This window comes from Avibacterium sp. 21-595 (genome assembly GCF_023611905.1).
In the GTDB taxonomy this organism is placed as follows: Bacteria; Pseudomonadota; Gammaproteobacteria; order Enterobacterales; family Pasteurellaceae; genus Avibacterium.
The window spans coordinates 2,128,186-2,358,871 of sequence record NZ_CP091455.1; the positions used below are offsets into that span (position 1 = coordinate 2,128,186).

A 230,686-nucleotide genomic window follows, 5' to 3' on the forward strand; every position below is an offset into this window, starting at 1 on the left:
CCGCACTTAATGTACCGATATTAATTTCGTCACCAAATGTTGCTAATTTCTGTTCTAATTGCTTAAATGTACGAATATTTCTTTCCATTAATTGCTGATGTCTGCTTGTCCACCATTCATTTTGTGGACGAAAACGGCGTTCGGCAACAATGGTTGGCGTGGTATTCTCTAAAATCCCTTCAACTAAAGAATGTAACTGCAAGACTTGCCAACGTTTAGCATTTATCGGAAATAATGTTGGTTGTGAACCTATGCTATCTAAATATTGGCTAATTAACAAACTACCAAATAGCCATTCACCATTTTCCATTTGTAATGCAGGAATTCTCCCTAGCGGATTATCTTGATTATGTGGAGAGTTAGAATCAAATGAATTAGTAATTCTCAATAATTCAACTTGTTCTTCAAGTTGATGATATTTCAATGTAGCAACCGCTTTACGAGCAAATGAACTCGTCGTGGAATACCAAAGTTTCATTTTCCCTCTCCTTAATTCTCTAAAATTATTTTTTACAACCAGGAAAACCTAACGCCTCACGGCTGGCGTAATACGCTTCAGCAACACCTTTAGTTAAAGCACGGATTCGTAAAATATAGCGTTGGCGTTCAGTGACGGAAATGGCTTTGCGAGCGTCCAACAAGTTAAAGCTGTGTGCCGCTTTTAAAATGCGTTCGTAAGCAGGCAATGGCAACGGTTTTTCCAGTGCTAATAGATCTTGTGCTTCTTTTTCATATTGCTCAAAGGCGTTGAATAAGAAATCAATATCAGCGTATTCAAAGTTGTAAGTGGATTGCTCTACTTCGTTTTGATGAAACACATCGCCATAAGTTGTTTTGCCTAAAGGACCGTCTGACCACACCAAGTCATAGACACTATCCACGCCTTGAATATACATCGCTAAACGCTCTAAACCGTAGGTAACTTCCCCCGTAACTGGGCGACATTCTAAACCACCGACTTGTTGGAAATAGGTAAATTGGGTTACTTCCATACCATTTAGCCATACTTCCCAGCCTAAGCCCCATGCCCCAAGGGTTGGGTTTTCCCAGTTATCTTCCACAAAACGAATATCGTGTTGTGTTGGATCAAAACCAAGCATTTTTAATGAGCCAAGATAAAGCTCCTGAATGTTATCAGGGGAAGGTTTAATCACCACTTGGAATTGGTAATAATGCTGTAAACGGTTTGGGTTTTCGCCATAACGCCCATCTGTCGGACGGCGTGAAGGTTGTACATAAGCAAATGCCATTGGCTCAGGCCCGATAGCACGTAATGCAGTCATGGGGTGAGAAGTCCCCGCGCCCACTTCCATATCAAAAGGTTGCACAATAGTACAACCTTGCTCTGCCCAATAAGCTTGTAGGGCAAGGATCATACCTTGAAAGGTTTTTACATCAAATTTTGTATTCATAGCTAGCTTTATTCAAATTAAGTAAACGAAATGGGGCTATTGTACTGGATTATGGGAAATTATCCTAGTTTAGAATAATCCTCTCTCAAGGAAATTCAGACAAAAAATAAGCCCTACAATATGTAGGGCTTAAAAATAACAAAAATCTCACCGCACTTTATAAATTAAACAAAACTAAAGTGCGGTACAATTTTCAAATGATTACCATTGATAGCCGACAGAACCACCCACAATGTAGTTATTGCGCGTATTTGCCGATGCACCAACTTTAATCACCCATTTCTCATTGTCAGATACACGAGAAACACCTAACGCCACTGCTGACTCGTTGCGGTAAGTTGTACCCCCCACAGAAACCATTGATTTACCCGGTCTCGTTGGTTGAGGCAACATACCTAATGCCGCAGCACCTGCGATACCTGCACGGAGTTTTTTATCCATACGTTTCATATCGCCAGCAACTTTATTGACTTTATTATCAAGATGGTTCGCAACATTGCTAAGCTGTGCCACATTTACTGCATCTGTTGGCGCGGTACCTGGTGCCACATTAGTAATTCGATTACCACCATTATTCAAGCCATTTTGCGTTAAGCTTACCGCATTATTGCCACTGCCAATGGTTACCCCTTCGTTATTCACAACGGTGTTACCCGCAGTGATACTATCAACTTTAAGGTTTTTATTTAATGCAACTTTCACACCTGAAGAGGTTACAGAAGTTTTAATATTTTCATCACCATTAACAGCGACTGTATCACCTAATTTACGGTTAAGTGTTTGACCATCATCAGCCGTAAAATTCAAGCCCTTGTTGATCGTTGCAGTGTTGTTTGCAATATTTGCAGCATTTTCCGCTACATTTTGGTCAGTTTTGTGCAATTGGCGACCATTTACTGCATCAGTGCTATCCGCATTAATATTGCCGTCTAATACGCCTGTTACTTTTTTGTTACCTGCGTTAATTCCAGTATCTTTGTTAATGCTCACACCGCCAACATTGACCTGATCAAAGTTTACCTCTTTCTTAGTTGCAACAGTATAAACAGTTTGACCATTACCACCAGTTTTTGAAGTTACTTTAATATTATCACCAGCTTCAACTTCTGTTTTCGCCGCTTTTGCTGCTTGTTGAACAGTGTAAAGTTGACTACCGTTTACTGCATCTTGACTTGTTGCACTAATATCACCATTGGCAACACCTGTTACTTTCTTGTTACCTGCATTGATACCATCAGTTGAGATATTCACACCTCCCACTTTCAAGCCATCTTTGGTGAGAGCAACCTTATCGCCAACTTTAACACCGTCTTTATTCAGTACAGTATCGCCAACTTTCACACCCTGTTTATTCAATACCGTATCACCAGCTTTTACGCTATTCACATCAAGATCATCTGCAGTCGCAACTGTATAGGTTTTGCTACCGTCAGTATTTTTTGTTTCAGTGACTTTGATGTTTTTACCTTCAACCACTTTTGTTGTAGCGGCTTTTTGTGCTTTCTCTAGTTGGCTTACATTTACAGCATCTTTTGCGTCTGTACCAGCAGCAACATTAGTAATTTTGTTACCGCCGTTATCTAAGCCATCTTTCGTTAAGCTAACTGGCTTACCTGCTTTACCATTATTGATAGTTACACCATTGTTATCCATCAAGGTATCGCCTGTTGCAACACTGGTTAAATCTGTCAGGGCTTTTGCCATTTTGATAACAAGCTCACCATTTTCGCTATCTACACGAAGGTTTTTGTCTGTTACATCAGCATCTGCCTGAGCTTTACCTTTGATTGTCACTGTTTCATTCAGTTTCTTAATCAAGGTATCGCCTTTGTCCCCAGCAAATTTCAAGCCATCGTTTAAGGTCGCAACGTCTTCACCATTGATGTCTAAACGCGGTTTCTGTTCGCCATCTTTACCATCAACGCCCGATTTACCTTGTTTCACGGTAATTGTGCCGCTTGCACCATCTTTACCATTCAAGCCGATTGAACCGTCTTTACCGTTGAGGCTTACGCCGTCTTTACCGTTTTCACCTTTCACCGTAATGGTTCCTGGCTCCTTGTCATCACCTACCGTTAAATCTTTATTTAACGCAAGTTTGATTTCATTATCTGCCACAGTAGTCACAATATTTCCATTAGGGTCGGTGAATTTCACTGTTTCTCCTAATTTCACATTGTCTTTATTTCCATTATCTGCTGCGATATTGAAACCTGTGTTCACAAGGTTGCTGGTTGCATTTTTCAAATCACCAATATTCGCTGCGTTGGTTTCAACAGTACCACCGCTTGCTACGTTTGTGATTTGGTTGCCACCGTTATCTAAGCCAGCATCCGTTAAAGATACAGGTTTTTTCTGACCATCTTTTGGTGTAATCGTCACCCCATTATTATTGACAACAGTTGTATTACCATCTGGGGTTGTAAATGTTGCACTCGTCAAGTCAGTTAGCGCTTTTGCCATCTTGATGATTAACTCAGAACCGCTGTTTTCTACATACATATTAGTAGCAGAAACATCATCTCCCGCATTTTCCCCTTTGATGGTTAAGGTCTCATTCAGTTTTTTCTGAATTGCTGCAGTTGTGTCATTATTACCTTGGAACTTCAAGCCATCGTTTAAGGTCGCAACGTCTTCACCATTGATGTCTAAACGCGGTTTCTGTTCGCCATCTTTACCATCAACGCCTGGTTTACCTTGTTTCACGGTAATTGTGCCGTTTGCACCGTCTTTACCATTCAAGCCAATTGAACCGTCTTTACCGTTGAGGCTTACGCCGTCTTTATCGTTTTCACCTTTCACCGTAATGGTTCCTGGCTCCTTGTCATCACCTACCGTTAAATCTTTATTTAACGCAAGTTTGATTTCATTATCTGCCACAGTAGTCACAATATTTCCATTAGGGTCTGTGAATTTCACTGTTTCTCCTAATTTCACATTGTCTTTATTTCCATCATCTGCTGCGATATTAAAACCTTTGTTCACAAGGTTGCTGGTTGCATTTTTCAAATCACCAATATTCGCTGCGTTAGTATCTACATCACCACCGCTTGCTACGTTTTTGATTTGGTTGCCGCCGTTATCTAAGCCATCTTTCGTTAAGCTAACTGGGTTACCTTTTGTACCATTACTGATAGTAATGCCATCAGTAGTCATCGTTGTATCACCAGCAGCGACAGTATTCGCTGAAACACTGTTCAGATCTTTTAAGTCTTTAGCAAGTTTAACAGTTAGTGTATCTTTACCGTCTGAAACCACACCAATATTATTATCGGTTAATTTAGTTTCATCAGTTACGCCACCTTTCACATTGGTTTGTTCACCCAATTTACGGCTAAAGGCATCGCCACTATCGCCTGCAAAACCAACACCTTTGGTATCTACTGCGTCTTTCGCATCTACACCTTTTTTGATGTCTTCTTTGGTCTTGTCGCTTAACGCCACACTGTAGTCTGTCACATTATTACCAGCGTCTGTTGGCGTTACAGTTAAGCCATCACCTTCAGTCACTGTCGTGCCTTTCGCATTAACTGTAAAGGTTGTTTTCTTACCTTCTGTTTCGCTCTCTACACTTGCAATGTTTGTGCCGGCTGCCACTTCAACGGTTTTCTGTGCATTGTTGATGGCATCTGCTACGTCTTTCGCTGTGGCAAAATTATCACCAGTATCAACCGCACTTACATTTCCGCTGTCATCTGTATTAAATGTCGTTTTATTCACGTCATATTTAACAGAATAAGAACCATCGCTTCCCGTAACTGTTGCTGTAGTGCCAGTGCCATTAACAAAGTTTACGGTATTATTATTTACCACTTTGCCGTTCGGTGTCCCATTGCCTTGAATGTTCCAGCCTCCCTTATTCACTGCTGATTTGATATCACCAATATTCGCTGCGTTGGTATCTACGTCACCACCGCTTGCTACGTTTGTGATTTGGTTACCGCCGTTATCTAAGCCATCTTTCGTTAAGCTAACTGGGTTACCTTTTGTACCATTACTGATAGTAATGCCATCAGTAGTCATCGTTGTATCACCAGCAGTGACGGTATTCGCTGAAATACTGTTCAGATCTTTTAAGTCTTTAGCAAGTTTAACAGTCAGTGTATCTTTACCGTCTGAAACCACACCAATATTATTATCGGTTAATTTAGTTTCATCAGTTACGCCACCTTTCACATTGGTTTGTTCACCCAATTTACGGCTAAAGGCATCGCCACTATCGCCTGCAAAACCAACACCTTTGGTATCTACTGCGTCTTTCGCATCTACACCTTTTTTGATCTCTTCTTTGGTTTTATCACTTAACGCAACTTTGTAGTCCGTGATGTTATTCGCTTTATTCGTTTCGCTGTCTGTCGTTAAAGCTAACTCATCCGAAACGCTCACTGTCGTGCCTTTCGCATTAACTGTAAAGGTTGTTTTCTTACCTTCTGTTTTGCTCTCTACGCTTGCAATGTTTGTGCCGGCTGCCACTTCAACGGTTTTCTGTGCATTGTTGATGGCATCTGCTACGTCTTTCGCTGTGGCAAAATTATCACCAGTATCAACCGCACTTACATTTCCGCTATCATCTGTATTAAATGTCGTTTTATTCACATCATATTTAACAGAATAAGAACCATTGCTTCCAGTGACTGTTGCTGTGGTGCCAGTGCCATTGACAAAGTTTACGGTATTATCATTTACCACTTTGCCGTTCGCTTTTCCATTGCCTTGAATGTTCCAGCCTCCCTTATTCACTGCTGATTTGATATCACCAATATTCGCTGCGTTGGTATCTACATCACCACCGCTTGCTACGTTTTTGATTTGGTTGCCGCCGTTATCTAAGCCATCTTTCGTTAGGCTAACTGGCTTACCTGCTTTACCGTTATTAATGGTAATGCCATCAGTAGTCATCGTTGTATCACCAGCAGCGACAGTATTCGCTGAAACACTGTTCAGATCTTTTAAGTCTTTAGCAAGTTTAACAGTTAGTGTATCTTTACCGTCTGAAACCACACCAATATTATTATCGGTTAATTTAGTTTCATCAGTTACGCCACCTTTCACATTGGTTTGTTCACCCAATTTACGGCTAAAGGCATCGCCACTATCGCCTGCAAAACCAACACCTTTGGTATCTACTGCGTCTTTCGCATCTACACCTTTTTTGATGTCTTCTTTGGTCTTGTCGCTTAACGCCACACTGTAGTCTGTCACATTATTACCAGCGTCTGTTGGCGTTACAGTTAAGCCATCACCTTCAGTCACTGTCGTGCCTTTCGCATTAACTGTAAAGGTTGTTTTCTTACCTTCTGTTTCGCTCTCTACACTTGCAATGTTTGTGCCGGCTGCCACTTCAACGGTTTTCTGTGCATTGTTGATGGCATCTGCTACGTCTTTCGCTGTGGCAAAATTATCACCAGTATCAACCGCACTTACATTTCCGCTGTCATCTGTATTAAATGTCGTTTTATTCACGTCATATTTAACAGAATAAGAACCATCGCTTCCCGTAACTGTTGCTGTAGTGCCAGTGCCATTAACAAAGTTTACGGTATTATTATTTACCACTTTGCCGTTCGGTGTCCCATTGCCTTGAATGTTCCAGCCTCCCTTATTCACTGCTGATTTGATATCACCAATATTCGCTGCGTTGGTATCTACGTCACCACCGCTTGCTACGTTTGTGATTTGGTTACCGCCGTTATCTAAGCCATCTTTCGTTAAGCTAACTGGGTTACCTTTTGTACCATTACTGATAGTAATGCCATCAGTAGTCATCGTTGTATCACCAGCAGTGACGGTATTCGCTGAAATACTGTTCAGATCTTTTAAGTCTTTAGCAAGTTTAACAGTCAGTGTATCTTTACCGTCTGAAACCACACCAATATTATTATCGGTTAATTTAGTTTCATCAGTTACGCCACCTTTCACATTGGTTTGTTCACCCAATTTACGGCTAAAGGCATCGCCACTATCGCCTGCAAAACCAACACCTTTGGTATCTACTGCGTCTTTCGCATCTACACCTTTTTTGATCTCTTCTTTGGTTTTATCACTTAACGCAACTTTGTAGTCCGTGATGTTATTCGCTTTATTCGTTTCGCTGTCTGTCGTTAAAGCTAACTCATCCGAAACGCTCACTGTCGTGCCTTTCGCATTAACTGTAAAGGTTGTTTTCTTACCTTCTGTTTTGCTCTCTACGCTTGCAATGTTTGTGCCGGCTGCCACTTCAACGGTTTTCTGTGCATTGTTGATGGCATCTGCTACGTCTTTCGCTGTGGCAAAATTATCACCAGTATCAACCGCACTTACATTTCCGCTATCATCTGTATTAAATGTCGTTTTATTCACATCATATTTAACAGAATAAGAACCATTGCTTCCAGTGACTGTTGCTGTGGTGCCAGTGCCATTAACAAAGTTTACGGTATTATTATTTACCACTTTGCCGTTCGCTGTTCCATTGCCTTGAATGTTCCAACCCGCTTTATTCACATCACCAATGTTCGCTGCGTTGGTTTCAACATCACCACCGCTTGCTACGTTTGTGATCGGTTTATTACCTGCGTCAATGCCGCCGTCTTTAGTAATACTTGGACCGTTATTGATCGTTAAACCATTACCATCAACTTTGGTATCACCCATTGTAACGCTGCCGTCTTTGCCTAAGTCTAAGGTTTTCGCAAGTTCAATTTTTAACTTGTTCTCCTCTACTTTGGTTGTGATATTGCTATCCGCACCGACTACATCTACGGTATTATTTAAGTTGTTGGTTACCGTATTATTGTCTTCAGCTTTTAAGCCAAAGGTTGCGTTGTTGAATTTATCATCAACATTTTTCACCGCGCCCTCTGTCGCCGCACGCGTTGCATTATCACCTACGCCATAATCCGCATCATCGTCAGCATTGCGATCATCTAAACCTTCAACTTTACCTTCTGATATGGTTGTGCCGCCAACATTCACGTTATTTGCTATTACGCTATCAGTGGCAATAGTGTCATTGGTTAAAACAGTATCACCAATTGTTAAGGTTCCTTCCTTCGTTAAATCAATATCTTTCGCTAATTTAACGGTTAAGGTATCAGTACCATTGGAAACCACACCAATGTTGCCTTCCGTTAGCTCACCCGATGCTCCACCTTTCACATTCGCTTGTTCACCCAGTTTACGAGCAAAGACTTTGCCAGTATCGCCACCAAAGTTTACGCCTAATGTATCAATGGTATCTTTCGCATCAACACCTTTTTTGATGTCTTCTTTGGTCTTGTCGCTTAACGCTACACTGTAGTCTGTCACATTATTACCAGCGTCTGTTGACGTTACAGTTAAGCCATCACCTTCAGTCACTGTCGTGCCTTTCGCATTAACTGTAAAGGTTGTTTTCTTACCTTCTGTTTCGCTCTCTACACTTGCAATGTTTGTGCCGGCTGCCACTTCAACGGTTTTCTGTGCATTGTTGATGGCATCTGCTACGTCTTTCGCTGTGGCAAAATTATCACCAGTATCAACCGCACTTACATTTCCGCTATCATCTGTATTAAATGTCGTTTTATTCACGTCATATTTAACAGAATAAGAACCATCGCTTCCCGTAACTGTTGCTGTGGTGCCTGTGCCATTGACAAAGTTTACGGTATTATTATTTACCACTTTGCCGTTCGCTGTTCCATTACCTTGAATGTTCCAGCCCGCTTTATTCACATCACCAATGTTCGCGGCGTTGGTTTCAACATTACCACCACTTGCTACGTTTGTGATCGGTTTATTACCTGCGTCAATGCCGCCGTCTTTAGTAATACTTGGACCGTTATTGATCGTTAAACCATTACCATCAACTTTGGTATCACCCATTGTAACGCTGCCGTCTTTACCTAAGTCTAAAGTTTTCGCAAGTTCAATTTTTAACTTGCTATCCTCTACTTTGGTTGTGATATTGCTATCCGCACCGACTACATCCACAGTATTATTTAAGTTGTTGGTTACCGTATTATTGTCTTCAGCTTTTAAGCCAAAGGTTGCGTTGTTGAATTTATCATCAACATTTTTCACCGCGCCCTCTGTCGCCGCACGTGTTGCGTTATCACCTACACCATAATCCGCATCATCGTCAGCATTGCGATCATCTAAACCTTCAACTTTACCTTCTGATATGGTTGTGCCGCCAACATTCACGTTATTTGCTATTACGCTATCAGTGGCAATAGTGTCATTGGTTAAAACAGTATCACCAATTGTTAAGGTTCCTTCCTTCGTTAAATCAATATCTTTCGCTAATTTAACGGTTAAGGTATCAGTACCATTGGAAACCACACCAATATTGCCTTCCGTTAGCTCACCCGATGCACCACCTTTCACATTCGCTTGTTCACCCAGTTTGCGAGCAAAGACTTTGCCAGTATCACCACCAAAGTTTACGCCTAATGTATCAATGGTATCTTTCGCATCAACACCTTTTTGAATGTTATCTTTGGTGTCTTTAGATAAATCTGCCGTGTAGGCAATCACACCATCAGCATCTGCCGTGCCATCACCACTGATGACTACATCACCTGTGCCCGCAACAGTCGTTTTGGTTGCATTTACGGTGTATATAGTATGACCGTCTTTATCATCAACTCTTGAAGTAACAGTAGCCTGCTTTCCGTGAACCACTTCAGTTTTCACCGCTTTAATCGCATCATCAAGGGTATCTTTGCCAGTGCCACCGATATTTGTCATTGTGATGTTGCCATCTTCATCAACAGCTGCATTACCGCCTAAATTGCTCACCACGCTATTTGCGACATTGCCTAAGGTATCAGCCACCGCATAAAGTTGTGAACCATTAATGGCATCGGTTGAGGTTTTGCTTATACGACCAGCCGCCACATTAGTAATGGTACGTTCAGCACCTTTTTTCCCGACACTCACCGTTGATTTTGGATCATTGCCTGCAAATCCACCATAAACTAAGCCGTTAATATCCGCTGAATCCGTTCCTACCACAGTTGCAGTTACTGCATTCGCCCCTAATGCTACATCGCCATTTTGAGCGTTTGCTTTTGCAGCGTTACCAATGCTTACAGTATCGTTCATTGTAACTGCTTGACCAGCTTCGTTACCCAATGCCACATTGTTGCTGCCTACTGTATTCGCACCAGCGTTATAACCTACAGAAGTATTGTTGCTTCCTTGGATATAACGTCCTGCCTGTGAACCTACGCTAGTGTTATAGTTACCCGTGCTGTTTTGCCCCGCATACGCACCTAAGCCAGTGTTTTCATCACCTGTTACCTTATATAAAGTGGCGTGACCAAGGGCAACATTGAGATCGCCTTTGATACCAGCACCTGCATTCTGTGTACCAATCGCCGTATTCCAGCCACCAGCAGTCGCTTTACCTGCATCGCGACCGATATAGACATTTTCTGGGCGAGTTGCATTGGTTGTAGAACGATCGCCTGCACTATCACCGATATAAACCGAGTTGTTTGCATTGGCATCTGAACTTCCCGCAGAGAAACCAATCGAAACCACATTTTCACCCGCTGCTTTAGCACCCACACCGGCTGCTAAGGCGTTTATACCTGTTGCACCATCGTTATTGTAGTTTGCGCCTTGTTTACCATTGTCGTTCACGCTGTAATAACGTGTTTTCGCTGCTTCAATAGCGTTATAGACTGTGCCACCATTCACTAGACCTGTATCGCCGTTTGTAACGCTACCATTCGCAGGTGCTGAGATTTTCAATTTACCGCTATCATTTGCAAGGGTGATGTTGTCGCCAGCCTCAAAAGAGAAAGTGCTGTCAGATTGATTAACTGTTTTAATTTCTGTTGTATTATCACCATTTACAATTTGGGCTTTCCAAGATTGCAATGCAGTATCTGCTTTGCCTAAGCTTTCTTTCGCTTTGGTGGAAAGATCAACGGCATAATCCGTTACATTTTGATCATTTTTTTGCCCCGCACTGACAGAAACGTATTCACTATTGCCAGCAGAAACGGTTGTGCCGTCTGCATTTACGGTGTAAATGGTATGCCCATCTGTTGTATCAGTTGAAGTGGCAACATTCGCAACATTTGTTCCCGCTTTAACTTCTGTTTTCGCGGCTTTAATTGCTTCATCAATAGTGTTTTTACCCGTTCCTCCAATATTGCTCATCGTAATATTGCCCGTAGCTGGATCAAGCGTCGCATCTCCACCTAAAATATTTTTCATTGTAGTTGCGACATTACCAAGGGTGTTTGCCACCATATAAAGTTGCGAACCATTAATCGCATCGGTTGAAGTGGCAGTAATACGCCCTGCAGCGACATTTTGAATTTGGCGTTGTTGGTTTTCCCCTGTCGTTGTCCCCACAGATAAAACACGGCTGCTTCCGATTTTATCACCCGCAAAACCAGAGTAAGTAATGCCATTGACCGTTGCACTTGAGGTTTTAACCGCTGATCCGGTTACACTGCCTGCCCCTAATGCCACAGAACCTGCAAGAGTTGCTTGAGCTCCATAACCCATTGCAAGGGAATCACCTTTCTCTGCTTTAGCTTGATAACCTAATGCCAGCGCATTATTTCCTTTGGCTACGGCTTCCTGACCCACTGCCATACTTGAAGCGCCAACCGCTTGGCTATTCTGCCCTACAGCCATTGAATTTCCGCCTTCCGCTTTTGAGCTATTACCAACAGCTAAAGACACATCACCAAACGCATTTGCTAGTGGACCTAACGCCGTAGAACCACCTGTTGAAGCAATAGCGGATGTTCCCACTGCAACGGTGTTATCCCCTGTTGCATTCGCTTGTTTACCAAATGCTGCTGCGCCATTTCCATTCGCATTCGCTTGCACGCCCACCGCCATTGAATTTTGTTTCGCAGTTGCCGCAGAATTACCAATAGCAATGGCACTTGCACCATTTGCGGATGATGAAGTCCCTAAGGCTAAAGAGTTAGATGAATAGGCGTGTGCGCTGGTACCGACCGCAACAGATTGCGTCGCTTGTGCATTTGATGAAGAACCGATCGCAAGGGCATTAATGCTACTTGCTTGTGCAGAAACCCCAATTGCTGTCGAAGCCGAATTTACCGCACTGGCATTTGTACCAATTGCTGTTGAGTTATCAAATTCCGTTGTTACATTATTACCGATAGCAATAGAACCTGTGCTTTTCGCACCTGACGCTTTATTTACATTAGCATTATTTGCTAACACCATTGCCGTAGAGCCATTGACATAGTTGTTATTCCCTAACACACGGCTTTGTGTTGCATTTTCAGTTAGGGTGTTGCTATCGCCAAACACCCCCACTTGTTTGCCTTGAACGGTATTTGAATTACCAATAATTTCGCTATCAGTCGCACCGGAAATCGTATTACGCGCCCCCATTACCATATCGCCACTTGCTTTATTTTGTAGCGTATTATAATTGCCAATGACACGGTTATTATCTCCAGCAGCATCAAGGTTATTGTTATTACCAAACACGCCAGAATCACTTGATGCGATCGTGCCGTTGTCATTACCGAGAGAATAGGTGCCTGCGCCTGTAATGGTTGTTGGATCCCCAATCGCGCCAGAGTTTTTCCCCGTAACTACGTTGCCGTTACCAATAGAAATGGCATTTGAGGCTAAAGCTTGTGCGTTAATCCCCAAGGCAATGGCATTTTCAGCTGAACCTTTAGCGCTTGAACCAATGGCGATTGTGTCATTTGCGGTTGCTTGTGCTGCACGCCCAATTGCGGTTGATTGAATGCCTGAGGCATTTGACTGTACGCCACTTGCTACTGCATATTTACCCGAAGCAGAAGATGCATTCCCTAATGCGGTTGCTCCTTCACCACTCGCATTGGCATTGGAACCAAAGGCGGAAGCCGAACCAGCGGTTGCTTGAGATTGACGCCCTACGGCAGTGGTTGCCCCTGTGGTAATAGGTGAACCCTCAGTAATAGGCGCTCCCGCAGAAGCTAAAGCAGCTTCACCAATTGCCACAGATGCCACACCTAATGCTTGTGCAGAAACCCCTAATGCAGTCGCGGCATTTGCCAAGGCATTTGCGTTAGCACCAATAGCGGTTGCTGCATTGCCGTTTGCCCCTGGGTTGGCTTTGGTGTCTGTACCAATGGCGATGTTATTATTCGACGTTAATTTTTCCGCTTCGGTATATTTACCCGCATTTTTACCAATGGCGATATTGGAGCTACCTTTGATATATTGCCCTGAATAATAGCCTAATGCGATATTTTGGCTTCCTTCAACATTTTGCCCTGCGTTGATAATGGCAGCAAAGTTATCAGCACCTTTAACATTATTCCCCGCGCTGACACCAATGGCATAGTTTGTGTTGCCCTCAACATTCATCCCTGCCCATCGACCAATCGCCACGTTTTCTGTGCCTGAAATTACATTTTGACCTGCACCGTTACCAATGGCAATTCCGTGGGTGTTCTTTTTGCTCTCATCCGTCGCCCCACCTTTACCTGCGTTGATACCAATGGCAATCATATTCTGTGCTTTCGCTTCTGCCCCTGAACCAATGGCAACAGAGCCTGTCCCCGTTGCTTTCGATTTAAAACCACTTGCTACGGCGTTATAAGCAGCTTGTGCTGCCGCACCAATGGCAACATTATCAGCGCGTTTTTGTGTTGCAAGGTTGCTTGGTAAGCCTGTTGTATCCGCTTGAGCACCCGCCCCAATCGCCACAGCATTGCGGCCTGTGGCATTTGCACCAGCACCTAATGCTACTGCTGCCGCAGCTTTTTCACTTGTAACTGTTGTATTATTAATTGCACCAGAATTCGTGCTCGTTGTGCCATCTGCAATGGCACCTAAACCCATTGCTACATCGGCACGAGATTGTGCTTTGGTTTTCGAGCCTAACGCAACAGAATCTTCTGCACTTTCTGCCGTACGCGCACTTGCCCCAAAGGCAATAGAACGGTCGCCTAGGGCTTGGGTGTTGGTGTTAGCATCATAGTTAGTTACTTTTTTTCCACCACTATCAGTTACTGTAACATCAGCACTACCAATCGCAATCGCACGATCCCCAGCAGCTTGGGAAGATTGCCCCATAGCAAGACTACCCTTACCAGAAGCCCAAGATACATTACCAATCGCCATTGCATAATCATTCGTTGCGGCAGATTGACGCATCATTGCAAGGGAGTTAAAACCAGAAGCACGAGAAGCTGTACCAATTGCTGTAGCCCCTGTTTCAGATCCAATAGAATAAGCCCCTAAAGCAAAGCTTAATGTTCCACTTGCTTTAGAATAATCACCAATAGCAATACCCGATGAAGCATCACCATTAGTGGCATCAGCACCTGCACCAATAGCAATACCCGTGGCAACAGGCAAATATCCTGAATACACATTTCGTTTTGTAGTTGGATGAATAAAGGCATTATTTGGATCATCATAGCTTAAGTTACCCGGATTAGAATAGCTTAACGCTTTACTTCCTTTAGTATCATTTGCAGTAGCAATTCGCTCTTTTGTTTCTGTATTTCCAGCATTATTAGTATTAATTGGACCGGCATTTTCTTGAGCAATACCGCTATTCTCTGCCGTTCCCCCAATCGCTACATAAGCATTTGCAGCTAAAGGGAAACTCATTAATAGACTTAAAGAGATTAAATTAAAGAAGAAATTTTTCACCGCACGTTGAGGCTGCGCAGAAGAATCAACAAGGGTGCTTGATTTACCTTGTCGAGAAGCTAATTCTGATGTAACGACCCAATTTTGTTGAGCGTGGTTCCAAATAATACGGAATATTTTATTCATAAGTTATACCTAATTTTGGTTGGTGAAGAAACAACTATCGTTTAAAAAACGAACAAATATAAAAATTTCAGGATGCAAATATAGCATAAAACCGCTACATTACTAACCAATTTAGCGTAATTAATTGTAAATTTAATGTAAAGTAACCCCACGTTAATGATTGAAAAGAAGTTCTTATAACTTATTGCACTTTTTAAGCAGCTATTTATAACAATCAACAATTAAATCTACAAAAAAGTTATTTTTCTTCAAAAAAGGATTGGGAGAAATAGAAAATTTATAACAAGATAAATTATTACCTAAGCAAAATGTTCAAGCTGCTTAACCGTAATAATGTAGCATTCATTAAAGATTTGTCCGATAACCACGATGCTAATGCAACATTGCTTCACATATTTAATGTAGGGGCAGACCGATGTGTCTGCCCGTTGGGTGTGAAATGAAATCCATATTATTTTGGGCGGATACATCGATCCGTCCCTATCTGTGGGATAGCACCTTATTGTTCATAAAATCAAATCGTATGATTCTCTTTTGTTTCAATAACCAGAATTGTTGCAGCAATGTAGGGGCAGACCTATGTGTCTGCCCGTTGGGTGTGGAATGAAATCCATCTATTTCGGGCGGATACATCGATCCGTCCCTACCTATGGGATAGCACCTTATTGTTCATAAAATCAAATCGTATGGTTCTCTTTTGTTTCAATAAACAGAATTGTTACACCAATGTGTCTGCCCATTGGATGTGAAATGAAATCCATCTTATTTCGGGCGGATACATCGATCCGTCCCTACCTGTGAAACAACGCCTTATCGTTTATAAAATCAAATCGTATGGTTCTCTTTTGTTTTAATAATCAGAATTGTTGCAGCAATGTAGGGGCAGATCGATGTGTCTGCCCGTTGGGTATGAAATGAAATCCATCTATTTCGGGCGGATACATCGATCCGTCCCTACCTGTGGGATAGCACCTTATTGTTCATAAAATCAAATCGTATGGTTCTCTTTTGTTTCAATAACCAGAATTGTTGCAGCAATATAGGGGCAGATCGATGTGTCTGCCCGTTGGGTGTGAAATGAAATTCGTCTATTTCGGGCGGACACATCGGTCCGCCCCTACATATGGGATAGCACCTTATCGTTTATAAAATCAAATCGTATGGTTCTCTTTTGTTTCAATAACCAGAATTGTTACACCAATGTAGGAGCAGACCTATGTGTCTGCCCGTTGGGTGTGGAATGAAATCCATCTTATTTCGGGCGGATACATCGGTCCGCCCCTACCTGTGGGATAACACAATCAACGTTTATTTAGATCGTATAATACAAATGAAAATCCCCTCTTAGGAGGGGATTTTCATCTATTTAATGATTTTTGTAAGCGGATAAAATAATTTTCTATGCTTTATCTCGAGATCTTTAAATTCGATAAAACCTAATTTTTTATAAAATAAAAAAGCATTATCATCTTTTGCCTCAACAACTAAAATTGCAGCACCTACATTCGTGTTTTTTATCTTGTACATCGCATCTACAACCAAAAATTTTCCGTATCCTTGCTTTTGAAAATAATCAGCAATGGCTAATCGCCCAATTAACACCCCCGGAATATTAGGGTATGGAATACCTTTAACTCTTTCTTGCGGAATATCTGAAACAGATACAGACAATGCGGATAAGGTGTAGTATCCAATAATGTTGGATTGTTTTTCATCTATAAGTACAAAACATTTTGCCAATCCCTTTTTTACATCTTGAGAAGCATACTGGTAAAAATATTTTTCTAATTCTTTATTACAACAAGAAAAAGTATTTCTCTTAATCTGTAATTCCTCTAAGGGAAGCACTCGTAAATCTTTTAAGTTCTTATTTATCATTTCACTTTAACCTCCTTGGAGGTAGATAAATATTCTTGATACAAATCAAGTGCGTTTTTCATTGATTGATTAGGCTCAAATGGTTTACTTAAACTTTCAATAAGTAATGCTTGATCATTTAATGTTAAATGTAAAACTTGATGCTCTGAAATCGTTTTTTTAGCTTCTTCGTAAGCAACACTCACAACAAAGTCAGTTAATGTTCGCCCTGAAATTGCTGCTGCTTGCTTAATTATTTGATATATATCTAAATTTACTTTAGCTTCCAATCTTGCTTTTGCCATTGCCTTCATCATTTTTCCTCTCCATAAATTAAATCTCTAACAAGAATTATACGGCTGATAGACGTACAAATCAACGAAGATATTGCCAACTCAATCAGTGCAGTAAATCGGCACAGTGATACGGTTTGTTATTCCTAAAAATAGCTTCCCCTCTTTTATAAAGAGGGGAAGAGAAGAATTAAGTGCGGTGTTTTTTTCACAAGTTTTTTCTGCACTGTCGCTATTTTTTCTTCGCATATTTAAGCGAGTCAATGGCGACAGCGAAGATGATGATGCTTCCTTTGATAATATATTGCCAGTAAGGGTTTACGCCGATGTAGGTTAAACCATAATTGATGACAGTAAAGATAAGCACGCCGGTAATAACGCCCATTACGGTACCCACCCCACCTGCAAAAGAAACACCTCCCACGACACAAGCTGCAATGGCATCAAGTTCATACATAAAACCAAGGTTATTGGTTGCACTGCCGATACGTCCTGCTTCCAGCATCCCCCCAAATGCGTAAAATATTCCTGCAATCATATAAATGGCAACAAGGTTACGGGTTACATTCACCCCTGACACACGAGCGGCTTCTGGATTTCCCCCAATGGCAAAAATATTTTTACCAAAACGCGTTTTATTCCATAGCACCCAAACAAAAGCGGCACAAATTGCTGCATAGATGGTGATATAGGATAATTTGAAACTTCCTATTCTGAAAAAACCTTGAGCAAAGGTTGAAAATTGTTCATTAAAACCTGCAATTGGTGATGAGCCAACGGCATCGTAATAAAGCGAGTTGATACCATAAACAATGATCATCGTTCCCATTGTGGCAATAAATGGGGTAACATTCAGGTAAGCAATAACTACACCATTAACCAAGCCAATGATTGCGCCAACAAAGCAGACAACTAAAATCACCACAGGAATCGGGATTTCACCTAAATCAGGGAAAACACGGTTCATATTATCCATTGCTTGCAGAAGTGTGGCAGAGATTACCGCAGCCAAGCCCACTTGACGCCCAGCGGATAAGTCGGTTCCCTGTGTAACCAATAAGCCTGCAACACCGAGTGCAATAATTAAACGAACCGAAGATTGGGTCAGAATATTACTGAAATTTCGTAAGCTTAAGAAGCTTGGATCTTGCATAATAATAATGCCAAGCAAGACTAAGAGGACAAAATAAATGGCATTTTGTTTGAGGAAATCAAGCGATTTATTCGATTTTAAAGCTGACATAATTCATTTCCTTCTAAATTAGAGATATTTCGCTGCAAGTTGCAGAATTTCTTCTTGTGAGGTTTTGGCAGTTTCTACAATGCCCGCCACTTTTCCGTTACTCATCACTAAAATTCGGTCGGTTACGCCTAACAGTTCGGGCATTTCGGAAGAAATCATAATGATGCCTTTCTCTTTTTTGGCAAGTTCCATAATCAATTGGTAAATTTCAAATTTTGCACCAATATCAATGCCTCGAGTGGGTTCATCAAGCATTAAAATTTCTGGCTGGGTGAGCAACCAACGCCCAATCACCACTTTTTGTTGATTTCCGCCAGACAGCGAACCAATGGTGGTTTTGTGTGAAGGGGTTTTCACATTCATTGCATCAATCACCCATTGGGTGTCGCTTTTCATTTTGTTGCCACTTAATAAACCTAATCGACCTAAATAGGATTTCATATTTGAAATCAACGAGTTAAATTCAATATTTAGGTTGGCATAAATGCCCGTAGAGCGACGTTCTTCTGTGACTAAAGCAAAACCATTGTTAATCGCTTCAAGTGCGGTGCGATTTTTCATTGTTTTTCCGTACAATTTAATTTCACCCGCTTTACGTTCGCGTACCCCGAAAATGGTTTCCACAATATCGGTGCGTTTTGCCCCTACAAGCCCTGCAATCCCTAGAATTTCCCCTTTACGAAGCTGAAAATTCACATCTTGAATAGACGGTTGATTGAGTGCAGTGAGATGTTCCACTTCTAAAATGACTTCTTGTGGAGTATTGGTTTTTGCAGGAAAGCGTTGAGTTAGCTCACGCCCTACCATCATTGCCACAATTTCGTCCATTGTACTGCCTTTGACTGGCACGGTGTTGATCCATTTGCCATCACGCAGAATAGTGATTTCATCGCAAATTTTGAAAATTTCGTCCATTTTGTGCGAAATGTAAATAATCCCACAGCCTCGTGCTTTGAGTTTTTCGATGATTTTAAATAAATGTTCCACTTCTTTTTCTGACAGGGAGGAAGTGGGTTCATCCATAATCACAATTTTTGCGTTGTAAGAAAAAGCCTTTGCAATTTCAATCATTTGCATTTGTGAAACAGAGAGATTTGCCACTTTTTCTTTCGGATCTACATCAATATCCAATTCATCAAAAATCGCTTTGGTATCGTGATACATTTTAGCGTGATCGACAAAAATGCCTTTTAGCGGATAGCGTCCTAACCAAAGATTATCCATTACATTGCGTTGCCGAACTAAATTGAGTTCTTGATGAACCATTGAGATGCCATTTTCTAGCGCTTCTTTTGATGTTTTAAAATTAACAGGTTGATTTAAAAAGAGAATTTCCCCTTCATCTTTAGCATAAATACCAAATAGGCATTTAAGTAAGGTGGATTTGCCCGCCCCATTTTCTCCCATTAAGGCGTGAACAGAATGTGAACGGACGGTGAGATTTGCCCGATCTAGGGCTTTAACACCGGGGAAGGTTTTACTTACATTGGTCATTGTCAGTAAAATCTCTTGGTGTTGTGGCATTGGTGTATGTTCTTTCATAGCCAACCTCATAGAAAAGGGGAGCCATTCTCCCCCTATATATAATGCATATTATTTTAGAAATTCATTTAGATTATCTGCATCGACGCCGACATAAGGAATACGCACAACCTTACTTTCTAATTTCCATTGTGTGCCTTCTGTCGCGGGTTTTTCGTTAGCTAAGTTATTGGCTAATTGCACCACAGCTTTACCTTGGTTTACGCCATCATTTAACACGGTGCCTGCCATTTCCCCTTTTTTGATCAGTTGCAACACTTCAGGCAGGGCATCCACACCGAAGATCGGTAATTTTTTACCGTGTGCTTTGGTGGCTTCCAATGCACCCATTGCCATACCGTCATTATTAGAAATAATCACTTCAATATCATTCGCTTTAGAGCTGGATAACCACGCGTCCATTTTGTCTTTCGCTAATGCTGCGTCCCACATTCCTGTGTCAATAAAAAGCTGTTCGGTTTCAATGCCATTTTTATTGAGTTCTTCAATCACATATTTAGTTCGTGCTTCTGCATCTGGGTGACCGGGTTCACCTTTTAACAGTACATATTGAATTTTACCGTCTTTATTTAAGTCAAAAGCTGGATTAGCTTTCCAGTGCTTGGTGATAAGTTGTCCTTGAATGACGCCAGATTCTTTTGGATCTGTCCCCACATAATAAGCCTGTTCATAACTTCCAATGGCTTTTGCGCCCGGATCTTTATTGAAGAACACCACTGGAATATCCTCCGCTTTTGCTTTGCCAATAATGGTTGGCGCAGCCGCGGGATCCACAAGGTTAATGGCAAGGGCTTTCACCCCTTTAGAGATCAACACATCTACTTGGTCATTTTGCACGGATTGGGCATTTTGTGAATCGTTCATTAATAATTCAACGTCTTTAAGTGTTTTCGCTTCTTTATCAATTTCTTGACGCATTAAAGACATAAAATTATCGTCATATTTGTAAATCGTTACACCAATTCGGTTCACCGCTTGTGCTGTTGTTGCAGCAAGACCTAAGCCCACAGCAAGTGCGGTGGTTTTTAATAGCATTTTTTTCATAGATAGCTCCTTAAATGGATTAAACAATCGCAAAGAGGTTGTGCATACTGCTAAATTTATTTCATACAGCACAAGGATTTGTTATGAAATAAATTCAATAACAGAACAGAGCATAACGAAAAATAATTGTTAAGACTGTGATCCCTCTCACATTAATGGAAACGATTACAAAAAAATGTTTAAAAATGTGACGGTGATCATAAATTAATCACAAGGTTCTGTGGAGAATCGTCTGACTAGGGTTGGATTAAATTGCGTATGAATCGGTGTATTAATGCGGTTATCCACCAAACTTAACGCTAAGTTAGCCGCATAAGTTGCCATTAAATCAATCGGATAGCGAATGGTAGTAAGTTTAGGGATCAAATAGCGGGCAATGGGCATATCATCAAACCCGATAATGGAAAATTGTTTCGGCACGTTGATATTGTTTTCATTTAATACGGAAATTGCTCCTGCTGCCATTGTATCGTTATAGGCGACGACGGAGGTTAAATCAGAATTGTAGCTCAGTAGATGAATCATTGCCTGTTCACCACCCTCAAAGTCAGGCGAACTGTAGGCAATACGATGTTCAGCATAAGGTAAGGCATACTTTTCCAAAGCATTGAGATAACCTTGTATTCGCTCTTGTGCATCACTAATTTGATGATTAGAACCAATATAGCCAATATTTTTATGCCCAAGGCGAATTAAACTTTCTGTGGCAATAAACGTGCCTTTGGTGTTATCAAGGCTCACACAACGGTTTTCATAGCCTTTCACCACACGATTAATCACCACCATTCCCGCAATGCGACTTAAATATTGGCTTAATTCTTCATCACTCAAGGCTTTGGTGTGAACCACTAAGCAACTACAACGCTTGCGTAGCAAGGTTTCAATAGCACGGCGTTCTTTTTCCGCATTATGATAACCAATGCCGATCAAAATACTTTTTTGATGCTGTTCCGCCACTTTATCCACCGCTTTAACTAAAATCGCAAAGAAAGGATCGGTAACATCGGTTACCACCACGCCAATGGTCTCCGTGTTTTGCAGGGCGAGCGCTTGTGCATTTGCATTAGGGTGATACCCAAGTTCCTGCACCGCTTTTTGTACCGCCAGACGGGCTTTCTCACTGGCGGAAGAATGATTATTCAGCACACGAGAAACCGTTGCGACGGAAACCCCCGCTTGTTTTGCTACATCACGAATTGTAATCATCTTCTCCCCTAAAAATGCAAAAAATTTATACCGCACTTATCATATAAAGAATTTTTTCTAATTGAAAACGCTTACTTTAAAAAATGAAAACTCCATCACAAAAAAAGACGACTTATTTCTCAATTTGTGATCTAGTTAATAGTTTATTTTTGGCAATCTGCTATTTTATAGCAGTTTCTTTTTGTAACCGCTTTCATCTTTTTGATAAGGGAGAATAATTATGTCTGAACAATTTGTTGCGGCAGATCATCCACACCGCCGCTATAATCCATTGATTGACCGTTGGGTGCTGGTTTCTCCCCACCGCGCAAAACGTCCGTGGCAAGGTCAGCAAGAGAAAAATGAAGAAGCGCAAAAACCAAGCTATGATCCTAACTGTTATCTTTGTCCGCGTAATAAGCGTATTACGGGTGAGCAAAATCCTGATTATCACAAACCTTTTGTCTTTAAAAATGATTTTTCTGCCTTGTTAGAACAAACACCTAAGCCCGCACCTAGTGATGATCCATTGTTTCAAACCGCCGCGGCAGAAGGGGAAAGTCGTGTCATTTGTTTTTCACCTGATCACAGCAAAACCTTACCCTTACTGAGCGTAGAAGAAATTGCTGATGTAATTGATGTGTGGCAAGCTCAACTCAATGAGCTAGGTCAGCGTTACCATTGGGTACAAATTTTTGAAAACAAAGGGGCGGCAATGGGCTGTTCAAATCCACACCCACACGGGCAAATTTGGGCGAACAGTTTTCTTCCCAATGAAGTGGCGCAGGAAGATCTGGCTCAACAGCGTTATTTTGAAAAATACGGTTCAGTGCTATTGGTGGATTATGTACAACGAGAATTGGCACTGAAAGAACGTATTGTGGTGGAAACCAAACATTGGGTTGCCCTTGTGCCTTATTGGGCGGTATGGCCATTTGAAACCTTATTACTCCCTAAACAACATCGTAAAAATTTTGCACAACTCAGCCCTGAGCAACAGCAAGATTTGGCACTTGCCTTGAAATTGCTGACCACCAAATATGATAATCTGTTTGAAACCTCTTTCCCTTATTCAATGGGTTTTCATTTTGCGCCATTTAACGGCAAAGAAAATGAACATTGGCAACTACACGCCCATTTTTATCCCCCATTATTACGTTCTGCTACGGTGCGAAAATTTATGGTGGGCTATGAAATGCTTGGGGAAAGCCAACGTGATCTCACCGCAGAACAAGCCGCAGAAAGATTACGGGCTTTAAGCGATATTCATTACAAATTACGCTAAATCAAAAGAAGGAGACAATCAATGACCCCACAACAACGTGCAGAACACTTATTTTCTGAAAAATTTCACCGCACTTTTGATCTCCGTGTTTATGCTCCTGGGCGCGTTAATATTATTGGTGAGCATACGGATTACAATGACGGTTTTGTGATGCCTTGCGCCATTAATTATGGCACGGCAGTATGTGGTGCAAAGCGTGATGATAGCTTATTTCGGGTTTATGCCGCTGATCTTGATGCGTTTGATGAATTTGATCTCGCCAAGCCCATTGAAACAAATCCTGCACATAAGTGGACGGGCTATGTGCGTGGGGTGGTGAAATTTATTCAAGCGCAATGTCCTCATTTCCAGCAAGGGGCTGATTTGGTGATTAGTGGTAATGTGCCACTTTCTGCTGGGCTAAGTTCTTCCGCTTCATTGGAAGTGGCTATCGGCAAATTTTGCCAACAGCTTGCCCAGCTTCCGCTTAGCGATACTCAATTGGCGTTGATCGGTCAGCAAGCAGAAAACCAATTCGTTGGAGCGAATTGTGGCAATATGGATCAACTGATTTCTGCCCTTGGGCAAAAAGATCATTTACTGATGATCGATTGCCGCAGTCTTGAAACCCAACCCACGCCTGTACCAAATGATGTAGCTGTGATGATTGTTAATTCTCACGTTAAACACGATTTAGTCGCCGGTGAATACAATACTCGTCGCACACAATGTGAAAAAGCCGCCGCGTTTTTTGGCGTGAAAGCCTTGCGAGATGTGTCAGTGGAACAGTTCAATAAAATGGAAGAAAAACTTACCGCACTTGATCCTATCGTCGCCAAGCGAGCCAAGCACGTTATTACTGAAAATGCCCGTGTGCTTGCTGCGGTTGAGGCTTTAAAACAAGGCGATCTCAGTAAACTGGGGAAATTAATGGCACAATCTCACGAGTCAATGCGTGATGATTTTGAAATTACCGTGCCACAAATTGATTACTTAGTCGAACTCGCTCAACTTGCCGTTGGCAACACAGGCGGGGCGAGAATGACAGGGGGCGGTTTTGGTGGCTGTATTGTGGTGGTTGCGCCACAAGAAAAAGTTGCAGCGGTACGCCAGCTTATTAGCGAAAATTATGAAAAACAAACAGGGCTAAAAGAAGATTTCTATGTTTGCACCGCCTCACAAGGGGTTTCAGTATGTTAAGACAATCGCACACCGGGCTTGCGCCAGATGGCAAGCCCTTTAAGCTATTTACGCTAACCAATCAACAAGGAATGTGCATTCAATTAATGGATTGGGGGGCGACGTGGCTTTCTTGTAAAATCCCCGTGAATAATCAATTACAAGAAGTACTGCTAGGTTGCCATATACAGGATTATCTCACACAGCAAGCCTATTTAGGGGTAACGGTGGGGCGTTATGCTAATCGCATCGCCAATAGTCGCTTTCGCTTAAATGGTAAAACGATTTATCTCAATGCTAATCAAGGCAAACATCAACTTCACGGCGGTAAAGGGTTTGACAAAGGTCGCTGGCAAGTAGAAAAGTGCGGTGATAATTTTGTTCAATTTTCCCTTTTTTCTGCCAATGGCGATCAGGGCTTTGTCGGTAATTTACAGGTGAAGGTGACTTATCGTTTAACTGAAAAAAATCAAGTACGTATTGAATTTGAGGGCATTTGTGATCAAGATACGCCACTTAATTTAACCAACCACGCATATTTTAATTTAGATGATGCCAGCGCTGGCGCAGATGTACGCCAACATTGGTTACAACTTAATAGTGAGCAATTCTTACCGGTTGATCAACAAGGTATTCCGAATGCCCCTCTCAAAGCGGTGCAAGGCACAAGTTTTGATTTTCGCCAAGCAAAAATGATTGCTCAAGATTTTTTACAGCAAGAACAACGACTTACTAAAGGCTACGATCACGCCTTTTTACTCAATGGCACACAGCCTTGTGCCATATTGCATTCTAGTAATCGCCAAATTTCCCTTAGCGTTTCCACCTCGCAGCCAGCGTTACAAATCTACACAGGAAATTATCTGGCTGGCACACCAACTCGTTTAGGGGGAACTTACCAAGATTATCAAGGTATCGCCCTTGAGCCAGAATGTTTGCCTGATACCCCTAATCATCCAGAGTGGCAAAAATACGGTGGAATAAGCAAGAAAAATCAGCCTTATCGGCAGTGGATTGAGTATCAATTTAAGATTAAAAAACTAAGTAGAGGGAGATTAACCGTTCCTGAAATACTATATCGTAAACCTTAAATTCAGTTGGGCAAAACGATTAAAGGGACTAATAGATAAATACCCTCAACCCGCTTTGTTTAGTATGGGAATGCCTGAGAATTGGCATCAAGATAGCTTTTGGGAAAATGCCTTAGAATAAAAAACGTGATAACACTACCGCTCTTTTCTAAGTGCGGTAGTTTTTTCCAAAATACCTCTACAACACCACCATATCATCACGATGTACCGCGACAGCGCCGTATTCATAGCCCAAAATTTGTGGAATCTCTTGTGATTTTTTGCCTTTAATTAAATTTAACGCATCGCTGTTGTAGCGAGGAATTCCAAGGGCGATAACGTTGCCGTTAGGCTGTTGGATTTTTACCACTTCGCCACGAGAAAAACGCCCTTCGATTTGTGCAATGCCTGCTGGAAGTAAGGATTTATGCTGCATTAGCACCGCACTTGTTGCACCTTCATCAATGATAATCGTGCCTGCTGATGGCGCGGCAAAAAGCCATTGTTTACGGCTTTCAAGGCGATCCGTTTGCACGGTAAATTTGGTGCCGATATTTTCGCCGTAAGCCAGATCCACAATTACATTTGGGCGATTACCCGGTGCGATAATGGTTTCCACACCTGAACGGGTGGCAACATCTGCGGCGATCACTTTTGTGGACATTCCACCTGTACCAAGATTTGTGCCACTTCCGCCTGCGATTTGGCGAATCGCATCGGTGATTTTTTCCACCACTGAAAGCAATTTCGCTTGCGGATTGTTTCTTGGATCGCTATCAAATAAGCCTTGCTGATCGGTGAGCAAATAAAGTTGTTCAGCTTGTGCCAAAATCGCCACAAGCGCCGATAAATTATCGTTATCACCAACTTTAATCTCGGCGGTGGCTACTGCATCATTTTCATTAATCACGGGAATAATGCCGTTATCTAACAAGGCATTAAGGGTGTCTCGTGCATTGAGAAAACGCTCGCGATCTTCAATATCGGCACGACTGAGCAAAATTTGCCCAATATGAATATCGTAAATAGAAAAAAGCTGTTCCCACGTTTGAATAAGCTGGCTTTGCCCCACGGCGGCTAATAATTGTTTTGAGGCAATAGTGGGCGGGAGTTGCGGGTGGTTGAGATAATCTCGTCCTGCCGCCATTGCGCCAGAGGTAACAATGATAATGCGAAAGCCTGCTTGGTGTAGTTGGGTGATTTGTCGTACAATTTCCATCATATGTGGACGATGAAGTTTGGTTGTACCTTGTGTTAAGGTACTTGTGCCAAACTTCACGACAATGGTTTTCTTTTGTTCCATAAGGGAGTTTCCTGTTACTGTTGAATGCGCCAAACCCTATCATTAAATGCGAAAAATTTCATTAAATTTTCACCGCACTTTGTATGATTTAAAACAATTTTTATTACTCAAAACAGGGTATAATAGCATCATTTTTTAATCAACCCAGCGCAATTGAAATGTCAGAACAAAATCATATTGAACGCCAACGTGAAGTAACACGATTATGTATAAAAGTGGCATTAATGCTACTTCAACACGGTGCAGAAAGTGCGGTTGTGGTACAAATGTCGCATAGATTAGGGCGAGCTTTAGGAATGGATAGTGTTGAATGTGCCTTAACGCCGAATGCGGTGATTATTACCACGCTATATCATAATCATTGCATTACCACTGCACGCAAGAATGTGGATCAAGGCATTAATATGCATATTGTTACGGAAGTGCAACGCGTAGTGATTACGGCTGAGCATCGTATTTATGATTTGCACCAAGTGAAAAAACGCCTTGAGCAAATTAAACCGTTTAAATATAACCGCTCTCTTGTGGTGCTAATGATTGGGTTATCTTGTGCTTGTTTTGCCCATTTATCTGGGGGCGATAGTAGGATTGCGGTGATAACATTTGTTGCTGCTGCAATTGCAATGTTTATTCGTCAATCCCTTGCTCATCGCCATTATAATCCGATCATTGTCTTTTCAATTACCGCCTTTATCGCCTCAATTATTTCAGGAATGGCGTTGAAATATCAATTAGGCAATGATCCGCAAATTGCCCTTGCTTCGAGCGTGCTTTTACTTGTGCCGGGTTTTCCATTGATTAATTCCCTCGCAGATATTCTCAAAGGCCACGTTGGAATGGGCTTAGGGCGTTGGACCATTGCCACCATTCTCACCTTTGGCGCTTGCTTAGGTATTGTCTTTGCCCTTGCACTGTTAAATATTCCCTATTGGGGAGAATTAAAATGACCTTGTTGCTGAATTTATTAGATGATATGTTTTTCGCCGCTATTCCTGCGGTGGGCTTTGCCTTAGTCTTTAATGTTCCCCCTAAGGCATTGAAATATTGTGCAATTTTAGGCGCATTAGGACACGGCTTGCGTACCTTATTGGTGCATTTTGATGTACCGTTAGTATTTGCGACCTTTGCTGGAGCCAGTTTAATTGGTTTTATTGGCGTGCATTTATCGCATCGCTATCTTGCTCATCCTAAAGTATTTACAGTTGCAGCAATTATCCCGATGATTCCCGGCGTTTATGCCTATAAAGCGATGATCGCGATTGTGCAAATTCACCATTATGGTTTTTCTGATGTGTTATTTGCACAAATGATTGATTATTTTATTAAAACGGGATTTATTCTAGGGGCATTAGTTTTTGGTTTGGCATTGCCGGGCTTATTGTTCTATCGACAAAAACCTGTAATATAATAGCCAAAGCAAGAGAATCAAAAGGAAAGCAAATGACCCTCAGTTTAATTGTGGCAACGACGAAAAATAATGTGATTGGTAAAAATAACCAAATGCCGTGGCACTTGCCTGCCGATTTAACGTGGTTCCGCCAAAACACGCAAGGCAAACCTGTGATTATGGGGCGGAAAACCTTTGAAAGTATCGGTCGTCCATTACCAAAACGCACCAATATTGTGCTTTCTCGCTCTCCCTTTGAGTACGATGGTGTCATTTGGAAAAGTGATTTTACAAGTGCGCTGGATTTTGTGAACGAGTTTCCTGAGATAATGCTGATTGGTGGTGGCGAATTATTTAAACAATACCTTCCCCACGCAGATAAACTCTATCTTACTGAGATTCAAGCAGAAATTGATGGGGATACATTTTTCCCACAAATTAATTGGGCTGAATGGCAAATTGAATTTGAACAATATCGTCCCGCCGATGAAAATAATCCCTATGATTGCCGATTTTTGATTTTACAACGGATTAACCATTCGCGTTCCTAATGAAAAAGGAAGGCTTACTTGCCTTCCTTCGTTTGTTTAATTGATTTTATACGAGTGCATTTTTTCCTATTTCCCCCCTTTTTTCTGACATTTTGGGCAGAAAAAACTATTACGTTGTCCGATGACTAAACTTTCAATTTTTGTACCGCACTTTGGACAAGGCTTGTCTTTATTGCCATAAACTCGCAATGCTTGAGCAAAATACCCCGGGCGACCATCAGGTTGTAAAAAATCTTTTAAGGTTGTACCACCTTGTTGAATCGCGCTGGCAAGCACTTGTTTAATGGTTTGAACCAACAATTCACATTGCGCTTTAGTCAAATTTTTGGCTAATTTTAGCGGATGTAATCCACATAAAAATAAGGTTTCATTCGCATAAATGTTACCTACACCAACGACTACGGCATTGTCCATTAAGAAAGTTTTAAGTGCGGTCTGTTTTTTGCGAGATTTTTTAAACAGATACTCTCCGGTAAATTCTTCCGACAGGGGTTCGGGGCCAAGTTTCGCAAAAAGGTGGAAATCCGCCAAATTATCCGTATATAGCCACGCACCAAAACGGCGAGGATCGTTATAACGCAAAACTTTGCCATTATTCATCACAATATCTAAATGATCGTGTTTATCAATGGGGCTATCTTGTGGCACAACACGCAAAGAGCCTGACATTCCTAAATGCCCAATGATTGCCCCTTTTTCAGTATGAATGATTAAATATTTTGCACGACGAGAAAGGTGGCTCACTTTTACTTGTCTAAACTCACTCAATTGCGGACTCACTTCCCAGCGTAATCTAGGGTTACGCACGACAATTCTTTCAATGGTAAATCCTGTCAAATAAGGTGAAATGCCATTTTTGGTCGTTTCAACTTCGGGTAATTCAGGCATTTTTCCTCCTTACGAATGATGCTATATTGTTTCTAATGGAAATCGCTATAATTAACTAGGTAGATAAATAGAGGCAATCAATAAAAATCCAAGAAACGCAGATAGAAAAAAACCCGAACAAGTCGGGTTTTTCTAATTCATTAAAATCAAATTATTTGATTTTTGCTTCTTTATAAATAACGTGTTTACGCACAACAGGATCAAATTTTTTGATCTCCATTTTTTCTGGCATATTACGTTTATTTTTGGTTGTTGTGTAGAAATGACCGGTTTCAGCTGTTGAAACTAAACGGATTTTTTCACGAGCACCTTTAGCTGCCATTTTTTAGCTCCTTAGATTTTCTCGCCACGAGCACGGATTTCAGCTAACACTGCATCAATGCCTTTTTTATCAATAATACGCATACCTTTCGCTGTTAAGCGTAAAGTTACGAAACGTTTTTCAGACTCAACCCAGAAACGGTGAGTGTGTAAGTTAGGAAGAAAACGACGACGTGTCGCATTCATTGCGTGTGAGCGGTTGTTACCAACTGCTGGACGCTTGCCTGTTACTTGACAGACTCTAGACATATTAATCTCCAATAAATCAAATATAAGCTCGAGCTTAGGGTTCGGATTACTGCAAACTAGGTTTGCAAGCCACCTCGTCAGGTCGCTGTAACCGACCCGCATACTATATTAAAGGTGGCAAATTATACTCACTTTATTCGCTATACTCAAGCCTAAATCACTTAATTAACGCAATAAATGACAAAAAAATCAGCAATTCTGTTACATTGCGCTGGCAAGACTTCAGCTATAACCAACCTTTTTCACTAAAAGAAACATAACAACCTTTACCGATCACAAAATGATCCAATACCCGAATCTCCACTAATTCTGCCACTTTTTGGATCTTTTCAGTAATGCACCGATCAGAATGGCTCGGCTCTGCAATTCCAGAGGGATGATTATGGGCTAAAATAATCGCTGCCGCATTGCAAAATAATGCTGTTTTCACAATTTCTCTAGGATACACAACGGCACTATTAATTGTTCCTAAAAACATTTCTTCTTTTTTAATTAAACGATGTTGATTATCTAGAAAAAGCACCAAAAAAACCTCCCGCTCTTTATGCTCTAGCTCCGTTTGCAAATACATTCGCACCAGTTCAGGACGGGTAAATGCCTGTGCCATTTCCAATTCTTGTAACAAATAACGCTTTGTCATCTCTGTACTGGCTTGAAGCTGGATAAATTGCGTGATACCTAACCCTTTGACGTTGCAAAAAGCGTGTTGATCCGCACTGATTAATTGCCTTAACGATCCAAAATGTTGAAGAACCAAGCGGGATAATTCCATCACTGAACAATTCTTGATCCCTGTACGTAGAAAAATTGCCAATAATTCGCTGTCATCAAGGGCTTCTGCACCAAATGTTAATAATTTTTCTCGTGGCATTAAGGCGGTCATTTTAATGATGTACTCTTTTCTCTTAAATCAATTTATGCTTACTTTTAGCATAGACAACCACATTGTGATAGGTTTCTCCATTACTTTTGCGATCCTGATCGAAAAATAGGATTTTGTATTAAGGAAAATTACAGTAAAATTAACCGCACTTTTAATTTAAGGATCGCTAATTAATGCAAGATCTTCAAGGAAAACGTATCGTTATCGGCATTACGGGGGGTATTGCCGCATATAAAAGTATTGAACTTATCCGCTTGTTACGCAAAAGCCAAGCAGAAGTACGCGTGGTACTTACCGCAGCAGCGGCTGAATTTGTTACCCCACTCACATTACAAGCAATTTCAGGCAATGCGGTGGCTCAATCACTATTAGATCCTCAAGCTGAGTTAGCGATGGGGCATATTGAACTGGCAAAATGGGCAGACCTTATTGTTATCGCACCCGCTAGTGCAGATTTTATGGCGCGCTTAAATGCAGGAATGGCAAATGATTTACTCTCCACCATTTGCCTTGCAACTGCAGCGCCAATTTTGCTTGCGCCGGCAATGAACCAGCAAATGTTCCGCCAAGCCATCACACAACAAAATTTGACCAATTTAAAAGCCCGTGGTATTGCCACTGTCGGACCAAATAGCGGTGAGCAAGCTTGTGGTGATGTGGGCTTCGGGCGAATGTCAGAACCAGCCGAAATTTACACCGCACTTTATGAGATGCTTCTTCCTAAACAAGATCTCAGCCATTTAACGGTTGCCATTACCGCAGGTCCAACGCGTGAAGCCATTGACCCCGTACGTTATATTAGCAATCACAGCTCAGGAAAAATGGGCTTTGCTATTGCCGAAGACTTTGCCAAACGAGGCGCAAAAGTAAAATTAATTGCAGGGCCGGTCAATTTGTCCACGCCTGCGCAAGTAGAACGAATTGATGTCATTTCTGCTCAAGAAATGGCGGATGTTACCCTTTCACTTGCACCACAAGTGGATATTTTCATTGGCTGTGCAGCCGTAGCAGATTACCGCGTAGCCCAGATCGCCGATCAAAAAATAAAGAAAACGGCTGGAAATGATATGCTCACCTTAGAATTGGTGAAAAACCCTGATATTATTGCCGCTGTGGCTGCACTCACTGAGAACCGTCCTTTTGTGGTAGGATTTGCCGCAGAAACGCAAAATGTTGCCCAATATGCACAGGATAAATTAGTGCGTAAAAATTTGGATCTGATCTGCGCCAATGATGTTTCTGATGGAAAAGGCTTTAATGGTGATGATAACCAACTTCAGCTTTTCTGGCGTGACGGCAACCAACAATTACCACACAGCAGTAAAAAAGAGTTGGCACGGCAACTCACTCAATATATTGTGGAACGATTTTACGCTCAGTTTGAACGAAAGGAATAAACAAAAAAATGAAAAAGATTGATGTAAAAGTTTTAGATAGCCGAATTGGCACGCAATTTCCCTTGCCAGCTTATGCCACAAGCGGTTCTGCCGGCTTAGATCTGCGTGCGTTGGTGGAAGAAAGTTTTGAAATCCAACCGGGTGAAACGAAGCTCATCCCAACAGGGCTGTCTATTTATATCGCCGATCCTAATCTTGCCGCCGTCATTTTACCTCGTTCAGGACTGGGGCATAAACACGGTATTGTACTGGGTAATTTAGTTGGTCTCATTGATTCTGATTATCAAGGCCCTTTAATGGTTTCAATGTGGAACCGTGGTGATCAACCTTTCAAGGTGGAAGTGGGGGATCGCATTGCACAACTTGTGTTCGTTCCTGTGGTGCAAGCAGAATTTAACGTTGTAAATGATTTTGAAGAAACAGAACGTGGCGAAGGCGGATTTGGGCATTCGGGTAAGCAATAGAGGGAATATGGTAGAAGAACAATTAGAAATTGCAGGGATTGAGCCAGCGCCCATCACAGAAAAGCACACCACGACACAACGTACAGAAAAAATAACGAAAAGTGATAAACGTAGTGTTAAAGAACGCCGTTTACAAGTCCTCACCGTGCTGACCCATATGCTTCATTCCGAACGTGGAATGGAACGGATGACAACGGCTCGCCTTGCCCAAGAAGTCGGCGTTTCGGAGGCCGCGCTCTATCGCTATTTCCCAAGTAAAACCAAAATGTTTGAAGCCTTGATTGATAATTTAGAAAGTAATTTATTTAGCCGCATCAACCATTCAATCAAAAATGAAACAAACACGATGAACCGTGTGCGAGATATTATGCAAATGATTTTAGATTTTGCACGTAAAAACCCCGGGCTTACTCGTGTTCTTACCGGACACGCCTTAATGTTTGAAGAACCGCTCCTACAAGCACGCGTTGCGCAATTTTTTGATCGTTTAGAATTTCAATTTGTGAATATTTTACAAATGCGAAAATTACGCGAAGGAAAAGGGTTTCACCTTGATGAACGGATTATTGCCTCTTATCTTGTTAATCTGTGTGAAGGACAATTTATGCGTTATGTTCGTTCTAACTTTCGCCATCATTCTAGTCAAAATTTTGAACAACAATGGAAACTTATCGCGGTACACTTTGCATAATAACAATTTTTAGGTAATATGATGATTATTCCTTGGCAAGATTTAGAAGAAGAAACGCTCATAAATATTGCAGAAAGTTTCATTCTGCGTGAAGGGACAGATTACGGTGAACAGGAGCTTTCCCTCCAACAGAAAACGCAAAACTTGCTGACCAAAATACGTCAAGGAACGGCTGTAATTGTTTGGTCGGAATTACACGAATCCATTGATATTAAAGATAAAATGGAATTTCTTAAATCATAGATGATAAATGTAGGAGGACACCGTGCAAGAACAACATACTCCGCCAATGGATCCAACCTTAGAATGGTTTTTATCTCATTGCCATATCCATAAATATCCAACCAAAAGTTCAATTATTCACGCGGGTGAAAAAGCAGAAACGCTTTATTATCTCATCAAAGGCTCTGTGGCTATTTTAGTCAAAGATGAAGATGGTAAAGAGATGATCCTTACTTACCTAAATCAAGGCGATTTCTTTGGCGAAGCGGGATTATTTGAAGAAGGTCAAGAACGTTCAGCTTGGGTAAAAACAAAAATGACGTGTGAAGTGGCAGAAATTTCTTACAAGAAATTCCGCCAGCTCATTCAAGTAAATCCTGAAATTTTAATGTATTTATCTGGTCAGCTTGCTCGTCGTTTACAAAATACCTCAAGACAAGTTCGCAATCTTGCTTTCCTTGATGTGGCAGGGCGTATTGCACAAACCTTGCTAAACCTCGCTAAAATGCCAGATGCAATGACTCACCCAGAAGGAATGCAGATCAAAATTACTCGTCAAGAAATTGGTCAAATGGTCGGCTGTTCCCGTGAAACCGTTGGACGAATTTTAAAAATGTTGGAAGACCAACATCTTATTTCAGCTCACGGCAAAACGATTGTGGTTTATCACTCCAGATAAAAATCTCCATCAAAGAAAAGAGCGGTGTAAAAATGCTGAATTTTCCACCGCTCTTACTCTTTCTATTGCTTTACTAATGCTTATTACCAAACGGCGGTTTGGCAAACCACACCACGATAAAAAGCAACATAAACATTATCGCAGACAACCAGAAAATCTCATTTGCGCCAATAATAAATCCCTGCGCGGTGATGGTTCTTGCGAGAGACATTGAGGTTTGCGTTTCGCTCAAACCTAGCTCTGCCATTGTGTTGTAATAAGCTTGGGCGTTGAGATTATAAGGATTGATCGCTTCTGTAAATTGCGTGTGATGTATTGCCTCACGGTTATACCATAAGAAGGTGGTCAGCGAAGTACCAATTGAACCTGCAAGGGTTCGTAAAAAATTAAATAAGCTCGAGGCTGATGCCATTTTTTCTGCGGGTAAACCCGATAAGGTAATGGTGGTGAGCGGCATAAAAAAGCAAGCCACAGCGATTCCTTGGATAAGCTGTGGTAATGCTACATCAGCAAAGGTCATTGAAGGCTCAAAAGTAACGGCACGCCAATGGAAAGTTAAGGCATACACCATAAAACTGATCGTAACTAAAATTCGCATATCAATTTTGTAGCCAAAACGCCCAATAATAGGCGAAAGTAGAATGGGGAATAATCCTACTGGGGCGGCAGCAAGCCCTGCCCAAGTGGCGGTATAGCCATAAACTTGTTGTAATAAGAGCGGAATTAGGACAACTGAACCAAGATAAATCAAAAATGCAAGGCTAGTACACAAGCAGCCCACACTAAAATTACGTGATTTAAATAAGGAAATATCCACAACAGGGTTATCCTCAGTCAATTCCCAAATAATCAAGGCAATTAATGCAATGGCAGAAATCACAGTAAGCACGACAATTTCAGTAGAATTAAACCAATCTTGCTCGCGCCCTTGGTCAAGCATTAATTGTAAACAACCCACGCCGATAACAAGCAAAATTAATCCCATCATATCAATAGGCTGCTGATAAGTTTTGGTTTCTCGCTTAGCTAAAATTTTCCAACTTAGAAAAATGACACACAATCCAATCGGTACGTTAATAAAGAAAATCCACCCCCAGTGCAGATTATCACTAATCCAACCACCTAAAATTGGACCAAAAATAGGTGCAACAACCACCGTCATTGACCAGAATGCTAATGCCATACTGCGTTTTTGCGGGGGATAGTTGTTCAGTAATAAACTTTGCGAAAGTGGGATAATTGGCCCTGCCGCAAGTCCTTGAAAAATACGGCATAAGATCAACATTTCTAAACTATGAGAAATACCACATAGCCAAGAAGCAAGCACAAATAAGCCAGTAGCAATTAAAAACAAGCGCACTTCGCCAAAACGTTTTGCAAGCCAGCCTGTAATGGGAATTGAAACGGCATTTGCAACCCCAAAGGAAGTAATGACCCAAGTACCTTGACTAAACGATGCCCCCAGATCGCCTGCAATCGTCGGGATTGCCACATTGGCAATGGTCGAATCTAACACTTGCATAAAGGTGGCAAGGGACAGCGCAATCGTCATTACTGCCAGTGCGGCACCTTGAACAGGTTTTTGCATATTATTCACCTGCATTAGCTTGAATAATTTGTTCTGCTAATGTATTTACAGGACTTAGGTCATAATCTAATGCCTGCGTTTGATACAACACTTCGCTTGCACGCGGTTCGCGCAACACCTTACCGCGCGTATCCGCCACATTCACTTCCACTGTGGCAGAAAGCCCAAGCCGTAATGGATATTTTTTCATTTGGTCAGGATCTAAATCAATCCGCACTGGCACACGCTGTACCACTTTAATCCAGTTACCTGTGGCATTTTGAGCAGGAAGAAGCGAAAAAGCACTGCCTGTTCCCATTTCTATCCCACTCACGGTGCCATCAAATTTTACGTCATCGCCATATAAATCGAAGACTAATTTTACCGGCTGACCAATTCGCATTTTACGCAGTTGGGTTTCCTTAAAATTCGCATCAACCCACATTGTTTGATTGGATACCACTGCCATTAAAGGGCTACCTACTGCCACTTTTTGCCCCACTTGCACATTACGACGTGCAACATAGCCATCAACAGGGCTAACAATTTTGCTACGTTGTAAATTCAACCACGCGAGGGTTAAGGCACTCACGGCATTCTTCACCGCTGGCTGCTCGCGTAACGGCAAATTCCCTAATAAGGCTTGATTCGCTGCTAATTGGTTCTGTGTAGCTTGTAGATCCGCTTGTGCAATATTCACCGCGTCTTTGGCGTGTTGTAAGGTTTCCTTATCAATAGATCCTGTTTTAGCTAACTGCTCACGGCGTTGTAAATCGCCTTTTGCTTTATTAAGTGCGGTGCTTTTTGCATCTAAAATGGATTGCAATTGCTTCACCGTAAAACCTAACTGCTCAATTTGACGCACACTACTGGCTAAATTATCTTGTGCTTGCTGAAAGTGCAAGTTGAGATCCGTATCATCAAGCTCAAGAAGAACGTCCCCCGTATGGACAAAATCCATATTATCTACGTTAATTTTGCTTACGTTGCCGTTCACTTGGGACGAAATCATCACTTGGTTACCTGACACATAAGCGTCTTCTGTTTCTTCATAATTTCTTACAAAGAAAAACCAATAAACGCTGGTAATTATCGCGATGAGAAGTAGTATAGTAATAAAATATCCCAGTGCTTTTTTACGTTTCGCATTTTTACTTAATACCGGTTTTTTATTTTCAGTTTGTTCTGTCATTGACTTCACCTATTAAAGATTTTCTAAACTGGTTAGCAGTTTAAGTAATAATTTTTTTAATTGTTGCTGCTCTTGTTCATCTAACACAGAAAAAAGTTGATCCACTTGCTTCCATTGATTGGGCAAAAGTTGTTCTAAAAATTGTATTCCTTGTGGCGTAAGGGTTAATAAAAAGCCACGCCGATCCCCTTGCACTTCCGTGCGTGCTAACCACGCACGCTTTACTAATTCATCAGCAATACGTGTTGCATTGGTTTTTGAATAACCAAAAATTTCACTTAATTGACTGGGTTGTAAAGCATAGCTGGGCTGGCAATATAGCACCACTAATGCCATAAAAAGGGTATCATTGAGCTGATATTTTTTAAGCAACTGATTTCGTTTTTCCACATAACGGCTGCTGTTATGCAAAAGTAAACGAGCCAAAAGAATTTGCTCTACTGGCATTGCAGGATTATTCTTCGCCGATTGGCGAATCAACATTTCTTGATCCGAAAAAGAGAGTGGCATAAAACAATTGATTAGTAGAAAATAAACTGCGTAATAGTAACGCACGTAACTATTTGTGTCAAAAAATACCGCACTTTCTTTTTCCTTAATGGATAAAGTACGGTGCTTTTTCTTAATATTTTTCGAGCCTTATGGCAAACCTGATTTATGCCAATAGATAAGCAAAAATGAGATTGATCCCGAGTCCCCCCACCATTAACCAAATCCAAATTATTGCCCCCAATAATAAGGGTTTTGTTCCCGCTTTTTTCAGTGAGTTAATATGCGTGGTGAGTCCTAATGCCGCCATCACCATCATTAATAAAAAGCGGTCTAATTGAACCAGAAAATCTACGATAAATGGAGGTAATACATTGAAAGAATTAAAAATTGCTACGCCAATAAATAATAAAGCAAAATAAGGAATGACGATTTTACCTTGCTGTGGGTTATTTTCTTTGCGTAAAAAATAGGATAAGGCGAGCAAAAGCGGGGCGAGCATCATTACACGCAGCATTTTAGCAATCACCGCGGTATCTGCCACTTGAGGTGTAATATTTGCCCCAGCGGCGTACACTTGTGCGACTTCGTGTACCGTTGAGCCAATATAAATACCAAATAAATGATCTGGTAAGTAAGCTTGCAAGTAAGGGTAAAGTAGCGGATAAAGGAACATACTCACTGTGCCGAAAATCACAATTAATGCCACCGCAACAGACACTTTATAAGAAGGGGCTTTTAGGATTGGCTCAGTTGCCATAATGGCGGCAGCACCACAAATACTGCAACCTGAAGCGGTAAGTTGTACAATTTGGCGATCAATCTTAAGCCATTTAATGCCGATCCAACAAGTCAGTAAGAAAGTCAAAATTAGCATCGTTAAATCAGAAAAAAACGCATTTAAGCCAACCTGACTAATGTCTTGCAAGGTTAAACGAAAACCAAATAATACGATACCGCAACGTAATAATATTCCTTTTGCAAAGGTTACTCCCGATTTCATTACGGATTCAATACGATGATAAAACGTATTTCCACCTAAAATCCCTAATAAAATGGCTAATGTCAGGGCGCTAATGTGCCACGACAGCACTAAGGGGGTTTGCGCAAGCAAGCTTGCCAATAAGCTAATTAATATAGTTAAGAATAAACCTGGGAGCAGTGAGAGGTGTTTCATCATTGTATGGTTCTCCACATAACAAGGTGGTGATACAGTAACGCATTTTTATGATAAGTAAATAAGAAAAATGATAAAAATCCCACCGCACTTAAATTAGCCATTTTTGAATAACGTTGGTGATGCTATAATCTTGCACTATTTTTCAGCAGAGATCAGGAAAGAATATGATACGAATTGGACACGGGTTTGATGTACACGCCTTTGGTGGGGCGGGGCCGATTATTATTGGTGGTGTCGCAATACCTTATGAGAAAGGCTTGCTGGCACACAGCGATGGCGATGTGGCATTGCACGCATTAACAGATGCGTTGCTCGGTGCGGTGGCGTTAGGGGATATTGGGAAATTATTCCCAGATACCGATCCACAATATAAAGGGGCAGATAGCAAGGGATTGCTACAAGCAGCTTATCGTCAAGTGCAGGGCAAAGGCTATAAAATCGGCAATGTTGATATTACCATTATTGCTCAAGCACCGAAAATGCGTCCATATATTGATAATATGCGTGCGGCCATTGCACAGGTGTTAGATTGTGAAATAGAACAGGTGAACGTAAAAGCCACTACCAGTGAAAAACTCGGTTTTACCGGCCGTGGTGAAGGCATTGCTTGTGAAGCTGTCGCTTTGCTATTGAAGGCTTAATTTATGCAAGAACTCGCCTTTTTATACAATCCTCCCGAACAACCGGCTCACTTAAAAGCGGAATGTGCTGATTTTATCGTGAAAGAAGAATTGGGCTATGAAATGGCTGGTGAAGGGGAATTTGTCGCTCTTTATGTGCGTAAAACCGATGCCAATACCCTTTTCGTTGGTGAAAAATTAGCTGAATTTGCGGAAATTTCGCCACGCAATATGAGCTATGCCGGCTTAAAAGATCGCAAAGCCATTACGGAGCAATGGTTCTGTCTGCATATGGCGGGACAAGAAACGCCTGATTTTAGTCAATTTCATTTAGACGGCGTGGAAATTCTTAAAGTAACAAGGCATAACCGAAAAATTCGGACAGGCAGCTTGGACGGTAACCATTTTGAGATTTTATTGCGTGGCGCACAACAAACTGACGATTTAAACCTGCGGTTAGAAAATCTGAAGCAGTTAGGGTTTCCTAATTATTTTACCGAACAACGTTTTGGCCGTGATGGGCATAATCTCACACAAGCAATGCGTTGGGCAAAAGGTGAAATTAACGTGAAAGATCGCAAAAAACGAAGCTTCTACTTATCTGCCGCACGGAGTGAAATCTTTAATTTGGTGGTTTCAGATCGTGTTCAGCAACAACTTACACAAGCTATTTTATTCGGGGATATTGTGCAATTAAATGGCTCACACAGTTGGTTTACGGTGGATGAAACAGAGGATCTTGAGCAATTAAAAGTGCGGTTAAAAAATCAAGATATTTTACTAACCGCCCCATTAGTTGGAGAACATATTCAAGCGGCGAATGCGCGTGAAATGGAGATTGTTCAGCAACATCAAGAGATCTTAAATTTAATGCATAAAGAACGAATGAAACCAAGTCGCCGTCCCTTATTGATATGCCCGCAATTCTTAGATTGGGCATTTTTGCCTGAAGGATTGAAATTAACCTTTTATTTACCCGCAGGTTGCTATGCCACGGCATTGATTCGTGAATTAATACAGATTATTGAATAAGGAATACAATGAATATTTTATTATCAAATGATGATGGCATTCACGCTGAGGGAATTAAAACCCTTGCCACCGAATTACGTAAAATCGCACAGGTTACCGTTGTTGCACCAGACCGCAATCGTAGTGCCGCTTCAAGTGCGCTAACCCTAGTAGAACCATTACGCCCAATGAAATTAGATAACGGTGATTACTGCATTAATGGCACACCCGCTGATTGTGTGCATTTAGCCTTGAACGGTTTCCTTTCAGGGCAAATCGATCTTGTTGTATCGGGTATTAATGCAGGGGTGAATTTAGGTGATGATGTGCTTTATTCGGGGACAGTGGCGGCAGCTTTTGAAGGTCGCCATCTCGGTTTACCGGCTATTGCCGTTTCATTAGATGGTCGCCAACACTATGAAACAGCAGCGCGTATTGTCTGTGAACTTGTGCCGAAATTGCACAATCAGTTAGTAAAAAGCCGTGAAATTCTGAATATTAACGTGCCTGATTTACCTTACGACGACATTAAAGGGATCAAAGTCTGCCATTTGGGCTATCGTGCAGCGGCAGCAGAAGTCATTAAACAACAAGATCCCCGTGGTGAAGCCATTTATTGGATTGGTCCTGCGGGCTTAGCAGAAAATGAGCAAGAAGGCACAGATTTTCACGCAGTGAAAAATGGCTATGTGTCGATTACACCGATTCAAGCGGATATGACCGCTTATCATTCGCTCCAATCTTTACAAGATTGGTTAAAAAGTGAATAATATTCCGCTTTGTAAATTATTGAGGGTATGCCATTGAAAATATTTGGTGCGATGTACGATAAAGTGATGCAGTGGTCGGCTCATCGCTATGCGACGGCGTGGTTGATTTTTACCAGCTTTATCGAATCCATTTTTTTTCCTGTTCCCACTGATGTGATGCTTGTGCCAATGGCAATGAATCGCCCTAAACAAGCCTTAAAGCTAGGAATTTATACCGCGATTGCCTCTGCACTCGGTGGCGTCGTGGGCTATGGATTGGGTTATTATGCTTTTGATTATATTCAAGAATATATTATTAAATGGGGCTATCAATCTCACTTAGACACAGCGATGTCTTGGTTTAAACAATGGGGAATTTTAGTGGTGTTTATTGCTGGATTTTCCCCTATTCCCTATAAAGTGTTCACTATTTGTGCGGGCGTAATGCAAATGGCATTTTTACCATTTTTAATTACATCAACGATTTCTCGTGCTGCACGTTTTATTTTAGTGGCGAAATTAGCCGCTTGGGGCGGTCAGAAATTTGCCCATAAATTACGTCAATCCATTGAATGGATTGGCTGGGCAGTAGTACTGCTTGCTGTGATCATTTATTTCATATTCAAATAAAAGTGCGGTCAAAAATGAAAAAATTTTTAATCCTAATTACTTGCTTTTTTATGCTAGGGGCTTGTACATCAGAACCACAACAGCAAGATGAACATACCCTTTCACCGGGAATGATGCAACCTGTGCTTGGTACAGGGGCAACGGAAGATGCCCAGTGGCAACCAATTATTGAAAAACAACCTATGCCTGAATCAATGAATTAATAGAGGAACTCCAATGAAAAAATCTTTTTTACTTTTGCCTATTACGATGGCGGTATTATCAGCTTGTTCATCCACTTCACCTGCACCGGTAGAAAATGCCGATGGTGCGTTGCCACCGGGAACGATGCAACCGGTAGATAGCAATGCTGGCAGCACTTGGGAACCCCAAATTCAGCAACAGAGTATGCCGGCTACAATGACTGCACCTGTTACGCCACAACCCACTTATCAAGCACCTCAAGTACAGGCACCACAAATACCACAACCAGTCAATCAAACTGTGCAACAAAGCAAAAAAGCGGTGGCAAATACCACTGCGAAAGCAAAACAAGTTTCACAAAACTTTGAGATTCCGCGTAACCCAGAAACCAATGCCCCTGATTACAGTAAAATTGATAAAGGCTTCTATAAAGGGAACACTTACACTGTTCGCAAAGGCGATACAATGTTCTTGATTGCTTATATTTGTGGGCTTGATGTGAAAGAACTGGCGGCGATGAATAATATGTCTGAACCTTATACCTTAAGTGTTGGACAAACCTTGAAAGTCTCTAATGAAACCGCCCCTGTCGCGACCAATACTGCGCCAAGTACGGCTAAACCGGTGGAAAAACCTGCTCAACCTGCAGTTACTTACACGCCGGGGCCAAATGGTACACAATATGGTTCTGATGGTTCGATCATCGGGCCGATTAAATCTTCGGTCGGTACTCCTTCATCAACGCCAATCGTTTCTGCACCAGTTAAAACACAACCTGTTGTGCAACCGGTTTCTTCTACCCCAATTGCTTCAAATGTGGCTTGGCAATGGCCAACCAATGGCAAAATTGTACAAGGTTTCTCTAGCGCTGATGGCGGAAATAAAGGCATTGATATTAGCGGTTCACGTGGACAGGCAGTTAATGCGGCAGCGGCTGGTCGCGTGGTATATGCAGGTAATGCGTTGCGCGGTTACGGTAACCTTATCATTATTAAGCACAATGATGATTATTTGAGTGCTTATGCACACAATGAAAGTCTTTTAGTGAAAGATCAACAAGAAGTGAAAGCCGGACAGCAAATTGCGAAAATGGGGAATTCTGGCACAAATAGCGTAAAACTTCATTTTGAAATTCGCTATAAAGGCAAGTCTGTTGATCCTATTCGTTATTTACCGAGACGTTAATGATGAAAAAACTTGCTGCATTATGCTTTAGTACCACGCTGACCTTGGGCTGTACCGCCCATTCAGCAAGCCAACTTTTAGGCGGTGATGTTGATGAAAAAGGCTGTATTTCCTCTGCTGGTTATCGTTGGTCTGAATTAAAACAGCAATGTGTTCAACCTTTTGATATTGCCGATCTTCACTTTACCGATCCTGAAGATTCGACCCTCGCTATCTATGTGATTTTGGCACAAGATCAAGGTAAAGCAGAGGTTTTTTCTGCGCATTCAACGCCTAATCTGATCCTTGATGCGGTAAAAGGTGGCTATACAGCAAAAGATAAAAGTCTGAGCATTATAAAAACCACGCAAGGGTGGGAACTGAAAAAACGCCCTACTCGTTAAAAATAAAAAGTGATCTGCCGCCCAAAAGTTAGACAGGTTGTTAAACTATAAATACTGAGTTCTGTATTGAGCAGGACTCAGTCCTTTTAAAGCCATCTTAATACGTTTTTGGTTGTAATACACCACATATTATTCCTCAACTTCAGCTTGCAATTGTGCTATCCACGTATAGCTACGCGTATAAAAACACTCAGATTTTAAAATCGCAAAGAAACCCTCAATCACCGCATTATCATGGCAATTCCCTCGTCGGCTCATACTCGGTATCGCGCACCCTTCCAGCATTTTTCGCCAAGCGTTTGTACGACAAAGAACGCCTTGGTCGCTGTGAATAATGGGGCAATCCGTCGCACTTAATTGGCTTAACCCTTGTTACAGCATCTTTGTTACCAAAGGAAAGTTGGAGCGTCTTGCAAACTGATAGGCGATAATTTCTCGATTCGCCAAATCCATTAATGCGGAAAAATACAGCTTCTCCCGCCCAATATGAAATTCGGTCACATCCGTCACCCACTTCTGATTAAGTTTTGTGGCGGTAAAATCACGATTCAGCACATTTGGCGCAATCAAAGCGGTCTTAGTAAATCATTTAACGCGTGCGTTTGCTTTAAATCGTGAATGGCGGCTATTTTTTCTGCCGTCGTTTTTGCCGGTCTAATTCCTCCAACTTTTTTAAATAAGCAATCTCTGCACGGGCGAGAGCCAGCTCACGTTGCAATTTTTTAACGGCTTTAGGGGATAAATCTGTGGGGTTCAGGAATCTTCATCTCTTTTTTCTTCATTTTGGGCTTAACTCTTTTAGGTTGAATAAAGGGGATTTTACCCCCTCTAAGCCTTTTCGTGAAAGGCTTTTAACCATTTAATCACAAGAGAATGAGAAATTTGAGATACCCACATCCTGTTTGGTGGCTTGTTTAATAATTTCTAAACGGAATTGATAAGTATAGGACATAATCTGCACCTCTAATTAGGTGTCCAGTTTTTAGGGCGCAGATCATAAGTGCGGTGTTATTTTTACGATTTTTTTCGTTTCGCTCTTGGATGTGCGGAATCGTAAACCTGTGCTAAATGTTGGAAATCAAGGTGAGTATAGATTTGCGTGGTAGAGAGATTACTGTGTCCAAGCAATTCTTGTACCACGCGTAAATTGGAACTACTTTCAAGCATATGTGTGGCAAAAGAATGGCGCAATTTATGAGGGTTCAAATGGCTAGATAGCCCTTGCTTAATTCCCCACACTTCCATTCGCTTTTGAATAGAACGATGGCTCATTCGATTACCTAATTGACTCACAAATAAAGCATCATCTTTTGGATTAAATAACAACCGCACTTTTAACCATTGTTGTAACGCGTGAGAGGCATAACGACCGAAAGGCAAAATACGTTCTTTATTCCCTTTCCCAATGACACGTACCTCCCGCGCACGCGTGTTAATGCTATTTAGATTCAATCCTTGCAATTCGGATAAACGTAACCCTGAGCTATACATTAATTCCAACATCGCTTTATCGCGTAAATCTATTGGCTCTTTACTGTCGTTAGCTAATAATTGCTGAACCTGTTCATTATCCAAATTTTTTGGTAAATGTTTCCCTTGTTTAGGCGCAGAAACGCCAATCGCAGGATTGACAGCAAGCACGCCTTGCTGAACTAAATAACTCAAAAACTGACGCAATGCAGATAATCGTAAAGCCAAACTTTTTTCGTGTAAGCCTGCCTTTTTACTCTGCGCCAAGACAAACCGCACTATACTTGGTGTAATATCTTGCCATTGTGTTATCCCATTTTCCTGCAACATCGCCACCACCGCCTCAAGCTGACGCTGGTAATTACTCAATGTATGTGGACTCACCTGCCGTTCAATACGCAGGTAGTTCCAGTAGGTGTTGAGGTGTTGTTGCATTAACTTTGTCCTATCATAAAGTGCGGTGTAAAATAACGAAAAATTACAACCTAATCACCCCATCATAAATATGCGTCGCATCGCCTGTCATATAAAGTGGGTGGCCTTCGCCTTGCCATTCAATGGTGAGGCTGCCTCCGGGCAGATCAACTTGCACTTTATTATCAAGTAAACCTTGCATTATGCCTACTGCCGCTGCAGCACAGGCGCCGCTTCCACAGGCTTGGGTTTCTCCTGCGCCCCGTTCGTAAACACGTAATTTAATATGATTACGGTTAATGATTTGCATAAACCCTGCGTTTACTCGTTCAGGAAAGCGTTCGTGGCTTTCAAGTAAAGGGCCTAGCTGGGCAACATTGGCGCTGGCAATATCTTCCACTTGTACAACGCAATGAGGATTTCCCATTGACACTGCACCACATAATACCGTTTGAATTTCCGTACGTAGAATGTAATTTTTCTCAAATTTATTGGCGATAAATGGAATTTTGCTTGGTTCCCAAATCGGTTCACCCATATTCACACGGATCATTCCATCATCTTGTACGCTTAAGATCATTTTGCCTTTTGCCGTGCTGACCGCAATGTCTTTTTTATTGGTTAGCCCTTTCATTGTAACAAAACGGGCAAAACAACGTGCGCCATTGCCACATTGAGCCACTTCACTGCCATCTGCATTAAAGATACGATAGTGAAAATCTAGCTCGGGATCATAAGGCGGTTCAACGACAAGGAGTTGATCAAAGCCAATGCCAGTATGGCGATCTGCCAGTTTTTTTATCATTTCAGTGGGAAAATAAGCATTTTGCGTTACCGCATCAACCACAACAAAATCATTGCCTAATCCGTGCATTTTGGAAAATTGCATTTTTCCATCCTTATTGAAAATCATTAATTAACCGCAATTATAAAGGTGAAGAACAATTGAGTAAACTACTCATTTATGCAACCTATTGTTCTAACGGTATTAATAGATTTTGCTTAAATTTTTTTTATTTTATGCTTGAAATTTACAAATTAGTCCTTACTTACTTGAACAAGAGAAACTCGCCAAAATGCGAGATAGCATAATGATCATTGCTTGATTTTGAAATACGATGGCATTGCCTTGCTTTTCAAACTTAAGCAACAAAAGATAGGAAGAAGAGAGAATGAATATAGAAAAATTTACCACTAAATTTCAACAAGCCTTGGCTGAAGCCCAATCTTTAGCCTTAGGAAAAGATAACCAATTTATTGAACCCGTACATTTAATGACAGCCTTGTTAAACCAAGAAGGCGGATCGGTTGCCCCAATTTTAACCGCAAGTGGGGTAAATGTTGCAATGTTACGTAATGAATTAAATGCAGAACTGAATCGCTTACCACAGGTTTCAGGGAATGGCGGTGATGTGCAAATTTCACGTAACTTGGTTAATTTATTAAATCTATGCGATAAGCTCGCACAACAAAAACAAGATAAATATATTTCATCAGAACTTTTTCTGTTAGCCGCATTAGAAGAAAAAAGTAGCCTAAGTGAGTTATTACATAAGTGCGGTGCAAAAAAAGATCGTTTACAACAAGCAATAGAACAAATTAGAGGAGGTCAATCCGTGAATGACCAAAATGCAGAAGAAAGCCGTCAGGCCTTAGAAAAATATACGATTGATTTAACCGCACGTGCGGAAAGCGGTAAGTTAGATCCCGTCATTGGGCGAGATGAAGAAATTCGTCGCACAATCCAAGTGTTACAACGCCGAACTAAGAATAACCCTGTCCTGATTGGTGAACCGGGTGTGGGAAAAACCGCCATTGTGGAAGGATTGGCTCAACGTATCGTTAATGGTGAAGTGCCAGAAGGATTAAAAAATAAACGTGTACTTTCCCTTGATATGGGCGCATTAATTGCGGGCGCAAAATACCGTGGTGAATTTGAAGAACGCTTAAAAGCCGTACTGAATGAAATTGCAAAAGAAGAAGGCCGTGTGATTTTATTTATTGATGAAATTCACACTATGGTTGGTGCAGGTAAAACCGATGGGGCAATGGATGCAGGAAATTTATTAAAACCGTCTCTTGCTCGTGGTGAATTGCACTGTGTCGGCGCAACAACCTTAGATGAATATCGTCAATATATTGAAAAAGATGCCGCACTTGAGCGTCGTTTCCAAAAAGTTTTTGTCGATGAGCCAACGGTTGAAGATACCATTGCCATTTTACGTGGTTTGAAAGAGCGTTATGAAATTCATCATCACGTTCAAATTACAGACCCAGCGATTGTCGCGGCGGCAACACTTTCACATCGTTATATCTCCGATCGCCAATTACCTGATAAAGCGATCGATTTAATTGATGAAGCTGCCTCTAGTATTCGTATGGAAATTGATTCTAAACCGGAACAACTTGATCGCTTGGAACGCCGTATTATCCAGCTCAAGTTAGAACAACAGGCATTACAAAAAGAAGACGATAGCGCAAGCCGTAAACGTTTAGAAATGCTTGAAAAAGAACTGGCAGAAAAAGAACGTGAATATGCGGAATTAGAAGACGTTTGGAAAAGCGAAAAAGCAGCCCTATCTGGCGCGCAACATATTAAAGCCGAATTAGAAAATGCCCGTACGCAAATGGAACAAGCGCGCCGTGTTGGTGATTTGAGTAAAATGTCTGAATTACAATATGGACGTATCCCTGAATTAGAGCGCCAACTTGCCCAAGCTGAAAGTGCAGAGGGTAAAGAAATGCACTTATTACGCTATCGTGTAACCGATGAAGAAATTGCCGAAGTGCTTTCCCGTGCCACGGGTATCCCAGTATCCAAAATGATGGAAGGGGAAAAAGAAAAATTATTACGAATGGAAAATGTACTTCATAAACGCGTTGTTGGACAAAATGAAGCCGTTGTGGCGGTTGCCAATGCGATTCGCCGTAGCCGTGCCGGATTATCCGATCCAAATCGCCCGATTGGCTCATTCTTATTCTTAGGGCCAACAGGTGTGGGTAAAACGGAATTGTGCAAGACATTGGCAAGTTTCTTATTTGATGATGAAAATGCGATGGTTCGTATTGATATGTCAGAATTTATGGAAAAACACAGTGTCTCGCGTTTAGTCGGCGCCCCACCGGGATATGTGGGCTATGAAGAAGGGGGCTATTTAACCGAAGCGGTACGCCGTCGCCCTTATTCTGTGGTGTTATTAGATGAAGTAGAAAAAGCGCACCCTGATGTTTTCAATATCTTATTACAAGTGCTTGATGATGGACGCTTAACTGATGGACAAGGTCGTACGGTTGATTTCCGTAACACCGTTGTGATTATGACCTCAAACCTCGGTTCTGATCTGATTCAAGGTAACCAAGATCTTGATTATGCTGGTATGAAAGAGGTCGTGATGTCGGTGGTAAGCCAACACTTCCGTCCAGAATTTATCAATCGGATTGACGAAACGGTGGTCTTCCACCCATTGGATAAAGCCAATATTCGCACGATTGCAAAAATTCAATTACAACGTTTAGAAAAACGGATGGAATCACATGGTTATCATCTAAGTTTTACCGATGCGGCATTAGATTTCATTGGGGAAATTGGTTATGACCCAATTTATGGTGCAAGACCACTGAAACGTGCAATCCAGCAAGAAGTGGAAAATCCGCTTGCCCAACAAATTCTTTCTGGTGAGCTTTTACCGGGAAAAACAGTTACGATTGATTATGTCGATGGTAACGTGATTGCAACCCAATCCTAATTGTTGCTAAAAAAACACCGCACTTTTGCGGTAAACCAAGCCTCGCAAATGCGGGGCTTTTTTGAGCATTCGCTGGCTTTTCGTCATTTCTAGATTAAGCTATAATGCTTACCGATTTATTTAGCAAAGGAATTAATTATGCAAAATCCAAAAGATGATGTACTTTACGCCCCCGTAGAATGGGCAGACCACAGCGCAGGGTATAGTGATATTTTGTATCATAAATCCACTGACGGGATCGCCAAAATTACGATTAATCGCCCCGAGGTTCGCAATGCCTTTCGTCCTCAAACGGTAAAAGAAATGATCCACGCTTTTTCTGATGCACGCTTTGATGAAAATGTTGGGGTAATCGTGCTAACAGGACAAGGAGAAAAAGCCTTTTGCTCTGGCGGAGATCAAAAAGTCCGTGGTGATTACGGTGGTTATAAAGACGACGCAGGCGTGCATCATCTTAATGTTTTGGATTTTCAACGTGATATTCGCAGCTGTCCGAAACCCGTTGTGGCAATGGTGGCAGGCTATGCGATTGGTGGTGGACACGTGTTACATATGCTTTGCGATCTTACCATCGCTGCCGAAAACGCAATTTTTGGTCAAACAGGCCCGAAAGTCGGATCCTTTGATGGTGGCTGGGGGGCAAGTTATATGGCACGAATTGTCGGACAGAAAAAAGCCCGTGAAATTTGGTTCTTATGCCGTCAATACAATGCGCAAGAAGCCTTGGAAATGGGCTTGGTCAATACCGTTGTGCCGTACGCTGATTTAGAAAAAGAAACTGTGCGTTGGTGTCGCGAAATGCTTCGCAATAGCCCAATTGCATTACGTTGTCTAAAAGCCGCATTAAACGCAGATTGTGATGGTCAAGCGGGTTTACAAGAATTGGCGGGGAACGCAACGATGTTATTTTATATGACTGAAGAAGGGCAAGAAGGGCGTAACGCATTCAATGAGAAACGCGCGCCTGATTTCAGCAAATTTAAGCGTAACCCATAATTGCCTAGTGCGGTAAAAATTTTCATTATTTTTTACCGCACTTTTATTTTATCCCGAATACAGAATGATGACCTCAATCTCACTTAAAAAACTGCTTTTCTTTTGGACAGCCGTTGTGTTATTTAATACCGCTGTGTGTTTTTTCTTTGGCTTACTGATCTCTTCCCACCCGATGTCTATACTAGGAATGTGTGTCGGTGTTCTCTGCTTTATTGCTTTTTATACCTTTCTCGATTACCACTTACTGATTAAGCAAAAATTACGTTGGCATAAAGCATTACGAAGAAGTGCTTTGATCAGAGGGGGCTTGCAAATTGCTGTTTTATTACACGTTTCCATTGAATTTTGGTGTGGCTTTCTCGCATTAGCGTTATTGGAAGTGTTATTTGGCAGTTCCTTACCATTATTTTTACATAGTTTCCTTGCCACCTTACTCACAGGGTTATTTCTGTCCATCATTCTTGCTATCCTCTGCGTCATTTGCTTTTTTCTGGCTAAGCCAACAAAACAGATCAATCAATAAAAGGAGAAAATATGCGTTCCTATCAACTCTATCGTTATCAAATTCCTATGGATTCCCAAGTGGTATTACGCAACCGTTTTTTAAAATTACGCGAAGGGTTGCTTGTAAAAATTCGCTGCGGTGAACACGAAGGGTGGGGAGAAATCGCACCTTTACCCGAATTTAGCCAAGAAACCTTAGCACAGGCGGAAGCGCAAGCGATTCAATGGTTGAAAGACTGGGATAAGGCACGGAGTCAAAATCAGAAATTGTCCTTAGAAGGATTATTTCCTTCCGTGGCATTTGGGCTAAGTTGTGCCTTAGCCGAAATGAAAGGGGAATTACCGACAGAGGGAAATTATCGCACTGCCCCGCTTTGTTATGGTGATCCCGATGAACTTTATGCTGAATTAATGCAACTTGAAGGGGAAAAAGTCGCAAAAATCAAAGTGGGCTTATATGAAGCGAATCGTGATGGATTAATTGCCGATATGTTTTTAGAAGCCATTCCTGAATTGCAATTACGTTTAGATGCAAACCGCGCTTGGACACCCGCCAAAGCACAACTTTTCGCCAAATATATTAAGCCAGCACACCGCTCCCGTATTCAGTTTGTAGAAGAACCTTGTCGCTCTCGTGAAGAAAGCCGTCAATTTGCCCAACAAACAGGCATTGCGATTGCGTGGGATGAAAGTGTACGAGAAGCCAATTTTGTGGTCGAAAAAGAACCGCACTTAGCTGCCATTATTATCAAACCAACCCTTGTTGGCAGTTTAGAGCGTTGTATTAGGTTAATTCAACAAGCCCATCAACAAGGCATTATGGCGGTAATCAGTTCCGCATTAGAAAGTAGTTTTGGTTTAACCCAATTAGCCCGTATCGCACAGCGTTATACGCCCAATACAATACCGGGCTTAGATACATTAGACCTAATGCAATACCAATTAATTCGCCAATGGCAAGGTTCAACCTTACCGGTCTTAGATCTCAATAGTGAACAGATCACACCAATAACAATACAATAAGCCCTTATTGGTTAGACCACCGAGAAGGCTACTGCGATTTTTATAAAAATCATTATAATGCAACAAGTTAAGGGAAAAAGGATTAATTATGTCAGCATCTGCACGAATTTTGTTACTGAATGGCCCAAATCTAAATATGTTAGGCAAGCGAGAACCTAAACATTATGGCACGCTTTCTTTATCTGCTATTGAGCAACAAATGCAACAGCTTGCACAACAGCACGGCTTAGCATTAACCTGCTTTCAAGCAAATAGCGAAGAAAAACTGATAGATAAAATTCATCAAAGTTTTCAACAAATTGATTTTATTATTATTAATCCCGCTGCTTATACCCACACCAGTGTCGCACTACGCGATGCCTTATTAGCCGTCGCCATTCCGTTTGTTGAAGTCCATTTATCGAATATTCATAAACGCGAACCATTCCGCCATCATTCTTATTTTAGTGATGTGGCTGAAGGGGTGATTTGTGGTTTAGGGGCAAAAGGCTATGAATTTGCCTTCCATTATGCGTTGCAATATTTGCAAAATAAGGCATAAATTACGGAAATTTTAACGAAATTAACAGAATTTTATCGCCAAAAAGATTATTTTAAGGTAATCTTTGTGGCGGCAATTTTAGTTAAAAAAACACCGCACTTTGTTTTTCATAACGTCATTAAAGTGCGGTGAGAAATATTAACATTTTAGGAAAAAATTATGGATATTCGTAAAATTAAAAAACTTATCGAATTAGTTGAAGAATCAGGCATTATGGAGCTTGAGATTTCAGAAGGTGAAGAGTCTGTTCGTATTAATCGTGGCTCTCCTTCCTCAACCGCAGTGCAATATACGCTTCCTGCTACAGCGCCTCAAGTTGCACCGGCACCTGCGCCTGTCGCAGCGCCAACAGCTACCGTTGAGCCTCAGGCAAGCACCGAGGTTTCAGGTCATCAAGTTCGTTCACCAATGGTTGGAACCTTTTACCGTAGCCCAAGCCCTGATGCGAAACCGTTTGTAGAAGTGGGACAAAGCGTGAAAGTCGGTGATGCCTTGTGTATTGTTGAAGCAATGAAAATGATGAACCGTATTGAAGCAGATAAAGCCGGTGTGGTAAAAGCGATCCTGATTAATGACGGTGAACCGGTTGAATTTGATGAACCATTAATTGTTATCGAATAAATCATTTCTATTTAGGCGGAACAACATTCTGCCTAACAATTCTAAGAGATCATTCTTATGTTAGAAAAAGTTGTAATAGCCAACCGTGGAGAAATTGCCCTACGCATTTTACGTGCTTGTAAAGAGCTAGGTATCCGCACCGTTGCGGTTCACTCCACCGCAGATCGTGAATTAAAACACGTCTTATTAGCAGATGAAACCGTCTGCATCGGGCCTGCGCCTTCAACCAAAAGTTATTTAAATATCCCTGCGCTGATTGCGGCTGCAGAAGTTACGGGGGCGGATGCTATTCACCCGGGATATGGTTTTTTATCTGAAAATGCTGATTTTGCTGAACAAGTAGAGCGTTCGGGGTTCACCTTTATTGGCCCAACTGCCGATGTCATTCGTCTAATGGGGGATAAAGTTTCTGCCATTAACGCAATGAAAAAAGCTGGCGTGCCTTGCGTACCGGGTTCTGATGGCCCTGTTGGCAGTGATATGAAGAAAAACAAAGAAATTGCCAAACGCATTGGTTATCCTGTGATTATTAAAGCCTCTGGTGGCGGTGGTGGTCGTGGTATGCGTGTGGTGCGTGATGAACATTCTTTGGAAGAATCTATTGCAATGACTAAAGCCGAAGCAAAAGCCGCCTTCAACAACGATATGGTATATATGGAGAAATATTTAGAAAATCCACGCCATATTGAAATTCAAGTGCTGGCAGATACGCACGGCAATGCGGTTTATTTAGCAGAACGTGATTGCTCAATGCAACGTCGCCACCAAAAAGTAGTGGAAGAAGCGCCAGCGCCGGGGATTACTGAAGAAATGCGCCGTGATATTGGTTCACGTTGTGCAAAAGCCTGTGTAGAAATTGGCTACCGTGGTGCGGGGACGTTTGAATTCTTATATGAAAATGGCGAATTCTATTTCATCGAAATGAACACTCGTATTCAAGTTGAACACCCCGTTACAGAAATGATTACGGGCGTGGATTTGGTGAAAGAGCAATTATTAATTGCCTCGGGCTTACCACTTTCTATCAAACAAGAAGAGATTAAAGTACGTGGCCACGCCATTGAATGCCGTATCAATGCCGAAGATCCAAAAAGCTTCTTACCTTCTCCGGGGAAAATTAGCCATTTACACGCTCCCGGTGGTTTAGGGGTACGTTGGGATTCGCATATTTATACGGGCTATACCGTTCCGCCACATTATGATTCAATGATCGCAAAATTGATCACTTATGGCGATAACCGAGAAGTGGCTATCCGTCGTATGCAAAATGCCTTAGGTGAAACAATCATTAATGGCATTAAAACCAATATTCCACTCCACGATCTGATTTTAGCGGATGAGAACTTCCAAAAAGGTGGTACAAATATCCACTATCTAGAGAAGAAATTAGGAATGCACGATTAAGTCCATTATTCAATCCACAAGGCGTTTTAAATAACGCCTTTTTTATTACAGAATTTTTGGGGGTTAATCACTTTCTTTATGATTACGCATAAAAAAGTGCGGAGCAAAATTTACAAATTTTCGTTGCCTGATTTGAAATAAAACAACGTTGCCTTGCCTGATTTCAATCATTGAATCGACAATTTTCACGCTATTTAACGTGATTTTTGTCAATATATTTTGCTAAGATTAGGCACTGAGCAAATAACTCAATTAGTCTGAAATTTTGCTCGTGTGTTGCCGTATGAAAATTTAGCGATAAACATAACAAATTAGGAGAACAACAAAAGCGATGAAACAACATTCTCGTTATCAGCAAGCCACAAAAGAAGCGCGTTGGGCGTTTGGGCTGACCTTGCTTTATGTCGTGGGTTGGTGTTTATGTGCTTATTTACCCAAAGATTCTCAAGGACCGCTCGGTTTTCCACTCTGGTTTGAATTAGCTTGTATTTATTTGCCGGTGCTATTTATCGTGGTGGCTTATTGGGTGATAAAAATTGTGTATCAAGAGATTGATTTAGAAAATATTAAACTCGAAAACAAGGATGTTGAATAATGAATCTCGGTATTATTTTCCCTTTAGGTATTTACCTTGCTTTTGTGTTTGGGGCAGCAATTTATGCTTATACGAAACGTTCTAAAGGCGATTTCTTAACTGAATATTATGTTGGCAACCGCTCAATGACAGGCTTTGTACTTGCGATGACCACCGCATCCACCTATGCCAGTGCTAGCTCTTTTGTCGGAGGGCCGGGCGCGGCGTATAAATTTGGTCTAGGTTGGGTATTGCTGGCAATGATTCAAGTACCCGCAGTATGGCTGGCACTTGGTGCGTTGGGGAAAAAGTTCGCCTTACTTTCTCGTGAAAGTAAAGCCTTAACAATCAATGACTTATTACTTTATCGTTATAAAAATAAATATTTAGTCTGGATTTCTTGTATTGCATTATTAATTGCTTTCTTTGCCGCAATGACCGTGCAATTTATTGGCGGTGCGCGCTTGCTGGAAACCACTATTGGCATTAGTTATACCAATGCGTTACTGATTTTTGCCGTTACAGTGGGGCTTTATACCTTTATTGGTGGGTTTCGTGCGGTGGTACTGACGGATACTATTCAAGGAACGGTAATGATTCTCGGCACGATTATTTTACTTGGGGCAACGATCTATGCCGCTGGGGGAGTTGAAAGTGCGGTGCAAAAACTCAATGAAATTGACCCGCACTTAACCAGTCCTTATGGGCCAAATGAGATGTTAGGCTTTCAATTTATGGCCTCTTTCTGGGTTTTGGTATGTTTTGGCGTAGTCGGTTTGCCTCATACGGCGGTGCGTTGTATGGCGTTTAAAGACAGTAAAGCTTTGCATAATGGAATGTTAATTGGCACGATTGTTTTAGCGTTAGTGATGTTGGGTATGCACCTTTCTGGTGCCTTAGGGCGCGCAATTTTACCCGCGTTAGACGTACCGGATCAGGTGATTCCAACGTTAATGTTACAAGTGCTTCCGCCAATTGTCGCGGGTATTTTCCTTGCTGCACCAATGTCTGCCATTATGTCTACGATTGATGCGCAGCTCATTCAATCCTCATCTATTTTTGTTAAGGATTTATATCTCAGCACCAAGCCTGAAATGGTACAAAATCAAAAAAAGATTAGCTGGTTTTCTTCAATTATTACGTTAATTTTAACCGCACTTTTGATCTTGGCGGCGTTAAATCCACCAAAAATGATTATTTGGTTAAACCTTTTCGCCTTTGGTGGTTTGGAAGCCGCTTTTTTATGGGTGATCGTGTTGGGATTATATTGGCAGAAAGCCAATGCCGTTGGTGCAATTTGCTCAATGGTAGTGGGCTTAACCAGTTATGTAGGCTTAACCGCCGCAAGTATTAAACTATTTGATTTTCACGCCATTGTCCCGTCTTTATTATTTGGCTTAATCGCTTTTCTGATCGGTAACAAGTTGGGTGAAAAATCTCAATAATATCGTCATTTGAATTGACAATAATACCGGATAGGCTCGCCGCATACGCACTGAATAGTACGTCGCGAGCTATCTTATTTTATTTCCAATTTAAACGGCTCTTATTTATTAACCTTTTTATTTTAGTAAGGAAAAATTATGGCTTGGGTTCAAATTCGCATTAATAGCACCAATCAACAAGCGGAAACAATTAGTGATTATTTAGAAGAAATTGGCTCAGTTTCAGTAACCTTTATGGATAGCCAAGATACCCCGATTTTTGAACCACTTCCCGGTGAAACGCGTTTGTGGGGTAACACCGATGTGATCGCCTTATTTGATGCCGAAACCGATATGCAACAGATTGTTGCTTTACTCAAAAGTGCGGGGCATTTAAGTAAAGAAACTGCCTATAAAATCGAACAAATTGAAGATAAAGATTGGGAACGTGAATGGATGGACAATTTCCACCCAATGCAGTTTGGTAAACGTTTATGGATTTGCCCAAGCTGGCGAGACGTTCCCGATCAAAATGCGGTAAATGTTATGCTTGATCCGGGATTAGCCTTTGGAACAGGCACGCACCCAACGACGGCGCTTTGCTTAGAATGGCTAGATAGCTTAGATTTAAACAATAAAACCGTCATTGATTTTGGTTGCGGTTCCGGGATTTTAGCCATTGCCGCCCTAAAATTAGGGGCAAAAAATGCGATTGGTATTGATATTGACCCACAAGCGATTTTAGCCAGTCGCAATAATGCAGAACAAAATGGCGTGAGCGACCGCCTACAACTCTTTTTGGCTAAAGATGCGCCAGCTGATTTGCAAGCTGATGTTGTTGTCGCTAACATTTTGGCGGGTCCATTAAAAGAACTTGCGCCGACTATCACTCAATTAGTCAAACCACAAGGTTTACTTGGTTTATCGGGCATTTTAGAAACGCAAGCCCAATCAGTTTGCCAAGCTTACGAAAATCAATTTATCCTAGAGCCAGTGGCAATCCGTGAAGAATGGTGCAGAATTACGGGGAAAAACAAATAGCAAAATCTAAAAATGCCTCTCCTTTTGTCAAGCATAAGATGAATTTTTTTTGACTAAAATCATTTACATTGCATAAAATTCACACAATCATAAAAAAATGAATTTTGTATAAAAATTATGCTTTGCAAATGGGGCAAAAGTGCGTATCATAGCACGCCTTGCCCGTAGGGGCGGGCGATGAGTTGTATGTCAAAGGTAGTAATGTGTTAAAGGAAGGCAACAATGCGAATTGGTCATTATCAATTAAAAAACCGTATTTTGCTTGCACCGATGGCAGGTATTACTGACCAACCTTTTAGACGCCTTTGTGCGAATTATGGGGCAGGATTAACGTTTTCAGAAATGATGGCAAGTAATCCTCGTGTCTGGCATACAGAAAAATCGAAACAACGTCTTGCGTATCATCAAGATGTCGGCATCAACGCCGTGCAAATTGCGGGATCTGATCCGCAGGAAATGGCACAAGCTGCACAAGTGAATGTGGGCTATGGGGCAGAAATTATTGACATCAATATGGGCTGTCCAGCAAAGAAGGTGAATCGTAAATTGGCAGGTTCTGCGCTTTTGCAATATCCTGATTTAGTCCAACAGATTCTTGAAGCCGTGGTTCGTGCTGTGGACGTGCCTGTAACACTAAAAATTAGAACAGGCTGGGATCGACAAAATCGAAACTGTGTGGAAATCGCTAAAATTGCCGAACAAGCTGGCATTCAAGCACTAACTATTCACGGGCGTACGCGTGAATGTTTATTTGAAGGCGAAGCGGAATACGACAACATTAAAGCGGTGAAACAACAGGTTTCCATCCCCGTGATTGCCAATGGCGATATTACATCAGCACAAAAAGCCCAAGATGTACTCAATTACACAGGCGCTGATGCAATAATGATTGGGCGTGGTGCATTAGGTCGGCCTTGGCTATTTCAGTCTGTGGCAGATTTAATAGAAAACAGCTCAATAACTTCAGAACCAAGCTTAGAAGAAAAGTGCGGTGTTATTTTGCGACATATTCAGGCACTTCATCAGTTTTATGGTGAAGAAAAGGGGTATCGCATTGCACGCAAGCACGTTGCTTGGTATTTACAGGGAATTCAACCTAATTCCAGTTTTAGACAGACTTTTAATGCCATTACGAATGCAAAAGAGCAAATAACAGCATTGAAAGAATTTTTTAATTTGATTTTATTGGATAAGAACAACAATGTTAGAACAACAACGTAATCCAGCCGAAGCACTTACTGTTTCAGTATTAAACTCACAATCACAAGTAACAAATAAACCACTTCGTGATTCTGTGAAACAAGCAATTAGAAATTATTTAGCACAATTAGATGGTCAAGATGTGGACGATCTTTATGAGTTAGTGTTGTCAGAGGTTGAACACCCTATGCTTGATATGATTATGCAATATACCCGTGGTAATCAAACTCGTGCAGCCACAATGTTAGGTATCAACCGTGGTACATTACGTAAAAAATTAAAAAAATACGGTATGGGCTGATAATTTCAGGTTTTAAATAAAATGACACTGATCTGCTCCCCAAAAGTTGGACCACATCCAATAATTAAGGAGCAGATTTTTTATGGCAAAACATTATTCAACAGCATTTGCATTACGCGCGATTTCGTTAGTCTCTGTTCAAGGTATGAATCTGAATCAGACGACAAACTATTACGGTCTTTCTTACTTTCGCTAAATTGTGGTTTAGTTGTAACGCATTAGAAAAGTGATATTGATTGGCTTATTCGCTAGCCTAATCGGAGAAATAAGATGTGATTCCTCAAACCGCCTGTCAAAGCCGATAAAAAACCTTTTTTACAAGAGATTGAATACTCTTACCAGAAGAATATCTATTTAAAAAAGTTCTTTGAACTCAGAAGTATCAAGCTCAAGCGGAAAAATATACCATCGTTCGAGAACGAAGGAAGCAATCTCTCTTTTCCATATTACTGAAGATGACAAATCTGTCTCACCATACCTTTTAACTATTTGGGGTTTCGTATTGAAGATATTCAAGGAAGCGTTATAAATTCGTTTATCTTGCATACTGATTCATAGCGACTAAGGTTGGCGCTATCAGGTGGCAGTGTGGCACGAAATACTCGTAGTGAAAAATCCCTTAAAGTCGGTTCATAGCATAAGCCATAAGGGGAATTGGCATAATAAGATGGTAGAGAGTTTTTAGTATGGTGAAGTTCGAATGTTTTTACCTGAATTGCTTTGCCAATGTGTCAGAGATGGAGGTAGCGCTACACGAGTATATTCGCTATTATAACAAGCAATGGATTAAATCCGCATTAAATAACTTGAACTTAGTGCAATACAGAGATCACAACAATGAAAATCATTATTTTAGGCGCAGGGCAGGTAGGGACAACATTGGCAGCCAATTTGGTCAGTGAAGATAACGATATTACGCTTGTCGATAATGAAGCAGAACGTCTACTTGCGTTACAAGATAAGCACGACTTGCGTGTCGTGAATGGGATTGCCTCATCCCCGAGAGTCTTGCGTGAAGCAGGCGCAGCGGATGCAGATTTAGTCGTGGCAGTAACTAATTCAGACGAAACCAATATGATTGCGTGCCAAGTGGCTTATACTTTGTTTAATACACCAACGAAAATTGCACGTATTCGGAGTACAGACTATTTACGTGAAAAAAATAAATTATTTCAATCGGATGTTATCCCGATCGATCATATTATTTCCCCTGAAAAATTAGTGACTGATGAAATCGTTCGCTTGATTGACTATCCGGGGGCGCTACAAGTTTCTCATTTTGCCGAAGGGCGAATTAGTATCGTGGTGGTGAAAGCCTATTATGGGGGGCCATTGGTAGGATATGCCCTATCAATGTTAAAAGAGCATTTGCCACATATTGATTGCCGTGTCGTGTCTATTTTGCGACAGGATAAAGTGATTCGCCCACAAGGCTCAACCATTATTGAAGCGGGGGATGAAGTTACCTTTATTTGTGCCACAATTCATATTAAAGCCATTATGAGTGAATTACAGCGTCTAGAAAAACCTTATAAACGCATTATGATTATTGGTGGTGGGAATGTTGGAAGTGGGGTTGCAAAACGTTTGGAAGAACAATGTTCCGTTAAATTGATTGAACGTAATCCTGAGCGAGCTACTGCTTTAGCTGAGCGTTTATCAAAAACCTTGGTTTTTTGCGGTGATGCCTCAGATCAATCCTTGCTATTTGAAGAACATATTGAAAATATTGATGTTTTCCTTTCGCTCACCAGTGATGATGAGGCAAATATTATGGCTGCCTTACTTGCCAAGCGATTAGGGGCGAAAAAGGCAATGGTGTTGATTCAGCGAATGGCATACATTAACTTATTGCAGGGAGGCACGTTAGATATTGTGGTTTCTCCTCAGCAAGCCACGATTTCTGCGCTGTTAGGTCATATTCGTAAAGGCGATGTGGGTAATGTTGTATCTTTGCGACACGGTATTGCCGAGGCTTTAGAAATTGTTGTTCATGGCGAAGCAAATTCTTCTCACATAATAGGACGAAAAATATCTGAAATTAAACTTCCTACAGGCGTGATTATTGGCGCAATATTACGTGGTGAAGATGTAATGGTTGCGAGAAAAGGATTAGTGATTGAAGAAAATGATCGCATTGTGGTATATGTGAGTGATAAAAAATATATTCCAGAGGTAGAAAAATTATTCCAACCTAGTGCATTTTTTATCTAAAAATGAAAAAAAGTGCTGTACTTATTGTTTTTAGTTCATATAATAGCCGCCGCTGATTAATCCTTTCAGCCTTTATTTAGGAGTATTTTATGAGTTTTATGAAAGAATTCCGCGAATTTGCAATGCGTGGAAATGTGGTGGATATGGCTGTCGGTGTAGTTATCGGTGGTGCATTTGGTAAAATCGTAAGTTCATTTGTCGCTGATGTGATTATGCCAGTTTTAGGTTTATTCACAGGTGGCGTAGATTTCAAAGATTTACACCTTGTACTAAAAGAAGCGGTAGGTGATGTGCCAGCAGTAACGTTAAACTACGGTGTATTCGTACAAAATATCGTTGACTTCGTGATCATTGCATTTGCAATTTTCTTAGTTGTGAAAGGAATGAACAAAATGAAGAAACCAGCAGAAGAGCCAGAAGCAGCACCTGCTGAGCCTTCAAATGAAGAAAAATTATTAACTGAAATCCGTGATTTATTAAAAAAATAATTCGCTGAATAGAAAAAATCTTCCTTATAAATAGGAAGATTTTTTTTATCCTAAATTTGGATAACGTAGTAAAATAAGGGCATATATTTACTTTACACACAAAAGGAGAAATCCAATGACTAACATTCCGCATATTGAAGATGCGCAAACAGAAACGCGTGAAATTATTCAGAATTTACTCAATGACGGTAGCGATCCTGAAGCACTTTATATTATTGAGCATCATATTTCTCATAATGATTTTGAACAATTAGAAAAAATTGCTGTTGATGTATTTAAGGCTGGCTATGAAGTGTCTGATGCAGAAGAGTGGGAAGAGGAAGAAACTGGCAAGATCTTTTATTCCTTTGATGCTATTAGCGAAATTGAATTAAAGGCTGAATTAATTGATGCACAACAAAAAGAATTATTTCCACTTATCGCTAAATTCAATGGCATTTATGACGGCTGGGGAACATATTTTGAAGATCCTAATGCTGAAGACGATGAATATGGCGAAGATGGTGAATTTTTTGATGATGAAGAATAAGATTGCGCAAAATTTTTAAAAATCACACCGCACTTTATTTTCAGCAAAATATAAGTGCGGTGCTTTTTTATAGATTTTTTTATCTTCGGAACTATTTTCATTTTTTTCTGTCGATATAGCAATAAATCAATTAATTTATAAGGAATTTTATGCGTTTAAAACAACTTACTTTTGCCTTAATGGCATTACCATTATCGTTATCTACCTATGCTGCAGAGAATACTCATAATATAGTGAGTTTTTCTGTTGATGTTGAAAAAGAACTTTCGCATGATTTACTTCAAGCTACCTTGTTTACCCAAGCGGAAAACAAAGATCTTGCGTTGGCGAATAAAGAAGTGAGCAATAAAATTAATCAAGCCTTTGAGATATTAAAATCCTATCCGGACGTTGAATTAAGTGATAATTCACGTAGTACACAAGTCCGTTATAACAGTGATGGCAAACAAAATGGCTGGATTGCGCGCGCCCAGTTAGTGTTGCAAAGTAAAAATAATGAAGCCTTATCTAATGCAATGACGAAACTTAATGGTATTTTGGCAATTGAATATGTAAACTCTCAAGTGTCTTCTGCTGCAATTAATCGAGTTGAAGACGAAATGACAAAACAGGCGCTTGAACAATTAAACCGCAAGGCAAACTTAATTCAACAATCACTTGGTGCAAAAGGCTATAAAATTGTGGAATTAAATATCCGCACTCCAATGGAAAGCGGACGCTTTGTGGCTCGCCCTTATGCTATGGCGAAAATGGCAAGTTCAATGTCGAATGATGAGGTGCAATTAGGCAACGGCAAAGCTAACGTAAGAGCAAGCATTGAGGCAAAAATTCAGCTAGTTCAGGAATAATGACAGCCAGCCCCATTTCTTATACAATGAGGCAATTTTAACAAGCCAACGAGGTTATCAATGAAAGTTGCAAAAAATGTGGTGGTGAGCATTGCTTACCAAGTTCGTACTGAAGATGGAGTATTAGTCGATGAAGCTCCAGTCAATCAGCCTTTAGAATATTTACAAGGGCATAATAATTTAGTCATTGGCTTAGAGAAAGCCCTAGAAGGTAAATCTGTTGGTGATAAATTTGAAGTTCGCGTAAAACCAGAGGAAGGTTACGGGGAATATAATGAAAATCTTGTTCAACGTGTACCAAAAGATGTGTTTGTTGGTGTCGATGAGCTTGTCGCAGGAATGCGCTTTATCGCCGATACCGATGTAGGACCATTACCTGTTGTGATCACGGAAGTAAGTGAGAATGATGTGGTTGTCGATGGTAATCATATGCTCGCAGGACAAGAATTATTATTTGATGTAGAAGTAGTTGCAACACGTGAAGCAACCTTAGAGGAAATCGCTCATGGTCATATCCACCAAGAGGGCGGTTGCTGTGGTGGACACGGTGATAGCGATGAAGAAGGGCACGGCTGTGGTTGTGGCGGTCATCACCATCATCATAACCACGATCACCACCATCATCACGATGGTGAAGGTTGCTGCGGAAATGGCGGCTGTAAGCATTAAGGCTAGAGAATTATGTTGAACCACGCAAATCGCGTGGTTTTTTTATGATCTTTCGCAAGAAATCTTATTTTTCATTCTTGATTTTATTTCTTTTTTATTCTGACTACGCATAATAGAGAAATACGAATCACCTAATATTAGGTATTAATTGAACACTTTTATAAGGAGAAAAACATGAAAAAGATGTTATTAATGAGTGGATCAAAATATAAAGATACAGGTTATTTGGTACATTGTATGCCGTGGCTGAAAACTTTTCTTTCTGAATACCGAGGAAAAACCATTGGATTTGTCCCTTATGCTGGTGTCAGCCGTAGCTATGATGAATATGAAAATGGAGTAAAACAAGCATTTGCTGAATTAGAGATGGATATTATTTCTGTTCATCGAGGAAAAACACACCTTGATATTATCGAACAAGCTGATGTGATCGCAATTGGTGGCGGTAACACGTTCTGCCTGCTTAATGGGTTGTATGAACATCATTTATTAGATGCCATTCGTCAAAAAGTACAACAAGGCACACCTTATTTTGGTTGGAGCGCTGGTGCCAATGTGGCTGGTAAAAGTATTATGACAACCAATGATATGCCAATTCTTTATCCCCCTTCCTTTGATGCTTTAAATCTATTTCCTCACCAAATTAATCCACACTTTATTTCAGGTAAAATAGCAGGACATAATGGTGAAAGTCGTGAAGAGCGTTTAGCGGAGTTTTTAATGATTAATCCTGAATCACAGGTTTACGCATTACCTGAAGGCACGGCATTGCATATTCAGGGGCAACAAGCAAGTGTACTAGATATTAGTCAAGCACAACAAAGTGCGGTGTTAAAATTGAGCAAAAATGGGGCTTGTCAGTCTTACCTCGCTGGATCGATTTTTAATTATTAAGGAGAATAATATGCTTGAACTTAAATCTTTCGTGGCAATTTTGGGCGTTGTTGTTGCAGTTTATTTATTGGTAAAAAAATATGAAACGCGTACCGTATTAATTGGTTTAGGCTTATTAATGTCTTTATTAACGCTCAACCCAATGGGGGCGTTCGATGCCTTTGCTAAATCAATGACCAGCAGTGGATTAATTATGGCAATCTGTTCCAGTATGGGCTTTGCTTATGTGATGAAATACACAAAATGTGATACACATCTTGTGCATTTAATGACTCGACCCTTATCAGGACTAAGATTTTTCTTAATTCCTTTTGCCACAATGATTACTTTTTTTATTAATATTGCGATTCCTTCAGCAGCCGGTTGCGCTGCCGCCGTTGGCGCAACATTAATCCCCGTGTTAAAAAGTGCAGGTGTGCGACCTGCTACGGCTGGGGCAGCCATTTTGGCTGGCACATTTGGTTCAATGATGAGTCCCGGCTCTTCTCATTCTGCAATGATTGCCGAAATGTCAAATTTAACGATTACGCAAGTCAATTTATCTCATGCACCTTATACGATTATCGCTGGTGCGATTGCAGCGGTTTCGCTAACTTTAGTCGCATTAATGCTAAAAGATTATGGCGAAGAACATCGCCAAGCCTATTTAGCAGAAGCTAAAGAATCTGAACAATCTTTCCAAAAATCAAACATTTTCTTTGCCATTGCACCTTTATTACCATTGGTGATTTTAGTAATTGGTGGAACCACTTTACAAGAAATCCCGGCACTTGCTTGGACGAAAATGGGAGTACCGCAAGCAATGTTAATTGGGGCAATTTATGCCATTCTCGTTACACGTATTTCTCCAGCTAAAATTACAGAAGAATTTTTTAATGGAATGGGGAGCGCTTATGCAAATGTGTTAGGCATTATTATTTCAGCGAGTGTTTTTGTGGCAGGGCTAAAATCGACTGGTGCCATTGACAGCGCCATTGAATTTCTTAAGCATTCAAACGAATTTGTCCGTTGGGGGGCAACGATTGGTCCATTCTTAATGGGCTTACTCACAGGTTCTGGCGATGCGGCAGCAATCGCCTTTAACACAGCAGTAACACCACACGCAGTCGAATTAGGCTACACACACTTAAACCTTGGTATGGCGGCCGCTATTACCGGGGCTATTGGACGCACTGCCTCGCCAATCGCAGGCGTAACGATTGTTTGTGCAGGATTAGCGATGGTTAGCCCAGTGGATATTGTTAAACGTACAGGTTTAGGAATGGTGCTTGCTGTACTATTCTTGGCATTATTTATGCTTTAATTTTTTCACGGTGGGAAAATTTAACATATTCCCACCGCACTTTATTATTCCTTCAGTCTAAAAAAGCCATCTGACTTTCTTCGCATAAAGTGCGGTGCTTTTTTCTGTAAATTTCCCCTCACTTATCGCCTTTTGCATACGAATTTTGTACAATGCACCGTTTTGAGTGATTATTGAGATTATTTTATGAGTTCAGCACCAAATATTGGTTTTATTAGTTTAGGTTGTCCTAAAAATTTAGTGGATTCAGAACGTATTTTGACGGAGCTGCGTTCTGATGGGTATAACATTATTCCAAGTTATGAAAATGCCGATTTAGTGATCGTTAACACCTGCGGATTTATTGACAGCGCGGTGCAAGAGTCGTTAGAAGCCATTGGTGAAGCGTTAGAAGAAAATGGTAAAGTGATTGTTACAGGCTGTTTGGGGGCAAAAGAAGATCGTATCCGTGAAGTACATCCAAAGGTATTAGAAGTAACTGGCCCACATAGTTATGAGGCAGTGATGACACAAGTGCATAAATATGTACCAAAACCCGCACATAACCCTTATATCAGTCTTGTGCCAGCGCAAGGGGTAAAATTAACCCCAAAACATTATGCCTATTTGAAAATTTCAGAAGGCTGTGATCATCGTTGTACTTTCTGTATTATCCCTTCAATGCGCGGTGATTTAGATAGCCGTCCGATTACGCAAGTCTTAGATGAAGCCAAACGCCTTGCTGATGCTGGGGTGAAAGAGCTACTTATCGTGTCGCAAGATACTTCAGCGTATGCCTTGGATCAGGGTAAAGAAAATCAAAATAAAACGGTTTTCTGGAATGGTAAGCCAATCAAAAATAATCTGATCAGCCTGTGTGAGCAGTTGGCGACCTTAGGCATTTGGGTGCGTTTGCATTATGTATATCCTTATCCGCACGTGGATAATTTAATTCCACTTATGGCGCAAGGCAAAATCTTGCCTTATTTAGATATTCCATTACAACACGCAAGCCCAAAAATTTTGAAAGCAATGAAGCGTCCGGGGTCTATTGATCGCACGTTAGAACGTATAAAAAAATGGCGTGAAATTTGCCCTGAATTAACCTTACGTTCCACTTTTATTGTTGGCTTCCCGGGTGAAACGGAGGAAGATTTTCAACAACTATTAGATTTCTTACAGGAAGCCCAGCTTGATCGAGTTGGCTGTTTCAAATTTAGCCCTGTTGAAGGTGCACCAGCCACAGATATGCCAGATCAAGTACCAGAAGACGTAAAAGAAGCGCGTTTCCACCGTTTTATGCAAGTACAACAAGCTATTTCAGCACAACGCTTACAGCAAAAAATTGGCAAAATCCTGCCTGTCATTGTGGACGAAATAGATGAAGAAGGGATTATCGGACGCTCAATGGCGGATGCCCCAGAAATTGATGGCGTGGTGTATGTAGATAACTTATCTCACCAAGCTGTGAGCGTAGGACAAGTGATTAACGTAACGATCACACAAGCCGATGAATATGATTTATGGGGAACCTGCTAATGGTTGCGCCAGTGAACGTGTTATTTGTCTGTTTGGGGAACATTTGCCGTTCCCCAATGGCGGAATATCTTTTCCGTGAAAAAGTGAAACAAGCAGGCTTAGCCAATAAAATGATGAGTGATAGTGCTGGCACATCTGGCTGGCACGATGGCGAGGATATGCATTGCGGTACAGCTGAAACCCTTGAATTACATCATATTGATAATAAAGGTTTTACTAGCCGAAAAGTGCGGTTAAAAGATTGGCAAGATTTTGATTATATTATTGCTATGGATAACCAAAATTTAGCCGATTTAGAAAAATTATTTGGACATCACCCTGAAAAATTATTTCAAATCACTCAGCTTTGTCCTGATTTAGGTATCGATCATATCCCTGATCCTTGGTACACCAAGAATTTTACCCAAACTTACGAATTATTAGATCAATGTTGTGATGCCTTGTTAGCACACATTCGTAAAGAAAAATCTTGTTAAAAACCACCGCACTTTTGTTGATAAAAGCTGATAGGTTATGGCTATCAGCTTTTCTTTTTGTTATAAATTTCTCTTGATATGGAGAAATTTATTGATGGTTTATTTTAAAGGTAGGTTGCTTTTTACCCCACAAACACCCCAAACAAGGGGATATCCCAACTTTCTATGGGTAATGCGTCCACTTGTTGGCATTGGTGTGCTAAGCCGATAGGAAGGAAGTTTTTTTGTTGCCAGTTTTGTAATGTTCTGTCATAAAAGCCACCGCCCATTCCAAGACGGTTGCCTTGTTTATCAAAGGCAACAAGTGGGGTGAAAAGAATATCAAGTGTATTGGTTGGAAGCACATTTCGTACATCTAATCTAGGTTCTAAAATACCAAATTTGTTTTTTTGTAATGGACTATCTGATTGATAGCGGAGAAATAACAAATGATTCGCTGCAAAAGGATGTAATACGGGAAGATAAACAGAGAGGTTTTGTTGCCACAATTTCTGAATAAGCAGTTTGGTTGAGATTTCTCCGTCAAAAGAAAGGTATAATCCAATATGTTTAGCCTGTTTTTGCGTGATAAAATCAAGCGCTTGTTGGGTAATATTTTGTTCAGCAAGGCGCTGTTGAGCAGGGCTAAGAGATTGTCTTAATTGACGAATGTGTTGGCGAATAATTTGACGCTGTTGATTGCAGGTTGTAAGGTTCATTGCATTGACGGAAGAACCCGAGATGCCGTTGTGGATGGTCGGTCCTTGAACCCTACGGTTCAAGGGAATCAGTCATTATCGTTTTTAGGCTTCTTACATCAGGGCTTGCGCCAAGGTAAGCTTGCACACCAACAATAGGAAACCAATTCATAAGATGTTAAGTATCGGCTCAGGGACGTAACCCACTGGCGAACATCTCAGGTAATCTTTAAATTTGTGGTAATACTAACGCAATTTAGTCGTATTGACTAGCTTAATTTTTCCAATTCTTGGTTAAGATCATATTATTTCATCAAGTATTGTTTTTTTGTGCCAAAATGCCTTCTAAAGAATTATCCAGTTGTCTGATTTGTGTGCTAACGACTTGTTCAATTTTCTGCGTAACTTGCTGCTGTTGGATAAGTTCATAACTTAGGTTTAATGCCACGATAGAAAGCACTTTCTCTAATTGCAATATCCCTGTGCGTTCCTTCATTTCAGATACTCGTTGATCTAATGCGCGAGCAGCTTGGCGTAAGGCATCGTGTTGATCTTCTTGACAATTTAAACGTAACACCTGTCCTAATACAGATAATTCAATGCTTTGCGATGACATACTTATCCTCAGTGAAAATAAATTTTTTGCTATTATGCCATAGCAAATATTTTTCGTCATAAAAATCCGCCTGATTGTGGTTAGCTTAATCTAACAGTGCTAAACTACACCTATCTTTAGCAAAAGGAAAAAATTATGTCTGATATTCTCTCTTATGACGAATTAGCCCAAAAACTCCGCCAAGCCACCATTCCTGTTACTGCTGCCGAATTACACGGCTTGCTTACTGGCTTAATTTGTGGTGCGGCAAGTGAGCAAAAATGGCCCATTTTTATGAATGAATTTACCAATAATGGTGAGGCCTACCCTACCCCTTTATTAAAAGACATATCGGCACTTTACCACGATATTCAGCATCACCTAGAAGATATTGATAGCTTCAATTTTCAACTTTTCTTGCCAGAAAACGGCGATGTGTTTAACGAAATTGATGCCCTTTCAGAATGGACAAGCCACTTTTTGCTCGGTTTAGGGCTAGTGCAAGCTCAAATGGATAAAGAAACGGGGGAAATTGGTGAAGCGTTAGATGATCTGCAACATATTGCAGTGTTAGCTTATGAAGAAGACGACGATCCTGAAGAACTGGCGGAATCCTTAGAACAAGTGGTGGAATATGTCCGCACCTTAGTGGCGGTGCTTTATGCCCATTATCGCCCTTATCAGGCTCAACAAAAAACCGTATTACACTAAGGAGAAAGACGATGGATCTTGCTTATTTAGCCCAAATCCCTGCTGACGAATTTGTCCAACGGCGTGAAAAATTGCTGGCACAAATGGCGGATAATTCCTTAGCCATTATTTTCTCTGCACAAGAACAGGTGCGTAACAACGACAACCATTATCCCTTCCGCCAAGACAGCTATTTTTGGTATTTCACCGGCTTTAATGAACCTGATGCGATTTTGGTATTAGCCAAAACGGCACAACGCGCTCGCACCCTATTGTTTTTACGTCCTTCTGATCCTCTAATGGAAACGTGGAACGGACGTCGCTTGGGCGTGGAAAGTGCCGCGGCTAAATTAAATCTAGACGAAGCCTATTGTATTGAAGATTTTGTGCCACAATGGCAAAAAATCAGCAAAAATTTCACCGCACTTTACCATAACCCCGCCTCTCAGCCTTGGGGTAATCAGCGGCTTAAAGAAAGTGCGGTGCAATTTTCGCAAGTTTTGAATTGGGCAGACTATGTAGATGAAATGCGTTTAATCAAATCAGCGAATGAAATTGCCTTATTACAACAAGCAGGGCAAATTAGCGCCCTTGGGCATTTACGCGCAATGAAACAAACGCGTCCAAACCGCTTAGAGTTTGAAATTGAAGGGGAATTGCTACACGAATTTAACCGTTTTGGCGCACGTTTCCCCTCTTTTAACTGTATTGTTGCTGGAGGCGATAACGCTTGTATTCTGCATTACAATGAAAATGATCAGCCTTTGAAAGAGGGCGAATTAGTACTAGTCGATGCTGGCTGTGAATTTGCCTACTATGCTGGCGATATTACGCGTACTTATCCCGTTAATGGCAAATTCAGCCAAGCCCAGCGAGATATTTATGAAATCGTGCTAAACGCACAAAAACACGCCATAAAATCCTTAGTGGCAGGCAATAATATTCAGCAAGTGAATCAAGATGTTATCCGCATTAAAGTGGAAGGCTTGGTACGTTTGGGTATTTTGCAAGGCGAGGTGGAACAACTGATTGCAGAGGAAGCCTACAAAGCCTTTTATATGCACGGTTTAGGTCATTGGCTTGGTATTGATGTCCACGATGTGGGGCGTTATAGCCTTAAAACAGACAGCAAATTACGCGATCGACCATTAGAAGTAGGTATGGTGCTAACGGTGGAACCCGGTTTGTATATTCCAACTAATGCGGATGTGCCTGAGCAATATAAAGGCATTGGCGTTCGTATTGAAGATGATATTGTGATCACAGAATATGGCAACAAAGTGCTAACCAGTGCCGTACCAAAAGAAATTGATGAAATCGAACAAGTGATGGCACAGAACGCGTAAAATTAAAATGGGGCAGAAATGGAACAAATTGAGCATTATGATGTGATTATCGTAGGCGGCGCAATGGCAGGTTGCACCCTCGCTTTAGCCTTAAGTGCGCAAACACAAGGCACAATGCGCATTGCGTTACTAGAAAAACAAGCGCCGCAACAGCATCAGCAAAGCGGTTTTGATGCGCGTTGCATTGCCCTTTCGGCGGGAACTTGCCAACAACTTGCTCGGCTCACTTTACCTAATACGCAATCATTATGGCAACAAATTTCTCCCCTTGCCTGCCCTATTGAGCATATTCACGTGTCTGACAAAGGACACAGTGGCTTAGTGGAATTTCACGCCGATGAATTTCAGTTAAAACAACTGGGTGCAGTGGTTGCATTGCAACCGATGGGCGAAATATTGCTTGCGGCAATCAAACACTATGACAACATTGATTATTTTTCCCCGATGAACATTGCACAAATTCAGTTTGATAAAGAGCGGGTGAAAATTTCGCTAAAAAACCACCGCACTTTATCTTGCCAGCTTATTATCGGCGCGGATGGCACCCAATCTTTGGTGGCAAAATCAGCCAACATCGCTATCAACAAGGTGCGTGATTATCAACAAACGGCGATTATCACCAATCTTCAAGTGCAACAGCCTCATCAACAGCGTGCCTTTGAACGTTTCACTGCGGAAGGTCCGCTCGCATTATTACCGATGACGGATAATTTGATGTCCTTAGTCTGGTGCGTGAAAGATCCTCAATATTTAATGGGGCTAACGGACGACGCCTTTCTTGCTCGTTTGCAACAACACTTCGGCTGGAGGCTCGGCAAATTGCAGCAATGCGGCAAGCGTTTTGCGTATCCTTTGGCGTTATATCAAGCCAGCCAGCATATTCATCACCGCACTGCGCTGATCGGTAATGCCGCGCAAACCTTGCATCCCATTGCGGGACAAGGCTTTAATCTGGGGATACGTGATGTCATTTGCCTTGCCAAGTTATTAAGCCAAGCCTTTATACAAGGGCAAGATCTCGGCACATACGCCTTATTAAAGCAATATGAAAAAGCACGCCAAGCGGATCAAACGCAGTTAATCAACTTAACGGACGGCTTGGTTTCGCTCTTTGCCAATACATTATTGCCATTACAAATTGGACGAAATTTGGGGCTAATGGCAATGGCGCAATCTCACTTACTCAAACAACACTTTATCAAACCGACATTAGGGTGGTTAGCACAATGAAAAATTTTGATCTCATTATTATCGGTGGTGGAATGGTGGGGCTGGCACTTGCCGCCAAATTAAAACATACCGCAATGCGCATCGCCCTAATCGAATCTCATCCGCCGCATTTTTCTTCCACGCATATCGCTTATCGTGTGAGCGCCTTGAACCTTGCCAGTGAGCATTTTCTGCAAGAACTCAATGCGTGGCAAACCATTCAAACGACGCGCGCAACGGCTTACGATAAAATGTCTGTGTGGGAAAAAGATAGCTTTGCCAAAATTGAATTTGATACCAAAGGGTTAGGTATTTCTCACCTTGGGCATATTGTGGAAAATCCGATCATTCAGCATAGCCTTTGGCAACAAGTGGACGCACAAGAGAATATTGAGATTTTCACCGAGATGGCTCAGAATATCGGTATTAACGAAAGCAGCGCGATTCTTACCTTAACTGATGGGCAAATGTTAGTGGGAAAATTAGTTGTGGGCGCAGATGGAGCAAATTCTTGGCTGCGGCAAAAAGCCAATATTCCGCTTATTTTCCGTGATTACGGGCAATATGCGTTGGTCTGCAACGTCAAAACCGCAGAGTCACACCAACATTGCGCAAGACAAATTTTTGCCCCCGACAGTATTTTGGCATTCTTACCATTACATCAAGAAAATCTCTGTTCTATTGTGTGGTCACTTCCGCCAGAGCAAGCTAAACAACTTCGTGATTGCGATCCTGCACAATTCAACAAACAACTAAGCATTGCTTTTGATAATCAACTTGGGCTATGCGAACTCCAAAGCGAACGCCAAGCGATTCCACTCACCGCGCGCTATGCACGCAACTTCGCGCAGCCGCGTATCGCTTTAATTGGCGATGCGGCTCACACCATTCATCCACTGGCAGGACAAGGGGTAAACCTAGGCTTGCAAGATGCGTTACTGCTTGCCCAAGAAATTGAAAAACACGTTGCATTAGGTTTAGACATCGGTGAATATCGCAACCTGCGTTATTACGAACGTACACGTAAGACAGAAGCAGTAAAAATGCTCATCGCAATGCAAGGCTTAAAAGATCTCTTTGCCGGCAACAATCCACTAAAAAAACTCGCCCGCGGTATCGGCCTTCGCGCCACAAATCAGTTTGGATTATTAAAAGAACAGCTTATTCGTCAAGGATTAGGGATTTGATTTCAAAAATGTTCATTCTTGTTTCTTTTCCAATATGACCACTAGATTGTTCCTTTAAGAGAATGATGATTAATAAGTGGAAGAAATAAGTACCAACGTTATAGAAAATATAAGCAAACATACAAAACGTTAGGGGCTATACCAGATAAGCCCTAAATCCTACACCATTTCCACAACGTTTTAAGTTGGTCTTTTGCTGTCTAAAAGTTAAACTGAAAATCCCATTCTTTCAAGAAGAATGGGAACTTTTTGGGATCAGATCACTGCTCCTAGCATTGATTATTTTTTCAACTTCTAGGAGCAGAGTGAGCAAGGTTGCTTTTATTGATGAGGGATTATGCCCAACCTAATGCTTTCTTAATGCCTGCGCCATAGGCTGGATCACACTTGGTGCAGTTGTCGATATGACGCTGTTTGATGAAATCTGGCGCATCACCTAAGGCACGTGCAGTGTTTTCAAATAGCACTTGTTTTTGTTCGGCAGTCATTAATTGGAACAATGCACGTGGTTGGCTGAAGTAATCTGCATCATCTTCACGATAATTCCAAAAGTCTGCATCCCCTGTGATTTTCAACGGCGGTTCTTTGTATTGTGGTTGCTCTTGCCATTGACTAAAGCTATTTGGTTCATAATGTGGCAAACTACCATAGTTTGCATCTACACGTCCTTGCCCATCACGATGGTTGCTATGTACTGGACAACGCGCACGATTAACAGGGATTTGCTGATAGTTTACCCCTAAACGATAACGTTGTGCATCGGCATAGTTGAATAAACGAGCTTGTAGCATACGGTCTGGTGATACACTAATTCCCGGCACTAAATTACTTGGTGCAAACGCCGATTGTTCTACATCTAAAAAGAAGTTTTCTGGATTACGATTAAGTTCAAATTCCCCCACCTCAATTAATGGATAATCTTTTTTAGGCCATACTTTGGTAAGATCAAAAGGGTGATAAGGCACTTTTTCCGCATCTTGCTCTGGCATAATTTGTACAAACATTGTCCATTTTGGAAAATCACCACGCTCAATCGCTTCATATAAATCGCGTTGGTGGCTTTCTCGATCTTTACCGATAATGGCTTCCGCTTCGGCATCAGTAAGATTTTTAATGCCCTGCTGTGTGCGGAAGTGGAATTTCACCCAAAAGCGCTCATTTTCAGCATTAATAAAGCTATAAGTGTGTGAACCATAACCGTGCATATGGCGATAGCTGGCAGGGATACCTCGATCGCTCATAACAATGGTGACTTGATGAAGTGCTTCTGGTAACAATGTCCAGAAATCCCAGTTATACGTTGCTGAACGCATATTAGTACGAGGATCGCGTTTTACTGCTTTATTCAGATCTGGGAATTTGCGCGGATCGCGTAAGAAGAAGACAGGCGTATTGTTGCCTACCATATCCCAATTTCCTTCTTCGGTATAAAATTTCAGCGCAAAACCACGAATATCACGTTCTGCATCTGCCGCCCCACGCTCACCCGCTACGGTTGTGAAGCGTGCAAACATTTCAGTTTTCTTACCAATTTCACTAAAAATTTTTGCACGGGTATATTGAGTAATATCGTGGGTGACCGTGAATGTACCGAATGCGCCAGAACCTTTGGCGTGCATACGACGTTCTGGGATCACTTCACGTACGAAGTTCGCCAATTTTTCTTGTAACCATATATCTTGAGCTAAAAGTGGACCACGTGGTCCTGCCGTTAAACTATTTTGGTTATCCACCACTGGCGCCCCAAAGTCTGTCGTTAAATGGGTAACTGGGCATTTTTTGATTGAATTGTCAGTCATTTTTTTTCCTTAGTGAGTGATATAGGAGATTAATTTCCCCAAATCATAGCAGTATTGAGGCAAATTTGGCTAAACGATAATTTTTATTGATTTAATAGGGATAAAGAGGTGTTAAAAATAGAGCTAAACAAAAGTGCGGTGTAAAAATGGTAAATTTTGATCTGCTTCCCAAATTTACACTACACTTAGTTTCAAGAAGATATCTTTTCTATTTAGAAAATTTATCTGCATATTCCTGGCTATTGATCCATTGGTGATCTGTTTCCCAAGTAAACCGCCATTTACGAACAGGGCCTGCCATAACATTGAGATAATAATTGTTATAACCCGCAATGGTCGCAACAGGATGATAACCTTTTGGAACTTGCACAACATCGCCATCATAAACAGCCATACATTCATCTAAGCTACGATCATCAGTATAAACTCGTTGCAAACAAAATCCTTGAGCTGGTTCAAAACGGTGGTAATAGGTTTCTTCTAGGTAAGTTTCGGCTTCACTATCTTTTTGATCGTGTTTATGGCTCGGAAATGAACTCGTGTTTCCCTCGTCGGTAAATACTTCTACAACTAATAAGGCATCAGCGGATTCCGTTTCTGGCAAAATATTATGCACAAGGCGTTTATTATTACCAAATCCTCGTTGCTCAACACCAACGTCTTCAGGTGTGATTAAACGTACAGATAAATTACCTTCACTTGGTGCGCGGCAAACGGCTAATTCTAAATAACTTTCAGCTTCGATTTCAACTTGATGATGATGAGGGACATAAAGAGAATAAGGTGGAATACGCTCGAAAGGGGATTGGCGCTTACCAATATGTTTAAAGACTTGTCCTGCTGTCGAAATCGTGCATTTCCCCGCTAAAACTACAAAACATACTTCAGTATTTTCTGTATCAAAGCTCAAACTTTGCTTAGGTTGCAGATGATAACATTCAAACCCAACATATTCCCAATTAGCACTCTTAGGTGTTATTTTTTGTACTAGACCATTAGGCGCAGGATTTTGTTTGGCTGATTTTGATAATAGATAGCTCATATTAACCTCTCATCTTAGACTATTAGGTAGATTTTGCCCAAATCATAGATCAGATGGTGAAATACTGTTAGAAAAAATTGTCAAATATCCAACGTAGATCACAAAAATGAAATAATTATTTCATTTTTACGCAAGATGAATTGAAAAATTTGTTTCATTATTCTAATCTAATTCTCACTTGACTTTGTGCCAAGCATAATCAGATGAATCATTCATTTCACTTTTAGATTAAGGAGTAAAGAATGGAAACCGTTTTAAACTTTATTAATGGAAAACAGGTTGAAAGTAAGGGCGAAAAAGTATGGCCAATTTTTAACCCTGCAACAGGAAAACAAATTCGACAAGTGCATATGAGTACGGAAGCAGAAGTATTGGAGGCTGTTGAGGTAGCACAAAAAGCTTTCCCTGAATGGGCAGCGACTTCGCCACTACGTCGAGCGAGAGTGTTATTTAAGTTTAAAGAACTATTACAGCGTGATTGGGATTCTCTAGCTCGTTTAATTACTGAAGAGCATGGTAAAGTTTATTCTGATTCTTGTGGTGAATTAACTCGTGGTTTAGAAGTCGTCGAATTTGCCTGTGGTATCCCACATTTACTAAAAGGTGAGTTTTCAGAGCAAGCAGGACGAGGTATTGATATTCATTCCACAATGCAACCTTTAGGCGTTTGTATTGGTATTACCCCATTTAACTTTCCTGCAATGGTGCCAATGTGGATGTTTCCCGTGGCATTAGCTTGTGGTAATACCTTTATTTTGAAACCTGCGAAAACTGATCCTTCACTTTCTATTCGTCTTGCTGAATTATTAAAAGAAGCAGGTTTGCCAGATGGTGTGTTTAATGTCGTTCACGGGGATCGCCACGATAATGAAATTTTATTGCGAGATCCACGTGTTAAAGCAGTGAGTTTTGTTGGCTCGACAACAGCGGCAGAATATGTCCATAAAGTGGGTTCTGAACACGGCAAACGTGTGCAAGCACTTGGCGCTGCGAAAAATCACGGTTTAGTGATGCCTGATGTGGATATTAATGCTACTGCAGATGCCTTACTAGGCGCCGCTTTTGGTGCGGCTGGTGAACGCTGTATGGCACTACCAATTGCAGTAACCATTGACGATGACACTGCGGATAAATTAGTGGCAGCACTCAAACCAAAAGTAGAAGCCTTACGCTATGGACCAGGTATTCCAACAGAGGGCGAAAAAGAAATGGATTTTGGCCCCCTTATTACACAGCAACATCTCAACAATGTAACGAAATACATTGATAAAGGTGTGGAAGAAGGTGCTACTTTAGTCGTAGATGGACGTAATAAAAAACCAGCAGGTTATGAAGATGGTTTCTTTATTGGAGGTACATTATTCGATCACGTTACTGAGAATATGGTTATTTACAAAGAAGAAATTTTTGGCCCTGTGCTAGGTATTGTTCGAGCGAAAAACTTTGAAGATGCAATGCGTTTAATCAATGATCACCAGTTTGGTAATGGCGCTGCTATTTTCACCAATAGCGGTGCAGCGGCTCGAGAATTCTCATATCGTGTTCAAGCTGGAATGATTGGAGTGAATATCCCAATTCCAGTTCCGATGGCGTTCCATTGTTTTGGTGGTTGGAAAGGTTCAGCTTTTGGCGCATTAAATGTATATGGTCCAGATGGCGTGCGTTTCTATACTAAGATGAAAACTGTGACGACACGTTGGCCAGAACAAAATATGGACTCTCAAGCAGCATTTAGTATGCCAACCTTATAATAAAAACATAAAAGAGATTTCTGTGATGGAAATCTCTTTTTTCTTGCATAAGGAAAAAGAAATGAAAAAAGTAAGAATTGGATTAATTGGTACAGGATATATTGGGCGTTGTCATGCGATTGCTTATGCGCAAGCGCCAACGGTTTTCCCGCTAGATGCTGAATTAGAATGTGATTATCTAGCTGAAATAACGCCTGAGTTAGCCGCCGAAAAAGCCAAAGCCTTTGGCTTTAAACGATCTACAGGAAATTGGCGTGATGTGGTGCAAGATCCTGATATTGATGTGGTAGATATTTGCACCCCCAACTTTCTACATAAAGAAATTGCCTTAGCAGCGATTGAGCAAGGTAAACATATTTATTCAGAAAAACCTCTTGCGTTAACTGCGGAAGATGCCAAATTAATGTATCAAGCTGCAAAAAAAGCAGGGGTAAAAACCCTTGTAGGATTTAATTATATTAAGAATCCAACCACTCAGCTTGCGAAAGAAATCATAGCGCGAGGAGAAATTGGGGACATTATTCATTTTTATGGAACACATAATGAAGATTATCTCGCCGATCCCAATACACCAAGAGATTGGCATTGTATTCGAGAAAAAGCAGGACTGGGTGCGCTAGGTGATCTCGCGGCACATATTATACAAATGTCACAGTATCTTGTAGGTAGCCAAATTCAACGTGTAGTTGGAGATATGGATACTGTAATCAAAATGCGTCCAAATCCACAAAATTTGAATGAACAGCTCCCAGTAGAAAATGAAGATCAAGCGGCAGCAATCGTACGTTTTGCTAACGGTTGTATGGGAACGATTGAAACTTCTCGCATTGCTTGTGGACGTAAAATGGGACTAAGTTATGTTATAACAGGAACTAAGGGGACTATCAGCTACACGCAAGAAAGAATGGCTGAGCTAAAATTGTATCTTCACTCAGATGATCCAGCACGACAAGGTTTTAAAACTTTACTTACCGGCCCACTTCACCCTGATTATAAGCATTTCTGTGTAAGTGCTGGGCATGGTATTGGCTTTAATGATCAAAAAACAGTGGAAATTCGAGATCTTATCAATGGTATAGCAAATAATAAACCAATGTATCCCGATTTTGAAGAAGGCTTTAAGGTTTCTCGTGTTCTTGATGCAATAGCAGTGTCTTATCGTGAAAAACGTTGGGTTAATGTAGAAGAAATTGCCTAACCATCTTAAATACATAAAAAAACTTGGCTATTATGCCAAGTTTTTCATTTTTAAGTGCGGTCTTTTTTAGGCATTTTTTGCAAGTTTCGACCAGTTGTAATAGCCATATAATGAATTAAGCAAGTAAGCACCATACATTAAATACATAGCAGGGGTTTCTGCCCATAGTATGACAGAGAGAATGTTGATAATAATCCATAAAATCCACTGTTCGCTATAACGCAAAATCATCAATAATTGTGCGGCAATAACAAGTACCGTGGTAACACCATCTAAGCCGACTGAATTACCATCAGTGGTTTTTAAAATACTAATAAAGGTAGCAGAACCTAGTACCACAAGGGTGATGAGGGTTGTCCAGCCTTTTAAGGTGAGAAATTTAGCAATTACCGTTTCACTTTGTTCTGCGTTATTACGCATATTTTCTTTCCATAAGAAATAACCGATAAATTGCGCAGGGATATAAACATAAAGCGTGGTGGTCATTTCGCCATAAAACTTATTATCTAAAGACACATAGAAATAGCTATAAGCAAAAATCAAGCCGAAGAAATAGTTACTGATTTTCCCTTTCCCGACAAAGACCACGCATAAAATCCCTGAAATACCCGCGAGCGCTTCTAACCACGACACAGGGGATTGTACATAGGCATAAACCTGTGCCGCAATAAACAAGAAAAGCCAGACAACTTCAAAGGGTTTCCAGCCACCAAAAAATTCATTTTTGAGCGTCTGAGATAAGCGCATTGTATTATCCTCAATAAGTGAAATAAAAACCTTGCGATTTTTACACCGCACTTTTTAAAAGTCAAGGATAAGCTACATTTTTATTTATTTTACGTGATTTCAATCACATTTTTGTTGTATATATTTTCATTTCTTTTTTGTGGCAAGATCGTTAAAATAGCCGCCCTTTTTGATGGTTGAATATTCGCGAAATGCTTTACCTATAAAGCGTTAGCAATTAAGTAAGAGTAATAATAAGAGAAAATTTTATGTCCTTTGTAGTTGGTCAGCGTTGGATTAGTGAAAGTGAAAATGATCTGGGCTTGGGGGTGGTTGCAGAAGTTAATCATCGTACCGTAACGGTCAATTTTCCTGCCGCCGAAGAAATTCGCATTTATGCCTTAGATAATGCCCCATTAGTACGGGTGGTTTTTAACGTAGGCGATGAAATTCGCCATAAAGAGGGTTGGCAGGGAAAAGTACTTGAAGTGTTAGATCATAATGGACTGGCATTTTATTTGGTACAAAAAGAAGACGGGCAAGAAACGCTATTGCAAGAAGCTGATCTCAGTGCGCAAATTACCTTTAGCAAGCCTCAAGAACGTTTATTTGCTGGGCAGATTGATCGTGTTTCGCATTTTGTGTTGCGTTATCGTGCCTTGCAACAACGTCAAGCGCAATATCAATCACCATTGCGTGGTTTGCGAGGGATTCGTGGTGGATTAATTCCACATCAACTTCATATTGCGCAAGAAGTCGGGCAACGTATTGCACCACGCGTATTACTTGCTGATGAAGTGGGGTTAGGGAAAACCATTGAAGCAGGAATGATTTTACAACAGCAACTTTTTGCGGAAAGAGCAGAAAGAGTACTTATCATTGTGCCAGAAACCTTGCAACATCAATGGCTAGTAGAAATGCTACGCCGTTTTAACTTACATTTTTCACTTTTTGATGAAGAACGTTGTGCGGATTTTGATGGGCTTGACGGTGGTGTGGCAGCCAATCCGTTTAAAACAGAATCCTTGATTATTTGTGCGCTAGATTGGCTCATTCAAAAGCCCAAACGTGCTGAGCAGCTTGTGAAGGCAGAATTTGATTTGCTTATTGTGGATGAAGCTCATCATCTTGAATGGTCGGAACACGCACCTAGTTTGGCGTATCAAATGGTGGAACAGCTGGCAGGCCATATTCCAGCCGTGTTATTGCTGACCGCAACGCCTGAACAGCTAGGGCAAGCAAGTCATTTTGCACGCTTAAAACTGCTCGATTCTGATCGCTTTTATGATTATGACGCCTTTGTGCAAGAACAACAGCGTTATCAACCGGTGGCTGAAGCGGTGAAAGGATTACTAAGTGAACAGCCATTAAGCAGGCAAGAAGAAAAACATTTAGCCGAATTGCTTTCCGATCAAGATATAGCGCCATTATTGGCTGATCTTCAACATTGCGAGAAAAAAGGACAAGCACGCCAAACGCTGATAGAAAATTTACTCGATCGCCACGGTACAAGTCGTGTTTTATTTCGTAATACGCGTCAAGGGGTGAAAGGCTTCCCATTGCGTCATTATCACGAAATCACCTTGCCAATGCCAAAACAATATCGTAATGCGATTGGCGTGTTGAAAATGCTAGGTGAGGTAAAAACCAGTGATTTATTTTATCCCGAGCAGATCTTCCAAAAAATGAATCCAGATGCAGCGTGGTGGGATTTTGATCCTCGTGTGGAATGGTTGATTGATTTTTTACAATCTTATCGTGAAGAAAAAGTGTTGGTGATTTGCCATCAAGCCAACACAGCTATTCAGTTAGAAAAAGCATTACGCGAAAAAGAGGCAATTCGCAGTGCGGTATTTCATCAAAATATGTCGATTGTGGAACGGGATAAAGCTGCCGCCTATTTTGCTCAGCAGGAAGAAGGAGCGCAAGTGTTGCTGACTTCCAGCATTGGATCAGAAGGGCGAAATTTCCAGTTTGCCCATCATCTCGTGCTGTTTAATTTGCCGGATAATCCTGATTTGTTGGAACAGTGCATTGGACGCTTAGATCGTATCGGACAAACTCAAGACATTGAGATTTATGCGCCTTGTTTTGCCGATAGCCCACAGGTTCTACTGGCGAAATGGTATCATCAAGGATTAAATGCGTTTGAAGAAACCTGTCCAATGGGGGCAACGTTATTTGAAAAGTGCGGTGTAAAATTACAAGATTTTTTACAGCATAATGAACAAAATGCGGACTTTGATGAATTTATTGCACAAACTCGCCTTGAACGTGATGCACTGAAAGCCCAGCTTGATCAAGGACGCGATCGCCTATTGGAAATCAACTCTAATGGGGGCGAACAAGCCCAAGCCTTGGCAGATGCCATTGGCGCGCAAGATGGATCAAGCGAATTAATTAATTTCACCTTGAATTTGTTCGATATTATTGGCGTGGAACAGGAAGATTTAGGTGAAAAAAGCATTGTCATTCATCCAACAGGCACAATGCTCGTACCAGATTTTCCGGGCTTAAAAGAAGAGGGAGTAACCGTTACCTTTGATCGTCATTTAGCGGTAGCACGCGAAGAAGTTGAATTTCTCACGTGGGATCACCCGATGATTCGCAATGGCATAGATTTGATTACTGATGGCGAGATTGGTAAAACTGCCGTATCATTGTTCATCAATAATGAATTGCCAGTGGGATCGATGTGGTTGGAACTTATCTATATTGTGGAAGCACAAGCACCAAGAGGATTACAGCTCACACGTTTCTTACCACCAACGCCAGTACGCTTATTAATTGATGGTAAAGGAAATAATCTCGCGGAAAAAGTGGGCTTTGAGTTGTTACAAAAACAACTTAAACCTATGGCAAAACAAATGGCGAGCAAGGTGATCAAAATGTTGCGCGCTAATATTGAACAATTATTGAAAGCAGGTGATCGGCAAATGGCTGAACAAGCTGAGGAATTTATTCAGCAAGCTGAGCAGAAAGCCACACAACGTTTGGATAGCGAATTAACCCGTTTGCAAGCGTTAAAACAAGTGAATAAAACGATTCGCCAAGATGAAATTGACGCACTCAGCGCAGAGCGAGAGCAAATTTTGCAGCATTTGCAAAAAGCAACTTGGCGCTTGGATAGCCTGCGTGTGATTATCAGTAATAAGAGTAAATAATGGCATTAATTGACTACCGTCCCCCACGTGAACCTTGGTTAGAAGTGATTTATCACGATAACCATATTTTATTGCTCAATAAGCCGAGCGGTTTACTTTCTGTACCGGGAAATCAACCGCAATATTACGACAGTGCAATGTCGCGAGTGAAAGAAAAATATGGTTTTTGCGAGCCAGCGCATCGTCTTGATATGGCAACCAGTGGGATTTTGTTGTTTGCGATGAGTAAACTTGCGGACAAAGAACTCAAACGCCAGTTTCGTGAGCGTGAGCCGAAGAAATCTTACCAAGCCTTAGTATGGGGACATTTACAGCAGGAAAGTGGCACGGTGAATTTGCCACTGATTTGCGATTGGGAAAATCGTCCAAGACAGAAGATTTGTTTTGAGCTAGGCAAAAGTGCGGTAACAAATTTTGAGGTTTTAGCACGCTTACCCAATAACAGCACAAGGGTGCAACTTACCCCCATTACAGGGCGTTCGCACCAATTAAGGTTACATATGCTCGCTCTTGGTCATCCCATTTTAGGCGATAAGTTTTATGCACATCCACAAGCGAAAGCAATGTCGCCACGTTTATGCTTGCACGCGCAATCTTTACAAATTCGCCATCCTTTAACGGGCGAAATAATGAATTTTACCGCAGAAGTGCCATTTTAATTGATTATGACCAATCACAGAAATAATGCGGAGAATTGGTGATTTAATGCTACAATTCTCCCTTATTCATTTTTATTTGAGATAAATTATGTCCCGTCAAAAGAAAACACGCCGTATTACGGATATTATGCCAACACGCAAGGCGGATAAACCAACGCAAAACGTCCCAACTGGACGTGGACGCAAACTAACACGTTATGAATTAGATGCCAAAGCGCGTGAGGAAAAAAGAAAGAAAAAACATAAAGGCTTAGCCGCGGGTTCTCGCCATAGCCGCCAAGAAGAAAATAACACCTTGCAACAACAAGCGAAGTTAGATCCTCGTGTAGGCAGCCGCAAGAAAATTCCACTCGTGGTAGAGTTCGTCAATAAACCTGAAAAAGGGATGACCATTCCGCCCGTTGCGGTAGAAAAACAGAAAGTCCTTGATCCAATGGTGGAACTTGAACAGCTTGAAAATAATGAATGCTTGAATGACTTATTAGATGAGCTTGAAGCAGGTGAAACCTTAAGCCGTCAAGATCAGGCCTTTGTGGATGAATGTTTAGATCGCATTGCACAGCTTATGGATCAACTTGGCATCCGCGACGATGAAGAAAATGCGGAAAATTTATACCGCACTTTTGAAACCATTGATATTAATCAGTTTAAATAATTTATGTGGATTTACCTTTTAATTACCCTCGGGCTTTTAATTATTGTGGGATTAACCGCTTATGCGGTGAAATTGTTGCGTGCCTTAAAGCAACAAAAACAGCAGTTAGAGAATGCGCGTTTGGATCGTGTAAAACGCCTCAAAGAGAGTATTGAGATTATCGCTCGGGCAATGCAAAATGGTGATTGCAATTTGTCTGAAGGGGCGATTCGGTTAAAAATGTTACTCGATCCTTTGGGGCTAAAAATCACCGCTTACCCTGCTATGGCAGAACTTTATGAGGTGGTGAAGGAAATGCCAACGCATCAAGCACGGAAAGCGTTAAAAAAGAACGATCGTATGCGTTTAGATCTAACACGTGAAAGTGCTGAGGCAAAGTTAGAGCCAAAAATTTTGTTGGAATTAAATCAATTATTGCTTGATATTGAAAATATTTAGGGGGAAATTAATGTCTGGAACTATGTGGGATTCCGCGTTAATTCAAAAATATAACTATTCTGGGCCGCGTTACACCTCTTACCCAACGGCGCTAGAATTTAATGAACATTATAATGAACAGGATTTTCAAGCGGCAGCAGGGCGTTACCCAGATCGTCCGCTTTCCCTTTATGTGCATATCCCGTTTTGCCATAAATTATGCTATTTCTGTGCTTGTAACAAAATCATTACGCGTCATCAGCACAAAGCGGATATTTATCTCGATTATTTGGAAAAAGAAATTAAAAATCGTGCTGCACTTTTTCGCAACCGCAAGGTTACCCAAGTCCATTGGGGGGGCGGTACCCCTACGTATCTCACCGAGCAACAATCCAGCCGTTTAATGGCAATGTTGCAAGAGCATTTCGAGATTTGTGATAACGCAGAAATTAGTATCGAAATGGATCCACGCAAAATTGAATTGGAAACCCTTGATCACTTACGCAAAATCGGTTTTAACCGAATTAGTATGGGTGTGCAGGATTTCAATAAAGCAGTGCAAAAAGCGGTAAACCGTGAGCAAGATGAAGACTTTATTCACGCTTTGTTAGAACGCGCACGCACTTTGGGCTTTCAGTCCACCAATCTAGATTTGATTTATGGCCTGCCATTGCAAAACGTTGAAAGTTTTATGTTTACCTTGCAAAAAGTGATCGAACTGAATCCCGATCGTTTGAGCGTGTTTAACTATGCGCACTTACCAAGTCGCTTTGCGGGGCAGGCAAAAATCAAAGAGGATCAACTACCTGCACCAGAGACCAAACTCACCATTTTACAAAAAACTATTGAAACCTTAGGTCAGGCAGGTTACCACTTTATTGGAATGGATCATTTTGCCAAACCAGATGATGAGCTAGCGATTGCCCAACAAAATGGCGTGCTACACCGAAATTTCCAAGGTTACACCACACAAGAAGAATGTGATTTGCTTGGGCTTGGCGTTTCTGCAATTAGCCTGCTGGGTGATACTTATGCACAAAACCAAAAAGAGCTAAAACATTATTACGCAGATATTGAACAAAAAAGCACCGCACTTCACAAAGGCTTTGTTATGAGCCAAGAAGATTGCTTACGCCGTGATGTGATCAAACAACTTATTTGTAATTTCAAACTGGATTATGCCCCTTTTGAACAGCAATATGGCATTGATTTCAAAACTCATTTTGCAGAAGATCTGGAATTGCTTGCCCCTCTGGCGGAAGATGGGCTAATTGAAATAGGCCATCAAGGCTTACAGGTTTCACCAGTGGGACATTTGCTCATTCGTAATATTTGCTTATGTTTTGATACCTATTCACGACAACAAGCCAGACGTCAGCAGTTCTCACGAATTATTTAATCTCAATGATCCGCTCAAAGCGATTGCATTGAGCGGGTAAACTGTGAGCTTAGAAGTACGAAGCGAGTTAAAGAAATTCAGTATATTTAACTTTTTTATAACATATTCCTTTAAGTTATTTGTAAATCGCGCTGTTTCTTTTACAATGCCTAGCACTTAACGAAATCTACTCAAAGGAGACTATTATGTTGAAAAAATTAGCATTTTTTTCTACCGCACTTTTCGCTATCACAACTGCAACTCAAGCTGTTGCAGCAGAAAGTTTGATTGAACGTATCAACAATAAAGGGACAATTACAGTTGGTACAGAAGGCACTTATGCCCCTTTCACTTATCACGATGCGAGCGGAAAATTAACCGGCTATGATGTGGAAGTTACCCGTGCTGTGGCAGAAAAATTGGGGGTAACCGTAGAATTTAAAGAAACCCAATGGGACGCAATGCTTGCAGGCCTAAAAGGTGGACGCTTTGATTTAGTGGCAAACCAAGTAGCATTAACCACACCAGAACGTCAGGCAACCTTTGATAAATCAGAACCTTATAGCTGGTCTGGGGCGATGCTATTAGCGCGTCAAGATGAAAATCGTCTTCAAAAAGTTGAAGATGTAAAAGGCTTAAAAGCGGCACAAACACTTAGCTCAAACTATGGTGAGCTAGCGGTGAAATATGGTGCGCAAATTGTACCTATTGATGGTATGGCACAAGGACTATTATTAATTCAGCAAAAACGCGCAGATGTTACCTTTAATGATTCCTTAGCCCTGTTGGATTATTTAAAGAAAAATCCAAATTCAGGTTTAAAACCATTCTGGGAATCAGAAGATAAAGTGGGTGCTGGGTTTGTGGCTAATAAAGGCAATAATGATGCCCTAGATAAAATCAATGCCGCAATTGTTGAGTTACGTAATGACGGCACATTGAAAAAATTAGGTGAACAATTCTTTGGAAAGGATATCAGTGTTAAATAATTTCTTAGCTTCCTTACCCTTTATGACCGATGCGCGTGCTGAGCTGGTGATAAATGGGTTTCTCCCAATGGTTAAAGCAGCGGTATTGGTTTCAATACCGCTTGCTGTCGTTTCTTTCTTTTTGGGAATGATCATTGCAATTGGCGTGGCATTGCTACGAGTAACACCGGTTAATGGATGTTTACATCGTATTCTACTCGCCATTGCCAAAGTGTATATTTCAATTATTCGCGGTACGCCAATGTTGGTGCAAATTTCAGTCGTATTTTATGGCTTACCTGCATTGGGGGTGTTTATCGATCCGATTCCTGCGGCAATTATTGGGTTTTCCCTTAATGTTGGCGCTTATGGTTCAGAAACCGTGCGTGCAGCAATTCAATCCGTGCCGAAAGGACAATGGGAAGCAGGCTATACTATTGGTATGACCTATATGCAGACTTTCCGTCGAATTATTGCCCCGCAAGCGTTTCGTGTTGCCGTTCCACCGTTGAGTAACAGTTTTATTGGCTTGTTTAAAGATACATCGCTTGCTTCGGTTGTTACTGTAACAGAAATGTTCCGTGTAGCACAGCAAATCGCCAATTCCTCTTACGATTTCTTACCGGTGTATATTGAGGCTGGGTTGGTATATTGGTGTTTCTGTTTTGTGCTGTTTATCATTCAAGCGCGGGTAGAAAAACGTTTAGATCGCTATGTGGCAAGATAGGGGAAGGCGATGATTAAAGTACGCAATATTCATAAAACCTTTGGTCATAATCCTGTACTAAAAGGGATTGATCTTGATATTCACAAAGGCGAAGTGGTGGTTATTCTTGGGCCTTCAGGTTCAGGCAAAACGACTTTCTTACGTTGTTTGAATGCCTTAGAATTACCAGAGCAAGGCACGATTGAATTTACCCAAGAAAATCCACTCACCGTCGATTTTGCAAGTAACAATATCAATAAGCAGATTTTACCTTTGCGCCGTAAATCAGGAATGGTGTTCCAACAATATAACCTATTCCCGCACAAAACCGCCTTGGAAAACATTATGGAAGGCCCTGTGCAAGTGCAAAAACGCGATCCCAAAATCGTTCGTCAAGAAGCTGAAACCTTATTGGAAAAAGTGGGATTACTAGACAAAAAAGATCTTTATCCTTACCAACTTTCAGGCGGTCAGCAACAACGTGTTGGGATTGCTCGCGCACTGGCGATTCAACCTGAATTAATGCTCTTTGATGAACCCACTTCCGCACTCGATCCGGAGTTAGTACAAGATGTGCTAAACACAATGAAAGCACTTGCTAACGAAGGTTGGACAATGGTCGTGGTAACGCACGAAATCAAATTTGCCCTAGATGTGGCGGACGTGGTTGTGGTAATGGACGGTGGCGTCATTGTTGAACAAGGTTCGCCACAAGCATTATTTGCCAATCCAAAACACGAACGCACAAAAGCCTTTTTACATCGTTTAAAGGCAGAATGACAACACTAAAGCGTGATAAAAAAACGAAACCGATGAGAAATCATCGGTTTTTTCTTACCGTTTTATCAGCTAAGAGTCGGCGCTGTGAGGAGAAAAAATGGCGTAAAAAACACCGCACTTCTTATTTTCGTATCATAACCACATTGTAAAATTTAATCCGCTTTTTTCACTAATTTCGCGTAATAAAAGCCATCACCACCATTTTCTTGTGGAAAAAATTGATGACCAGCTTGTGTTTGCTCAGGGAATGGCAGTGGCATTAATTCAGCCTCAGGGTGCTGTTGTAAAAAGTCAGTAATTTGCGCGCTATTTTCCTCTGGCAATAATGAACAAGTGGCATAAAGCAACACACCATTCGGTTTCAAACGTTGCCATAAGGCAGTTAAAATGGCTTTTTGTAAGGCGACCAAAGGGGCGATATCACTTTCTTTACGTAACCATTTTATATCAGGGTGGCGGCGAATAACCCCTGTTGCAGAGCAAGGTGCATCAAGCAAAATCCGGTCAAATTGCACCGCACTCTCTCCGAATTGCTGCTGAATCTGACTGAGCCACTGTTCTGGCTGGCTTGCATCACCGCAAATCACTAACGCTTTTTGTCCCATTCGCGCTAAATTTTCTTCCACCCGTTGTAAGCGATACCGTTCTACATCCAATGCGATCACATTGGCTTGCGGAGCAAGTTCTAAGATGTGGGTGGTTTTTCCTCCCGGTGCGGCGCACGCATCTAAAATCACTTCCTCATTTTGTGGGGCAAGTAATCGCGCTGACCATTGAGCGTGCAAATCTTGCACGCTGAGCCAACCTTCCATAAAGTGTGGTAACTGCGCCACATTTTTTGCCTGTATTAAACGAATGGATTGCGGATACTCTCCCGCCACTGCGTCAATGTCTGCTTTTTGTAATAAAGCGAGATAATCATCAACATTGCTATGTTGCACATTCACTCTTAACCACATTGGCGGTTTTTGATTATTCGCTTCGATAATTTCTCGCCAATTTGGATAGGCTTTTTTCAGCTTATTCACCAACCATTCTGGGTGTAAGGTTTGCCAATGTTTATCCACTTTCTCTAGAATATTCGCCTGTTCGCGTAAGAAACGGCGTAGTACACCATTCACCAAGCCTTTGAAACTGTCTAATTTCAGGCTTTGCGTCGCCTTTACCATTTCATCGACTACCGCGTGATCGGGAGTGCGTAAATATAAAAGTTGATACAAGCCCACTAGCAATAAACAATGCACAAGGCGAGTTTTGCCTTTCAACGGCTTATCCACTAATTGCTGAATAATTTGCGTTAGACGGGGCAACACACGGCATACACCAAAGCAAATTTCTTGTAATAAGGGAAGATCCTGTTCTTTCAGCACAGGATTTTTTTCCGCAAGTAAGATAGAAAGCGATTGTCCTTTATCTAACACTTGTAAAAGATATTGTGCCGACACGGCACGCACAGAAAGGGATTTCGCAGCAAGTGCGGTACTTTTTTTAGGCATTTTAGCTTGAGGTTTTGTTTGCTTCATTATGCTAATACCTTACCTACCGGGAACCAATCTGCTCTGCCATTAAGTAAATCTTGTGCCGACACTGGCTTTTTACCCGCTGGTTGCAGCTGAGTAAGATTTAACACGCCATCGACTGTGGCAATTTGAATGCCATTTTTATCTGCCTGTAAAATCGTACCAGCAGGTTGATTCTGATGAGGTAACACCGTTGCTTGATAGACCTTTAAGGTCTGTTCATTGCCATCACTATCGGTCGTAACAAAATAACTGATCGGCCAAGGATTAAAGGCACGAATACAACGCTCAAGCTGTACTGCGGAACATTGCCAATCTAATTTAGCCTCTTGTTTAGACAGTTTATCGGCGTAGTTAGCCAAGGCATCATCTTGCACTTCTGGCTGAAATTGTCCTGCTTCTAAACCATTTAATACCTCAAGCAACGCATTTGGGGCAATTTTTTCCAGCTTATGATAAAGGCTCAAAGAGGTTTCTTCAGCGCTGATATCGCAATACACTTTATGCAGCATATCTCCCGTATCCAAGCCTTCGTTCATCTGCATAATGGTGATCCCCGTCTGAGCATCGCCTGCCCAAATGGCGCGTTGAATGGGTGCAGCGCCACGCCAACGAGGTAAAATGGAACCGTGTACATTCAAACAACCTAATCTTGGTGCGTCCAAAACCGCTTTTGGCAAAATTAACCCATACGCCACCACGATCATCACATCGGCATTTAACGCAGCGAGCGCGTGTTGCGCCTCTTCTTTGCGTAAGGATTTAGGTTGATAAACAGGAATCTGATGTTGCTCCGCTAACTGTTTCACCGCACTGGCTTGTAGTTTCTTACCACGTCCTGCAGGCTTATCTGGCTGGGTGTAAACCGCAATTACATTATGTTCTGAATTCAACAAGGCCGCCAAATGTTGTGCCGCAAATTCTGGCGTACCTGCAAAAATGATATTTAAAGGTTTTGTCATCGCATTTCTCTTCGTTATGCTAGTCATTATGAAAATAGTTATAGATGCAAGGTAATTCTTAGCGTTAAGTATAATGTATTTTTAACTTGGGGTGAAAAAAATGCTGAAAGAAAGGTCTATTAAAGCGAGAATATTGCCGCTTTTTCTACCGAGTAATCGCGCTTAACTTCTTGATAATAAAAGGTAGAACGCGCCATTTTCGCCACTTTCAGTAAATCATCTAACGCGTGCGTTTGCTTTAAATCGTGAATGGCGGCTATTTTTTCTGCCGTCGTTTTTGCCGGTCTAATTCCTCCAACTTTTTTAAATAAGCAATCTCTGCACGGGCGAGAGCCAGCTCACGTTGCAATTTTTTAACGGCTTTAGGGGATAAATCTGTGGGGTTCAGGAATCTTAATCTCTTTTTTCTTCATTTTGAGCTTAACTCTTTTAGGTTGAATAAAGGGTGATTTTACCCCTTCTAAGTCTCTTTCGTGAAAGGCTTTTAACCATTTAATCACAAGAGAATGAGAAATTTGATAACGTTTAGCCACTTCTCTGATACCGACATCCTGTTTGGTGGCTTGTTTAATAATTTCTAAACGGAATTGATAAGTATAGGACATAATCTGCACCTCTAATTAGATGTCCAGTTTTTGGGGTGCAGATCACTTTAATCGCTTAAAGAGCGGTGATTTTTTTATGTTAGTTAAACTATTTCTAAGAACTCAGTATCGCTATCCGTCGCTATTGCTGTTACTGCCGATAAAATAAGATCTCTGGAAATAGATTTTGCTTTTTCGGGTTCTCTCATTCTTATTGCTTCCAAAAGTAGCTTATGCTTGTCTAATGCTGGTAATTTAGTATGTATATCAATTTCTAATGTCTTATCAAAAGACAATCTCATTGCAGTTGATAATAGGCCATTCATTGATGATAGAAATGGGTTTTTGCATGATGCAACAATAGATGAATGGAATAACATATCCCCCTCAAGAAAAATATCTCTATTATTTTGCTCTGCTCCTTTCACCATTAGGAGATAGCCATTATGTATATTCATTAGATCTTCTGTATCAGAGGCAACCGCTGATATGGCACAAATGCTCGGTTCAAAAGTCAACCTTGTTATTAATAAGTTCTTTATAAAATAAGGGGCAATGTCTGCCTGATAGATAAATTCTAATATCTCACTATCTAACCAATTCCATTTATCCAATTTATTAACAAAACTCCCTTTTTTAGGGATTATCGATATAATTCCTTTACTTGCCATTGCTTGTAAAGCACTTCTCACTGGCGTTCGAGATGCGCTAAATATTCTACATAATTCTATTTCTCCAGGAAGTAACTCTTCCTCTTTAAACTCACCTGATAAACATCGAAGAATAAGCGCTTTCATAATCACTTGAGATTTTAGCATTTTCACCTCTAAATCTTGTATAACAAGAAACAACATCAAAAATAAAAAGATTTAATCTATTATAACTTATAAAACAATAACTAATAAATTATGTATATTCTTAAATTTGTGATACTGATCACGGAAAAAATATTTTTATTCAATATAATCTTGTAATACAAGAATTGAGTTGAGGATCATATAAGATGGAAAACTGGATTGCTGTTGATTGGGGAACAACGAACTTTAGAGCCTATTTTATGGATCATGAAATGTCCGTTATCGATAGAATAGATAGCGATCAAGGCTTATTATCAATTAAAGAAAAAGATTTTGCTGATACATTGCTAAATAATATACAACAATGGCAATGCTCGACTGATCTCGCATCAACTCCAATTTATATGGCAGGAATGGTAGGATCCAAGCAAGGTTGGAAGGAAGCTAATTATTTATCTATGCCATTAAATCTGTCAGAAATTCCTCATCACCTCTTAACATTCAAACTACCTTGGGAAGCGCCCGCATTTATTGTCCCTGGTATCAGTGGCATGAATAAATTAGGAATGTATGATGTTATGCGAGGAGAAGAAACTCAATTACTCGGTTTGCAACGTATTTTAAATCAAGAAAATATTGCAGCTATTTTACCCGGTACCCACAGCAAACAAGTTGTTATCGAAAAAGGAAAAATGAACACATTTATATCGATAATGACTGGGGAATTATTTTCCTTACTCAATCAACACAGTATCTTAACCAAAGATGTGCCTCAAAAATACGATGATCATGATAGCTTTTTATTCGGGGTAAAAAATGGTTATAACTATCCACTAAATGCGATCTTATTTTCAGCGAGAACATTATCACTTAACAGTATGCTATCCCCTACACAAATACGTTCTTATCTCTCCGGCTTACTTATTGGGAATGAAATCAATTTATTAGGCGAATATGACCAATACTATATTATTGGCAACTCAACATTATCTCAAAAATACTTAGACGCATCACTTTCTGTCGGTAAAAAGGCAGAAATTATTGATGGAGAACAATGCTTTATCAAAGGAATATCATATATCCATCAACATACCCATAATTAATTGTAGGTGTTATATGAAAAAACAAGAAATTTTAAATGAAAAAATGCCCTTAGTGGCCATTCTACGGGGTATTACAACTGATCAGTCAGTTCAATATGTCTCTAAATTAATTGAATTAGGCTACTACTATATTGAAGTGCCATTAAATAGCCCTAACGCATTAGACACCTTACGCCTGCTTTACAATCAATTTGGTCAGCAATGCTTAATTGGTGCAGGAACCGTAACTGATGAACATTTATTACAACAGGTGCTTGATATAGGCATAAAATTCATCGTCACCCCCAATATGAATACCAATGTTATAAAACTGGCTAAAGCGAATAATTGTACGATTTTTGTAGGCGTAATGACACCGACCGAAGCCTATGATGCTATTCATTGTGGCGCAAATTTATTAAAAATTTATCCTGCTGAAGTATTCGGATATAACGGCTTTAAAGCAATCAAAACAGTCATACCACCAGAAATATTATGTTTCCCAGTAGGTGGCATTAATGCAGACAGCGAACAAATGAAAAAATTTCTCGCCATTGGTGCAAGTGGATTTGGTATAGGAAGTGCGCTTTATAGTTCAGGGTTAGATTTCAATGAATTTGCCAAACGTGCCGAAGCATTTAAATCATGCTATGAAAATGCCAAATCACAACTGTAACATAAGGAAACGATCATGAAAATTGTTGGTTATGAAACATATATTGTTCCTCCTCGTTGGGGATTTCTTAAAATATTAACCGATGAAGGAATTGTAGGTTGGGGGGAACCTTGCTTAGAGGGTCGGACTCATACAGTTCACACATGTGTAAAAGAATTAATGGAATATCTTATTGGTAAAGATCCTAGAGATATAGAAGACCACTGGAATGTACTGTATCGTTCTTCTTTTTATCGTGGCGGCCCAATTATGATGAGTGCTTTAGCTGGTATAGATCAAGCACTATGGGATATCAAAGGAAAAGCATTAAACACGCCTGTTTTTCAGCTATTAGGAGGTAAATGTCGAGATCGAATGAGAATGTATTCTTGGATAGGAGGAGATCGACCTGATGATGTAGCTAAAATGGCCAAAGAAAGACAAGCATTAGGGTTTACAGCAATAAAAATGAATGCAACTGAAGAACTTAATTTTATTGATGATTATTCCAAAGTTGATGCAGTATTAGTTCGTGTTCAAGCGATTAGAGATGCGACAGGTAAAGATTTTGGTATCGGCATTGATTTTCATGGCAGAGTACATAAAGCAATGGCTAAAGTACTCATGAAAGAACTTGCTCAATTTAATCCTATGTTTGTGGAAGAACCTGTACTTGCTGAACATTTAGATGCAATTCATGAAATAGCACAATATGGCGCTATCCCGATTGCAACGGGTGAAAGAATGTTTTCACGCTGGGAATTTAAATCTCTTCTTATGCGTGGAGGTATTGACATTCTACAACCGGATGTATCGCACTGTGGTGGTATTACCGAAATGAAAAAAATTGCGAATATGGCAGAAACTTTCGATGTAGCATTAGCCCCTCATTGTCCACTAGGGCCTATTGCTTTAGCTTCTTGTTTACAAGTAGATACTGTATGTCTTAATGCTGTAATTCAAGAACAGAGTATAGGCATTCACTATAACCAAGAAAATGATGTTTTAGATTATATGCTTAATAAGGAGGTATATCACTTTAAAGATGGGTATTGCGACTTGTTAACAGGATCGGGGTTAGGTATCCAAATTAACGAAGAATTTATGAATACGCAAAATACATTAAATAGTAAATGGCGTAATCCTATTTGGCGCAATAAAGATGGCTCTTTTGCTGAATGGTAATTATTCTGTAAACTTTAATGGAGGAAATGATATGAAACTACTTAGAAAATTTATTATTACTTCTTTAGCTATTTTTTCTGCTAACGTGTTTTCAGCACAATACAATTGGAATTTTCAATCATCAGATCAACCTGGAGATGATGCATTTAAATACCAACAACAATGGGCAAAAGATGTAGAAAAAATGTCAGACGGAAAAATTCATATCAACGTCTTAGGAGCAGGTTCTGTAGTTGAACATAATCAAACGCTTGATTCTATCAATATGAATATTATCCAAGGTGATTTCACCGATCCATCGTATTTCTCTGGTAAAGATCCTGCATTTGCTTTATATGGAAATTTGATTGGTGCTTGGAGCAATCCTAAAGATCTTATTGACTTTATGTATAATGGCGGGGGATTCGAAGTTGCCAATGAATTACTCAATAAATATGGTGTGCAATTATTAGCAGTCAGTACGGTAGGTGTTGAATCATTAGTATCTAAAAAACCTATCCATAATATTGCGGAATTAAAAGGAGTAAAGATAAGAGCACCTGAAGGTTTAGTTCAAGCTTTATTTAAGAACCTTAATGCATCTCCAGTCAATCTGCCTGGTTCAGAGGTTTATACAGCACTTGAAAAAGGTGTTATTGATGCATCGGACTATTCTATTTTTGCCCGCAACCAACAAAGTGGTATGAATGATATTGCTAAATATCCTATTCACCCAGGTTGGCATTCGATGCCCGTCAATCAAGTCACTTTAAATAAGAAAACTTATGACTCTTTATCTGCAGATTTAAAAACTGTTCTAAACAAAGCAGGTAAACAATATGCAGAAGGTTTCTTAGCAATGCATCAAAAATTAGATGAAGATGCAGTTAAACATAAAAAAGCAGATATCACCATTATTCAATGGGAACCTGCAGAAATAGCAAAAGTGCGAGCAATCGCAACAACAATGTGGCCAGAATGGGCGACTAAATCACCTATGTCACAAAAATACTATGATACAGTTATGAAATATCTGAAAGATAAAGGCATGATCCAGTAATCTAAAATACAAGTTATAGCCAAATTTAAATTTGGCTATAACTAATAAATTATTTATTAGGTGGCAGTTATGAGTAACAACAACGAAACACATAATGAACTTACATTAACATCGATAGATAAAATAATTGAGAAAGTGGGTCGAAGGCTATCATGGCTATATTTATTCATCGTATTTATTTCATTTTATGAAATCATTGCTCGTTACATTTTTAATAGTCCTACCGAATGGGTTCATGAACTTAGTATCGCATTAGCAGGTTTCTTAATGGTCTATGCTGGTTTGTTTGCTTATGGTAGAGATAAACATATCCGAGTACCTATACTTCTTAATAACGTGCCTGATAAATGGAGAAATATTCTCGAAATATTCAGTAAACTCGTCACATTAGCTTTTTTATTGCTACTTGCTTATTCTGCTTATTTTGTCGCTCAAACAGCTATATTTTCTCCCTCTGGCGAACTTATGCTTGAAAGATCGGGATCGGCATGGAATCCACCTATCCCAGGACTGTTAAAAGCCTCTCTTTTTGTGTTAACGATGATTTTTATTATCCAAGTATTTTTTAAATTGCTATCGCACTTTTCTATAAATAAGGAGAAATAATATGTTTGGTTTCAGCGAATTAGGCATTGAGTCTGTGACGACAATATTATTTATAGCAATGTGCTTGCTATTAGTATTAGGCACTCCACTTGCATTTCTCACAGGTTTAGTCGCGACATTACTAGCTGTAGGTTGGTTTAGTCCAGATATACTCCCATTAATTATAAATCGTGTTTATGGTTTTATGACCAGTTACTCTCTATTAGCAGTTCCAATGTTTGTATTGATGGCTTCCTTATTAGATAAAACAGGAATAGCTAAAGATCTTTACAATGCCATGTGGTTAACAACTCGAAGATTTAAAACTGGCGTAGCATTACAAACAGTTATTATCGGCGTCTTTTTAGCAACGATGTCGGGAATTATCGGTGGCGAAACAGTATTACTAGGGCTACTGGCTTTACCACAAATGCTAAGACTAGGTTATGATAAAAAACTAGCCATTGGCATAGTCGTATCCTCTGGCGCTTTAGGCACAATGGTTCCACCAAGTATTGTACTTATTATTTATGGATTAGTAGCTTCAGTTTCTATTGGTGATTTATTTACCGCAAGCTTTATCCCTGCATTCATGCTCGCTGCTATGTACATCATCTACATTATTATCAGAGGAAAACTAAACCCAGCATTGTTACCCGCTATCCCTGATGAAGAACGAAATGCGCCGATTTCTAAAGAAGAGCGCAAAAAAGCAAGAATCAATATTGCGCTACCAAGTATTATTGCATTATTAGTTTTAGGCAGTATTTATGGTGGTATTGCATCAGTTACAGAAGCTGCCGCAGTAGGCGTTATTGCGGTATTGAGTGTTGCCACATATCGTAAAGAATTAACTATATCCGTACTCAAAGATGCTTCTTACACAACAATGCAAACCTGTGGCATGATCATGTGGATCGGAATTGGTGCTTATATCTTAGTCGGCATCTATAATTTAGTTGGAGGAAACCATTTTGTTGAATCTTTACTCATTAGCTCTGGCCTATCTCCGGTTGGCATCATATTATTAATGATGATTATTCTGTTTGTGTTAGGGCTATTCTTAGATTGGATTGGCATTGCTATGTTAACTATGCCAATTTTTGTCCCTATCGTACAAAATCTAGGCTTTGATCCTATTTGGTTTGGTGTTTTATTTTGTGTTAATATGCAAGTATCATTTTTATCTCCTCCCTTCGGACCTGCTGCTTTTTATTTACATAGCGTAGCACCTAAGGGGGTTGAGTTAGTAGATATTTTTAAATCAGTTATTCCATTTATTTTTATCCAAATAATATTGTTAACATTATTAATCGCATTTCCTGAAATTACTTTGTTCTTAATTAAATAGTATATTCAAAAAAAGAAATGATCTGCCCCCAAAAAAGTGGCTCCTAATTTGAGGTGCAGATCATGTCCTATCCTTATTAATTTCGTTTAGAAATTATCAAATAAGTCATCGAACAGGATGTGGGTATCAGAGAATTCTCTAAACGTTATCAGATCTCTAACGCTATTGTCATTAAGTAACTAAAAGCTTTTTTGAAAGAGAAGCTTTATTTTCCAGTGCTAATGGATTTGATCAATCAAGAAATTATCGCATATGAGTTTGTGACACGTCCAAAATTCCTCTTAGTAAAAAATGTTGGGACAAGGGTTAAACCAATTAAACGCCACGGATTACCCCATTATTCACAGTAACCAAGGTATACTTTATGGTACAAAAGCCTGGCGAAAAATGTCAGAAGGGAGAGTAATTCCTAGTATGAGTCAACGAGGTCTCGTCTATGATAATGCGGTGATTGAAAGTTTCTTTACTATTTTGAAATCCGAGCGTTTTTTACTCTCATAGCTATACATCAATAGCGCTATTACAAACTGAACTTGAAGAATATGTGATGTATTACAACCAAAAACGAAGTGGCTTTAAAAGGACTGGGCCCTGCACAAATACAGTGCCCAATATTTATAGTTTACTAACCCGTCCAGCTTTTGGGGGCTGCTCAAATAGTATTCTAATAAAAGAAACTTAAAATCTAGAATTTCTATTATAAAACAATTAGTTAAATGGCTTTTAGCTTAGTTTATCTAAGACCGCCCTTTTTATTTAACTCAGGTTTCAAGCAGATTTACAGCCTATTTATCTTTCCCCAAAAACTTCACCGCAGTGTCTGGGAAATCCGTGAAGATCCCTGTTGCGCCAGCTTGATTGAGTAACGCATCATACATTTGATTGACATTGCTAAAGAAGGCTGGCAATGCATCTTTACGTACGGTGTAAGGATGTAATTCCATATTATATTTTTTCAATTCTTTCACTAATGGGGTATAAACGACGTTATCTTTCGTAGAATGTTCTTTATCGACCAGCATATACCAACCTGGTCCGACACCGTCAGCATATTTTGCCACTTCTGCCATTGCACCATCTTTGAACATCCAGCCATAATCATAGTTTACCCACTCACCTTGCGGATTTTTTTCTTCCGTTTCGTGCCAATCAGTGTAGGCTATTAACTGAACCAATTTTAAATCCATACCTAATTGTGGAAGTAATTCCGTTTTAATCCGTTTAAGTTCATTAAAATCAAAGGTCTGTAAGTAAACAGGGGCAGATTTTTTTGTATAGCCATATTTTTTTAGCACTTCTAAGGTGGCTTTGGCAATGTCTTTTCCTTCTTTATGATGTAGCCAAGGTGCTTTAATCTCTGGGTAAATACCAATTTTTTTCCCTGTAGATTTTTCTAAGCCTTGAATAAATTCAATTTCATCTTCAAAGGTATGAATTTTAAAATGAGATTTCCACATTGGAAAACGATCAGGATAAACTTGCACTTGTTTTCCGTCTTTCACTTCAAAGTTTTCAGTCATATTTAAAGACTGAATTTCGGCGAGTGTAAAATCAACCACATAATAACGGCCGTCTTCACGCTTACGATCAGGAAACTTCGTTGCCACATCGGTTAAACCATCTAGAAAATGATCGTGAATAACAATTAGATGATCGTCTTTTGTCATCACTAAATCTTGTTCTAAATAATCCGCTTTCTGTCCAAACGCAAGGGCTTTACTTTCTAAGGTATGCTCTGGTAAGTAGCCACTTGCACCACGGTGAGCAATAACGAGCTTTTCTTTGTTATCCATTGTTGGTATTGCAAATGCAGATTGTACGCAGGTGAAAGCTAAGGTGGAACACGCCACAACTTGTGCTAATTTTTTGAGTTTAAACGTCATAAAAACCTCCTTTTAAAGTGCGGTTATTTTTTACAAAGATTTTTACCAAGAAAAAAGGAAGCCTTTTTCAGACTTCCTTTTGTTTATAGATTATTTGCCGTAGTGATCACCTAATGCGGCTTTATGTTTTGCTTCTTGAATAGTTACGATTAAAAGTAACAACACAGCTAAGATACCCCCTGCGATCATTACATAGAAACCGCCGTCCCAGCCGTAATATTCTGCTGCCCAACCAACAACGGCTGAAGCCGAAACTGTACCACCGAGGTAACCAAATAAGCCGGTGAAACCTGCTGCTGTTCCCGCTGCTTTTTTCGGTGCAAGTTCAAGGGCGTGTAAACCAATCAACATTACTGGACCATAAATTAAGAAACCAATGGTTGTCATTAAGATAAAGTCTGTTAATTGATATGGGTTTTCATACCAAGCTTTACCCGCATATTGCGCTAATTCTGACTCTGGTGTTGCTGGGTTAAGCCATAATGCGACCACTGCAACAGTAGTTAAGATCATAAAAATAAAGCCAGTTAAACCACGTTTACCTTTAAACAAGTGATCCGATACCCAACCACAAATTAATGTTCCCGGAATCGCGGCTAATTCATAAATAGTGTATGCCCACGCAGTCCCTTTGATGTTGAAATGTTTCACTTCTCCTAAATATACTGGCGACCATTTCAAGACACCATAACGAATAAGATAAACAAACACGTTAGCAATCGCGATGTACCATAACAATTTGTTTTTCAATACATAAGTAACGAAAATTTCTTTTGCAGTAAGATCATTTTCGTATGTTTTTTCATTGTAATCATCAGGATAGTCATTGCGCCATTTTTCAATCGCAGGCAATCCGCAAGATTGTGGTGTATCTTTCATTACAAAGAAAACAGGGATCGCAGCAAGCATTGCGGCAATACCGGGATAATAAAGGGCTTGTTGCCATACATCTTTAGCTGTCGCTTGCACGCCGTGTTCGCTGAAATAAATTGCACTGGCTAATAACACCATTGCCCCCGGAACCATTCCCCCTACGTTATGCGCACAGTTCCAAATAGAGACGATGGTTCCACGTTCTGATTTAGACCACCAGTGAACCATTGTACGACCACAAGGTGGCCACCCCATTCCTTGGAACCAACCATTGAGGAAAATCATCACGAACATCACTAAAATGCCCGATGTAGCCCAAGGCATTAAGCCCATTAGGGTCATACATAAACCAGAAAGCAACAAACCACAAGGTAAGAACACTTTCGGATTTGAACGATCCGAAATACTTGCCATAATAAATTTAGATAAACCGTAGGCTAAACCCGCCCCAGTTCCGATAATACCGAGTTCGGCTTTATTATAAAGCCCTGCTTCAATCAACCCTTTTTGTGCTAAATCAAAATTAGCACGCACGAAATAATAAGCGGCATAACCGAAAAAAATTCCAGCAAACACTTGCCAACGCAAACGTTTATAGGTGGAATCTATTTTCTCTTTTGGCAACTCCGCAATATGCGGTGCTGGTTTAAATGGTCCAAACATAGAAATTCTCCAATAAAAATAAGTAAGAAGAAAACCCTGCTCTTTTAAGAGCATTTCAGTTTAATATACTATCTGAAAAAAATTCAACGAACAGAAAATAAATCTTTTATTGTGATAAAGATCACAAAATTTTTACATTTTTTTACTTTTTTGTAAAAAATTGTGATCTTCATCACGAATACGAATATAAAAACGCTCATTTTATTTTCCAAAACGAACATTTGGCGTATTATAAAGACAATTCTTTTTTATCTTTTTATTTACAAATTTAATGTGGGGGAAAAGCGATGAAAATATCACCGCACTTTTATAAAAATGCAGAGGACTTTTCGCCTATCAATACCGATGTCATCATCATCGGCGGTGGTGCAACAGGCGCGGGAATTGCGCGCGATTGTGCCTTACGTGGGATTAATTGTGTATTACTGGAACGACGAGATATTGCCACGGGTGCAACGGGACGTAATCACGGTTTATTACATAGTGGGGCGCGCTATGCAGTCAATGATGAAGAGTCTGCACGCGAATGTATTCAAGAAAACTTAATTTTAAAAAACATTGCCCGCCATTGTATTGAAGATACGAAAGGGCTATTTATTACCTTACCGGAAGATGATCTTAATTATCAAAAAACGTTTCTCAATGCCTGTGATGCCGCAGGCATTGAAGCGGTTGCTGTTGAGCCAGAATTAGCCAAACGCTTAGAGCCGTCAGTAAATCCTCACTTAGTGGGCGCGGTTGTTGTCCCTGATGGATCAATTGATCCTTTTCGCTTAACCGCAGCGAATATGCTTGATGCCAGTGAAAATGGCGCTAAAATTTTTACTTATTGTGAAGTCATCTCTCTTATCCGCGAGGGGGATCGTGTTATTGGTACGAAAGTTTATGATCATAAGAATAAAGTAACACGTCTCTTTTTTGCTCCTGTTGTGGTCAATGCTGGGGGGATTTGGGGGCAAGGTATTGCCGAATATGCGGATTTGAAAATTAGAATGTTCCCAGCAAAAGGAGCATTACTGATTATGGGGCATCGCATTAATAATTTGGTTATCAATCGTTGTCGCAAACCTGCGGATGCTGATATTTTAGTGCCGGGCGATACCATTTGTGTCATCGGTACCACATCAAGTCGCATACCTTATGATCAAATTGATAATATGGTAGTAACTCCTGAAGAAGTGGATATTCTTTTCCGAGAAGGCGAAAAACTGGCACCTTCGCTACGCCACACGCGTGTTTTACGTGCTTATGCTGGTGTTCGTCCACTGGTTGCGACAGATGATGATCCTTCTGGGCGTAATGTTAGTCGTGGCATTGTGTTACTTGATCACGCCCAGCGAGATGGTTTAGAAGGGTTTGTTACCATTACTGGGGGGAAATTAATGACCTATCGCCTAATGGCTGAATGGGCAACGGATTTAGTTTGTAAAAAACTCAATAAATCGGCAACCTGTACTACGGCTAACCGCGCCTTACCCGGTTCAGATGCCACACAAGAAGAAACCTATAAACAGATTATTTCTCTCCCCACCCCAATTAAAATCTCCGCGGTTTATCGGCACGGTCAGCGCGCCACAAAATTACTTGAACAAGAACGCCTAGATCGCTCTTTAGTCTGTGAGTGTGAAGCGGTCAGTGCGGGGGAGGTTCGCTATGCGGTAGATGAACTCAAAGTCAATAATTTAGTGGATTTACGCCGCCGTACACGTGTTGGAATGGGGACTTGCCAAGCGGAACTTTGTGCTTGCCGAGCAGCAGGCTTAATGGCTCGTTTTAATGTGGCAACGCCTCGCCAATCTACTACGCAACTCGCTTCTTTTATGGAAGAACGTTGGCGAGGTATTCAACCTATCGCTTGGGGTGAAGCCATACGTGAAGCCGAATTTACCAGTTGGATTTATTACAGCTTACTCGGTTTGAATGATGTAAAACCGCTTGAAGAACAAGCCACACAGGGGACAGATAGCAATGAAATTTGATGTAATTATTATTGGCGGTGGCTTAGCAGGATTAACTTGTGGCATCGCACTACAACAGCAAGGCAAACATTGCGCCATTATTAATAATGGACAAGCGGCGATGGATTTTTCTTCTGGCTCACTGGATTTACTGAGCCAACTCCCTGATGGAAGTGCGGTGGAAAATTTTGTTGAATCTTATCCACAATTTGCCCAACAACTGCCTCATCACCCTTATAGTTTATTAGGTCAAGAGCAGGTGATCGCAAAAGCACAGGCATTTGAGCAATTCGCTCAATCACTGAATTTAGCACTGATTGGGTCATATAAAGAAAATCATTTTCGTGTTACCCCTTTAGGTGGATTGCGACGTACTTGGCTTTCAGCAGATAGCGTACCGACATTTCCATTATCACAAACCGCCTATCCACATAAACATATTGCCGTATTAGGAATAGAAGGCTATCACGATTTTCAACCACAATTACTTGCGGATAACCTGAAACAAAATTCGCAATTTGCCCATTGTGAGGTAAAAATTGGCTACTTATCTATTCCGCAACTGGATGAACTTCGCACAAATGCAAGGGAATTCCGTAGTGTCAATATCTCTCAAGTTCTGGAATATAAATTGGCATTCAGTGAATTAGTCCAAGAAATCAAGCAAGCCGCAAATGGGGTAAGTGCGGTATTTTTACCAGCCTGTTTTGGCATTGAAAATCAAGCCTTTTTCCAGAGTTTAAAACAGGCTTCAGGACTGAATTTATATGAATTACCGACACTCCCACCTTCATTATTAGGTATGCGTCAGCGTAAAAATTTACGTGCTAAGTTTGAGAAATTAGGGGGAATGATGCTAAATGGCGATAAAGCATTACGTGCTGACATTGCCGAGCAACAAGTTAAAGCGCTTTACAGCCAATTACATCAGGATGATGCGCTTTATGCTGATCATTTTGTACTGGCTTCAGGGCATTATTTTAGCTCAGGCATTGTGGCAGAGTTTGAGCGTATTCGAGAACCCATTTTTGATTTGGATATTGTTGGTAATGGCGATTTTGATAATGACAATCGTCTTTCTTGGACGAAAGATCGTTTCTCTGCCCCACAACCTTATCAAAGTGCGGGGGTAAAAATTAACGCAAAATGCCAAGTACAAAAGTGCGGTGAAATTTTAACGAATTTATACGCTGTGGGATCAGTGATTGGCGGTTATAACAATTTAGAACTCGGCTGTAGCTCTGGCGTGGCAGTGGTTACCGCACTTACTGTGGCAGAACAAATTCTGGCAGGGGGTAAATAATGAACATTCAAGAATTAATCGAAAATGCAAAACAAAATGCCGCGTTGCCACCCTCTCATCAATATGTAGATAACAGTTTTGAGAGCTGTATAAAATGTACTGCTTGTACGGCAGTTTGTCCTGTATCAAAACAAAATCCGCTCTATCCCGGTCCAAAACAAGCAGGCCCAGATGGAGAACGCTTTCGCTTAAAAAGTGCAGCATTTTACGATGAAGCACTCAAATATTGCACCAACTGCAAACGTTGTGAAGTGGCTTGCCCTTCAGATGTTAAAATCGGTGATTTAATCGTACGAGCGAGAAATAATCACCTGCAAGCGCAAAAAAAATCGCTTATTCATAAATTACGCGATGCGGTGTTAAGTAATACGGATATTATGGGTAAGCTCAACACGCCATTTGCCCCTGTGGTGAACACCATTACAGGGTTAAAGGCGACAAAATTTCTGTTAGAAAAAACATTAAAAGTCAGTAAACACCGCAGTTTGCCGAAATATTCTTTTGGTTCATTCCGTCAATGGTATAAAAATAACGCCCTTGAACGTCAGCGTTACTATAAAGATAAAGTCGCCTATTATCACGGTTGTTATGTAAACTATAATAATCCTCAACTTGGTAAGGATTTAATCAAGGTTTTCAATGCGTTAGACATTGGTGTGATGTTGTTGGAAAAAGAAAAATGCTGTGGCTTGCCATTAAGTGTGAATGGTTTTCCTAAACGGGCAAAAGAATTAGCGAAATTTAATCTTGCTCAACTTGAAAATACCATTATTAATCAAGAGCTTGATGTGGTTGGCACATCTTCTAGCTGTACAATGAATCTGCGCGATGAATACCATCATATTTTAGCTATGGATAATGCCAAAGTGCGTCCGCATATAAATATTGTGACTAAATATTTATATCAACGCTTGCAACATCAAAAATCACCGCAATTTAAATCAATGCCGTTAAAAGTGGCTTATCACACAGCTTGCCACGTGGATAAAGCAGGTTGGGCGCCTTATACCCTCGCGTTACTTAAACTTATCCCTGATCTAGAGGTGGTGATGCTACCAAGTCAATGCTGTGGTATTGCTGGCACTTACGGCTTTAAAGCCGAAAATTACGAGGTTTCTCAAGCGATTGGTAAAAGCTTATTTGAGCATATTGAAGAAGGGCAATTTGATTTTGTTATTTCTGAGTGTGAAACCTGCAAATGGCAAATTGATATGTCCACTCGCCTTACTTGCTTACACCCCGTAACCTTACTTGCCAAAGCCCTCGCTTAAAGATAAAAAGGGATAGGATTTCCTCTCCCTTTTATTTCACAAGTGCGGTGTTATTTTTTCCTGTTTTGTCTCATCGCCTTATGTTAATCAGATGAAATAATGAACATTATTCACAAATATGTACCACGGTATTACTCGCTTCAAGTAATTGGCTGATCGTGTCAGAAGGTGGGGTATCGGTAAATAAATGGCTCAACTCTGATAACGATCCAAGACAAACCATTGCACGGCGATTAAATTTAGAATGATCCGTAGCAAGGATGGTATTACGCGAACTTTCAATAATGGCGCGCTTCACTTGAACTTCGTGGTAATCATAATCTAGCAAGGTACCATCAGCATCAATGGCACTAATGCCTAAAATACCAAAATCTAAGCGAAATTGTTTAATAAAAGCCACTGTCGCTTCACCAATAATCCCGCCATCTTGGCGTAACGATCCGCCTGCCATCGTAATATTAAAACTTTTATTCTGCATCAAAATATAAGCGGCATTGAGGTTATTGGTTACAATGCGTAAATTTTTATGATTTAACAACGCATTTGCTACCGCTTCTGGTGTCGTACCAATATCCATAAATAAAGAAGCACCATTTGGAATAATCTTTGCAACTTCAGCCGCAATTCGTCTTTTTTCTGCTGAAAAAAAATGTTTCCGTTCTACATAATCCGAATTTTCAGAGGTGGATGGCGAAGCTGCGCCTCCGTGATGACGGCTAATTAAATTATTTTCCGCAAGCTCATTTAAATCACGCCGAATGGTTTGTGGACTGACACCTAATAAATTGACCAGATCTTCTGTGCTAAGATAGCCATTTTGTTTCACTAAGGAAATGATTTTTTTATGGCGAAGAGATTGTTTCATTTCTTATTCCTAACTTATGTTGTGTTTATTTTTTAATGCGACTTTTGGGCTAACTAAGCAAGATTTTTAGCCCAGCCAGTATAATGCCTGTAAGAAAACCACTAATATGTGCGCTATTTCCCATCGAAATCCCAATCAATGGGCTAACAAAACCAAAGGCAATACCGACAAGGAGCATAGTAAAAAAGCCTTGCGGTAAATGAAAGAGCGACTGGCGACTCAATTTATCTAATACAAGAACATAACCCAACACCGCATACACGACACCAGATAAGCCAAAAAATGCGGGTCCCGATGCCATATTTTGTGCAAAGCCACTGATAAAGGCGGAAAGCAAATACAATAGAACAAGGGTTGTTGTGCCAAATTTCTGCTCAATTTTCCCTGCAAAAATCCACCACCACACTAAATTAAAGGTGATATGCCAAAGGGAAAGATGCACAAGGCTATGCGTAAAATAGCGCCAAAGTTCTGCTTGTTCCGCATAGCTGTCAGGATAATGTGTTGCTAACAAAATTGGCTGATTAAAACCGAGCAACTGAAAAAGGTAAACGCACAAACAGAGTGCGGTTAAAAAAACGGTGAATTTTTGTTGTTTCCATTGTGAAAATGAAGGTAATTTCCACCGCACTTTATTTTCGTTATCTTGTTCAAGTTTGCCCGTTTCCCAGCTGGCCTGTTGATATTTCTCAGCAAAAGGATGGCGAAGAAATTCATCACGCTCTTGCGCTATTTGGCTTAATTGTGGGCAATCCTCCGCCACATATACAGCAAGCATAATGCCATATTTTGTTTGCTCTTCTTTCACTTCAAGTGGCACTTGATATTTCTGCGCAATATAATCACGAAAGTAAAAGGCAAAATTGCTGATTTCACTACCAAATAAACGTTGCATTTGTTATATTCCTTTCTCCCAAAATATTGAATAAATGATTGCTGAATATGAATAAACAAAAAATGCCTACTGGCTTTAGCCCTTTTACTTGGACGCTTGCCATTTTTTGCCTGCCCATTTTGTTATGGCCTTTGGCGCTACTTATCTCGCCAAATTTATTGAAAAACCCAAGTTTGAGCGATTTACAAATCACGTTGATGTCCATTTTTTTCTGGGTTTACCCGCTCATTTTAGGCATTAGTGCAAGAATACTTTACCTGATTCATCAACGCAATGCACCAAAAGCCAAAGGCTTGCTGTTATTAAGTGCGGTGATTTTTTACGCTATTTTAATCTATATCTGTGTTGTGGGATTCAATGCTTAAATGAGGAAATCGCTCATCGCCTGATTTAAGTTCAGAATAAGATATCTCCGCGATATGCGAAAACAAGTTAATTCACCTTAAAACGGCATTCTATATTCTGCACTGTCTATCTATAAACAAAAATCCAAGTCAATTTTCTACCGCACTTTATCGAAACGATGACTGAATATAAACGAGGCGAACGTTGTTCGCCTACTTGTTATAAAATAATTTCCAGTTTATCGTAAGCACGTTGTACTTTTTGCAACGCTTTCTCGACATTCTCATCACGAGCGAGTAATACTCCCATTCTACGATGCCCTTGCACTTCACCTTTAGCAAATAAACGAAGATCGGTATTAGGTTCAGTTAGCACATTTTCTAATCCCGCAAACTGTACATTTTGCGAATGCCCCTCTACCACAATGGCTTTTGAGGCAGCTGGGCTAATTAAATTTATTTGTGGAATTGGAAGCCCTAAAATTGCACGAGCGTGCAAAGCAAATTCTGATAATTCCTGCGAGATAAGGGTAACCATTCCTGTATCGTGTGGACGAGGCGACACTTCGTTGAAAATGACATCATCGCCCGATACAAACATTTCTACACCAAAAATGCCTCGCCCACCTAGTGCAGTCGTGATTTTTTCTGCAATTTGCTGGGCTTTCGCTAATGCTACTTCAGACATTGTTTGAGGTTGCCAAGATTCACGATAATCGCCCTCTTCTTGACGATGCCCAATAGGGGCAAGGAACGCCGTGCCACCGATATGACGAACCGTAAGCAAGGTAATTTCATAATCAAATTTTACGAACCCTTCAACAATCACACGTCCTGCCCCAGCGCGTCCGCCTTGCTGGGCATAATCCCACGCGGTTTGCAACTGTTCAAGGGATTTCACGATACTTTGTCCGTGTCCAGAAGAAGACATAATCGGTTTTACCACACAAGGCACACCAATTTTTTCCACTGCCCGTTGGAAATCCGCAAAATTATCAACAAACTGATAAGGCGATGTTGGCAACCCTAATTCTTCGGCGGCCAAACGGCGAATGCCTTCACGGTTCATCGTTAAGCGAGTGGCTTTCGCCGTAGGGACAACATTAAACCCAGCTTGCTCTAATTCCATCAAGGTTTCCGTCGCAATCGCCTCTACCTCAGGCACAATATAATCTGGCTGTTCTTTTTCCACTAACGCTTTCAATGCTTCACCATCAAGCATTGAAATGGTATAAGCACGATGAGCAACTTGTTGAGCAGGTGCATTTTCATAACGATCAACGGCAATCACTTCAACGCCCAAACGTTGTAACTCAATCACCACTTCTTTGCCTAATTCACCTGAACCTAACATCATCACTTTCGTTGCATTTGCAGTGAGTGCCGTACCTAATGTTGCCATTGCATTTTCCTTCTTGAATTAACGATTATTGTGTTAAAAGACGTTCATCTAATAATAAATCTTCATTTTTATTTACCCCAACACCACGTTCAAGGATATGTTGTGCAATTTGATGGGCTTCTGGCAAAGAATGTTCAGTGTAAGTACCACATTGATATTCGTTTAATTCAGGAATATTTTTTTGATCTTGCACGTGTAAAATATCATTCATAGAAGCAAGCCAAGCCTGCGCCACTTGTTGCTCGTTTGGCGTGCCGATCAATGACATATAAAATCCCGTACGGCAACCCATTGGCGAAATATCAATAATTTCGACATTTTCACTGTTCAAGTGATCACGCATAAAGCCAGCAAAAAGATGTTCTAAGGTATGAATACCTTTAGGGGGCAAAATCTCTTTATTTGGAAGACAAAAACGTAAATCAAAAATCGTAATGTCATCGCCCTTTGGGGTTCGCATTGTTTTTGCAACACGTACTGCAGGGGCATTCATTTTCGTATGATCAACTTTAAAACTATCGAGTAATGGCATAAGGTTTCCTTTTCTTGAATTAAAATGTAAATTTTTGTAAAAAAAATTCAATATTCTCTGAACTTTTCTGTTATTATTCGGTCTGACAGTATAGCAACTTGCAGTTGTTTTAATAAATTTGATTCCTTAAGTTATTTTTGCCACTCTTTATGAGTGGCTTTTTCTTGCCTAATTTCTGCAATAACCGAGTTATACACGTCAAGCTAGTATAAGCAAAGTACAAAAAGCGAACAACCCAAATTTATTTTTGTAATTTTTTGTAAATTTTCTTCAAGTTATGTTATTATAGCTTTCCACAAAAAATAGCAACTTGCAGTTGTTTAATAAAAATTGGTTCCTTAGGTTATTTGCCACCTTTCAAGGTGGCTTTTTTTTACTTAAATATGGCTAATGAGCAATAACAACATATAGCGAAATAATTTTCCAATCATTATAAATAATAGGGATTTCAACCAGTTAAACTGCAACCAACCTGCCATCGCACAAAAGGCGTCGCCCACAATGGGTAACCAGCTTAATAATAATGTCCAAATGCCATAACGCTGAATTTTGTTTAATGCCCAGCGTTGTTGTCGATTTTTTTGTTCTAGTTTTGGAAGCCCGCGTCCAATCACATACGTGGTCATACCACCTAATGTGTTGCCAAGCACGGCAGCAATAAGCAATTCAACAAGATCAATGGAAAAAATCGTCCCAATAAAAGGTGCGGTCAAAAAAAGGAAAATAATTTCAGAATTGCCGGGTAGCACGGTGGCGCTAAGAAAGGCACTACTAAACATTATCCACAGGCTATTTTGTGATCCCAATAGCCCCTCTCTCAGCCAATCAAGCATAGCCTGCCATATATTTGTGAATGTAATTGAGCCTATCTTGCTCCGTAATTTGGCGTATCACTTTGGCTGGATTGCCTACCACAAGGCTATTGGCGGGAATATCTTTGTTCACCACTGCTCCTGCGCCAATCACCACGTTATCGCCAATCGTTACTCCGCCTAAGATAATGGCATTGCCCCCCACCCATACATTATTGCCAATAGAAATCGGCAGTGCGTGTTCCCAATCTTGATTGCGTAACGCCGCATCAAGAGGATGCCCTACCGTATAAAGGCTCACATTTGGTGCTAGCATCACATTATCCCCAATGGTGATCCCCCCATTATCGAGCATTGTACAATTATAATTAGCAAAAAAATTCGCTCCCACTTCAATAAAGCAACCATAATCACAAAAAAACGGGGCATTAATATGAGGTCCATTTTTACATTTCCCTAAAATCTGCTGAATTAACACCGCTCTTTTTTCTGTTTCCGAAGGGCAAATTTGTGTATTGTATTGAAAAAGTCGCTTTTTATTTTCAAGACGAAGTTGTGCTAATTCAGGATCATTGGGTTTATGTGCCAAGCCCGCGAGCATTTTTTGTTTATCAGATAACATTTAATTACCCTTAATCAATTGATTGATACGCACATCAAAAACGTCCATTCCCGCAGCCAACCCAGCTTGCACGCCAAGATCCGCATCTTCAAATACCACACAACGTTGTGGATTAACCTTGATCAATTCTGCGCAGCGTAAAAATGTATCGGGTTCAGGTTTGTGATTAACCACATCTTCTGCGGTAACCACCGCATCAAAATAAGCATGTAAATCAAATTTATCAAGCAATAAATTGGTCACATTGCGGTGCGATCCCGTTCCCAACGCTAATGGTTTTTGTCCAGCAAATTTTTTCACCACCTGTGCAGCGGGTAATAAGGTGGAATGTTGCATAATTAATTCAATGCCATATTGGCGTTTCAATTGAATCACTTCGTCAAACAACGCCATTGGCATTGCCGCTTCTTTCATCATTTTTTCAGCAATCACTTTTACGGGCGCGCCACCAAGGTCATAAATCATCTGCCCATTCAAAGGATAACCCAAGGTTTCCCCTACTTTATCCCACGCTTTTTTATGACTTGGCATTGTGTCGATAACGGTACCATCCATATCAAAAATGAGCCCATCATAATCAGCCAAAAACGCTAAATCTGTCATTAATCACTCCCTTTTTTAAAATTTTTCGTATTTTGCTACAAATTTGTGATCCCTGCACTGTTTTATTTGAAGAGATTTCGGTAAAGTTAGGCTTAAACAGAATTTATCACAAAAAATTACCGCACTTTCTAACCGAAAAATGATTTCGAGGTGGCAATGAGGCTGCAACAACAATTAACTTTTTTATTACAACGAAAGTTGATCGATGAAGAAATCGTGCAATGGATGCTACATATCCGCGATCATTTGCTCAAGCAATGGCACGTTGATGTCGAAAGTCCACAGGTTTTAATGCTATTCAATCACATTGCAATGGCATTAGGGCGAATAAAACGGGGTTATACTGCAACCCCACTCGCAGCGGATATTTTGGCTGAAATACAAAGTGCGGTTGTTTTTCCACAGATTTTTCAACGCCATTCAGAATTGCTTGCATTACTGCCTATCTCAATTCCTGACAGTGAACAAACGCATTTTATCGCAAATATTTATTCGCTTTCATTAAGCCAACCACAAATTCTAACTAAGGCAGTATGAAAATATATTAGGAGAAGTAAATAAAAAAGGTATTAGATAAGATGGCGCACCCGAAAGGATACCATTAGTTAATTAAATCAAATCATTATATAAATATGGTGCAGTTTTGGATCATATTATAAATTATTAATATAACCGCTTAAAATTACAGCAAATAGATCTAATTTTGCGTTTTATTGCGTTGGTTTGCGTTGGAAGATCTGAAAGAAAGGATCTCAATGCCGTTATTATGCAAAAGGCTTGAACAAGGATCGCAATTTGCGTTGAAATCACTACATTTACTGTGCGGGCGTGGCGAGGATATGACCGCGATTTTTCAGGCGTGGTTTTGTGCTAGAAAATGGGGGAAAATAGGTTTTCGTGCTTGGTGGGATTATGTGGTTTGTTATAATAACAGCGGGCAGTATTATTATATTACAGTAAAAAGAATAGCTATTTTGTGCGGTTAAATCTATTTTTAAGCCTAGGCTTTTATTAAAACTAGGCAATAAAAATCCCGTGCTGAACACGGGAATAGTTGATGAAGTCTTTCGAGTTTATTCAAAAATTATAAGAAATTGCACCGCACTTTATTTGGATTTCACTCGCTTTCTAATAGCTTGTAATCTTCAAAACGAATCACTTCAAGCCCAAGCCAATCGTTGATCTCTTTTAGCCGTTCCTGCAATGGAATGATTTCATTCACAAAAAATACTCTTGTGGCTTTTTCCACATCACCGAAACCGCCTGTATTATTTGGGATAATCCCCATTAATTGCGGTGGCACACGGTGAGCGGCAAGGACATCATCACGACTTGCATTTTTGATATTCATAAATTCATCTTTGGCTACCGCATCAGAAAGGGGGATCACTTGCAGCCCTTCTTTTTTGCCGTTTGGCACATAGATGAATAAATTTTTAAAATTGCCTGTGCCTTTGGTTTGTTTGATTTGATTTTTAATGGCCTCAATGTCATCGCGGGTTTGCGTTGGGTCAGTCATATAAATAATTGATCCTGCGTGCGCCCCATTCAAATAATATTTACGGCGGAACAGCGTGGCACTCTCATTTAAAAACGCCGATTGCAAACTCGCCAGATATTCAGGTGTACCATAAACTTCCTGATTAATATCAGGGTTAATCAGGCAGAAGACCGAATCTTTGGCGAACTCATATTCTTCATAGCCATTCACAATTTGGAAAAATTGCCCATCTTGCACGCCATTGCGCATATATTTTGCTAATGGAGCTTTTAAGCTCACCACCTTACCAAAAGCATTTTTCACTTTTTCGAGATAAGCATAACCAAACACCAAATAATCTTGCACCAGTTTTTCCAATTGCGTGCGGGGCAAAAGTGCGGTGGTTTTACAGGTGGAAAGCAAGATATTCTTTTTCACCGTGATCGCACTTTGATGATGCGGCGACGCATTTAAGGCTTTGGCTAAATAGCTTGGGTTAATGGGTGGCTGATAATATTTGTCATACATCAACACCGCTTCAAAATAATTCAGAATTTCAGCCCTGTCTAACACAGGGATAGGCTCACCAAAACTAAATGCTTGGGTTTTGCTATTGTTAAGTGCGGTCATTTTTTTGCGAGATTTTTTCATAAATTATCCTAGTCAAAAGTAAAAATAGTGGATTGTTGGCTGCCAATATCACCGCCCGAACCATAAGGCACATTTAAAATGCAGTTCATAATCGCCCAAGAAATATCGCCGTGGCTAGCTTCTTCCGAACGGTCAGAAACGTAGGTAATTTTGCCGGTGCTAGTGGTGCGTTTTTTGATGGTCATAAAACTAGTGAGAATATCCACGCCATCAAATTTCAAGCGGCGTTTTTGGATTAAGTTTTGCGTTTTCAGAATCATTTCATTTTTAATATCAGGGTTATAAGTCAGCCCTGTTGCCATAGGGTAAAACTTCAGCACTTCTTGATACACACCTGACCCCATTCCCGTTTTATCAATCACAATGTGGGTAACATTATAATCATCACAAAACTGGGCAATGCGTTTGGCTTGTGCTTCGTAATCCATACCGTGAAAGGTTTGATGATGTAGCACCCGATAATCGCCACCTTCCACGCGTGGCGGTGCGACAATCGCCAATGCCGCGCGGTCGCCTGTATAAGCAGGGTCATAACCTAGCCACACTTCGCGATTACCAAATGGACGATTCCAACTAGGTACAAAATCGTGCCATTCTTCAAGGCTATCCACTTGGCAAAGTTGCAAGTCAGCTGCCTTAAATGCACTGGTGCTATCATCAGCAAATTGGCATAAAAAAAGTTGTTCAAATTCTTCCTTTGAGTTCTCGGCTAACAAATCTTCAATGTTAAAGAGATTACAACCGCCCTCTAAGGCATCATAAATCGTTACGATTTGTTTCCACTGGCGATCACCGCATAATTTCCCACCTCGCAAACTCGTGTGGGAAATATCAATGTCCACTTTTTCGCCTTTGGCACGGTTACGGTTAAACGCCTTGCCCGAAAAAAACGCATAGGCAGGGTGGGCAATGGTTGTTGGCGTGGAAAAATAGGTTTGGCGATAGAATTTCTGCGCCGCCATACCCGATGCCACTTTGCGCATCACATCAAATTTCGGCACCCAGAAAATCTCATCGAAGTATAAATTGCCGTGATAAGATTGGGCGGTTGCCGAGTTTGTCCCTAAAAAGATTAATTCTGCACCATTTGGCAATTTAATGGTTTCGCCTTTCAGTTCCACGTCCGCTTTTTGCTTGGCGTAATTCACGATATAAGATCGAAACTGCAAGGCTTGCTTTTTACTGGCAGACAGAAAAATTTGATTATGCCCCGTGGTTAAAGCATCCACTAAGGCTTCGTGGGCGAAGTAATAGGTTGCTCCAATCTGACGGCTTTTTAAAATATTGCGGATGCGGTGCTTTTTCGCATCGTGCCAAACGCGCTGATAAGCAAACATTTCTTCCAAAAAGCCATTAATAAGCAATTCTTCTTGTTCTTGGTTAATGGCATTTTGTTCAGGTTTCTTGCGTTCGCTTTTATAACGGTTTTTCAGTTTCGGGTTTAAATCCGTTTCATTGCCTTCGCCAAAGGAATAGCGTTTCACCCTTGCTGCATCTTTCATTTGGCGCATTAAAAAATCTAACTCTTTCAAGTCAGATCCTGTTTTCACATCTTTTCGTAGCAACAATAAATAGCGAGTTTCAATGCCAAGTTCCACACGGCTGATAGATGCCATTTCGTCCCATTTCTCACGTTCTTTCCAGCTCGAAATGGTCGATGTGGGAATATTCAATTGGCGAGAGATTTCCGCAATTTTATAACCGCCAAAATACATCACCTGCGCTTGGCGTTTGTTGTCCACTTCTAAAGGGGCTAAGTCTATTTGCTCTGTTTGTTCTTGTTCGCTCATCACTTAATAAAATTTGATTTTGAATGACCGCATAATAGAAACCCCATTGCGCACCGTCTCGCCTTTGTGCGTGTTAATAAGATATTCACATACGCAACCCATAGACCGCAAAAATAAAACCTTACAGAATGTTGGCAATTTGAACACCACACCGAAACCGAAAGGACACACTATGTCGAAAAAATCAAAATGGGTTGTGATTGCCACCGAAGGGGCAACCACAGACGGCCGCGAAATCCAGCGTAACTGGATTGAAGAAATGGCAGAAAGCTATGATCCAAAGAACACTTATGGCGCAAGAATTAATCTTGACCACATCAAATTTAATACCTATTGGAAAGATGTGCCGAACTCACAATGCTTTGGTGATGTGTTAGCACTCAAAGCAGAAGAACGTGAAGATGGTAAATTGCAATTACTCGCTCAATTAAAACCGACTGATGCCTTGATTGAACTCAATCGCGAAGGGCAAAAAGTTTATACATCTGTGGAAATCGACACCAATTTTGCTGACACAGGCAAAGCCTATTTAGTGGGATTAGCAGTAACAGATAACCCAGCAAGCCTTGGCACAGAAATGTTATCCTTTTCTCATAACGGCTTAAACAGTCGCAAACTCAAAGCAGATAATCTATTTACCGCAGCCATTGAAACGGCTTTAGCGTTTGAAGAAATCAGCGAAAAACCGAATTTTACGGTATTTGAAAAAATCAAAGCCTTATTTGCCAAAAAAGAAAGCAATGATGAACAACGCTTTGCCGATTTGCAAAAAGCCCTTGAGTTACTCGCCGATCAAACCAAAGAAACGCAAGAAAAACTCACCGCACTTGAAAGCGATTTGCAACAAAATCAAGCCCAGCTCACCGAAGTGCAGAATGAAAATCAGCACATTAAAGCACAATTTGCCGAGCTGGAAAGTAAACCTGCTCAACATTACACCGCACGCCCACGCATTGCGGGTGAAAAAACTCACGAACACTTAACAGATTGCTAAGGAACTTTTATGCGTAACGAAACCAAACAGAAATTTAATGCCTATGTTGCACGCATCGCCGAGCTTAACGGCGTAACCGTCGATGACGTAAAAGAAAAATTTACCGTTACCCCAAGCGTAGAACAAAAACTTGTCGAAAAAGTGTTGCTTAGCTCACAATTTTTACAATGGATTAATGTGGTGCGTGATCCACTAATGGAAGCGGAATTAGTCGGTTTAGATGTTGCCGCTGCCATTGCTAGCACTACAGATACCAACAACAAAGAACGCGAAACAAAAGATATTTCCTCAATGTCTGGTCGCCGTTATAAGTGCGAACAAGTCAATTTTGACACCCATATCCCTTGGATCAAGTTAGACCAATGGGCAAAACACCCTGATTTCCAACAAAAATTAGCCAGCCTAACCCAGCGCACTATTGCCTTAAATCTCATTATGATGGGCTTTAATGGCACAAGCCGCAGCGAAACCTCTAATTTATCGTCAAACCCGAAATTGCAAGACGTGAAAAAAGGCTGGTTGCAACAGTTACGTGAAGATAAACCCGCTCACGTAATGAACGGTGCAAGCACCGAAAACAAAATCAAAGTGGGGAAAGGACAAAGCAAGAACAATGGCTATGAAAACATTGATGCCTTGGTAATGGACGCAGTGAACACTTTAATTGATGAAGTTTATGCTGATGACACCGATTTAGTGGTTATTTGCGGTCGCGAAATTCTCAACGATAAATACTTCAATATGGTAAACACCGATTTGAAACCAAGTGAGGATTTAGCCAGCCAAGTGATTATTTCACAAAAACAAATTGGTGGTTTAAAAGCCATTCGTGTGCCGTTCTTCCCTGCGAAATCTATCTTGATTACCCGCCTTGATAATCTTTCTTTGTATATTCAAGAAGGGGCAATGCGTCGCTTTGTGATTAATAACCCAAGACGAAACCGTATTGAAGATTTTCTTTCGCAGAATATTGATTACAAAATCGAAGAATACGGCTGCGCAGCATTGATTGAAAACATCACCTTTGAGGATAAAGAAGAATAATGGCTGAAAGATTGTCGCCCGCACAACGCCACTTAATGGAAGTTTCCGCCGCTGTTGCCCACGCGGCGGAACAGGAAGATTTAAGCCAATACAGCGAATATGAAAAACTCTGTCGCCTATTGGCTCGTCATAAGAAAAATCTGAAAGAACTGCAATCTAACGAGCGTAAAGCGGCATATAAAAAAGAGATTTTGCCAAACTATTTACCGTGGATTGAAGGGGCATTGTCCGCTGGCACAGGAAAACAAGATAACGTGTTGATGACGTGGTTAGTCTGGGCGATCGACTGCAACGAATATCACCTTGCATTACAAATTGCCCATTATGCCGTGTTCCACGATTTGCGCCTGCCCGAGCCATTCACCCGCACGCTTGGCACATTGCTTGCGGAAGAATTTGCCGACAAAGCCAAAGCTGCAATGGCAATTAATCAGCCTTTTGAAGTGGCTTATTTAGAGCAAGTGCAAAATCTCACCGCCAATCTTGATATGCCCGATGAAAGCAGAGCAAGATTATTGCGCGAATTAGGATTATTGCTTGCCGAAAGCCAACCAGAACAAGCCCTTACTTATCTGGAAAAAGCACTAAGCCTAAATCAACACATCGGCGTAAAAGGCGAAATCAAAAAATTAAGAAAACACCTTGATTTAACCGCTCAAGAACAGGGTGAAACCGAATAATGCCCCGTGTAAATCGCCCGAATGTGTGGCAATTTTTAGGAAAATTTTGCTTGTTTGAGCGTAGCGAGTTCAAAATTTTCCGTTAAGAAAATTGACACTAAAAGAGGAAAAGCGATTTAGTCGGGGTGTGTTCTTTGGTTCTTTCTTGCACAAGCAAGAAAGAACATAACCCGAGCATATCACGCCACGGCGGGGCGGATTAAAAGTGCGGTCAAAAAAATCATCGAATTTTACCACCGCACTTCATTAATCCCCACCCCGCATTTTTTAAGGATAACACAATGTCAGACGGCACAATCTCCATAAAACTTGCCCACGATTACGCAATGCCTGCCGTGCAACGCCAAGTGGAAAAAGTGGGTAGCGAAGACAGCATCAGCAATGATGGCTTTTTCCCCGATTTATCACTGGCAGATTTCCGCAATCAAGCCCGTGTAGATGGCACAGTAACCACCGCACGGCTGCAGGATGCGGTGATTGAAGCAATGGCAAGTGTCAATCAAGAACTGGCAAGCCTTAAACCACAAGATAGCGACAGCACGTTTTATGATATTGCTTGCCCACAAATCAACGGCGAAAGCCTAATGGTTTACCGCTACCGCCGAGCTGTAACCTGCTTAGCACTGGCTAACCTCTATGAGCGTTACACCAGCTACGACACCACAAACGACGGCGAGAAAAAAGCCGAATTGCTCAATGAAAGCATTGACGAGTTACGCCGTGATGCCCGCTTTGCCATTAGCGATATGCTAAAAGTGCGAAGAATAAATGTGGAGCTGATTTAATGAAAGTCTATGCACAACAAAATGACAACCTTGATGCGATTTTATACCGCTATTTTGGCGATCCAACGGGATTATTAGAAATTACCTGTGAACTCAATCCACATCTAATGCACCTGCCTATTTTACCATTGGGGGCAGAGGTGATTTTGCCCGATCCCGACACAGAAAAAATCAGCGTTGCACAAGATAGCGTGCAACTTTGGAGCTAATAATGCACGACACCACAACAAAAGTTTCATACACAGGGGCAGGGTTTACATTCTTTATGGGGCGAATTGCCGATATGTTTAGCAATATTAATTGGGCAGATGCTGCCTCAATGGTGGGGATTGTAATAGGGATCGCCACCTTTGCCGTTAATTGGTATTACAAGAAAAAAGATTTTGAATTAAAAAAACAAGAATTAGAGGGACGAGCCAATGCAAAGAAAAATTACTAAATGGGCGTGTTCTGTTGTTGCTGTGGTTGCCCTCACCGTGGCATTACACGGCAAAGAAATTCGCACCTCACAAGCAGGCTTATTACTGATTGGCAATGCCGAAGGTTGCCAACAAAAAACCTATCAATGCCCTGCAGATGTCTTAACCGTAGGCATTGGCACAACCAACGCCATAGAACCGATTAAACGCAACAAGGTTTACAGCTTGCCTGAAATCGCCAGTTTATACGCCAAAGGCATCAAACAAGCGGAAAAATGTGTGATCACCTATGCCAACGGCAATGCAATGCCGCAAGGCGCATTTGATGCCTTGGTATCCATCACTTTTAACATTGGTTGCGCTAAGCTCAAAAATAGCACCTTGTTCAAAATGGCGCGCCTTGGGTATAGCAAAGCAATGTGCGACCAATTCCCACGTTGGATTTATGTTAACGGAAAAGTGCTAAAAGGCTTAGTTGATCGCCGCAACAAGGAGCGTGCCAGATGTTTAATTTCTTAACATTGAAAGAAAAAGGACTGTTATTGATTGGCCCGATCATATTAGTGCTAATTATCCTCTTTCAGGGCTGGCAAGCCACGCATTGGCACGAACAAGCCATCAAAGAAAGTCAGCTCAAAACCCAATGGCAACAGGCATACCAAGCCCTAAACCAAGATGTAAAAAAATTTACCGAACAACAAAACAGGCTAATTGCGGAACTAAGCCAGCAAAAAGCGCAATACAAGCAACAAAATGAGGAACTGACTAATGCACTTAACCAACACCAAAATTGGGCTAATCAGCCTTTGCCTGCTGATGTGCAACGCCTGCTCAACCCAAACCGTGCCACAACCACGCCCGATACTTTGCCCACAAAGCAATGAGTGCGGTAGTTTTTCCGCCCAGATTCGCACAAATGGCGAATTGGCGAAAGCCTATGTGCAGACACAACAGCATTTAGCCTTGTGCCTCACCGAAAACCAAGCCTTGAAACGCTGCATCACCGACTTTAATCAACAGGATAAACAATGACAGATAACCTAGACCGCGCACAACAGCTTGAACAAATGCAACGCGAAATCGCATTAAAAAAGCACCGCACTTTTAAAGGCGTGAGTGCCTTATATTGCCAAGATTGCGATGAGCCAATCCCCGAAAAACGCCGACAACTCATTCAAGGCGTTCAGCGGTGTGTGGATTGCCAACAACGTATGGAATTTAATCAAAGAAACGTGAAAAAATGAAAAAAACAGCTATTTTCCTAGCAATTGCAACTGCCTTACCTTGTTTCGCGGATACTTATACTGTGAAATTTAGAGATGGTGTCTTTGGAAGATATTCCAATTATCCTGATGGAAGAATTGTTGAAGTTTGTATTCATCAAGTTGGTTATTTGATGACAGATAACGGACATCTTATTGTTGCAGTTGATAAAAACAATCGCCCACTTGTTTGTGAGACATCTAATGAAAAAACCAAACCAACTGCGGACCGTCCTTGAAAAAAGCTATCCTGATTTTGTTGCTAATCCCGACAGATTACAGCTTTTTGTCGATAACGGGCGCATTATTGCCACAGGCGGAAACAGCTTAAGTTTTGAATATCGCTACACCCTTGACATTATCGCAACCGATTTTGCCGATGATCTTGCACGCCTTATTGTGCCGATTGAGGCCTATCTCAAAACTAACCAGCCAGAACTGTTTGAAAACCCACAACGGCGTGAAGAAGCCTTTAAATTTGAGGTGGATTACAACAATAACAACACCTTAGATGTCGCCTTTAAAATCCAGCTCACAGAACGGGTGGTCGCCAAGAAAACCAGTGAAAACGAACTGAATTTAGAATATGCCCCAGAGCCACAATGTGAAGATAATTCAGCAATGGAGCAATGGCAAGTTTACTTGAAAAAACAGTTGATTTTTGAGGGGAAAACGCTGAATGGCAACAATTGACGAAGTCAACACAAGGCTTAATGCCCTGATTAATAACCTTAAGCCCCAAGCTCGCCGAGTCTTGGCACGCAACATTGGGCAACAGTTACGCAAAAGCCAAGCCAAACGCATACAGACACAGAAAAACCCTGACGGCACAGCCTTTGAACCACGCAAACCACAAAAACAGCTACGCAAAAAGAAAGGCAGAATCAAACGCAAAGCAATGTTTGCCAAACTCCGCACTACAAAACACCTGCGTTTTCGTGCGGAAGCCAACGCAATCAACATCGGTTTTAACGGTGGTTCAGCAGCCATTGCCAACATACACCAACAAGGCTTAAAAGCCCGAGTGCGGAAAGACAGAGATTACAAAGTGCAATATGCCCAGCGCGAATTGCTGGGCTTTAGTGATGAAGATAAGGAATTAATTGAGGGGTTGGTTATTGAGCAGTTGGGTTCTGTTTAAATAACGCAAGAATCAATTCAAGCATTATTTCCTCCTAGTATTTATAAAACCATTTTTACCCCAAATTGCTTCAACAAGGGTAGGAATAATAAGTAAAGATAACAACGCTTGCCATAAAGAATCATTAATAAAATGATAATAAATAAATGGTGTCGCAAGCGTTAAAGGTGAACATAACGCGTGAATTTTATCTCGTTTATTGGTTGCTAACTCATACTGATCTTTCACCGAAATAATACCTGTATAGGCAACAGCAAGTGGCACGCCAATCACGAATGCAATAACTAATAATATAGCCAAAAAAGCAATAAAAAATCCAATCATATAACACTCCTTAGTGTGCCTTATTTTTGGATCAAAAAAATCACATTGTCAATAAAAATTGAGGTTGAGAATGAATAAATTACAAATACAAGTGCTATTAAGTGCGGTAGATAAAATGACTGCACCATTACGAACAGTTGAAAGCAAAACAAAAAAACTCTCCCAAGCCCTAAGTGAGAACAAAGAAAAGCTCAAAGCCTTAGAAAAGGTGCAAAATCAAATGGGCAGTTTTGGGCGAATGAAATCTAATATAGAGCAAAGCGCACAAAGCATTCAAAAATATGCGTCAAAAATTGATACGCTAAAAGAAAAACACGAAACCCTGAAACTAACCAGAGATAAGTTAATTGTATCTATCAAAGATCATAAGCGAAAAGTTGATACCTTACTATCAAGACAAAAAGCATTAGCTGCATCAAATCAAGCAAATAGCTCTAAATATGCTGAACTTACTGCACAAATTAACCGTGCTAATTTTTCCATTTACACAATGGAAAATAATTTACAACAAAATAAACGTGCATTAAGTGATAATAAGAAAAGCCTTACTGCAGAAAAAGCCGCACTGAAAGCCAGTCGCCACGAAAAAGCCAAACAGCTTGTGGAATTACGCCGTTTACGCCAAAAACTCAAAGAAAGTGGCATTGATGTAAAACGTTTTGGTACCAATGAAATTATTACTAAAAATAAAATCAGAGAGGCAACAAAAGAGATTGAAAAGCAACAGAAAGCATTGGAACGATTGAATAGAACAAAGCAAAATAATGAACGTTATAAAAAACAGGTTCAATCTTTAAAAAATGGTAGTGATAGATTAGCCAATTTAGGGCAAAAATCAATGGTAACAGGGGCAGCGGGAATAGGATTACTCGCTAAACCAACTGCTGAATTTGCAGCCGCCGAGAAAGCAGCAATCAATTTAAAAGTCGCAATGATGGATAAAGATGGAAAAGTTTCAAAAGATTATGAAAAAATCAACCAACTTGCGACAAATTTAGGTAATAAGTTACCGGGTACTACAGCTGATTTTAAAGAGTTGATGACAATGCTTATCCGTCAAGGTATGAGTACAGAGGCTATTTTAGGTGGAACAGGTGAAGCCGCCGCCTACCTTTCTGTTCAATTAGGAATGGCTCCCGCAGCTGCTGCTGAATTTGCGGCAAAAATGCAAGATGCCACAAGAACAACAGAAGCTAATATGATGGATTTAATGGATATTATTCAAAAAGGTTTCTATGCTGGTGTGGACCCAACAAATATGCTAGGAGCATATAAAAATTTAGGCAGTGCAATGGATCTCATCAAAATGAAAGGCATTGAGGGAGCAAAAGCCTTTGCGCCTTTTGTTGCAATGTTTGATCAGGCAGGAATGGACGGTTCTTCCCAAGGCAATGCGATGCGTAAAGTCTTACAGAAAAGTATGGATACGCAAAAAATCCAAAAAGCATTGAAAGATCTAAAAGGTGATAAATTACTGCCTAAAAACTTTAAGCTCAATTTTACAAATGGAAAGGGAGAGTTCGGCGGTTTTGACAATTTATTTAAGCAGTTAGATAAACTAAAAGGATTAAATTCAGCAGCAAGATTAGCGGTAATAAAAGAAATTTTTGGCGATGATGCAGAAGTAAACCAAGTTTTATCTGTCTTAATTGAAAAAGGCAAAGCAGGCTATGAAGAATTTGCAGAAAAAATGGAACGCCAAGCGGCATTACGCAAACGAGTTGATGAACAATTAGCAAGCCTAGCGAATATTTGGGACGCAGCATCAGGAACATTCACGAATTTATTAGTTGAAATTGGCACAACATATGCCCCACAACTTAAAGCTCTTGCAGAACAATTTGGGCAACTTTCAGAACAGTTAATTAACTGGGTAAAAGCAAATCCTGAATTAGTGGGGAGTATTGCAAAATGGATTGCTATTTGTGGGGCTGCAATGGTAGTCATTGGCGGCTTATCAACCGTATTTAGTTACACATTATATCCTATTGCAAGACTAGGGTTATTTTTATGGAAAGTGGTTCCAGCAATAATCAATGTCGCTAAGCTATTAGGGGGGAAGCTGGTATCTGCTATTACGATAGTTGGAAAAAGTTTATTTTTAATGGGTAGATTTTTGCTAGCTAATCCTATTTTTCTTGTGATTGGATTAATCGCGGGAGCAGCCTATTTGATCTATAAAAACTGGGAGCCAATTTCAAACTTTTTCAAAGAAATTTGGGACGATGTAGAACATATTTTTGACGATGTAAAAAAAAGGTTTACTAATCTGCCAGCTGAATTTTCACAGTTTGGTACGAATATGATTGAGTCATTGAAAAAAGGCATTGAAGATAAATTTAAAGCCGTTACCAATTTCATTAAAGAAAAAATTGATTGGATCAAAGAAAAATTAGGTTTTTCAACAGAAGCAGAAACCAAAATCACCGAAGTTAAAGAAAAAACAGAAAAAGCAATGTCCAAAGCAATGAGCCAAAATAACATAGCGGGGCAGTTGTATATGGCGGGTTCTGGTATAGAACCAGAACAACAAAAAGTACCCAATAAAAATAGTTGGTCAGGCGGCTACGCAGGTAACGGTGGCAAATACCAACCCAAAGGCATTTTTCATGGCGGTGAATATATTATGACCAAAGAAGCCACATCACGCCTTGGCGTGCCGTTGCTTAATGCCTTAAACTACGGCAAAAACGCAATGCTTGCTGCAGGGCTTGGTGTAAGTGTCGCCACCGCCCAACCAATTAAGGTGGATAACCGACCACCGCTAACTGCCAAACCACAAACTACCCAAATGGCAAGCCAACCAATGCAAGTAACCATAAACATCAACGCCCAACAAGGGCAAAGTGCGGTGGATATTGGCAAAGAAGTGGAAAAAGCCTTACAGCGTATAGAACAACAAAAACAAGCACGTGCAAGAAGTGCATATCGAGATAGAGAGTAAGGGTGAAAGGCCTTCTATTTTTCATTTGACATTGTACAGGGTACAAGATACTATCTGTTCATAGGAGATAATATGAATACAGATAAATTTATTACCTTTATCGAAACTCCAATTTTTGAGGAAGATAGAAAAGCCTTACTTTCTGATGAGGAATATCAAGCATTTCAAACTTATATGCTAGATAACTTTCATTTAGGTGATGTAATTCAGCATACTGGTGGCTGTCAAAAAATCAGGTGGAAACTATCAAGTAATAACAAAGGTAAAAGTGGCGGTGTAAGAATTATTTATTATTCACTCACAACCAAGGGGAAGTTATATTTATTGATGATGTATCCAAAGAGTGAGAAAGATAATATGAATGCCGCAGAAAAAGCGATTTTAAAATCAATCGTTGATCAACTAAAAGGAGATTAAAAATGGATAAAAAATTATTTGATCGTCTAGTCAAAAGTGCTGAACAAATGGTTGCGATTGAAAAAGGGGAAATGCAACCCACTCCTAATGCTGTAACCCAATTCCGTATTCCTGATGTGAAAAAAATCCGTGCCAACACCCATTTAAAACAAAATGAATTTGCGGATTTATTAGGCGTTAGCACAGCGTTAGTACAATCTTGGGAAACCGCCCGCCGTGTGCCGAATGGTCCAGCACTAAAATTACTTAATATCCTTGAAAGCCAACCACAAATTTTAGAAACATTAAGAGCGGTTTAATTTCATCAAAAAAGCAAGCCTCGCTTGCTTTTTTGTTATCCCCAAATCCACACCGCAAACCACTACCCAATCTCTAGCAAATCCCCAACAATAGCCCTATTTAATCCATCAATAATAGTGCTATGTCCGCAGAAAATAATCGCAGAATTGAAAACCTGATTCGATATGGCGTGATTGCCGAAGTGGATTGTGCCACCCGCCGCGCACGTGTGCAATCAGGCGAAATCTTAACAGATTGGTTGCCTTGGAGTTCTGTCAATAACTGTACGGAACAAAAAATAGACAATTTAACGTTATTTTTAAATGCTCGTCAAAATGATGTGGAAATCGTGCAAAAAGCACTCAAACCAATCTGTTTACCACTTAATGATCGGCAGTTAGCTTATTTATTGAAAGGAAATTTATTGGTACTAAACCATAAACAATCGGTGAGATTTATTAATAACAAGGTAGAAATTATCCCAAACCAAGAACCCGTGCCGTTTATGGGCGATGCCGGGGAGTGGTTTGTGCAGTGAGGCTAAAAATGAAAAAATTACCCCCAAAAAAAGAAAAAGAAATCATTAGGCTTTTTTGTGATATGCGTTTGTCTTTGGACACAGTTGATGATGTTGGAAGAGAAACTTATGAATTTTTATGTAGTTTGATAGCAGATTATGATGATGTTAATGAAGAATTAAAATTTTCTTGTGGGAGCGATGAAGATATTGATTTTGATTCATTTATTGATTCAGTTGAAGATTCAATACGATGGAATAAATACGCATTAAGCCTTTTAAAAGAATTAAAACAAAAGAAATTACCGTTAAAACAATGCATTGAACTTTATAATGGTGGGGGAAAATAATATGGAAAATATTTCAAACGAACAACTACACCAAGAGCTACAAGCCTTACGAACCTTAGTAGCTAGCACAATGATTGATGAAAAAAGCACCTTAGTTTGGACGGCGCAGGATATTGCGGACTATTTTCAATTTAGCTATGAGCATACTAAAAGAGCGGTGATTGCAGATCCTGATTTCCCCAATGCCATTGAATTGCAAAAACGCACTGGGGGAAAAGCAGCCAATCGTTGGCTGGCAGGTGATGTGATTGCCTTTGCCCGCAAGCGGGCAAGAAATCGGCGTTAGTCTAACAAATGTGCTACTTTTTTCATATCGGGGGCATAGTAGGTATTTTGTAGTATGCTTAAATCTCTATGCCCTGATATTTTAGCTAAGGTCATCACATCAACTTTTTCTGCCAACCTTGTTAATGCCTCGCGACGGGTGTCGTGAAAATGCAAATCTTCTAGCATCATTCTATTTTTCAGCTTGCGAAATAGGGCATCAAGCAACGATGATGTAAGTTGGAAAACACTTTCACCCTCTTTTATTTTCTCTAATAATTTTAATATTTTGATCGCTTGGGTTGATAATGGGACATCTCTGGGCCAGCCATTTTTAGTTTTGGGTAAATGGGCAATGCGGTCTTCAAAATGGATATGTTCCCACGTTAAATTCACAATTTCCCCTGCACGCATTGCAGTTTCAATAGCAAATAAAATCACTGCGCCCACCCTTGCTGTGGCAGTGGTAGGCAATTCATCAAAAGAAAACCCCGAGCTGTAAATTAGTGCATCAATTTCCTCTTGGCTATAACGTCTTGTGCGAGGCTTAGGCGTTGCAGGTTTCTTTACCCCTTTCAACGGATTATTTTTTAACAATTTCCATTCGGTTATCGCCGTGTTAAAAATATGGCTAATTACTGCCCATTCTATTAATACCGTCGCTGATGATACGGTTTTCAAGCGTTCATCTCGCCATCGCTGAAAATCTTCTTCTTTTAGCTCTTTGAGGGATTTTTTTGCTATGGGCAATTCTAAAAAGCGATATAACAAGAGTGTTTCTTTTCTTGCACTGCGTTTTTTTAATGTAACTTCTCGCAAATAACGTTCAACCACATCGCTAAAAGGGATATCGACAATTTCACTGTATGAGCCTGTTTCAATTTCGATTTCTGTTCTATTCGCCCAGGCGACAGCTTCCGCTTTTGTGCGGAATGACTTTGATTTAACAACGCCTTTTTTTCTGACTTGCGCTCGCCAAGTCGCATTTCTTTTTGTGAATGTTGCCATAACTTAAATATCCAGTCTGGTGCAATAATTGGTGCAATGATGGTGCATTTTTGGTGCAAATAAATGTTACAACAGATCAAAACCGATCACAATCAAGCCAAAAATAGAGCATAGAAAATTAAGAAAAACCAGAAAAATACGTTATTTTTCAAGCAAATATCATATTAGATCAAGAAAAAATAGATTTTTATATTAAGATGAATTTAGTAGAATGGCGCACCCGAAAGGATTCGAACCTTTGACCGCTCGGTTCGTAGCCGAGTACTCTATCCAGCTGAGCTACGGGTGCGTATTTGAGTTATACTAACCAATCATTTAATCATTTTAATTTTGCTGTAGAGCTCAACAAAATGGCGCACCCGAGAGGATTCGAACCTCTGACCGCTCGGTTCGTAGCCGAGTACTCTATCCAGCTGAGCTACGGGTGCCCTGAGTAAATGGCGGTGAGAGAGGGATTCGAACCCTCGATAGAGTTTCCCCTATACACCCTTAGCAGGGGTGCGCCTTCAGCCTCTCGGCCATCTCACCGCAATCGGTTTGTGGGCGGTATAATACGGATTGCCTCAGCATAAGTCAAACGATTTTTTGCAAATAATTATTTGTTTGAATGATTTATCTACAACAAGGAATAAATATCAACTAGCCTTTCAAAATCGCGCGTAGATTCGCAAGGTTTTTCTTTGTTTGGTTCTGTTTTTCTTCTGTTGTCATTACTGGTTTGTCTTTTTCCCATTGCACATCATCTGGCGGCAATTCATCTAAAAAGCGGCTTGGCATCGGTTTAAAAACTTCGCCAAATTGTCGCCGCTCTTTGCACAAGGAAAAGGTCAGCGTTTGTTGCGCGCGTGTAATCCCTACATAGGCTAAGCGTCGTTCTTCTTCCACATTGTCTTCATCAATGCTGGTTTGGTGTGGCAGGATATTTTCTTCCATTCCCACTAAAAACACGTGAGGAAATTCCAGCCCTTTTGAGGCGTGTAATGTCATCAATTGCACTTGATCACTTTCATCATCTTCTTCTCCACGCTCTAACATATCACGCAAGGTTAGGCGGGCGACCACTTGATTGAGCGTCATTGGCTCATTAAATTCATCGCCTTTGAGCATTTCTGCTACCCATTGGAATAAGGTCGCCACATTTTTACTTTGTACTTCAGCCATTCTTGGTGAAGTGGCCGTTTCGTAAAGATATTCTTCATAATGCAATTGGCTTAACATTCGGCGAATGGCATCTTCTGGTTCAGCGCGTAAAATGTCATCATTAAGCTCAACAATCCAACGCGCAAAATTTTGCAACGCATCATAAGCTTTTGGCGTAACGCGTTGAATTAATTCAAAATCAAAAATGGCTTCAAATAAACTGATATGTTTTTCTGATGCCAATGATCCCAATTTTTCAAGGGTTGCCGTACCAATTTCTCGCTTTGGCGTATTGATAATACGTAGCAATGCGGCATCATCATCTTGGTTCACCAAAACGCGCAAATATGCCATCATATCTTTAATTTCAGCCCTTGAGAAAAAAGACGTACCGCCAGAAATCTTGTAAGGAATACGATTTTGCATAAGTACCTTTTCAAATAAACGGGATTGATGATTTCCCCGATACAAAATGGCATAATCACGGTATTTGGTTTTACGCATAAAACGGTGTGTAATCAGCTCTCCCACCACCCGTTCTGCCTCATTTTCCTCATTTTTAGCCTCGATCACTTGTAATTTTTCCCCTTCACCCAAGGTAGAAAATAATTTTTTATCAAAAACGTGATCGTTGTTGGCAATCAAAATATTGGCACAATGCAAAATTCGCCCTGTAGAACGATAATTTTGCTCAAGTTTAATCACTTCTAACTGTGGGAAATCATTTTTTAGGCGAGCCATATTTTGCGGTTTTGCACCACGCCAAGAATAAATAGATTGATCGTCATCGCCTACTACGGTAAATCTCGCAGCCTCCCCCACCAACAATTTGATTAATTCATACTGGCTCGTATTGGTATCCTGATATTCATCTACTAGCAAATAGCGAATTTTTGCCTGCCATTTTGACCGCACTTCTGCATTTTCACGTAACAGCAAAGTAGGCTGCATAATTAAATCATCAAAATCTAAGGCATTATAAGCACGCAACTGAGTGGCATAGCGTTGATAGCATTGGGCGAATGTTTGTTCTTGGGGATCCCCTGCCATTGCAAAGGCTTGGGCTGGCAAAATAAGATCATTTTTCCAACGGGCAATACGCGTAATCAACGCTTTCAATAAATCTTTATCTTGTTGTAGAAGATCTTGGGTTAATTCCTTTAATAACGCCATTTGATCCGAATCATCAAATAAAGTGATCGAAGATTTTAGCCCTAAATGCTTATATTCTCGCTTTACAATCTCAAAACCAAGGGTATGGAAGGTAGAAATCGTCAAACCGCGACTTTGCGCTTTGCCAATAGAATGCGCCACCCGTTCTTTCATCTCTCGTGCCGCTTTATTAGTAAAGGTTACCGCCGCAATTTGCTTCGCGGAATAACCACAATTTGCGATTAAATACGCAATTTTATTGATGATAACTCGCGTTTTCCCCGAACCAGCGCCCGCTAAAACCAAGCAAGGTCCAGAGACATAATGAACGGCTTGTTGTTGTTGTACATTTAATTTCATTTGGCTTCTTCCGCCCACGCATAGGGCAATAATGCGGTGTCTAATAAAAAAGATAAAGGCAAATCTAAAATTGGCAGTCCCCATTTTTGAGCCATCTGCCAATCATATTTTGTACCCGCATAGCTTTCATAAGGTTTACTTGGATCAACCAACTTCACCACCGTGCCACAACCCGAAAGTAAACAAAGTGCGGTAGGAATTATTACTATTTTTTTCATACTAAATGAGACAAAAAATTTCGGACATTATAAAAAATAGAAAGTAAGAAATAAAACGGGAATTGCCAAGATAGCTACATAATGTGTGATTTCAAAACAACTAATATGTCAAACATTATCTTATAATCCATTGATTAACAAGCTCTTGTGTCGTTTCTTTATGCACCCACATACTTTCAAAATTTGGTGTAGGATATTTACTGTGGTTGTAGCCAACAAATTGGTGAAAATCAAATACGGCGTGAGGATAACCATTAATCAGTAAAAAGGCTTGATAACCATTTTCTGACCAACAAATCTGTAAATCTCGTGGCTCAGCTAAAGAATTTTTATCAATATCATTCACTGCATATACAAAAAGACTATCCACTACAGGCTGAGATCTCTGATGCAAATCAAGGGCATAAAAATAGCCTGTTTCACCATCATCTTCAAAAATAACCAGTAAATGTTCGTGCTGTGGTGAATGTGCGCCACAACGGTATTTTTCACCAATTTTTAGCTTTTCATCAAGAACAGAATAAAGCATTGTTTCTCCTATTTTTAGGTAATAAAAAGCCACCGGTAATTCGGTGGCTTAGGTAAATCAGGTAATAAATTACGCTTGACCTTTAACTGCTTTTAATCCTAAGAATGGCGCTTTTTCGCCTAATGCTTCTTCGATACGGATTAATTGGTTGTATTTTGCAATACGGTCTGAGCGGCTCATTGAACCCGTTTTGATTTGACCTGCTGCTGTACCTACTGCTAAATCAGCAATAGTTGCATCTTCAGTTTCGCCAGAACGGTGTGAAATAACCGCGGTGTAACCTGCATCTTTTGCCATTTTGATTGCAGCTAAAGTTTCAGTTAATGAACCAATTTGGTTGAATTTAATTAAGATTGAGTTTGCAATCCCTTTTTCAATCCCTTCTTTTAAGATTTTGGTGTTAGTTACGAATAAGTCATCACCCACTAATTGTACTTTATCGCCTAATACTTTAGTTTGGTATGCGAAACCGTCCCAATCTGATTCGTCTTGACCATCTTCGATAGACACGATTGGGTACTCTTTGCATAAACCTTCTAAGTAGTGAGTAAATTCTTGAGAAGTGAATGATTTACCTTCACCTTTCATTTCGTACATACCGTTTTCTTTGTTGTAGAATTCAGATGATGCACAGTCCATTGCCAATGTAACATCTTTACCTAATACATAACCGGCTTTCTCTACAGCTTCTTTGATACAAGCAAGCGCTGCTGCATTTGATTCTAGGTTAGGTGCAAAACCACCCTCATCACCCACTGCGGTGCTTAAACCTTTAGATTTTAATACTTTAGCAAGGTTATGGAATACTTCAGCACCGATACGTAGTGCTTCTTTTAAGGTTTTCGCACCCACTGGTTGGATCATAAACTCTTGAATATCCACGTTGTTATCTGCGTGTTCACCACCGTTGATAATGTTCATCATTGGTAATGGCATTGAGTAAACGCCCGGTGTGCCGTTTAGCTCTGCAATCCACGCATAAAGTGGTAAACCTTTAGATGCTGCCGCTGCTTTCGCGTTAGCAAGAGAAACCGCTAAAATTGCGTTTGCACCGAATTTAGATTTATTTTCCGTGCCGTCTAAGTCGATCATAATTTGGTCGATTTCTGCTTGGTTAGTGGCATCTTTACCCACTAAGGCTTGTGCGATTGGACCATTTACCGCTTCAACCGCTTTTAACACACCTTTACCTAAGAAACGAGATTTATCGCCATCGCGTAATTCTAATGCTTCACGAGAACCTGTTGATGCGCCAGATGGTGCAGCAGCCAGACCGACAAAACCACCTTCAAGGTGAACTTCTGCTTCAACAGTTGGGTTACCGCGCGAGTCAATGATTTCACGACCAATAATTTTAACGATTTTCGCCATTTTATTTTCCTCTTTTAAGTTCAAAATGAATTCTTGAAAAATCGGGCTTATAGTAAAGCGTTTTTCCGAATTTGTCTTGTTAAAAATACTGCTTATTTGATCAAAACACTATTTTTTAACTATTTTTCTGATGTTCTTTTGCTGCCTTGACAAAGCCCTCAAATAATGGATGACCATCACGTGGAGTTGAGGTAAATTCAGGGTGGAACTGACAAGCAACAAACCAAGGGTGATTTGGTACTTCAATAATTTCCACTAATTTTTTATCCGCAGATAACCCTGTTACTTTTAAACCGGCTTTTTCAATTTGTGGTAATAGGGTATTGTTTACCTCGTAACGATGACGATGACGCTCTTCAATGGTTTCTGCACCATATAGCTCACGCGCTCGGCTGCCTTCGGCAAGATGACATTGCTGTGCGCCTAAACGCATTGTGCCACCAAGATCAGACTTATCACTACGGGTTTCGATATTTCCTTCTGCATCTTGCCATTCTGTAATTAAGCCCACCACAGGCTGTTTACAATTTTTATCAAACTCAGTGGAATTTGCCTCGGTCAATCCTGCTTTATGACGCGCATATTCAATTAATGCCACTTGCATTCCTAAACAAATGCCTAAGTACGGAATGTTGTTTTCTCGGGCATATTGTGCGGTGCGAATTTTGCCTTCCACCCCACGATAGCCAAAGCCACCCGGCACTAAAATACCATCTAAGCCTTTTAGCACCTCTGTACCTTTGCTTTCAACATCTTCTGAATCAATATACTTAATATTCACATTTAGACGGTTTTTTAATCCCCCGTGTTTTAATGCTTCATTCACGGATTTATAAGCATCAGGTAACTCAATATATTTCCCTACCATACCAATGGTTACTTCACCTGTTGGGTTAGCTTGTTGATAAAGCACTTGCTCCCATTCGCTTAAATCCGCTTCAGGGCAATCTAGCTGGAAACGCTGACAAATAAACTCATCTAAGCCTTGTGATTTCAATAAAGCTGGAATCTGATAAATAGAATTCACATCTTTTAACGAAATCACTGCACGTTCTGGCACATTACAGAACAAGGCAATTTTGGCACGTTCATTTGGTGGGATCATACGATCAGAACGGCAAATTAACACATCAGGCTGAATTCCAATTGAGAGCAATTCTTTAACTGAATGTTGCGTTGGCTTGGTTTTCACTTCGCCCGCTGTTGGAATATAAGGCACAAGGGTTAGATGCATAAAAATCGTACGTTCACGCCCCACTTGCACAGCAAGCTGACGTAATGCCTCTAAGAACGGTAATGATTCAATATCCCCCACTGTTCCGCCCACTTCCACGATAGCCACATCGTGCCCCGCTGCGCCATCGATCACGCGAGCTTTAATTTCGTTGGTGATATGTGGGATAACTTGAATGGTCGCCCCAAGATAGTCGCCTCGACGCTCTTTGCGTAAGACTTCAGAATAAATTTTACCCGTAGTGAAATTATTGCGTTTGGTCATTTTAGTGCGAATAAAACGCTCATAATGCCCGAGATCGAGATCCGTTTCTGCGCCGTCTTGGGTCACAAACACTTCACCGTGTTGGGTTGGACTCATTGTGCCGGGATCCACATTAATATAAGGATCCAGTTTCATAATGGTTACATTCAAACCACGAGCTTCTAAAATTGCGGCCAATGATGCCGCTGCAATCCCTTTACCAAGGGAAGAAACCACGCCGCCCGTTACAAAAATATAGTTGGTAGCCATAAATAGAACCTAATTTGTTGAGATGAAAAAATTGATAATCATTGTAATAAGACGGGATGTTAGTTTACAGCAAAGGGCAATCTAACTCAATCGCTAGGAAAGATTTTTTAATTTTTAAAGTGCGGTGCTTTTTTCTCATTTTTTTATAAAATTCCGCAGAATCTCCCCGCACTTTCTTTTTTCGTCAATAAAAAAGCTACCCAAAGGTAGCTTTTGATTTTTTGATGATAAATTAATGCTGACCATTGGCTTCAATAGGTTTGATGCTTTCATCAAACTCTGGCAATGGTTTATGCTCACTTGCGATATAAGTATAAATGACAGGCAAGATGAACAAGGTAAAGAGCGTACCAATTGCCAATCCTGCTACGATCACAATACCAATACTAAAGCGAGACACTGCACCTGCGCCTGTCGCATATAGCAATGGAATTAACCCTGCAATCATTGCAGCGGTTGTCATCAGAATTGGGCGTAAACGCACGGTCGCGGCTGCCATAATAGCTTCTCGACGGTTTTTATGGTGATAAAGCTGCTCTTCTTTTGCCACTTCACACATTAAGATACCGTGTTTCGTAATTAAGCCTACAAGCGTAATCAAGCCCACTTGTGAGTAAATATTTAAGGTTGTTCCAGCAATGCCGAAGAAACCAAATAAATTTAAGGCAAATAACGCGCCACTCACAGCAAGTGGTACAGAAATCATAATCACTAATGGATCACGGATGGATTCAAATTGAATTGCTAACACAAGGAAGATAATAATCACCGCTAAGGCAAAAGTAACGCCTAATGAATTGCCTTCTTGTACAAGCTGACGTGCTTCACCTTTGAAGTCATAATTATAGCCCTGTGGTAAATCCTGATTTGCTGTGTCTTGTAACCACTTCACCGCATCACCAATACTGGTGGTTGGTGAAGGCACCGCACCAATAATCGCAGAATTTAACTGGCTAAAACGAGGCAATGAACTTGGTTGTGATTCAAGTGTGATCGTTAAGAAACTACTTAACGGTACAGATTCGCCATTGCTTGCTTTTACGAAGTAATTATCCATACTTTCTGGCGCAAGGCGATCTTTACGCTTAACTTGTGAAATCACTTTATACGCACGCCCATCAATATCTACACGGGTGATGGTTGCAGCAGAAAGATAGCTACCTAGTGTATTACTAATTTGCTGCATAGATACCCCATAGGTTCCCGCTTTTTCTTTATCAATGGTGATTTTCATCTGCGCGGTATCAAATTTCAACGCTAAAGAAGTGTACACAAACTGCCCAGAGTTTTTCATTTTATCTAAGAAAGCGCTGGCAACGTCTGCCAATTCTTTATAATCTTTCGCCGTGCTAATCACAAAGCTCACTGGTGGGCCTTGTTCACCGGTTTCAATTTCTGGGAAAGCGAAACCACTCACCGAAATTTCAGGAATAGCTTGGGCTTTTTGATTTAATTCAGCAAGCACTTCACTTTGTTTACGGCTACGATCTTTCCAATCCTTTAACGTGACTACGTTTAATGATTGATTAGATGCTGGCGCACCAGAAATGACCATTGAAAAATCGACTTCTTCGGTATTTTTCAAAATATCTTCATAGCCTTTCATTGCCCCTTGTACATAATCCACATTCACATTCGCAGGTGCTGTTCCTAACGCAAGAAATGCCCCTTTGTCTTCCGCTGGGGTTAATTCACTTGATAGTGCATTGAACAACATCGGTAAAGTGGCAAAAATAACAACAGCAAATGCCAGCACAAATTTACGGCTATTCATTACAATGCCAAGCAAATATTCATAAGTGCGGGTCAATTTTCCTAAGGTATTTTCAATGCGTTGCTCAAGTTTTGACGGTGCAGTATGTGGCTTAAGCAATTTACTACTCATCATTGGAGAAAGCGTTAACGCCACAATCCCTGAAATAAACACCGCCCCCGCTAAAGTAAGGGCAAATTCTTTAAACAGTGAGCCAGTAATCCCATTCATTAATGCCATTGGGGAATACACCGCGATCAATGCAATGGTCATTGAAATAACAGGCGTTGCAATTTCTCTTGTCCCGATAATTGCTGCGCGGAATGGCGTTTCACCGAGTTTAATATGGCGATCCACGTTTTCTAGCACCACAATCGCATCGTCCACCACAAGCCCAATTGCCAGAATTAATGCTAACAACGTCATTAAATTAATTGAGAAATCAAACGCTTGCAACATCATAATCACCCCAATTAAAGAAATTGGAATAGTAATGACAGGAATTAAAATCGCTCGGAATGAACCAATAAATAAGGTAATCACCACCAATACGATAATGGTTGCCTCTAAAATGGTTTTCACCACTTCATCAATGGAGCTGTTAATTGCAATTGTGCGGTCATAAAGAATGTCAGTTTCAATACTGTCAGGCAAATTGCGTTTAATGCTTTCATAAAGCGGACGAATATTTTCCGCCACGGTTAATGGGTTTGCCGTTGAGGCGGGATCAATGGCTAATACCACAGAATCTGAGCCATTCGCTACCGCTCGGCTATCATCGCTTTCTTTATTTAATTCAACATCAGCAATATCACGCAAACGCACGAGATTATCACCTTTTGAATACACGATCAGATTTTGCAACTGCTCTACGGTCTTGGTGGTGGTTTCCACTTTATTTTTATACACCGTAAAATAGCCATTATCATTACCTGCCGCCGTTTGAACATTATTAGCAGATAAAGCCGCCATCACTTCTGGCGCGGAAAGGTTTTGCGCTGCCATTTTTTGTGGATCTAACCAAATACGCATTGCATATTGTGATGCACCGAAAATGGTGACTTTTGCCACCCCTTCCACGGTAAAAAATTGTGGTTTCACCACACGCTCAATATAGTCGGTAACTTGGCTGGCATCTAATTTGTTGGAACGGAAACTGATGTACATAATCCCCGATCCCCCTGTTGAAGAAGTAATCGTAGGATCATCAATCCCAGTCGGCAATGCAGAACGCACGGAATTCACCTTCGCCAACACATCAGCTAGCGCCGCGTTGGGATCGGTGTTGAGTTTCATTTTTACCGTAATAGAAGAGGTATTTGGACGACTTTCTGAAGACATATAATCAATATTATCAGCCTGTGCAATCGCTTCCTCTAGTTTTGAGGTAATAAAGGCTTGGATCAGATTGGCATCCGCCCCCGGATAAACCGTGGTAACGCTGATTACCGTGGTTGTCATTTTAGGATATTCACGCACCGTCAATTTTGAAATGGCTTGCAAACCTAAAATCACAATCAGCAAGCTAATCGAAACCGCTAAAATGGGGCGACGAATAAATATATCTGTAAATTTCATTCGCTATTTCCTAATTAAAGATTGGTTTTCTTCACAGGTTCAGCTGTACCAACACCCGCTTTATCCGTCACAAAAACTAAGCTGCCATTACCAATACGTTGCTGACCGCCCGTGATGATTAAATCACCCACTTTCACATCATCGCCTTTTAATTGCGCATAAATGCCTTGACGATCTTTGGTAAACACCGTGATTTGTTTCGCACGATATACCTTATCAATGTCATCTTTGTGTGGGAATTTATCGTTATCTAATAACGTCTGTTTATCTTCATCAGAAAGTGCGGTTAAAACGTAGGCAATTTCGCCGTACATATTGTAGCTCACTGCCACTTGTGGCACGACAACTTGGTTGCGCTCCGTTGGTAAGGCAATGCGTAAACGCGTGAACATTCCTGATAATAATTTTTGTCCCTGTGGCTGATCAAACGTCGCTTGCACATCAATTAACCCCGTAGAACCATTAATTGCAGGTTCAATGGCGGTGATTTTCGCCCCAAAGGTTTCGCCCAAAAGTGCGTCGGCTGTTGCCGTTACCTTTTGATCTAAATGTAATTTTTCAAGGGAATTTTGTGCAACTGCAAAATCCACTTTCATTTGGCTACGATCTTCAACACGAACAATTTCACTGCCCATTGTGACATATTGCCCGACATTCACTTTCACAATCCCTGCCACACCATCAAAAGGTGCGACAATTTGACGGCGTTCGATGGTTGCTTTTAACGCGGCAATATTCGCCACTAAGGCATCATAACTGGCTTTGGCATTATCCAATTCCTGTTGCGAAACACTTTTGGTTTTATAAAGATTAAGATAACGTTGATAAGTTTGTTTCACCGAAGAAAGCTGTGCTTGCGAAGCCGATAAATTTGCCTGTTCTACCGAGCTATCTAATTGCACTAACACATCACCTTTTTTCACCGCTTGCCCTGATTGCACTAACACCTTCGCCACTGTACCTGCGGTTTGCGCACTTAGCATTGCCCCTTGGTTTGGACGAACCAAACCGGTGGTTTCAATAACAGGTGTCCATTCTTTTGCCTCAACACGCATTGCCGTTACAGGATTAGCAGGTTCAGGCATTGACGATAAATATTTGCCAATCGCCATTCCTTTAAAAATATTGGCAGCGATCATTCCAATAAAAATGAATGCCACCACGATAAGGATCAACTTCACCCAAAAAACGTGCGAACGCTTTTGTGTTTTAGGCTGAACGGGTTGAGTATTAAGACTCATAAAAAAACTCCATAATAACTATAACTAAACTATTTTTGCATTGAGCGCCAAGTTCTTATAATAACTTCCTCTAAAATATCATTTTCAACTTCAGTTTTTATAAAAGCGTGATCGTATGCTAAGTTAATCGCACTTTCTAAACCTAATGAAAATAATATTTTCGGCGGTAAATCACATAATACTCCGGCTTGATTTGCTTTTTGGCAAAACGCATACCATAGGGTTTGTTTTTCCTGTTCCATACAAATTTGATAGAAATCAGGTAAGGATTGATATTGGCTCATATTCACCACAATCATTGGATTGTCCTGTAAATAATGCCAAATGTTCCACCACATTTGACGATATTGTTCAAAGTGCGGTTGGTTTTCATCGTAATTTTTTTCTAATTCCTTAGAAAAAAGAGTAAACACTCTACGAGCAAAGGCTTTTAACAATTCTTCTTTACTTTTAAAGTAGATATAAATTGTTCCCGCAGAAATATTGGCTGCTTTGGCGATTTTGTGCATCGACAGATTATGCAATCCACCTTCTGCCATAAGCCTTTCTGTCGCTAAAAAGATTTGCTCGGTCATCTCATTTTCAGATTGACGCATTAAAATAACCTTAAAAAAATTAATAAAAGGAAGTTACACACAGTAAAAGAATGGACTGAATGAACGTTCGTTCATTTTAATGATTTTTTATTTTTTCGCAATAAATAAATCAAAATACAAGCGAAAAAAAAGCCACCTTTAAAAAGGTGGCTGATGTGGTTTCGTTCGATTTTACATTCCAATTAACACACAAGTGGTGATTGACTTCGCCTTTTCAAGTGTCTTTTGCGTGGTTGTGCGATCTCCCACAGGTCCAATCACGACACGATTCCAATCCGCACTGCTATTTACGCGTGCATTAAATCCTGCTAAAACCAATTTCGCTTGAATATTTTCTGCTTGCTGACGATTTTTAAATGCGCCACATTGCAAGCCATATTTTCTCTCTCCATCAGTGTTTTTCGCTACGGCGGTTTCCACTTTCTTCGGTGTTTCCGCTTTTTTTGGTGTTTCCACTTTTTTGCTGTCTTCTTTCGCTTTCACAGCAGAGGTTGTTTCTACCACTGTAGGCTTGCTTTCACTAACTTCTACTTTTACAGGCGCAGGCTTTCTTGCCGCTTCTTTTGCAGCAAGTTCTTCTGCTTTTTTACGTTCTTCTGCTTGTTTTAAACGTGCTGCCTCAGCGGCTTTTTGCTCTTTTTCCATTTCGATTAGCACTTTTTTCTGCTCTTCCGTTAAACGCATATTTTTTTCCAACGATTTTGGATTATCGTCCACTGGCACAGTGCGGGTTTCCAAGGCTTTAATATAGCTCCACACTTCTTCAGGCGGTGTAGGCAACACACTTTTTGGTGTGTTTTTCTCTGGCATTATCAGCACAGGGGCAATGTCATTAGATTTTTCTTTTAACAAGAATAATCCCGCTACAAAAATGCCGATCACTAATGCGGCAATCCCTAAAATCAGTGGTTTATTAACCTTTTTTGCTTTTTTCTTTGGTTTGCCTGTACGGCGAGCATAATCACGTTGAGCCACAATAAAACCCTATATTTAAAAGTGCGGTGGAAATTTACGCTAAATTTGCTTTCGGAAATCGCGTATTATTCGCGATGGAAGATTGCGATTAAATTGTATAATGAATAAAAATCAAGATCATTATTCAATAAAACAGATGAGAAAATAAATTTCCCCTCATTTCATCCGACAAAATTGTTCCAATTCTACTGAAAAATAGGGGCAATGGCTAGCGAGTTTTAACTTAAATCTAACGGATCCACATCTAACACCCAACGGACTTGATGGGCTTTTTGCGGAATATCCTGTTTAAACTGGCTTAATACTTGCTGTAATTTTGCTTTTGACGAATGTTGTAATAATAACTGCCAACGGTAAGCCCCCGCTTTTTTGCTAAATGGCGCAGGTAAAGGACCATAAATTTGTAAACCTGCCACATTTTGCTGTTGTAATTGTTGCGCAATTTGCTGTAAAAACTGTTCAGCTTCTTCACTATGACGGCTTTGCGCACGAAATAAGGCTTGTGAATGATAAGGCGGTAATCCCATTTGCTGGCGTAATTGCAAGGCGTGTTGGGCAAATTCGCCATACCCCTCTTTTAATAAGGTGCGTAATAAAGGGTGATCTGGATAATGGGTTTGCAATACCACTTCCCCACGTTTGTCGCCACGTCCAGCTCGTCCTGCGACTTGAATATAAAGCTGAGCAAGTCGCTCTTCAGCACGAAAATCTACAGAAAATAACGCATTATCCACATTCAGCAATCCAACTAAGGTGACATTAGGAAAATGATGTCCTTTAGCAAGCATTTGTGTACCAATTAAAATCTGGCTTTTGCCTTGTTGAATATCTTGCAAATGCTGTTCTAACTTACCTTTGCGCGCGGTGCTATCACGATCAATACGCGTTACCACATAATCGGGGAAGCGTTGTGTTAAGGTTTCTTCAAGCTGTTCGGTGCCAAGCCCAGTGGTCATTAAGTGGGTTGAGCCACAATGCCCACATTGCATAGGAATGGGCTTTTGCGAGCAGCAATGATGGCAACGTAATACACGCTGATGTTGATGATAAGTATAAGGTTTTTCACAATGCTGGCATTCTGCAATCCAACCACATTCGTGGCAAAATAACACAGGGGCAAAGCCACGACGGTTTAAAAACAGCAAGACTTGGTTGCCTTGTTGTAAATGTTCCTGCATTTTATTAGCAAGGGCATCTGACAATCCATTTTGTATACGCTGATGTTTTAAATCAATCACGAATTGTTGAAGTGCGGTGCTATTTCCTGCTCTTTTTTGCAAAATAATGTGCTGGTATTTGCCTAATTTCACGTTATTCAGGCTTTCTAAACTTGGCGTTGCTGACCCCAATAAAATAGGAATCTCTAATTGTTTTGCATACACCACCGCCAAATCCCGTGCGTGATAACGCCAACCATCTTGCTGTTTAAAAGAGCTGTCGTGTTCTTCATCTATCACAATCAAACCAAGATCCGCAAATTGCGTGAATAATGCCGATCTTGTGCCAATGATTATCGCACTTTGTCCTGATTTTGCGCGCTGCCACGCCTGTAAGCGTTGGTTATCATTCAAATTTGAATGTAATACATCAATTGCGACATTAAAACGTGCTTTAAAACGTTGTACCGTTTGTGGCGTTAGCCCAATTTCAGGCACAAGGACTAGCACTTGTCGCCCTTTTTTCAAGGTTTCTTCAATGCTTTGTAAATAAATTTCTGTTTTGCCCGAACCTGTTACGCCATCAATCAACCAAACTGCAAAGCCTTGATGAAATACAATTTGCCCTAATGCTAAGGCTTGTTCTTTGTTTAAACGATGCTTATTCTCTTCATTAACAATGGGCTGATCAAGATCATACCAAGGATGGCTCACGTTCTGTTGTTCGTATTCCTCTATATAACCTTTTTCTTTTAAATGCTGCCAAATTGTAGTAGAAAAGGGCGTTTTCCCTTTTTCTAGTGGCTGTTGAGCTAATAACTGCAAGGCTTCTTGCTGTTTCTTCGCTCGTTTAAGTGAATGCACACGTAAGGCTTGCTCACCCTGTTCGGTAATGCGGAAAAAAACGGGCGAATTTTCCACCGCACTTTCCCCTTGCCGCAATTTCACCGGCAGCGCTTGGAATAAGGCTTCACCCAATGGCGCTTGATAATAATTTGCCGCCCAGTGGATCAATTGCCACACAGGTTCATTAAACAGAGTTTGCTCATCAAGTACGGTCAAGATTGCTTTAAGCTGTTGAGGAGCGACCTCACTTTGGCTCGGCAAATCTACCACAATCCCCACGCGTTTCTGCCTTCCAAATGGGACAATCACACGCCCCCCTATCGCAGGAGAGAAGCCCTCTGGCAGAAGATAATCAAAAAATTGGAATAATGGCACGGCTAGCGCCACACGGACAAGTTTCATTATGCGAGCCTTAACAAACAAAAATTGTGCTTATTATAGCGGAATAATCTCGCCCCTTGAATATTCCTTTTTTTTCGGTATAATCTGCGGGCTTAAATGAAAGATCTTGCTTATGGCGATGTGCTATAAGTGTAATATTAACCACACTCGGTGCTAAATTCAGTTTTAGAGAGCGGAGTGGCTTCAAATTGAGGTTTTCTATGAAACAAGGTATTCACCCAGAATATAAAGAAATTACGGCAACTTGTTCTTGCGGTAATGTGATCAAAACTCGTTCAACTTTAGGTAAAGATTTGAACTTGGACGTGTGCAGCAACTGCCACCCATTCTACACAGGTAAACAACGCGTTGTTGATACTGGTGGTCGTGTTGAACGCTTCAACAAACGTTTCAGCATTCCAAGCACGAAATAAGATTAAGTGTATGAAAAACCCTACTGATGTAGGGTTTTTTATTCTCTAAAATTAATCTTTTCTAAGGGAAACCATTAACTGATCAATTTTAAAATTCTCTGTATCAATAATTTCAAATTTATAGTTATCATAGAGAACAAAGTCAGTTTTTTTCGGGATTTTACGTAACATATACATCATAAATCCACCGATAGTTTCATAATTTTCTGCATCGGGGAAATTTTCTATTTCTAAGGCGCGCATCACATCTTCTAAAGGTGTTGCACCGTCAATCAGCCACGAGCTTTCATCACGGCGAACAATTTGCTCTTCTTCACTCGAAACTAATTCGCCCATTACAATACTCATTACATCATTGAGCGTTACAATTCCTACCACCAACGCGTATTCATTCACAATCACGGCAAAATCTTCACCAGCAGATTTAAACAATTCCAGCACTTCAAACAAGGATAAGGTATCAGGAATAAATAGTGGTTTACGCAAAACACGCTGATCCGTAAGGGAAACCTGTTGTTCTTGTAAATACAGTGTGAGTAAGCTATGTGATTCAATATAACCTAAAATTTTATCCAATCCATTATCGCAAATGAGCAATTTAGAATGCGGATTAGATTTAATCGTTGCCACCACCTTTTCACGATCAAAAGTGCGGTCTAAAAAAACAATATTTTCACGCGTGGTCATTGTGGAGGTTACCGTACGCTCTTGCATATCAAAAATATTTTCGATCAAATAATGTTCTTGCGCTTTTAGCACACCCGCTTCTGCACCAGCGTCCACCAACGCCACAATATCTTCAGGGGTAAGGTTGTCTTCTCGCACGGTGGAAATACGGAATAAGCGAAACACAGCATTAGCAATGGCATCAAACAACCATACAATAGGCTTAAATAAGAAGATACAAAACAGCATAATGCGTACGGTACGTAATGCCACAGTTTCTGGATTAGTCATTGCAAGACGCTTCGGAATAAGATCCGCCAACAAAATAAAAGCAATGGTAACAATCGCAAAAGACAGCCAAGAGGCGGCACTTTGCAACCATTCTGCCTGACTATATTGGGCAAGCCATTTTTCAAGCACTGGGCTAATGGCACTTTCACCAATTACCCCACCTAAAATCGCCACCATATTCAAGCCAATTTGCACCACAGTAATAAATCTCCCCGGGTGGGCTTGCAGTTGTAACACTAATCTTGCCCGTTCATCGCCTTCATTTTCAAGGCTTTGTAGTTTTAATTTTCTTGCTCCCGCTAATGAAATTTCTGCAGAAGAAATCACCGCACTTACGCCAATTAAGGCGGTTAAACTTAATATTGCTTCAAATAATCCCATTTTTATTATCCTTATAAGAAAAATGGTGCATCGCAAGATACACCACTTTCACCTGATTTTGACGCTTATTTTTCGCTATCAAACCAACCACGCACAAATTGGATTGAGAAGAACAGTGTAATCAACAAGAAGAAATAAAATACATAAGACAGAATTGGGTAAGACGCCCCTTCATCTAAGGTAACTTCTTTGATTGAGGTGGCATTACGGAATTCATCAAATAGCACTAAACGCCAGCCATAATATTTCACTTGCACCAATTTATGCTCCACAGCAAAGCTTTGTGCTTTGGCTTGTAAATCGGCAGAGCCAAATTTGAAATAGAAAGGAAAACTCCAGCGTGTATCTTCATTGCGATACACCATCACCTTATCTTCATTCGGTTTTTGCGTATAAATATAATACACATCACGGGTCGGACCATCTGCTGGATTCGATTTGGTAATTGGACCATCTTTATCCACCCGTTTTACTTCTACACCTGTTACTCGGGTTACATCATAATGAGGGGTAACATAGTTTACAAGGGCAAATAAAAAACCGTGAAATAAAAAGATGATCAAAATGAAAAAATATTTAAAAAAGCGTCGCATTGTTTCTTCCTCCAGCTAAGGTAATGTTTTATTGTACCTGAATTTTGAACAAACGCTCAAAATTTTGTGTGGTTATTTGGGCAAATTCCTCACTTGAAAGCCCTTTCAAGGTAGCAACATAATCACACACTTCACGAGTATAAGCAGGCTGATTTTGTTTTCCACGATAAGGCACAGGCGCAAGGTAAGGGCTATCGGTTTCCACCAATAAACGATCTAACGGCACTTGACGTACAACTTCACGTAGTTCTTCCGCATTTTTAAAGGTAATAATGCCCGAAATGGAAATATAAAATCCCAGATCAAGGGCTTGTTTTGCCATTTGCCAATTTTCGGTAAAACAATGCAAAACACCACCGCACTTTTCAGCCTGATGTTCTTTCAACAAGGCAATGGTATCTTCTCTTGCCGAGCGGGTATGCACAATAATTGGCTTGTTTAACGCATTCGCTACGCCAATTTGCTCAGCAAACACAGCTTGCTGCTGAGCTTTATTTTCCACACTGTAATAATAATCCAAGCCCATTTCACCAATAGCGATCACCTTATCATCTTGCGCAAGCTGATGTAAACGTGCTGCATCAAAAGGTTCATCATCTAAATCTAAAGGGTGAACACCACAGGCTAAGGAAATTTCAGAAAACGGTTTTAAGGTTTCATACATTTGCTCAAAACGTTTTAAGGTTACGCCCACCGCAAGTAAATGTTGCACACCACGTTGTTTGGCTTTTTGCACCACATCAGCAACATTTTGATGTAAGTTTTCATAATCTAATGCGTCTAAATGACAATGACTATCTACAATAAACATTTTACTTTCCTAATGCATTTGTTGAGGTTCAAAGACCTCGGTAATTAAGCGTGTTAAGCCATCAAGCAAAATAATTTCTTGATTCACGCCGTTAATTTGTAATAAATCCGACCGCACTTGCTGCATAATTTTGCTGGCTTTAAGTAGCCCTTGCGTACTCTGTTTTTGGTTAAAACGTTGAATAGCTTGCAAAAAATCCGTCTGAACCCATTGAGCTGGCACATTCAATTTCATTTTTAACGCATCACGCAAAAATCCACTCAACCAATCGAGTTGTTGGAATAAAATCTCTTTTTCAAAGTGCGGTAATAATTCCAGTGGCGAACGGCGCGTATAAAACAGCCAAAATTGACGTAACAATAACGTGCGTTTTTGTAATAATCCTTGTTGCAACATAGCCAAGGCAGAAAGTGGACGACCGTGCGAAACATCAAGTGCGGTGCGAATTTCTTCCATTTTTCCCACATTTTGCTCCGCCAGCCAAGCTAGGGCTTGTGCTTGTGTCGGGTTGGCGATTAACCAAGGCTGACTACGGCTGTAAATGGTCGCCAACAAGCTCGCCGAAAGATCGGCTTGAAGCAGGAAATAGGTCTGTTGCGTCGGTTCTTCCAAGGTTTTCAGCAACGCATTCACGGCAGATTCTGTCAGGCGATCCACCTGTTTAATCATCACAATTTTATTGCCTCCCTGTTGTGAACGCTGCGCCACTTTTTCATTCACTTCACGTACTTGATCAATACCAATATCCTTATTTTCAATCGGTTCAAGCAGATAAAAATCAGGGTGATTGCCTGCATTAAAAAGCTGGCAATGATGGCACGCACCGCAAGGTTGATGACCCTTTGGCGATTGACAGACTAACCACGCTGCCACGCCACGCAACAACGCATCACTGCCAATGCCTTGTTCCGTTTTAAATAACAAGGCGTGATGCCCATACCCTTGTTCAAAGGCGTGGATAATTTTGTCGTAATAGGGTTGCAACCAAGGATAACGTAACATAAATTTTATTGATGATTTTTAATGAAATTTTGCACCGCACTTTGAATATCGGCACGCACTTGTTCAATGCTTTGTTCAGCATTAATCATCACCGCATTGGGATCTTGTTTAACCAAGGCTAAGTAACGATCTCTGGTACGTTGGAAAAAGGCAATTTCTTGCTGCTCAATACGATCTAACTCACCACGCCCTCTCGCTCGCGCTAAACCAATTTCAGGATCAAGATCTAAATATAAGGTGAGATCAGGGGAAAAATTGCCTAACACCGTTTGCTTTAAGGTTTGCAACAGATTTGCATCAATTTGACGCCCCCCCCCTTGATAAGCTTGGGAAGATAAATCGTGGCGATCGCCCACCACCCACTTACCTTCGGCAAGGGCAGGCTTAATCACATTTTCCACCAACTGAATGCGCGCGGCATAAAGCATTAACAATTCTGCTTTATCCGTTACGGGTTCTTCTGTTTCGTATTTAATCAAATGACGCAATTTTTCCGCCAAAGGCGTACCACCGGGTTCACGAGTAAACACCACATCACTTACCCCCTCACGGGCTAGCACTTCCACAATGGCATCACGGGCAGTCGTTTTGCCCGCCCCTTCTAAGCCTTCAATCACAATAAATTTACCAGTCATCTTATTTCTCACTTTTCTGTTGGCGATACCAACGCAGATATTCCTGTACGGCCTGATTATGTTGCTGTAAGTTTTTGCTAAATTTATGTCCCCCCGTACCATCTGCGACAAAATATAAAAATTCCGTTTTTTCAGGGTGAGCAACGGCTTTCAACGCACTTTCCGTTGGCATTGCAATTGGCGTAGGGGGCAAACCCTCAATCACATAAGTATTATAAGGGGTGGCTTCTTCCAAATCTTTACGCCGAATATTGCCATTATACCGCTCACCCATTCCATAAATCACGGTTGGATCAGTTTGCAATTTCATCTTTTTATTCAAGCGATTAATGAAAACAGAAGCCACTTTGCCACGCTCATCATTTAAAGCGGTTTCACGCTCTACAATAGATGCCAAAATCAACATCTCATAAGCATTTTTTAATGGTAAATCGGCATCACGCTCTGCCCACATCTTTTCTAATAATTTCGTCATCCGTTCAGCCGCCCGTTTTAAAAGCGCCAGATCGGTAGATTTCGGCGTATAGTGATAGGTATCTGGATATAACCAACCTTCAATTTTATGCGGTAAATCCGCCGGCAAATCCAATAATTGATAAATTTCTTCTTCTGTTTTATCTGCCAAAGTTTGTTGCAAATAAGGGGCTTTCGTCAGGGTTTTACGCCACGTTTTAAAGGTATCACCTTCTAAAAAACGGACATTCAACTGCACTTCCTTACCTTCGTTCAAACGTTGCAACAAATCCGCCAGCGTTTTTACACCGTCAAGGCGATATGTTCCTGCTTTAATCTTATTTAATTGTGGTTGAAGTTTTAATAACCAAGGTAAATAAGTGGCATCATCAATCAGCTTTTCTTGCTCCAACAGCTTCGCTAATTTTGCGCCTGTCGTGCCACGCTCCACGGTTAATAATTGATTGGCTTGCACATTTACGGGGTGATTTATCCATTGTGTGAGGTGCTGATACCCCCAAAGTGCCGCGCTCCCAATCAAGAGCAACAAAAATAAAAGAAAAAAGAAAAATTTTTTCATCATCAATCCATCATCAAAAAATTGCGGGCAAGTGTATCATAGACAGGCAAATTTTCAGAATGTTATAAAAACAAGAACAGGATAAAAATAAAGTGCGGTGAAAATTTTGTGATTTTTTACCGCACTTCCTTTATAGACAAGACTTAACATTCAAAGCCAAGCAAAGCTAATACAACACCCTTGCTCGAATGGTGCCATCAATTTCACGCAGTTGTTGTAAGAGTTGTGAACAGTCATCAGTTTCTACATCAATCACAACATAACCAATTTTTGGATCGGTTTGTAGGTATTGTGCAGCGATGTTAATATTTGCTTGCACAAAAAGTTGGTTAATGTGGTTTAACACGCCTGGGCGATTTTCGTGAATGTGCAATAAACGCTTGGTTTTGCTGTGTTCTGGTAAAGACACTTCTGGGAAGTTTACCGCTGAAAGCGTTGAGCCGTTATCGGAATATTTCACAAATTTGCTTGCCACTTCTGTACCAATATTTTCTTGTGCTTCTGCCGTTGAGCCACCAATATGCGGGGTAAGAATAACATTATCCAAACCACGTAATGGCGAAACAAATTCTTCATTAATAGAAGCGGGTTCTTTTGGAAACACATCCAATGCCGCCCCACGCACTTTGCCGGCTTTAATCGCGGCTGCCAACGCATCAATATCCACCACCGTTCCACGTGCGGCATTAATTAAAATACTGCCTTCTTTTAATTGTGCGATACGTTTAGCGTTCATTAAATTTTTGGTGGAATTATTTTCTGGAACGTGTAGGGAAACGACATCGCTATTGGCAAGCAATTCTTCCAAAGAACCAACTTGCTGTGCGTTACCCAATGGTAGTTTGGTTTCAATATCATAGAAAAACACGTTCATTCCGAGAGATTCGGCAATCACACTAAGTTGAGAACCAATGTGTCCATAGCCAACAATGCCTAATTTTTTGCCCCGCACTTCGTGTGAACCTACAGCAGATTTGTTCCATAAACCACGATGCACTTCGGCATTGGCTTGCGGTACATTACGCATTAAGAGCAAAATTTCGCCTAGTACCAGCTCTGCTACCGAACGGGTGTTAGAGAATGGTGCATTAAACACGGGAATCCCTCGCATTTTCGCCGCTTCAAGATCCACTTGGTTCGTGCCAATACAAAAACAGCCCACCGCGATTAATTTGTTAGCGCACTCCAATACCTCAGCAGTTAAGTGCGTGCGTGAACGAATACCTAAAAAGTGGGCATCTTTAATCACTTTTTTTAATTCTTCTGGCTCAAGGGCTTTTTTATGATATTCAATATTGGTATAGCCTGCGGCATTTAACACATCAACGGCGTTTTTATGCACGCCTTCTAGCAGTACAAATTTAATTTTAGACTTATCCAGTGAGACTTTTGCTGACATTTTGCTCTCCATAATCAAATAGTTATTCGATAATTTCTGCCCCTTGCGGTGTGCCGACAATCACAATATCCGCGCCACGCAAGGCAAAAATACCATTGGTTACTATACCTGCAACATTATTTAAGGTTTTTTCCATTTCAATGGGATTTAAAATTGCGAAATTATACACATCCAAAATCACATTGCCGTTATCGGTTACCACGCCTTCACGATATTCTGGCGCACCACCTAAGCTGACTAATTTACGCCCAACTTGCGAGCGTGCCATTGGGATGACTTCTACAGGTAGTGCAAAGGTTGAACCTAGCACGTCCACTTGTTTGCTTTGATCCACAATACAAATAAATTGCTTCGCAAGTGCCGCGACAATTTTTTCTCGAGTCAGTGCCGCCCCTCCGCCTTTGATCATCATTTTTTGAGGGTTAATTTCATCTGCGCCATCAACATAAATATCTAAACTGGATACATCATTGGCACTGAATACCTCAATCCCTTGTTTTCTCAATAATTCCTCTGAAGCTTTGGAAGCGGCTACTGCACCTTTAATATTATTTTTCATTGCACCAAGTGCTTCAATAAAGCAGTTTACCGTTGAGCCACTTCCCACGCCGACAATCATATCAGGCTTCACATATTGTAATGCGGTTTGTGCCGCTTGCTTTTTCATTGCGAGTTGATCCATATTCTTTCCCTTAACGCATAATATTGATGTTCAAATTTGACATAAGTAACCGTTTGCGAACAAGGCATCTACTTTAATCCCATTCAAGGATAGATACAAGCCTTATTCTGGTAAAAACTCTGCTAATAATTCATTCAAAAAGAGTTTTCCTTGCTCAGTAATTTGCCAAGTGCGGTGGTTTTCCTGAATATATTTTTTTGATTTTGCCCACGCAATTTGGGGGGCTATCACGTCAAGCGATAATCCTGTCAAATGCTCAAACTCCGATTTTGGCACAGGTTCAAGCAAGCGAAAACGGTTCATAAAAAATTCAAAAGGACGATCTTCAAGCGCGATTTGTTTTTTTTCATATAAATATTCCCCACGCATATAGCCTTTCGGGTGCTTGGTTTTAGAAAAACGCTCTATTTCCCCATTGGGGAAGGTTAATTTTCCGTGTGCCCCACAACCTATCGCTAAATAATCACCAAATCGCCAATAATTCAGATTATGCCGACACTGATCGCCAGCTTTTGCATAAGCTGATGTTTCATATTGTACATAACCTGCGTGGCTTAACAGTTGATGTCCTTGCTCAAAAATATCCCATAGGGCATCATCATCGGGCAAAGTAGGAGGGCGATAAGCAAACATTGTATTTGGCTCAATCGTCAGTTGATACCAAGAAAGATGGCTCGGTTCAAGGGCGATAGCTTGGTGTAAATCATCTTTCGCTTGCTCAAGGCTTTGATTGGGTAAACCGTGCATTAAATCTAAATTAATACGCTTAAAACCCGCTTCTTTCGCCATTTGTACCGCTTTTTTTGCTTCGGTCGCGTTATGAATACGCCCTAAACGTTGCAATTTTTCATCATCAAAACTTTGTATGCCTAAAGAAAGGCGATTTACCCCAGCTTCAACATAGCCCGCAAAACGTGTCGCTTCCGCCGTGCCGGGGTTGGCTTCTAACGTAATTTCAATATTTGGTGCAAACGCGATTTGCTGTTCAATTCCTTGTAATAATTGAGCTATACCTTGTGCAGAAAATAAACTTGGCGTACCGCCGCCAATAAAAATGGAATGCAGTGTTCGCTCAGCAAGACTTGCTTGATAACGCAGTAGATCTTGGTGTAAATCAGCCAACAAATGCGCGATATATTCTTGTTCGGGAATGACTGCTTTTTGTGCGTGTGAATTAAAATCGCAATAAGGACATTTCTGCACACACCAAGGAATATGCACATACAGACTTAATGGCGGTAAAACTCGCATTATTTTGACCGCACTTTTACTTGTAAACGTTCTTTCAATACACTTAATGCACTGGCTCGATGTGAGATTTTTTTCTTCTCTTGGGTATCAAGCTCGGCAAAAGTGCGGTCTTTTTTAGGATAAAAAAACACACTATCGTAGCCAAAACCATTTTCTCCTTTTTCTGCAAAAGTAATTTCACCTTCACATTCTCCTTCGGCAATAATTGGCGAAGGATCCGTTTCGTGTTGCAATAAAACAATACAACTCACAAATTTAGCCTGACGTTCACCAGCGGGTACATTTGCTAATTTTTGCAGTAATTTTTTACGATTTTCAGCATCAGCCTGATCACCCTCAACACTCGCATAGCGCGCGGAATATAAGCCCGGTTCGCCATTCAAGGCATTCACCACTAATCCGCTATCATCGGCAATAGCAGGCAACCCCGATATTTTGGCGGCATAACGCGCTTTTAATAAGGCATTTTCGACAAATGTCAGCCCCGTTTCCTCTGGACTTTCAATCCCTAAATCAGTTTGAGCAATGACATCAAAACCAAATTCGGCAAGTACATCAGCCATTTCTCGCACTTTACCTTGATTACCTGTAGCAAGCACAATTTTTTGTTTCATTATTGTTCCTTATAAAATAAAAAAGGCGACCACTAAGCCGCCTTTGCAATACGAACTGATAGGAAATCAACGCAGGATTACCGCTCAATCACAATATTCTTCCGCAATATACTTAGTTTGATTAGTATAGTGCATTTTAATTGCGATCACTATTTGCTATTTTCACTAAATGATAAAGGATCAATGCGTTCTCTGTTTTTTTCTAATGTTGCTTTACCAATGCCCTGAACCTCTAACAACTGTTCTACAGCAGTAAATTTGCCGTGTTTTTCTCTATACTCAACAATCGCATCCGCTTTTTTAGCGCCAATACCCACTAATGCACGCTGAATATCGCTAGCTGTTGCAGTATTGATATTCAATTTTTCGCCAATAAAAGAAGAAGAGGCTTTCGCAACTTCCACTGCGCTTTCTAACTGAGGACTCGCCTTATCATTTTGTTGAGATTGTGCGGCAACAGAAAAACTCCCTAATAATGCGGTTGATAGAAGTAAAGAAGATAAAATTGTCTTAATTTTCATTACGGTTTTCCTTATTCATAAAACAAAACGTATAAATACTGAATAAATCAGCGGTTATACTTTGCATTTCAGAGTAAAAACTCGCAACAAAAACACCGCACTTCTGCGATCACGATCGTAAAAATAAAGGAAATAGGTTAAAAAAGTAATCATATTGTTTAAAGATTACTTAACTTCTTATTTACTATCTGTACACTTCAAATGGATAACATTTTGTATAATCCTGATTTTAAACTGCTACAAATAATCACCATAGAAAATGAATTTAAATAAAATCAGAGAAAATAGAAGAGGGAAAATATAGAAAAATAGGTTATATAATGGCAGGGGCGGAGAGGCTCGAACTCCCAACACCCGGTTTTGGAGACCGGTGCTCTACCAATTGAACTACGCCCCTAAGTGAAGTGGCGGAACGGACGGGACTCGAACCCGCGACCCCCTGCGTGACAGGCAGGTATTCTAACCAGCTGAACTACCGCTCCGCAAAATTTGTAATTGGCAGTGACCTACTCTCACATGGGAAAATCCCACACTACCATCGGTGTTATAGCGTTTCACTTCTAAGTTCGGCATGGAATTAGGTGGGCCCGCTACACTATTGCTGCCAAAAAATTTTATTTTGTTAATTTACTAATATCATAATAAATTAACAAAATAAAACCTGGCGGTGCCCTACTCTCACATGGGAAACTCCCACACTACCATCGGCGTTACAGCGTTTCACTTCTAAGTTCGGCATGGATTTAGGTGGGTCCACTGCACTAACGCCGCCAAGATAATTCTTTCGCTTATCTAAAGCTTATCTCTCTTATCTACAGACTTCAAAGCATTCCGCTCTAAAATCCCTACTCTCTCAATCAAAAACAAGCCAAAACCCTTGAGTGTTGTATAGTTAAGCCTCTCGGGCAATTAGTACTGGTTAGCTCAACGACTCACATCGCTTACACACCCAGCCTATCTACGTCTTAGTCTCAAACAACCCTTACCAACTTAAAGTCGGGGAGAACTCATCTTAAGGCAAGTTTCGTGCTTAGATGCTTTCAGCACTTATCTCTTCCGCATTTAGCTACCCAGCAGTGCCTCTGGCGAGACAACTGGTACACCAGTGATGCGTCCACTCCGGTCCTCTCGTACTAGGAGCAGCCCCTCTCAATTCTCCAACGCCCACGGCAGATAGGGACCGAACTGTCTCACGACGTTCTAAACCCAGCTCGCGTACCACTTTAAATGGCGAACAGCCATACCCTTGGGACCTACTTCAGCCCCAGGATGTGATGAGCCGACATCGAGGTGCCAAACACCGCCGTCGATATGAACTCTTGGGCGGTATCAGCCTGTTATCCCCGGAGTACCTTTTATCCGTTGAGCGATGGCCCTTCCATTCAGAACCACCGGATCACTATGACCTGCTTTCGCACCTGCTCGACTTGTCTGTCTCGCAGTTAAGCTTGCTTATACCATTGCACTAACCTGACGATGTCCGACCGTCATTAGCAAACCTTCGTGCTCCTCCGTTACGCTTTGGGAGGAGACCGCCCCAGTCAAACTACCCACCAGACACTGTCCGAACACCCGTTTCAGGCGCTTCGTTAGAACATCAAACGTTAAAGGGTGGTATTTCAACAACGACTCCACGATAACTGGCGTTACCGCTTCATAGTCTCCCACCTATCCTACACATCAAAATTCAAGGTTCAGTGTCAAGCTATAGTAAAGGTTCACGGGGTCTTTCCGTCTAGCCGCGGGTACACCGCATCTTCACGGCGATTTCAATTTCACTGAGTCTCGGGTGGAGACAGCCTGGCCATCATTATGCCATTCGTGCAGGTCGGAACTTACCCGACAAGGAATTTCGCTACCTTAGGACCGTTATAGTTACGGCCGCCGTTTACTGGGGCTTCGATCAGGAGCTTCTCTTTCGATTACACCATCAATTAACCTTCCAGCACCGGGCAGGCATCACACCCTATACGTCCACTTTCGTGTTTGCAGAGTGCTGTGTTTTTAATAAACAGTTGCAGCCAGCTGGTATCTTCGACTGGTTCATGCTCCATTCGCAAAGAACTTCACACTACGCCAGCGCACCTTCTCCCGAAGTTACGGTGCTATTTTGCCTAGTTCCTTCACCCGAGTTCTCTCAAGCGCCTGAGTATTCTCTACCTGACCACCTGTGTCGGTTTTCAGTACGGTTTAGTAAAGCCTGAAGCTTAGTGGCTTTTCCTGGAAGTGTGGTATCAGTTACTTCAGCTCCTTAGAGCCTCGTCATCATCTCTCTGTGTTGACAGTAGACCGGATTTGCCTAGTCTACCCACCTACCAACTTAAACGTACATCTCCAACAGTACGCTAACCTAACCTTCTCCGTCCCCACATCGCAGCTTTACCAAGTACGGGAATATTAACCCGTTTCCCATCGACTACGCTTTTCAGCCTCGCCTTAGGGGCCGACTCACCCTGCCCCGATTAACGTTGGACAGGAACCCTTGGTCTTCCGGCGAACGGGTTTTTCACCCGTTTTATCGTTACTTATGTCAGCATTCGCACTTGTGATACGTCCAGCAAACCTCTCGATTCACCTTCTTCCGCTTACACAACGCTCCCCTACCCAACAATCTTTCGATTGATGCCGCAGCTTCGGTACTATATTTTAGCCCCGTTACATCTTCCGCGCAGGCCGACTCGACTAGTGAGCTATTACGCTTTCTTTAAATGGTGGCTGCTTCTAAGCCAACATCCTAGCTGTCTAAGCCTTCCCACTTCGTTTCCCACTTAATATAGATTTTGGGACCTTAGCTGGCGGTCTGGGTTGTTTCCCTCTCCACGACGGACGTTAGCACCCGCCGTGTGTCTCCTGTGCAGTACTCTTTGGTATTCGGAGTTTGCATCGGTTTGGTAACCCGGGATGGGCCCCTAGCCGAAACAGTGCTCTACCCCCAAAGGTATTCACACAAGGCTCTACCTAAATAGATTTCGGGGAGAACCAGCTATCTCCCGGTTTGATTGGCCTTTCACCCCCAGCCACAGGTCATCCGCTAATTTTTCAACATTAGTCGGTTCGGTCCTCCAGTTAGTGTTACCCAACCTTCAACCTGCCCATGGCTAGATCACCGGGTTTCGGGTCTATACCTTGCAACTCATCGCCCAGTTAAGACTCGGTTTCCCTTCGGCTCCCTTATTCAGTTAACCTCGCTACAAAATATAAGTCGCTGACCCATTATACAAAAGGTACGCAGTCACCCCAAAGGGCTCCCACTGCTTGTACGTACAGGGTTTCAGGTTCTATTTCACTCCCCTCACCGGGGTTCTTTTCGCCTTTCCTTCACAGTACTGGTTCACTATCGGTCAATCAGGAGTATTTAGCCTTGGAGGATGGTCCCCCCATCTTCAAACAGGATTCCTCGTGTCCCGCCCTACTTCTCGTAAGCTTAGTACCACACGCGATTTTTCAGATACGGGGCTATCACCCTGTTTCGCTTGACTTCCCAGTCAATTCTCCTAAATCACTCGCTATCACTTACTGGCTCCTCCGCTTTCGCTCGCCGCTACTCACAGAATCTCGGTTGATTTCTTTTCCTCGGGGTACTTAGATGTTTCAGTTCTCCCGGTTCGCCTTGTTTACCTAGTTTATTCAGTAAACAATGATAGGTTCTTCACCTATCGGGTTTCCCCATTCGGACATCGTGGGTTAAACGCTTCTTATCAACTCACCCACGCTTTTCGCAGATTAGCACGTCCTTCTTCGCCTCTGATTGCCAAGGCATCCGCCCTGTACGCTTTCTCACTTAACTATACAACCTCAAGGATTTTTTTCCTTAAAGCTATCATCGTCATTCGTTGAGAATCGCTTACTTGCTTTTGTTCAAGTAAGTCTTCTTCTACTCAGACTTCTTCAATTCAGTGATAAACTTTATTATCACCGGCTTGAAAGTCTCTTCAGTTTTCAGCTTGTTTTTACATTGTTAAAGAGCAATTCGCTATAAGATTAGCTTTATATGGCGTCCCCTAGGGGATTCGAACCCCTGTTACCGCCGTGAAAGGGCGATGTCCTAGGCCTCTAGACGAAGGGGACTACATATAAAGGTAATCTCTACTACATCCTTTGCTTCTCATTGTCTAACATCAATCAACCAATCTGTGTGAACATTCGTCTTCTCTTCGGTAAGGAGGTGATCCAACCGCAGGTTCCCCTACGGTTACCTTGTTACGACTTCACCCCAGTCATGAATCATACCGTGGTAAACGCCCCCCTCTCGGTTAAGCTATCTACTTCTGGTACAACCCACTCCCATGGTGTGACGGGCGGTGTGTACAAGGCCCGGGAACGTATTCACCGCGACATTCTGATTCGCGATTACTAGCGATTCCGACTTCATGGAGTCGAGTTGCAGACTCCAATCCGGACTTAGATGCACTTTCTGAGATTCGCTCACCCTCGCAGGCTCGCTTCCCTCTGTATGCACCATTGTAGCACGTGTGTAGCCCTACTCGTAAGGGCCATGATGACTTGACGTCATCCCCACCTTCCTCCAGTTTATCACTGGCAGTCTCCTTTGAGTTCCCATCTCTACATGCTGGCAACAAAGGATAAGGGTTGCGCTCGTTGCGGGACTTAACCCAACATTTCACAACACGAGCTGACGACAGCCATGCAGCACCTGTCTCAAAGCTCCCGAAGGCACAGTCTTATCTCTAAGACCTTCTTTGGATGTCAAGAGTAGGTAAGGTTCTTCGCGTTGCATCGAATTAAACCACATGCTCCACCGCTTGTGCGGGCCCCCGTCAATTCATTTGAGTTTTAACCTTGCGGCCGTACTCCCCAGGCGGTCGATTTATCACGTTAGCTACGGGCGCCAAGCTCAAAGCCCAACCCCCAAATCGACAGCGTTTACAGCGTGGACTACCAGGGTATCTAATCCTGTTTGCTCCCCACGCTTTCGCACATGAGCGTCAGTATCTCCCCAAGGGGCTGCCTTCGCCTTCGGTATTCCTCCACATCTCTACGCATTTCACCGCTACACGTGGAATTCTACCCCTCCCTAGAGTACTCTAGTAAACCAGTCTGAAATGCAATTCCCAAGTTAAGCTCGGGGATTTCACATCTCACTTAATTTACCGCCTGCGTGCCCTTTACGCCCAGTTATTCCGATTAACGCTCGCACCCTCCGTATTACCGCGGCTGCTGGCACGGAGTTAGCCGGTGCTTCTTCTGTGACTAACGTCAAATCAACGTGCTATTAACACGTCCACCTTCCTCATCACCGAAAGAACTTTACAACCCGAAGGCCTTCTTCATTCACGCGGCATGGCTGCGTCAGGGTTCCCCCCATTGCGCAATATTCCCCACTGCTGCCTCCCGTAGGAGTCTGGGCCGTGTCTCAGTCCCAGTGTGGCTGGTCATCCTCTCAGACCAGCTAGAGATCGCAGGCTTGGTAGGCCTTTACCCCACCAACTACCTAATCCCACTTGGGCTCACCTTATGGCTAGTGGCCTTGCGGTCCCACTACTTTAATCCTCAGATATTACGCGGTGTTAGCCATCGTTTCCAATGGTTATCCCCCTCCATAAAACAGATTCCCAAGCATTACTCACCCGTCCGCCACTCGTCAGCATCGAAAGCAAGCTTTCAACCCGTTACCGTTCGACTTGCATGTGTTAAGCCTGCCGCCAGCGTTCAATCTGAGCCATGATCAAACTCTTCAGTTTAATCTCGCTCAATGAATACATAACGTTATATTCTTTTCGAATTTCAAGTTAAGCATCATTGATTTCTAAATTTTAAATCTTTTTGAAAATCAACGAATGCCCACACAGATTGTCTGATTGATTGTTAAAGAGCAAAAAATAACGACGCGATTTGTATCATCTTAATTTCTACAACGTCGCGTCGTTGTGTGCGGCGTATTATAGACACCTCGAAAATCTTTGCAAGTCTTTTTTTGCAAATTTTTAAGATTTTTTATCGCTTGATGACTTTTACACCAACTTGCAAAATTATTCACCTAAGTGCGGTGAAAATTTAGCTAATTTTATCTCTCTATAGCCATCCTTTTTGACGAAATGTTTTCCACACTTCAATAACATATGCCATTTCCTCTGGTGTACCTAAGGTTAAACGGTTGTAATTCGTTAATGGCGGGAAAGGACGGCCCACAACAATATTGTATGCTTTCATACGTTTTGCATATTCTACACTATCACCTTTGATACTGTGAAAAATGAAATTTGCACTACTTGGTATATAAGTAAGCCCTAATTCATCAAGCGCTTTCATCACCATACGACGAGATTCATCTGTAACACGACGGCTTTCTTGTAAAAATGCGTTATCTGCTAATGTTGCACGTGCAGCCACTGCAGCGGTTAAGTTAGTGTTATCTGCGCTTAAGAATTGGCGTAAATAGTCCATTTCTGATTTCGCTGCCACCATATAGCCAATCCGCAAGCCTGCCAATGCATATAATTTAGAAAACGTTCTCGTTACAGCTAAATGTTCAGTTCCTTTACGCACCCATTCCATCGCGCTAGTGAATTGCGGATCACCTTCGGCATATTCTGCATAAGCCTCATCAATCAACAAACGATGATTTGCTGGAATATTATCTAACCAAGGCGCCAACTGGCTATTTGGCGTTAATAATGCAGTTGGATTATTTGGGTTACAAAGATAAATAATGCTCATACCATCAAATTGATCCGCAGCCGCACGGATTGCTTTAAGATCAAATGAGAGATCCTCTTTTAGTGGAACTTTCACCACCGGCACATTGCGTGCAGCGGCATAATCTTCATAAATCCCAAATGTTGGATCGGGCGCAATCACTTGTACAGCTTGCTTTTTCTCATTCGCTTGCTGAATCCAACCTGCAATCACCGCTTCAATCGCTTCAGAAGAGCCATTACCTAATCCTATATTTTCCGTATTAAGATTAAAACGCTTGGCAATATCCTCAATCAAACCTTCACGTTCACTGTCCGGATAACGATTGGATAAATTGAGATGATTAATAATCGCCTGACGTGCAGACTGGCTCATTCCCAAAGAATTTTCATTAAAGTTTAATAGCAGAGGGTATTCAGCGCTAGGTAGCGTAAATGTTGTCTGCGTTGTAATGGGTTGTGTTTCAGCAACGACTTTGTGGTGAAAAAAGCCTGCAGCAACACCCGCAGCGGTAAGTTGTAGCATACGACGACGATTAATTTGCATAATTATTCCTTATTGAGTTTTAGTTATTAAATTTCTAATTTATAAAGCAAGCAATCAACCCCTATCAAAACTTACTTTAACGGCGTTAAATTTGTAATAATTCATCAAAATTGTCAAGTGATAAAACCCATATTTTTAAATTAATATTTAAAAATAATGAATTTTAATTCAATAAAGGTTATTTTAGTTATGCACTATACAATGACGTTCTAATAGCAACATACGATAGATGTAAGATGAGAAAATGTTCTTGCAGAAAAGTGAAAAAGAAAACGAGAAGATGGAAGTCTTCTTCATGGTTAGTCTATCTTTTATATCACGTTAATGCAGGGGTGCAAAATCCACTTTAACGCGACTTATGCAAGTGCGGTGGAAATTTTGTTAATTTTTCCACCGCACTTTCTGTTGGCTAATTAAGTTGCTTCATCTGTTCGGCAAATTTGTCCACTTTTTGCCAATCGGTATATTCAATTTCTTTACTGGTGTCCGTTTCGCCGCCCGTAATTTTCATAATAAAGCGGATCATCATTCGGTCGAACCAGCCATAACGGGGATACAATAACGCCCCCGCAAATACCGCACATAAAGTGGGGTTCCAGTGGATACGTTGCAAAAATTTTTTGACATATGAATTCGTTTCTGGCGTATCCTTGCCGGCTTTACGCGCAGTTAAATTCACGCCAAAAAATGCCGTTTGTTTGCGATTTAAAAGTGCTGTGTTTTTTTCGATAAATTGATAAAGCAATTTGTTAAAATGTCCGTAACGGATTGACGCACCGATGATAATGCGATCAAATTCCGCTAAGTCAGGCACGTTATCACTAATGCTACGCACTTCGGCGATTAATTTTTCTGCCATAAATTGGGCGATTTTCTGCGTTTGCCCATCACAGCTAGAATACAAAATCAAGGTTTTCATCAAGTTCTCCAAAAAGCAGGACTGAATAGCACTAAGAGTGAAAAGATTTCCAAACGCCCTGCCGCCATTGCAAAGGAAAAGACATATTTTGCACTATCTGGCACACCGGCAAAGCTTGTACTGATGATACCTAGCCCCGGTCCCGAATTTGTAATGGCGGCAAAAACAGCCCCAATGGAATCAAATGCTTCCATTCCGCATAAGATAGCCGCAAAGACGCATAGCCAAAATGTAAGGAAAAAGGCAATTAAAAACGCCCAGATCCGTTCAATAACCTGCATAGATAACAAATTATCACCGAGTTTAACTGGCACAACAAGGCTTGGATGAACTAACGATTTCAGTTCTCGTTTAAACTGCAACCAGACAACTAAGACACGGATCATTTTAAGCCCCCCCGAGGTTGAGCCGGCACAGCCCCCTAATAACCCTGCAAAGACAAGCATCATTCCTAGAAATGGCGGCAATTGATTGAAATCAAATAATGTATAGCCTGACGTCATTGCCATAGACGCAGATTGCGCACTCCCTTGGGCAAAGGCATCAATCAACGAAAGGTTATCGTAAGAAAGATAAAGCCCTAGAGATAGCACGAGAATAAAGAATCCTTGAACGAAACAAAAAAAACGAAACTCAGGATCGTGCCAATAGGTTTTCCATATACTTTGGTGTTTCATATGTGTTAAAGCCGTAATGTGCAAGCCAAAGTTACAACCTGCGACAAGCATAAAAAATGCGGCTAAAAAATAAATTTTGGAATCATTAAAATACCCTAAATTGGCATCGTGAGTGGACATTCCACCATTAGAAACCGTAGAAAAACTATGGGAAATCGCGTCAAACATTGACATTCCCGCCCACCAATAAGCAAGAATACATACAACCGTAAGCACGCAATATAAAATCCATAATAGTTTTGCAACTTCTGCAATTCTCGGCAAATTTTTCTGATCTTTCAGTGGGCCTGAAGATTCAATGCGATAAAGTTGGCTTCCTCCAATCCCTAAAATAGGTACAACGGCAACAACCAATACAATCAGCCCCATTCCCCCTAGCCATTGTAAAAACTGGCGATAAAATAAAATGGATTTCGGCAAGTTATCTAGCCCAGACATTACCGTTGCGCCTGTCGTCGTCAGGGCAGAAAATGCCTCGAATACCGTATCTGCAAAATCCATATGCACTTCATCAAATAACAAGAATGGAATCACCGCCAATAAACTCAACAGCACCCAGAATACCACGACGATTAAAAAACCTTCTCTGGCGCGCAATTCCTGTTTATGTTGATGACAGCTCCACCACAACAGCGTGCCAAAAGAAAAGCTAGCAATGAAGGCTTGCATAAACGCTTTTCCTCCCCCATCACCATAAATCAGTGCCACAAATGCGGGCACAAGCATTGTGGCAGAAAAGCACATCACCAAAATGCCGATAATTCGAAAAATAGATAATATATGCACAATGTTCTCTCTTATTTTATTGCGAGGATTGTTAGCTGACCGGCAGAACGTTCCGTTAATTCTCGTTCAAACTCAGCCTGTTTATCAGGACGGATTGCCAATACAAAATGGACTTTTTCTTGGAAATCTTGCGATTCAATCAACACCTCTTGCTGCACACACAAGTGTTGTAGCCAGTTGATTTGGTCATACTCACAGGTCAAACGAAAATGTTCTCGCTCCACTTTCATTGTGGTTTCAAGCAATTGCAAGGCTTGTTGCACGCCGTTGCCATAAGCACGCACCAAGCCTCCTGTCCCCAGCAAAATCCCACCATAATAGCGCACCACAACGGCACTGACTTCACCAATTTGGCTACCCAGCAACGCATTTAACATTGGCTTGCCTGCTGTGCCTGCAGGTTCGCCATCATCGGAAAAGCCTAAACTTTGAGTATCTGACGGTTTACCCGCGACCGCCGCCCAACAATGATGGCGAGCATTTGGGTGCTGAGTACGAATTTCCTGCCAAAACGCTTTCGCTTGTGCTAAACCTTCTGTATGTTTGAGATACGTGATAAAACGGCTTTTCTTAATTTCTTCTTCAAAAACCACCGCACTTTGCGGAATTAAATATTCCATAATCCAGACTAATTTTGACCAATATTTAATTGAGCGGTATTATACGCACAAAATCACTTCAACTAAATAAACAATGAACGAAATTAATATTCATCAACAGTTAGATACCCAAGGGCTACGCTGTCCTGAACCAGTAATGCTAGTACGCAAGCAAATTCGCCATATGCAAGCGGGGGAAGTGCTACTCATTCTGGCTGATGATCCTGCTACCACAAGGGATATTCCCAGTTTCTGTCAATTTATGGATCATCGTTTACTCAAAAGCGAAACAGAAAGCCCCCCATTTAGATATTGGGTGCAGAAAGGGCAATAACGAAGAAAATCAGAACAAAATAAAAAGGTGCGGACATTCGCACCTTTCTTTTTTAACGGGATTATAGATAGAATTTATCTACAAAATTTAATTTATCGTCAAGTTTTAGCACTAATGGCTGACCTGTTGGGATTTCAAAATCCATAATATCTTCATCAGAAATGCCGATAATGTGTTTGGCTAAGGCGCGCAATGAGTTACCGTGAGCAGTGACTAATACACGTTTTCCTGATAATAACGCTGGGGCAATTTGATCTTCCCAGAACGGTAAAACGCGCTCTAAGGTTACTTTTAAGTTTTCGCCATCAGGGATCACATCAGGCGGTAAATTTGCATAACGGCGATCATTATGGGCTGAATTTGGATCATTTGGATCTAGTAATGGTGGTAATGTATCGTAAGAACGACGCCAAATATGCACCTGCTCATCACCATATTTTTCTGCCGTTGCTTTTTTGTCTAAGCCTTGTAATTCGCCATAATGACGCTCATTTAAACGCCAACTTTTCACTTGCGGGATCCAAAGCTGGTGAGACTCTTCCAACACAATATTACAGGTTTTAATTGCACGAGTAAGTACAGAGGTAAACGCGATGTCAAACTCATAGCCTGCATCTAATAATTTTTTCCCTGCCGCTTTCGCTTCTTCTACACCACGTTCCGTTAAATTAACATCACGCCAGCCAGTGAATAAATTTTTCGCATTCCATTCACTAAAACCGTGACGGATAAACACTAATTCCATAGAAAATCTCCTAATGTTAATGAAAAATACTGCGCCACTTTATAGCAAAAATTTCAGCTTTTTAAAAGGAAAAAGCATTACTTTCCTGATCTTTCGCAAGGATTTACCGCATTCTGATTTTTCTCCAAACCGCGATTTTCTGATTTACTCAAAATTTTTCCCCGCGAACATTTAGCGCCTTGCTCAAATAATGGTATAGTTATGCACATTTTTAGCCATTAGGGCGATACACCAATTTTATTAATGAGAGAAAAAACGTTGAAAAAACGCACCGCACTTTTCTTTTTTGCCTGCACCCTACCTTTCGCTGTGCAGGGCGCGGATCTGTCTGCGATTCAAAAACAGATCAAACAGCAAGAACAGAAAATTGCTGAACAAAAACGTGAACAAGACAAATTGCAATCCACCCTTAAAAATCAGGAATTGCAAATTAATGGCGTGGTTGGACAACTTCGCCAAACGGAATCAGATCTAAAAGCCATTCGCCAAATGATCGCGGATACCGATAAACAAATCAAACACTTAGAAAAACAAGAAAAAAGCCAAAAAGAAAAACTGGCTAAGCAGATCGATGCAATGTACCGCTCAGGCATTAACCCTTCGGTGCTAGAGAAACTCTTTTCAGAAGATGCTCAAAAAGCAGAGCGAATGAAAGCCTATTATGAGCATATGAACCAAGCTCGTCTTGCCTACATTGAAGATCTCAAACAAACGCAAGAACAGCTCAAGAAAGAAAAAGCCAATATTCAAACTCAACAGCAAGAACAACAAAATCAGCTGAATGCGCAGAAAAAACAACAACAGAGTTTGCAAAAAGTGCAGCGCGAACGCCAATCTACGCTCAATCAGCTGAATAAGCGTTTAGCCAAAGATCAAAATAAATTAGATAGCTTAAAAGAAAACGAAAATGCCTTACGCCAACAAATCCAACGCGCAGAACAACAAGCACGAGAACAAGAAAAACAAGAACGTGAAGCGTTAGCGCAGAAAAAACGCCAAGAAGAACAAAAAAACCAAAAACCTTACACGCCAACCGCCCAAGAAAAACAGCTTATGGCAAGCAATTCAGGATTGGGTAAACCACAAAGGCAATATCAATATCCCGTATCAGGCAAAATTCTCAACCGTTTTGGTTCAACCCAAATGGGGGAATTGAAATGGAAAGGGATTGTGATCGGGGCAAATGCAGGTAGTTCAGTTCGAGCTATTGCTGATGGACGAGTTATTTTAGCTAGTTGGTTACAAGGTTATGGCTTAATGGTGATCATTAAACACGGTGAAAACGATCTAAGCTTATACGGCTACAACCGCGCCGTTTCAGTCAAAGAAGGGCAACTGGTGAAAGCAGGGCAAAAAATTGCTGAAGTGGGAAGTTCTGGGGGACAATCAAGATCAGGGCTTTATTTTGAAATTCGCCGTAAAGGTATTGCGGTAAATCCGACAGGTTGGTTGCGATAATGAAGAGAACTTACCAAAAACAAATCACCAAAAAACAAAGTGCGGTTAAAAATTTACTGATTTTTTCTACCGCACTTTGCTTGAGCCTCTTCCCCACAATTTCGATCAGCCAATCTCGCCTTGCCATTGTTATTGATGATGTGGGCTATCGTCCTAAAGAAGATGCCGCAGTTTATGCGATGCCAAAAGAAATTTCGGTAGCAATCATTCCTTCCGCCCCCTATGCCAAACAACGCAATCAACAAGCAATGCAACAAGGGCGAGATGTGCTTATTCATTTGCCTATGCAACCTATGGGGAATCATAAGATTGAATCTGGTGGTTTGACACTTGGAATGACACAGCAGGCAGTTCGAGAAAGAGTACAAAATGCGAAACAAGTTATTTCTTCAGCAATTGGATTGAATAATCATATGGGGAGTGCAGCTACTGCTGATAGTGATTTAATGAATAAATTAATGACGGTATTAAAAGAACAGCACCTCTTTTTTCTTGATAGCCGCACTATTGGGCATTCTGTCGCAAGTAAAACTGCAAAACAATACGGCATAAAAGCACTAGATCGCCATATTTTCCTTGATGATAGCGATGAATTTAACGACGTTCAACGCCAATTTCAACAAGCCATTAATTATGCCCGTAAGCAAGGTATCGCTATCGTTATTGGACACCCTAGAAAAAATACGATTGCTGTGCTACAAAATGGTTTACGTCATTTACCTCAAGATATTCAATTAGTGAATATAGGCAGTCTATGGCGTGGTGAAAAAATCGTCCCACAAAAACCATTCATTATGCTCTTTAATGCAACACCCGCCCCGACATCCGTCGCCCCTTTTCGCGAAATACCATTACTAAGAGGGATACCAAAATAGAAGAGATCAAAAAGAAGTGGCGGAAGATAATGGGAGTCGAACCCACCCAAGATTGCTGGCAACCTTAACAGGATTTGAAGTCCTGCCGTTTCACCGGAAACGCCTATCTTCCAACAGTTTGCTCACTTTAAAGGAAATTTGTTGATTATTCAAGCCTATGTGAAAGTAAAATTATCGGTCCACATTTTATTGTTATTTTAATGTGCAATAACATAAGATCATTTTAGTAAAGTGCTACCGAAAAACACACCAATGCCATATCCTTTCAACATCTCTCGGCAAGACTTCCAGTTAAAAGCTGAATTTTTGATTAAAAAACAGTATGATTACAAGTAAAAGTTTACTAGGACGATAAAATGAGCAGCCTTTTTCAACAACTTCCTTCAATAGATAAATTGTTAAAACAGCGTGAAATTGCCCCACTGATTACAATGTTCGGTCATCGTGCGGTGGTTAATGTATGCAGAAAACTCCTTGAAGATGCCCGTTCTCAGATAAAAAAAACACAAACACTTCCCGATATTTTTCTTAATCAGGAAAACTTGCTTACCGAAATTCAGCGAACCCTCACCATACAACAACAAGTAAAAATTCAACCTGTGCATAATTTAACGGGAACTGTTTTACATACGAATTTAGGTCGGGCTTTGTGGGCTGAGGCTGCACAGCAAGCCGCATTATTAACGATGCAAGAAAATGTCGCATTAGAATATGACTTGCTCGCCGGAGAACGTAGCCACCGCGATAAGTATATTAGTGAGCTATTATGTAAGCTTACCGGAGCAGAAGCCGCTTGCGTGGTGAACAACAATGCAGCAGCCGTGTTACTAATGTTAGCTACCTTTGCAGCGGGTAAAGAAGTGGTTATTTCTCGTGGTGAGCTAATTGAAATTGGCGGTTCGTTCCGTATCCCTGATATTATGCAACAAGCAGGCTGTAAGCTAATTGAAGTTGGTACAACAAATCGCACCCATTTAACTGATTATCGCCGTGCGATCAACGAAAATACCGCCTTTTTAATGAAAGTTCATAGTAGTAATTACCAAATTTGTGGCTTTACGCATTCTGTCAGCGAAGCCGAATTAGCACAACTTGGTCAGGAAATGAATGTGCCTGTGGTAACCGATTTAGGCAGTGGAGCATTGGTGGATCTTTCACAATATGGCTTGCCGAATGAACCTACCGTACAAGAAAAATGGCAGCAAGGTGTGGATTTAATCTCATTTTCTGGGGATAAATTGCTAGGTGGCCCACAGACAGGCATTATTGTTGGAAAAAAAGAATTTATCGATCAACTACAAGCGCATCCGCTCAAGCGCGCGTTACGCTGTGATAAAGTCATTTTAGCGGGGTTAGAAGCAACGTTGCGTTTATATCTTCAACCTGAAAAATTGACAGAGAAACTGACGAGTTTGCACTTACTCACGCAGCCTGTCTCCGTATTACGCCAACAGGCAGAAATACTGAAAGTGCGGTTGGAAAATCAGTTAGATTTTGCCTATACCGTCCGTGTGGAACAAAGCCAAGCACAAATTGGCAGTGGCGCCCAACCCCTCGCCACGCTCCCTTCCATTGCGGTAACCATAGAAGAAAAAACATCGCAAAAATTGACCGCACTTATTGAACGCTTCAAACAACTCCCCCACCCTATCATTGGGCGAATTGAACAAAATAAATTATGGCTCGATCTACGTAGCCTTGCCAATTTTGAACGTTTATTAAATACCGTGGAGCAACTATGATTATTGTTACCTCAGGCCACGTCGATCACGGCAAAACCGCTTTGTTACGCGCTTTAACGGGTACTGATGCGGATCGCTTGCCAGAAGAAAAGAAACGTGGAATGACGATTGATTTAGGTTATGCCTATTTACCTTTACCACAGAAAACGCTGGGTTTTATTGATGTGCCGGGACACGAAAAATTTCTCTCAAATATGCTTGCCGGGCTAGGCGGAGTAGATTATGCAATGCTTATCGTTGCCGCAGATGAAGGTATTCAGCCACAAACCGCAGAACATCTCGCCATTTTACGCCTATTGCATTTTAAGCAAATTATTGTTGTGATCACAAAAGCGGATAAAGTCAGCAAAACACATATTGCAAACACCAAGCAACAACTGGTACAAGCATACCCATTTTTGAAAGAAAGCCCTTTTTTCATTACTTCCGCTTATACAGGGCAAGGTATTGACGAATTACAAGCACATTTAGCAAATTTGCCTTCTCTTTCTGATAACCAGCTGCCTTTCCGTTATGTGATAGATCGCATTTTTACGATTAAAGGGGCAGGAACTGTGGTAACAGGCACGGCATTCAGTGGGCGTATTGCTACGAATGAAGAACTGTACTTATCCACAGGAAAAAAAGTGCGTATTAAAAATATCCATAGCCAAGATCAACAATCAATGGTTGGAGAGGCCGGGCAACGTTTAGCCTTAAATATTCAAACCGATGTAGAACGAACTGAAATTCAGCGTGGAGACTGGCTTTTCTCTCACCCACCAACAGTTGCCACTGATCGCATTACCGTAGAAATCGAAGCGGCACAGTGGATACAAGAAAGCCAAGCTGTGCATAGTTATCACGCCGCCTCGCATACAACGGGTAAGCTCACATTGCTCGAAAATAAACAACTTTATCCACAGCAAAAAGCCCTAGCAGAACTCACTTTACAAGATCCATTATACCTAACCTATAACGATAAATTAATTTTACGTACAGGCGATGCCAAATCCTTGTTAGCTGGCGCAAGGGTGATTGAAATTCACTCGCCAAAACGTTACAAGCGTACTGAAGTGCGGTTGAATTTTTTACATCATTTACTCACAACGCAAAACGTAGCTGAACGTTTAAGTTGCTATTTACAACATCGCCCAATGCCACTTACGGAATTAGCGTGGTTAGCACAACGTAAAGAAGAGGATTTACCCGATTTACTTGCAGAACGTCATATCCAAACCCGGCAAGGGTGGGCATTTACGCGTAGTTATCAACAACAGCAAAGTGAAAAATTAATCGCCACATTGACGGATTACCACCAGCAATCTCCCGATCAACTTGGCTTAAGCAAAGCACGTTTATATCGCATTGCGGCTATTCATCAGCCTGAAGCCTTAATTTATTATTTTATTGCTGACTTATTAGCCCAAGAGAAGCTTCAGCAAACGCGCGGTTGGTTGCATTTACCAGAACATAAAATTCGTTTTAATACGGAAGAACAGCAGTTATGGCAACAAGTCCTCACGCATTTTGAACAACAGCACGGACAAGCATTATGGGTGCGAGATTTAGCGAATTTGCTGGATTTAGATGAAAGCACGATGCGTAATTTTCTTTATAAAGCAGGGAAATTAGGCTATTTAACGCCTATTGTACGAGATCGTTTTATGCTTACAGAAACCCTGTATGCGTATGCCCATTGGGTAAAAAACATTATCTTGGAGAAGGGAGACATTTCAGTAAATCAACTCCGCGATGAATTGCAATGGGGCAGAAAAATGACGGTACAACTTATGGAATATTTCGATCGCTGTGGTTTTTTACGCCGTAAGGGAAATGTGCATTTATTACGAGATGGCGATCTCTTTGATTACTAACCATAAAACACAAGTGCGGTGAAAAATGGAGAAATTTATCACCGCACTTTTCTTAAATGCAAACACATTTTTATTGCCATTTATTTTTTCATCAATCCCTTTGCAAGCGGGATAAGATAGCCTCCTCACAACGTCCATTTATTTCAAACTAAAGCAACGATAAAGCAGATCAAGTATGCAACCTATGTTGAGCCTGTGCTATGCGACTAAATATTTAAATTGATTTTCTCATCAATAAAACATTGATCCATTTCAAATGCCGGTTTTGCTGCTTTATCTTTACCAATGGTTTTTGAAGGAACCCCCGCAACAGTGGTATATTCAGGGACGGGTTGTAACACCACAGAATTGGCGCCAATTTTGGCATAACGCCCAATTTCAATATTACCGAGAATTTTTGCCCCAGCTCCAATCATCACCCCCTCCCTTACTTTTGGATGACGATCACCAGATTCTTTACCCGTTCCGCCTAGGGTAACGCCTTGTAGAATAGACACATCATTTTCGATAACAGAAGTTTCGCCTACCACAATGCCAGTGGCGTGATCGAACATAATGCCACAGCCTATTTGTGCCGCGGGGTGAATATCCACATCAAACGCAACAGAAATTTCATTTTGTAAATAAATCGCCAACGCTTTACGATTTTGTTGCCATAAATAATGGGTAATACGGTAACTTTGTAAGGCGTGAAAACCTTTTAAATATAATAACGGCGTTGTCCATAATTCCACTGCGGGATCCCGTTGACGCACCGCACGAATATCACAAGCCGCACTGCCAATGATATCAGGTTCTGCTTGGTAGGCATCTTCAATAATTTCACGCAAGGTGATCGCGGGCATAATGGGATTTGCTAATTTATTAGCTAAAATATAACTTAATGCGTTACCAAGATTCTGGTGTTTTAGAATAGTGGAATGAAAAAAACTCGCGAGCATTGGCTCACATTCCGCTAATTCTTTTGCTTCTTGACGAAGTAAACGCCAAACTTCAACAGGCATTTTATTCTCCTTTTCGTTCTCGTCCAAGCAGAGTGAATGCAACATCTTTGGCATTTTTAGCACAAAATAGGACTTGGTAAATTTGTTCGGTAATTGGCATTTCTACACCTTGTCGCTGAGCAAGTAAATAGGTTTCTTTGGTGTTATAAAATCCTTCCACCACCTGACCAATTTCAGCTAATGCCTGCTCGGTGTTTTTCCCCTGACCAAGCATTAACCCAAAGCGACGATTACGCGATTGGTTATCGGTACAAGTTAGTACTAAATCACCTAAGCCTGACATTCCCATAAATGTATTGGGGTTCGCCCCGAGTGACTCCCCTAATCGGCTAATCTCCGCTAACCCCCGTGTAATCAAGGCAGTACGCGCATTTGCACCAAATCCCATTCCGTCTGACATTCCAGCCCCAATGGCAATCACATTTTTAATGGCTCCGCCAAGCTGAACACCGATCATATCTTGATTAAGATAAACACGAAAATGTTTACTGCAATGAATACGCGCTTGAAATTCTTGGGCAAACGCCAGATCGTGAGAAGCTAAGGTGATTGCCGTTGGCAGTCCTTGTGCAAGCTCTTTGGCAAATGTTGGGCCAGATAAAACAGCTAATGGATATTGCGTGCCAAGTTTTTCTTCTACCACCTGTTGCAATAAACGCCCTGTATCTCGTTCTAAACCTTTCGTCGCCCAAACAATTCGATGCTCTGGTTGTAAGTGCGGTCGGATTTTTTCTAAAACTTCGCCAAAAACGTGGCTAGGTACAACAATCAATAAATCTCGTGATTTTTGCACCGCACTCGCTAAATTCGTTTCAATTTGTAATGCTTCAGGAAACGGAATATCTGGTAAAAAAGGCTGATTACAACGTGCATCCGCCAACGCTTGCATATGTTCGGCATTATGTCCCCAAAGATAAGTAGGTGAGCCGTTACGAGAGAAGCTGATTGCCAATGCCGTCCCGTAAGATCCTGCGCCAATGACAGTAATGGGTGAATTGGAAATATTGTTGTGCATTAATCATCTCCATAATGAAAATAAAGGTGAATCACACTCACTATTAATGCCTTGAGTTTAACCTACTTGAATTAGACTGAAAATAGAATTTTTACAGAAGTGAGTTAGTAGTGTGGCGTTATATAAAGCAGTGGATAGATTACCTTGCCAAATTGTATCCTATCTAATACAATTTATAAAAGGAGATGGGTATGGAAAAAATAAATGAAATAAGAACAACAGCCGAATTTGACCACTGGCTAATGAATTTAAAAAATCGCATAGCAAAAATGGCAATTATCAAGCGCATAGAACGAGCTGAGCAAGGAAATTTCGGTGATCATAAACCATTAGGTGGTGGGCTTTATGAAATGCGAATAGCAACGGGAGCAGGTTATCGTGTTTATTACATTCAAGATGGCAATACGTTATATTTTTTGTTGTGTGGTGACGATAAATCAACACAACAGGCAGATATTAACAAAGCAAGAATGATGATCGAGGATTAACATAATGAAATTAAAAGCAAATATTAAAACAAGTCATTTTGACGCAGCAAAATACCTTACTACGGAAGAAGATATACAGGCTTATTTAGCTGAAACCCTAAAAAGTGGAGAGCAAGAAGAATTTTTAACCGCACTTTCAACAGTTGCAAGAGCAAGAGGAATGACAGAGCTAGCTAAACAAACAGGTTTAGGGCGTGAAAGTCTGTATAAAACCCTATCCAAAGGCAGTAAACCGAGATTTGAAACCATACAAAAAATTCTCTTGGCGTTTAATTTGGAACTCGTGCCAACAATTAAAGGGCGGTGATTTTTTCCATAAAAAAGTGGGTCTTTCACCCACTTATTTTGATTAATTAACCGTTTCTGGTTTCTCGTCTTGTGCTTGCTCCGCTTGCTGACGCTCTAAATATTCCATAAAGAGTGCATCAAAGTTTACGGGAGAAAGATTTAATGGCGGGAAAGTGCCACGGTTTACAAGGCTTGCAATTAATTCACGCGCGTAAGGGAACAGCATATTTGGGCATTGTGAAGTTAAGCAATGGGCAAGTTGAACGCCTTCCAACCCACTTACTGTGAACACGCCTGCTTGTTTTACTTCACAAATAAACGCCACATCACCACTTTCTTCAAGGGTGGTTTCGGTGGAAATGTTTAAACAGACCTCATAAAGATCTTCACCTAATTCAACCACTTCTGTGTTTAAATCAAAAGAAAGTTGAGGTTTCCATTCTTGTTGGAAAATATGGGGAAGATTCGGTGCTTCAAAAGAGACATCTTTAATATAGATACGTTGAATTTGTAATACAGCTTCTGTTTGTTGTTCTTGTGCTTCCGTTGCAACTTCTTGATTTTGCTCAGTCATTTTCTATTCCTCTATGAGTTATTTATCTTTTTTCACTAATGGCAAATTCGCTGAACGCCAACCTGCAATCCCTTCTTTTAACGCGTACACTTCGCGAAATCCTTGTTTAGCCAAAAGCTCTGCGGAAGTGCCTGCAGCCATTCCCGTGGCACACACAACCACAACAGGCTTGTCTTTATGCTGTTCAATTTTACCAATATTCTGATTTTTAATTTCGCTAGGTAATAAATGAATGCTGTGAATAATATGCCCACGTTCAAACTCATCAAGAGTACGCACATCAATTACTGTCGCCTCTTTATTATTCATTAAGCTAACGATCTCGGCATTCTCAATGGTTTTCACTTTGGTGGTGAACGCCTTGAAATAGGTGTAAATAACGAGAAAAAATACGGCTATCCAAGAAATAACCATTAATGTGTGATTTTTTGCAAAGGCGGTTGCCATCGGTAGAAATTCTTGCATTTTACTCTCTATGTTTTAGTTCAAAATAAAGGCTTAAGTATAACCGCACTTTATTCATCTTTCAAAGAAACTCTGCGAAATTCCTCACTTGTTAAGGTAGGTTTTATTCTAAATCAATGAATAAATAAAAATAATTAGAGCTTATATAGCGATTCACCGCGTTTATTGCTATATTATTGCGCGATTTTAAAGAGATTTTTCTCTTTTCATCATTGTATGTTCTTTTTGCAAAGAAATTATCTAATCCATATATTAAAAGAGGTTCGATTATGTTTTTTCTCCAATTTGCCATCGTATTGGTGTGCATTTTGATTGGTGCGCGCATTGGCGGTATCGGCTTGGGAGTGATGGGCGGTGTGGGGCTTGCTATCCTCTCTTTTGGCTTCGGCTTAGCACCTGCGGGTTTACCGATTAATGTAATGCTAATGATTATGGCGGTCGTTTCTGCCGCAGCGGCAATGCAAGCCGCAGGTGGTTTAGATTATATGATCAAAATCGCCACCAATATTTTACGTAAACACCCGAAATACATCACCTTTATTGCGCCTGCAGTAACTTGGACATTCACCGTATTAGCAGGAACAGGTCACGTGGCTTATTCTGTATTACCTGTGATTGCAGAAGTGAGTCGCCACAATGGTGTGCGTCCTGAACGTCCGCTTTCAATGGCGGTAATTGCTTCACAATTTGCCATTGTCGCTAGCCCGATTGCTGCTGCGGTGGTTGCGGTGGTTGCTTATCTTGAGCCACAAGGCATTCACTTAGGTGATGTGTTAATGGTAACCATACCTTCAACCATTTTAGGCTTAGCGCTTGCTTGTATCTTCGTCAATAAAATGGGTAAAGAATTAAAAGATGACCCAGAATATCAACGTTTATTACAAGATCCTGAGTATGTAAAAGAAAACCATACAGATGTTAATCCAGACAACATTCAATTAAAACCAACGGCGAAATTATCTGTCGGTTTATTCTTATTTGGTGCATTATTAGTAGTATTAATGGGAGCATTCCCTGGCTTACGTCCAGTTTTTGATGGCAAACCAATGGGAATGGCACACGCCATTGAAATCGTGATGCTGACTGTGGGTGCATTAATCATTTTAACTTGTAAACCAAATGGCAACGCCATTACACAAGGTTCCGTGTTCCACGCGGGAATGCGTGCTGTTATCGCTATTTTTGGTATTGCGTGGTTAGGTGATACCCTGATGCAAGCGCATATGGTGGAAGTCAAAGAAAGTGTGAAAGTGTTGGTTGAAACCGCACCTTGGACCTTTGCTATTGCACTATTTGTGCTTTCTGTTTTAGTAAATAGCCAAGGCGCAACAGTTGCTACTCTATTCCCAGTTGGGATCGCATTGGGCATTCCTGCACCAGTGTTAATTGGGGTATTTGTTGCAGTAAATGGTTACTTCTTCATTCCAAATTACGGTCCAATCATTGCCTCAATTGACTTTGATACCACAGGAACAACACGTATTGGTAAATATATTTTCAACCATAGCTTTATGCTACCAGGGCTATTAAGTATGGCATTCAGCCTTGCGTTTGGCTTGTTGTTCGCCAATATTTTGCTGTAATTTTTACCGCACTTTATGCTATCAACTGGGGGCATTGCTCCCAGTTTTTTTATGCCCTCATTCTGATACAAAAAGTTAGCTATGGCATTCCTTGCCAAACTTTCGCATAATATGGCCAGCTTTTTTAACAAGAGGAATATAATAATGACGATTTCCAAACAACAAATTCTTGATGCTTACCATTTTCGCCACGCATGCAAACAATACGATCCCACAAAGAAAATCAGTGAGGAAGATTTTCGCTTTATCCTTGAAACCGCACGTCTTTCGCCAAGTTCCTTTGGATTTGAGCCGTGGAAATTTTTAGTGATTGAAAATCAGCATATTAAAGAACTCATCCGCGATACCGCGTGGGGAGCGAAAGATAAAATTATGGATTGTAGCCATTTTGTCGTCATCCTCGTTCGCCAACCCCAAACTCTCCTAGCAGATGGCAAATATGTCCCACATATTATGCGTGATGTGCATCATATCCCTGAAGATGCCCTTAAATTGCGTCAAGGTTTTTATCGCAACTTTACAGAAAACGATTTTGCGCTCACCGACAATCCCGTTGCATTTTATCATTGGGCTTGCCGTCAAAGTTATATCGCCTTAGGCAATATGCTCACTAGCGCGGCAATGATTGGCATTGATAGCACCCCGATTGAGGGCTTTCCGCTAGAAAAAATGAATGATCTTTTTGTCGCAGAGGGGTTATACCGTGCAGATGAATACAAGCTCAGCGTGATGGCGGCATTTGGCTATCGCGTAAATGCACCGCGAGAAAAAACACGCCAAGCATTTGATGAAATTGTCGAATGGGTAAAATAAAAACCCCGTGAAATCCTACCGCACTTTATCCTATTAATAAAAATAAAGTGCGGTGCAAATTTTCTTCTTTTTAATCATTCTTTGGAATAGGTATGCTCATTTCATTTATTCTGATTGCACTTTGTGCAGGCGTTGCCCTTGCCACGCAAGCGGCGATTAATAGCCAACTTGCAGGATCATTAATGGGACAACCCGTGGTAGCCGCATTGATTTCTTTTGCGATGGGAACCCTATTGCTGTTTTTTATTTGTTGGTGGAAAGCTGATTTATTCACTACCTTACAACAAGTGCCAAAACAACCAATATGGAAACTCATTGGTGGCCCGCTCGGTGCGTTAGTGGTCTTCACAACCATTTTTCTCGCCCCTAAAATGGGCGTAACCAATATGCTGTTTTTCATCATTATCGGGCAACTTATTGCCGCAGCAGTGATTGATCATTTTGGCTTGATTGGTATGACAAGTCGTCCAATCCAAATCTGGCAAATAATTGGCTTTGTGTTTATGGGCGCTGGATTAGTGCTATTTTTCTTTGGCAAAAAATTGTTTGGCTAGCTTTCAACGCGTCGATCGATAAGTGCTATCCTCATCTCAGGTAAAAATACTGTAAAAAATTACCGCACTTCTTCATTGCCTTCCTATTTTCCCGTAATGGCGGGCTGGTGTGTCCGCCTAAAAAATATTGCCACACAAGCAATGTAAAGGCAGTCATTTGGAAATGAGTTAGGATTTCCCCAAAAATTCCCCTCTTGTATCAAGAGGGGAAGAGTAAAAGTGTGAGGAAACATTGAAATGTAAAAAGTTTTCTTCTACAAAATCATCTTCACTAATTTATCCGCTTTAATACGGGCAAATTTTTTCAGCAGTTTTTGCACTGGTTCTGGATATTGCGAAAGTGCCTCCAGTTCTGTGTAGTGTGTGAGCTGTATGGTATGTTGGCGAATACAGTCTAACTCTTGTTGTACTTGGGATTGCAGTTGTTGTGCTGGATCTTGAATGAACAAGCCATTTTCTGCGTCTAAACGCCAAGCACGCGGGTTAAGATTGTTGCCGGTTAAAAGCATATAATGATCATCTACCCACACACCCTTTAGGTGATAGCTGTTATCACCGTCTTTCCAAGTGCGAATAACCAGCTGACCTTGGTTGAGTTGTTGCTCAAATTTTTGGCTAAAACGGCGTAAATTACTTTCATATAAATAAGGTAGCGCACCAGCCATTTTAAATGGCTGTGAAGGGGGAATATAAAAATCATTGGCAGTTTTATCCCCCACAATAATTTCAATTTGCTTGCCTTTTTGTAATAAACGCCGAATTTTTTGTTGCAATGGGCGAGGGAAATTAAAGTAAGGCGTACAGATCACCAATTTTTCCTGCACAATCTGAAAAAGATCTTCAATCGTACGGTTAAGCAGGTTTGCACCACCGCCTAAGCCAAAAAGTGGGGTGATTTTTAGGCCAGAATTTTCTTCGTTTGCAAACTTATATTGCCCATCGCTTGCCAAGCCTTTACGGAAAGCACGAATATGTTGGCGAATTTCTTTGGTTTTAGGACGCTCAACATTATCCAACGGTAATACTGCTTGATTACTCAGCAAATGCTGTTTGAGAAAATCTACCATTGAGTCTGTTAAAGCCGAATGAGTGATTTTATGATAACGATCGTAGCGATATTTTTCATTTTGCTGTAAATAAACATTATTGATACTCGCCCCACTGTATAGCAACGTATCATCAAAAATAAAACCTTTAATGTGTAAAACGCCAAAAATTTCTCGTGTATTTACGGGAACACCGAAAAATAAATGAGCGTGTTCACCATATTGATGAATTGCCCGTTGATCACAATACCAATCCGCATTTGTGGCTGTCTTTTCTGCCCCGAGTAAATTACGTTGAGCGCGATGCCAATCCACAAAAATTTTCACATCAAGATTCGGATTACGGCTTTTCGCGGCAAAGATCTCATTCAAAATCGCTTGCCCTGCTTCATCATTTTGCCAATAAAGTGCGGTGATATAAATGCGTGTTTTTGCTTCACGAATAAGCTGAATAATCTGTTGCTTAAATTCCGCAGGGTGATGAAGAAAATCAATTTGTGTTTCCTCTAAAGCCAAATAAGGCAAGGTTTGTAGATTCTCTTTCGCCCGTTTCGTTTTATTTATCAACATAATTTTTACTCTAATTTTAGTAATCTTTTTTGTTCAGCTCGCTAGTTTACAATATTTACTTCTTCGCTTGGTAGAAAAAAGATATTTTTTCGCTATAATGCTCACACTTTCTGACAAAGTGCGCTGAAAATTCGCCCACTTTTCTTATTTTTATCACAATTTGGTAACGCAAAATGAACGCAAAAAAACCAACCTTCCAACAAGCGGATTCCACAAAACGTTTCAATGAACGCTACGCTGGCGAAAAACAAGACAAAAAAGCACCGCACTTTTCGCGTGGAAAAAAGGAAGATAAACGCCCTTTTTCTCGAGAAAAGACAGCGTTCAAAGCAAGCGAAAAAGTACAACAACGTACAGAATTAACGATGGATAATGCACGTGGCACAGCCAATGTCAAAGTGGTAATTAAACGAACTGGGGAAAAAGAAAAACAGAAAAAAACAGGCCCTCTTTCCCCACGCGCGCCAGAAAAAATTAAGAAAAATCGCGCAGAAGAAATTAAAGTTTATGGTGAAAACACCTGTTTAGCACTTTTTGCTCAGCGTCCTGAAAGCATTATTCGCGTATGGACTACCGTGGAAATGGCGCACCGTGTCGGGGAATTATTCAGCTATTTGGCGGCAAATAAAAAAGTCTATCACGTTGTAGATAATAAAGAACTTGCGTTAGTGAGTGGTACAGAACACCATAACGGCATTTGTATGTTGGTGAAAAAACCTCGTCATTTTACCCTTACTGGGTATCTAGACATTCCACGCCAAAAAGACGCCTTAGTGTTACTTGATAATGTACATAATGCCCATAACATCGGTGGTATTATGCGAACTTGCGCGGTATATGGCGTGAAAGGGTTAGTATTGAGTGAAGCCGATTTACTTAACTCTGCTGCGGCAATGCGTGTGGCAGAAGGCGGTGCAGAATACATACATACGTTACTGACCAACAGCACAGAGCAGGGTTTAACTGAATTGCGTGAAAAAGGCTATCAAATCGTACATCTAAGCCAAAACAAACAAGCCAAACCTTTCGCTCAGTTGAAATTAAGCGATAAAGTGGTCTTTGTATTAAGCGAAAGTGCGGGAGAAAATTTGGTAAAAAATCACGATGATATCGTGAATTTATCCCTTGCTAACCCACTTAACGCAGGTTTGAATGTTGCTGTTGCTGCGGGTGTTCTATTGGCAAAATGGGCAGAAAAATCCTTATAATTGATCCGCGTGATGAATAAGGACAAAGCGTTCCCATAACTGGGCTTCGCTTTCTTGATGATTAGGATCAGGCTTAATGCAGTTGCTGATTGGGCAAACTTTTTGACAGGTTGGGGTATCATAATGCCCCACACATTCGGTACAAAGATTTGGATCGATAAGATAAATATCTTCGCCCACAGAAATGGCATCATTCGGGCATTCAGGCAAGCACATATCACAATTTGTGCATTTCTCTGTAATTAAAAGTGCCATCATTTCCCCATATCATCATTGAAAGGGCGAGATTATAAAGAATCAGCAAGGAAAATTAAATAGGCAAAACAAGATGAGCAAGAAAAACAATAAAGGACTTTCTTTTTTAAGTACCCTAATCATTGCGGGCATTGCATTGATTTGGAATTATTTTCAACCTTCCGAAAAAACACCTAAACCGCAACCTGCCCCACAATCGCAACCAAATACAACCGCACCACTTGGCGATAATTATGATTACATTATGCGTGATGATGCCATTGGACAAAATAAAAATGCGCCGGTGGATTATTATATGCTGGCGTTGTCTTGGTCGCCGGGGTTTTGCCAAGCACAAAAGGAACGCTATAACGGTAAATTGCCACAATCGCTGATGAGCCAATGTGGCACACAGCAGTATGGCTGGGTGATCCATGGATTATGGCCACAAAATGGCAATGCTCATTCCGTCAGTGATCATCCTCGTTTTTGTCAAGGGGATTTACCTATGGTTGATCCTAGCTTGATTAAGCCTTATCTTGCCGATAGCCCAAGTGCCAATTTATTACAAGGCGAATGGGAAAAGCACGGCGCTTGTGCGTTTAATGACGCCAAATCATATTTTGAAAAACAGCAAAATTTATACCGCACTTTAACCTTGCCAGATCGTGATTTACCACGCAAAGAATTATTTGCTTGGCTAAAAAAACATAACCCGCAATTAAAAGGAGCCTACTTGAGAGCAAGCCATAATGAATTATTTATTTGTTATGACCTGAATTGGCAAGTGAGAGATTGCCCACATTAGTGCGCGCTTTACTCTATTTGGAGTAACAAAAGATCTATTATTTCTCAGAATTAAAAAAATCTGCCTGATTATTTGATCTAAAGCAGTTACAATCTAGTAATAACTGGGTATAATGCCATCCAGTTCTATTAATTTTTAAACAAATAAAGAGGGTAAATTATGTCAGTAATTAAAATGACCGACCTAGATTTAGCAGGTAAACGTGTGTTTATTCGTGCCGACCTTAATGTGCCAGTAAAAGAGGGAAAAGTAACCTCTGATGCACGTATTCAAGCAACCATTCCAACCTTAAAATTAGCCCTTGAAAAAGGGGCAAAAGTGATGGTTACCTCTCATTTAGGTCGCCCAACTGAAGGCGAATTCAAACCTGAAGATTCCCTCCAACCTGTAGTTGATTACTTAAAAAATGCAGGCTTTAATGTACGTTTAGCACGTGATTATTTAGACGGTGTAGAAGTGAATGACGGTGAAATCGTTGTACTTGAAAACGTCCGTATTAACAAAGGCGAAAAGAAAAATGATCCTGAATTAGGTAAAAAATACGCCGCACTTTGTGATGTATTTGTAATGGATGCCTTTGGTACCGCACACCGTGCGCAAGCTTCAACTTATGGCGTAGCAGAATTTGCCCCGATCGCTTGTGCAGGCCCACTATTAGCAGCAGAATTAGATGCCTTAGGCAAAGCCTTAAAAGAGCCACAACGTCCAATGCTTGCTATTGTTGGGGGATCAAAAGTGTCAACCAAATTAACCGTGTTAGATTCTCTTGCTAAAGTCGCTGATCAACTGATCGTCGGCGGTGGGATCGCAAATACCTTTATTGCTGCAGAAGGCAAAGATGTAGGTAAATCCTTATACGAAGCGGATTTAATCCCTGAAGCACAACGCTTAGCAAAAGCAACCCAAATTCCTGTCCCAAGCGATGTGCGTGTTGGCTTAGAATTCTCTGAAAACGCACCAGCGATTGAAAAATCCGTTGATGATGTGCAAGCAGAAGAATCTATCTTTGATATTGGTGATAAAAGCGCAGAAGAGCTGGCAAACATTATCCGCAATGCGAAAACGATTCTGTGGAATGGCCCTGTAGGTGTATTTGAATTCCCTAATTTCCGTAAAGGAACTGAAGTGGTTGCCAATGCTATCGTTGAAGCAACCCAAAATGGTGCATTTTCTATTGCAGGCGGTGGCGATACCTTGGCTGCAATTGATTTATTTGGCATTAAAGATAAAATTTCATACATCTCAACAGGTGGCGGTGCATTCTTAGAATTCGTAGAAGGTAAAGTATTACCTGCTGTTGAAATCTTAGAAAAACGTGCGAAAAACTAATTTAATTCGATTGAAATAAAGGGGAATGTTCTTCCCCTTGAAACATTCCCAAAACTATATAGGAAATATTAATATGGCAAAATTACTAGACATCGTAAAACCGGGTGTATTAACAGGCGATGACGTACAAAAAGTTTTCAATTATGCAAAAGAGCATAACTTTGCATTACCTGCGGTAAACTGCGTAGGTACGGATTCCGTTAATGCGGTATTAGAAACCGCTGCACGTGTTAAAGCACCTGTGATTATTCAATTCTCTAACGGTGGCGCGCAATTCTATGCTGGAAAAGGGATTAAACCTGCAAGTGGCGCACGTCCTGATGTGCTTGGTGCGGTAGCTGGTGCAAAACACGTTCACGAATTAGCTGCTGAATACGGTGTACCTGTAATTCTTCACACCGACCACGCAGCGAAAAAATTACTTCCTTGGATTGATGGCTTGTTAGATGCAGGTGAAAAACACTTTGCGGAAACAGGCAAACCGCTTTTCTCTTCACATATGATCGACCTTTCTGAAGAGCCAATGGAAGAAAATATGGCAATCTGCCGTGAATACCTTGCTCGTATGAGCAAAATGGGAATGACCCTTGAAATTGAAATCGGTATCACAGGTGGAGAAGAAGACGGCGTAGATAACTCAGATGTTGATGAATCACGTTTATACACACAACCTGAAGATGTACTTTACGTGTACGATCAATTAAACCCTGTAAGCCCACGTTTTACCATTGCAGCAGCCTTTGGTAACGTACACGGCGTTTACAAACCGGGTAACGTAAAATTAAAACCATCAATTTTAGGCGCATCACAAGAGTTTGTATCTAAAGAACGCGGTCTTCCAGCAAAATCATTAGATTTCGTTTTCCACGGTGGTTCAGGCTCATCAACCGAAGAAATTCGCGAAGCAATCAGCTATGGTGCGGTGAAAATGAACATTGATACTGATACCCAATGGGCAGCGTGGGAAGGCATCTTAAACTTCTACAAAGCGAACGAAGCATATCTTCAAGGCCAACTTGGTAACCCAGAAGGTGAAGATGCACCAAACAAAAAATACTATGACCCACGTGTTTGGTTACGCAAATCTGAAGAATCAATGTCTAAACGTTTAGAAAAATCTTTCCAAGATTTAAATTGTGTTGATGTTTTATAATCAGTAAAAGCAATTTCAAATATAAAAGCACTGACTAACCTCAGTGCTTTTTTCTTGTCGCATATTTTTTTTGTTGTTATTAAGAACAATACACAGAATATAAAAAATCCCGAAAAGATTCACAATCTTGCAGAAAAATTGATAGATTTTGCTCCGCACTTTTACTTTATATAAAAACAAAAAAGTGTACCTCTTATCCTTAAGTGCGGTAAAAAAACAGTAAATTTTACACCGCACTTCTTTTGTCAGAAAAAGAGAATCCCTCCCCAAGTAATCACAACAAGGATCAGTGTCACAAATACCGCGGCGGAGCCTTGATCTTTCGCGCGCCCTGAAAGCTCGTGATATTCTTTACCAACGCGATCCACCACGGCTTCCACTGCACTGTTGAGCAATTCTACTGCTAGCACTAATAATACGGAGCCAACCATCAAGATCAATTCAATTTTGTCATCTGCGAGCCAAAAAGCCAGAGGGATTAAGATGCACGCACAGAATACCTCGTGGCGAAACGCAGCTTCGTTTTTAAATGCACTTTTTAGCCCTTTTAATGAATAACCTGTGGATTTAATTAAATGGGTTAAACCCGTTGTTTTTTCCAATTTTCTTTCCTTATTAAATACGTTGAGTGTGATGGTTATATTTGTGCCGCGTTAATACAACGCAAAACAATTACGTTTTGTTTAGTTATAATCGTTTCGCTTCAATCACATCATCTAATTTTGCTAAACGTGCTAAGACTTTGCTTAATATTTGTACATTGTTTAACTCAATTTCCATATCAATGGTTGCAAGTTGTTTTTTGTTATCTGTACGGCTCGCTACCCCTGAAACACTGATTTTTTCATTGGCAAGCACGGTGGTAATATCACGCAACAAACCGTGGCGATCACTGGCGATAATACGAATACTAATACGGAAACCACTCGCATAATTATCTCCCCAAATGGATTCCACCACGCGCTCTGGGTGGCTCGCTTGCAATTCTAAAAATTGTTCGCAGTCGCTACGGTGAATAGAAATACCGCGTCCCATTGTGATGTAGCCCACGATGTCATCACCGGGAATTGGCTGGCAACAGCGTGCAATGTGGTGCATTAAATTGCCCACACCTTCTACGATCACATAGCCCTTTGAGTCATTTTTTTGCGCAGAATTTACCGCACTTTTCTGTGTAACGTGACGTAAAATCTGTTCATCGGTTTCTTGTGGCGTGGTTTTAATCAGTTTACTTTGCAAAAAGTTAATGAGCTGATTAAGACGAATATCGCCCCCACCGATGCCAGCATATAAATCGTCTAAATTTTTCAGGTTGTAACGTGGTAAAGCATACTGTTCCACTTGCTTGAGCGCAATGCCTAAACGCGTAATTTCATTCTCCAGCATTTCTTTACCTGCTGGAATATTTTTATCGCGATCTAATTTCTTAAACCACGCTGCAATTTTGGCACGAGATTTACTCGTATTGGTGAAACCTAAATTCGGATTAAGCCAATCCCGACTTGGGTTTGGTGTTTTTTGTGTAATGATTTCAATTTGATCGCCCATTTGCAGCTGATAGGTAAACGGCACAATACGTCCGCCCACTTTTGCCCCAATACAGCGATGTCCGATCTCACTATGAATCGCATAGGCAAAATCCAGTGGTGTCGATCCTGTTGGTAGATCGATGACCTCGCCTTTAGGCGTAAACACATACACCCGATCATCAAACACTTGGCTACGTAACTCAGCAATCACTTCACCTGAATCCGTAATATCATCTTGCCACGCTAATAATTTACGCAACCAAGCAATTTTATCTTCATAGGCAGAATGCCCCGTTACCCCTTCTTTATATTTCCAATGTGCAGCCACCCCAAGCTCCGCATCATCGTGCATTTGCTGAGTACGAATTTGCACTTCAATGGGTTTTCCACCTTTGCCCAATACCACCGTATGAATAGATTGATAGCCATTTGGTTTAGGGTTGGCGACATAATCATCAAATTCTTTCGGTAAATGTTTAAAATGGGTATGCACAATTCCAAGGGCAGAATAACAATCTTGCAATTTCTGAACGATCACCCGCACTGCGCGAACATCATATAAATCACTAAATTCTAAGTGCTTTTTCTGCATTTTTCGCCAGATACTATAAATATGTTTCGGGCGACCATAAACCTCCACTTGATCGATATTTTCTTGTAAATAGTGCGTAAGATCCGCCACAAAATCTGCGATATATTGCTCACGATCCAAACGGCGTTCTTTCAATAATTTAGCAATCATTCGATACTGCTCAGGATGCAAATAGCGGAAACAATAATCTTCTAACTCCCATTTCAACTGCCCGATACCTAAACGGTTGGCGAGAGGGGCATAAATATTGGCACATTCTTTCGCAGCAAGCACTTTCTCTTCTTCGGAACAGCAATTTTCTGCATCTCGCAAAAAGGCAATACGTTCAGCCAGTTTGATAATCACGCAACGGAAATCATCTACCATCGCCAACAACATACGGCGTACATTGTCCACTTGCAGCGAATTGGCTGAATGGCTTGCATTTAACTGACGAATGTTATCCATTTCCAGCACACCTTTCACGAGCTTACCAATCGCAGTACCGAAATCTTCCTCAATTTGTGCTAACTCAACAATATTATGGCTTACCACAGGATAAATCATTGCGGTGATTAGACTTTCGCTATCCATATTCAGGCTGTGTAAAATTTCTACCATTTCTACACCAGAAAAGAGCGAGCAATGCAGTTGTGGCTTTTCGTCCGTACTTTGCTGCTGTTGGATTTTCTCTTGCGAATAATGCCACGCCCGCACTAATTTTTCCGTCAGCTCAGAAGAAAGCCCTAAACTTTCACTCCATTGTTCAATGACAAAATCTTTCGGGTTAAGTAGATGAGAACCTCGAACAGCAACCATAACGCCTTCCTATTTATTTCCGTTCAAATAGACTAATACTTTCTAAATGCCCTGTATTCGGGAACATATCGATCATTGCCACTTGTTTTACTTGATATCCAGCCTGCAAAAGCATTTCTGCATCTCGCACCAGTGTTGCTGGATTACAAGAGACATATACTATTTTTTCTGCCTTTAATTCCGCTAAAAAGGGGATCGCAAATGCCGCACCTGCACGTGGCGGATCAAGTAAGATTTTATTAAATTGCAGGCTTGCCCATTGTTGGGCAGAAAAAGATTGTGCTAGATCAGCCTGATAGAATTGGACATTTTTACACCCATTTCGTTCCGCATTTTGTGTTGCTTTATGCACCATTTCCGCCACACCCTCTACGCCCACCACTTGCTTGGCTTGAGCGCTTATTGGCAAGGTGAAATTGCCCATTCCGCAGAACAAATCCAGTACCTGATCTTGATCAGTTAAGTCGAGCCAATTCAATGCGGTATCAATCATCACCTGATTGAGTTGCGGATTAATCTGAATAAAATCACGTACATCAAAATGTAGCCGTTGCCCCTTGTTCAATTCATAATAAGGGCTTTCACCATAAAGCTGCTGAATTTGCTCATCATCTTGCACAAACAGCATTAAATGTTCTTTTTGGGCAAATTCAATTAACAAAGTGCGGTCTTTTTCTGCCAAATTTTTTTGATGACGTAACAATAATGCCACACCGTTATCCGCACGTACCAGCTCAAGATGCCCTAAATTTTTCGGGTTAGACCAGTGTTGTAAAAGTGCGGTGATTTTTGGCAACAAATTATCCAGAGGCTTTTCGATCACAAGGCAAGATTGCACAGGTTCAATATTTTGCGAATTTTTCTGCCGAAAACCAATGCGCAAACCGTGTTTTTTATCCCAATAAAGACTTAATCGTAAACGGCGGCGATAATGCCATTGTTCACCGACAATTCTTGGCATTAATGCAATAGGTTCACCTTGCAGTTTGCTTAAACGTTGGAATAATGCTTGCTCCTTTATCTGACGTTGCATTTCCAATGGAATATGCTGGGTTTGACAACCGCCGCATTTTTCATAATAAACGCAGGCAGGCGGCACACGTTGCGTACTGGTTTCCAACCATTTCTTCGCCACCCCTTTGCCATATTGACGCTTTTCTTCCAACACCGCAACCTGCACCTTTTCATCGGGTAACGCATTTTCAATAAACCAGGTTTTCCCTTCAATTTTCGCCACGCCTAGCCCTTGATAATCCAAGCCTTGCACCTTAGCGGTAAAAGTGCGGTGGTTTTTTTCAACTTTTTTTGGGGTATAAAGTAATGCCATAGGTTATTTCTGATATAAAATATGTTGAGTAAATAATTCCCGACTTTTCAAAGGTTTACTGCCCAAATAAGGCTTCAAGGCAATGCGCGTAAAACGTTTTGCTGCTTGCAATACCGCTTGATCGTGAAATTCTCGCCGTTCAAATGCCAGCAATTCTCTGCCATAAAAAGTCAGATTATCTTTAATTAGGGAAGCAATAAAGCCTTTTTCCTCACGATAACGATAAGTCATATTTTCATCAACCGGCTCACCTGACCCTGCACAGTGGCAAAAGTCAATCCCATAGCCCATCGCAGTCAGTAATTGAAATTCAAAGGTACGCAGGCTTGGCTCAACAGAATGAGACACACTAGCCAACCCCGTAATACATTTTAAATAGTCTTGGAAAATATCAGGATAAGGCGTTTCCACTGCTAATAAACGCATCAGGAGTTCATTGACATAAAAACCACTATAAAGTGCAGTAGGCTGCATAGGTAAGGTAAGCGAAGCGGCTTCAGCTTTGGTTAAAGTTTTCACCTCGCCTCGCCCAGTCCAGCGCAACAGCAAGGGGGTAAATGGCTGCAAAATGCTTTTCCACGCTGAACGTTTCGTTCTCGCGCCTTTCGCCATCACGGTTAAACGTCCTGTTTCTTCCGTAAACAAATCCACCAATAAACTTGTTTCACTGTATGCCCTACGATGTAAAACAAAGCCCCGCTGCCAGTTTTCGATAACATTATCCTTAGCTAATCATTCGTTGAAGTGCGGATATTTTAACAGATTTTTTGCAAAGTGAGGGGGAAAAGTGCGGTGGGATTTTTTTGTGTTTTTTTAATAAAAATTTCATAAAAAACCACCGCACTTTATGATTATCACAAGTACGGTGGCATTATAAGAGCGTTTTTCAATTACATTTTCTTTTTACTCATTGTATCCATCCAAACAGCAAGTAGTAAGATGCCGCCTTTGACAATATATTGCCAGAATGTAGGGACATCTAGCATACTCATTCCATTATCTAACAGGACAATAATGAATGCGCCAATGACGACACCATAAACACTGCCGATACCACCAGCTAAACTTGCTCCACCAATGACACAGGCAGCAATGGCATCAAGTTCTGCATTTTGTCCTGCAGAGGGTGCGCCGGCACCTAGACGAGCGCTTAAAATAAGCCCTGCAATCGCAACCATAAAGCCATTTAAAGAAAAAATAATTAATTTGACTTTCTCAACACTAATGCCTGACAATCGGGCGGCGTCAATATTCCCACCAATTGCATAAATATGACGGCCAAATGCGGTTTTTCTTGCCATAAACATTCCTATTACGGCTAACAATGCCAGTAATAAAACAGGGAATGGAATACCGCGGTAGTCATTTAATAGGTAAATGGCGCCCAAAATCGCTAAGGCAAATAACGCATATTTTAAGGTTTCTTGTGCGTTAGAAGGGACGGCTAAGTGTAAGTGCTTTCTTGCTTTTCTTTGGTAGATTCCCCAGCTTATAAAACCTAAAATCGCGATTGTACCAATCAAGAAGCCAGCGAGATCAGGCAAATAACCTTGTCCGATCATCGTCATCTCTGTGCTAATTGGGGAGACGGTTGTACCATTTGTTAAGCCAATTAAGATTCCTCGGAACGCTAACATTCCCGCTAAGGTAACAATAAATGAGGGGACTTTGCGATATGCAACCCACCAACCATTCCAAGCACCAAACAAAATGCCGAGCAAAATAGTGGTAAGGATCGTTAAAGATAGAGGCCAATCCCACCAAACATTTGTAATGGCAGCAAAGCCTCCCAATAAGCCCATTAATGACCCCACTGAGAGATCAATTTCTGCGCAAATAATCACAAAAACCATTCCAATAGCGAGGATTCCTGTGATGGAAGTTTGACGCAATAAGTTAGAAATATTTCTTGCACTTAAATATGCCCCATCGGTGGCGAATGAGAAAAATGCCATAATCACAATAATGGCAATGAGCATAATATAAACTTGTAGATTAATGGATTTTAGCTTAGACATAATTACTCCTTAAGTGCGGCTTCCATCACTTGTTCTTGCGTTAAATGATCGTTGATGAGATCGGCTTTGATTTGTCCTTGGTGCATCACTAAAACACGATCGCTAATGCCCAATACTTCAGGTAATTCAGAGGAAATGACGATAACCGCCACACCTTGTTGTGCTAATTGACTGATGAGTTTATAAATTTCATATTTCGCCCCAATATCAATGCCACGAGTAGGCTCATCTAAAATCAGAATTTTAGGATTGAGCAATAAGCATTTTGCTAAAATCGCTTTTTGTTGGTTTCCTCCACTTAAGCGTCCAATTGCTAAATCAGGGCTAGCAGTTTTTACGGTTAGTTTCTCAATGGATTGCTGAATGATGGTTTCTTCTAGTGGTTCATTAATGATATTGCCGAGCATACAATATTTTTTTAATGAAGAAAGCGTAATGTTTTTTCCTACTCCCATAATGGGAATAATGCCGTGTTTTTTACGATCTTCTGGCACCATAACAATTTGCTGTGCAATGGCATCAGCACAATGGCGAATATGAATAGAATGGCCTTGTACAAAAATTTTTCCTTGATATTTCCCTTGATATGAACCAAATAGGCATTGTGCCATTTCAGTACGACCTGAGCCAACTAACCCTGCAACGCCTAATATTTCTCCTTTATGCAGACGGAAACTGACATTATCAACACGTTTAATATGGCGATTAATCGGATGCCAAGCCGAAAGCTGTTCAACGCGTAACATTTCTTCTCCGATAGGACGCGCTTCATAAGGGTAAAGTGAGGTAATTTCACGACCGACCATCATAGTAATGATGTCATCTTCTGTCATCAAGGCAGCAGGTTGCGTACCAATATGCTCACCATCACGGATAATACAAATTTTGTCAGAAATCGCTTTTACTTCATTTAATTTATGAGAAATATAAATACAAGCAATATTATGGGCTTTAAGATCTTGAACTAAGTTAAGCAGTATTTCGGTTTCTTTTTCAGTTAAACAGGCACTGGGTTCATCAAGGACTAATAAACGAACTTGTTTATTTAATGCTTTTGCAATTTCCACTAATTGTTGTTGCCCTAAACCTAATTCAGCAACCTTAATATTCGGATCGATGTCTAACTGAACTTGTTGTAAAATGGTTTTACAGCGTAGATACATTTCATTATCGTCCGTAATACCTAATTTTGTTCTTTCATTACCTAAAAACATATTTTCCAAAATGGTCATATTTTTAACTAATGTCAGCTCTTGATGAATAATTGCAATGCCTTTTTCTTCCGTATCTTTAATAGTTTTAGCGATTAAAGGTTCATTAGAAAAATAAATTTCACCAGAATACTCACCATAAGGATAAATACCACATAACACCTTCATTAAGGTAGATTTACCAGAGCCATTTTCACCACAAAGAGAAAGAATCTCTCCTTCATTCAGCTCAATAGAAATATGGTTTAATGCAGTAACATCACCAAACTTTTTAGTAATATTTTTCATTGATAATAATGTTGGCATACTAGAACCTCCTGATAAAGTGCGGTCTTTTTTTACCGCACTTTTTATACCGCTTTATTTCGCAGAAGTGAGATTATTTTTCAATTTGTGCTTTACTGTGGAATCCATCTTTAATAATGGTTTCTTCAATATTTTCTTTTGTTACGGCAATTGGATTTAATAAATAAGCCGGAACGTCTTTTAAGCCATTATTTAATACGGCATTTGATTCTGGTGTTTCATTTTTGGCTAATTGGACGGCGATTTCAGCTGCTTTATCCGCTAATTTAGTAATCGGTTTATAGACTGTCATCGTTTGCGTCCCTTGAACAATACGTTTAATTGCAGCAAGATCCGCATCTTGTCCTGAAATAGCCACTTTTCCTGCTAACCCTTGCGCACTCAAGGCTTGAATTGCTCCGCCTGCCGTTGCATCATTAGACGCGACTACGGCATCAATATTATTTTTATTTGCAGTCAAGGCATTTTCCATAATTTGCAGGGCTTTTTCGGCTAACCAAGAGTCCACCCATTGATCGCCTACAACCTTAATTTTTCCACTATCAATCAATGGTTGTAAGACTTTCATTTGTCCTTTACGGAATAATTTTGCATTATTATCAACAGGTGAACCTCCCATAAGGAAATAATTTCCTTCAGGTTTGACTTCAATAATACTTTTTGCTTGTAATTCACCCACTTTTTCGTTATCAAAAGAAACATAAAAGTCTAAATCAGCATTATTAATAAGACGGTCATAAGCTAATACTTTAATGCCCTCACGTTTTGCTTCACCAATAATATTACCTAATACTTCCCCATTGAATGGAATAATTACTAAGACATCGACATTACGGTTAATCATATTTTCAATTTGTGATATTTGTGCTGTTGCATCGCCATTGGCAGATTGAACAAAAACTTTTGCCCCTAAACTTTCTGCTTTTTTCACAAAAATATCACGATCTTTTTGCCAACGCTCCAAGCGCAAATCATCAATGGACATACCTATGGTGAGATCTTTAGCGAGAACAGGATTGGTTAATAACGTTAAAGAAGCTGCAAGGGAAAGGAAAAGATGTTTGATTTTCATAATAGCACCTCATATTAGGTTAAATTAATGATAGTTGAGCGCAACAACTTATTCACTCAATCCCTAGTTTGCTGAGGTTAAATTAATAATTCAATTATCAGATTTATTAATCCTATTATGTTTTTTCTTTTTTGTGATGAAGTACACAATAATAAAAAAATCGTTATTTCTTATCAAAGAGATAACGATTTTTACTTATTTTACCTATTTAACTTATACTTTATTTAATTTAGCAATACCAAATCCGGTGATCCCCCATAACATCGCAAATACGATACCACTCCAGCATAAAATTGCCCAAGGAAGATAAGATAGGGTCGCCACGCCAAGCGTTCCTGCCATATAAGCACCTGCTGCGGTCCAAGGTAAAATTGGCTCAATAATGGTTGCGGAATCTTCAGCCGTACGGCTTAGATTTTTTGGATGTAAGCCACGTTCTATATAAGCTTCGCGTAACATTTCGCCCGGAATTAAGATAGAAATTTGTCCATTACAAGTTACCCCAATCATCGTTAAACCACAAAGAATGGTGGTAAAAATTAAAGAGGCGGTTGAACGCACTAATTTTAATAAGTGTTTAATAATCACTTCTAAGGCACCGCTAAGAGATAAAATACCTGCAAATGAAAGCGCACAGAAACAGATCAATAATGTGCCCATCATTGAATTCATACCACCACGATTTAGTAGGCGAGCTAAATCACTACTAACCTGAATATCATTAGGAATCATCGATACATTAAAACCATTCACAGCACTATTCACCACATCTGCTAAGGCAAACTTCTGAATAAAAATCGCATTGAGTATGGCAACAAAGGCAGACAGTAACATAACTGGAATGGTTGGTTTTTTGCTGATAGACCCCCATAAAATAATGGCAACAGGGATAAGTAATAAAATGACATTAAAGTGATAAACTTGTTCTAAACCAGATATCATTTCAACCACTTTTGCGGGTGTGGCGACATCGTGTAAATTACCAGACATACCGTAAAAAATATATACAATAGCCGCAACGATAAAAGAAGGTAATGTAGTGTAAAGTAAGTGGGCAATATGCTCATATAAATCCACTCCCGCAGCTGCTGAGGCAATATTTGTGGTATCAGAAAGCGGAGAAAGTTTATCACCAAAATAAGCCCCAGCGACGACGGCACCTGCGGTTGCCGCAAGATTCGCATCTAGACCTATTGCCACTCCCATAAAGGCGACCCCGACTGTTCCTGCGGATCCCCAAGAGGTCCCCGTACAAACAGACACAATAGAGGTGAGTAATAAGGCAGTAATATATAAGAATTTAGGATCGATGACTTTTAAGCCATAATAAATCATCATTGGAATGGTTCCACCAGCAATCCACGTGCCAATTAACAACCCTACTGTAATTAAAATTAAAAGTGCGGGCATTGTTTTGGCAATTTTTCCTGCAATAGCCCCGAGCATTTCATCATAACTATAGCCAAGATACTTCACTAATCCACCGGCAAAAACACAAGAAATGATCATTAATGGCTCAGGTGGTAAATCGAAAAAGGCATAACCTAATCCGAGTAAGATAAGCATGACCAAAATTGGTGATAATGCTTCCATTAAACTTGGTGTTCGATGTAATTTAGTTGTACTCATCGTTATTCCCCTTATGCTTGTTGTTTTAACCCATCTCGAAGTTGAATTAAAGCCTGTTGCAATAAAGCCCGTGGCATTGCAATATTCATTCGGAAAAATCCCATTCCTTCGATCCCAAAATCTGTTCCCCAAGCCAGCTCCAGTTGTGCAAGGTTGGTTATGCGATTTTTTAATGTTGCTTCATCTATCGCTAATTTTTGATAATTCACCCATAGCAAATAAGTTCCTTCAGTACAAACCACATCGAATTGTGGTATTTCTTGGGCAAAAAAATGTTTTACGAATTGTTTATTTTCAGCTATTTCATTTTTAATTTGTGTTATCCAGCTATCACATTGTTGATATGCCACCATAATAGCTGGAATAGAGAAATAATTAGGATTATGGATGCCAAGCTGCAATAAAGTGCGGTGTAATTTTTCTCTAATTTTACGATTATGAATTAACAGATTTGCAATTTCTAATCCCGGAATATTGAATGTTTTTGCTGGAGAGGTGCAAATCATAGAATGATTTTTCACATAAGGCGTAATGCCCGCAATAATTTGGTGTGCTTGTTGGGTAAAAGTAAAATCAGCGTGAACATCATCAGAAATAATAAAAACCTGATATTGTTCGGCTAATTGTGCAATTTTTTGTAATTCTTCAAATGTCCACACTCTCCCTGTTGGATTATGAGGGGAAAGTAAAATAAATGTTTTAGCTTGCTTAAAGCAGTCTTCCAATTTTGGAAAATCAATATGATAACCATTATTTTTATAGACTAAAGGACAGGTTAGTAGCTCACGTTGGTTATCGGTTATGATATTGGTAATAGGGGAATAAGATGGCGTGAATAAGCAAATTTTATCAGCCGGTTGTGTGAATTCCCGTAAATAAATGGCAATGCCCTGAATAATTCTGGGACAAAATACAATCTCATTTTTATCAACGGGATAATGGTAATGGCGTTTAATATAGTTTGCGACCACGTCAAAATAATTTTCAGGTAATAATGTATAACCATAAATTCCCGTTTTATTTGCTTTATCAAGTGCTTCAATCAATGCTTGAGGGGCAGGTAAATCCATATCAGCCACGGACATTGAAATATAGTTTTCGCCTCGATAATTATGCCACTTCGCACTATATTGTTCGATGCGTTCAGCTATTTGTTTTTTATAGGCTTTATGTGTCATATTCTTCTCCTTGTTTTAGAATTAGAAATACCAAGCTGATTACATAGCAAATTTAAACGCACTAAACGCATTTTTATTTTCTCCTAAGGTTAATTTAAAGTTTGTTTCTTTGTTTTACTATTCAGAAAATTAATATTGCTATTATGTTTTTTCTTTTTTGTGATCTTCTGCACAATAAAGAATAATCTTAATGAATAAATAAAATAACGTAATTGCTCCCTTTGCTTTTTTAGTGAATGATGCGAATGAACTTAATGCAATAAGGAGAAAGAACGATGACAAACTATTTTGATAAAATTGATAAAATCCGTTATGAAGGGGTAAACTCAACCAATCCCTTGGCATTTCGTTATTATGATGCCAATCAAGTCATTTTAGGCAAAACAATGGCTGAGCATTTGCGTTTAGCAGTTTGTTATTGGCATACCTTCTGTTGGAATGGTAATGATATGTTTGGTGCCGGCTCGCTTGATCGCCATTGGCAAAAAAATAGTGATCCGCTTGCTGGGGCAAAACAGAAAGCGGATATTGCGTTTGAATTTTTTACTAAATTAGGTATTCCTTACTATTGTTTCCATGATGTCGATATTGCGCCAGAAGGAAACTCCTTTAAAGAATATTTATATAATTTCCATACTCTTGTAGATGTTCTGGCTCAAAAACAAGCAGATACAGGCATAAAATTATTATGGGGAACAGCGAATTGTTTTACTAACCCACGTTATATGGCGGGGGCTTCGACCAATCCAAATCCAGAAGTCTTTGCTTGGGCCGCCGCACAAGTTGTCAATGCAATGAATGCAACCCAAAAATTAGGTGGTGAAAATTATGTATTATGGGGCGGTCGAGAGGGCTATGAAACCTTACTTAATACCGATCTAAGACGGGAACGTGAGCAAATAGGACGTTTTATGCAAATGGTTGTTGATCACAAGCATAAAATTGGTTTTAAAGGCACATTATTGATTGAACCAAAACCGCAAGAACCAACCAAACATCAATATGATTATGATGTAGCAACGGTTTATGGATTCTTAAAACAATTTGGTTTAGAAAATGAAATCAAAGTGAATATTGAAGCGAACCACGCCACACTTGCCGGCCATACATTCCAACATGAAATTGCAAGCGCTTATGCTTTAGGTATTTTTGGATCTATTGATGCAAACCGCGGTGATCCTCAACTTGGTTGGGATACCGACCAATTCCCAAATAGTGTTGAAGAAAATACATTAATTATGTATGAAATCTTGAAAAATGGTGGCTTTACTACAGGGGGATTTAATTTTGATGCCAAAATTCGCCGCCAAAGTTGCGATCCTTATGATTTATTTTATGGGCATATTGGTGCTATTGACGTACTTGCTTTATCACTCAAACGCGCAGCTAAAATGCTTGAAGAACAGCAATTAGAAAAAATTGTTGCGCAGCGTTATGCAGGTTGGGAAGGTCAATTAGGACAGGAAATTCTCTCTGGTCAAGCCTCTTTAGCAAGCCTTGCTGAACTTGTTGAACGCCAAAATCTAAATCCTCAACCAATTTCAGGTCAGCAAGAATATTTAGAGAATTTGGTTAATCGTTATATTTATGACTAATATTAAGGATTAAGAAACGCGAATAATAAGGCTTGTAGGATATATAGCAATCTGCAAGCCTTTGTCCTATCAAAAGGAGTGATTATGTATATTGGTATTGATCTCGGCACCTCTGGGGTAAAAGTTGTATTACTTGATGAACAACAGCGTATTCTCGCCACCACACATCATCCTTTATCTGTTTCTCGCCCACATTCACTGTGGTCTGAACAAGATCCTGAAACTTGGTGGCAAGCAACAGATCACGCAATGCTTAACTTAGCACAACAATATCCGCTGAATGATGTTAAAGCCATTGGTTTAACCGGGCAAATGCACGGTGCAACATTACTTGATAAGCAAGATCAAATTCTTCGCCCAGCTATTTTATGGAATGATGGGCGTAGTGCAAATGAATGTCAGGAATTAGAACAAAGCGTTCCCGAATCTCGTCAAATTACTGGCAATTTGATGATGCCGGGGTTTACCGCGCCTAAATTAAAATGGGTAAAAAAGAATGAGCCTGCATTATTTGCCAAAATTAACAAAGTATTATTGCCAAAAGATTATCTCCGTTTAAGAATGACGGGGGAATATGCCTCTGATATGTCAGATGCCTCAGGAACAATGTGGCTTGATGTTGCACAACGCCAATGGAGTGAGCCTCTTCTCAATGCTTGCGAACTCAGTATTGAACAAATGCCGAGATTATTTGAGGGCAATCAAATTACAGGCTATTTACGTCAAGATATTGCTCAACAATGGGGAATGAAATCCGTTCCTGTTGTGGCAGGTGGTGGCGATAATGCAGCAGGTGCAATAGGAATAGGGCTGTATCAAGCTGGGCAAGCAATGTTGTCATTAGGAACATCAGGGGTTTATTTTGTAGTAACGGATCAATTCAGCGCCAATCCACAAAAAGCCGTGCATAGTTTCTGTCACGCCCTCCCTGAACGTTGGCATCTGATGTCGGTGATTTTAAGCGCCGCTTCTGCGATTGATTGGGTAAAAAATATTACGGGAATTCGCGATATCGCACAACTCTTCAACCAAATAGAGCACTGTAAAACCCCTTCCGATACGCTTTTTTTACCTTATCTTTCTGGTGAACGTACGCCGCATAACGATCCTTATGCCACAGGAGTATTCTGGGGACTCAACCACAATGATGATGCGATTACTATGGCGAGAGCAGTGCTTGAAGGCGTTAGTTTCGCCCTTGCTGATGGTATTGATGTTTTACACGAAACAGGCGCAGAAGCAACGAGTATAAGTCTTATTGGCGGGGGAGCCAAAAGTGCCTATTGGCGACAATTATTAGCAGATATTACGGGGAAAGTATTTGAATATCGCACAGGAGGAGATGTTGGACCAGCTCTTGGGGCTGCCAAATTAGCCCAAATTGCATTAAATCCAACGCAACCGCTTGCTGACTATTGTAAGCCACTCCCGCTTGAAAATATCTATCAACCAAATAGTCAAATTTATCAGCAATATCAACAAAAACGAGAAAAATATCATCAACTTTATCAACGATTAAAAGGGCTTTAAGTCAGTAAAATCAAGTGCGGTGTAAAAATGGGCTAAATTTATACCGCACTTCAAATGAAAACAAACGGTTTAATTTTTTCTAAATTTCGTTATGCTATTCATCAAATGGAGATAGGTAGGAACGGAAATATGCAACATACAGGAAAGTTTTATCGTATCGCACTACTTTTTAATGCTAATAAAGTTTATGATCGCCAAGTTGTCGCAGGTGTCGGTCAATATTTACAGGCCTCTCAATGCACGTGGGATATTTTTATGGAAGATGATTTTGTTTACCATAAAGAAACCATCCAACGCCTTTCCATTGACGGAATTATTGCTGACTTTGATGATCCAGAAACCGCCGAATTACTGAAAAATATAGATGTTCCCCTTGTCGCCGTGGGCGGTTCTTACCAAAATCCTGATTTTTATCCACATTTCCCTTATGTTGCTACCGATAATTACGCATTAATTGAAACCGCTTTTTTACATCTCAAACAAAAAGGATTAAATCACTTTGCTTTCTATGGCTTACCCACAGAAAATCAGCAAAAACATTGGGCGATTGAACGGGAAAATGCGTTTATTCACTTAATGCAAAAATACGCTTATCCTATCCGCCTTTATCAAGGCGAACAAACCAATTCACAAAATTGGCGCACAGCACAAGAAAAGTTAATTCAATGGATTCAATCACTTCCACAACATACGGGGATTATTGCGGTTACCGATGCAAGGGCAAGGCATCTGTTACAAGCCTGTGAAACAGCAAGAATGGCAGTGCCTGATCAATATTGTGTAATTGGTATAGATAATGAAGAAATTATACAATATCTCTCTCGCATTTCACTGTCATCCGTCTCTCAAGGCACAAAACAAATTGGTTATCAAGCAGCAAAACTATTACACCATCAACTGAATCACCTGCCTGTTAGTAATAAACCCCTACTTATTCCCCCATTAGGCGTTGAAGAACGCAATTCTACTGACTACCTTTCTTTATGTGATCCTCTCGTTATACAAGCGATGCATTATATTCGACAACGTGCGTGTCAAGGGATAAAGGTTGAGCAAGTACTAGATCATTTAAGAGTTTCGCGTAGTAATTTAGAACTCCGTTTTAAAGCGGAAATGAATAAAACCATTCATCAAATTATTCATCAAGAAAAAATGAAAAGAGCCATTCATTTACTACGATTTTCTGATATTGCAATTACTGAAATTGCCGAAGTGTGCGGTTACCCCTCCTTGCAATATTTTTATTCTGTATTTAAAAAAGAACAGGGCAATACGCCCAAAGCATTTCGGGCATATTGGCAAAATAAATAACAGCATAATGAATTAAAAATACCGTGCTTTAATCTACTTTAATCAGGAGAAATAATGCTGTTGCTCCTGAGATTACTCACCATCACCGTCAAATTCCCTGTTTCTCTCATAGATAAATCCCTCAACAAAAAAGTGCGGTGGGATTTTTTTGTGTTTTTTTGCAAAAGAAAATGTTATTTATAAAAATAACAAAATATTTTGACAAATAATTACATCACTCTATAATGCAAATTAATCTTGTAATTTAAACAAGGAACAAAATGAAACTACAACATCTTGTGCAATTTGAAATGGGGACATTACTTTCTCGGCTCACGGAGCAACCGAGTAGTCCTTGTTACTCATTATATGATCAAGCGGATCTACAAGCGGATTTTGAGATCCGAACAGAATCCACAGAGGGCAAGCAAATTTGTACGCCAGATAGCCCTACCTTGCTACAAGAAGGGGATATCATTTTTAGCCTGATCTCAGGCACGGCTGTGCAAGTCTGTCAGACTCGTGCAGGCTATGTGTTTTCTCACAATTATGCTCGACTATATCCGTCCAAAGAACTGGATAACGCTTTTTTGGTTTATTTGCTGAATAATGATGTTGGAATAAAACGGCAATTAATCACCAGTTTACAGGGTTCGAGTGTGATGAAATATAGCCTTAATCAATTACGCAACTTACAACTTTCGCCACTTCCACCATTGGAGGTACAACAGGCCATCGGGCAAGTTGATCGTTTGCAACGTCGTATCACGATGTTAAAAAAACGTGTGGCAGAAAATGAGGCAATGCTGACCTCGTACTTACTCAATAATTTTCAAAAACAATGCAAATCCAACATCAAGGATTAAGGAATGATTATGCCTAACTATAAATACGAATCTGAATTTGAAAAATCCCTTATTGAATATCTTTCCACTGGCAACATCACCACAGCTGATCATTTGCAAGGATTAAGCCACTATTTAGATTTCCCTAGAAAAACGAGAATTTGGCAATATCTTCCTGAAATCAAAACAACAGAACAGCTTTGGGATAATTTTAAACGCATTTTAGAACGGTTAAATGCCCAATCATTAAGATCTCCCTTAAGTGAAAATGAATTTAATCAAGTAAAAACCAAACTGGCTGAGCAAACTCGTACCCCCTTTGAGGCTGGGAAATTTCTATATGGAACTAATGGTGTTTCACAAATTGAAATTGATTTAGATGATGGTAAGCACGTTTTTTTGACCGTCTTTGATCAAAAACAAGTTGGCGCAGGCAACACGGTTTATCAAATTGTCAATCAAATCGAACGCCCTGCGGTTATCCCCGGTAAACCAAACCGCCGTTTTGATGTAACTTTATTGATCAATGGCTTACCTATTATTCAGCTAGAACTCAAAGCCGATGCACATTCTGTCAATGAATCACTTAATCAAATGGAGCAATATATTAAAGAACAGCAATACCAAGGTATTTTCTCCACTGTACAAATCTTGGTAGGAATGACACCGCACAATGCAAGATATATGGCAAACACGACAGCTGATTATTTTAATAAGGATTTTTCCTTTGCTTGGCAAAAACGTAGTGATAACAGTATTGTTCGACACTGGAAAGAGTTTGCCGATTCAATGCTTTCTATCCCAATGGCGCACCAAATGGCAACGAACTATATGATTTTAGATGGTACGCCAAACAAAACAATGCTCAAAGTAATGCGTCCTTACCAAGTTTATGCAACGCAAGCAGTGATTGAGGGGATTAAACACGCCGATTTTGAAATGGGGGATAAAAAAATTGGCTATATTTGGCATACCACAGGCTCAGGAAAAACCATCACCAGTTTCAAAACTGCGTGGTTGGCAAGCCGTTTACCTAAGGTAAACAAAGTCGTCTTTGTGGTCGATCGTATAGCTTTAACCAAGCAAACGCTTGAAAATTATCGTGCTTATGACCCAGATAACAATGACGATGTAGGCGCTATTCTGGATACAAATAATACTCGAGATTTACGCCGAAAACTCAAAAGCAATGAAAATAGCATTATTATTACGAGTGTGCAAAAACTTGGAAAACTAGTGAAAAGTCGCGATTTTAGCGCACCAAATAAAAATATCGTTTTCATTGTTGATGAAGCGCACCGCTCTACTGCGGGAGATCAATTCCAACTGATCAAAGATAAATTCAAGCACGGCGTTTGGGTCGGATATACTGGTACCCCAATGTTTGACGGAAAAACCACGCAAAATATTTTTGGCAACTTATTGCACGCCTACACCATTAAAGAAGCCATTGCTGATCGCAACGTACTAGGCTTTAAAGTGGATTTCAAAAGCACTGTAGATATTCGTGAATTGCTCAAACAAAAATACCCTGATTGGTCGGAAGAAAAAATTGATGCTGAGCTTGAAGCAATGCGTAAAGAGGAATTTGATGAGGCTAAATTCTTAGATAATGAGAGCAAAACTACGATCAGTAAAGGCGAAAAAGTGGAACGAACACTCACGCGCAATTTTTACGATGAAAGTGATGAACATATCCGCCTTGTTGTCGCTGATATTTTCAAAAACTGGCGAAATCGTTCCAATGATTTTAAATACAACGCAATGTTCACCGTCCACGTCAGTGGTAATGGTGCTAGCACGCCACTTGCCTCAAAATACTATCAAGAATTTCAACGAGTGAACAAAGAGCGGTCAAAAAAAGGTGAATTTACCTTAAAAGTTGCGCTAACTTATAGCTTAAACACAGACAACAGTGATGAAATGGCACAAACAAATCAAGTGTTACACGACGCAATTAATGACTATAACGCAATCTTTGGTACAAATTGGGGATTAAACACTGTCCAAGAATATTTTTCAGATCTCAGCTCTCGCCTAAATAAAACCGTTTACGATAGAAATTATCTTGATCTTGTTATCGTTATCGATCAACTACTCACCGGCTTTGATGCGCCGGGACTTAACACCCTCTATGTCGATCGTATCTTAAAAGGCGCAGGGCTGGTGCAAGCCTATTCACGTACCAACCGTATCGCTGATTTGCAAGAAAAACCTTGGGGACAAGTGGTGAATTACCGTTGGCCTGTACAAAATGAACGCTTAATGAACGAGGCATTGGCAACGTACGCCAACAAAGATTCGGCAAATAAAATTGAAGAACCCTCGCCTGTCTATGGCGATGATGACCCAACTCCACCTTGGCTTGTAAAGCCTTTTCATCAACAATTAGATGAAGTCAAAAATGTCGTCAATGCCCTCGCTGAATGTACTCAAAACCCAAGTGGCGAACCATTTATGCAACTTCCACCGAGTGAAAAAGCAAAAGAAGAAATGTTAGTTCATTTACGTGATTTTAATGCGGGCATTACCAAATTAAAGCAATATCCTGCTGAAGAAATTGATGGGCATATTGCCGGGTTTGATTACGATAATCCAGATGCACTCATTGAAGCGCTTGGAATGACGCCAAGCCAATTTGAAATGCTCACTACCGTGCTTGCCGGTGAATTAAAACGCCATTTAGCTCGGGAGAAAGATATTCCAATATCTCAAGTTGAGCTGCGAATGACTCATATTAAGGACATTAAAGTTGATTATGATTATCTCACCGAACTCGTGAATCAACTTATTACCCAAGTACAAGCCGGTGAAACCGAAGCTGCAGAAAAAACAGAAGAAAAAATCCAACAATTTGCCAATGGTATGGATGATACAGCTTATGCAGAACAAATCCGCCGTGCAATTCAAGCCATTATGGCAGGCGAATATCCAACAGATTCAAGCCAAAAATGGAAAAATATCAGCGTTGCCGAACTATCACAGACTATTAGCACAGCAAGCAATATCAGTATTGATCGTAAATTGCTAGATTTTCGCAATAAATGGGGCATTACTGACATCATTAACAATGTGCAAATTCGCAATTTTATCGCTAATCACCGCTATGGCGAAAAAGATTTAGACGATGATAAAAAACTCACCACCATCATCACAGAAGGCAGCAAAAATTACACCGCACTTGCTACGGATGAACATATACAAAAATTAACCAACATCAAATACCGCACAGAATTACGCAAAGCTTTTTATCAGTTGGCTGATAGGTTGGTGCAGGATTAATTTGCCTAAAGAGATATTACATATAAAACATAGAGAAACAAATTAAGGAGGCTGTAATGCTGATTAATCAAAAAATAGAATTTAGTGGTGTAAAAGGCATTAAACACCTAATACTTGAACTGTCTAATAAAAAAATGAATGTGCTTATTGGCTCAAATGGCGTTGGCAAAACCAAAGCACTTGAAAGTCTTTATACATTATTATTGCTCACAAACAACACTATTCAAGAGCGTTATATAAGCAATGATGCCTTTGTTTTTCAACAATGCAAGATTAATCACAACACGATTTTTAATATTCAAAATTATGGTACAGAGGTTCGTTATATGCTTTCAGAGCATATTGAAAAACACGATTTTCCTGTAATCTATCTTGCAGCTCAAAATCGTGGCGAAATTAAACATCAGGAAAATTATGGCATTCTTCCTCTAGGAGAATATAAAGAGCGGCAGACCTCTTATTTTGAGCATATTTTGAATGCAATGAGCAACAGTTTTTCCACACTGAATATGAATAACAACATAGAAGAGTGGTTTATTCAGCGTGCACAATCTGCCAACGATTATCAAGCAGAGGCTGATAATCGAGAAGTGGAGTTACTCACGGTTTTGCGTATTTTAAATAAAATTGATCCTCGCATCAGTGCAGATAAACAGGATTTCAAAATCATTGGTGGCAAAACCGTTTCTATTATGCTTGATGGACAACCTCGCCGATTAAATGAGTTAAGCAGTGGCTTTGCTTCGCTTATCAAAATTGTGCAATCCATCGTGGCAGGCTATGGTTTTTTTACTAATGCAAATGACATTGAAAATGTACAAGGATATGTCCTAATTGATGAAATCGAAAGCCATTTACATATTAAATGGCAAAGCAAAATTTTGCCATTATTACAACAAGCTTTTCCAAAAACCTATTTTATTATTTCGACACATTCCTCTTTAGTGCTTGCACAATTACACAACGGCAATGCTTATCAGCTAGTAAAAAATGACGATAGTGTAGTCACTCTCCCAATCCAAAATCCAAGCCAAATGGCATTGGTCGATCTACTTAATGATGCTTTTGATCTCAATTTAAACCAATTAAAAATTGATGGTACTTCCAGTGAATCACAAAAAGAAGCAAAAAGTGCATTATTAAGTTTATTAGGAGGTGAAGAATGAAAAGAAATATCCTATTAGATAGTAATATTTTGATGATAGCCATAAGCGATAAAAAGAGCAATGAACGCAAACAGCTTATTAATTTACTCAAAGATGAAAATATCAATGTTTTTGTCACACCATTAATTCGTTATGAGATTTTACGAGGCGTAACTTGGAATGATAATGAAGCCTTTAAAAACCATTCCGAGGCACTTAAGCAATTAGAAACCATTAATATTGACCAAAAAATATCCGACACAGCCACCTTGCTTTTTCGTTTAGAAAGAGAAATAAGGCAGCAAAATGGACAAACGCCCAAGAAAATTGACAAGCACAATTTTGACGTTATGCATTTTGCAACAGCCAAAGTTTATCAACTTGAATGGCTATCAAATGATAAGGATATGCAGAGCTGGGAAGAGCTTTACCAACAGCTAAAGACCGCACAAGAAACACAATAAGGAAACCCCAATGCACCCAAAACACCCCAAAACCATTCAAATCTTCCTGCCCACAGGCGAACCGCAAGGCATTCGCATTGCCGAAGAAAGCACCTCTATTATGCGTGTCATTGAAGTGCCACGCCGTGATTTGGCGACCTTTTTTGCGATGGAAGAAGCCAGCCAAGTGGGTGTGTATTTCCTGATTGGCGGTATGGATAATGATGAAGTCTATATCGGGCAATCAGGTGAAGTAGGCAAACGCCTCAAACAACACCACGATAAAAATGAAATTGACTTCACGCGCGCCTTGGTGCTGATTTCCCTCACCCAAAACCTCACCCAAACGCACGCTCTTTATCTAGAATGGCTGGCGATTGAAAAAGCCACACAAAGCGGGCGATTTAACCTATCTAATGGCAACAAAGGGCAAAAAACGCATACACCATTGCCCCTTAAAGCGGCTTGCGAAGCGATGTTTGAAATTGGCGAACTCTTGCTTTCTACGCTGGGTTACCCGATTTTTGAGCCATTACGCAAACCAACACAGCCCAACAGCCAACCCGAGCAAATTTTTCATTGTCCACGTGGCGGTGTAGAAGCCCAAGCCATCTACACCCAAGACGGTATGATTGTGCTAAAAGGTTCACATTTTGCCTATCAGCATAAAGACGACAAAACGCCACTATATAGGCAAAAGTTCATCACCCAATGCGATGAACTGATTGAAAAAGGCGTTTTGCACAAAGAAAAAGAGCGGTGTTTTTTTACCAAAGATTTTCGCTTTACTAGCCCAAGCAGTGCCGCATCCTTACTACTTTTAGGCAATGCCAATGGCTGGACAGAGTTTAAAACCGCCCAAGGCAAAACGCTTAAAGAAATTTACGCCAACCCACAAGAGAAAAATGATGACTAATCAAATTATTATCTATCATACAGATAATGACAAAAATTCAGGCTGCCTGAATAAAAACCTTCAACAAATCAAGGAAATAAAACGATGAACAGAAAAAAACCATTTAGCCACATCACACGTAGACCAGATGGACAATGGCAAGCTAAAAAGGAAGGGAACCAACGTGCCTCCATAGTGAAAAAAACACAACAGTAAGCCATTGATGTACAAAGAGAATCTTTCTCAAAAAATGGTGGTGGAGAAATGTTAATTCACGATAAAAGCGGTAAAATTCGTGATCGCATAACAGTACCCCCAATGAACGACCCTAAAAAATCTAAAGGATAAGGAAATAAAACGATGAAAAACAACAATATACCAAAAATTCGCTTCCCCGAATTTACTGACGCTTGGGAAAAGTGCAAGTTTAAAAATATTGCTGGAATACGAAAAGAACAGTGTACTCAAGAGAATGTATCTATTGATATTGAATTAGAAAATTTAGTCAGTGATATGGGTATTATCGTAGGCGATGTATCCATCAGAACACAAACCACTTCTGCCTTTAAAAAAGATGATGTTTTATTCGGGCGATTACGTCCCTATCTAAACAAGTGGTGGTTAGCTGATTGTAATGGCGTGAAAAGTAGTGAAATTTGGGCATTATTTTCACTTGAAAAGGTTTCAAGCCTATTTTTGTATTTACTTATACAATCTAAGTCTTTTTTAGAAGCTGCAAATATTTCTTCTGGGTCCAAAATGCCACGAGCAGAATGGAAAATTATTGAAGAGCTTGAAGTCTCTATCCCCCCCCTCCCCGAACAACAAAAAATCGGTACGTTTTTCAGGCAGCTCGACAGGCTCATTACTCTTCATAAGCGTAAGTGGGACGAGGTGATTTTGCTCAAAAAAGCCCTTTTACAAAAAATGTTCCCAAAAAATGGATCAGATTTTCCAGAAATTCGTTTTCCAGAATTTACTCACGCTTGGGAAAAGTGCAAGCTTGGGGAGGTGGCAAACCCACAACAATGGAGAACACTAAACTCAAAAGAAATGACAAAATCTGGCTATCCTGTTTTTGGTGCAAATGATTATATAGGGTTCTACTCTGAATATAACCATGAAAAAGAAACAATTGCTATCACTTGTAGAGGTGCTACATCGGGAAATATCACTTTAGTTCAAGCAAAAAGCTATATTACTGGGAATTCAATGGCAATTGATGAATTAAATGAGGATGTATGCACTCAAGATTTTCTTTTATATTCTCTCATTAGTAGAGGATTGAAAGATATTATTTCAGGTTCAGCTCAACCGCAAATTGTAAAAAAAGCAATAGACCAAGTTACCATTTCATACCCCACCCTCCCCGAACAACAAAAAATCGGTACATTTTTCAGGCAGCTCGATAGGCTCATTACTCTTCATAAGCGACAGCATGAGCATTATCAGCGTTTAAAAAAAGCATTATTACAACAAATGTTCGTTTAAATTTAAGTTAATTACATCATTTTTAGGAGTTTTTTATGACAACCATTTCAAATATCACCAACCAAATTTGGAATATGGCAAATGAATTACGTGGCAATATGGATGCCTCTGAATATAAAAATTATATTTTAGGTTTTATTTTCTATCGCTATCTTTCGGAACATCAAGAGGCTTATTTACTCGAAAACGGAATCATCACCCCAAAACCACATCAAAGCCTAAATGATGCGTATTTTGACGCAGTAAAACAAGACGGTTTAGAAGATTATTTAAACGATATTGCCAATACCTTAGGGTATGCCATTGCCCCAGCGAATACTTGGGCAACTCTGATCAAAAAAATTGAACAAAATCAAATTATTCCAAGTGATTATCAAGCACTTATTGATAATTTTAATAAAAATAGTGAGATTAATCCTGAAGCAGCAAAAGATTTCCGTGGCGTATTTAGTGATTTGAATTTAGGGGATTCCAAACTCGGTAGCAATACCAATGACCGCACAAAAGCGTTAAATAAAGTGGTACAGTTAGTCAATGAAGTACAATACAAAGATGATAACGGCAAAGATATTTTAGGTGAAATTTATGAAGAACTGATCGGCAAATTCGCTGCCAATGCGGGCAAAAAAGGCGGTGAATTTTACACCCCTCACGCCGTCAGCCAAATTCTGGCTCGCATTGTAACTCAAGATGCCAAAACAGATGATGTATTCACTGTTTATGACCCAACTTGTGGCTCTGGCTCTTTGCTACTTACCGTAGGGAATGCATTGCCAAATGGCAAAAAAGAGGGCGCAATCAAGTATTACGGACAAGAGCTTTCTACCACCACATACAACTTGGCAAGAATGAACTTAATGATGCACGGAGTAAGCTTTGCCAATATGACATTATCTAACGCCAATACATTAGAATCCGATTGGCCAGATGGCTTAGATAAAGACGGCATCGACCGTCCACGTAGCTTTGATGCCGTGGTTGCCAATCCGCCTTATTCTGCCAACTGGGATAACGCTGAGCGTAAATTAAAAGACCCTCGCTTTTCCGAATACAGCAAACTTGCACCAAAATCCAAAGCCGATTTTGCCTTTATTTTGCACAGCCTTTATCACTTAAAAAGCAATGGCACGATGGCAATTGTCTTACCACACGGCGTGTTATTCCGTGGCGCAGCAGAAGGACATATTCGCAAAATCTTGATTGAAAAAAATTATATTGACGCAGTAATTGGCTTACCGGCAAATTTATTCTTTGGTACGTCTATCCCAACTTGCATTTTAGTGTTCAAAAAAGACCGAACTTCTCGCGATATTTTATTTATTGATGCCAGCCAGCATTTTGAGAAAGGGAAAAATCAAAATCATCTCAGCGAACAGCATATTAACGCCATTGTTGAGGCTTACCAAAAACGAGAAAATATTGAGAAATTCGCCCAGCTTGCCACGCTAGAAGAGGTACAAGCCAACGAATACAATCTCAACATTCCTCGTTATGTGGATACATTTGAAGCGGAAGAAGAAATCGATCTTGATGAAGTGCTTGCTAACATTGCCAAAGATAAAGCCGAAATCGCTCAACTCGAGGCAGAAATCAACCAACAACTAAATATCCTTGGGATTAGTTCAATTCTATAATTGATTGATTTATAAATAAAATTACCTTTTCCACTATTATTAAAAAGCCATTTAGATCATCGTGTTAAATGGCTTTTTTACCCCCCAAATCACTCACGCTTGGGAAAAGTGCAAGCTGGGGGACTGTGGGAAAATAGTAGCTGGAGGTGATGTAGATAAAAATAAATTGAAACCCAAGGGTAAATATCCCGTATTGGCAAATGCTTTAACAAATAATGGCATTATTGGTTTTTATGATGATTATAAGCATACATCTCCCGCTGTAACGATCACGGGTAGGGGAGACATTGGTTATGCTATTGCTAGAGAAACTAACTTTACTGCCGTTGTTAGATTATTGGTTTTAAAGCCAAAAAGATATTTTGATATATTTTTCCTAGAGAATTCAATTAATTTAAAACAAATATACATTGAATCAACAGGCGTGCCTCAATTAACTGTTCCACAAATTTCTCAATATGAAATTCCATTCCCCCCCCTCCCCGAACAACAAAAAATCGGTACGTTTTTCAGGCAGCTCGACAGGCTCATTACTCTTCATAAGCGAGAGGGCATAAAATCACCGCCCCAAAGAGCGGTGAAAAAATTCTTTATTTTCGATAAGTTAAGTAATATTTAGGTTTGATAATGATCGCATTACAATGTCCACATCTTTATTTTCCAATTCGTGAATAATATGCAAATAGGTTTTTTGCGTAGTAGTAATGCTGGCGTGTCCTAAACGACGAGCTACACTTGCAATGGATACACCTGCAAATAGTAGCAGTGAGGCGTGGGTATGGCGAAGTCCGTGTACCGTAATAATTGGAATAGCCGCTTTTTTACAATAACGTGCAATAAGATCATTAATCGTAGAATTATAGACTTTTTCCTGATTTGGCAGAAAAATTGGAATATTTTCAGGGCAATGACGGATTAATTGGGCAAATTGAATTATCGTTTGCCAATCTAGTTGAACTTTGCGAATAGAAGAGCGATTTTTAGTCGGTAAAAATCCACCTTCATTTTTATAATCCCACGTTTTATTGATTGTTAAAGTCTGCCGTGCAAAATCAAAATCTTTTGGGGTAACGGCAAGGGCTTCTGAAAAACGCAATCCCGTTTTTGCGATCAATAAAATTAGCCAATCAAAGCTTAATTTTTCACTTAAATTAAGCTGGTGAATAAGGGTTTGTAATTCATATTGGCTTAAATATTTTGGTTTTTTCTCTCGTGGAATTTTGCCTTTAATAATGGCTTTACGTGTAGGATCGCGGATTACTAACCCCTCATCAACAGCATCTAAAATTGCACCTTTAATTTGATGATGAAAATCCATTACAGTTTGTCGCTCGTGGCTATTTGCATAATCATTTAAGAGTTGCTGATAGCTAATGCGATTTAAATCACATAACCTAAGCCTTGGTGCAAGGCGAATAAGCCAAGTATGCGTCATTTTGTATTTAGCGAGTGTTACTGGGCGGATCGCACCCTCTTTATAAATGCGAATCCAGCGTTTGAAATAGCGATGAAAAAGCTCTTGATTAGTTAATCGCATAATGATGTCCTCCATTTTATTGAATTGAAAATTACACAATACAACTTAAGAACTATTCAGCGATTTTGTCTATTTTGCAAGATTTTGACTTTGTTTTTATTATCTTTTTTCTAATACCTCTCGCTTATGAAGAGTAATGAGCCTGTCGAGCTGCCTGAAAAACGTACCGATTTTTTGTTGTTCGGGGAGGGGGGGGAATGGAATTTCATATTGAGAAATTTGTGGAACAGTTAATTGAGGCACGCCTGTTGATTCAATGTATATTTGTTTTAAATTAATTGAATTCTCTAGGAAAAATATATCAAAATATCTTTTTGGCTTTAAAACCAATAATCTAACAACGGCAGTAAAGTTAGTTTCTCTAGCAATAGCATAACCAATGTCTCCCCTACCCGTGATCGTTACAGCGGGAGATGTATGCTTATAATCATCATAAAAACCAATAATGCCATTATTTGTTAAAGCATTTGCCAATACGGGATATTTACCCTTGGGTTTCAATTTATTTTTATCTACATCACCTCCAGCTACTATTTTCCCACAGTCCCCCAGCTTGCACTTTTCCCAAGCGTAAATCTCTCTCAAAATTATTTTTGATGACGCTACGCCAAAAATCTCACAAAAAATGACCGCACTTTTGTAAAAACAATCACCGCCTATCCAATCAATTTCTGATATGATAACCCCCCCCTTAATTAACAGTAAGAAAAAATGCGAATACCAAGAATTTATCACCCTACTTCTCTGCAGCAACAAACTCAGTGTGAATTAACGGAAGAAGCGGCAAATCACGTTGGGCGGGTGTTGCGAATGCAGGAGGGGGATCGCCTTGAATTATTTGATGGCAGTAACCATATTTATCCTGCTGTGATTACGCAAGTGAGCAAAAAAGCCGTGGCGGTGGAAATTTTAGATCGCCAATTTGATGATCGGGAAAGTCCGTTGCCCATTCATCTTGGGCAGGTGATGTCCCGTGGTGAGAAAATGGAATTTACTATTCAGAAATCCGTTGAACTTGGTGTGAAAGTCATCACGCCATTGTGGTCGGAACGTTGCGGTGTGAAGTTAGATGCGGATCGTATGGCGAAAAAAATTCAACAATGGCAAAAAATTGCGATTTCTGCTTGTGAGCAATGCGGGCGAAATGTGATCCCTGAAATTCGTCCGATGATGAAATTAGAAGAATGGTGTGCCGAGCAAGATGGAATGTTAAAGTTGAATTTGCACCCAAGAGCGAAATATTCTATTCGCACCTTACCCGCCCTACCCGCTGAAGGTGTGCGCTTATTGATTGGCTCAGAAGGGGGCTTGTCGCCACAAGAAATTGCTCAAACCGAGCAGCAAGGTTTCACGGAGGTGTTGCTTGGCAAGCGGGTGTTACGAACAGAAACCGCGGCATTAACGGCAATTACCGCATTACAAGTTTGCTTTGGGGATTTAGCCTAATCCCTTAAATTTAGGAAAGAGAATATGCAATTACAAAACCATTTTTTAATCGCAATGCCCCATTTGGAAGACGATCATTTTTATCGTTCTGTGGTATATCTTTGCGAGCATAATGAACAAGGCGCAATGGGATTAGTCCTTACCCAGCCAACGGATCTGAGCATTGCAGAATTATGTATTAAAATGAATTTTATGATGGCGGATAACCGTAAATATCCTGATGATCTCGTTCTTGCAGGCGGTCCAACCAACCTTGAACGGGGCTTTATTTTACACACAGAAAGTGCCAAACCCTTTATGAATAGCCATAAAGTGGCTGATAATTTATGGCTGACGACCTCTGCGGATGTGATTGATACACTTGGCACACCACAAGCTCCAGAAAAATGTCTAGTGGCATTAGGTTGTGCAAGTTGGTCGCCAGATCAATTAGAAAGGGAAATTGCTAATAATGATTGGCTTGTTGTACCAGCGAATGAACATATTTTGTTTGATGTCCCTTATTTAGAACGCTGGTTAGCTGCCAACCAATTATTAGGTATTCAACAGCACAATTTTGCTTATCAAGCGGGGCATTGTTAATGGCTATTACCGCACTCGCCTTTGATTTTGGTACAAAAAGCATCGGTTGTGCCGTCGGGCAAAGTATTACAAAGTCTGCGCAACCTTTGCCAGCCTTTAAAGCACAAGATGGAATTCCCAATTGGGAAGCCATTGAAAAATGCTTAGCTGAATGGAAACCTGATAAGGTAATTGTGGGCTTACCTTTAAATATGGACGGCACAGAACAGCCCCTCACCCAACGGGCAAAAAAATTCGCGAATCGTTTACACGGACGATTTGGCGTAGCGGTGATCTTACAAGATGAACGCCTTACCACCACGGAAGCGCGCGCAGAAATTTTCCAACGTGGTGGCTTTAAAGCCTTAGAAAAAGGCAAGGTCGATAGCATTTCTGCCTGCATTATTTTAGAAAGTTGGTTTAACAATTTTGAAGAATAATACTTTAAAAACAAGGTATTATGCAGAGTTTGTAAAATATTACTAACTCTGCGTGTTCTTTTTTGCTTATTTTTCACCTCACTCAATCATACTTCTTTTGAATTATCTCTTTAGGGGTAGAAAATTGCTTGACTAATTCTCAATTAGGCATAGAATTGCTAGCGATTTTATTTATTTAATCAAATTTAATAAATAAAGAAATCACTCACAATTATCATTTTATTTGGAGAATTATATGTCAGGTATTTTCACTCAAACCGATCCTGCACGCCGTCGCTATGGTGTGGCAATTTTTGTTGGTTTTATCGGTGGTTTAATTTCTGCCTTTGTAAAATGGGGGGCAGAACATCCATTCCCACCACGTAGTCCATTCGATTTATTCGTTGCGGCTTGTCAAGATCCTTCACAAGCATTAGAAGTGTGTTCTCGTGCGTTTTTAAACCCACCACACGTTTTCTTACGTGATTATATTGGCATCGATCCAACGGCTGCGGTATTTACTTTTGCAGATCACGGGTTTGACTGGATTGGTGTAACTCACATCACCTTCTCTTTAGTTTTTGCAATTGGTTACTGTATTGTGGCAGAACGTTTTCCTAAAATTAAATTCTGGCAAGGTATTGGTGCAGGTTTAATCGCGGATATTTGTGTGCATTACATCACGTTCCCAGCATTAGGTTTAACCCCACCTGTTGCAGAATGGCCATTATACGAACATATTTCTGAATTAGTAGGACATATCTTCTGGTTCTGGACAATTGAGATTATTCGTCGTGATCTACGTAACCGCATCACGCATCAACCAGATCCTGAAGTTCCATTGGATCAACCTTATCGTTAATCAAGTAAAGCCCGAGCCATTCGGGCTTTATTTTTATGTGAAAAACAAAGTGCGGTGAAAATTTCACCAATTTTATTCAAACAGCCTCAACACTTCTAAACTTACCCCCTCGCCATTTAAATAATCTTGCAATGCTTGGCTGACTAACGGATTGCGTTCTGCCTGCCCAGCTTGTTGGATATAATGTTGAAACGCTTCGGGTGTGAGCCAGACACCGCCTTCAATATCTGGATCACTCGGCACAATGGGCAAACATTCCGCTAATTCCACCGCAAAGACAAAACGTAAATAATCTTTTTGGCTACGTGGTGCGTGCCACTGATAGATTTTAATCAGCTTGCTTGGCGTGGCGTGAATACCCGTTTCCTCTTTTAATTCACGCATTGCCCCTGCAAGAATGCTTTCATTCTGCTCTAAATGCCCTGCGGGCTGGTTTAACGTCATTTTGCCGTATTCAAATTCTTTCACAAACAGAAATTTGCCTTGGCAATGGACGACGCACGCCATCGTAATATAAGGTCTATGCATTGGATTTCCTTAATTTTAACCTTTGATAAAGGGCTTCAAGTTCTTGAGCCGTCAATTGATAATACTGCCCTAATGGCAAATTTTCCACGCTAAATCCCGCCATTTTGCCACGAATTAAACGCAATGTGGGAAAACCAATATGTGCGGTCATTCGGCGAACTTGGCGATTTTTGCCCTCGCTAATTTTAATGTCTAACCAACTTGTCGGAATGCTTTTGCGTACGCGAATAGGCGGATCCCGTTGCCATAAAAAAGCTGGCTCAGAAATTACCCGCACTTTTGCCGGTAACGTTTTGCCCTCTTTTAATCTTACCCCTTGGCGTAGTGGTTCAAGCTCAGACTCTGTCGGCTCGCCTTCCACCTGCACGAAATACGTTTTTTCCGTTTTGTATTTAGGATCGGCTAAGCGATGCTGAATTTCACCGTTATTCGTGAGAATTAACAGCCCTTCGCTATCGCGATCTAAACGTCCTGCGGGATAAACCGATAAAATAGGAATAAAATCTTTGAGTGTTTGTCGCCCGTTTTCATCGCTAAATTGACTCAGCACATCAAAGGGCTTATTAAATAGCACCACTTTGGTGTGAGCAAAATCTGGGACATTTGTTTTTTTACGCGCAAAATGCTGAACCGTTTTTTTGCGTAAATTTTGCCGTTCTTGTTGATTACGGCTTGAAAGAAATTTTGCCTTCATATATGTTATGAGAATGAATAAAGATCAATCTAAACGCACATTTTTACCAAACTATCAATGTGCTTTCTCTGCTCACTATAACACAACATCAACCATTAAAGGAGAATCCAATGAGTCAAACCCAATCCGCCGTTGTTATTCCTCAGGGGGAAAAAATTCGTTTAGACGCACAAGGGGGATTGATTGTCCCTGATAACCCCATCATTCCTTTCATTGAAGGTGATGGCATTGGCGTGGATGTCACACCAGCAATGCAACGCGTGATTGATGCCGCGGTGGAAAAAGCCTATCAAGGCAAACGCAAAATTGCTTGGTTAGAAATCTATGCGGGAGGCAAAGCCAATGAAGTTTATGGCGAAAACACTTGGTTACCGGAAGAAACCCTTGATTTAATTAAAGCCTATCACGTTGCCATTAAAGGCCCGTTGATGACGCCTGTTGGCGGTGGCATTCGCTCTTTAAATGTGGCAATGCGTCAAGGATTAGATCTTTATAACTGTTTACGTCCAATTCGCTATTACAGTGGCACGCCAAGCCCAGTTAAACACCCTGAAAAAGTCAATATGGTTATTTTCCGTGAAAACTCTGAAGATATTTACGCTGGGGTGGAGTGGAAAGCAGGCTCGCCTGAAGCAGATAAAGTGATTCAGTTCTTACAGCAAGAAATGGGGGTGAACAAAATCCGTTTTCCACAAGACTGTGGCATTGGCATCAAACCCGTTTCAAAACAAGGAACACAACGCCTAGTGCGTGCTGCCTTACAATATGTCATTGATAATGATAGAAAATCCCTCACATTAGTGCATAAAGGCAACATTATGAAATTCACCGAAGGTGCGTTTAAAGAGTGGGGCTACGAAGTGGCGAAAGAATATGGCGCAACGCTCATTGATGAAGGCCCGTGGATGAAGCTGACCAACCCCAAAACTGGGCGTGACATTATCATCAAAGACGCCATTGCCGATGCGTTCTTGCAAGAAGTGCTACTCCACCCTGCGGATTATGATGTTATCGCCACCCTCAATTTAAACGGTGATTATATTTCTGATGCACTTGCCGCCCAAGTGGGTGGAATAGGTATCTCCCCGGGCGCAAATATCGGGGCTGATGCCGCAATTTTTGAAGCCACTCACGGTACTGCCCCTAAAATTGCGGGGCAAAACAAAGGCAACCCGGGGTCATTAATCCTCAGTGGTGAAATGATGCTACGTCATTTAGGCTGGACTGAAGCCGCCGATTTAGTCGTCAATGCAGTTGCTAAAACCATTGAAAACAAAACGGTCACCTTTGATTTTGCCGAAATGCTAGCAGGGGCGACATTACGTTCAACCTCAGAATTTGCCGAAGATATTGTGGCAAATATGTAGCATTTTCGTCTAAAAGATAAGTGCGGTAAAAAAATGAAGAATTTTTCACCGCACTATTTTTTCGCCCTTAATCGCGTTAATACAACTGCTGATATTCGTCTTTACTAATGGCTGTGTCATAACCGCCGATAAAATTGCCTTGGTGCTTACGAATCCCTGTATATTCAAGGCTTGCGTCTTCGTAACGTTTAAAGCTAAATACCGCTTCGTTCATTTGTGATTGGTTAAACACGTTGAGATTGACGAGCAATTGAAAATCTTTTTGCGTTAAACCTGTTACCGTGAAAAATAGCTCTGGCTCTAGCACCTCAATCACTTCTCGTAAGGAATGTTCTCGGAAATCAGTAAGATACATAAATACAGGAACACGGGTGGCAAATTTAATTAATTTTTCCTGAATTTGTTTGCGTAAGGATTTCCGCTCTTTTTCTGCCGAATCAATTTCTTTTTTCTCCGTTGCGGTTAGCTCTCGCCCCTCTTTTTCTGCTTCTGTTTTGGTTTTTTTCACCGTTTCGGTGCGATTAATAATGGTGGTAATATCCTGATTTAGCGAACGAAATCCCTCTATCTTCGCCAATGCTGCCATTGCTTCTTGGCTATTTCTTAAACGATCCAAGGTGAGATTATCCACATTCACCAGCATTGCACTTTCCCAACGGCGCGCCAGTAAGGTGGCGGTGATACCACTTAAGGCATAATCCAAAATATCCCCTGCGTCAAAGCGTTTCATTGCACCGCCATCATAGGAAATCACCGGTAGAAAATGGATAAATTCTGCCACTTGTTTTTCTGGATTGTCTTCTTTTGGATTGAGTTTGGTGCTGTAATCGCTCACTTGGGTTAAGGCACGATTTAACGCAAAATCAAAGACATAACAATATTCTTTAATAACCACTTCCTGCTGATTATCATCACGCATCACCCACGGCGTTTGTACACGAAAAGCGGCTTGGAAATAGGTTTCGGGGCTTTTTAGATTACATAACATAAAAATGCCCGACCATTCAGGAATAGAAATGCCCGTTAATAATTTTCCACAACTTAGGGTGATACTTTTACTTTTCAATGGGTTAGAGCCAATGGCTTGGCGTACAGGGGGTAAGGCTCTCTCGCCAATGCCTGCTTGCGCACCTGCCGCCACGACTACATTATAATCGTGATAAAACTGATTTTGTGGCATTGCTAATAAATTCCGCATAGCAAAACAGCTTGTTACTGTCGGCAAAAACCAGACCGTATGTAATAAATTCGCCAGCAAATTCACATCACTATAAGGCATTGGTGGGGGATCTAAACGTAAATTAAGCTGATGTTCTCCGCCATAACGCAACCAATTGAGCCATTTTTGCACCGCATCTTGATGTTTAAATTGGGCTTGCTCGCCCTCACCGGTGGTAGCAAAAAATTCATTTAAATCAAATTCATTACGCTCGCCTTTTTCTGCCACCACGCGCAAATCTTCCGCCATTTGGTAAGTCATCATCACCATTTTCGGCAAGGCGCGATAAGGATTATCAGGCTTATTTCCCCACTGCATTTTGGCTTGCTGTTCATCGCTGTATGTCCAGCTAAACACTTGTTCTTCAATAAACTCGCCATTATTTAATGCACGAAATGGCGTGCCAGAAAGATAAAGATAATGGTATGTTGTCAGCCCTAAGAAATCTTCATCAAATTCAATTTGATCGCTCAATTCGGTGTTAAGCTCACCATCATCAAACTGTTCTTTGGTTTTGTTTCGCCACGCACCATAATGATATTCATCAAATACCACACAATCCCAGTTAATATCATAAAGCCAACGGTTGCGTGCTTTCACTTTGCCTTTTGCGGTGCGTCCGTGAAGATCTTGCAATGAAAGAAAACAAATCAACGGTTTATGCAAGGCTTCGCTTTTTTGCTTAATGCTTTCCCACTCGTCCATATTTTCTTTGGCTAAAAATTGCCAATTGATAAAATCCTTATGTTGCTGTAAATCTTCTTGCCACGCGGTTTTTACCGCTGGTTTAAAGGTGAGAATAAGCACACGACGCCAATTCATTTGCTTGACTAATTGATAGGTTGCGAAGGTTTTACCGAAGCGCATTTTGGCGTTCCATAAAAATTTAGGTTCTTTATTGGCATTTCTCGGATCGGCAGTAAAGGCGTTGAAATATGCGACGGCACGTTGCACCGCGGTTTGCTGTTCTGGACGCATTGCGAAATCTAAAGTGCGGTGCATTTCGGGGGCAATTCTATTGCGTACAGCGACAATCGCGGCTTTAACTTGTTCCGCGTTACAATGAAACCATTCCCCTTCTGCGCGCACGATGCGCATTTTTGCTAATGCTTGATGCACATCGTGATCGGTAAAATAAGAGCCATCATCACGAATTGCCAATTCTTCCAGCTGAAGCTGATAACTCTGGTTGGGTGTTTTTACCGGATATTGTTCTGCAATCCGTTCAGCAACGTTGCGTGTTGTATAACCCACTTTGAGCATATTAGGAAAACGCACATCGCTGTACGCATAAATTTTCGGTTGTTGTAAGGGTAAGAGTAAATTATTCGACATCATTTCTTTCCATTGGGCGTATCATTGCCTCAATAAAGGCAATTTCATCGGGAGTTAAGCCATATTTTGCGTATAGTTTTTCGTCATTCCACGATTGTGAGAAATCTTGCATTGGGACAAGCTGGTACACGGCTCTTGCACCATTTTGTGTTTTCTTCTTGATACTAACCAAATAACGAAAGAATTTTGTACAAATATAAGAAATGATATTCCTACATTCTAATTCTGTTAACTGGCTGTTATAACCAATAGTAAGATAAGTTTGAGAACAAACACTATTAGGTTCACCATAAAAAGGTACCCCTAAGACCTTTTCTTTTCCACCATAAGCTGCTGGGATATATACTTTGTGAATACTTCTAATAGAAGCATTTTTGGGTATTTGATCAATTGAAATCCAACCAAATCCTTTTGGATTTAATTGTTTATTAAAATAGTATTTAATACTATTTATAGTATCCTTTTCATCCTTATACCCTTTCCATTTTGATGTTAAATGCGTTTTATTAGTAAAAAAATCTTTTGGACTAACTAAACTAGAAAAACTAGTTTTTTCAAAATAATCATCTCCCTCAATAATTTTTATTTTATCTAAAATTCCTAATCCTTCGATGTCTCTAATTATGAATCCTAATTTATAGCTATCTAAATAGTTCATATGAAAATTAGCATCATTTTCTCCATTTTGTCTATGAAAAAAATATTGGCATTTCCCGGAATAAGATTTATCTCTTAAAAAATAACAAACACCGCCCTCTACAGGCACTCCAGGAAAACATTGTTGTGCGGTTTCAAAATCATGTAACACCTTAATTTTTTTATCATTAATCATATCATTAACCCAAGATTGCGGGATACCTTCTGAACTAACCGTCATCCAACGACTTGGAATTATCATAACTAAATAATCTGGTTCTAGAGCTTTTGCTTGCTCAATAAATAAATGATAAATAGCTTTGGATTTTGATTTATTTCCACTACTATTTCCTAAATTTAACTGATAAGGCGGATTGCCGATAATGACATCAAATTTCATCTTGTTATATTGCTCAAAAAAAGGACTATAAGAATGGATAAAATGGTAGGCGTGGCTTTCTAATTTCTCATCACGCGCAAACACCTCTTGACTTGCGCCACACTCAATACAGCGACCGTTCTCCCATTGATGGGATAAAGTGCGGTAAAAAATATTGCCGTTTTCATCATCAAAGGCTGTACATACCGAATATTCACCGTTGGCTTCACGGCTACAATACAAACTGCGGCGGCTTAATTGTGCGGTAAGCGTGGTAATGCCAATGCCGAAAAGTTGCTTGGTAAAAATATGGTTTAAGCGTTCTTGCAAATCCGGAAAGTGTGGCGCAAGCCCTTTAATTAATCGCTTGGCGATTTCGCGCAAAAACACCCCTGATTTGCTACAAGGATCGAGAAATCGCTTTGTGGGATCGCAAAAAAAATGCGGTGGAATGAGATCTAGCATTTTGTTGGCTAACTGTGGTGACGTAAACACTTCATCACTTGACAAATTGGCAATGCAAGAAAGCACATCAGGATTGTAATTATTAATTGTCATTCCATTACTCACTTTATTCATATTCGTTGGCATATTGCTGTTTTAATTGTAAGAAATCACAAAGACTTGATTGAAAAACGGTGCGGTAAGGGTGCGGTAACGGGCTGTTCCCATTGGGTTGATAGGCTCTGTCCACTAATCCCCAATAAATAAAAGGCACACGTTTGATTTTGCGTTCAGTCACAAAACTCCATTGATAAAAAATAATCGCTTTTTTTGACCGCTCTTTCTCTTCTTCGGTAACTAAGCCATCAAGAGGTATTGAATGTCGTGGCGTTTCCACTTCCATTGAAAGGGCGTTGCCCCACACAATATTAAAATGTAGCAGGCATTCAATGGCGTCTAAGCAGGCTGTTTTTTGGCTGTCAGGAAAAAGCCGTGCATATTCCGCTGTGGCAAAATCAAACAGCCGTTTGCGACAGGCTTTCACGTTATCTTCCAGCAATTCAATGCCGTAAATGCTACTTACCGCAAGGATTAAATCTCGTTCGTAGGAAAGCTGACTGGGTGATTTGACGTACTTTTTACGCTTATGTTTATCTTGGTAATTTTCAGCTGCCACCGCCAACTTACGGCGTAAAATTTCGATCAGAAAATTGCCCGTTCCGCACGCAGGTTCTAAAAAAGTGGCAGAAAGTGATTGCGTTTGCATTGCCACTAAATCCAGCATTGCATTGACTTCTTTTTCTCTTGTATAAACTTCACCGTGATCGGCTACACGTTTTTTTGAAACTATTTGTTTTTCCTTAGACACGGTAAATTTTAATCTCAAACCCCAAAAATGAAAGTATTATTGATCTTTTTTAAAGTTTTAACAATACACTTTCATTATTAAAAGCACTGCGTGATAGCTTTGCTAGACTATGAATGAAAAAGAACAATTCGCTACTAATTTAAAGAAAGCAATGGTGAAAAAAGGCTTTCAAGTAAAGCCTTCCGTGCTAGAAACAGCCTTTAATTTAAAATACAAAGGGCAAGCTATTACGCCACAAGCTGCTTCGCAATGGCTGAACGGCAAGATGATCCCTAGATTAGATAAATTAAAAGTGCTTTCGACTATTTTGAATGTAGATTTAAGTGATCTTGTACCACTAAATATCTTGCAAAAATTGCAAGCTGGAGAGCTTAGACGTATTGGCACGCCTGAAGAATTACGTTGGGAAAACCTTGCCACACAACAAGATAAAGCCCTGTTCAATCATTTCCTTGATCTCCCTGAGCCACAACGCAATGTGGTACGCGAGGTGATTATTGCTTTGCATAAACAGCATTGTGAGTAATGCGTTTTTTCCTTTCATTTATTTGTGATAGAAATGTCGCTTTTTTATCATTTTTTATCGTGGTTTTGTGATTTATAAGGTATGCTAGGCACTTTCCTTTATGAGCTGAACATTTTGATAAAAGATCGATAAAATGAGCAACAAAATGAAATTGAATTATCATAAAACCCATTTTCTTACCAGCGCCCCGAACATTCGCGTGTTACCCGAAGATAAGGGGATGGAAATCGCCTTTGCAGGGCGTTCTAATGCTGGCAAATCTACCGCACTGAATGCCTTAACAAATCAAAAAAACCTTGCTCGCACCTCCAAAACACCCGGGCGAACACAATTAATTAATGTGTTTGAAGTCGAGCCTTTATGCAAATTGGTTGATTTACCCGGCTACGGTTATGCCGCTGTACCAGAGCAAATGAAAATTCAGTGGCAAAAAGCCTTAGGTGAATATTTGCAAAAACGTGAATGTTTAGGCGGTGTTGTGATTTTGATGGATATTCGCCACCCGCTAAAAGACTTAGACCAGCAAATGATCGAATGGGCTGTCTCTGCGGATCTGCCCGTGCTGTTGTTGCTCACCAAAGCCGATAAGCTGAGCCAAAGTGCGGTGAGTAAACAAGTCAAAATGGTGCGTGAAGCCATTCTTCCTTTTCAAGGTGATGTGCAAGTAGAAGCCTTCTCTGCCTTGAAAAAACAAGGCATTGATAAACTCGCTGGAAAATTAGATAGCTGGTTTAGTGCGCTGATTGAAGAAAGTGAAAATGCATAAAAATAAAGTGCGGTGAGATTTCCGCACTTTTTTCATCAGTGACCATTGAGTAAAAATACGCCTATCTGAAAATGTTTTCTCACCGCCTCAATCGTTCCTTCTATTTGCAATCAATAAGAAAAGCCAATATTCAAAAAATCGCCTAGCACGTTGTTTTGTAACTCACGACAGGGAAGAGGTGGGGTTACCTACGATGAACAATCATTGCTCATAAACAGCGTTTAATCTCATCTTATTCTTCTATTTTCTCGATCTTGATCGCAAAAAAGTGCGGTGAGCATTTTCTTTCTTTTTCGCTTTTTCTATATTCATTGTTCAAATTAAGTAAAATGAAGGATGATGAATGTCATTAGCGATTGTTTATAGCCGTGCGTCAATGGGCGTGCAAGCACCGCTAGTTACGATTGAAGTACATTTAAGCAATGGAAAGCCGGGATTTACCCTTGTGGGCTTACCTGAAAAAACCGTGAAAGAAGCCCAAGATCGGGTACGCAGTGCGTTGCTCAATGCCAATTTTAAATATCCCGCTAAACGTATTACAGTAAATCTTGCACCAGCAGATTTACCCAAAGACGGGGGACGCTTTGATTTGCCTATTGCCATTGGCATTTTAGCGGCCTCGGAACAAGTTAATCCTGAACGCTTAAAACAATTTGAATTGTTAGGCGAGCTTGCTTTAACTGGTGAATTGCGAGGCGTTCACGGTATTATTCCGGCTATTTTGGCGGCGAAAAAAGTACGTCGTTGCCCAATTATTGCCCAACAAAATGCGAATGAAGCCTCGTTGGTGGCGGATCAAAAAAGTTATTTCGCCCCGCATTTATTAGACGTGGTGCAATTTATTAATGAACAAGAAACCTTGCCCCTTGCCAGCGATTTAACCACGCAAAGTGCGGTGGATTTTTCCTTTAAAAATCAAGCGGATTTAACTGATATTATTGGTCAGCAGCACGCTAAACGCGCATTAACTATTGCAGCAGCGGGACAACATAACCTCTTGTTACTTGGCCCGCCTGGAACAGGGAAGACGATGCTTGCCAGTCGTTTAACGGGATTATTGCCTGAAATGACCGAACAAGAAGCGATTGAAACCGCCTCTGTGGCTAGCCTTGTGCAAAATGAATTGAATTTTAAAAATTGGAAACAGCGTCCTTTTCGCGCCCCTCACCATAGTGCCTCTTTGCCCGCGTTAGTTGGTGGAGGGACGATACCAAGACCCGGCGAAATTTCCCTTGCGCATAATGGTGTGCTGTTTTTAGATGAATTGCCAGAGTTTGATCGCAAGGTGTTAGATGCGTTGCGTCAGCCGCTAGAAAGTGGCGAAATTATTATTTCTCGAGCCAATGCAAAAATCTGTTTTCCCGCCAAATTTCAACTAATTGCGGCAATGAATCCTAGCCCGACAGGGCATTATACTGGTGTGCATAATCGCACCTCACCACAGCAAGTAATGCGCTATTTAAACCGTCTTTCAGGGCCATTTTTAGATCGTTTTGATTTATCTATTGAAGTGCCACTTTTACCTAAAGGGGCATTGCAGCACATTGAAAATAAAGGCGAAAGCAGCGAACAAGTGCGGTCGAAAATTATTAATGTGCGGGAAATTCAATTTGCCCGCGCGGGTAAAATTAATGCCCATTTGAGCAGTAAAGAGATTGAGCGAGACTGTAAAATTAGCCCTGAAGACGGTATTTTCCTTGAAAATACACTCACGCAATTAGGGCTGTCTGTGCGTGCTTATCATCGTATTTTAAAAGTGGCACGCACCATTGCAGATCTGAATAATGAAAGGCAAATACAACGTCCTCATTTGGCAGAAGCACTTTCCTATCGTGCGATGGATCGGTTATTGCAGAAACTTTCAAAGAATTTAGTTTAAGCTAAAATTTTATAATATTTTTGACCGCACTTTATCCTTGATAAGAATAAGCAAATGAGAAAATTATTTTCTATCATCAATGTTCTTCAATAAATAATTTCCTTGTTCATCGCATAAACTGCGGAAACCTACGTTGGTGATGTTGAGATTAACATCGCGATTAATGGAGGAGTAATCAACGTTTTCGTGGTGATGACCGTGGAAAATATGCGTAACGCCCATTTTTTTCGCTAATTTATTGAACACAGAAAAGCCAAGTGGGTGGGGTTTTGGCGCTTCGTGAGAAACAAGAATATCCGCTTGCAGATTTTCTAATTGTTCAAAATCTGAAGGGAAAAGGGAGGTGCGGTGCCGTAACGGCAAGCCTCCTCGCCAAATTTTCTCTTGTGGACAATATTGGCAATAATGAATGGGATCAAAGAAAACTGGCTTATTTGGTGGCATCCAAATTTGCCCACGGAATACACCACCTAATCCTGCAATGCGTTTACCTTGAATGGTTTGCACACGCCCGTGTAGGTTTCGCTTTTTCCATTCTGTTCCCCAGAGTGCTTCAAAGGCGGCAACGGTTTTGCTGTCGTGATTACCGTGAATAAACCAAAGATCGCAATGTTGTGCTAATTTATCCAATTCTTCTGTGCTGGTGAGTTGTAAATCCCCAAGTATGACAAGGGCGATCCCCTCTTGCTCTTGCACAAAAGGGTAAAGATGGTCATATCTTCCGTGTGGGTCGCCTGCAAATAAGATCATAGGGGCTGTTATTCCTCAAAAATCGATTTATCGTTGTTAAGTTCGGGTAGCTCTTCTTCGTTGAGAATTTTTTCTACAATGGATTTCACCTTATTATAACGCTCTAAGTAGCTCGGTGATTCGATTTCAATATAAGGCACGTTATATTTATCCAATAATTTTTTCAATAATTGTTGGAAACGTTGGCGCTGTTTGTAGCTACCAAGACTGCGTAAGCCGTCATCCACCCATTTGGTGTTGTTATTCAATAAAATGGTAATATCAAAAGGGTATTCTTTAATCATTGAATCTAAAAATGGGTGAGCTTTGCCTTCATATTGAATGCAAAATGCCTGCGTGGTAATAAAATCCGTATCCACAATCGCCACTTTATGGGCGTGGCGTACGGCATAGTCAATATAACGTTGATGCCCTAGAGCCATTTGTGGGTAGTCGGAATATTGCATTGCTTGCTCATCGCCGCCCAGTTTTTCAAACACAAATTCACGCCCATATTCCCAAGCGGAAGTTGTATTAAAAACAGTTGCTAATTTATTCACTAAAACGGTTTTTCCGCTACTTTCTCCACCTAAAATGGCAATGGTTTTAGCAAAGAATGGACGCACTTCTTTTGGGATAAATTTCCAATAATGGAACGGTGTATTACGAATTTTAGTAGCAGAAACGTTAAAAAATTGACGTTGTGGATCAACCAATTCCACCTGTAAATTTAAATATTTTTCGTAAGGGGCTTTGTCTTGCGGTTCGCTACTAAAAACCACACTCGGATTTACCTGCTTTTCTTCAAAAAGCTGTTTAACACGCTCTGCCCACGCTGACCAGCCATTTGGGTAGCTCGGTAAACCGTCTTCGACTAAATGATGAATAAAAATTTGGTTTTTCTGATATTTAAAAATTTGTTGCATCCAACGTAGGCGATCTTGCACTGTTGGCATTCGCTTCATTTTACTGTCGTAAAAGAGTTTCAGATCACGCTCTGTATCGCTACACACCACAACGTGGACTTCATCAACTTTACTGAATGCTTCATAAATCATATTGATGTGTCCCGTATGCACAGGGTAAAACTTACCAAAGATTACCCCCACTTTTTTATCTTGCAAATCAGTGATTTGTAACACTTTATGCAAGGCAGATAATTTGGTTGCACTTGGGTTTTTGATTTTGCCACTAACGAGCTGATTAAAATAAGCGCGAGTAATGTGAGCTTGCTCACAAACCTCATTGACTTTTAAGTTTAATTGCTTGCGTTTTTGTTGTAGATAGGCGAATGCGGACATCACGAAATTCCTTATATTGCCAAATTTATTTAGAAAAAAGACCGCACTTTTCACTTAAGAAAACCAAGTGCGGTGAGATTTTAGCGAGTTTTTTGTGCTTGATTTTGTTCTTCCAATAGGGCATCAATGCGTTTTTCTAACTCATTAAGTTTTTCACGTGTACGCATTAATACTTGGGTTTGCACATCAAACTCTTCACGGGTAACAACGTCTAATTTAGCCAATTGTGCCTGCAAAACTTGCTTAAATTTTGCCTCTGCATCTTTGCCAAGCTCTTTCACTCCTTGCGGTAGGGAATTTTGTACTTGTTGTATAATTTGCTCTATTTTTTGTGGATTTAGCATAAAGACCTCACATTATTGCACCAATGTGGCATATTGTATGCAATATCTGCGTAAAGAAAAACATTTTTTCTCTATTTAGATTGCGTTATACTATGCCCTCATTCTCAGGGCAGGGCGAAATTCCCTACCGGTGGTAAGTGCATCACGCATAAGCCCACGAGCGTTTACTTGCAAAAGTAAAGTCAGCAGATTTGGTGAAAATCCAAAGCCGACAGTCAAAGTCTGGATGAAAGAGAATCAAATGGGTTTTATCTTTGGATAAAATCTATTTTTGTTATTTTGTTTTTTATCATAACGAAAAACTTCCCTCATCAGCCCTGATTCAAGTATCAATTTATTATTAAAAGGTTTTTTTACTATGAATCAGTCTATTTTATCTGCTTTTGGGACACCGCAAGAACGTGTTGAAAAAGCCATTGAAGCGTTCAAACAAGGCAATGGCGTACTTGTTTTAGATGATGAAGATCGTGAAAACGAAGGCGATTTAATTTTCCCTGCGCAAACCATTGATGCGACACAAATGGCAAAACTTATTCGTTACGGCAGTGGGATTGTTTGCTTGTGTTTAAGCGATGAGATTTGCCAACAACTTGATTTACCCCCAATGGTGCAAAACAACACCAGTGTCAATAAAACCGCATTTACCGTAACAATTGAAGCAGCAGAAGGGGTATCAACTGGGGTTTCTGCCGCAGATCGAGTAACGACCATTAAAGCGGCTGTTGCAGATAATGCGAAACCACAAGATTTACACCGACCGGGGCATATTTTTCCATTAAGAGCAGCGGAAGGGGGCGTGCTAAAACGTCGGGGGCATACCGAAGCTTCTGTTGATCTTGCCGTGCTTGCAGGCTATAAACCCGCCGCAGTAATTTGTGAGATCACCAATGATGACGGTACAATGGCACGTACAGCTGAAATTATCAAATTTGCTGAAGCATTTGATTATCCCGTGATGACAATTGAAGATTTAGTGCAATATCGTTTAGAGGCGAATAAAAAATAGTGAAAATAGCAGGGTTTATTCCTGCTATTTTTTTATCTACGCGTTTAAACCGTCTATGGCGATGTAGTTATGTAATATAAATTAACGAATCAAAACAACGACATAGCCTACACAATCTCTTCTGGCATAATAAATTATTTGCTAATAAAAGACCTTTATTAAAAAGCAAAAGGTATATGGCAAATTTTAAGGCTTTTTCTCACTTATTGTATTAGTTATAACGCTATTGTGAATGCAAGAAATCAATATATGAAGGATTAGATGCGTAAGCGATATAATTGAAATAACATAGCATTGGCTCAGCTTTTCCTACTCTTTACGCTATCTGCCAGAAGCTGGCTTACCCTATTCCAAACTTAAATGGTGATATCTTATTGCTATTTGACTTCAAGTAAATGCAATCGGTGGTCTCCCCATATATCACTTATACCCTTCTATTATTACCACTTTATCTTTATCTGCATTTAAACAACAATTATCACCAATGCAAATTATTCTGACACAAAGAGGTATTCGAGTAATAAAAACTTTATCCAAAAGAGAGGTATGCTGGGCATTTTGAAAATTATTCCAATGGCAGATACTATTGTGTTATAGATATAATTTTCAATTGATACCTGAAATAATAATAAATAAAAAAGCCTGCATATAGCAGGCTTTTTAACATCAAAATTCGATTATTCAGCTGATGAAGTTTCTTCAGCAACTGCTGGACGATCGACTAACTCAATGTATGCCATTGGTGCATTATCACCAGCGCGGAAACCACATTTTAAGATACGAGTATAACCACCCGCACGTTGTGCAAAACGTGGACCTAATTCATTGAATAATTTAGCAACAGTTTCAATGTTGCGAGTACGAGCAAAAGCTAAACGACGGTTTGCAACACTGTCTTCTTTTGCTAATGTAATTAACGGCTCAACTACACGACGTAATTCTTTTGCTTTTGGCAATGTTGTCTTAATGATTTCATGACTAACTAATGCACTTGCTAAATTACGG

Annotated in this window: 214 protein-coding genes, 7 tRNA genes, 4 rRNA genes, 1 other RNA gene, 5 pseudogenes and 1 riboswitch (2 of these 232 running past the window's edge); of the genes and pseudogenes, 122 read left to right on the forward strand and 109 right to left on the reverse strand. The window is 40.6% G+C overall.

Annotated features, from left to right (window positions below):
- The 9 genes from L4F92_RS09855 to L4F92_RS09895 all read right to left on the reverse strand — a co-directional run.
- Positions 1-478, reverse strand: the 5' portion of a protein-coding gene (locus L4F92_RS09855) for a glutathione S-transferase family protein (protein ID WP_250363589.1). Its footprint begins 140 nt before the window's first position; 478 of the gene's 618 nt are visible here — the first part of the coding sequence; the start codon lies at positions 476-478; its stop codon lies off the left edge, out of view.
- Between the two features lie 25 nt (positions 479-503).
- On the reverse strand, positions 504-1,412 hold the full coding sequence (glyQ, locus tag L4F92_RS09860) for a glycine--tRNA ligase subunit alpha (protein WP_250363590.1): 909 nt from the start codon (positions 1,410-1,412) through the stop codon (positions 504-506).
- Between the two features lie 201 nt (positions 1,413-1,613).
- Positions 1,614-15,161, reverse strand: a complete 13,548-nt coding sequence (locus L4F92_RS09865) for a YadA-like family protein (RefSeq protein ID WP_250363591.1) — start codon at positions 15,159-15,161, stop codon at positions 1,614-1,616.
- 1,362 nt (positions 15,162-16,523) lie between these two features.
- The gene (locus L4F92_RS09870) at positions 16,524-17,039 is read right to left on the reverse strand and encodes a GNAT family N-acetyltransferase (protein WP_250363592.1); all 516 of its coding nucleotides are present in this window, start codon (positions 17,037-17,039) and stop codon (positions 16,524-16,526) included.
- Entirely contained in the window at positions 17,036-17,335 is a 300-nt protein-coding gene (locus L4F92_RS09875) for a type II toxin-antitoxin system TacA family antitoxin (RefSeq protein ID WP_250351582.1), read from the reverse strand. Before L4F92_RS09875 ends, L4F92_RS09870 begins: the two co-directional genes overlap by 4 nt.
- 208 nt (positions 17,336-17,543) lie before the next feature.
- The gene (gene mglC, locus L4F92_RS09880; RefSeq protein WP_250351581.1) at positions 17,544-18,554 is read right to left on the reverse strand and encodes a galactose/methyl galactoside ABC transporter permease MglC; all 1,011 of its coding nucleotides are present in this window, start codon (positions 18,552-18,554) and stop codon (positions 17,544-17,546) included.
- Between the two features lie 18 nt (positions 18,555-18,572).
- Entirely contained in the window at positions 18,573-20,078 is a 1,506-nt protein-coding gene (gene mglA / locus L4F92_RS09885) for a galactose/methyl galactoside ABC transporter ATP-binding protein MglA (RefSeq protein ID WP_442778856.1), read from the reverse strand.
- 69 nt (positions 20,079-20,147) lie between these two features.
- Entirely contained in the window at positions 20,148-21,140 is a 993-nt protein-coding gene (gene mglB, locus L4F92_RS09890) for a galactose/glucose ABC transporter substrate-binding protein MglB (protein WP_250363594.1), read from the reverse strand.
- A 204-nt stretch (positions 21,141-21,344) separates the two neighbouring features.
- A complete protein-coding gene (locus L4F92_RS09895; protein WP_250363595.1) occupies positions 21,345-22,346 on the reverse strand; it encodes a substrate-binding domain-containing protein in 1,002 nt (333 codons plus the stop codon).
- A gap of 220 nt (positions 22,347-22,566) precedes the next feature.
- Between L4F92_RS09895 and galT the strand changes: the two genes are divergently transcribed.
- Genes galT through galM form a run of 3 tightly spaced genes read left to right on the forward strand, consistent with a single transcriptional unit; the run spans position 22,567 to position 25,859 of the window.
- Positions 22,567-23,610: a galactose-1-phosphate uridylyltransferase gene (gene galT, locus L4F92_RS09900; protein WP_250363596.1), complete on the forward strand. Its 1,044-nt coding sequence runs from the start codon at positions 22,567-22,569 to the stop codon at positions 23,608-23,610.
- Between the two features lie 21 nt (positions 23,611-23,631).
- A complete protein-coding gene (galK, locus tag L4F92_RS09905; protein ID WP_250363597.1) occupies positions 23,632-24,789 on the forward strand; it encodes a galactokinase in 1,158 nt (385 codons plus the stop codon).
- Positions 24,783-25,859: a galactose-1-epimerase gene (gene galM, locus L4F92_RS09910; RefSeq protein WP_250363598.1), complete on the forward strand. Its 1,077-nt coding sequence runs from the start codon at positions 24,783-24,785 to the stop codon at positions 25,857-25,859. The genes galK and galM overlap by 7 nt, the downstream gene beginning before the upstream one ends.
- Before the next feature lie 178 nt (positions 25,860-26,037).
- Here the strand turns inward: galM and proB are convergent, their stop codons facing one another.
- Positions 26,038-27,141 carry a glutamate 5-kinase gene (proB, locus tag L4F92_RS09915; RefSeq protein WP_250363599.1) on the reverse strand — a complete coding sequence of 368 codons (1,104 nt, stop codon included), beginning with the start codon at positions 27,139-27,141 and terminating at the stop codon, positions 26,038-26,040.
- A gap of 158 nt (positions 27,142-27,299) precedes the next feature.
- Between proB and L4F92_RS09920 the strand changes: the two genes are divergently transcribed.
- The 3 genes from L4F92_RS09920 to folA are packed head-to-tail and all read left to right on the forward strand — an operon-like array spanning position 27,300 to position 29,079.
- Positions 27,300-28,088: a threonine/serine ThrE exporter family protein gene (locus L4F92_RS09920; RefSeq protein ID WP_250363600.1), complete on the forward strand. Its 789-nt coding sequence runs from the start codon at positions 27,300-27,302 to the stop codon at positions 28,086-28,088.
- Positions 28,085-28,549: a threonine/serine exporter family protein gene (locus L4F92_RS09925; protein WP_250351572.1), complete on the forward strand. Its 465-nt coding sequence runs from the start codon at positions 28,085-28,087 to the stop codon at positions 28,547-28,549. The genes L4F92_RS09920 and L4F92_RS09925 overlap by 4 nt, the downstream gene beginning before the upstream one ends.
- Positions 28,550-28,581: 32 nt before the next feature.
- The gene (gene folA, locus L4F92_RS09930; protein WP_250363601.1) at positions 28,582-29,079 is read left to right on the forward strand and encodes a type 3 dihydrofolate reductase; all 498 of its coding nucleotides are present in this window, start codon (positions 28,582-28,584) and stop codon (positions 29,077-29,079) included.
- Between the two features lie 66 nt (positions 29,080-29,145).
- On the opposite strand, the gene mutM is transcribed toward folA, so the two are convergent.
- The 4 genes from mutM to radC all read right to left on the reverse strand — a co-directional run bounded on the left by mutM (position 29,146) and on the right by radC (position 31,420).
- Positions 29,146-29,967, reverse strand: coding sequence for a bifunctional DNA-formamidopyrimidine glycosylase/DNA-(apurinic or apyrimidinic site) lyase (gene mutM, locus L4F92_RS09935; RefSeq protein WP_250363602.1), 822 nt, complete (start codon positions 29,965-29,967; stop codon positions 29,146-29,148).
- 151 nt (positions 29,968-30,118) lie between these two features.
- Positions 30,119-30,289 carry a 50S ribosomal protein L33 gene (rpmG, locus tag L4F92_RS09940; protein WP_005542835.1) on the reverse strand — a complete coding sequence of 57 codons (171 nt, stop codon included), beginning with the start codon at positions 30,287-30,289 and terminating at the stop codon, positions 30,119-30,121.
- An 11-nt stretch (positions 30,290-30,300) separates the two neighbouring features.
- Positions 30,301-30,537 carry a 50S ribosomal protein L28 gene (rpmB, locus tag L4F92_RS09945; protein WP_011608297.1) on the reverse strand — a complete coding sequence of 79 codons (237 nt, stop codon included), beginning with the start codon at positions 30,535-30,537 and terminating at the stop codon, positions 30,301-30,303.
- A gap of 226 nt (positions 30,538-30,763) precedes the next feature.
- On the reverse strand, positions 30,764-31,420 hold the full coding sequence (gene radC / locus L4F92_RS09950) for a RadC family protein (RefSeq protein WP_250363603.1): 657 nt from the start codon (positions 31,418-31,420) through the stop codon (positions 30,764-30,766).
- A 173-nt stretch (positions 31,421-31,593) separates the two neighbouring features.
- On the opposite strand from radC, the gene coaBC reads away from it, so the two are divergent.
- From coaBC to crp, 5 genes are all read left to right on the forward strand, one after another.
- Entirely contained in the window at positions 31,594-32,817 is a 1,224-nt protein-coding gene (gene coaBC / locus L4F92_RS09955) for a bifunctional phosphopantothenoylcysteine decarboxylase/phosphopantothenate--cysteine ligase CoaBC (protein WP_250363604.1), read from the forward strand.
- Between the two features lie 8 nt (positions 32,818-32,825).
- Positions 32,826-33,281 carry a dUTP diphosphatase gene (gene dut / locus L4F92_RS09960; RefSeq protein WP_250363605.1) on the forward strand — a complete coding sequence of 152 codons (456 nt, stop codon included), beginning with the start codon at positions 32,826-32,828 and terminating at the stop codon, positions 33,279-33,281.
- 91 nt (positions 33,282-33,372) lie between these two features.
- Positions 33,373-33,972 carry a nucleoid occlusion factor SlmA gene (slmA, locus tag L4F92_RS09965; protein WP_250364596.1) on the forward strand — a complete coding sequence of 200 codons (600 nt, stop codon included), beginning with the start codon at positions 33,373-33,375 and terminating at the stop codon, positions 33,970-33,972.
- Between the two features lie 21 nt (positions 33,973-33,993).
- Positions 33,994-34,215, forward strand: a complete 222-nt coding sequence (locus tag L4F92_RS09970) for a YheU family protein (protein WP_250351642.1) — start codon at positions 33,994-33,996, stop codon at positions 34,213-34,215.
- 22 nt (positions 34,216-34,237) lie between these two features.
- Positions 34,238-34,873, forward strand: a complete 636-nt coding sequence (crp, locus tag L4F92_RS09975) for a cAMP-activated global transcriptional regulator CRP (RefSeq protein WP_265748352.1) — start codon at positions 34,238-34,240, stop codon at positions 34,871-34,873.
- 73 nt (positions 34,874-34,946) lie between these two features.
- On the opposite strand, the gene L4F92_RS09980 is transcribed toward crp, so the two are convergent.
- From L4F92_RS09980 to L4F92_RS09995, 4 genes are all read right to left on the reverse strand, one after another.
- Positions 34,947-36,461 carry a DHA2 family efflux MFS transporter permease subunit gene (locus L4F92_RS09980; protein WP_250363606.1) on the reverse strand — a complete coding sequence of 505 codons (1,515 nt, stop codon included), beginning with the start codon at positions 36,459-36,461 and terminating at the stop codon, positions 34,947-34,949.
- 1 nt (position 36,462) lies between these two features.
- The gene (locus L4F92_RS09985) at positions 36,463-37,632 is read right to left on the reverse strand and encodes an EmrA/EmrK family multidrug efflux transporter periplasmic adaptor subunit (RefSeq protein ID WP_250363607.1); all 1,170 of its coding nucleotides are present in this window, start codon (positions 37,630-37,632) and stop codon (positions 36,463-36,465) included.
- Between the two features lie 12 nt (positions 37,633-37,644).
- Positions 37,645-38,142, reverse strand: coding sequence for a transcriptional repressor MprA (gene mprA, locus L4F92_RS09990; RefSeq protein ID WP_265748353.1), 498 nt, complete (start codon positions 38,140-38,142; stop codon positions 37,645-37,647).
- Positions 38,143-38,287: 145 nt separating this feature from the next.
- Complete coding sequence (locus L4F92_RS09995; protein ID WP_250364597.1) at positions 38,288-39,298, reverse strand: YeiH family protein; 1,011 nt, start codon at positions 39,296-39,298, stop codon at positions 38,288-38,290.
- 167 nt (positions 39,299-39,465) lie between these two features.
- Between L4F92_RS09995 and ispF the strand changes: the two genes are divergently transcribed.
- The 7 genes from ispF to L4F92_RS10030 are packed head-to-tail and all read left to right on the forward strand — an operon-like array spanning position 39,466 to position 44,062.
- The gene (ispF, locus tag L4F92_RS10000; protein ID WP_250351564.1) at positions 39,466-39,942 is read left to right on the forward strand and encodes a 2-C-methyl-D-erythritol 2,4-cyclodiphosphate synthase; all 477 of its coding nucleotides are present in this window, start codon (positions 39,466-39,468) and stop codon (positions 39,940-39,942) included.
- Positions 39,943-39,945: 3 nt separating this feature from the next.
- Entirely contained in the window at positions 39,946-40,953 is a 1,008-nt protein-coding gene (gene truD, locus L4F92_RS10005) for a tRNA pseudouridine(13) synthase TruD (protein WP_250363609.1), read from the forward strand.
- Between the two features lie 8 nt (positions 40,954-40,961).
- Positions 40,962-41,702, forward strand: a complete 741-nt coding sequence (surE, locus tag L4F92_RS10010) for a 5'/3'-nucleotidase SurE (RefSeq protein ID WP_250363610.1) — start codon at positions 40,962-40,964, stop codon at positions 41,700-41,702.
- Positions 41,703-41,735: 33 nt separating this feature from the next.
- The gene (locus L4F92_RS10015) at positions 41,736-42,311 is read left to right on the forward strand and encodes a YqaA family protein (protein ID WP_250363611.1); all 576 of its coding nucleotides are present in this window, start codon (positions 41,736-41,738) and stop codon (positions 42,309-42,311) included.
- Between the two features lie 14 nt (positions 42,312-42,325).
- A complete protein-coding gene (locus tag L4F92_RS10020) occupies positions 42,326-42,514 on the forward strand; it encodes a hypothetical protein (RefSeq protein WP_250351560.1) in 189 nt (62 codons plus the stop codon).
- Between the two features lie 13 nt (positions 42,515-42,527).
- The gene (nlpD, locus tag L4F92_RS10025; protein WP_250363612.1) at positions 42,528-43,679 is read left to right on the forward strand and encodes a murein hydrolase activator NlpD; all 1,152 of its coding nucleotides are present in this window, start codon (positions 42,528-42,530) and stop codon (positions 43,677-43,679) included.
- Complete coding sequence (locus tag L4F92_RS10030; RefSeq protein ID WP_250363613.1) at positions 43,679-44,062, forward strand: hypothetical protein; 384 nt, start codon at positions 43,679-43,681, stop codon at positions 44,060-44,062. The genes nlpD and L4F92_RS10030 overlap by 1 nt, the downstream gene beginning before the upstream one ends.
- A gap of 45 nt (positions 44,063-44,107) precedes the next feature.
- Here the strand turns inward: L4F92_RS10030 and L4F92_RS11130 are convergent, their stop codons facing one another.
- From L4F92_RS11130 to dapF, 5 genes and pseudogenes are all read right to left on the reverse strand, one after another.
- Positions 44,108-44,188: an IS3 family transposase gene (locus tag L4F92_RS11130; protein ID WP_442778857.1), complete on the reverse strand. Its 81-nt coding sequence runs from the start codon at positions 44,186-44,188 to the stop codon at positions 44,108-44,110.
- Positions 44,189-44,434: 246 nt separating this feature from the next.
- On the reverse strand, positions 44,435-44,617 hold the full coding sequence (locus L4F92_RS11095) for a DDE-type integrase/transposase/recombinase (RefSeq protein ID WP_326938218.1): 183 nt from the start codon (positions 44,615-44,617) through the stop codon (positions 44,435-44,437).
- Between the two features lie 70 nt (positions 44,618-44,687).
- Positions 44,688-45,014 (reverse strand): annotated as a pseudogene (locus L4F92_RS11135) (transposase).
- Between the two features lie 62 nt (positions 45,015-45,076).
- Positions 45,077-45,967 carry a tyrosine recombinase XerC gene (gene xerC, locus L4F92_RS10035; RefSeq protein ID WP_250363614.1) on the reverse strand — a complete coding sequence of 297 codons (891 nt, stop codon included), beginning with the start codon at positions 45,965-45,967 and terminating at the stop codon, positions 45,077-45,079.
- Between the two features lie 43 nt (positions 45,968-46,010).
- Positions 46,011-46,835, reverse strand: a complete 825-nt coding sequence (dapF, locus tag L4F92_RS10040) for a diaminopimelate epimerase (protein WP_250350987.1) — start codon at positions 46,833-46,835, stop codon at positions 46,011-46,013.
- A 283-nt stretch (positions 46,836-47,118) separates the two neighbouring features.
- On the opposite strand from dapF, the gene clpB reads away from it, so the two are divergent.
- The 22 genes from clpB (at position 47,119) to L4F92_RS10145 (ending at position 68,260) form a co-directional block, all read left to right on the forward strand.
- A complete protein-coding gene (gene clpB, locus L4F92_RS10045) occupies positions 47,119-49,692 on the forward strand; it encodes an ATP-dependent chaperone ClpB (RefSeq protein ID WP_250350986.1) in 2,574 nt (857 codons plus the stop codon).
- Between the two features lie 138 nt (positions 49,693-49,830).
- Positions 49,831-50,688 (forward strand): 1,4-dihydroxy-2-naphthoyl-CoA synthase, encoded by an 858-nt coding sequence (gene menB, locus L4F92_RS10050; RefSeq protein ID WP_250363615.1) that lies wholly within the window; start codon positions 49,831-49,833, stop codon positions 50,686-50,688.
- Between the two features lie 64 nt (positions 50,689-50,752).
- On the forward strand, positions 50,753-51,211 hold the full coding sequence (locus L4F92_RS10055) for a hypothetical protein (protein WP_250363616.1): 459 nt from the start codon (positions 50,753-50,755) through the stop codon (positions 51,209-51,211).
- 11 nt (positions 51,212-51,222) lie between these two features.
- A complete protein-coding gene (gene menC, locus L4F92_RS10060; RefSeq protein WP_250363617.1) occupies positions 51,223-52,215 on the forward strand; it encodes an o-succinylbenzoate synthase in 993 nt (330 codons plus the stop codon).
- Between the two features lie 88 nt (positions 52,216-52,303).
- Positions 52,304-52,756 (forward strand): type II 3-dehydroquinate dehydratase, encoded by a 453-nt coding sequence (gene aroQ, locus L4F92_RS10065; RefSeq protein WP_250363618.1) that lies wholly within the window; start codon positions 52,304-52,306, stop codon positions 52,754-52,756.
- Between the two features lie 159 nt (positions 52,757-52,915).
- Positions 52,916-53,377, forward strand: a complete 462-nt coding sequence (gene accB, locus L4F92_RS10070; RefSeq protein ID WP_250350981.1) for an acetyl-CoA carboxylase biotin carboxyl carrier protein — start codon at positions 52,916-52,918, stop codon at positions 53,375-53,377.
- 57 nt (positions 53,378-53,434) lie between these two features.
- Entirely contained in the window at positions 53,435-54,781 is a 1,347-nt protein-coding gene (gene accC / locus L4F92_RS10075) for an acetyl-CoA carboxylase biotin carboxylase subunit (RefSeq protein ID WP_250363619.1), read from the forward strand.
- 331 nt (positions 54,782-55,112) lie between these two features.
- Entirely contained in the window at positions 55,113-55,376 is a 264-nt protein-coding gene (locus L4F92_RS10080; protein WP_250350979.1) for a YhdT family protein, read from the forward strand.
- The gene (gene panF / locus L4F92_RS10085; protein ID WP_250363620.1) at positions 55,376-56,800 is read left to right on the forward strand and encodes a sodium/pantothenate symporter; all 1,425 of its coding nucleotides are present in this window, start codon (positions 55,376-55,378) and stop codon (positions 56,798-56,800) included. The genes L4F92_RS10080 and panF overlap by 1 nt, the downstream gene beginning before the upstream one ends.
- A 138-nt stretch (positions 56,801-56,938) precedes the next feature.
- Positions 56,939-57,820 carry a 50S ribosomal protein L11 methyltransferase gene (gene prmA, locus L4F92_RS10090; RefSeq protein WP_250363621.1) on the forward strand — a complete coding sequence of 294 codons (882 nt, stop codon included), beginning with the start codon at positions 56,939-56,941 and terminating at the stop codon, positions 57,818-57,820.
- A 222-nt stretch (positions 57,821-58,042) separates the two neighbouring features.
- Positions 58,043-59,041, forward strand: a complete 999-nt coding sequence (dusB, locus tag L4F92_RS10095; RefSeq protein WP_250363622.1) for a tRNA dihydrouridine synthase DusB — start codon at positions 58,043-58,045, stop codon at positions 59,039-59,041.
- Positions 59,022-59,321, forward strand: coding sequence for a DNA-binding transcriptional regulator Fis (gene fis / locus L4F92_RS10100; RefSeq protein ID WP_103855173.1), 300 nt, complete (start codon positions 59,022-59,024; stop codon positions 59,319-59,321). The genes dusB and fis overlap by 20 nt, the downstream gene beginning before the upstream one ends.
- 686 nt (positions 59,322-60,007) lie before the next feature.
- Positions 60,008-60,223 (forward strand): IS3 family transposase, encoded by a 216-nt coding sequence (locus L4F92_RS11140; protein WP_395896871.1) that lies wholly within the window; start codon positions 60,008-60,010, stop codon positions 60,221-60,223.
- Positions 60,159-61,535, forward strand: coding sequence for a Trk system potassium transporter TrkA (trkA, locus tag L4F92_RS10105; protein WP_250363623.1), 1,377 nt, complete (start codon positions 60,159-60,161; stop codon positions 61,533-61,535). The genes L4F92_RS11140 and trkA overlap by 65 nt, the downstream gene beginning before the upstream one ends.
- An 89-nt stretch (positions 61,536-61,624) precedes the next feature.
- Positions 61,625-62,023, forward strand: a complete 399-nt coding sequence (mscL, locus tag L4F92_RS10110; protein ID WP_250363624.1) for a large-conductance mechanosensitive channel protein MscL — start codon at positions 61,625-61,627, stop codon at positions 62,021-62,023.
- Between the two features lie 115 nt (positions 62,024-62,138).
- On the forward strand, positions 62,139-62,552 hold the full coding sequence (gene rraB / locus L4F92_RS10115) for a ribonuclease E inhibitor RraB (RefSeq protein WP_250363625.1): 414 nt from the start codon (positions 62,139-62,141) through the stop codon (positions 62,550-62,552).
- Positions 62,553-62,701: 149 nt separating this feature from the next.
- Complete coding sequence (locus tag L4F92_RS10120) at positions 62,702-63,400, forward strand: SIMPL domain-containing protein (RefSeq protein WP_250350969.1); 699 nt, start codon at positions 62,702-62,704, stop codon at positions 63,398-63,400.
- A gap of 60 nt (positions 63,401-63,460) precedes the next feature.
- Positions 63,461-64,069, forward strand: a complete 609-nt coding sequence (gene slyD / locus L4F92_RS10125) for a peptidylprolyl isomerase (RefSeq protein WP_250363626.1) — start codon at positions 63,461-63,463, stop codon at positions 64,067-64,069.
- 174 nt (positions 64,070-64,243) lie between these two features.
- The gene (pepE, locus tag L4F92_RS10130; RefSeq protein ID WP_250363627.1) at positions 64,244-64,963 is read left to right on the forward strand and encodes a dipeptidase PepE; all 720 of its coding nucleotides are present in this window, start codon (positions 64,244-64,246) and stop codon (positions 64,961-64,963) included.
- A 10-nt stretch (positions 64,964-64,973) separates the two neighbouring features.
- On the forward strand, positions 64,974-66,266 hold the full coding sequence (gene dcuC, locus L4F92_RS10135; RefSeq protein WP_250363628.1) for a C4-dicarboxylate transporter DcuC: 1,293 nt from the start codon (positions 64,974-64,976) through the stop codon (positions 66,264-66,266).
- A 186-nt stretch (positions 66,267-66,452) separates the two neighbouring features.
- The gene (gene rimO / locus L4F92_RS10140) at positions 66,453-67,784 is read left to right on the forward strand and encodes a 30S ribosomal protein S12 methylthiotransferase RimO (RefSeq protein ID WP_250363629.1); all 1,332 of its coding nucleotides are present in this window, start codon (positions 66,453-66,455) and stop codon (positions 67,782-67,784) included.
- The gene (locus L4F92_RS10145) at positions 67,769-68,260 is read left to right on the forward strand and encodes a low molecular weight protein-tyrosine-phosphatase (protein WP_250363630.1); all 492 of its coding nucleotides are present in this window, start codon (positions 67,769-67,771) and stop codon (positions 68,258-68,260) included. The genes rimO and L4F92_RS10145 overlap by 16 nt, the downstream gene beginning before the upstream one ends.
- Positions 68,261-68,382: 122 nt before the next feature.
- Here L4F92_RS10145 and L4F92_RS10150 read toward each other — a convergent pair whose 3' ends face one another.
- The 3 genes from L4F92_RS10150 to L4F92_RS10160 form a co-directional block, all read right to left on the reverse strand.
- Positions 68,383-68,958 carry a 5-formyltetrahydrofolate cyclo-ligase gene (locus L4F92_RS10150; RefSeq protein ID WP_250363631.1) on the reverse strand — a complete coding sequence of 192 codons (576 nt, stop codon included), beginning with the start codon at positions 68,956-68,958 and terminating at the stop codon, positions 68,383-68,385.
- Between the two features lie 10 nt (positions 68,959-68,968).
- A non-coding RNA gene (ssrS, locus tag L4F92_RS10155) (6S RNA) lies at positions 68,969-69,165 on the reverse strand.
- An 85-nt stretch (positions 69,166-69,250) separates the two neighbouring features.
- Entirely contained in the window at positions 69,251-69,553 is a 303-nt protein-coding gene (locus L4F92_RS10160; protein WP_250363632.1) for a cell division protein ZapA, read from the reverse strand.
- A 144-nt stretch (positions 69,554-69,697) separates the two neighbouring features.
- On the opposite strand from L4F92_RS10160, the gene L4F92_RS10165 reads away from it, so the two are divergent.
- Genes L4F92_RS10165 through L4F92_RS10180 form a run of 4 tightly spaced genes read left to right on the forward strand, consistent with a single transcriptional unit; the run spans position 69,698 to position 73,964 of the window.
- Positions 69,698-70,243, forward strand: coding sequence for a UPF0149 family protein (locus tag L4F92_RS10165; protein WP_250364598.1), 546 nt, complete (start codon positions 69,698-69,700; stop codon positions 70,241-70,243).
- A gap of 11 nt (positions 70,244-70,254) precedes the next feature.
- Complete coding sequence (pepP, locus tag L4F92_RS10170) at positions 70,255-71,568, forward strand: Xaa-Pro aminopeptidase (RefSeq protein WP_250363633.1); 1,314 nt, start codon at positions 70,255-70,257, stop codon at positions 71,566-71,568.
- Between the two features lie 18 nt (positions 71,569-71,586).
- A complete protein-coding gene (gene ubiH / locus L4F92_RS10175; protein WP_250363634.1) occupies positions 71,587-72,798 on the forward strand; it encodes a 2-octaprenyl-6-methoxyphenyl hydroxylase in 1,212 nt (403 codons plus the stop codon).
- Complete coding sequence (locus tag L4F92_RS10180) at positions 72,795-73,964, forward strand: FAD-dependent monooxygenase (protein ID WP_250363635.1); 1,170 nt, start codon at positions 72,795-72,797, stop codon at positions 73,962-73,964. Before ubiH ends, L4F92_RS10180 begins: the two co-directional genes overlap by 4 nt.
- A gap of 335 nt (positions 73,965-74,299) precedes the next feature.
- On the opposite strand, the gene L4F92_RS10185 is transcribed toward L4F92_RS10180, so the two are convergent.
- Entirely contained in the window at positions 74,300-75,763 is a 1,464-nt protein-coding gene (locus tag L4F92_RS10185; RefSeq protein ID WP_250350994.1) for a catalase, read from the reverse strand.
- 208 nt (positions 75,764-75,971) lie between these two features.
- The gene (gene iolB / locus L4F92_RS10190) at positions 75,972-76,805 is read right to left on the reverse strand and encodes a 5-deoxy-glucuronate isomerase (protein ID WP_250363636.1); all 834 of its coding nucleotides are present in this window, start codon (positions 76,803-76,805) and stop codon (positions 75,972-75,974) included.
- A 242-nt stretch (positions 76,806-77,047) separates the two neighbouring features.
- Between iolB and L4F92_RS10195 the strand changes: the two genes are divergently transcribed.
- A complete protein-coding gene (locus tag L4F92_RS10195; protein WP_250350996.1) occupies positions 77,048-78,556 on the forward strand; it encodes a CoA-acylating methylmalonate-semialdehyde dehydrogenase in 1,509 nt (502 codons plus the stop codon).
- 61 nt (positions 78,557-78,617) lie between these two features.
- Complete coding sequence (locus L4F92_RS10200) at positions 78,618-79,754, forward strand: Gfo/Idh/MocA family protein (protein ID WP_250350997.1); 1,137 nt, start codon at positions 78,618-78,620, stop codon at positions 79,752-79,754.
- A 66-nt stretch (positions 79,755-79,820) separates the two neighbouring features.
- Here L4F92_RS10200 and pnuC read toward each other — a convergent pair whose 3' ends face one another.
- The gene (gene pnuC / locus L4F92_RS10205; protein ID WP_250350998.1) at positions 79,821-80,501 is read right to left on the reverse strand and encodes a nicotinamide riboside transporter PnuC; all 681 of its coding nucleotides are present in this window, start codon (positions 80,499-80,501) and stop codon (positions 79,821-79,823) included.
- A 248-nt stretch (positions 80,502-80,749) separates the two neighbouring features.
- On the opposite strand from pnuC, the gene rapA reads away from it, so the two are divergent.
- The 8 genes from rapA to L4F92_RS10245 all read left to right on the forward strand — a co-directional run bounded on the left by rapA (position 80,750) and on the right by L4F92_RS10245 (position 89,207).
- Positions 80,750-83,644, forward strand: a complete 2,895-nt coding sequence (gene rapA / locus L4F92_RS10210) for an RNA polymerase-associated protein RapA (protein WP_250363637.1) — start codon at positions 80,750-80,752, stop codon at positions 83,642-83,644.
- On the forward strand, positions 83,644-84,303 hold the full coding sequence (rluA, locus tag L4F92_RS10215; RefSeq protein ID WP_250351000.1) for a bifunctional tRNA pseudouridine(32) synthase/23S rRNA pseudouridine(746) synthase RluA: 660 nt from the start codon (positions 83,644-83,646) through the stop codon (positions 84,301-84,303). Before rapA ends, rluA begins: the two co-directional genes overlap by 1 nt.
- Positions 84,304-84,391: 88 nt before the next feature.
- Complete coding sequence (yihI, locus tag L4F92_RS10220) at positions 84,392-84,958, forward strand: Der GTPase-activating protein YihI (RefSeq protein ID WP_250363638.1); 567 nt, start codon at positions 84,392-84,394, stop codon at positions 84,956-84,958.
- Between the two features lie 3 nt (positions 84,959-84,961).
- Complete coding sequence (locus L4F92_RS10225; protein WP_250363639.1) at positions 84,962-85,396, forward strand: DUF2489 domain-containing protein; 435 nt, start codon at positions 84,962-84,964, stop codon at positions 85,394-85,396.
- 10 nt (positions 85,397-85,406) lie between these two features.
- Positions 85,407-86,774 carry an oxygen-independent coproporphyrinogen III oxidase gene (hemN, locus tag L4F92_RS10230; protein ID WP_250363640.1) on the forward strand — a complete coding sequence of 456 codons (1,368 nt, stop codon included), beginning with the start codon at positions 85,407-85,409 and terminating at the stop codon, positions 86,772-86,774.
- 185 nt (positions 86,775-86,959) lie between these two features.
- Entirely contained in the window at positions 86,960-87,742 is a 783-nt protein-coding gene (locus L4F92_RS10235) for an amino acid ABC transporter substrate-binding protein (RefSeq protein WP_250351004.1), read from the forward strand.
- A 22-nt stretch (positions 87,743-87,764) separates the two neighbouring features.
- On the forward strand, positions 87,765-88,448 hold the full coding sequence (locus tag L4F92_RS10240; protein ID WP_268738993.1) for an amino acid ABC transporter permease: 684 nt from the start codon (positions 87,765-87,767) through the stop codon (positions 88,446-88,448).
- Between the two features lie 9 nt (positions 88,449-88,457).
- Positions 88,458-89,207: an amino acid ABC transporter ATP-binding protein gene (locus tag L4F92_RS10245; RefSeq protein WP_250363641.1), complete on the forward strand. Its 750-nt coding sequence runs from the start codon at positions 88,458-88,460 to the stop codon at positions 89,205-89,207.
- A gap of 152 nt (positions 89,208-89,359) precedes the next feature.
- Here L4F92_RS10245 and rsmB read toward each other — a convergent pair whose 3' ends face one another.
- The 4 genes and pseudogenes from rsmB to L4F92_RS10265 all read right to left on the reverse strand — a co-directional run bounded on the left by rsmB (position 89,360) and on the right by L4F92_RS10265 (position 93,091).
- Positions 89,360-90,703: a 16S rRNA (cytosine(967)-C(5))-methyltransferase RsmB gene (gene rsmB / locus L4F92_RS10250; RefSeq protein WP_250364599.1), complete on the reverse strand. Its 1,344-nt coding sequence runs from the start codon at positions 90,701-90,703 to the stop codon at positions 89,360-89,362.
- Between the two features lie 26 nt (positions 90,704-90,729).
- On the reverse strand, positions 90,730-91,689 hold the full coding sequence (gene fmt / locus L4F92_RS10255; protein ID WP_250363642.1) for a methionyl-tRNA formyltransferase: 960 nt from the start codon (positions 91,687-91,689) through the stop codon (positions 90,730-90,732).
- Positions 91,690-91,945: 256 nt separating this feature from the next.
- Positions 91,946-92,294: pseudogene (locus tag L4F92_RS10260) on the reverse strand (transposase).
- A gap of 83 nt (positions 92,295-92,377) precedes the next feature.
- Positions 92,378-93,091 (reverse strand): FadR/GntR family transcriptional regulator, encoded by a 714-nt coding sequence (locus tag L4F92_RS10265; protein WP_250363644.1) that lies wholly within the window; start codon positions 93,089-93,091, stop codon positions 92,378-92,380.
- A 185-nt stretch (positions 93,092-93,276) separates the two neighbouring features.
- On the opposite strand from L4F92_RS10265, the gene L4F92_RS10270 reads away from it, so the two are divergent.
- The 7 genes and pseudogenes from L4F92_RS10270 to L4F92_RS11145 form a co-directional block, all read left to right on the forward strand.
- The gene (locus tag L4F92_RS10270; protein ID WP_250363645.1) at positions 93,277-94,173 is read left to right on the forward strand and encodes a 2-dehydro-3-deoxygalactonokinase; all 897 of its coding nucleotides are present in this window, start codon (positions 93,277-93,279) and stop codon (positions 94,171-94,173) included.
- 13 nt (positions 94,174-94,186) lie between these two features.
- Positions 94,187-94,828 carry a 2-dehydro-3-deoxy-6-phosphogalactonate aldolase gene (locus L4F92_RS10275; protein ID WP_250363646.1) on the forward strand — a complete coding sequence of 214 codons (642 nt, stop codon included), beginning with the start codon at positions 94,187-94,189 and terminating at the stop codon, positions 94,826-94,828.
- Positions 94,829-94,843: 15 nt separating this feature from the next.
- The gene (dgoD, locus tag L4F92_RS10280) at positions 94,844-95,992 is read left to right on the forward strand and encodes a galactonate dehydratase (RefSeq protein WP_250363647.1); all 1,149 of its coding nucleotides are present in this window, start codon (positions 94,844-94,846) and stop codon (positions 95,990-95,992) included.
- A gap of 31 nt (positions 95,993-96,023) precedes the next feature.
- Complete coding sequence (locus L4F92_RS10285; RefSeq protein WP_250363648.1) at positions 96,024-97,031, forward strand: TRAP transporter substrate-binding protein; 1,008 nt, start codon at positions 96,024-96,026, stop codon at positions 97,029-97,031.
- Between the two features lie 69 nt (positions 97,032-97,100).
- Positions 97,101-97,637 (forward strand): TRAP transporter small permease subunit, encoded by a 537-nt coding sequence (locus L4F92_RS10290; protein WP_250363649.1) that lies wholly within the window; start codon positions 97,101-97,103, stop codon positions 97,635-97,637.
- Between the two features lies 1 nt (position 97,638).
- The gene (locus L4F92_RS10295) at positions 97,639-98,967 is read left to right on the forward strand and encodes a TRAP transporter large permease (protein WP_250363650.1); all 1,329 of its coding nucleotides are present in this window, start codon (positions 97,639-97,641) and stop codon (positions 98,965-98,967) included.
- 499 nt (positions 98,968-99,466) lie between these two features.
- Positions 99,467-99,649: pseudogene (locus L4F92_RS11145) on the forward strand (hypothetical protein); the annotation flags it as partial.
- Positions 99,650-99,752: 103 nt separating this feature from the next.
- On the opposite strand, the gene glpQ reads toward L4F92_RS11145, so the two are convergent.
- Both glpQ and glpT read right to left on the reverse strand, forming a co-directional pair.
- Positions 99,753-100,850 carry a glycerophosphodiester phosphodiesterase gene (glpQ, locus tag L4F92_RS10300; RefSeq protein ID WP_250363651.1) on the reverse strand — a complete coding sequence of 366 codons (1,098 nt, stop codon included), beginning with the start codon at positions 100,848-100,850 and terminating at the stop codon, positions 99,753-99,755.
- 90 nt (positions 100,851-100,940) lie between these two features.
- Positions 100,941-102,386: a glycerol-3-phosphate transporter gene (glpT, locus tag L4F92_RS10305; protein ID WP_250363652.1), complete on the reverse strand. Its 1,446-nt coding sequence runs from the start codon at positions 102,384-102,386 to the stop codon at positions 100,941-100,943.
- 287 nt (positions 102,387-102,673) lie between these two features.
- On the opposite strand from glpT, the gene glpA reads away from it, so the two are divergent.
- Genes glpA through glpC form a run of 3 tightly spaced genes read left to right on the forward strand, consistent with a single transcriptional unit; the run spans position 102,674 to position 106,918 of the window.
- Entirely contained in the window at positions 102,674-104,365 is a 1,692-nt protein-coding gene (gene glpA / locus L4F92_RS10310; RefSeq protein WP_250363653.1) for an anaerobic glycerol-3-phosphate dehydrogenase subunit A, read from the forward strand.
- Complete coding sequence (gene glpB / locus L4F92_RS10315) at positions 104,355-105,647, forward strand: glycerol-3-phosphate dehydrogenase subunit GlpB (protein WP_250363654.1); 1,293 nt, start codon at positions 104,355-104,357, stop codon at positions 105,645-105,647. Before glpA ends, glpB begins: the two co-directional genes overlap by 11 nt.
- Positions 105,647-106,918 (forward strand): anaerobic glycerol-3-phosphate dehydrogenase subunit GlpC, encoded by a 1,272-nt coding sequence (gene glpC / locus L4F92_RS10320; RefSeq protein ID WP_250363655.1) that lies wholly within the window; start codon positions 105,647-105,649, stop codon positions 106,916-106,918. Before glpB ends, glpC begins: the two co-directional genes overlap by 1 nt.
- A 106-nt stretch (positions 106,919-107,024) precedes the next feature.
- Here glpC and L4F92_RS10325 read toward each other — a convergent pair whose 3' ends face one another.
- Positions 107,025-107,783 (reverse strand): DeoR/GlpR family transcriptional regulator, encoded by a 759-nt coding sequence (locus L4F92_RS10325; protein WP_250351496.1) that lies wholly within the window; start codon positions 107,781-107,783, stop codon positions 107,025-107,027.
- A gap of 49 nt (positions 107,784-107,832) precedes the next feature.
- Positions 107,833-108,678, reverse strand: a complete 846-nt coding sequence (locus L4F92_RS10330) for a rhomboid family intramembrane serine protease (protein ID WP_250363656.1) — start codon at positions 108,676-108,678, stop codon at positions 107,833-107,835.
- 47 nt (positions 108,679-108,725) lie between these two features.
- Between L4F92_RS10330 and L4F92_RS10335 the strand changes: the two genes are divergently transcribed.
- Positions 108,726-109,043: a DUF5389 domain-containing protein gene (locus tag L4F92_RS10335; RefSeq protein ID WP_250363657.1), complete on the forward strand. Its 318-nt coding sequence runs from the start codon at positions 108,726-108,728 to the stop codon at positions 109,041-109,043.
- A gap of 199 nt (positions 109,044-109,242) precedes the next feature.
- On the opposite strand, the gene purT is transcribed toward L4F92_RS10335, so the two are convergent.
- The 5 genes from purT to L4F92_RS10360 form a co-directional block, all read right to left on the reverse strand.
- Positions 109,243-110,424 carry a formate-dependent phosphoribosylglycinamide formyltransferase gene (gene purT, locus L4F92_RS10340; RefSeq protein ID WP_250363658.1) on the reverse strand — a complete coding sequence of 394 codons (1,182 nt, stop codon included), beginning with the start codon at positions 110,422-110,424 and terminating at the stop codon, positions 109,243-109,245.
- A gap of 25 nt (positions 110,425-110,449) precedes the next feature.
- Positions 110,450-110,956 carry an S-ribosylhomocysteine lyase gene (luxS, locus tag L4F92_RS10345; RefSeq protein WP_250363659.1) on the reverse strand — a complete coding sequence of 169 codons (507 nt, stop codon included), beginning with the start codon at positions 110,954-110,956 and terminating at the stop codon, positions 110,450-110,452.
- A gap of 377 nt (positions 110,957-111,333) precedes the next feature.
- Complete coding sequence (locus L4F92_RS10350) at positions 111,334-111,789, reverse strand: YqaA family protein (protein WP_250363660.1); 456 nt, start codon at positions 111,787-111,789, stop codon at positions 111,334-111,336.
- Positions 111,782-112,390 (reverse strand): sugar O-acetyltransferase, encoded by a 609-nt coding sequence (locus L4F92_RS10355; protein WP_250363661.1) that lies wholly within the window; start codon positions 112,388-112,390, stop codon positions 111,782-111,784. The genes L4F92_RS10350 and L4F92_RS10355 overlap by 8 nt, the downstream gene beginning before the upstream one ends.
- Positions 112,391-112,993, reverse strand: a complete 603-nt coding sequence (locus L4F92_RS10360; protein ID WP_250363662.1) for a beta-phosphoglucomutase family hydrolase — start codon at positions 112,991-112,993, stop codon at positions 112,391-112,393. It abuts the gene before it with no gap.
- A 156-nt stretch (positions 112,994-113,149) separates the two neighbouring features.
- Here L4F92_RS10360 and L4F92_RS10365 point away from each other — a divergent pair, with 156 nt between their 5' ends.
- Together L4F92_RS10365 and L4F92_RS10370 are read left to right on the forward strand one after the other, a co-directional pair.
- A complete protein-coding gene (locus L4F92_RS10365; protein WP_250363663.1) occupies positions 113,150-113,530 on the forward strand; it encodes a hypothetical protein in 381 nt (126 codons plus the stop codon).
- 218 nt (positions 113,531-113,748) lie between these two features.
- Positions 113,749-113,979 carry a hypothetical protein gene (locus tag L4F92_RS10370; protein WP_250363664.1) on the forward strand — a complete coding sequence of 77 codons (231 nt, stop codon included), beginning with the start codon at positions 113,749-113,751 and terminating at the stop codon, positions 113,977-113,979.
- 131 nt (positions 113,980-114,110) lie between these two features.
- Here the strand turns inward: L4F92_RS10370 and L4F92_RS10375 are convergent, their stop codons facing one another.
- Positions 114,111-115,124 carry a phage portal protein gene (locus L4F92_RS10375; protein ID WP_250363665.1) on the reverse strand — a complete coding sequence of 338 codons (1,014 nt, stop codon included), beginning with the start codon at positions 115,122-115,124 and terminating at the stop codon, positions 114,111-114,113.
- Positions 115,125-115,132: 8 nt separating this feature from the next.
- Positions 115,133-116,914, reverse strand: coding sequence for a terminase large subunit domain-containing protein (locus L4F92_RS10380; RefSeq protein WP_250363666.1), 1,782 nt, complete (start codon positions 116,912-116,914; stop codon positions 115,133-115,135).
- Between the two features lie 172 nt (positions 116,915-117,086).
- On the opposite strand from L4F92_RS10380, the gene L4F92_RS10385 reads away from it, so the two are divergent.
- From L4F92_RS10385 to L4F92_RS10445, 13 genes are all read left to right on the forward strand, one after another.
- The gene (locus tag L4F92_RS10385; protein ID WP_250363667.1) at positions 117,087-117,908 is read left to right on the forward strand and encodes a GPO family capsid scaffolding protein; all 822 of its coding nucleotides are present in this window, start codon (positions 117,087-117,089) and stop codon (positions 117,906-117,908) included.
- A 9-nt stretch (positions 117,909-117,917) separates the two neighbouring features.
- Positions 117,918-118,952, forward strand: coding sequence for a phage major capsid protein, P2 family (locus L4F92_RS10390; RefSeq protein WP_250363668.1), 1,035 nt, complete (start codon positions 117,918-117,920; stop codon positions 118,950-118,952).
- An 11-nt stretch (positions 118,953-118,963) separates the two neighbouring features.
- Positions 118,964-119,632 (forward strand): phage terminase small subunit, encoded by a 669-nt coding sequence (gene gpM / locus L4F92_RS10395; protein WP_250364600.1) that lies wholly within the window; start codon positions 118,964-118,966, stop codon positions 119,630-119,632.
- 281 nt (positions 119,633-119,913) lie between these two features.
- On the forward strand, positions 119,914-120,417 hold the full coding sequence (locus tag L4F92_RS10400) for a head completion/stabilization protein (protein WP_250363669.1): 504 nt from the start codon (positions 119,914-119,916) through the stop codon (positions 120,415-120,417).
- On the forward strand, positions 120,417-120,626 hold the full coding sequence (locus L4F92_RS10405; RefSeq protein ID WP_250363670.1) for a tail protein X: 210 nt from the start codon (positions 120,417-120,419) through the stop codon (positions 120,624-120,626). The genes L4F92_RS10400 and L4F92_RS10405 overlap by 1 nt, the downstream gene beginning before the upstream one ends.
- Before the next feature lie 2 nt (positions 120,627-120,628).
- Positions 120,629-120,856, forward strand: a complete 228-nt coding sequence (locus tag L4F92_RS10410; RefSeq protein WP_250363671.1) for a phage holin — start codon at positions 120,629-120,631, stop codon at positions 120,854-120,856.
- Positions 120,837-121,355: a lysozyme gene (locus L4F92_RS10415; RefSeq protein ID WP_250363672.1), complete on the forward strand. Its 519-nt coding sequence runs from the start codon at positions 120,837-120,839 to the stop codon at positions 121,353-121,355. The genes L4F92_RS10410 and L4F92_RS10415 overlap by 20 nt, the downstream gene beginning before the upstream one ends.
- Positions 121,340-121,720 (forward strand): tetratricopeptide repeat protein, encoded by a 381-nt coding sequence (locus L4F92_RS10420; RefSeq protein WP_250363673.1) that lies wholly within the window; start codon positions 121,340-121,342, stop codon positions 121,718-121,720. Before L4F92_RS10415 ends, L4F92_RS10420 begins: the two co-directional genes overlap by 16 nt.
- Positions 121,653-121,868, forward strand: coding sequence for an Rz1-like lysis system protein LysC (gene lysC, locus L4F92_RS10425; RefSeq protein WP_250363674.1), 216 nt, complete (start codon positions 121,653-121,655; stop codon positions 121,866-121,868). The genes L4F92_RS10420 and lysC overlap by 68 nt, the downstream gene beginning before the upstream one ends.
- Positions 121,865-122,080 carry a TraR/DksA family transcriptional regulator gene (locus L4F92_RS10430; RefSeq protein ID WP_250363675.1) on the forward strand — a complete coding sequence of 72 codons (216 nt, stop codon included), beginning with the start codon at positions 121,865-121,867 and terminating at the stop codon, positions 122,078-122,080. Before lysC ends, L4F92_RS10430 begins: the two co-directional genes overlap by 4 nt.
- Positions 122,077-122,337 (forward strand): hypothetical protein, encoded by a 261-nt coding sequence (locus L4F92_RS10435; protein ID WP_250363676.1) that lies wholly within the window; start codon positions 122,077-122,079, stop codon positions 122,335-122,337. Before L4F92_RS10430 ends, L4F92_RS10435 begins: the two co-directional genes overlap by 4 nt.
- A complete protein-coding gene (locus tag L4F92_RS10440) occupies positions 122,303-122,791 on the forward strand; it encodes a phage tail protein (RefSeq protein ID WP_250363677.1) in 489 nt (162 codons plus the stop codon). Before L4F92_RS10435 ends, L4F92_RS10440 begins: the two co-directional genes overlap by 35 nt.
- The gene (locus L4F92_RS10445) at positions 122,778-123,239 is read left to right on the forward strand and encodes a phage virion morphogenesis protein (protein WP_250363678.1); all 462 of its coding nucleotides are present in this window, start codon (positions 122,778-122,780) and stop codon (positions 123,237-123,239) included. Before L4F92_RS10440 ends, L4F92_RS10445 begins: the two co-directional genes overlap by 14 nt.
- Positions 123,240-123,263: 24 nt before the next feature.
- On the opposite strand, the gene L4F92_RS10450 is transcribed toward L4F92_RS10445, so the two are convergent.
- Complete coding sequence (locus L4F92_RS10450; protein WP_250363679.1) at positions 123,264-123,563, reverse strand: hypothetical protein; 300 nt, start codon at positions 123,561-123,563, stop codon at positions 123,264-123,266.
- A gap of 70 nt (positions 123,564-123,633) precedes the next feature.
- Between L4F92_RS10450 and L4F92_RS10455 the strand changes: the two genes are divergently transcribed.
- The 6 genes and pseudogenes from L4F92_RS10455 (at position 123,634) to L4F92_RS10480 (ending at position 128,356) form a co-directional block, all read left to right on the forward strand.
- Complete coding sequence (locus L4F92_RS10455) at positions 123,634-126,507, forward strand: phage tail tape measure protein (protein WP_250363680.1); 2,874 nt, start codon at positions 123,634-123,636, stop codon at positions 126,505-126,507.
- A gap of 72 nt (positions 126,508-126,579) precedes the next feature.
- Positions 126,580-126,924, forward strand: coding sequence for a type II toxin-antitoxin system RelE/ParE family toxin (locus L4F92_RS10460; RefSeq protein WP_250363681.1), 345 nt, complete (start codon positions 126,580-126,582; stop codon positions 126,922-126,924).
- A 2-nt stretch (positions 126,925-126,926) separates the two neighbouring features.
- A complete protein-coding gene (gene nadS / locus L4F92_RS10465) occupies positions 126,927-127,223 on the forward strand; it encodes a NadS family protein (protein WP_250363682.1) in 297 nt (98 codons plus the stop codon).
- A 122-nt stretch (positions 127,224-127,345) separates the two neighbouring features.
- A pseudogene (locus L4F92_RS10470) lies at positions 127,346-127,471 on the forward strand (phage baseplate assembly protein V); the annotation flags it as partial.
- A 278-nt stretch (positions 127,472-127,749) separates the two neighbouring features.
- Positions 127,750-128,070, forward strand: coding sequence for a hypothetical protein (locus L4F92_RS10475; RefSeq protein WP_250363683.1), 321 nt, complete (start codon positions 127,750-127,752; stop codon positions 128,068-128,070).
- Position 128,071: 1 nt separating this feature from the next.
- Positions 128,072-128,356, forward strand: coding sequence for a hypothetical protein (locus L4F92_RS10480; protein WP_194750163.1), 285 nt, complete (start codon positions 128,072-128,074; stop codon positions 128,354-128,356).
- On the opposite strand, the gene L4F92_RS10485 is transcribed toward L4F92_RS10480, so the two are convergent.
- The 14 genes from L4F92_RS10485 to priA all read right to left on the reverse strand — a co-directional run bounded on the left by L4F92_RS10485 (position 128,353) and on the right by priA (position 144,407).
- Entirely contained in the window at positions 128,353-129,342 is a 990-nt protein-coding gene (locus tag L4F92_RS10485) for a tyrosine-type recombinase/integrase (protein WP_250363684.1), read from the reverse strand. The two genes, L4F92_RS10480 and L4F92_RS10485, sit on opposite strands and share 4 nt — an antisense overlap.
- A gap of 212 nt (positions 129,343-129,554) precedes the next feature.
- A tRNA-Arg gene (locus L4F92_RS10490) sits at positions 129,555-129,631 on the reverse strand.
- Positions 129,632-129,693: 62 nt separating this feature from the next.
- Positions 129,694-129,770 (reverse strand) — tRNA-Arg (locus L4F92_RS10495).
- A gap of 10 nt (positions 129,771-129,780) precedes the next feature.
- Positions 129,781-129,870 (reverse strand) — tRNA-Ser (locus L4F92_RS10500).
- 111 nt (positions 129,871-129,981) lie between these two features.
- Positions 129,982-131,994 (reverse strand): DNA helicase Rep, encoded by a 2,013-nt coding sequence (gene rep / locus L4F92_RS10505; protein ID WP_326938219.1) that lies wholly within the window; start codon positions 131,992-131,994, stop codon positions 129,982-129,984.
- Entirely contained in the window at positions 131,991-132,212 is a 222-nt protein-coding gene (locus L4F92_RS10510) for a YceK/YidQ family lipoprotein (protein WP_250351486.1), read from the reverse strand. Before L4F92_RS10510 ends, rep begins: the two co-directional genes overlap by 4 nt.
- Positions 132,213-132,327: 115 nt before the next feature.
- The gene (locus L4F92_RS10515) at positions 132,328-132,741 is read right to left on the reverse strand and encodes a DUF2251 domain-containing protein (RefSeq protein WP_250351485.1); all 414 of its coding nucleotides are present in this window, start codon (positions 132,739-132,741) and stop codon (positions 132,328-132,330) included.
- Positions 132,742-132,810: 69 nt separating this feature from the next.
- Positions 132,811-134,112, reverse strand: a complete 1,302-nt coding sequence (gene eno, locus L4F92_RS10520) for a phosphopyruvate hydratase (protein ID WP_250363686.1) — start codon at positions 134,110-134,112, stop codon at positions 132,811-132,813.
- A gap of 115 nt (positions 134,113-134,227) precedes the next feature.
- Entirely contained in the window at positions 134,228-135,859 is a 1,632-nt protein-coding gene (gene pyrG, locus L4F92_RS10525; protein ID WP_250351483.1) for a glutamine hydrolyzing CTP synthase, read from the reverse strand.
- A 232-nt stretch (positions 135,860-136,091) separates the two neighbouring features.
- Positions 136,092-139,190, reverse strand: a complete 3,099-nt coding sequence (acrB, locus tag L4F92_RS10530) for a multidrug efflux RND transporter permease subunit AcrB (protein ID WP_250363687.1) — start codon at positions 139,188-139,190, stop codon at positions 136,092-136,094.
- A 14-nt stretch (positions 139,191-139,204) separates the two neighbouring features.
- Positions 139,205-140,431 carry a multidrug efflux RND transporter periplasmic adaptor subunit AcrA gene (acrA, locus tag L4F92_RS10535; protein WP_250363688.1) on the reverse strand — a complete coding sequence of 409 codons (1,227 nt, stop codon included), beginning with the start codon at positions 140,429-140,431 and terminating at the stop codon, positions 139,205-139,207.
- A 29-nt stretch (positions 140,432-140,460) separates the two neighbouring features.
- Positions 140,461-141,027, reverse strand: coding sequence for a TetR/AcrR family transcriptional regulator (locus tag L4F92_RS10540; RefSeq protein ID WP_250363689.1), 567 nt, complete (start codon positions 141,025-141,027; stop codon positions 140,461-140,463).
- A gap of 171 nt (positions 141,028-141,198) precedes the next feature.
- Entirely contained in the window at positions 141,199-142,002 is an 804-nt protein-coding gene (ftsN, locus tag L4F92_RS10545) for a cell division protein FtsN (protein WP_250363690.1), read from the reverse strand.
- 218 nt (positions 142,003-142,220) lie between these two features.
- Positions 142,221-144,407: a primosomal protein N' gene (gene priA, locus L4F92_RS10550; RefSeq protein ID WP_250363691.1), complete on the reverse strand. Its 2,187-nt coding sequence runs from the start codon at positions 144,405-144,407 to the stop codon at positions 142,221-142,223.
- Between the two features lie 200 nt (positions 144,408-144,607).
- Between priA and rpmE the strand changes: the two genes are divergently transcribed.
- A complete protein-coding gene (rpmE, locus tag L4F92_RS10555) occupies positions 144,608-144,820 on the forward strand; it encodes a 50S ribosomal protein L31 (protein ID WP_103854262.1) in 213 nt (70 codons plus the stop codon).
- 51 nt (positions 144,821-144,871) lie between these two features.
- Here the strand turns inward: rpmE and L4F92_RS10560 are convergent, their stop codons facing one another.
- From L4F92_RS10560 to L4F92_RS10665, 22 genes are all read right to left on the reverse strand, one after another.
- Positions 144,872-146,158, reverse strand: a complete 1,287-nt coding sequence (locus L4F92_RS10560) for a hemolysin family protein (protein ID WP_250363692.1) — start codon at positions 146,156-146,158, stop codon at positions 144,872-144,874.
- Positions 146,159-146,223: 65 nt separating this feature from the next.
- Positions 146,224-146,751, reverse strand: coding sequence for a DUF1523 family protein (locus L4F92_RS10565; protein ID WP_250351476.1), 528 nt, complete (start codon positions 146,749-146,751; stop codon positions 146,224-146,226).
- A gap of 28 nt (positions 146,752-146,779) precedes the next feature.
- A complete protein-coding gene (locus L4F92_RS10570) occupies positions 146,780-147,562 on the reverse strand; it encodes a TatD family hydrolase (protein WP_250363693.1) in 783 nt (260 codons plus the stop codon).
- Positions 147,563-147,571: 9 nt separating this feature from the next.
- Positions 147,572-148,564 carry a DNA polymerase III subunit delta' gene (locus tag L4F92_RS10575; protein WP_250363694.1) on the reverse strand — a complete coding sequence of 331 codons (993 nt, stop codon included), beginning with the start codon at positions 148,562-148,564 and terminating at the stop codon, positions 147,572-147,574.
- Positions 148,565-148,569: 5 nt separating this feature from the next.
- On the reverse strand, positions 148,570-149,199 hold the full coding sequence (tmk, locus tag L4F92_RS10580; protein ID WP_250363695.1) for a dTMP kinase: 630 nt from the start codon (positions 149,197-149,199) through the stop codon (positions 148,570-148,572).
- 1 nt (position 149,200) lies between these two features.
- The gene (gene mltG / locus L4F92_RS10585) at positions 149,201-150,232 is read right to left on the reverse strand and encodes an endolytic transglycosylase MltG (RefSeq protein WP_250364601.1); all 1,032 of its coding nucleotides are present in this window, start codon (positions 150,230-150,232) and stop codon (positions 149,201-149,203) included.
- 166 nt (positions 150,233-150,398) lie between these two features.
- A complete protein-coding gene (serA, locus tag L4F92_RS10590) occupies positions 150,399-151,631 on the reverse strand; it encodes a phosphoglycerate dehydrogenase (protein WP_250351472.1) in 1,233 nt (410 codons plus the stop codon).
- 22 nt (positions 151,632-151,653) lie between these two features.
- Complete coding sequence (gene rpiA, locus L4F92_RS10595; protein ID WP_250363696.1) at positions 151,654-152,313, reverse strand: ribose-5-phosphate isomerase RpiA; 660 nt, start codon at positions 152,311-152,313, stop codon at positions 151,654-151,656.
- A 102-nt stretch (positions 152,314-152,415) separates the two neighbouring features.
- Positions 152,416-153,564 (reverse strand): radical SAM family heme chaperone HemW, encoded by a 1,149-nt coding sequence (hemW, locus tag L4F92_RS10600; RefSeq protein ID WP_250363697.1) that lies wholly within the window; start codon positions 153,562-153,564, stop codon positions 152,416-152,418.
- A complete protein-coding gene (rdgB, locus tag L4F92_RS10605; protein WP_250363698.1) occupies positions 153,564-154,178 on the reverse strand; it encodes an RdgB/HAM1 family non-canonical purine NTP pyrophosphatase in 615 nt (204 codons plus the stop codon). Before rdgB ends, hemW begins: the two co-directional genes overlap by 1 nt.
- 149 nt (positions 154,179-154,327) lie before the next feature.
- Positions 154,328-154,699, reverse strand: a complete 372-nt coding sequence (locus L4F92_RS10610) for a ComEA family DNA-binding protein (RefSeq protein ID WP_250363699.1) — start codon at positions 154,697-154,699, stop codon at positions 154,328-154,330.
- Between the two features lie 321 nt (positions 154,700-155,020).
- Positions 155,021-155,096 (reverse strand) — tRNA-Trp (locus tag L4F92_RS10615).
- An 8-nt stretch (positions 155,097-155,104) separates the two neighbouring features.
- Positions 155,105-155,181, reverse strand: a tRNA-Asp gene (locus tag L4F92_RS10620).
- An 11-nt stretch (positions 155,182-155,192) separates the two neighbouring features.
- Positions 155,193-155,308 (reverse strand): 5S ribosomal RNA (gene rrf, locus L4F92_RS10625).
- A 50-nt stretch (positions 155,309-155,358) separates the two neighbouring features.
- A 5S ribosomal RNA gene (gene rrf / locus L4F92_RS10630) occupies positions 155,359-155,474 on the reverse strand.
- Positions 155,475-155,587: 113 nt separating this feature from the next.
- Positions 155,588-158,486 (reverse strand): 23S ribosomal RNA (locus tag L4F92_RS10635).
- A 205-nt stretch (positions 158,487-158,691) separates the two neighbouring features.
- Positions 158,692-158,767, reverse strand: a tRNA-Glu gene (locus tag L4F92_RS10640).
- A 90-nt stretch (positions 158,768-158,857) separates the two neighbouring features.
- Positions 158,858-160,401, reverse strand: a 16S ribosomal RNA gene (locus L4F92_RS10645).
- Together the 16S, 23S and 5S rRNA genes with 3 tRNA genes alongside form the textbook arrangement of a ribosomal RNA operon.
- A 331-nt stretch (positions 160,402-160,732) precedes the next feature.
- On the reverse strand, positions 160,733-161,902 hold the full coding sequence (locus L4F92_RS10650; protein WP_250363700.1) for a pyridoxal phosphate-dependent aminotransferase: 1,170 nt from the start codon (positions 161,900-161,902) through the stop codon (positions 160,733-160,735).
- A 409-nt stretch (positions 161,903-162,311) separates the two neighbouring features.
- A complete protein-coding gene (gene hemG / locus L4F92_RS10655) occupies positions 162,312-162,821 on the reverse strand; it encodes a menaquinone-dependent protoporphyrinogen IX dehydrogenase (protein WP_250363701.1) in 510 nt (169 codons plus the stop codon).
- Positions 162,821-164,284 (reverse strand): TrkH family potassium uptake protein, encoded by a 1,464-nt coding sequence (locus L4F92_RS10660; protein ID WP_250351465.1) that lies wholly within the window; start codon positions 164,282-164,284, stop codon positions 162,821-162,823. Before L4F92_RS10660 ends, hemG begins: the two co-directional genes overlap by 1 nt.
- Before the next feature lie 11 nt (positions 164,285-164,295).
- The gene (locus L4F92_RS10665; RefSeq protein ID WP_250364602.1) at positions 164,296-164,907 is read right to left on the reverse strand and encodes a YigZ family protein; all 612 of its coding nucleotides are present in this window, start codon (positions 164,905-164,907) and stop codon (positions 164,296-164,298) included.
- A gap of 70 nt (positions 164,908-164,977) precedes the next feature.
- Between L4F92_RS10665 and tusA the strand changes: the two genes are divergently transcribed.
- Positions 164,978-165,217 carry a sulfurtransferase TusA gene (tusA, locus tag L4F92_RS10670; protein WP_250351464.1) on the forward strand — a complete coding sequence of 80 codons (240 nt, stop codon included), beginning with the start codon at positions 164,978-164,980 and terminating at the stop codon, positions 165,215-165,217.
- A 61-nt stretch (positions 165,218-165,278) separates the two neighbouring features.
- On the opposite strand, the gene L4F92_RS10675 is transcribed toward tusA, so the two are convergent.
- Positions 165,279-165,962, reverse strand: a complete 684-nt coding sequence (locus L4F92_RS10675) for a 2,3-diphosphoglycerate-dependent phosphoglycerate mutase (protein WP_250351463.1) — start codon at positions 165,960-165,962, stop codon at positions 165,279-165,281.
- A gap of 243 nt (positions 165,963-166,205) precedes the next feature.
- Between L4F92_RS10675 and envC the strand changes: the two genes are divergently transcribed.
- Both envC and L4F92_RS10685 read left to right on the forward strand, forming a co-directional pair.
- Positions 166,206-167,420, forward strand: a complete 1,215-nt coding sequence (gene envC, locus L4F92_RS10680) for a murein hydrolase activator EnvC (protein WP_442778843.1) — start codon at positions 166,206-166,208, stop codon at positions 167,418-167,420.
- On the forward strand, positions 167,420-168,295 hold the full coding sequence (locus L4F92_RS10685; RefSeq protein WP_250363702.1) for a divergent polysaccharide deacetylase family protein: 876 nt from the start codon (positions 167,420-167,422) through the stop codon (positions 168,293-168,295). Before envC ends, L4F92_RS10685 begins: the two co-directional genes overlap by 1 nt.
- Before the next feature lie 17 nt (positions 168,296-168,312).
- On the opposite strand, the gene L4F92_RS10690 is transcribed toward L4F92_RS10685, so the two are convergent.
- Positions 168,313-168,407: transfer RNA gene (locus tag L4F92_RS10690), tRNA-Sec, on the reverse strand.
- A gap of 244 nt (positions 168,408-168,651) precedes the next feature.
- Between L4F92_RS10690 and selA the strand changes: the two genes are divergently transcribed.
- Entirely contained in the window at positions 168,652-170,037 is a 1,386-nt protein-coding gene (gene selA / locus L4F92_RS10695; protein WP_250363703.1) for an L-seryl-tRNA(Sec) selenium transferase, read from the forward strand.
- A complete protein-coding gene (selB, locus tag L4F92_RS10700) occupies positions 170,034-171,893 on the forward strand; it encodes a selenocysteine-specific translation elongation factor (protein WP_250363704.1) in 1,860 nt (619 codons plus the stop codon). The genes selA and selB overlap by 4 nt, the downstream gene beginning before the upstream one ends.
- A 206-nt stretch (positions 171,894-172,099) precedes the next feature.
- Here selB and cysE read toward each other — a convergent pair whose 3' ends face one another.
- Complete coding sequence (cysE, locus tag L4F92_RS10705) at positions 172,100-172,897, reverse strand: serine O-acetyltransferase (RefSeq protein ID WP_250363705.1); 798 nt, start codon at positions 172,895-172,897, stop codon at positions 172,100-172,102.
- Between the two features lies 1 nt (position 172,898).
- Positions 172,899-173,912 (reverse strand): NAD(P)H-dependent glycerol-3-phosphate dehydrogenase, encoded by a 1,014-nt coding sequence (gene gpsA, locus L4F92_RS10710; protein WP_250363706.1) that lies wholly within the window; start codon positions 173,910-173,912, stop codon positions 172,899-172,901.
- 191 nt (positions 173,913-174,103) lie between these two features.
- Between gpsA and L4F92_RS10715 the strand changes: the two genes are divergently transcribed.
- A complete protein-coding gene (locus L4F92_RS10715) occupies positions 174,104-174,400 on the forward strand; it encodes a type II toxin-antitoxin system RelE/ParE family toxin (protein WP_250363707.1) in 297 nt (98 codons plus the stop codon).
- A 4-nt stretch (positions 174,401-174,404) separates the two neighbouring features.
- On the forward strand, positions 174,405-174,707 hold the full coding sequence (locus L4F92_RS10720) for an addiction module antidote protein (RefSeq protein ID WP_250363708.1): 303 nt from the start codon (positions 174,405-174,407) through the stop codon (positions 174,705-174,707).
- Between the two features lie 42 nt (positions 174,708-174,749).
- On the opposite strand, the gene secB is transcribed toward L4F92_RS10720, so the two are convergent.
- Positions 174,750-175,262, reverse strand: coding sequence for a protein-export chaperone SecB (secB, locus tag L4F92_RS10725; protein WP_250351438.1), 513 nt, complete (start codon positions 175,260-175,262; stop codon positions 174,750-174,752).
- Positions 175,263-175,280: 18 nt separating this feature from the next.
- Positions 175,281-175,727 (reverse strand): rhodanese-like domain-containing protein, encoded by a 447-nt coding sequence (locus L4F92_RS10730; RefSeq protein ID WP_250351437.1) that lies wholly within the window; start codon positions 175,725-175,727, stop codon positions 175,281-175,283.
- A gap of 269 nt (positions 175,728-175,996) precedes the next feature.
- Between L4F92_RS10730 and L4F92_RS10735 the strand changes: the two genes are divergently transcribed.
- From L4F92_RS10735 to L4F92_RS10745, 3 genes are all read left to right on the forward strand, one after another.
- Positions 175,997-177,310, forward strand: a complete 1,314-nt coding sequence (locus L4F92_RS10735; RefSeq protein WP_250363709.1) for an anaerobic C4-dicarboxylate transporter — start codon at positions 175,997-175,999, stop codon at positions 177,308-177,310.
- 144 nt (positions 177,311-177,454) lie between these two features.
- On the forward strand, positions 177,455-178,123 hold the full coding sequence (locus L4F92_RS10740; protein WP_250363710.1) for an NAD(P)H-dependent oxidoreductase: 669 nt from the start codon (positions 177,455-177,457) through the stop codon (positions 178,121-178,123).
- Between the two features lie 92 nt (positions 178,124-178,215).
- The gene (locus L4F92_RS10745; RefSeq protein ID WP_250363711.1) at positions 178,216-178,677 is read left to right on the forward strand and encodes a DMT family transporter; all 462 of its coding nucleotides are present in this window, start codon (positions 178,216-178,218) and stop codon (positions 178,675-178,677) included.
- 254 nt (positions 178,678-178,931) lie between these two features.
- On the opposite strand, the gene pssA is transcribed toward L4F92_RS10745, so the two are convergent.
- Positions 178,932-180,293, reverse strand: coding sequence for a CDP-diacylglycerol--serine O-phosphatidyltransferase (gene pssA, locus L4F92_RS10750; RefSeq protein ID WP_250363712.1), 1,362 nt, complete (start codon positions 180,291-180,293; stop codon positions 178,932-178,934).
- 173 nt (positions 180,294-180,466) lie between these two features.
- Here pssA and L4F92_RS10755 point away from each other — a divergent pair, with 173 nt between their 5' ends.
- Positions 180,467-181,501 carry a TrmH family RNA methyltransferase gene (locus L4F92_RS10755; RefSeq protein WP_250363713.1) on the forward strand — a complete coding sequence of 345 codons (1,035 nt, stop codon included), beginning with the start codon at positions 180,467-180,469 and terminating at the stop codon, positions 181,499-181,501.
- On the opposite strand, the gene L4F92_RS10760 is transcribed toward L4F92_RS10755, so the two are convergent.
- Positions 181,496-181,756 carry a YfhL family 4Fe-4S dicluster ferredoxin gene (locus L4F92_RS10760; protein ID WP_250351636.1) on the reverse strand — a complete coding sequence of 87 codons (261 nt, stop codon included), beginning with the start codon at positions 181,754-181,756 and terminating at the stop codon, positions 181,496-181,498. The genes L4F92_RS10755 and L4F92_RS10760 overlap by 6 nt on opposite strands.
- A gap of 73 nt (positions 181,757-181,829) precedes the next feature.
- Here L4F92_RS10760 and L4F92_RS10765 point away from each other — a divergent pair, with 73 nt between their 5' ends.
- The 3 genes from L4F92_RS10765 to fbaA all read left to right on the forward strand — a co-directional run bounded on the left by L4F92_RS10765 (position 181,830) and on the right by fbaA (position 185,025).
- Positions 181,830-182,543, forward strand: a complete 714-nt coding sequence (locus L4F92_RS10765; RefSeq protein ID WP_250363714.1) for a ribonuclease T2 family protein — start codon at positions 181,830-181,832, stop codon at positions 182,541-182,543.
- A 159-nt stretch (positions 182,544-182,702) separates the two neighbouring features.
- Positions 182,703-183,872, forward strand: a complete 1,170-nt coding sequence (locus L4F92_RS10770) for a phosphoglycerate kinase (protein WP_250363715.1) — start codon at positions 182,703-182,705, stop codon at positions 183,870-183,872.
- Between the two features lie 73 nt (positions 183,873-183,945).
- On the forward strand, positions 183,946-185,025 hold the full coding sequence (gene fbaA, locus L4F92_RS10775) for a class II fructose-bisphosphate aldolase (protein WP_250351429.1): 1,080 nt from the start codon (positions 183,946-183,948) through the stop codon (positions 185,023-185,025).
- 245 nt (positions 185,026-185,270) lie between these two features.
- On the opposite strand, the gene L4F92_RS10780 is transcribed toward fbaA, so the two are convergent.
- The 9 genes from L4F92_RS10780 to L4F92_RS10820 form a co-directional block, all read right to left on the reverse strand.
- Positions 185,271-185,627 (reverse strand): diacylglycerol kinase, encoded by a 357-nt coding sequence (locus tag L4F92_RS10780; protein WP_250363716.1) that lies wholly within the window; start codon positions 185,625-185,627, stop codon positions 185,271-185,273.
- An 85-nt stretch (positions 185,628-185,712) separates the two neighbouring features.
- On the reverse strand, positions 185,713-187,944 hold the full coding sequence (gene relA, locus L4F92_RS10785) for a GTP diphosphokinase (protein WP_250363717.1): 2,232 nt from the start codon (positions 187,942-187,944) through the stop codon (positions 185,713-185,715).
- 13 nt (positions 187,945-187,957) lie between these two features.
- On the reverse strand, positions 187,958-189,271 hold the full coding sequence (rlmD, locus tag L4F92_RS10790; RefSeq protein ID WP_250363718.1) for a 23S rRNA (uracil(1939)-C(5))-methyltransferase RlmD: 1,314 nt from the start codon (positions 189,269-189,271) through the stop codon (positions 187,958-187,960).
- Between the two features lie 3 nt (positions 189,272-189,274).
- A complete protein-coding gene (gene recO, locus L4F92_RS10795; protein ID WP_250351614.1) occupies positions 189,275-189,985 on the reverse strand; it encodes a DNA repair protein RecO in 711 nt (236 codons plus the stop codon).
- Positions 189,986-190,161: 176 nt separating this feature from the next.
- On the reverse strand, positions 190,162-191,289 hold the full coding sequence (locus L4F92_RS10800) for a sugar ABC transporter permease (RefSeq protein WP_250363719.1): 1,128 nt from the start codon (positions 191,287-191,289) through the stop codon (positions 190,162-190,164).
- A gap of 2 nt (positions 191,290-191,291) precedes the next feature.
- Positions 191,292-192,806 carry a D-xylose ABC transporter ATP-binding protein gene (xylG, locus tag L4F92_RS10805; protein ID WP_250351101.1) on the reverse strand — a complete coding sequence of 505 codons (1,515 nt, stop codon included), beginning with the start codon at positions 192,804-192,806 and terminating at the stop codon, positions 191,292-191,294.
- 73 nt (positions 192,807-192,879) lie between these two features.
- Positions 192,880-193,878, reverse strand: a complete 999-nt coding sequence (xylF, locus tag L4F92_RS10810) for a D-xylose ABC transporter substrate-binding protein (protein WP_250363720.1) — start codon at positions 193,876-193,878, stop codon at positions 192,880-192,882.
- A gap of 213 nt (positions 193,879-194,091) precedes the next feature.
- Positions 194,092-195,507, reverse strand: coding sequence for a Na+/H+ antiporter NhaC (gene nhaC, locus L4F92_RS10815; protein WP_250363721.1), 1,416 nt, complete (start codon positions 195,505-195,507; stop codon positions 194,092-194,094).
- An 11-nt stretch (positions 195,508-195,518) separates the two neighbouring features.
- Positions 195,519-196,685 (reverse strand): MalY/PatB family protein, encoded by a 1,167-nt coding sequence (locus L4F92_RS10820; RefSeq protein ID WP_250363722.1) that lies wholly within the window; start codon positions 196,683-196,685, stop codon positions 195,519-195,521.
- Between the two features lie 275 nt (positions 196,686-196,960).
- On the opposite strand from L4F92_RS10820, the gene xylA reads away from it, so the two are divergent.
- The 12 genes and pseudogenes from xylA (at position 196,961) to L4F92_RS10880 (ending at position 211,454) form a co-directional block, all read left to right on the forward strand.
- Complete coding sequence (xylA, locus tag L4F92_RS10825; protein WP_250363723.1) at positions 196,961-198,280, forward strand: xylose isomerase; 1,320 nt, start codon at positions 196,961-196,963, stop codon at positions 198,278-198,280.
- A gap of 84 nt (positions 198,281-198,364) precedes the next feature.
- Positions 198,365-199,810, forward strand: a complete 1,446-nt coding sequence (xylB, locus tag L4F92_RS10830; protein WP_250363724.1) for a xylulokinase — start codon at positions 198,365-198,367, stop codon at positions 199,808-199,810.
- A 129-nt stretch (positions 199,811-199,939) separates the two neighbouring features.
- Positions 199,940-201,121: a XylR family transcriptional regulator gene (locus tag L4F92_RS10835; RefSeq protein ID WP_250363725.1), complete on the forward strand. Its 1,182-nt coding sequence runs from the start codon at positions 199,940-199,942 to the stop codon at positions 201,119-201,121.
- Positions 201,122-201,381: 260 nt separating this feature from the next.
- Complete coding sequence (locus L4F92_RS10840) at positions 201,382-201,966, forward strand: restriction endonuclease subunit S (RefSeq protein WP_250363726.1); 585 nt, start codon at positions 201,382-201,384, stop codon at positions 201,964-201,966.
- A gap of 9 nt (positions 201,967-201,975) precedes the next feature.
- Positions 201,976-205,227: a type I restriction endonuclease subunit R gene (locus tag L4F92_RS10845; protein ID WP_250363727.1), complete on the forward strand. Its 3,252-nt coding sequence runs from the start codon at positions 201,976-201,978 to the stop codon at positions 205,225-205,227.
- A gap of 56 nt (positions 205,228-205,283) precedes the next feature.
- Positions 205,284-206,393 (forward strand): AAA family ATPase, encoded by a 1,110-nt coding sequence (locus tag L4F92_RS10850; RefSeq protein WP_250363728.1) that lies wholly within the window; start codon positions 205,284-205,286, stop codon positions 206,391-206,393.
- Positions 206,390-206,836, forward strand: coding sequence for a type II toxin-antitoxin system VapC family toxin (locus L4F92_RS10855; RefSeq protein WP_250363729.1), 447 nt, complete (start codon positions 206,390-206,392; stop codon positions 206,834-206,836). Before L4F92_RS10850 ends, L4F92_RS10855 begins: the two co-directional genes overlap by 4 nt.
- A gap of 10 nt (positions 206,837-206,846) precedes the next feature.
- Positions 206,847-207,731, forward strand: coding sequence for a GIY-YIG nuclease family protein (locus L4F92_RS10860; RefSeq protein WP_250363730.1), 885 nt, complete (start codon positions 206,847-206,849; stop codon positions 207,729-207,731).
- Between the two features lie 84 nt (positions 207,732-207,815).
- Positions 207,816-208,058, forward strand: a pseudogene (locus tag L4F92_RS11100) (DUF2188 domain-containing protein).
- Between the two features lie 12 nt (positions 208,059-208,070).
- Entirely contained in the window at positions 208,071-209,201 is a 1,131-nt protein-coding gene (locus L4F92_RS10870; protein WP_250363732.1) for a restriction endonuclease subunit S, read from the forward strand.
- A gap of 35 nt (positions 209,202-209,236) precedes the next feature.
- The gene (locus tag L4F92_RS10875; RefSeq protein ID WP_250363733.1) at positions 209,237-210,835 is read left to right on the forward strand and encodes a type I restriction-modification system subunit M; all 1,599 of its coding nucleotides are present in this window, start codon (positions 209,237-209,239) and stop codon (positions 210,833-210,835) included.
- A 61-nt stretch (positions 210,836-210,896) separates the two neighbouring features.
- Complete coding sequence (locus L4F92_RS10880) at positions 210,897-211,454, forward strand: restriction endonuclease subunit S (protein ID WP_250363734.1); 558 nt, start codon at positions 210,897-210,899, stop codon at positions 211,452-211,454.
- Here L4F92_RS10880 and L4F92_RS10885 read toward each other — a convergent pair.
- Together L4F92_RS10885 and L4F92_RS10890 are read right to left on the reverse strand one after the other, a co-directional pair.
- The gene (locus L4F92_RS10885) at positions 211,440-212,372 is read right to left on the reverse strand and encodes a site-specific integrase (protein ID WP_250351115.1); all 933 of its coding nucleotides are present in this window, start codon (positions 212,370-212,372) and stop codon (positions 211,440-211,442) included. The genes L4F92_RS10880 and L4F92_RS10885 overlap by 15 nt on opposite strands.
- A gap of 99 nt (positions 212,373-212,471) precedes the next feature.
- The gene (locus L4F92_RS10890; protein ID WP_250363735.1) at positions 212,472-213,107 is read right to left on the reverse strand and encodes a restriction endonuclease subunit S; all 636 of its coding nucleotides are present in this window, start codon (positions 213,105-213,107) and stop codon (positions 212,472-212,474) included.
- On the opposite strand from L4F92_RS10890, the gene rsmE reads away from it, so the two are divergent.
- The 4 genes from rsmE to L4F92_RS10910 all read left to right on the forward strand — a co-directional run bounded on the left by rsmE (position 213,084) and on the right by L4F92_RS10910 (position 215,660).
- Positions 213,084-213,818, forward strand: a complete 735-nt coding sequence (gene rsmE / locus L4F92_RS10895) for a 16S rRNA (uracil(1498)-N(3))-methyltransferase (RefSeq protein ID WP_250363736.1) — start codon at positions 213,084-213,086, stop codon at positions 213,816-213,818. The genes L4F92_RS10890 and rsmE overlap by 24 nt on opposite strands.
- Before the next feature lie 24 nt (positions 213,819-213,842).
- Complete coding sequence (locus L4F92_RS10900; RefSeq protein ID WP_250351118.1) at positions 213,843-214,400, forward strand: YqgE/AlgH family protein; 558 nt, start codon at positions 213,843-213,845, stop codon at positions 214,398-214,400.
- Positions 214,400-214,819 (forward strand): Holliday junction resolvase RuvX, encoded by a 420-nt coding sequence (gene ruvX, locus L4F92_RS10905; protein WP_250351119.1) that lies wholly within the window; start codon positions 214,400-214,402, stop codon positions 214,817-214,819. Before L4F92_RS10900 ends, ruvX begins: the two co-directional genes overlap by 1 nt.
- Positions 214,820-215,054: 235 nt before the next feature.
- A complete protein-coding gene (locus L4F92_RS10910) occupies positions 215,055-215,660 on the forward strand; it encodes a YagU family protein (RefSeq protein ID WP_250351120.1) in 606 nt (201 codons plus the stop codon).
- 72 nt (positions 215,661-215,732) lie between these two features.
- Here the strand turns inward: L4F92_RS10910 and L4F92_RS10915 are convergent, their stop codons facing one another.
- A complete protein-coding gene (locus tag L4F92_RS10915; protein WP_250363737.1) occupies positions 215,733-216,188 on the reverse strand; it encodes an NUDIX domain-containing protein in 456 nt (151 codons plus the stop codon).
- Positions 216,181-216,882: a pseudouridine synthase gene (locus tag L4F92_RS10920; protein WP_250363738.1), complete on the reverse strand. Its 702-nt coding sequence runs from the start codon at positions 216,880-216,882 to the stop codon at positions 216,181-216,183. The genes L4F92_RS10915 and L4F92_RS10920 overlap by 8 nt, the downstream gene beginning before the upstream one ends.
- 110 nt (positions 216,883-216,992) lie before the next feature.
- Here L4F92_RS10920 and icd point away from each other — a divergent pair, with 110 nt between their 5' ends.
- Complete coding sequence (icd, locus tag L4F92_RS10925; RefSeq protein WP_250363739.1) at positions 216,993-218,249, forward strand: NADP-dependent isocitrate dehydrogenase; 1,257 nt, start codon at positions 216,993-216,995, stop codon at positions 218,247-218,249.
- A 76-nt stretch (positions 218,250-218,325) separates the two neighbouring features.
- Here icd and L4F92_RS10930 read toward each other — a convergent pair whose 3' ends face one another.
- The 3 genes from L4F92_RS10930 to L4F92_RS10940 are packed head-to-tail and all read right to left on the reverse strand — an operon-like array spanning position 218,326 to position 223,148.
- Positions 218,326-220,806: a GIY-YIG nuclease family protein gene (locus tag L4F92_RS10930; RefSeq protein WP_326938221.1), complete on the reverse strand. Its 2,481-nt coding sequence runs from the start codon at positions 220,804-220,806 to the stop codon at positions 218,326-218,328.
- On the reverse strand, positions 220,793-222,376 hold the full coding sequence (locus tag L4F92_RS10935; RefSeq protein WP_250363740.1) for an Eco57I restriction-modification methylase domain-containing protein: 1,584 nt from the start codon (positions 222,374-222,376) through the stop codon (positions 220,793-220,795). Before L4F92_RS10935 ends, L4F92_RS10930 begins: the two co-directional genes overlap by 14 nt.
- A 13-nt stretch (positions 222,377-222,389) precedes the next feature.
- A complete protein-coding gene (locus L4F92_RS10940) occupies positions 222,390-223,148 on the reverse strand; it encodes a hypothetical protein (protein WP_250363741.1) in 759 nt (252 codons plus the stop codon).
- A gap of 91 nt (positions 223,149-223,239) precedes the next feature.
- On the opposite strand from L4F92_RS10940, the gene L4F92_RS10945 reads away from it, so the two are divergent.
- The 3 genes from L4F92_RS10945 (at position 223,240) to L4F92_RS10955 (ending at position 226,301) form a co-directional block, all read left to right on the forward strand.
- Positions 223,240-223,656, forward strand: a complete 417-nt coding sequence (locus L4F92_RS10945) for a helix-turn-helix domain-containing protein (protein ID WP_250363742.1) — start codon at positions 223,240-223,242, stop codon at positions 223,654-223,656.
- A gap of 133 nt (positions 223,657-223,789) precedes the next feature.
- Positions 223,790-224,422, forward strand: coding sequence for a ribosome biogenesis GTP-binding protein YihA/YsxC (yihA, locus tag L4F92_RS10950; RefSeq protein WP_250363743.1), 633 nt, complete (start codon positions 223,790-223,792; stop codon positions 224,420-224,422).
- Positions 224,423-224,765: 343 nt separating this feature from the next.
- Positions 224,766-226,301: a YifB family Mg chelatase-like AAA ATPase gene (locus L4F92_RS10955; RefSeq protein WP_250363744.1), complete on the forward strand. Its 1,536-nt coding sequence runs from the start codon at positions 224,766-224,768 to the stop codon at positions 226,299-226,301.
- A 63-nt stretch (positions 226,302-226,364) separates the two neighbouring features.
- On the opposite strand, the gene L4F92_RS10960 is transcribed toward L4F92_RS10955, so the two are convergent.
- From L4F92_RS10960 to ubiK, 3 genes are all read right to left on the reverse strand, one after another.
- Positions 226,365-227,051 (reverse strand): metallophosphoesterase family protein, encoded by a 687-nt coding sequence (locus tag L4F92_RS10960; protein WP_250363745.1) that lies wholly within the window; start codon positions 227,049-227,051, stop codon positions 226,365-226,367.
- A gap of 8 nt (positions 227,052-227,059) precedes the next feature.
- Positions 227,060-228,331: a multifunctional transcriptional regulator/nicotinamide-nucleotide adenylyltransferase/ribosylnicotinamide kinase NadR gene (gene nadR / locus L4F92_RS10965; protein ID WP_250363746.1), complete on the reverse strand. Its 1,272-nt coding sequence runs from the start codon at positions 228,329-228,331 to the stop codon at positions 227,060-227,062.
- A gap of 80 nt (positions 228,332-228,411) precedes the next feature.
- A complete protein-coding gene (ubiK, locus tag L4F92_RS10970) occupies positions 228,412-228,675 on the reverse strand; it encodes a ubiquinone biosynthesis accessory factor UbiK (RefSeq protein WP_250363747.1) in 264 nt (87 codons plus the stop codon).
- Between the two features lie 96 nt (positions 228,676-228,771).
- Positions 228,772-228,917, forward strand: a riboswitch (FMN riboswitch).
- Between the two features lie 116 nt (positions 228,918-229,033).
- Between ubiK and ribB the strand changes: the two genes are divergently transcribed.
- Positions 229,034-229,681 (forward strand): 3,4-dihydroxy-2-butanone-4-phosphate synthase, encoded by a 648-nt coding sequence (ribB, locus tag L4F92_RS10975; protein ID WP_250363748.1) that lies wholly within the window; start codon positions 229,034-229,036, stop codon positions 229,679-229,681.
- A gap of 677 nt (positions 229,682-230,358) precedes the next feature.
- On the opposite strand, the gene rplQ is transcribed toward ribB, so the two are convergent.
- Positions 230,359-230,686 carry the 3' portion of a 50S ribosomal protein L17 gene (gene rplQ, locus L4F92_RS10980; RefSeq protein WP_250363749.1) on the reverse strand. The gene runs 62 nt beyond the window's last position, so only the last 328 of its 390 coding nucleotides appear in the window; its start codon lies beyond the right edge, outside the window; its stop codon occupies positions 230,359-230,361.

Bases quoted from the DNA above. Each gene is read 5' to 3' on its own strand.
- ribB (WP_250363748.1), top strand. From the start codon at position 229,034: ATGAATCAGTCTATTTTATCTGCTTTTGGGACACCGCAAGAACGTGTT.
- L4F92_RS09995 (WP_250364597.1), bottom strand. From the start codon at position 39,298: ATGAAACACCTCTCACTGCTCCCAGGTTTATTCTTAACTATATTAATT.
- L4F92_RS10325 (WP_250351496.1), bottom strand. From the start codon at position 107,783: ATGAAACAATCTCTTCGCCATAAAAAAATCATTTCCTTAGTGAAACAA.
- L4F92_RS10245 (WP_250363641.1), top strand. From the start codon at position 88,458: ATGATTAAAGTACGCAATATTCATAAAACCTTTGGTCATAATCCTGTA.
- L4F92_RS10380 (WP_250363666.1), bottom strand. From the start codon at position 116,914: ATGAGCGAACAAGAACAAACAGAGCAAATAGACTTAGCCCCTTTAGAA.
- glpC (WP_250363655.1), top strand. From the start codon at position 105,647: ATGAACATTCAAGAATTAATCGAAAATGCAAAACAAAATGCCGCGTTG.
- tmk (WP_250363695.1), bottom strand. From the start codon at position 149,199: ATGACTGGTAAATTTATTGTGATTGAAGGCTTAGAAGGGGCGGGCAAA.
- xylB (WP_250363724.1), top strand. From the start codon at position 198,365: ATGTATATTGGTATTGATCTCGGCACCTCTGGGGTAAAAGTTGTATTA.
- mglC (WP_250351581.1), bottom strand. From the start codon at position 18,554: ATGTCAGCTTTAAAATCGAATAAATCGCTTGATTTCCTCAAACAAAAT.
- L4F92_RS10450 (WP_250363679.1), bottom strand. From the start codon at position 123,563: ATGATTGGATTTTTTATTGCTTTTTTGGCTATATTATTAGTTATTGCA.
- glpT (WP_250363652.1), bottom strand. From the start codon at position 102,386: ATGTTTGGACCATTTAAACCAGCACCGCATATTGCGGAGTTGCCAAAA.
- L4F92_RS10235 (WP_250351004.1), top strand. From the start codon at position 86,960: ATGTTGAAAAAATTAGCATTTTTTTCTACCGCACTTTTCGCTATCACA.
- L4F92_RS10400 (WP_250363669.1), top strand. From the start codon at position 119,914: ATGTCAGACGGCACAATCTCCATAAAACTTGCCCACGATTACGCAATG.
- xerC (WP_250363614.1), bottom strand. From the start codon at position 45,967: ATGCAACAACACCTCAACACCTACTGGAACTACCTGCGTATTGAACGG.
- prmA (WP_250363621.1), top strand. From the start codon at position 56,939: ATGGCTTGGGTTCAAATTCGCATTAATAGCACCAATCAACAAGCGGAA.
- dcuC (WP_250363628.1), top strand. From the start codon at position 64,974: ATGCTTGAACTTAAATCTTTCGTGGCAATTTTGGGCGTTGTTGTTGCA.
- L4F92_RS10160 (WP_250363632.1), bottom strand. From the start codon at position 69,553: ATGTCATCGCAAAGCATTGAATTATCTGTATTAGGACAGGTGTTACGT.
- L4F92_RS10455 (WP_250363680.1), top strand. From the start codon at position 123,634: ATGAATAAATTACAAATACAAGTGCTATTAAGTGCGGTAGATAAAATG.
- trkA (WP_250363623.1), top strand. From the start codon at position 60,159: ATGAAAATCATTATTTTAGGCGCAGGGCAGGTAGGGACAACATTGGCA.
- L4F92_RS10475 (WP_250363683.1), top strand. From the start codon at position 127,750: ATGAAAAAATTACCCCCAAAAAAAGAAAAAGAAATCATTAGGCTTTTT.
- L4F92_RS10760 (WP_250351636.1), bottom strand. From the start codon at position 181,756: ATGGCACTTTTAATTACAGAGAAATGCACAAATTGTGATATGTGCTTG.
- rpmB (WP_011608297.1), bottom strand. From the start codon at position 30,537: ATGTCTAGAGTCTGTCAAGTAACAGGCAAGCGTCCAGCAGTTGGTAAC.
- L4F92_RS10295 (WP_250363650.1), top strand. From the start codon at position 97,639: ATGTTTGGTTTCAGCGAATTAGGCATTGAGTCTGTGACGACAATATTA.
- rsmB (WP_250364599.1), bottom strand. From the start codon at position 90,703: ATGCCTAAAAAAAGTACCGCACTTGCTGCGAAATCCCTTTCTGTGCGT.
- surE (WP_250363610.1), top strand. From the start codon at position 40,962: ATGAATATTTTATTATCAAATGATGATGGCATTCACGCTGAGGGAATT.
- secB (WP_250351438.1), bottom strand. From the start codon at position 175,262: ATGACTGAGCAAAATCAAGAAGTTGCAACGGAAGCACAAGAACAACAA.
- gpsA (WP_250363706.1), bottom strand. From the start codon at position 173,912: ATGCACAACAATATTTCCAATTCACCCATTACTGTCATTGGCGCAGGA.
- L4F92_RS10575 (WP_250363694.1), bottom strand. From the start codon at position 148,564: ATGTTACGTTATCCTTGGTTGCAACCCTATTACGACAAAATTATCCAC.
- pnuC (WP_250350998.1), bottom strand. From the start codon at position 80,501: ATGCGCTTATCTCAGACGCTCAAAAATGAATTTTTTGGTGGCTGGAAA.
- accB (WP_250350981.1), top strand. From the start codon at position 52,916: ATGGATATTCGTAAAATTAAAAAACTTATCGAATTAGTTGAAGAATCA.
- L4F92_RS10735 (WP_250363709.1), top strand. From the start codon at position 175,997: ATGTTTTTTCTCCAATTTGCCATCGTATTGGTGTGCATTTTGATTGGT.
- lysC (WP_250363674.1), top strand. From the start codon at position 121,653: ATGTGCAACGCCTGCTCAACCCAAACCGTGCCACAACCACGCCCGATA.
- ubiH (WP_250363634.1), top strand. From the start codon at position 71,587: ATGGAACAAATTGAGCATTATGATGTGATTATCGTAGGCGGCGCAATG.
- glpA (WP_250363653.1), top strand. From the start codon at position 102,674: ATGAAAATATCACCGCACTTTTATAAAAATGCAGAGGACTTTTCGCCT.
- L4F92_RS10770 (WP_250363715.1), top strand. From the start codon at position 182,703: ATGTCAGTAATTAAAATGACCGACCTAGATTTAGCAGGTAAACGTGTG.
- L4F92_RS10285 (WP_250363648.1), top strand. From the start codon at position 96,024: ATGAAACTACTTAGAAAATTTATTATTACTTCTTTAGCTATTTTTTCT.
- L4F92_RS10265 (WP_250363644.1), bottom strand. From the start codon at position 93,091: ATGCTAAAATCTCAAGTGATTATGAAAGCGCTTATTCTTCGATGTTTA.
- L4F92_RS10960 (WP_250363745.1), bottom strand. From the start codon at position 227,051: ATGATCTTATTTGCAGGCGACCCACACGGAAGATATGACCATCTTTAC.
- L4F92_RS09980 (WP_250363606.1), bottom strand. From the start codon at position 36,461: ATGCAAAAACCTGTTCAAGGTGCCGCACTGGCAGTAATGACGATTGCG.
- mltG (WP_250364601.1), bottom strand. From the start codon at position 150,232: ATGAAAAAATTTTTCTTTTTTCTTTTATTTTTGTTGCTCTTGATTGGG.
- L4F92_RS10370 (WP_250363664.1), top strand. From the start codon at position 113,749: ATGCCGTTATTATGCAAAAGGCTTGAACAAGGATCGCAATTTGCGTTG.
- rraB (WP_250363625.1), top strand. From the start codon at position 62,139: ATGACTAACATTCCGCATATTGAAGATGCGCAAACAGAAACGCGTGAA.
- rimO (WP_250363629.1), top strand. From the start codon at position 66,453: ATGAGTTCAGCACCAAATATTGGTTTTATTAGTTTAGGTTGTCCTAAA.
- L4F92_RS10185 (WP_250350994.1), bottom strand. From the start codon at position 75,763: ATGACTGACAATTCAATCAAAAAATGCCCAGTTACCCATTTAACGACA.
- L4F92_RS09925 (WP_250351572.1), top strand. From the start codon at position 28,085: ATGACCTTGTTGCTGAATTTATTAGATGATATGTTTTTCGCCGCTATT.
- envC (WP_442778843.1), top strand. From the start codon at position 166,206: ATGAGAGAAAAAACGTTGAAAAAACGCACCGCACTTTTCTTTTTTGCC.
- galT (WP_250363596.1), top strand. From the start codon at position 22,567: ATGTCTGAACAATTTGTTGCGGCAGATCATCCACACCGCCGCTATAAT.
- L4F92_RS10885 (WP_250351115.1), bottom strand. From the start codon at position 212,372: ATGCGATTAACTAATCAAGAGCTTTTTCATCGCTATTTCAAACGCTGG.
- rep (WP_326938219.1), bottom strand. From the start codon at position 131,994: ATGAAATTAAATGTACAACAACAACAAGCCGTTCATTATGTCTCTGGA.
- pyrG (WP_250351483.1), bottom strand. From the start codon at position 135,859: ATGGCTACCAACTATATTTTTGTAACGGGCGGCGTGGTTTCTTCCCTT.
- acrA (WP_250363688.1), bottom strand. From the start codon at position 140,431: ATGAGTCTTAATACTCAACCCGTTCAGCCTAAAACACAAAAGCGTTCG.
- L4F92_RS10055 (WP_250363616.1), top strand. From the start codon at position 50,753: ATGATGACCTCAATCTCACTTAAAAAACTGCTTTTCTTTTGGACAGCC.
- mprA (WP_265748353.1), bottom strand. From the start codon at position 38,142: ATGCCACTCTCTTTTTCGGATCAAGAAATGTTGATTCGCCAATCGGCG.
- iolB (WP_250363636.1), bottom strand. From the start codon at position 76,805: ATGAGCTATCTATTATCAAAATCAGCCAAACAAAATCCTGCGCCTAAT.
- L4F92_RS10335 (WP_250363657.1), top strand. From the start codon at position 108,726: ATGAATAAACAAAAAATGCCTACTGGCTTTAGCCCTTTTACTTGGACG.
- L4F92_RS10365 (WP_250363663.1), top strand. From the start codon at position 113,150: ATGAGGCTGCAACAACAATTAACTTTTTTATTACAACGAAAGTTGATC.
- L4F92_RS09920 (WP_250363600.1), top strand. From the start codon at position 27,300: ATGTCAGAACAAAATCATATTGAACGCCAACGTGAAGTAACACGATTA.
- L4F92_RS11140 (WP_395896871.1), top strand. From the start codon at position 60,008: ATGGTGAAGTTCGAATGTTTTTACCTGAATTGCTTTGCCAATGTGTCA.
- nlpD (WP_250363612.1), top strand. From the start codon at position 42,528: ATGAAAAAATCTTTTTTACTTTTGCCTATTACGATGGCGGTATTATCA.
- tusA (WP_250351464.1), top strand. From the start codon at position 164,978: ATGAACGAAATTAATATTCATCAACAGTTAGATACCCAAGGGCTACGC.
- L4F92_RS10330 (WP_250363656.1), bottom strand. From the start codon at position 108,678: ATGCAACGTTTATTTGGTAGTGAAATCAGCAATTTTGCCTTTTACTTT.
- L4F92_RS10375 (WP_250363665.1), bottom strand. From the start codon at position 115,124: ATGAAAAAATCTCGCAAAAAAATGACCGCACTTAACAATAGCAAAACC.
- L4F92_RS10860 (WP_250363730.1), top strand. From the start codon at position 206,847: ATGCACCCAAAACACCCCAAAACCATTCAAATCTTCCTGCCCACAGGC.
- serA (WP_250351472.1), bottom strand. From the start codon at position 151,631: ATGTCAGCAAAAGTCTCACTGGATAAGTCTAAAATTAAATTTGTACTG.
- L4F92_RS10145 (WP_250363630.1), top strand. From the start codon at position 67,769: ATGGGGAACCTGCTAATGGTTGCGCCAGTGAACGTGTTATTTGTCTGT.
- galK (WP_250363597.1), top strand. From the start codon at position 23,632: ATGACCCCACAACAACGTGCAGAACACTTATTTTCTGAAAAATTTCAC.
- L4F92_RS10480 (WP_194750163.1), top strand. From the start codon at position 128,072: ATGGAAAATATTTCAAACGAACAACTACACCAAGAGCTACAAGCCTTA.
- L4F92_RS09895 (WP_250363595.1), bottom strand. From the start codon at position 22,346: ATGATTACAATTCGTGATGTAGCAAAACAAGCGGGGGTTTCCGTCGCA.
- mglB (WP_250363594.1), bottom strand. From the start codon at position 21,140: ATGAAAAAAATGCTATTAAAAACCACCGCACTTGCTGTGGGCTTAGGT.
- L4F92_RS10730 (WP_250351437.1), bottom strand. From the start codon at position 175,727: ATGCAAGAATTTCTACCGATGGCAACCGCCTTTGCAAAAAATCACACA.
- L4F92_RS10650 (WP_250363700.1), bottom strand. From the start codon at position 161,902: ATGCAAATTAATCGTCGTCGTATGCTACAACTTACCGCTGCGGGTGTT.
- L4F92_RS09985 (WP_250363607.1), bottom strand. From the start codon at position 37,632: ATGACAGAACAAACTGAAAATAAAAAACCGGTATTAAGTAAAAATGCG.
- ubiK (WP_250363747.1), bottom strand. From the start codon at position 228,675: ATGCTAAATCCACAAAAAATAGAGCAAATTATACAACAAGTACAAAAT.
- L4F92_RS10120 (WP_250350969.1), top strand. From the start codon at position 62,702: ATGCGTTTAAAACAACTTACTTTTGCCTTAATGGCATTACCATTATCG.
- fis (WP_103855173.1), top strand. From the start codon at position 59,022: ATGTTAGAACAACAACGTAATCCAGCCGAAGCACTTACTGTTTCAGTA.
- L4F92_RS10515 (WP_250351485.1), bottom strand. From the start codon at position 132,741: ATGCTTTATTCTGTTCTTGATGAAAAGCTAAAAATTGGTGAAAAATAC.
- L4F92_RS10840 (WP_250363726.1), top strand. From the start codon at position 201,382: ATGAAACTACAACATCTTGTGCAATTTGAAATGGGGACATTACTTTCT.
- L4F92_RS09865 (WP_250363591.1), bottom strand. From the start codon at position 15,161: ATGAATAAAATATTCCGTATTATTTGGAACCACGCTCAACAAAATTGG.
- L4F92_RS10755 (WP_250363713.1), top strand. From the start codon at position 180,467: ATGAACGCAAAAAAACCAACCTTCCAACAAGCGGATTCCACAAAACGT.
- L4F92_RS10935 (WP_250363740.1), bottom strand. From the start codon at position 222,376: ATGACAATTAATAATTACAATCCTGATGTGCTTTCTTGCATTGCCAAT.
- accC (WP_250363619.1), top strand. From the start codon at position 53,435: ATGTTAGAAAAAGTTGTAATAGCCAACCGTGGAGAAATTGCCCTACGC.
- rsmE (WP_250363736.1), top strand. From the start codon at position 213,084: ATGCGAATACCAAGAATTTATCACCCTACTTCTCTGCAGCAACAAACT.
- slyD (WP_250363626.1), top strand. From the start codon at position 63,461: ATGAAAGTTGCAAAAAATGTGGTGGTGAGCATTGCTTACCAAGTTCGT.
- L4F92_RS10355 (WP_250363661.1), bottom strand. From the start codon at position 112,390: ATGTTATCTGATAAACAAAAAATGCTCGCGGGCTTGGCACATAAACCC.
- L4F92_RS10835 (WP_250363725.1), top strand. From the start codon at position 199,940: ATGCAACATACAGGAAAGTTTTATCGTATCGCACTACTTTTTAATGCT.
- pssA (WP_250363712.1), bottom strand. From the start codon at position 180,293: ATGTTGATAAATAAAACGAAACGGGCGAAAGAGAATCTACAAACCTTG.
- L4F92_RS10440 (WP_250363677.1), top strand. From the start codon at position 122,303: ATGAAAAAACCAAACCAACTGCGGACCGTCCTTGAAAAAAGCTATCCT.
- luxS (WP_250363659.1), bottom strand. From the start codon at position 110,956: ATGCCATTACTCGATAGTTTTAAAGTTGATCATACGAAAATGAATGCC.
- L4F92_RS10150 (WP_250363631.1), bottom strand. From the start codon at position 68,958: ATGAACCTTACAACCTGCAATCAACAGCGTCAAATTATTCGCCAACAC.
- dusB (WP_250363622.1), top strand. From the start codon at position 58,043: ATGCGAATTGGTCATTATCAATTAAAAAACCGTATTTTGCTTGCACCG.
- galM (WP_250363598.1), top strand. From the start codon at position 24,783: ATGTTAAGACAATCGCACACCGGGCTTGCGCCAGATGGCAAGCCCTTT.
- eno (WP_250363686.1), bottom strand. From the start codon at position 134,112: ATGGCGAAAATCGTTAAAATTATTGGTCGTGAAATCATTGACTCGCGC.
- L4F92_RS10385 (WP_250363667.1), top strand. From the start codon at position 117,087: ATGTCGAAAAAATCAAAATGGGTTGTGATTGCCACCGAAGGGGCAACC.
- rpmE (WP_103854262.1), top strand. From the start codon at position 144,608: ATGAAACAAGGTATTCACCCAGAATATAAAGAAATTACGGCAACTTGT.
- L4F92_RS10460 (WP_250363681.1), top strand. From the start codon at position 126,580: ATGAATACAGATAAATTTATTACCTTTATCGAAACTCCAATTTTTGAG.
- L4F92_RS10820 (WP_250363722.1), bottom strand. From the start codon at position 196,685: ATGACACATAAAGCCTATAAAAAACAAATAGCTGAACGCATCGAACAA.
- L4F92_RS10570 (WP_250363693.1), bottom strand. From the start codon at position 147,562: ATGTTTATTGTAGATAGTCATTGTCATTTAGACGCATTAGATTATGAA.
- mscL (WP_250363624.1), top strand. From the start codon at position 61,625: ATGAGTTTTATGAAAGAATTCCGCGAATTTGCAATGCGTGGAAATGTG.
- coaBC (WP_250363604.1), top strand. From the start codon at position 31,594: ATGCAAGATCTTCAAGGAAAACGTATCGTTATCGGCATTACGGGGGGT.
- L4F92_RS10920 (WP_250363738.1), bottom strand. From the start codon at position 216,882: ATGAAGGCAAAATTTCTTTCAAGCCGTAATCAACAAGAACGGCAAAAT.
- xylG (WP_250351101.1), bottom strand. From the start codon at position 192,806: ATGCCAACATTATTATCAATGAAAAATATTACTAAAAAGTTTGGTGAT.
- L4F92_RS10560 (WP_250363692.1), bottom strand. From the start codon at position 146,158: ATGGGATTATTTGAAGCAATATTAAGTTTAACCGCCTTAATTGGCGTA.
- hemW (WP_250363697.1), bottom strand. From the start codon at position 153,564: ATGCGAGTTTTACCGCCATTAAGTCTGTATGTGCATATTCCTTGGTGT.
- L4F92_RS10030 (WP_250363613.1), top strand. From the start codon at position 43,679: ATGATGAAAAAACTTGCTGCATTATGCTTTAGTACCACGCTGACCTTG.
- L4F92_RS10420 (WP_250363673.1), top strand. From the start codon at position 121,340: ATGTTTAATTTCTTAACATTGAAAGAAAAAGGACTGTTATTGATTGGC.
- pepE (WP_250363627.1), top strand. From the start codon at position 64,244: ATGAAAAAGATGTTATTAATGAGTGGATCAAAATATAAAGATACAGGT.
- L4F92_RS10715 (WP_250363707.1), top strand. From the start codon at position 174,104: ATGGAAAAAATAAATGAAATAAGAACAACAGCCGAATTTGACCACTGG.
- hemG (WP_250363701.1), bottom strand. From the start codon at position 162,821: ATGAAAACCTTGATTTTGTATTCTAGCTGTGATGGGCAAACGCAGAAA.
- rpiA (WP_250363696.1), bottom strand. From the start codon at position 152,313: ATGGATCAACTCGCAATGAAAAAGCAAGCGGCACAAACCGCATTACAA.
- selB (WP_250363704.1), top strand. From the start codon at position 170,034: ATGATTATTGTTACCTCAGGCCACGTCGATCACGGCAAAACCGCTTTG.
- L4F92_RS10445 (WP_250363678.1), top strand. From the start codon at position 122,778: ATGGCAACAATTGACGAAGTCAACACAAGGCTTAATGCCCTGATTAAT.
- aroQ (WP_250363618.1), top strand. From the start codon at position 52,304: ATGTCAGCATCTGCACGAATTTTGTTACTGAATGGCCCAAATCTAAAT.
- L4F92_RS10675 (WP_250351463.1), bottom strand. From the start codon at position 165,962: ATGGAATTAGTGTTTATCCGTCACGGTTTTAGTGAATGGAATGCGAAA.
- L4F92_RS10270 (WP_250363645.1), top strand. From the start codon at position 93,277: ATGGAAAACTGGATTGCTGTTGATTGGGGAACAACGAACTTTAGAGCC.
- nadS (WP_250363682.1), top strand. From the start codon at position 126,927: ATGGATAAAAAATTATTTGATCGTCTAGTCAAAAGTGCTGAACAAATG.
- menB (WP_250363615.1), top strand. From the start codon at position 49,831: ATGCAAAATCCAAAAGATGATGTACTTTACGCCCCCGTAGAATGGGCA.
- L4F92_RS09870 (WP_250363592.1), bottom strand. From the start codon at position 17,039: ATGATAAATAAGAACTTAAAAGATTTACGAGTGCTTCCCTTAGAGGAA.
- ruvX (WP_250351119.1), top strand. From the start codon at position 214,400: ATGGCTATTACCGCACTCGCCTTTGATTTTGGTACAAAAAGCATCGGT.
- L4F92_RS10915 (WP_250363737.1), bottom strand. From the start codon at position 216,188: ATGCATAGACCTTATATTACGATGGCGTGCGTCGTCCATTGCCAAGGC.
- L4F92_RS10430 (WP_250363675.1), top strand. From the start codon at position 121,865: ATGACAGATAACCTAGACCGCGCACAACAGCTTGAACAAATGCAACGC.
- L4F92_RS10910 (WP_250351120.1), top strand. From the start codon at position 215,055: ATGTCAGGTATTTTCACTCAAACCGATCCTGCACGCCGTCGCTATGGT.
- L4F92_RS10955 (WP_250363744.1), top strand. From the start codon at position 224,766: ATGTCATTAGCGATTGTTTATAGCCGTGCGTCAATGGGCGTGCAAGCA.
- L4F92_RS10850 (WP_250363728.1), top strand. From the start codon at position 205,284: ATGCTGATTAATCAAAAAATAGAATTTAGTGGTGTAAAAGGCATTAAA.
- glpB (WP_250363654.1), top strand. From the start codon at position 104,355: ATGAAATTTGATGTAATTATTATTGGCGGTGGCTTAGCAGGATTAACT.
- L4F92_RS10415 (WP_250363672.1), top strand. From the start codon at position 120,837: ATGCAAAGAAAAATTACTAAATGGGCGTGTTCTGTTGTTGCTGTGGTT.
- L4F92_RS10200 (WP_250350997.1), top strand. From the start codon at position 78,618: ATGAAAAAAGTAAGAATTGGATTAATTGGTACAGGATATATTGGGCGT.
- nadR (WP_250363746.1), bottom strand. From the start codon at position 228,331: ATGTCCGCATTCGCCTATCTACAACAAAAACGCAAGCAATTAAACTTA.
- rapA (WP_250363637.1), top strand. From the start codon at position 80,750: ATGTCCTTTGTAGTTGGTCAGCGTTGGATTAGTGAAAGTGAAAATGAT.
- mutM (WP_250363602.1), bottom strand. From the start codon at position 29,967: ATGCCTGAATTACCCGAAGTTGAAACGACCAAAAATGGCATTTCACCT.
- L4F92_RS09875 (WP_250351582.1), bottom strand. From the start codon at position 17,335: ATGATGAAGGCAATGGCAAAAGCAAGATTGGAAGCTAAAGTAAATTTA.
- L4F92_RS10945 (WP_250363742.1), top strand. From the start codon at position 223,240: ATGAATGAAAAAGAACAATTCGCTACTAATTTAAAGAAAGCAATGGTG.
- rpmG (WP_005542835.1), bottom strand. From the start codon at position 30,289: ATGGCAGCTAAAGGTGCTCGTGAAAAAATCCGTTTAGTTTCAACAGCT.
- ispF (WP_250351564.1), top strand. From the start codon at position 39,466: ATGATACGAATTGGACACGGGTTTGATGTACACGCCTTTGGTGGGGCG.
- L4F92_RS10745 (WP_250363711.1), top strand. From the start codon at position 178,216: ATGCTCATTTCATTTATTCTGATTGCACTTTGTGCAGGCGTTGCCCTT.
- cysE (WP_250363705.1), bottom strand. From the start codon at position 172,897: ATGCCTGTTGAAGTTTGGCGTTTACTTCGTCAAGAAGCAAAAGAATTA.
- mglA (WP_442778856.1), bottom strand. From the start codon at position 20,078: ATGCCACAACACCAAGAGATTTTACTGACAATGACCAATGTAAGTAAA.
- yihI (WP_250363638.1), top strand. From the start codon at position 84,392: ATGTCCCGTCAAAAGAAAACACGCCGTATTACGGATATTATGCCAACA.
- L4F92_RS10180 (WP_250363635.1), top strand. From the start codon at position 72,795: ATGAAAAATTTTGATCTCATTATTATCGGTGGTGGAATGGTGGGGCTG.
- L4F92_RS10360 (WP_250363662.1), bottom strand. From the start codon at position 112,993: ATGACAGATTTAGCGTTTTTGGCTGATTATGATGGGCTCATTTTTGAT.
- truD (WP_250363609.1), top strand. From the start codon at position 39,946: ATGCAAGAACTCGCCTTTTTATACAATCCTCCCGAACAACCGGCTCAC.
- L4F92_RS10875 (WP_250363733.1), top strand. From the start codon at position 209,237: ATGACAACCATTTCAAATATCACCAACCAAATTTGGAATATGGCAAAT.
- L4F92_RS09970 (WP_250351642.1), top strand. From the start codon at position 33,994: ATGATTATTCCTTGGCAAGATTTAGAAGAAGAAACGCTCATAAATATT.
- L4F92_RS10390 (WP_250363668.1), top strand. From the start codon at position 117,918: ATGCGTAACGAAACCAAACAGAAATTTAATGCCTATGTTGCACGCATC.
- L4F92_RS10240 (WP_268738993.1), top strand. From the start codon at position 87,765: ATGACCGATGCGCGTGCTGAGCTGGTGATAAATGGGTTTCTCCCAATG.
- glpQ (WP_250363651.1), bottom strand. From the start codon at position 100,850: ATGACGTTTAAACTCAAAAAATTAGCACAAGTTGTGGCGTGTTCCACC.
- L4F92_RS10870 (WP_250363732.1), top strand. From the start codon at position 208,071: ATGAAAAACAACAATATACCAAAAATTCGCTTCCCCGAATTTACTGAC.
- L4F92_RS10350 (WP_250363660.1), bottom strand. From the start codon at position 111,789: ATGCTTGATTGGCTGAGAGAGGGGCTATTGGGATCACAAAATAGCCTG.
- dut (WP_250363605.1), top strand. From the start codon at position 32,826: ATGAAAAAGATTGATGTAAAAGTTTTAGATAGCCGAATTGGCACGCAA.
- L4F92_RS10740 (WP_250363710.1), top strand. From the start codon at position 177,455: ATGACGATTTCCAAACAACAAATTCTTGATGCTTACCATTTTCGCCAC.
- L4F92_RS10080 (WP_250350979.1), top strand. From the start codon at position 55,113: ATGAAACAACATTCTCGTTATCAGCAAGCCACAAAAGAAGCGCGTTGG.
- L4F92_RS10720 (WP_250363708.1), top strand. From the start codon at position 174,405: ATGAAATTAAAAGCAAATATTAAAACAAGTCATTTTGACGCAGCAAAA.
- dapF (WP_250350987.1), bottom strand. From the start codon at position 46,835: ATGCAATTTTCCAAAATGCACGGATTAGGCAATGATTTTGTTGTGGTT.
- folA (WP_250363601.1), top strand. From the start codon at position 28,582: ATGACCCTCAGTTTAATTGTGGCAACGACGAAAAATAATGTGATTGGT.
- L4F92_RS10485 (WP_250363684.1), bottom strand. From the start codon at position 129,342: ATGGCAACATTCACAAAAAGAAATGCGACTTGGCGAGCGCAAGTCAGA.
- L4F92_RS10225 (WP_250363639.1), top strand. From the start codon at position 84,962: ATGTGGATTTACCTTTTAATTACCCTCGGGCTTTTAATTATTGTGGGA.
- rluA (WP_250351000.1), top strand. From the start codon at position 83,644: ATGGCATTAATTGACTACCGTCCCCCACGTGAACCTTGGTTAGAAGTG.
- proB (WP_250363599.1), bottom strand. From the start codon at position 27,141: ATGGAACAAAAGAAAACCATTGTCGTGAAGTTTGGCACAAGTACCTTA.
- L4F92_RS10610 (WP_250363699.1), bottom strand. From the start codon at position 154,699: ATGAAAATTAAGACAATTTTATCTTCTTTACTTCTATCAACCGCATTA.
- purT (WP_250363658.1), bottom strand. From the start codon at position 110,424: ATGGCAACATTAGGTACGGCACTCACTGCAAATGCAACGAAAGTGATG.
- relA (WP_250363717.1), bottom strand. From the start codon at position 187,944: ATGGTTGCTGTTCGAGGTTCTCATCTACTTAACCCGAAAGATTTTGTC.
- L4F92_RS10685 (WP_250363702.1), top strand. From the start codon at position 167,420: ATGAAGAGAACTTACCAAAAACAAATCACCAAAAAACAAAGTGCGGTT.
- glyQ (WP_250363590.1), bottom strand. From the start codon at position 1,412: ATGAATACAAAATTTGATGTAAAAACCTTTCAAGGTATGATCCTTGCC.
- L4F92_RS10800 (WP_250363719.1), bottom strand. From the start codon at position 191,289: ATGTCTAAGCTAAAATCCATTAATCTACAAGTTTATATTATGCTCATT.
- selA (WP_250363703.1), top strand. From the start codon at position 168,652: ATGAGCAGCCTTTTTCAACAACTTCCTTCAATAGATAAATTGTTAAAA.
- L4F92_RS10275 (WP_250363646.1), top strand. From the start codon at position 94,187: ATGAAAAAACAAGAAATTTTAAATGAAAAAATGCCCTTAGTGGCCATT.
- L4F92_RS10765 (WP_250363714.1), top strand. From the start codon at position 181,830: ATGAGCAAGAAAAACAATAAAGGACTTTCTTTTTTAAGTACCCTAATC.
- fbaA (WP_250351429.1), top strand. From the start codon at position 183,946: ATGGCAAAATTACTAGACATCGTAAAACCGGGTGTATTAACAGGCGAT.
- L4F92_RS10510 (WP_250351486.1), bottom strand. From the start codon at position 132,212: ATGAAAAAAATAGTAATAATTCCTACCGCACTTTGTTTACTTTCGGGT.
- fmt (WP_250363642.1), bottom strand. From the start codon at position 91,689: ATGACAAAACCTTTAAATATCATTTTTGCAGGTACGCCAGAATTTGCG.
- xylA (WP_250363723.1), top strand. From the start codon at position 196,961: ATGACAAACTATTTTGATAAAATTGATAAAATCCGTTATGAAGGGGTA.
- L4F92_RS10410 (WP_250363671.1), top strand. From the start codon at position 120,629: ATGCACGACACCACAACAAAAGTTTCATACACAGGGGCAGGGTTTACA.
- L4F92_RS10930 (WP_326938221.1), bottom strand. From the start codon at position 220,806: ATGATGTCGAATAATTTACTCTTACCCTTACAACAACCGAAAATTTAT.
- L4F92_RS10290 (WP_250363649.1), top strand. From the start codon at position 97,101: ATGAGTAACAACAACGAAACACATAATGAACTTACATTAACATCGATA.
- L4F92_RS10195 (WP_250350996.1), top strand. From the start codon at position 77,048: ATGGAAACCGTTTTAAACTTTATTAATGGAAAACAGGTTGAAAGTAAG.
- L4F92_RS10845 (WP_250363727.1), top strand. From the start codon at position 201,976: ATGCCTAACTATAAATACGAATCTGAATTTGAAAAATCCCTTATTGAA.
- pepP (WP_250363633.1), top strand. From the start codon at position 70,255: ATGGATCTTGCTTATTTAGCCCAAATCCCTGCTGACGAATTTGTCCAA.
- L4F92_RS10900 (WP_250351118.1), top strand. From the start codon at position 213,843: ATGCAATTACAAAACCATTTTTTAATCGCAATGCCCCATTTGGAAGAC.
- hemN (WP_250363640.1), top strand. From the start codon at position 85,407: ATGTCTGGAACTATGTGGGATTCCGCGTTAATTCAAAAATATAACTAT.
- rdgB (WP_250363698.1), bottom strand. From the start codon at position 154,178: ATGAAACAAAAAATTGTGCTTGCTACAGGTAATCAAGGTAAAGTGCGA.
- L4F92_RS10565 (WP_250351476.1), bottom strand. From the start codon at position 146,751: ATGCGACGCTTTTTTAAATATTTTTTCATTTTGATCATCTTTTTATTT.
- L4F92_RS10405 (WP_250363670.1), top strand. From the start codon at position 120,417: ATGAAAGTCTATGCACAACAAAATGACAACCTTGATGCGATTTTATAC.
- panF (WP_250363620.1), top strand. From the start codon at position 55,376: ATGAATCTCGGTATTATTTTCCCTTTAGGTATTTACCTTGCTTTTGTG.
- L4F92_RS10855 (WP_250363729.1), top strand. From the start codon at position 206,390: ATGAAAAGAAATATCCTATTAGATAGTAATATTTTGATGATAGCCATA.
- priA (WP_250363691.1), bottom strand. From the start codon at position 144,407: ATGAAACTTGTCCGTGTGGCGCTAGCCGTGCCATTATTCCAATTTTTT.
- menC (WP_250363617.1), top strand. From the start codon at position 51,223: ATGCGTTCCTATCAACTCTATCGTTATCAAATTCCTATGGATTCCCAA.
- acrB (WP_250363687.1), bottom strand. From the start codon at position 139,190: ATGAAATTTACAGATATATTTATTCGTCGCCCCATTTTAGCGGTTTCG.
- nhaC (WP_250363721.1), bottom strand. From the start codon at position 195,507: ATGAGTACAACTAAATTACATCGAACACCAAGTTTAATGGAAGCATTA.
- L4F92_RS10540 (WP_250363689.1), bottom strand. From the start codon at position 141,027: ATGCGTCAATCTGAAAATGAGATGACCGAGCAAATCTTTTTAGCGACA.
- xylF (WP_250363720.1), bottom strand. From the start codon at position 193,878: ATGAAAATCAAACATCTTTTCCTTTCCCTTGCAGCTTCTTTAACGTTA.
- rlmD (WP_250363718.1), bottom strand. From the start codon at position 189,271: ATGGCATTACTTTATACCCCAAAAAAAGTTGAAAAAAACCACCGCACT.
- L4F92_RS10435 (WP_250363676.1), top strand. From the start codon at position 122,077: ATGAAAAAAACAGCTATTTTCCTAGCAATTGCAACTGCCTTACCTTGT.
- icd (WP_250363739.1), top strand. From the start codon at position 216,993: ATGAGTCAAACCCAATCCGCCGTTGTTATTCCTCAGGGGGAAAAAATT.
- radC (WP_250363603.1), bottom strand. From the start codon at position 31,420: ATGACCGCCTTAATGCCACGAGAAAAATTATTAACATTTGGTGCAGAA.
- L4F92_RS10020 (WP_250351560.1), top strand. From the start codon at position 42,326: ATGAAAAAATTTTTAATCCTAATTACTTGCTTTTTTATGCTAGGGGCT.
- dgoD (WP_250363647.1), top strand. From the start codon at position 94,844: ATGAAAATTGTTGGTTATGAAACATATATTGTTCCTCCTCGTTGGGGA.
- clpB (WP_250350986.1), top strand. From the start codon at position 47,119: ATGAATATAGAAAAATTTACCACTAAATTTCAACAAGCCTTGGCTGAA.
- yihA (WP_250363743.1), top strand. From the start codon at position 223,790: ATGAGCAACAAAATGAAATTGAATTATCATAAAACCCATTTTCTTACC.